Origin of the sequence: Sinorhizobium sp. KGO-5 (genome assembly GCF_036245905.1) — a bacterium.
GTDB classification, from domain to species: Bacteria; Pseudomonadota; Alphaproteobacteria; order Rhizobiales; family Rhizobiaceae; genus Sinorhizobium; species Sinorhizobium meliloti_A.
The window spans coordinates 735,950-944,249 of sequence record NZ_BDIZ01000003.1; the positions used below are offsets into that span (position 1 = coordinate 735,950).

General features: G+C 63.5%; 174 protein-coding genes, 4 pseudogenes, 2 riboswitches and 1 other annotated feature (1 of these 181 only partly in view). Of the genes and pseudogenes, 80 read left to right on the top strand and 98 right to left on the bottom strand.

The window, feature by feature from the left end:
• On the bottom strand, positions 1 to 208 hold the 5' portion of the coding sequence (locus tag BHD07_RS17500; RefSeq protein ID WP_100671198.1) for an acylphosphatase. 77 nt of this gene lie to the left of the window's left edge; 208 of the gene's 285 nt are visible here — the first part of the coding sequence; its start codon is at positions 206 to 208; its stop codon lies beyond the left edge, outside the window.
• A 419-nt stretch (positions 209 to 627) separates the two neighbouring features.
• Here BHD07_RS17500 and BHD07_RS17505 point away from each other — a divergent pair, with 419 nt between their 5' ends.
• The 3 genes from BHD07_RS17505 (at position 628) to BHD07_RS17515 (ending at position 2,238) form a co-directional block, all read left to right on the top strand.
• Positions 628 to 1,311, top strand: coding sequence for an RNA polymerase sigma factor (locus BHD07_RS17505; protein ID WP_338282014.1), 684 nt, complete (start codon positions 628 to 630; stop codon positions 1,309 to 1,311).
• Between the two features lie 77 nt (positions 1,312 to 1,388).
• Positions 1,389 to 1,913 (top strand): DUF4142 domain-containing protein, encoded by a 525-nt coding sequence (locus tag BHD07_RS17510; protein ID WP_100671196.1) that lies wholly within the window; start codon positions 1,389 to 1,391, stop codon positions 1,911 to 1,913.
• Positions 1,914 to 1,920: 7 nt separating this feature from the next.
• Positions 1,921 to 2,238, top strand: coding sequence for a cupredoxin domain-containing protein (locus tag BHD07_RS17515; protein WP_338282016.1), 318 nt, complete (start codon positions 1,921 to 1,923; stop codon positions 2,236 to 2,238).
• A 51-nt stretch (positions 2,239 to 2,289) separates the two neighbouring features.
• Here BHD07_RS17515 and BHD07_RS17520 read toward each other — a convergent pair whose 3' ends face one another.
• Positions 2,290 to 5,127, bottom strand: a complete 2,838-nt coding sequence (locus BHD07_RS17520) for a DNA translocase FtsK (RefSeq protein ID WP_338282018.1) — start codon at positions 5,125 to 5,127, stop codon at positions 2,290 to 2,292.
• A 328-nt stretch (positions 5,128 to 5,455) separates the two neighbouring features.
• On the opposite strand from BHD07_RS17520, the pseudogene BHD07_RS17525 reads away from it, so the two are divergent.
• Positions 5,456 to 5,846: pseudogene (locus tag BHD07_RS17525) on the top strand (DoxX family protein).
• 60 nt (positions 5,847 to 5,906) lie between these two features.
• On the opposite strand, the gene BHD07_RS17530 reads toward BHD07_RS17525, so the two are convergent.
• Genes BHD07_RS17530 through BHD07_RS17550 form a run of 5 tightly spaced genes read right to left on the bottom strand, consistent with a single transcriptional unit; the run spans position 5,907 to position 10,931 of the window.
• On the bottom strand, positions 5,907 to 7,172 hold the full coding sequence (locus tag BHD07_RS17530) for an ABC transporter substrate-binding protein (protein WP_338282020.1): 1,266 nt from the start codon (positions 7,170 to 7,172) through the stop codon (positions 5,907 to 5,909).
• 22 nt (positions 7,173 to 7,194) lie between these two features.
• Positions 7,195 to 8,031 carry a carbohydrate ABC transporter permease gene (locus BHD07_RS17535; protein WP_275599478.1) on the bottom strand — a complete coding sequence of 279 codons (837 nt, stop codon included), beginning with the start codon at positions 8,029 to 8,031 and terminating at the stop codon, positions 7,195 to 7,197.
• On the bottom strand, positions 8,028 to 8,939 hold the full coding sequence (locus BHD07_RS17540) for a carbohydrate ABC transporter permease (RefSeq protein WP_275599479.1): 912 nt from the start codon (positions 8,937 to 8,939) through the stop codon (positions 8,028 to 8,030). The genes BHD07_RS17535 and BHD07_RS17540 overlap by 4 nt, the downstream gene beginning before the upstream one ends.
• Positions 8,932 to 10,098, bottom strand: a complete 1,167-nt coding sequence (locus BHD07_RS17545; RefSeq protein ID WP_338282023.1) for an ABC transporter ATP-binding protein — start codon at positions 10,096 to 10,098, stop codon at positions 8,932 to 8,934. The genes BHD07_RS17540 and BHD07_RS17545 overlap by 8 nt, the downstream gene beginning before the upstream one ends.
• Positions 10,095 to 10,931 carry a metallophosphoesterase family protein gene (locus BHD07_RS17550; RefSeq protein WP_338282025.1) on the bottom strand — a complete coding sequence of 279 codons (837 nt, stop codon included), beginning with the start codon at positions 10,929 to 10,931 and terminating at the stop codon, positions 10,095 to 10,097. The genes BHD07_RS17545 and BHD07_RS17550 overlap by 4 nt, the downstream gene beginning before the upstream one ends.
• 347 nt (positions 10,932 to 11,278) lie before the next feature.
• Between BHD07_RS17550 and repA (BHD07_RS17555) the strand changes: the two genes are divergently transcribed.
• Both repA (BHD07_RS17555) and repB (BHD07_RS17560) read left to right on the top strand, forming a co-directional pair.
• Entirely contained in the window at positions 11,279 to 12,526 is a 1,248-nt protein-coding gene (gene repA, locus BHD07_RS17555; protein WP_338282027.1) for a plasmid partitioning protein RepA, read from the top strand.
• A 3-nt stretch (positions 12,527 to 12,529) separates the two neighbouring features.
• Positions 12,530 to 13,591 (top strand): plasmid partitioning protein RepB, encoded by a 1,062-nt coding sequence (gene repB, locus BHD07_RS17560; RefSeq protein ID WP_338282029.1) that lies wholly within the window; start codon positions 12,530 to 12,532, stop codon positions 13,589 to 13,591.
• Here the strand turns inward: repB (BHD07_RS17560) and BHD07_RS17565 are convergent.
• The 13 genes and pseudogenes from BHD07_RS17565 to BHD07_RS17625 form a co-directional block, all read right to left on the bottom strand.
• Positions 13,588 to 14,574, bottom strand: coding sequence for a substrate-binding domain-containing protein (locus BHD07_RS17565; protein ID WP_324764491.1), 987 nt, complete (start codon positions 14,572 to 14,574; stop codon positions 13,588 to 13,590). The two genes, repB (BHD07_RS17560) and BHD07_RS17565, sit on opposite strands and share 4 nt — an antisense overlap.
• A 62-nt stretch (positions 14,575 to 14,636) precedes the next feature.
• Positions 14,637 to 14,823, bottom strand: a pseudogene (locus BHD07_RS17570) (ABC transporter permease); the annotation flags it as partial.
• 148 nt (positions 14,824 to 14,971) lie between these two features.
• The gene (locus BHD07_RS17575; protein WP_338282034.1) at positions 14,972 to 15,400 is read right to left on the bottom strand and encodes a hypothetical protein; all 429 of its coding nucleotides are present in this window, start codon (positions 15,398 to 15,400) and stop codon (positions 14,972 to 14,974) included.
• A 366-nt stretch (positions 15,401 to 15,766) separates the two neighbouring features.
• Positions 15,767 to 16,462, bottom strand: a complete 696-nt coding sequence (gene urtE / locus BHD07_RS17580) for an urea ABC transporter ATP-binding subunit UrtE (protein ID WP_338282036.1) — start codon at positions 16,460 to 16,462, stop codon at positions 15,767 to 15,769.
• Positions 16,463 to 16,480: 18 nt separating this feature from the next.
• Entirely contained in the window at positions 16,481 to 17,233 is a 753-nt protein-coding gene (gene urtD, locus BHD07_RS17585) for an urea ABC transporter ATP-binding protein UrtD (protein WP_100671184.1), read from the bottom strand.
• Positions 17,234 to 17,238: 5 nt separating this feature from the next.
• Positions 17,239 to 18,414, bottom strand: a complete 1,176-nt coding sequence (urtC, locus tag BHD07_RS17590; RefSeq protein WP_338282040.1) for an urea ABC transporter permease subunit UrtC — start codon at positions 18,412 to 18,414, stop codon at positions 17,239 to 17,241.
• Positions 18,411 to 20,024 carry an urea ABC transporter permease subunit UrtB gene (urtB, locus tag BHD07_RS17595; RefSeq protein ID WP_338282042.1) on the bottom strand — a complete coding sequence of 538 codons (1,614 nt, stop codon included), beginning with the start codon at positions 20,022 to 20,024 and terminating at the stop codon, positions 18,411 to 18,413. Before urtB ends, urtC begins: the two co-directional genes overlap by 4 nt.
• 142 nt (positions 20,025 to 20,166) lie before the next feature.
• Complete coding sequence (gene urtA / locus BHD07_RS17600) at positions 20,167 to 21,459, bottom strand: urea ABC transporter substrate-binding protein (RefSeq protein ID WP_018096114.1); 1,293 nt, start codon at positions 21,457 to 21,459, stop codon at positions 20,167 to 20,169.
• 210 nt (positions 21,460 to 21,669) lie between these two features.
• Positions 21,670 to 22,119, bottom strand: a complete 450-nt coding sequence (locus tag BHD07_RS17605; protein ID WP_324764486.1) for a GFA family protein — start codon at positions 22,117 to 22,119, stop codon at positions 21,670 to 21,672.
• Positions 22,116 to 22,580 carry an SRPBCC family protein gene (locus tag BHD07_RS17610; RefSeq protein WP_275599490.1) on the bottom strand — a complete coding sequence of 155 codons (465 nt, stop codon included), beginning with the start codon at positions 22,578 to 22,580 and terminating at the stop codon, positions 22,116 to 22,118. Before BHD07_RS17610 ends, BHD07_RS17605 begins: the two co-directional genes overlap by 4 nt.
• A gap of 32 nt (positions 22,581 to 22,612) precedes the next feature.
• Positions 22,613 to 22,951, bottom strand: coding sequence for an ArsR/SmtB family transcription factor (locus BHD07_RS17615; protein WP_018096111.1), 339 nt, complete (start codon positions 22,949 to 22,951; stop codon positions 22,613 to 22,615).
• A gap of 238 nt (positions 22,952 to 23,189) precedes the next feature.
• Positions 23,190 to 25,247, bottom strand: coding sequence for a hypothetical protein (locus BHD07_RS17620; protein WP_338282045.1), 2,058 nt, complete (start codon positions 25,245 to 25,247; stop codon positions 23,190 to 23,192).
• Positions 25,248 to 25,278: 31 nt separating this feature from the next.
• Positions 25,279 to 25,842, bottom strand: coding sequence for a hypothetical protein (locus tag BHD07_RS17625; protein ID WP_338282046.1), 564 nt, complete (start codon positions 25,840 to 25,842; stop codon positions 25,279 to 25,281).
• Between the two features lie 238 nt (positions 25,843 to 26,080).
• Here BHD07_RS17625 and BHD07_RS17630 point away from each other — a divergent pair, with 238 nt between their 5' ends.
• From BHD07_RS17630 to BHD07_RS17640, 3 genes are all read left to right on the top strand, one after another.
• Positions 26,081 to 29,284: an ATP-binding protein gene (locus BHD07_RS17630; RefSeq protein ID WP_338282048.1), complete on the top strand. Its 3,204-nt coding sequence runs from the start codon at positions 26,081 to 26,083 to the stop codon at positions 29,282 to 29,284.
• A 115-nt stretch (positions 29,285 to 29,399) separates the two neighbouring features.
• The gene (locus BHD07_RS17635) at positions 29,400 to 32,780 is read left to right on the top strand and encodes a hybrid sensor histidine kinase/response regulator (protein ID WP_338282050.1); all 3,381 of its coding nucleotides are present in this window, start codon (positions 29,400 to 29,402) and stop codon (positions 32,778 to 32,780) included.
• Positions 32,767 to 33,696, top strand: coding sequence for a response regulator transcription factor (locus BHD07_RS17640; RefSeq protein WP_127708172.1), 930 nt, complete (start codon positions 32,767 to 32,769; stop codon positions 33,694 to 33,696). Before BHD07_RS17635 ends, BHD07_RS17640 begins: the two co-directional genes overlap by 14 nt.
• 91 nt (positions 33,697 to 33,787) lie before the next feature.
• Here BHD07_RS17640 and BHD07_RS17645 read toward each other — a convergent pair whose 3' ends face one another.
• Positions 33,788 to 35,113 carry a dicarboxylate/amino acid:cation symporter gene (locus tag BHD07_RS17645; protein ID WP_033047415.1) on the bottom strand — a complete coding sequence of 442 codons (1,326 nt, stop codon included), beginning with the start codon at positions 35,111 to 35,113 and terminating at the stop codon, positions 33,788 to 33,790.
• 230 nt (positions 35,114 to 35,343) lie between these two features.
• On the opposite strand from BHD07_RS17645, the gene BHD07_RS17650 reads away from it, so the two are divergent.
• A complete protein-coding gene (locus tag BHD07_RS17650) occupies positions 35,344 to 37,209 on the top strand; it encodes a sensor histidine kinase (protein WP_338282055.1) in 1,866 nt (621 codons plus the stop codon).
• 3 nt (positions 37,210 to 37,212) lie between these two features.
• Positions 37,213 to 38,583, top strand: a complete 1,371-nt coding sequence (gene dctD, locus BHD07_RS17655; protein ID WP_338282057.1) for a C4-dicarboxylate transport transcriptional regulatory protein DctD — start codon at positions 37,213 to 37,215, stop codon at positions 38,581 to 38,583.
• A 100-nt stretch (positions 38,584 to 38,683) separates the two neighbouring features.
• Here dctD and BHD07_RS17660 read toward each other — a convergent pair whose 3' ends face one another.
• Positions 38,684 to 40,726 carry a hypothetical protein gene (locus BHD07_RS17660; RefSeq protein WP_338282315.1) on the bottom strand — a complete coding sequence of 681 codons (2,043 nt, stop codon included), beginning with the start codon at positions 40,724 to 40,726 and terminating at the stop codon, positions 38,684 to 38,686.
• A gap of 160 nt (positions 40,727 to 40,886) precedes the next feature.
• A riboswitch (TPP riboswitch) is annotated at positions 40,887 to 40,998 on the top strand.
• Positions 40,999 to 41,096: 98 nt separating this feature from the next.
• Between BHD07_RS17660 and thiC the strand changes: the two genes are divergently transcribed.
• Genes thiC through BHD07_RS17685 form a run of 5 tightly spaced genes read left to right on the top strand, consistent with a single transcriptional unit; the run spans position 41,097 to position 45,483 of the window.
• Positions 41,097 to 42,932 carry a phosphomethylpyrimidine synthase ThiC gene (gene thiC / locus BHD07_RS17665; protein WP_338282059.1) on the top strand — a complete coding sequence of 612 codons (1,836 nt, stop codon included), beginning with the start codon at positions 41,097 to 41,099 and terminating at the stop codon, positions 42,930 to 42,932.
• 1 nt (position 42,933) lies between these two features.
• Positions 42,934 to 43,911: a glycine oxidase ThiO gene (gene thiO, locus BHD07_RS17670; protein ID WP_338282061.1), complete on the top strand. Its 978-nt coding sequence runs from the start codon at positions 42,934 to 42,936 to the stop codon at positions 43,909 to 43,911.
• The gene (thiS, locus tag BHD07_RS17675; protein ID WP_338282063.1) at positions 43,908 to 44,105 is read left to right on the top strand and encodes a sulfur carrier protein ThiS; all 198 of its coding nucleotides are present in this window, start codon (positions 43,908 to 43,910) and stop codon (positions 44,103 to 44,105) included. The genes thiO and thiS overlap by 4 nt, the downstream gene beginning before the upstream one ends.
• Before the next feature lie 2 nt (positions 44,106 to 44,107).
• Positions 44,108 to 44,881: a thiazole synthase gene (locus BHD07_RS17680; RefSeq protein WP_338282065.1), complete on the top strand. Its 774-nt coding sequence runs from the start codon at positions 44,108 to 44,110 to the stop codon at positions 44,879 to 44,881.
• A complete protein-coding gene (locus BHD07_RS17685; protein ID WP_338282068.1) occupies positions 44,878 to 45,483 on the top strand; it encodes a thiamine phosphate synthase in 606 nt (201 codons plus the stop codon). Before BHD07_RS17680 ends, BHD07_RS17685 begins: the two co-directional genes overlap by 4 nt.
• 122 nt (positions 45,484 to 45,605) lie before the next feature.
• On the opposite strand, the gene BHD07_RS17690 is transcribed toward BHD07_RS17685, so the two are convergent.
• Genes BHD07_RS17690 through BHD07_RS17700 form a run of 3 tightly spaced genes read right to left on the bottom strand, consistent with a single transcriptional unit; the run spans position 45,606 to position 48,414 of the window.
• Positions 45,606 to 46,580, bottom strand: coding sequence for a zinc-binding dehydrogenase (locus BHD07_RS17690; RefSeq protein ID WP_275599501.1), 975 nt, complete (start codon positions 46,578 to 46,580; stop codon positions 45,606 to 45,608).
• 11 nt (positions 46,581 to 46,591) lie between these two features.
• A complete protein-coding gene (locus BHD07_RS17695) occupies positions 46,592 to 47,287 on the bottom strand; it encodes an SDR family NAD(P)-dependent oxidoreductase (protein WP_275599502.1) in 696 nt (231 codons plus the stop codon).
• On the bottom strand, positions 47,284 to 48,414 hold the full coding sequence (locus BHD07_RS17700) for an iron-containing alcohol dehydrogenase (protein ID WP_275599503.1): 1,131 nt from the start codon (positions 48,412 to 48,414) through the stop codon (positions 47,284 to 47,286). Before BHD07_RS17700 ends, BHD07_RS17695 begins: the two co-directional genes overlap by 4 nt.
• Positions 48,415 to 48,496: 82 nt before the next feature.
• Between BHD07_RS17700 and BHD07_RS17705 the strand changes: the two genes are divergently transcribed.
• Positions 48,497 to 49,303 carry a shikimate dehydrogenase family protein gene (locus BHD07_RS17705; RefSeq protein ID WP_100671150.1) on the top strand — a complete coding sequence of 269 codons (807 nt, stop codon included), beginning with the start codon at positions 48,497 to 48,499 and terminating at the stop codon, positions 49,301 to 49,303.
• A gap of 16 nt (positions 49,304 to 49,319) precedes the next feature.
• Here BHD07_RS17705 and BHD07_RS17710 read toward each other — a convergent pair whose 3' ends face one another.
• The 5 genes from BHD07_RS17710 to BHD07_RS17730 all read right to left on the bottom strand — a co-directional run bounded on the left by BHD07_RS17710 (position 49,320) and on the right by BHD07_RS17730 (position 55,050).
• Positions 49,320 to 50,306 carry an ABC transporter permease gene (locus BHD07_RS17710; protein ID WP_275599504.1) on the bottom strand — a complete coding sequence of 329 codons (987 nt, stop codon included), beginning with the start codon at positions 50,304 to 50,306 and terminating at the stop codon, positions 49,320 to 49,322.
• A 5-nt stretch (positions 50,307 to 50,311) separates the two neighbouring features.
• A complete protein-coding gene (locus BHD07_RS17715) occupies positions 50,312 to 51,799 on the bottom strand; it encodes a sugar ABC transporter ATP-binding protein (RefSeq protein ID WP_100671146.1) in 1,488 nt (495 codons plus the stop codon).
• Between the two features lie 55 nt (positions 51,800 to 51,854).
• Positions 51,855 to 53,093, bottom strand: a complete 1,239-nt coding sequence (locus BHD07_RS17720; protein WP_100671144.1) for a sugar ABC transporter substrate-binding protein — start codon at positions 53,091 to 53,093, stop codon at positions 51,855 to 51,857.
• 102 nt (positions 53,094 to 53,195) lie between these two features.
• Positions 53,196 to 54,185, bottom strand: coding sequence for a transketolase family protein (locus BHD07_RS17725; protein ID WP_275599507.1), 990 nt, complete (start codon positions 54,183 to 54,185; stop codon positions 53,196 to 53,198).
• Between the two features lies 1 nt (position 54,186).
• Positions 54,187 to 55,050 (bottom strand): transketolase, encoded by an 864-nt coding sequence (locus tag BHD07_RS17730; RefSeq protein WP_100671140.1) that lies wholly within the window; start codon positions 55,048 to 55,050, stop codon positions 54,187 to 54,189.
• A gap of 105 nt (positions 55,051 to 55,155) precedes the next feature.
• Between BHD07_RS17730 and BHD07_RS17735 the strand changes: the two genes are divergently transcribed.
• Entirely contained in the window at positions 55,156 to 56,652 is a 1,497-nt protein-coding gene (locus BHD07_RS17735) for an aldehyde dehydrogenase (protein ID WP_100671138.1), read from the top strand.
• 170 nt (positions 56,653 to 56,822) lie between these two features.
• Here the strand turns inward: BHD07_RS17735 and BHD07_RS17740 are convergent, their stop codons facing one another.
• Both BHD07_RS17740 and BHD07_RS17745 read right to left on the bottom strand, forming a co-directional pair.
• Positions 56,823 to 57,503 carry a GntR family transcriptional regulator gene (locus tag BHD07_RS17740; protein WP_100671606.1) on the bottom strand — a complete coding sequence of 227 codons (681 nt, stop codon included), beginning with the start codon at positions 57,501 to 57,503 and terminating at the stop codon, positions 56,823 to 56,825.
• 46 nt (positions 57,504 to 57,549) lie between these two features.
• Positions 57,550 to 59,154 (bottom strand): GMC family oxidoreductase, encoded by a 1,605-nt coding sequence (locus tag BHD07_RS17745; protein WP_338282078.1) that lies wholly within the window; start codon positions 59,152 to 59,154, stop codon positions 57,550 to 57,552.
• Positions 59,155 to 59,333: 179 nt separating this feature from the next.
• Here BHD07_RS17745 and BHD07_RS17750 point away from each other — a divergent pair, with 179 nt between their 5' ends.
• Entirely contained in the window at positions 59,334 to 60,323 is a 990-nt protein-coding gene (locus tag BHD07_RS17750; RefSeq protein WP_338282080.1) for a sugar-binding transcriptional regulator, read from the top strand.
• Between the two features lie 42 nt (positions 60,324 to 60,365).
• On the opposite strand, the gene BHD07_RS17755 is transcribed toward BHD07_RS17750, so the two are convergent.
• The 3 genes from BHD07_RS17755 to BHD07_RS17765 are packed head-to-tail and all read right to left on the bottom strand — an operon-like array spanning position 60,366 to position 64,015.
• Entirely contained in the window at positions 60,366 to 61,409 is a 1,044-nt protein-coding gene (locus BHD07_RS17755; RefSeq protein WP_338282081.1) for a substrate-binding domain-containing protein, read from the bottom strand.
• 46 nt (positions 61,410 to 61,455) lie between these two features.
• Positions 61,456 to 62,502, bottom strand: coding sequence for an ABC transporter permease (locus BHD07_RS17760; RefSeq protein ID WP_275599513.1), 1,047 nt, complete (start codon positions 62,500 to 62,502; stop codon positions 61,456 to 61,458).
• A complete protein-coding gene (locus BHD07_RS17765; protein ID WP_338282084.1) occupies positions 62,492 to 64,015 on the bottom strand; it encodes a sugar ABC transporter ATP-binding protein in 1,524 nt (507 codons plus the stop codon). Before BHD07_RS17765 ends, BHD07_RS17760 begins: the two co-directional genes overlap by 11 nt.
• Before the next feature lie 135 nt (positions 64,016 to 64,150).
• Between BHD07_RS17765 and mtnK the strand changes: the two genes are divergently transcribed.
• Positions 64,151 to 65,422, top strand: coding sequence for an S-methyl-5-thioribose kinase (gene mtnK, locus BHD07_RS17770; RefSeq protein WP_338282086.1), 1,272 nt, complete (start codon positions 64,151 to 64,153; stop codon positions 65,420 to 65,422).
• Positions 65,419 to 66,513: an S-methyl-5-thioribose-1-phosphate isomerase gene (gene mtnA, locus BHD07_RS17775; RefSeq protein WP_338282088.1), complete on the top strand. Its 1,095-nt coding sequence runs from the start codon at positions 65,419 to 65,421 to the stop codon at positions 66,511 to 66,513. The genes mtnK and mtnA overlap by 4 nt, the downstream gene beginning before the upstream one ends.
• A 24-nt stretch (positions 66,514 to 66,537) precedes the next feature.
• Here mtnA and BHD07_RS17780 read toward each other — a convergent pair whose 3' ends face one another.
• A complete protein-coding gene (locus BHD07_RS17780) occupies positions 66,538 to 67,743 on the bottom strand; it encodes an MFS transporter (protein ID WP_338282090.1) in 1,206 nt (401 codons plus the stop codon).
• Positions 67,744 to 67,818: 75 nt separating this feature from the next.
• On the opposite strand from BHD07_RS17780, the gene BHD07_RS17785 reads away from it, so the two are divergent.
• Positions 67,819 to 68,805, top strand: coding sequence for an AraC family transcriptional regulator (locus BHD07_RS17785; RefSeq protein WP_324764470.1), 987 nt, complete (start codon positions 67,819 to 67,821; stop codon positions 68,803 to 68,805).
• Positions 68,806 to 69,414: 609 nt separating this feature from the next.
• On the opposite strand, the gene BHD07_RS17795 is transcribed toward BHD07_RS17785, so the two are convergent.
• The 7 genes from BHD07_RS17795 to BHD07_RS17825 form a co-directional block, all read right to left on the bottom strand.
• The gene (locus tag BHD07_RS17795) at positions 69,415 to 69,660 is read right to left on the bottom strand and encodes a type II toxin-antitoxin system VapB family antitoxin (RefSeq protein WP_338282093.1); all 246 of its coding nucleotides are present in this window, start codon (positions 69,658 to 69,660) and stop codon (positions 69,415 to 69,417) included.
• A gap of 97 nt (positions 69,661 to 69,757) precedes the next feature.
• Positions 69,758 to 70,843, bottom strand: coding sequence for an ABC transporter ATP-binding protein (locus BHD07_RS17800; RefSeq protein ID WP_338282095.1), 1,086 nt, complete (start codon positions 70,841 to 70,843; stop codon positions 69,758 to 69,760).
• Between the two features lie 12 nt (positions 70,844 to 70,855).
• Positions 70,856 to 72,778 (bottom strand): glycoside hydrolase family 127 protein, encoded by a 1,923-nt coding sequence (locus tag BHD07_RS17805; protein ID WP_338282097.1) that lies wholly within the window; start codon positions 72,776 to 72,778, stop codon positions 70,856 to 70,858.
• 19 nt (positions 72,779 to 72,797) lie between these two features.
• Positions 72,798 to 73,661 (bottom strand): carbohydrate ABC transporter permease, encoded by an 864-nt coding sequence (locus BHD07_RS17810; RefSeq protein WP_275599522.1) that lies wholly within the window; start codon positions 73,659 to 73,661, stop codon positions 72,798 to 72,800.
• Positions 73,658 to 74,575 carry a carbohydrate ABC transporter permease gene (locus BHD07_RS17815; RefSeq protein WP_018096085.1) on the bottom strand — a complete coding sequence of 306 codons (918 nt, stop codon included), beginning with the start codon at positions 74,573 to 74,575 and terminating at the stop codon, positions 73,658 to 73,660. Before BHD07_RS17815 ends, BHD07_RS17810 begins: the two co-directional genes overlap by 4 nt.
• A gap of 90 nt (positions 74,576 to 74,665) precedes the next feature.
• Positions 74,666 to 75,901 carry an ABC transporter substrate-binding protein gene (locus BHD07_RS17820; RefSeq protein ID WP_338282101.1) on the bottom strand — a complete coding sequence of 412 codons (1,236 nt, stop codon included), beginning with the start codon at positions 75,899 to 75,901 and terminating at the stop codon, positions 74,666 to 74,668.
• Between the two features lie 51 nt (positions 75,902 to 75,952).
• The gene (locus BHD07_RS17825) at positions 75,953 to 76,912 is read right to left on the bottom strand and encodes a LacI family DNA-binding transcriptional regulator (RefSeq protein ID WP_338282317.1); all 960 of its coding nucleotides are present in this window, start codon (positions 76,910 to 76,912) and stop codon (positions 75,953 to 75,955) included.
• Positions 76,913 to 77,304: 392 nt separating this feature from the next.
• Here BHD07_RS17825 and BHD07_RS17830 point away from each other — a divergent pair, with 392 nt between their 5' ends.
• Both BHD07_RS17830 and BHD07_RS17835 read left to right on the top strand, forming a co-directional pair.
• Positions 77,305 to 78,396 carry a helix-turn-helix transcriptional regulator gene (locus tag BHD07_RS17830; RefSeq protein ID WP_338282103.1) on the top strand — a complete coding sequence of 364 codons (1,092 nt, stop codon included), beginning with the start codon at positions 77,305 to 77,307 and terminating at the stop codon, positions 78,394 to 78,396.
• A gap of 81 nt (positions 78,397 to 78,477) precedes the next feature.
• Complete coding sequence (locus tag BHD07_RS17835) at positions 78,478 to 79,305, top strand: alpha/beta fold hydrolase (protein WP_338282105.1); 828 nt, start codon at positions 78,478 to 78,480, stop codon at positions 79,303 to 79,305.
• Between the two features lie 81 nt (positions 79,306 to 79,386).
• On the opposite strand, the gene BHD07_RS17840 is transcribed toward BHD07_RS17835, so the two are convergent.
• The 3 genes from BHD07_RS17840 to BHD07_RS17850 all read right to left on the bottom strand — a co-directional run bounded on the left by BHD07_RS17840 (position 79,387) and on the right by BHD07_RS17850 (position 83,207).
• Positions 79,387 to 80,628, bottom strand: coding sequence for a saccharopine dehydrogenase family protein (locus BHD07_RS17840; protein WP_338282106.1), 1,242 nt, complete (start codon positions 80,626 to 80,628; stop codon positions 79,387 to 79,389).
• Positions 80,629 to 80,671: 43 nt separating this feature from the next.
• Entirely contained in the window at positions 80,672 to 81,769 is a 1,098-nt protein-coding gene (nspC, locus tag BHD07_RS17845; protein ID WP_102761556.1) for a carboxynorspermidine decarboxylase, read from the bottom strand.
• 121 nt (positions 81,770 to 81,890) lie between these two features.
• Positions 81,891 to 83,207 (bottom strand): 3-hydroxyacyl-CoA dehydrogenase family protein, encoded by a 1,317-nt coding sequence (locus tag BHD07_RS17850; protein ID WP_338282109.1) that lies wholly within the window; start codon positions 83,205 to 83,207, stop codon positions 81,891 to 81,893.
• Between the two features lie 90 nt (positions 83,208 to 83,297).
• On the opposite strand from BHD07_RS17850, the gene paaG reads away from it, so the two are divergent.
• Complete coding sequence (paaG, locus tag BHD07_RS17855; protein ID WP_102763743.1) at positions 83,298 to 84,089, top strand: 2-(1,2-epoxy-1,2-dihydrophenyl)acetyl-CoA isomerase PaaG; 792 nt, start codon at positions 83,298 to 83,300, stop codon at positions 84,087 to 84,089.
• Positions 84,090 to 84,176: 87 nt separating this feature from the next.
• On the opposite strand, the gene BHD07_RS17860 is transcribed toward paaG, so the two are convergent.
• From BHD07_RS17860 to BHD07_RS17930, 15 genes are all read right to left on the bottom strand, one after another.
• Positions 84,177 to 84,677: an acyl-CoA thioesterase gene (locus BHD07_RS17860; protein WP_018096076.1), complete on the bottom strand. Its 501-nt coding sequence runs from the start codon at positions 84,675 to 84,677 to the stop codon at positions 84,177 to 84,179.
• Entirely contained in the window at positions 84,677 to 86,743 is a 2,067-nt protein-coding gene (gene paaZ / locus BHD07_RS17865; RefSeq protein ID WP_338282111.1) for a phenylacetic acid degradation bifunctional protein PaaZ, read from the bottom strand. The genes BHD07_RS17860 and paaZ overlap by 1 nt, the downstream gene beginning before the upstream one ends.
• A gap of 50 nt (positions 86,744 to 86,793) precedes the next feature.
• A complete protein-coding gene (paaE, locus tag BHD07_RS17870) occupies positions 86,794 to 87,870 on the bottom strand; it encodes a 1,2-phenylacetyl-CoA epoxidase subunit PaaE (RefSeq protein WP_338282113.1) in 1,077 nt (358 codons plus the stop codon).
• Between the two features lie 24 nt (positions 87,871 to 87,894).
• A complete protein-coding gene (gene paaD / locus BHD07_RS17875; RefSeq protein ID WP_100671089.1) occupies positions 87,895 to 88,419 on the bottom strand; it encodes a 1,2-phenylacetyl-CoA epoxidase subunit PaaD in 525 nt (174 codons plus the stop codon).
• Between the two features lie 9 nt (positions 88,420 to 88,428).
• Positions 88,429 to 89,214: a 1,2-phenylacetyl-CoA epoxidase subunit PaaC gene (gene paaC / locus BHD07_RS17880; protein WP_338282115.1), complete on the bottom strand. Its 786-nt coding sequence runs from the start codon at positions 89,212 to 89,214 to the stop codon at positions 88,429 to 88,431.
• On the bottom strand, positions 89,214 to 89,498 hold the full coding sequence (paaB, locus tag BHD07_RS17885) for a 1,2-phenylacetyl-CoA epoxidase subunit PaaB (RefSeq protein WP_100671085.1): 285 nt from the start codon (positions 89,496 to 89,498) through the stop codon (positions 89,214 to 89,216). The genes paaC and paaB overlap by 1 nt, the downstream gene beginning before the upstream one ends.
• Before the next feature lie 19 nt (positions 89,499 to 89,517).
• Entirely contained in the window at positions 89,518 to 90,516 is a 999-nt protein-coding gene (gene paaA / locus BHD07_RS17890) for a 1,2-phenylacetyl-CoA epoxidase subunit PaaA (RefSeq protein WP_338282117.1), read from the bottom strand.
• A gap of 203 nt (positions 90,517 to 90,719) precedes the next feature.
• Positions 90,720 to 91,640, bottom strand: coding sequence for a phenylacetic acid degradation operon negative regulatory protein PaaX (gene paaX / locus BHD07_RS17895; RefSeq protein WP_338282119.1), 921 nt, complete (start codon positions 91,638 to 91,640; stop codon positions 90,720 to 90,722).
• A 190-nt stretch (positions 91,641 to 91,830) separates the two neighbouring features.
• Positions 91,831 to 92,346 carry a DUF992 domain-containing protein gene (locus tag BHD07_RS17900; RefSeq protein ID WP_338282121.1) on the bottom strand — a complete coding sequence of 172 codons (516 nt, stop codon included), beginning with the start codon at positions 92,344 to 92,346 and terminating at the stop codon, positions 91,831 to 91,833.
• A gap of 306 nt (positions 92,347 to 92,652) precedes the next feature.
• The gene (locus BHD07_RS17905; protein WP_018096068.1) at positions 92,653 to 94,026 is read right to left on the bottom strand and encodes an alpha-glucosidase/alpha-galactosidase; all 1,374 of its coding nucleotides are present in this window, start codon (positions 94,024 to 94,026) and stop codon (positions 92,653 to 92,655) included.
• Between the two features lie 20 nt (positions 94,027 to 94,046).
• Positions 94,047 to 95,717 (bottom strand): ABC transporter ATP-binding protein, encoded by a 1,671-nt coding sequence (locus BHD07_RS17910; RefSeq protein WP_338282124.1) that lies wholly within the window; start codon positions 95,715 to 95,717, stop codon positions 94,047 to 94,049.
• Between the two features lie 11 nt (positions 95,718 to 95,728).
• Positions 95,729 to 96,856, bottom strand: a complete 1,128-nt coding sequence (locus BHD07_RS17915; RefSeq protein ID WP_324764449.1) for an ABC transporter permease — start codon at positions 96,854 to 96,856, stop codon at positions 95,729 to 95,731.
• Positions 96,853 to 97,866, bottom strand: coding sequence for an ABC transporter permease (locus BHD07_RS17920; protein WP_100671602.1), 1,014 nt, complete (start codon positions 97,864 to 97,866; stop codon positions 96,853 to 96,855). Before BHD07_RS17920 ends, BHD07_RS17915 begins: the two co-directional genes overlap by 4 nt.
• A gap of 117 nt (positions 97,867 to 97,983) precedes the next feature.
• A complete protein-coding gene (locus BHD07_RS17925) occupies positions 97,984 to 100,065 on the bottom strand; it encodes an ABC transporter substrate-binding protein (RefSeq protein ID WP_338282127.1) in 2,082 nt (693 codons plus the stop codon).
• A 289-nt stretch (positions 100,066 to 100,354) separates the two neighbouring features.
• A complete protein-coding gene (locus BHD07_RS17930) occupies positions 100,355 to 101,827 on the bottom strand; it encodes an alpha-glucosidase/alpha-galactosidase (RefSeq protein ID WP_338282128.1) in 1,473 nt (490 codons plus the stop codon).
• 195 nt (positions 101,828 to 102,022) lie between these two features.
• Between BHD07_RS17930 and BHD07_RS17935 the strand changes: the two genes are divergently transcribed.
• The 8 genes from BHD07_RS17935 (at position 102,023) to BHD07_RS17970 (ending at position 111,612) form a co-directional block, all read left to right on the top strand.
• Entirely contained in the window at positions 102,023 to 102,964 is a 942-nt protein-coding gene (locus tag BHD07_RS17935) for an AraC family transcriptional regulator (protein ID WP_102761546.1), read from the top strand.
• A 70-nt stretch (positions 102,965 to 103,034) separates the two neighbouring features.
• Positions 103,035 to 104,093, top strand: a complete 1,059-nt coding sequence (locus BHD07_RS17940) for a LacI family DNA-binding transcriptional regulator (RefSeq protein ID WP_338282132.1) — start codon at positions 103,035 to 103,037, stop codon at positions 104,091 to 104,093.
• A 262-nt stretch (positions 104,094 to 104,355) separates the two neighbouring features.
• Complete coding sequence (locus tag BHD07_RS17945; RefSeq protein WP_338282133.1) at positions 104,356 to 105,630, top strand: ABC transporter substrate-binding protein; 1,275 nt, start codon at positions 104,356 to 104,358, stop codon at positions 105,628 to 105,630.
• Positions 105,631 to 105,724: 94 nt separating this feature from the next.
• Entirely contained in the window at positions 105,725 to 106,621 is an 897-nt protein-coding gene (locus tag BHD07_RS17950) for a carbohydrate ABC transporter permease (RefSeq protein WP_100671066.1), read from the top strand.
• Positions 106,618 to 107,436, top strand: coding sequence for a carbohydrate ABC transporter permease (locus tag BHD07_RS17955; RefSeq protein WP_338282136.1), 819 nt, complete (start codon positions 106,618 to 106,620; stop codon positions 107,434 to 107,436). The genes BHD07_RS17950 and BHD07_RS17955 overlap by 4 nt, the downstream gene beginning before the upstream one ends.
• Positions 107,437 to 107,444: 8 nt before the next feature.
• Entirely contained in the window at positions 107,445 to 109,709 is a 2,265-nt protein-coding gene (locus tag BHD07_RS17960) for a glycoside hydrolase family 2 protein (RefSeq protein ID WP_338282139.1), read from the top strand.
• The gene (locus BHD07_RS17965; protein ID WP_338282141.1) at positions 109,706 to 110,776 is read left to right on the top strand and encodes an ABC transporter ATP-binding protein; all 1,071 of its coding nucleotides are present in this window, start codon (positions 109,706 to 109,708) and stop codon (positions 110,774 to 110,776) included. Before BHD07_RS17960 ends, BHD07_RS17965 begins: the two co-directional genes overlap by 4 nt.
• A gap of 59 nt (positions 110,777 to 110,835) precedes the next feature.
• On the top strand, positions 110,836 to 111,612 hold the full coding sequence (locus BHD07_RS17970; RefSeq protein WP_338282143.1) for a pyrroline-5-carboxylate reductase: 777 nt from the start codon (positions 110,836 to 110,838) through the stop codon (positions 111,610 to 111,612).
• Between the two features lie 6 nt (positions 111,613 to 111,618).
• On the opposite strand, the gene BHD07_RS17975 is transcribed toward BHD07_RS17970, so the two are convergent.
• Positions 111,619 to 112,524, bottom strand: a complete 906-nt coding sequence (locus tag BHD07_RS17975) for a LysR family transcriptional regulator (protein WP_338282145.1) — start codon at positions 112,522 to 112,524, stop codon at positions 111,619 to 111,621.
• Positions 112,525 to 112,638: 114 nt separating this feature from the next.
• On the opposite strand from BHD07_RS17975, the gene BHD07_RS17980 reads away from it, so the two are divergent.
• From BHD07_RS17980 to BHD07_RS18000, 5 genes are all read left to right on the top strand, one after another.
• Positions 112,639 to 113,250 (top strand): glutathione S-transferase family protein, encoded by a 612-nt coding sequence (locus tag BHD07_RS17980; protein WP_338282147.1) that lies wholly within the window; start codon positions 112,639 to 112,641, stop codon positions 113,248 to 113,250.
• A 242-nt stretch (positions 113,251 to 113,492) separates the two neighbouring features.
• Entirely contained in the window at positions 113,493 to 114,449 is a 957-nt protein-coding gene (locus BHD07_RS17985) for a pyridoxamine 5'-phosphate oxidase family protein (RefSeq protein WP_338282149.1), read from the top strand.
• Positions 114,450 to 114,604: 155 nt separating this feature from the next.
• Complete coding sequence (gene katE / locus BHD07_RS17990; protein WP_338282151.1) at positions 114,605 to 116,722, top strand: catalase; 2,118 nt, start codon at positions 114,605 to 114,607, stop codon at positions 116,720 to 116,722.
• 25 nt (positions 116,723 to 116,747) lie between these two features.
• Complete coding sequence (locus BHD07_RS17995) at positions 116,748 to 117,827, top strand: ATP-dependent DNA ligase (RefSeq protein ID WP_338282153.1); 1,080 nt, start codon at positions 116,748 to 116,750, stop codon at positions 117,825 to 117,827.
• Positions 117,828 to 117,848: 21 nt separating this feature from the next.
• Positions 117,849 to 118,628, top strand: coding sequence for a ZIP family metal transporter (locus BHD07_RS18000; protein WP_338282155.1), 780 nt, complete (start codon positions 117,849 to 117,851; stop codon positions 118,626 to 118,628).
• Between the two features lie 29 nt (positions 118,629 to 118,657).
• On the opposite strand, the gene BHD07_RS18005 is transcribed toward BHD07_RS18000, so the two are convergent.
• The 9 genes from BHD07_RS18005 to BHD07_RS18045 form a co-directional block, all read right to left on the bottom strand.
• Positions 118,658 to 121,201, bottom strand: a complete 2,544-nt coding sequence (locus BHD07_RS18005; RefSeq protein ID WP_338282156.1) for an NAD-dependent epimerase/dehydratase family protein — start codon at positions 121,199 to 121,201, stop codon at positions 118,658 to 118,660.
• 56 nt (positions 121,202 to 121,257) lie between these two features.
• Positions 121,258 to 122,502 (bottom strand): Gfo/Idh/MocA family protein, encoded by a 1,245-nt coding sequence (locus BHD07_RS18010; RefSeq protein ID WP_338282158.1) that lies wholly within the window; start codon positions 122,500 to 122,502, stop codon positions 121,258 to 121,260.
• 53 nt (positions 122,503 to 122,555) lie between these two features.
• Positions 122,556 to 123,557, bottom strand: a complete 1,002-nt coding sequence (locus BHD07_RS18015) for a LacI family DNA-binding transcriptional regulator (protein WP_338282160.1) — start codon at positions 123,555 to 123,557, stop codon at positions 122,556 to 122,558.
• A complete protein-coding gene (locus tag BHD07_RS18020) occupies positions 123,554 to 124,510 on the bottom strand; it encodes an ABC transporter permease (RefSeq protein ID WP_338282162.1) in 957 nt (318 codons plus the stop codon). The genes BHD07_RS18015 and BHD07_RS18020 overlap by 4 nt, the downstream gene beginning before the upstream one ends.
• Positions 124,507 to 125,499 (bottom strand): ABC transporter permease, encoded by a 993-nt coding sequence (locus tag BHD07_RS18025; RefSeq protein ID WP_338282164.1) that lies wholly within the window; start codon positions 125,497 to 125,499, stop codon positions 124,507 to 124,509. The genes BHD07_RS18020 and BHD07_RS18025 overlap by 4 nt, the downstream gene beginning before the upstream one ends.
• Positions 125,499 to 127,004, bottom strand: coding sequence for a sugar ABC transporter ATP-binding protein (locus tag BHD07_RS18030; protein ID WP_275599549.1), 1,506 nt, complete (start codon positions 127,002 to 127,004; stop codon positions 125,499 to 125,501). Before BHD07_RS18030 ends, BHD07_RS18025 begins: the two co-directional genes overlap by 1 nt.
• A 170-nt stretch (positions 127,005 to 127,174) precedes the next feature.
• The gene (locus BHD07_RS18035; protein WP_338282166.1) at positions 127,175 to 128,197 is read right to left on the bottom strand and encodes an ABC transporter substrate-binding protein; all 1,023 of its coding nucleotides are present in this window, start codon (positions 128,195 to 128,197) and stop codon (positions 127,175 to 127,177) included.
• A 130-nt stretch (positions 128,198 to 128,327) separates the two neighbouring features.
• Complete coding sequence (locus BHD07_RS18040; protein ID WP_338282168.1) at positions 128,328 to 129,491, bottom strand: dihydrolipoamide acetyltransferase family protein; 1,164 nt, start codon at positions 129,489 to 129,491, stop codon at positions 128,328 to 128,330.
• Between the two features lie 2 nt (positions 129,492 to 129,493).
• Positions 129,494 to 131,572: an alpha-ketoacid dehydrogenase subunit alpha/beta gene (locus BHD07_RS18045; protein ID WP_338282170.1), complete on the bottom strand. Its 2,079-nt coding sequence runs from the start codon at positions 131,570 to 131,572 to the stop codon at positions 129,494 to 129,496.
• A gap of 116 nt (positions 131,573 to 131,688) precedes the next feature.
• Here BHD07_RS18045 and BHD07_RS18050 point away from each other — a divergent pair, with 116 nt between their 5' ends.
• The gene (locus BHD07_RS18050) at positions 131,689 to 132,159 is read left to right on the top strand and encodes an Lrp/AsnC family transcriptional regulator (RefSeq protein WP_010974948.1); all 471 of its coding nucleotides are present in this window, start codon (positions 131,689 to 131,691) and stop codon (positions 132,157 to 132,159) included.
• A gap of 536 nt (positions 132,160 to 132,695) precedes the next feature.
• A complete protein-coding gene (locus BHD07_RS18055) occupies positions 132,696 to 133,262 on the top strand; it encodes a dienelactone hydrolase family protein (protein WP_100671032.1) in 567 nt (188 codons plus the stop codon).
• A gap of 138 nt (positions 133,263 to 133,400) precedes the next feature.
• Here BHD07_RS18055 and BHD07_RS18060 read toward each other — a convergent pair whose 3' ends face one another.
• Positions 133,401 to 137,018: a hydantoinase B/oxoprolinase family protein gene (locus tag BHD07_RS18060; RefSeq protein ID WP_338282184.1), complete on the bottom strand. Its 3,618-nt coding sequence runs from the start codon at positions 137,016 to 137,018 to the stop codon at positions 133,401 to 133,403.
• Positions 137,019 to 137,168: 150 nt separating this feature from the next.
• Here BHD07_RS18060 and BHD07_RS18065 point away from each other — a divergent pair, with 150 nt between their 5' ends.
• The 4 genes from BHD07_RS18065 to BHD07_RS18080 all read left to right on the top strand — a co-directional run bounded on the left by BHD07_RS18065 (position 137,169) and on the right by BHD07_RS18080 (position 141,393).
• The gene (locus BHD07_RS18065) at positions 137,169 to 137,999 is read left to right on the top strand and encodes a pseudouridine synthase (protein WP_338282186.1); all 831 of its coding nucleotides are present in this window, start codon (positions 137,169 to 137,171) and stop codon (positions 137,997 to 137,999) included.
• Between the two features lie 231 nt (positions 138,000 to 138,230).
• Positions 138,231 to 139,208 carry a tripartite tricarboxylate transporter substrate binding protein BugD gene (locus BHD07_RS18070; RefSeq protein ID WP_338282187.1) on the top strand — a complete coding sequence of 326 codons (978 nt, stop codon included), beginning with the start codon at positions 138,231 to 138,233 and terminating at the stop codon, positions 139,206 to 139,208.
• Positions 139,209 to 139,413: 205 nt separating this feature from the next.
• Complete coding sequence (locus tag BHD07_RS18075) at positions 139,414 to 139,875, top strand: tripartite tricarboxylate transporter TctB family protein (RefSeq protein ID WP_338282189.1); 462 nt, start codon at positions 139,414 to 139,416, stop codon at positions 139,873 to 139,875.
• Positions 139,876 to 139,887: 12 nt separating this feature from the next.
• The gene (locus BHD07_RS18080) at positions 139,888 to 141,393 is read left to right on the top strand and encodes a tripartite tricarboxylate transporter permease (protein WP_275599555.1); all 1,506 of its coding nucleotides are present in this window, start codon (positions 139,888 to 139,890) and stop codon (positions 141,391 to 141,393) included.
• A gap of 46 nt (positions 141,394 to 141,439) precedes the next feature.
• On the opposite strand, the gene BHD07_RS18085 is transcribed toward BHD07_RS18080, so the two are convergent.
• Positions 141,440 to 142,414, bottom strand: coding sequence for a C45 family peptidase (locus BHD07_RS18085; RefSeq protein ID WP_338282193.1), 975 nt, complete (start codon positions 142,412 to 142,414; stop codon positions 141,440 to 141,442).
• A 295-nt stretch (positions 142,415 to 142,709) separates the two neighbouring features.
• Here BHD07_RS18085 and BHD07_RS18090 point away from each other — a divergent pair, with 295 nt between their 5' ends.
• From BHD07_RS18090 to BHD07_RS18105, 4 genes are all read left to right on the top strand, one after another.
• Positions 142,710 to 142,958 (top strand): type II toxin-antitoxin system Phd/YefM family antitoxin, encoded by a 249-nt coding sequence (locus tag BHD07_RS18090; RefSeq protein WP_324764430.1) that lies wholly within the window; start codon positions 142,710 to 142,712, stop codon positions 142,956 to 142,958.
• Positions 142,955 to 143,428 (top strand): type II toxin-antitoxin system VapC family toxin, encoded by a 474-nt coding sequence (locus BHD07_RS18095; protein WP_338282196.1) that lies wholly within the window; start codon positions 142,955 to 142,957, stop codon positions 143,426 to 143,428. The genes BHD07_RS18090 and BHD07_RS18095 overlap by 4 nt, the downstream gene beginning before the upstream one ends.
• Before the next feature lie 93 nt (positions 143,429 to 143,521).
• Entirely contained in the window at positions 143,522 to 143,995 is a 474-nt protein-coding gene (locus tag BHD07_RS18100) for a carboxymuconolactone decarboxylase family protein (protein WP_338282198.1), read from the top strand.
• Complete coding sequence (locus BHD07_RS18105; protein WP_338282201.1) at positions 143,995 to 144,852, top strand: sigma-70 family RNA polymerase sigma factor; 858 nt, start codon at positions 143,995 to 143,997, stop codon at positions 144,850 to 144,852. Before BHD07_RS18100 ends, BHD07_RS18105 begins: the two co-directional genes overlap by 1 nt.
• 23 nt (positions 144,853 to 144,875) lie before the next feature.
• Here BHD07_RS18105 and aztD read toward each other — a convergent pair whose 3' ends face one another.
• Both aztD and BHD07_RS18115 read right to left on the bottom strand, forming a co-directional pair.
• On the bottom strand, positions 144,876 to 146,111 hold the full coding sequence (gene aztD, locus BHD07_RS18110) for a zinc metallochaperone AztD (RefSeq protein ID WP_338282203.1): 1,236 nt from the start codon (positions 146,109 to 146,111) through the stop codon (positions 144,876 to 144,878).
• A gap of 234 nt (positions 146,112 to 146,345) precedes the next feature.
• A complete protein-coding gene (locus BHD07_RS18115; protein WP_338282320.1) occupies positions 146,346 to 147,008 on the bottom strand; it encodes a TetR/AcrR family transcriptional regulator in 663 nt (220 codons plus the stop codon).
• A 297-nt stretch (positions 147,009 to 147,305) separates the two neighbouring features.
• Here BHD07_RS18115 and BHD07_RS18120 point away from each other — a divergent pair, with 297 nt between their 5' ends.
• The 5 genes and pseudogenes from BHD07_RS18120 to BHD07_RS31950 form a co-directional block, all read left to right on the top strand.
• Positions 147,306 to 147,869, top strand: coding sequence for a TRAP transporter small permease (locus tag BHD07_RS18120; protein ID WP_102761512.1), 564 nt, complete (start codon positions 147,306 to 147,308; stop codon positions 147,867 to 147,869).
• 10 nt (positions 147,870 to 147,879) lie between these two features.
• Positions 147,880 to 149,160 carry a TRAP transporter large permease subunit gene (locus BHD07_RS18125; protein ID WP_338282206.1) on the top strand — a complete coding sequence of 427 codons (1,281 nt, stop codon included), beginning with the start codon at positions 147,880 to 147,882 and terminating at the stop codon, positions 149,158 to 149,160.
• A gap of 60 nt (positions 149,161 to 149,220) precedes the next feature.
• Positions 149,221 to 150,237, top strand: coding sequence for a TRAP transporter substrate-binding protein (locus BHD07_RS18130; RefSeq protein ID WP_102761510.1), 1,017 nt, complete (start codon positions 149,221 to 149,223; stop codon positions 150,235 to 150,237).
• A gap of 82 nt (positions 150,238 to 150,319) precedes the next feature.
• Positions 150,320 to 151,180: a shikimate dehydrogenase gene (locus BHD07_RS18135; protein WP_338282209.1), complete on the top strand. Its 861-nt coding sequence runs from the start codon at positions 150,320 to 150,322 to the stop codon at positions 151,178 to 151,180.
• A gap of 183 nt (positions 151,181 to 151,363) precedes the next feature.
• Positions 151,364 to 151,837 (top strand): annotated as a pseudogene (locus BHD07_RS31950) (RNA polymerase sigma factor); the annotation flags it as partial.
• An 87-nt stretch (positions 151,838 to 151,924) separates the two neighbouring features.
• Here BHD07_RS31950 and BHD07_RS18140 read toward each other — a convergent pair.
• Positions 151,925 to 153,349, bottom strand: coding sequence for an aminotransferase-like domain-containing protein (locus tag BHD07_RS18140; RefSeq protein WP_338282211.1), 1,425 nt, complete (start codon positions 153,347 to 153,349; stop codon positions 151,925 to 151,927).
• A gap of 81 nt (positions 153,350 to 153,430) precedes the next feature.
• Between BHD07_RS18140 and BHD07_RS18145 the strand changes: the two genes are divergently transcribed.
• Entirely contained in the window at positions 153,431 to 154,291 is an 861-nt protein-coding gene (locus BHD07_RS18145; RefSeq protein WP_338282213.1) for a DMT family transporter, read from the top strand.
• Positions 154,292 to 154,479: 188 nt separating this feature from the next.
• The gene (locus BHD07_RS18150; RefSeq protein WP_338282322.1) at positions 154,480 to 155,010 is read left to right on the top strand and encodes a hypothetical protein; all 531 of its coding nucleotides are present in this window, start codon (positions 154,480 to 154,482) and stop codon (positions 155,008 to 155,010) included.
• A gap of 23 nt (positions 155,011 to 155,033) precedes the next feature.
• On the opposite strand, the gene BHD07_RS18155 is transcribed toward BHD07_RS18150, so the two are convergent.
• Entirely contained in the window at positions 155,034 to 156,182 is a 1,149-nt protein-coding gene (locus BHD07_RS18155; RefSeq protein WP_100670996.1) for an RHE_PE00001 family protein, read from the bottom strand.
• Positions 156,183 to 156,558: 376 nt separating this feature from the next.
• On the opposite strand from BHD07_RS18155, the gene BHD07_RS18160 reads away from it, so the two are divergent.
• Positions 156,559 to 157,398, top strand: coding sequence for a glycosyl transferase (locus BHD07_RS18160; protein ID WP_100670994.1), 840 nt, complete (start codon positions 156,559 to 156,561; stop codon positions 157,396 to 157,398).
• A 402-nt stretch (positions 157,399 to 157,800) separates the two neighbouring features.
• Here the strand turns inward: BHD07_RS18160 and repC are convergent, their stop codons facing one another.
• The 3 genes from repC to repA (BHD07_RS18175) all read right to left on the bottom strand — a co-directional run bounded on the left by repC (position 157,801) and on the right by repA (BHD07_RS18175) (position 161,468).
• Entirely contained in the window at positions 157,801 to 159,111 is a 1,311-nt protein-coding gene (gene repC / locus BHD07_RS18165; protein ID WP_338282324.1) for a plasmid replication protein RepC, read from the bottom strand.
• A 155-nt stretch (positions 159,112 to 159,266) separates the two neighbouring features.
• Positions 159,267 to 160,271 (bottom strand): plasmid partitioning protein RepB, encoded by a 1,005-nt coding sequence (gene repB, locus BHD07_RS18170; protein WP_338282220.1) that lies wholly within the window; start codon positions 160,269 to 160,271, stop codon positions 159,267 to 159,269.
• A 3-nt stretch (positions 160,272 to 160,274) separates the two neighbouring features.
• Positions 160,275 to 161,468 (bottom strand): plasmid partitioning protein RepA, encoded by a 1,194-nt coding sequence (repA, locus tag BHD07_RS18175; protein WP_375341903.1) that lies wholly within the window; start codon positions 161,466 to 161,468, stop codon positions 160,275 to 160,277.
• Between the two features lie 370 nt (positions 161,469 to 161,838).
• Here repA (BHD07_RS18175) and BHD07_RS18180 point away from each other — a divergent pair, with 370 nt between their 5' ends.
• The 3 genes from BHD07_RS18180 to BHD07_RS18190 all read left to right on the top strand — a co-directional run bounded on the left by BHD07_RS18180 (position 161,839) and on the right by BHD07_RS18190 (position 164,983).
• Positions 161,839 to 162,027 carry a hypothetical protein gene (locus tag BHD07_RS18180; protein ID WP_100670988.1) on the top strand — a complete coding sequence of 63 codons (189 nt, stop codon included), beginning with the start codon at positions 161,839 to 161,841 and terminating at the stop codon, positions 162,025 to 162,027.
• A 168-nt stretch (positions 162,028 to 162,195) separates the two neighbouring features.
• Complete coding sequence (gene hutC, locus BHD07_RS18185; protein WP_100670986.1) at positions 162,196 to 162,903, top strand: histidine utilization repressor; 708 nt, start codon at positions 162,196 to 162,198, stop codon at positions 162,901 to 162,903.
• Between the two features lie 118 nt (positions 162,904 to 163,021).
• Positions 163,022 to 164,983 (top strand): elongation factor G, encoded by a 1,962-nt coding sequence (locus BHD07_RS18190; RefSeq protein ID WP_338282224.1) that lies wholly within the window; start codon positions 163,022 to 163,024, stop codon positions 164,981 to 164,983.
• A gap of 124 nt (positions 164,984 to 165,107) precedes the next feature.
• On the opposite strand, the gene BHD07_RS18195 is transcribed toward BHD07_RS18190, so the two are convergent.
• The gene (locus BHD07_RS18195) at positions 165,108 to 165,635 is read right to left on the bottom strand and encodes a hypothetical protein (RefSeq protein WP_338282226.1); all 528 of its coding nucleotides are present in this window, start codon (positions 165,633 to 165,635) and stop codon (positions 165,108 to 165,110) included.
• A 76-nt stretch (positions 165,636 to 165,711) separates the two neighbouring features.
• Positions 165,712 to 166,539, bottom strand: coding sequence for an alpha/beta fold hydrolase (locus BHD07_RS18200; RefSeq protein ID WP_324764407.1), 828 nt, complete (start codon positions 166,537 to 166,539; stop codon positions 165,712 to 165,714).
• Between the two features lie 148 nt (positions 166,540 to 166,687).
• Between BHD07_RS18200 and BHD07_RS18205 the strand changes: the two genes are divergently transcribed.
• The 10 genes from BHD07_RS18205 to BHD07_RS18250 all read left to right on the top strand — a co-directional run bounded on the left by BHD07_RS18205 (position 166,688) and on the right by BHD07_RS18250 (position 177,522).
• Positions 166,688 to 167,677, top strand: a complete 990-nt coding sequence (locus tag BHD07_RS18205) for a GlxA family transcriptional regulator (RefSeq protein WP_324764406.1) — start codon at positions 166,688 to 166,690, stop codon at positions 167,675 to 167,677.
• A gap of 550 nt (positions 167,678 to 168,227) precedes the next feature.
• Positions 168,228 to 168,626: a hypothetical protein gene (locus BHD07_RS18210; RefSeq protein WP_324764405.1), complete on the top strand. Its 399-nt coding sequence runs from the start codon at positions 168,228 to 168,230 to the stop codon at positions 168,624 to 168,626.
• Between the two features lie 273 nt (positions 168,627 to 168,899).
• Positions 168,900 to 169,844, top strand: a complete 945-nt coding sequence (locus tag BHD07_RS18215; protein ID WP_324764611.1) for a TAXI family TRAP transporter solute-binding subunit — start codon at positions 168,900 to 168,902, stop codon at positions 169,842 to 169,844.
• Positions 169,845 to 169,955: 111 nt separating this feature from the next.
• Positions 169,956 to 172,070 (top strand): TRAP transporter permease, encoded by a 2,115-nt coding sequence (locus BHD07_RS18220; RefSeq protein ID WP_338282230.1) that lies wholly within the window; start codon positions 169,956 to 169,958, stop codon positions 172,068 to 172,070.
• A complete protein-coding gene (locus BHD07_RS18225) occupies positions 172,067 to 172,441 on the top strand; it encodes a DUF1850 domain-containing protein (protein ID WP_102763796.1) in 375 nt (124 codons plus the stop codon). The genes BHD07_RS18220 and BHD07_RS18225 overlap by 4 nt, the downstream gene beginning before the upstream one ends.
• A gap of 162 nt (positions 172,442 to 172,603) precedes the next feature.
• A riboswitch (cobalamin riboswitch) is annotated at positions 172,604 to 172,833 on the top strand.
• Between the two features lie 169 nt (positions 172,834 to 173,002).
• Positions 173,003 to 174,070: an ABC transporter substrate-binding protein gene (locus BHD07_RS18230; RefSeq protein WP_338282232.1), complete on the top strand. Its 1,068-nt coding sequence runs from the start codon at positions 173,003 to 173,005 to the stop codon at positions 174,068 to 174,070.
• On the top strand, positions 174,067 to 175,110 hold the full coding sequence (locus BHD07_RS18235) for a FecCD family ABC transporter permease (protein ID WP_324764402.1): 1,044 nt from the start codon (positions 174,067 to 174,069) through the stop codon (positions 175,108 to 175,110). Before BHD07_RS18230 ends, BHD07_RS18235 begins: the two co-directional genes overlap by 4 nt.
• Positions 175,107 to 175,907, top strand: a complete 801-nt coding sequence (locus BHD07_RS18240) for an ABC transporter ATP-binding protein (protein WP_324764401.1) — start codon at positions 175,107 to 175,109, stop codon at positions 175,905 to 175,907. Before BHD07_RS18235 ends, BHD07_RS18240 begins: the two co-directional genes overlap by 4 nt.
• A gap of 3 nt (positions 175,908 to 175,910) precedes the next feature.
• The gene (locus tag BHD07_RS18245) at positions 175,911 to 176,699 is read left to right on the top strand and encodes a class I SAM-dependent methyltransferase (protein ID WP_338282235.1); all 789 of its coding nucleotides are present in this window, start codon (positions 175,911 to 175,913) and stop codon (positions 176,697 to 176,699) included.
• Between the two features lie 424 nt (positions 176,700 to 177,123).
• The gene (locus BHD07_RS18250; protein WP_010974988.1) at positions 177,124 to 177,522 is read left to right on the top strand and encodes a hypothetical protein; all 399 of its coding nucleotides are present in this window, start codon (positions 177,124 to 177,126) and stop codon (positions 177,520 to 177,522) included.
• A gap of 186 nt (positions 177,523 to 177,708) precedes the next feature.
• Here BHD07_RS18250 and BHD07_RS18255 read toward each other — a convergent pair whose 3' ends face one another.
• Together BHD07_RS18255 and BHD07_RS18260 are read right to left on the bottom strand one after the other, a co-directional pair.
• The gene (locus BHD07_RS18255; protein WP_338282244.1) at positions 177,709 to 178,155 is read right to left on the bottom strand and encodes a PPC domain-containing DNA-binding protein; all 447 of its coding nucleotides are present in this window, start codon (positions 178,153 to 178,155) and stop codon (positions 177,709 to 177,711) included.
• A gap of 103 nt (positions 178,156 to 178,258) precedes the next feature.
• On the bottom strand, positions 178,259 to 178,837 hold the full coding sequence (locus tag BHD07_RS18260; RefSeq protein WP_324764397.1) for a dioxygenase family protein: 579 nt from the start codon (positions 178,835 to 178,837) through the stop codon (positions 178,259 to 178,261).
• Positions 178,838 to 179,099: 262 nt separating this feature from the next.
• Between BHD07_RS18260 and BHD07_RS18265 the strand changes: the two genes are divergently transcribed.
• A complete protein-coding gene (locus tag BHD07_RS18265) occupies positions 179,100 to 179,309 on the top strand; it encodes a dodecin (protein WP_003527838.1) in 210 nt (69 codons plus the stop codon).
• A gap of 524 nt (positions 179,310 to 179,833) precedes the next feature.
• Positions 179,834 to 181,213 (top strand): alanine/glycine:cation symporter family protein, encoded by a 1,380-nt coding sequence (locus tag BHD07_RS18270; protein WP_275600100.1) that lies wholly within the window; start codon positions 179,834 to 179,836, stop codon positions 181,211 to 181,213.
• 80 nt (positions 181,214 to 181,293) lie between these two features.
• Here BHD07_RS18270 and BHD07_RS18275 read toward each other — a convergent pair whose 3' ends face one another.
• From BHD07_RS18275 to BHD07_RS18305, 7 genes are all read right to left on the bottom strand, one after another.
• Positions 181,294 to 181,662, bottom strand: a complete 369-nt coding sequence (locus BHD07_RS18275; protein WP_100670960.1) for a RidA family protein — start codon at positions 181,660 to 181,662, stop codon at positions 181,294 to 181,296.
• 77 nt (positions 181,663 to 181,739) lie between these two features.
• Positions 181,740 to 182,984 carry an NAD(P)/FAD-dependent oxidoreductase gene (locus BHD07_RS18280; RefSeq protein ID WP_338282252.1) on the bottom strand — a complete coding sequence of 415 codons (1,245 nt, stop codon included), beginning with the start codon at positions 182,982 to 182,984 and terminating at the stop codon, positions 181,740 to 181,742.
• Between the two features lie 105 nt (positions 182,985 to 183,089).
• Positions 183,090 to 184,655 (bottom strand): ABC transporter substrate-binding protein, encoded by a 1,566-nt coding sequence (locus BHD07_RS18285; protein ID WP_338282254.1) that lies wholly within the window; start codon positions 184,653 to 184,655, stop codon positions 183,090 to 183,092.
• A complete protein-coding gene (locus tag BHD07_RS18290) occupies positions 184,652 to 186,019 on the bottom strand; it encodes an MmgE/PrpD family protein (RefSeq protein ID WP_338282256.1) in 1,368 nt (455 codons plus the stop codon). The genes BHD07_RS18285 and BHD07_RS18290 overlap by 4 nt, the downstream gene beginning before the upstream one ends.
• A 25-nt stretch (positions 186,020 to 186,044) precedes the next feature.
• Positions 186,045 to 187,817, bottom strand: coding sequence for an ABC transporter ATP-binding protein (locus BHD07_RS18295; RefSeq protein ID WP_338282258.1), 1,773 nt, complete (start codon positions 187,815 to 187,817; stop codon positions 186,045 to 186,047).
• A complete protein-coding gene (locus tag BHD07_RS18300) occupies positions 187,817 to 188,698 on the bottom strand; it encodes an ABC transporter permease (RefSeq protein ID WP_338282260.1) in 882 nt (293 codons plus the stop codon). Before BHD07_RS18300 ends, BHD07_RS18295 begins: the two co-directional genes overlap by 1 nt.
• Positions 188,695 to 189,636, bottom strand: coding sequence for an ABC transporter permease (locus BHD07_RS18305; RefSeq protein ID WP_026168699.1), 942 nt, complete (start codon positions 189,634 to 189,636; stop codon positions 188,695 to 188,697). Before BHD07_RS18305 ends, BHD07_RS18300 begins: the two co-directional genes overlap by 4 nt.
• A 244-nt stretch (positions 189,637 to 189,880) precedes the next feature.
• On the opposite strand from BHD07_RS18305, the gene BHD07_RS18310 reads away from it, so the two are divergent.
• Positions 189,881 to 190,645, top strand: a complete 765-nt coding sequence (locus BHD07_RS18310; RefSeq protein WP_338282262.1) for an IclR family transcriptional regulator — start codon at positions 189,881 to 189,883, stop codon at positions 190,643 to 190,645.
• Positions 190,646 to 190,790: 145 nt separating this feature from the next.
• On the opposite strand, the gene BHD07_RS18315 is transcribed toward BHD07_RS18310, so the two are convergent.
• The 4 genes from BHD07_RS18315 to BHD07_RS18330 all read right to left on the bottom strand — a co-directional run bounded on the left by BHD07_RS18315 (position 190,791) and on the right by BHD07_RS18330 (position 195,911).
• Complete coding sequence (locus tag BHD07_RS18315; protein WP_100670946.1) at positions 190,791 to 192,278, bottom strand: SulP family inorganic anion transporter; 1,488 nt, start codon at positions 192,276 to 192,278, stop codon at positions 190,791 to 190,793.
• A 67-nt stretch (positions 192,279 to 192,345) separates the two neighbouring features.
• Positions 192,346 to 192,401 (bottom strand) — a sequence feature (sul1 is cis-regulatory element that is thought to sense ions involved in sulfur or methionine metabolism; They are found in Alphaproteobacteria).
• Positions 192,402 to 192,493: 92 nt separating this feature from the next.
• Positions 192,494 to 193,687: an MFS transporter gene (locus BHD07_RS18320; RefSeq protein ID WP_338282265.1), complete on the bottom strand. Its 1,194-nt coding sequence runs from the start codon at positions 193,685 to 193,687 to the stop codon at positions 192,494 to 192,496.
• Positions 193,688 to 193,996: 309 nt separating this feature from the next.
• On the bottom strand, positions 193,997 to 194,926 hold the full coding sequence (locus BHD07_RS18325; protein ID WP_338282267.1) for a substrate-binding domain-containing protein: 930 nt from the start codon (positions 194,924 to 194,926) through the stop codon (positions 193,997 to 193,999).
• 127 nt (positions 194,927 to 195,053) lie between these two features.
• Positions 195,054 to 195,911, bottom strand: coding sequence for an SDR family oxidoreductase (locus BHD07_RS18330; RefSeq protein WP_338282269.1), 858 nt, complete (start codon positions 195,909 to 195,911; stop codon positions 195,054 to 195,056).
• 195 nt (positions 195,912 to 196,106) lie between these two features.
• Between BHD07_RS18330 and BHD07_RS18335 the strand changes: the two genes are divergently transcribed.
• The 7 genes from BHD07_RS18335 (at position 196,107) to BHD07_RS18365 (ending at position 205,550) form a co-directional block, all read left to right on the top strand.
• Positions 196,107 to 196,349, top strand: a complete 243-nt coding sequence (locus BHD07_RS18335; RefSeq protein WP_102761472.1) for a hypothetical protein — start codon at positions 196,107 to 196,109, stop codon at positions 196,347 to 196,349.
• Between the two features lie 55 nt (positions 196,350 to 196,404).
• On the top strand, positions 196,405 to 196,596 hold the full coding sequence (locus BHD07_RS18340) for a hypothetical protein (RefSeq protein ID WP_003532118.1): 192 nt from the start codon (positions 196,405 to 196,407) through the stop codon (positions 196,594 to 196,596).
• A gap of 99 nt (positions 196,597 to 196,695) precedes the next feature.
• Positions 196,696 to 197,679, top strand: a complete 984-nt coding sequence (locus BHD07_RS18345; protein WP_338282274.1) for an SDR family oxidoreductase — start codon at positions 196,696 to 196,698, stop codon at positions 197,677 to 197,679.
• A 118-nt stretch (positions 197,680 to 197,797) separates the two neighbouring features.
• Entirely contained in the window at positions 197,798 to 199,468 is a 1,671-nt protein-coding gene (locus BHD07_RS18350) for a sensor histidine kinase (RefSeq protein WP_338282276.1), read from the top strand.
• Positions 199,468 to 200,103: a response regulator transcription factor gene (locus tag BHD07_RS18355; protein WP_338282328.1), complete on the top strand. Its 636-nt coding sequence runs from the start codon at positions 199,468 to 199,470 to the stop codon at positions 200,101 to 200,103. Before BHD07_RS18350 ends, BHD07_RS18355 begins: the two co-directional genes overlap by 1 nt.
• A 946-nt stretch (positions 200,104 to 201,049) precedes the next feature.
• Positions 201,050 to 204,268 carry a beta strand repeat-containing protein gene (locus BHD07_RS18360; RefSeq protein ID WP_338282278.1) on the top strand — a complete coding sequence of 1,073 codons (3,219 nt, stop codon included), beginning with the start codon at positions 201,050 to 201,052 and terminating at the stop codon, positions 204,266 to 204,268.
• Between the two features lie 112 nt (positions 204,269 to 204,380).
• Positions 204,381 to 205,550: a zinc-dependent alcohol dehydrogenase gene (locus BHD07_RS18365; protein ID WP_338282280.1), complete on the top strand. Its 1,170-nt coding sequence runs from the start codon at positions 204,381 to 204,383 to the stop codon at positions 205,548 to 205,550.
• A gap of 72 nt (positions 205,551 to 205,622) precedes the next feature.
• Here BHD07_RS18365 and BHD07_RS18370 read toward each other — a convergent pair whose 3' ends face one another.
• Positions 205,623 to 206,333 carry a metallophosphoesterase family protein gene (locus BHD07_RS18370; protein WP_018095956.1) on the bottom strand — a complete coding sequence of 237 codons (711 nt, stop codon included), beginning with the start codon at positions 206,331 to 206,333 and terminating at the stop codon, positions 205,623 to 205,625.
• Positions 206,330 to 207,148 carry a hypothetical protein gene (locus tag BHD07_RS18375; protein ID WP_100671596.1) on the bottom strand — a complete coding sequence of 273 codons (819 nt, stop codon included), beginning with the start codon at positions 207,146 to 207,148 and terminating at the stop codon, positions 206,330 to 206,332. Before BHD07_RS18375 ends, BHD07_RS18370 begins: the two co-directional genes overlap by 4 nt.
• A gap of 292 nt (positions 207,149 to 207,440) precedes the next feature.
• Between BHD07_RS18375 and BHD07_RS18380 the strand changes: the two genes are divergently transcribed.
• Positions 207,441 to 207,680, top strand: a complete 240-nt coding sequence (locus BHD07_RS18380; RefSeq protein WP_100670924.1) for a hypothetical protein — start codon at positions 207,441 to 207,443, stop codon at positions 207,678 to 207,680.
• A 394-nt stretch (positions 207,681 to 208,074) separates the two neighbouring features.
• On the opposite strand, the pseudogene BHD07_RS18385 reads toward BHD07_RS18380, so the two are convergent.
• Positions 208,075 to 208,300 (bottom strand): annotated as a pseudogene (locus tag BHD07_RS18385) (IS481-like element ISRm20 family transposase); the annotation flags it as partial.

Below are 208,300 nucleotides of genomic sequence, written 5' to 3' on the forward strand. Positions count from 1 at the left end.
CGGGCGGCCCTTTCCAGAAATGATCCAGCATTCTGCTGACGGCGCCGTCCGGCCCGGCGATGAGGGCGGTCACCGAGCCGTCGCTCTCGTTGCGAACCCAACCGTCAAGGCCGAGCCTTTCGGCCTCCTCGCGTGTCCAGTCGCGAAAGCACACGCCCTGTACCCGTCCGGTAATTCTGACCAAAGCGGCCCTGCGGTCCTTCGTCATGGCGTTGCCCTCCTTTCCGCTTCGAATCTGGCGCAAATGGCGGCTAAGGCAAGCGTCTTCCTGACGCTTCCGGCGCGGGACCTCGGTCCCTTCTTTTATCAGCCGGAAAAAATTTCATTTTCGGCCTTGAAGATGCTGCACTGCAGCATTATTATATAACTGTCGATGGAACACTCCTCCTCCCAGTTCCATCGCGGGATCGGCAACCCTCCTCCTCCCAGTTGCCGGTCAGGATCGAAAGCCCGGCGCACCTCCTCCCGCGCCGGGCTTTCTCTTTCAGCCGAGGCGTCGAGCCAGCGCGATCCCGAATTCCGTTATCCCTGAAAGACCAGACCGCGGTAAGATCCGAAACATGGCCGGCACATAGCTGGGAACATTTCCGGAGATGGGGCATCCAATATCCGAGAAGGAGCCCGACCATGCCTATCGCTGAAACCGAGCTTTGCCTGAATGCGCCGCCACCTGCGCAGGACCTCTCCCGTTTCCGCGCGATCATGCAGGCACATAACCGCAAGCTCTACCGGATCGCCCGGAGCATCCTGCGCAACGACAGCGATGCGGAAGACGTGCTGCAGGAGGCCTATGTCCGTGCCTTCACGCGCTTTGAGGGTTTTCGCGGCGATGCGGCGATCACGACCTGGCTCGCCCGGATCGTCATCAACGAGGCGCTCGGCCGCCTGCGGAAAAAACGGCGGCTGATGAAACTTGCCGAAGATATGCGGCAGTCGCAAGAGGCGGAGATCATCGCCTTTCCCCTCAACTCAGGCGTCGGCGATCCGGAAAAGACGATGGCACAGCGACAAATTCTCGACCTCGTCGAAAGGCTGACGGACGATCTCCCGGACACCTACCGCACCGTATTCGTGCTGCGCGTCATCGAAGGGCTCGACAACGACGAGGCGGCCGCCCTGCTTGGTCTTAAGCCTGAAACGGCACGCACCAGGCTGCACCGGGCGCGCCGCATCCTGAAAGAGCAGTTGGAGCGGCAGATCGGCCCGGTTCTGCTGGATGCCTTTCCTTTCGCGGGAAAGCGCTGCGAACGTCTGACCGAGTCCGTTCTTGCCCGCATTTCGCCTCGGTCGCCGGAAACAGACGGAAAATAGCGGGAACGCTTCGAGCCGCGAAGCATCCAAAGCGTGGCGTTCAAACACGCTTTGATCTTCGAGGAAAGGAACATCCCATGACCATCAGACTGACGACCGCAACGGCCGTGATCGCCCTCCTTTTCGGCACCGGCGGGGCACTCGGCAACGACAAGCCGACCGACCCGCAGATCGCCCATATCGCCTACACTGCCGGCGTGCTCGATATCGAAGCCGCCAAACAGGCGATCGCGACGTCGAAGAACGAGACCGTCGTCGAATTCGCCGAGAGCATGCTGCGCGACCACGAGTCGGTTAACAAGCAAGCCCTCGATCTCGTCAAGAAGCTCAACGTCACGCCCGAGGACAACGATACGAGCAAGACCCTCTCGCAAGCGGCCGAGGCGAAGCGGCAGGAGCTGGCGAAGCTCAAGGGCGAGGAATTCGACAAGGCCTATATCGCGCATGAGGTCGCCTACCACAAGCAGGTCAACGGCGCGCTGGAAACGCTGCTGATACCGTCGGCTCAGAATGCAGAACTCAAATCGCTGCTCGAGACCGGGCTTAAGCTGTTCCAGGGACATCAGCAGCATGCCGAACACGTCGCGGCCGAATTGAAGTGAGACCGCGATGTTCATGACGCGAGCGGCAACTGTCTTATTTTCGATGGGAGCGGCCGTCGTGGCCACTCCTTCTCAAGCCGAAACCATCCGTGTGACGATCGATCGCCTCGTCTACCTGCCCGTGGAGATCGAGGCGAAGGTGGGCGACGAGGTCGAGTGGATCAACAAGGATGCGCTCGTCCACACGGCGACCGTCAAAGGCCGTGCGGACGTGCTTCTGCCGGCGAAGAAATCCGGCCGGCTGGTGCTTCAGGAGGCGGGCAGCTTCGATTATATCTGCCGCTACCATCCCAACATGAAGGGCCACATCACCGTGCGGCCGTGACCCGCAGCTCCCTCCCGCCCGTAGGCGGAGGGAGCTGAAGCAACCGACAACTCAGTCCAGATCGTCGCTTTCCGGCTTCGGCGCATTGTCGCGGTTGCCGTAGATGATCTCGCGCTTGCCGACATGGTTCGCCGGGCCGACGAGACCGTCCTTCTCCATCCGTTCGACCAGCGAGGCGGCGCGGTTATAGCCGATGCCGAGGCGGCGCTGGATATAGGAGGTCGAGCACTTCTTGTCCCGCAGCACCACTTTCACCGCCTGATCGTAGAGCTCGTTGCCGTCTTCGGCGGCGATCGCGCTCTTGTCGAACACGGCGCCCTGATCCTCCTCGACCTCTTCCTCCTCTTCGTCCGCCGTCACCGTCTCGAGATATTCCGGACGCCCCTGCGTCTTCAGATGCGCGACCACATGCTCGACTTCCTGATCGGAAACGAACGGACCGTGGACGCGGGCAATGCGGCCGCCGCCGGCCATGTGCAGCATGTCGCCCTGGCCGAGGAGCTGTTCGGCCCCCTGCTCGCCGAGGATGGTGCGGCTGTCGATCTTTGAGGTCACCTGGAAGGAGATGCGGGTCGGGAAGTTCGCCTTGATCGTGCCGGTGATGACGTCGACCGAGGGACGCTGGGTCGCCATGATCAGGTGGATGCCGGCGGCACGCGCCATCTGCGCAAGCCGCTGGATCGCCCCTTCGATCTCCTTGCCGGCGACCATCATCAGGTCGGCCATCTCGTCGACGATGACGACGATATAGGGCATCGGCGAAAGGTCCATTTCCTGCTGCTCGAAGAGCGGCTCGCCGGTGCCCTTCTCGAAACCGGTCTGCACCGTCGCGAGGATCGGCTCGCCTTTTTCCCGCGCGGCCGCCGCGCGCTGGTTGTAGCCGTCGATGTTGCGCACACCGAGCCGCGACATCTTGCGATAGCGGTCCTCCATCTCGCGCACCGCCCATTTCAGCGCCATTACGGCCTTCTTCGGATCCGTGACGACGGGCGTCAGCAGATGCGGGATGCCGTCATAGACGGAGAGTTCGAGCATCTTCGGATCGACCATGATGAGCCGGCATTCTTCCGGCTTTAACCGGTAGAGCAGCGACAGGATCATGGTGTTGATCGCCACCGATTTGCCCGAGCCGGTGGTGCCGGCGACGAGCAGATGCGGCATCTTTGCGAGTTCGGCGATCACCGGTTCGCCGCCGATCGTCTTGCCGAGGCAGAGCGCAAGCTTGCAGCCGGTCTTCTGGAAATCGCCGGATTCGATCAGCTCGCGGAAATAGACGGTTTCGCGCGTGGCATTCGGCAGCTCGATGCCGATGACGTTGCGGCCGGGCACCACCGCGACGCGGGCAGAGAGCGCCGACATCGAGCGGGCGATATCGTCGGCCAAACCGATGACGCGGGAGGACTTGACGCCCGGCGCGGGCTCGAATTCGTAAAGGGTGACGACAGGGCCGGGGCGGACATGGATGATCTCGCCCTTGACGCCGAAATCCTCGAGCACGCTTTCGAGCAGTCCGGCATTCTGCTCGAGCTGCTCCTGCGTCATGAAGAAACCTTGGCCTTGCGGCGGCTCCTGCAGAAGTTCCTTCGAAGGAAACTCGTAGGCGTCGCCGCCCTGCAGCGGCTCGATGGCGCCGATCGGCGGCAGAGACGGCGACGAACGCTGTATCACGGCCGGCATGGTGATCGCCGCCCTGGTCACCGGCACTTCGGGAGGCGGTTCGCTTGCGGGCACGACGGCGGGTACGATGGGTTCGGCCGGTGCCGAAGCGGGTGCTTCGGCTATAACCGGGGCGGCTGTCTCGACGACGGCCGGCTCAGCGGCAAGATCCTGCGGCGCGGCCGAAGCCGGTTCGGCAGCGGCGGGCTCGGGCCGCCGGCATTCCACCACCCGGAACAGCGAGCTTATCGCCGTGGGCGGCTGCGGCCGGATTTCGACAGGCGTCGCGGCGGCGATCTTTGGTGGCGAGACCTTCGGCGCGGCTGCGACCGGCGCGCGAAGGTGCGCGGCTTCCTTCACAGGTTCCGCGGCAGCCGGCGGAACAGCCGCCGCTTCGAGCGGCATGAACTCGAAAAACGCAAAATCGGATAGATAGGCCAGATGCGCTTCTGCCTGCCGGGGCACATCCTGCTCCACTCCGGCACTCCGGGGCGCAAGGTTCGCAACGGGCAGTGCATGCGGAACCACAGGCACCTGGTCCGCTACCGGCAGGGCCGATGACGTTTCAGGAGTGGCGGGCTCTTCCTCCGTCACGGCCGCGTTTTCGGTGATTGCCGGTTCGGCGGTGCCCGCTTCCGGCGCCGGCGAGCGTGCAGCGCTCCAGGAGGGCAGTTGCTGCGTCAGCACCCGGAGGAGCTCAGACGGACTGTAGGACGGCAGTTCCGTTTCGACCACGGGAGCGGGTTCGGCCGGTACTGCGTCCATCACCGTTTGGGGATCGGATGCTTCCGCCGCGGCTTCGTCGGCCTCAGCCCGGCTTTCTTCGGGCGCCGGCGGGTGACGCTTCATGAGTTCGCGCTCGGGCGTGCGCGTGAAGCGCACGTTCGGCGACAGGAAGAAATGGCTCTCCCAGCTCGGCTCGCCGGATAGGCCGGTGATCTCGGCAAGCGTGGGAAGCGGATCGCGCGTAGAGACGGTAACCTCGGCCGGAGCATAGGCGGAGCCATGACCGTAGAGGCGCGCGGCGCGTCCCGCATAGCCGGTCTCCTGGTCCCGATGGCCGGGCGCGCGCCGCGGCGCTTCCGGTGCTTCGAACAGATGGTCGTGAGCGGCCGCCTCAGGCGCCGAAGCGTCCGCGGAACCTTGCGCAACCGGATGCGGCTCCTCGAAATCAACCGCGTGATTTGCGTCATACAAAGCTGCAGGCGAGAAATTTGTCCGGGGAATGCGCATGGCCTGAAAACTCGAAATTCATCATCGAAGGGGCTGCCCTACGGAATAGGAAATGAAGGTTAACAACTTCCTTCCGGGAGCCTCGCCGGAAGGGCGCCGGGCCGCCTTGAAAACCCTCCCGAGTGCTGTTCCGTGCTCGCGGCGCAAGGCTTTCCCGCGCTTTGACGATGCAATTCCGTTCCGTTCAATTTCTGTTTCAGCCGTGGAAAATTTCCGATCCGCGGGCTCTGCATTTACAATCATGGAGCAGCGAACGCCTGCCGCCGTTCCGAAGGCCCGGAGCGGGTATGCGTCCGCGATCAGGCCATAGTGAAGAAAGGCACGTCACATGAGCGACAATCCCGCACTTCAAGGCTCCTTGGCCCTCATCGGCCGCCTGCTTCTCGCCGCCATGTTTATTCTTTCCGGCTTCGGGAAACTGGGCGATCCATCCGGCACGATCGGCTACATCGCCTCGGCGGGGCTGCCCCTACGCGATTGCCCTTGTCGTGGAGATCGGCGCAGGCATCCTCCTCGTCCTCGGCTATCGGGCCCGGTGGGTGGCGCTGATCCTTGCAGCCTTCACCCTGGCCTCGGCGATCGGCTTTCACACCGACTTCGCCGACCAGAACCAAATGATCCACTTCATGAAGAACCTGGCGATCACCGGCGGCTTCCTTCAGATCGCCGCCTTCGGCGCGGGTGCCTTCAGCCTGGACGGACGTACCGCCCCGGCCTGAACGGGTCCGCCTGCGGAGGATAATGATCCGCAGGCGGGCTTATGAATGGCGGTTCAAGGCTCAGCTGCGCGGCAGCAGGCTTTCGACTTCCGCGGCTGCGTCGTTCAGCGCCTCCTCGGGGGTTGCCGCCTGCTCGACGACGCGCGACAGGTTCTCGACGATCGTCTGCGTGACCTTGACGCCGTTCGTGCCCGGGAAGGCATACCACGGGATCATAACCGGCATCTGCTCGAGGCCGGCGCGGAAGAGCGGATTTTCCCTGTAGAAGTTTGCGAGATATTCCGGCGACTTCGCCGCGAGCTCGTTGTTCGGGACGTAGCCGGTACCCGGAACGACGACCGAAGCGCCATAGGGGCCGGCCGCGAACTTGGCGAACTTCCACGCAGCGTCCTGCTTGTCGGCGTCGCGCGTGAGGATCACGACCGCGTTGCCGCCGGTCGGCAGCTTGCCGTTCACCGGGTCGATCCGCGGAATGGCCGCGGTGCGCAGGTCGAACTTTTCGCCGACATTCTTGATCGTGTTGCGGAGCGCCCCGGTCGTCTGGAAGGCGAAACCGACCTTGCCCGCGACGAAGGCCTGCTCGCCGGCCTGCTTGGTGAGCACCGGCAGGCCGCCTTCCTTGACCATTCGGTCGAGAACTTCGATCGCCTTTTTGCCTTCCGGACCGTTGAAAGCGACCTTGCTCTCGTCCTCGGTCAGCATGCGGCCGCCAGCGCCGAAGAGGAGAGCGGAGAACATCCAGTCGTCGCCCTGCCAGCGGAAGTCGATCCCCTCGACGCCGTCGCCGAGCGCCTTGATCTTGCCGCCGAGCGCAATCACCTCGTCCCAGGTCTTCGGCGGAGTATCCGGATCCCCGCCCGCTTTGCGCACGAGATCGGCATTGTAATACATGATCGGATTGGAGGTCGCGAAGGCAAGGCCCACCTGCTTGCCGTTGACCTGGGCGAGCTTCAGGATGTTCTCCGAGAAGCCCTGTTCGGCCATGTCGCCATCCTTGGCGATGAAGGCTCCGAGGTCGACCGGGACGTCGCGTTCGTTGAGCATGCGCAGGCGGTTGAGCCCGATGAAGGTGATGTCGGGCATTTCGGCCGTTCCGGCCTGGCGCATGATCGTCTGGATCCCCTCCTCGTAAGTTGCGGAAGGATTGGCGAAGGCGATCTTGATATCCGGATTTTCCTCCATGAACTTCTTGGAGATCGTGTCCATCACGTCCTTGAAGAAGCCGGGCATCGGATAATGCACAGTCAGCACTGTTTCGGCCCGGGCTGGTAGGGCAAGGGTCATCGACACCGCCGCGGCGGTGAGAAGTTGCGTGAAATGTTTCATGATGTTCTCCTGGTTCGACCGATCAGCCCTTGAGACCGGTCATGGTTATGCCCTCGACGAAGCGCTTCTGTGCGACGAGGAACGCGGCGACGAGGGGAAGGGTAATGATCAGCGTGGCCGCCATCAGCGCGCCGTAGTCGTCGCCGGCTTCCGCAGCGCGGAAATAGAGAAGGCCGAGCGGAGGGGTGGCGTAGTTCTGGTTGGTGACGACCACCAGCGGCCAGAACAGGTCGTTCCAGTGCGCCACCACGGAAAAGATTGCGAAGGCGGTGATCGCCGGCCAGGCATTGGGCACGACGACGCGTGCGACGATGCCGATCTCCGACATGCCGTCGAGCCGGGCGGCATGGATCAGATCATCGGGAATGGCACGGAAAAACTGCAGGAACAGGAAGATCGCGAAGACCGAGATCGAGAAGGGCGCGACGAGTGCCGTGTAGCTGTTGAGCACTGCCAGCCGGTCGAAGGCGACATAGAGCGGCAGCGCGGTCGCATGGATCGGCACGAGCAGCCCCAGCATCACCAGCACCATCATCAGGCGTGCGGCGCGGAACTTGAGTTTCGCCATGGCATAGGCGCAGGGAATGGCGACCACGACCTGAACAATAAAGATCATCGCGCAGACGATCACGCCGTTCAGAAGCAGGATCGGCATCGAGACGCGCGACAGCGCCTTGGTGAAGTTCTCGACATAGGACCATTGCTGCGGGATCAGCGACAGCGAGGAGGAAAAGATCTCGCTCTGCGCCTTGCCGGCCGTCGAGATCATGAAGATGTAAGGCGCAAGGAAGATGAGAGCGCCGAGCGACAGGAGCGTGAACCGCAGGATGCGGCCGGGAGAAAGGCTGTTTACGGTCATGCGTAATGCACCTTCCGGTCGAGAACGCGGTATTGCAGGAACATCAGGACGACGAGGATCGCGAGAAAGATCACCGTCATCGCCGAGGCATAGCCGACCCGGAGATAGACGAAGCCTTCCTGATAGATGGTGAAAAGCAGCACTTCGGAAGCCTTGTTCGGCCCGCCTTCGGTGAGCGTCTTCACCGTCTCGAAGACCTTGACGGAATTGATGATGCTGATGGTGGTGACGAAGAGCGTCGTCGGCGCGAGCATCGGCCAGGTGACGAGCCGGAACCGGTCCAGCCGGGATTTCGCGCCGTCCACCTGCGCGGCGGCATAGAGCTCGCCCGGGATCGCGGTCAGCCCGGCGAGAAACAGCACCATGTTGAAGCCCACCGACTGCCAGATGCCGATGATCGAAAGCCCGTAAAGCACGGTGCCGGAGGCGCCGAGCCAGTTCGGTCCGGGGATGCCGAGCTGTGCCAGGAAGGTGTTGATCGGCCCGATTGAGGGATGGAACAGGAATTGCCAGACCGTCGCCATTGCGACCAGAAGCGAGGCGACGGGCAGGAAATAGACGGTCCGGAAGAACGCCTTTGCGCGGGTCTCCGCCTCGATCAGGAGCGCGACGCCCAGCGCCAGCACGATCGATACCGGCGTGACGATCGCCGTATAGACGGCCGTGTTCCAGAGCGAACGGCGGAAGGTGCGGTCGCCGATCAGTTCCGCGTAGTTTTCCAACCCGACGAAACGGAAGCCGCCATAGCCGAGCTCGAAATCGGTGAAGCCGAGGAGCACGACCGCGAATGTCGGCAGCAGAATGAAGAGGAACAAGAGCACGATCGCGGGAGCGGCGAGCAACCAGGCGACCCGCGCTTCGCGCCGGTCGGCCCTCGCCATGGGCATATCGGACGCGATGCTAACCATGAGCCTTCTCCAGCGCCGCGGCGGCGGCAGCTGTCTTTGCCCGCAGCCGCTCGCCCGAGGCGGCGAAGAGCATTGCCCGATCCGGTTCGATCTCGACCGACACCGGCATGCCGGTGGTAAGAGAGGAAGCTTCGGCCGGGCTGATCTTGGCGACGATCGTTTCGCCAATGGCGCCGAGACGGGCATGCACGATCACTTCGGAGCCGAGAAATTCCGTCCGCTCTACGCGCGCCGTGAGGATGCCGTCCGGATTTCCGCTAAAACGGACGAATTCGGGGCGCACGGCCAGCATCACCGACGCCTCGCCCGAAGCCGGCTTCTCGCCAGCCAGCGTGAGCGATCCGAAACGCACGATGCCCGACGGATCCATCCGCGTTTCCACCACGTTGATACGCGGCTGGCCCAGGAAGCGGGCGACCTCGACATGGGCGGGATCGTCGTAGATTTCCCTGGGCGACGCCAGTTGCAGGAGCGTGCCCCCGATCATCACCGCCACCCTGTCGGCCATAGACAACGCCTCGGACTGGTCGTGCGTGACATAGAGCGTCGGCACGCCGGCGCGCCGGTGCAACTCGACGATCTCGCTGCGGGCATGAACCCGCAGATTCGCGTCGAGGTTGGAGAGCGGCTCATCCATCAGGAAGACGCTAGGGCGGCGGACCATGGCGCGAGCGAGCGCCACACGCTGGCGCTGGCCGCCCGACATCTGTCCGGGTTTGCGATCGAGCAGATGGTCGATCTTGAGGGAGGACGCCATCTCGCGAACCTGCCGCTGGATGTCGGCGCGGATCTGGCGCTGACCGGGAAGAAGATTGCCGACGAACGGAAATCGCTCAGCCGCCGAAAGCCGCCGCATGGCGAGGGGTACTGCGATGTTCTGGCCGGCGGTCAGATGCGGATAAAGGGCGTAGGACTGGAACACCATGGCGACGTTACGGTCGGCGGCTGCGACCGGGGAGACCTCGCGGCCGCCGATGACGATCTCGCCGCGATCCGCATGATCCAATCCCGCGACGATGCGGAGAAGCGTGCTCTTGCCGCAGCCGGAGGGTCCGACGAGCGCGACGAATTCGCCCTCCTCCGCTTCGAGGCTCACGCCCTTGAGGATCGCATTGCCGGCGAAGGACTTGGCGATGCCGCGGAGCGAAAGAATGCTCATCGCGCCGCTCCCACGAGCTTCTTCGCGGCCTGCGGATAGACCTCTTCCACCATGTGATCCAGGACGTAAGGCTTCAGCCCGGGCACCGCAACGATCTCGCTGTCGATGCGTCCTTCGCCCAGGTGGTGGACAACCGCGCCTACGAGGCGCTCGCCGGGCATTTCCCGCTCCAGCTTGTCGATGATGAAGGAGGTCGGCGGCGCCCATACGAGGTCGGTGCCGGCATGATGGCCTTGCCAGGCCCAGTGTAGATGACCGCTCGCATGGAGCTTGACATCGTTCTCCGCCATCAGCCCGTAAAGCCGCTGCCGCTGTTTCGGCCGCACGCTCCAATAGCCGGTATCGCCTTCCGCCGGATCGTCGACGAAAAGCGGCTTATGGGCGAAGATAGCGACGGGGCGGCCGTCGCGGCTCTCAAGTGCATCCGCCAGCCAGCGGAACTGCCTCTCCTCTTCCGCGTCGTCGAAGCCGAGAAGAAGGCTGTCGAGGCCGATGAGCCGCCAGCCACCGTGATCGGAGAACCAGAAATCCGGGCCGACGAGCCTGCGCCAGCGAGCGAGGCGGAAGGCGTTGACCTGCTGATCCGAGCCCGGCAGATGGCCGACATCGTGATTGCCGGGCACGATCAGCACCGGTACCGGCAGCCTGCGGAGGAGGTCCATCGCGAAGACGATGTCTTCCTCCTGGTCCGCGCCGTCAACCGTAAGGTCGCCCGTATGCACGACGAAGTCGGCGCCGATCGTCTCGATCCAGCGGACAACGGGTTCCCAATTGTCGTTGAAATGGGATTTTGTCGGGCTGAAATGGGTATCGCTGATCTGCACGATCCTCATGGGAGCATGGCCTCCGGCGCGTGTTGACAGGGGCGACATGCATGAGAGGCCGTACCCCGCTCAGCGCCGCTTTGGCGCTCTCTTTAAGGGGCTCCCATGTCAGTTTGGTAACAGGCTTTCTCAGTTGTTTTTCAGTTTCTCCATGAAAGTTTCAATCTCCAGCCTATCGCTTTGCCGAGCGCGCGCTCCGAAAAATGGTTGACGCGAATCAGAGGATGAATCATTCCTCTAACGGAATAGACCGCATATTTCACATTTCGGCGTAGCTCAGTGATTACCTGTTAGGAAATGCGGCAGGCGCATCTGCACGGCGGCGAGGCGCCATGCGGGCACGAGGAGTTTAGACCATGGATATGATGACGGCAGGAGCGACCGGCGGGGCATTGCGCAAACCGGCAGACGAGGCTATCGCCGCCGACGCGCGGGCGCTTTCCGAACAGCTGAAGGCGATGCGAGACCGGCTTTTTGCGCCGACGGCGAGGAAGACGCTCCGGAGCTTCACCTCCGGCGAGGCAGCCAAGCTCATCGGGGTTTCCGACGGATACTTGCGCCAGCTGTCGCTGGCTGGCGAGGGACCGCAGCCCGACACCGGCGCCGGCGGACGACGCTCCTATTCGCTCTCCGATATCAACGCGCTGCGTCGGCATCTGGCCGAGCAGGCGATTGCCAAAGGCAATGGCGCCAAGGCGCGCGGTTATCTCAAATGGCGCGATGCCGCGAGAAGCGAGCATCTGCAAGTGATCTCGGTCACCAACTTCAAGGGCGGCTCCGGCAAGACGACCTCATCGGTCCATCTCGCACAATATCTCGCTCTGACCGGTCACCGGGTGCTCGCGGTCGACCTCGACCCACAGGCATCGCTTTCGGCGCTGTTCGGCTACCAGCCGGAACTGGACCTGACCGGCAACGACACGCTCTACGGCGCAATCCGTTACGACGCTGAGGCGCGGCCACTGAAGGACATCATCCGCAAGACCTATTTCGACGGGCTCGACCTGGTCCCGGGCAACCTCGAACTGCAGGAGTTCGAACACACGACGCCGCAGGCGCTCAGTGCGCGGCAGAGCGGTGCCGATGCGGGGCCGCTCTTCTTCGCACGGGTGCAGGCGGCGCTGGCAAGCGTCGCCGACGACTATGACGTCGTCGTCATCGACTGCCCGCCGCAGCTCGGCTACCTGACGCTCTCGGCGCTCTGCGCTTCGACGTCGGTCATCGTCACCGTGCATCCGCAGATGCTCGACGTCGCATCGATGAACCAGTTCCTCTACATGACTTCGGACCTGCTCAGCGTGGTGCGCGAGGCCGGCGGCGAGCTCAATTTCGATTTCCTGCGCTATCTCGTCACCCGATTCGAGCCGAATGACGGACCGCAGGCGCAGATCGTCGGCTTCATGCGCTCGCTCTTCGGCGACCGGGTGCTGACCTCCGCCATGGTAAAATCGACCGCGATCTCGGATGCAGGTCTCACCAAGCAGACGCTCTACGAGGTCGGCCGGGAGAATTTCACCCGCGCGACCTATGATCGCGCGATCGAATCGCTGAACGCGGTCAACGGCGAGATCGAGGCTCTCATTCACGCGGCATGGGGGCGCTGAGTCATGGCTGGTAACAACCGGAAAAACGAGTTGCGGGCGCTGTTTTCGGGAAGCGCGCCTGCCGGCGATCAGCAGGCCCCCGCCGAAGCGGCGCCGGCCGAGTTGACACCTGTCAACGCCAGGCCGGCCGCCCCACTCGATGCGCCCCGTGCGGCTTCCGGCGCAGTGAAGGCCATGGGGCTTTCTCTCGGCAGCATCACCCGCGAGGCCGAGGAAGCACGGGTGCTCAGGGAGGCGTTGACCCAGGGAGAACGCGTCGTTTCGCTCGATCCGGCTTTGGTCGAAAGCTCCTTCGTCGAGGATCGGCTGACCGATGGCGAGGTAGACGATGCGGATTTCCTCGCGCTCGTCGAGAGCATTCGCGAGAACGGCCAGCAATCGCCGATCCTCGTGCGGCCGCACCCGGAAAAGCGTGGCCATTACCAGACCGCCTACGGCCACCGGCGCCTGAAGGCGGTGCGCCGGCTCGAGCTCCAGGTAAAGGCGATCGTCCGGACGCTGACCGATGACGAGCTCGTGCTTGCCCAAGGCAAGGAAAATGCCGAGCGGCGCAACCTTTCTTTCATCGAACGGGCGCTTTTCGCCGCTGCGCTCGTAGCGCGCGGCTTCGACCGCAAGGTGATCGGCGATGCGCTCGCGGTGCAGAAAAGCGAGCTTTCGCGCCTCCTGCAGGTGGCGGACGGCGTGCCGCACGAAGTCGCCCGCGCCATCGGCCCGGCGCCGAAGGCCGGACGCGAGCGCTGGAGGGCGATCGGGACGCTGCTTGAAAGGCAAGAGGCGCGCGCCAGAGCCCAGGACGAGATCGCTTCGCCACGCTTCCGCGCCGTCGATTCAGACCAGCGCTTTCAGCTCGTCTTCAATCGCCTGTCGCAAAGCGACAAGCCGGAACCGGAAAAGCCGGAGGAGCTGAAAGATGCTAAGGGGCGGGTCTTCGCGCGGCTGAAGCGTGACGGCAAAGCACCGAGGATCGAGTTCCTGCCCGGCACCCATCCGGCCGTCGTCCAGGAAGCCGTGTCGATGCTCGCCAAGTGGCATGCTGCCTTCGTCGAGAATCAGAAGACTTAGCCCGCCATCCTCACCGTCTCGCCGGGATAAAGCCGGTAGTCGAGGCAAAGGTGGCGGCATTGCACGCTGTTTTCAGCGATGTCGAGCAGCATGGCGGCCGCGGCGACACCCATGTCCGCATCCGGCATCGCCACGGTCGTGAGCGACGGCTTCATCAGCCGGCCGATCGCGATTCCGTCGAAACCGGCGACGGAAACGTCTTCGGGAACGGAGAGGCCTTCGCGCCGGAGCGCGGCGATTACCCCCAGCGCCAGGAGGTCGTTGGATGCGACAATCGCCGTTGGCGCATGCTTTTCGATGGCCTGGGAAAGCTCCAGATCTTGGTAGCCGTCGACGAAGGGGATTTGGAGCGCCGGAAGTGCCGAATACCCGCCGTCCCGCATCGCCGCTGAATGGCCGGCGTAGCGCAGGTGCGCGCGGTCGGACGAGGCGAAATAGCCTGAGACGAACTGGATGCGGCGGTGGCGATGGGCGAGAATGTGTTTGGTGATCTCGTATCCTGCCCGGTAATTGTCGACGGTCACGGCGGCTGGAAAACGCGGGACCGGCCGATTGTTGAGAAGGATCGTCGGCGGCAGCGCGGCCGAGAGCGCCTCGCTGGTCTCGGCGTTGCAGAGGGTCAGAATGAGCCCGGTCGGGCGCTGCTCCAGAAGTGCAGCGACGGCGCGGACTTCCGCCGAAGAATCGTAGTTCGATTGGGCGATCAGAACGCCATGCGACGCGGTCTGCATGCGGTGCTGTATGCCCGCCAGCGACGCCGCGAAGACCGGGTTGGTCACGCTCGGCACCAGCACGCCGACGACCGGGCGGCTGCGCCCGCTATTTGCGCCCGCGGAAGGCACCGGTCTGTAGCCGAGTTCGGCAGCTGCGCGGCGCACGCGGCGCACCATTTCGCCGCTCGCCGGCCCCTCGCCCCGCAAGACGCGTGAGACCGTCGCCAGCGAGCAGCCGGCATGAAAAGCTATCTGTTGCAGCGTCGCCATCCGCCGACGCCCTATCGCGGTTTCATGACAGCGGATTGAAGGTGCCGGTTTATGAAAGGGCTCTAGCGGCTCGGCGGCGCGGGGCCGTAAAGCAGGAGCGTGATCAGGATGACGCCTGCTGCCGTGCCGAGATAGGAGTCCCGCCGCCGGGGATCGACGTGCCTCCGAGCACGACCGCCGCAATCGACGGCAGGTGATATGCGTCCCCATCGCCTGGGCCGCCTTGGACGCATAGCCTGCGAGCAGCACGAACGAAGCACACCGACGCAAATGGCGCCAAAGGCACCCGGATAGCCGAGGCCGGCAGCGGCGACGGCAGGCGCGACCGGCGGGGGACTGCGCAGCACGGCCGCAACGATGACCATATCGGGCATCGCCACGGTCGCGGGCGGTGGCTTTATAAGCGTGCCGATCGAGATCCCGCCGAATCCGGCGATTGCGACGGAACGGAATGCATCGGATGGCTGAAGCGGTCGGCAAAGGCCTCGATGGAGCCGCGCCCGAAGCGTCTCAAGCGCCGCCGCACCAGAATGGACATGACCCGGGCGGCGGTCGAGAAGGTCATTGCGTCCAGCGGTCCGGCGCCGCTCCAGGGCTTCGTCAGCCGATCGGTGACTATACCGATCATATTGGCCGGCATGAGGTCCGTGCAGGGTCTCATCCATTCGAAAACGGCACTGACCGGAAGCACCTTGTCCTCGAAGGAAACGATGGGTTCGGGCATGCCCTCCTCCCAATCGTCATAGGCTTCGAGGGCGTCCTTGAAGAGCGTCTGGAGCGTAATGGGGGCGTGCCCTTCGTGAAGGGCGGGCAGGAAATTCGTCATTAGGGTCTCCTCCGATTGGATAGGCCGGAAACGCGAAATGGCCAATTCTGTCAGCGGGATGTGATTGCGAAACTCGCCACGGCACCATGTTTCGTCCGGAGACATGGAACGCGCCGTGACACTTTGAACTGCTGCATGGGCTAACCCTTCGACCGGTTCCGGTCGAAGAACCACGCAGGAGCAATCATCGAACATGCATGTGCAGTATGGGTCAAAGCGCTTGAGCGGGCAAACGCAATCCACAAAAGAAGTGGATTTTTCCGTCGCCCGCAGGCGACGCTGAGATCAGGTCTTCGGTCCAAACCATTGACTTTGCCGGCTATTTTCGGGTCTGTGGAAAACCGCGCGCAGGCTCGTTATGCGGCTTCAAACGGTTAGATGCCGGCGCGCCTGCGGCGTGTCGAGCGTCTCCGGCGGCCCCTCATGCACGAAAGCCCCGCGGTCTATGATATAGACGTGGTCGGCAAGCTCGCGACAGAAATCGAGATATTGCTCCACGAGCAGGATCGCCATGCCGGTCGAATCCCGCAAATATTTGATCGCGCGGCCGATGTCCTTGATGATCGACGGCTGGATGCCCTCGGTCGGCTCGTCCAGCACCAGGATTTTCGGGCGTGTCACGAGAGCGCGGGCGATCGCGAGCTGCTGCTGCTGGCCGCCCGAAAGGTCGCCGCCCCGCCGGCCGAGCATGGTTTGAAGTACCGGAAACAGGCTGAAGATGTCGTCGGGGATCGAGCGTTGAGCCCGCCTCAGCGGGGCGAATCCGGTTTCGAGATTCTCCTTCACCGTCAGCAGGGGAAATATCTCGCGGCCCTGCGGCACGTAGCCGACGCCCTGCTTGGCGCGTCGGAAGGGCGCCATGCCGTCGAGCGGCGTGCCGTTGAAAGAGATCGTGCCGCTCGTCACCGCATGCTGGCCGGTGACGGCCCTGAGCAGGCTCGACTTGCCGACGCCGTTGCGGCCGAGCACGCAGGTGATCTTGCCCATCTCCGCCTTGAACGAGACGTCGCGAAGCGCCTGGGCGGCGCCGTAATGCAGGCTGACGTTTTCGACGTTCAGCATCGGTTCAATTCCTCCCGCTCATCGGCCGAGATAGTTCTCGATCACCTTCGGATCGTTGCTGACGAAATCGATCGAGCCTTCCGCCAGCACCGAACCTTCCGCAAGGCAGGTCACCTTGACGCCGAGATCGCGGATGAAGCCCATGTCGTGCTCGACGACGATCACCGAGCGCGTCCTGGCGATCTCCTTGAGCAGGATCGCGGTCTCCGCCGTCTCCGCATCGGTCATCCCGGCGACCGGCTCGTCGACGAGCAGGAGTTCCGGTTCCTGGGCGAGCAGCATGCCGATCTCCAGCCATTGCTTCTGCCCATGCGAAAGATTGGCGGCGAGTTCGTCCCGGCGCGCCGTGAGCCTCACCGTCGAAAGGATCTCCTCGATGCGGCTCTCGTCCTCTCTCGTCAGCCGATAGAACAGCGTCGCGAAGACGCCGCGGCTGCGGTTCAGCGCCAGCTCCAGATTGTCCCAGACGGTATGGTTCTCGAAGACGGTCGGCTTCTGGAACTTGCGGCCGATGCCGAGTTCGGCGATTGCCGCTTCGTCCCTCCTGGTGAGGTCGATGTCGCCCTTGAAGAAGACCTCGCCCTCATCCGGCCGCGTCTTGCCGGTGATGATGTCCATCATCGTCGTCTTGCCGGCGCCATTGGGGCCGATGATGGCGCGCAGTTCCCCCGGCTCCACGACGAAGGAGAGCGAGTTCAGCGCCTTGAAACCATCGAAGGAAACGGAGACGCCATCGAGATAGAGCAGGTTCCTGGGCTTCTTTCCGGTCATGGCGATCACTCCGCGGCCATCGTTTCGGCGGCCGCAAGGGTCGCAGATTTTTCGCTCTCGCTTTGCTTCCGGGCCGCCGCGTCGGAAGCGCGCCGGCTTGCCAGATAGTTCTGCGCCGTGCCGACCACCCCCTTCGGCAGGAAAAGCGTGACGAGGACGAAGAGCCCGCCGAGCGCAAAGAGCCAGAATTCGGGGAAGGCGGCGGTGAAGATGCTTTTTCCGCCGTTGACGAGGATCGCGCCGACGATCGGTCCGATCAGCGTGCCGCGCCCGCCGACCGCCGTCCATATGACCACCTCGATCGAATTGGCGGGGGCGAACTCGCCCGGATTGATGATGCCGACCTGCGGTACGTAGAGCGCGCCGGCGACGCCTGCCATCATGGCCGAGACCGTGAAGGCGAAGAGCTTCATGTGCTCGACGCGATAGCCGAGGAAGCGGGTGCGGCTTTCCGCATCGCGCAGCGCCACCAGCACCTTTCCGAATTTCGAGCGGACGATGCCAGAGGTGACGACGAGCGAAACGGCGAGCGCCAGCGCGGAGGCGGCGAAAAGCGCCGCACGCGTTCCGTCGGCCTGGATGTTGAAGCCCAGGATGTCCTTGAAATCCGTGAGCCCGTTATTGCCGCCGAAACCCATGTCGTTGCGGAAGAAGGCGAGCAGCAGCGCATAGGTCATCGCCTGGGTGATGATCGAGAGATAGACCCCGTTGACGCGCGATCGGAAGGCGAACCAGCCGAAGACGAAGGCAAGGAGGCCCGGCACCAGCACCACCATCAGCGCTGCGAACCAGAACATGTCGAAGCCGTGCCAGAACCAGGGCAGCTCCTTCCAGTTGAGAAAGACCATGAAGTCCGGCAGCAGCGGATTGCCGTAGGAGCCGCGTGAACCGATCTGGCGCATCAGATACATGCCCATGGCATAGCCCCCGAGCGCGAAGAAGGCAGCGTGCCCGAGCGAGAGAATGCCGCAGAAACCCCAGACGAGATCGAGCGCCAGAGCCAGGAGCGCATAGGTCAGGTACTTGCCGAAGAGTGAAACCAAATAGGTCGGCACATGCAGCGGGTGGTCCGGGGCGGTCAGGAGGTTGAGCGCGGGAACGGTGACGGCCAGTGCCAGCAGGATCGCGACGGCCGTGACGATGGTCCGATCCAGCGATTTGACGAGAAACGAGGTGATCATGCTTCCACCGCCCGGCCCTTGAGTGCGAAGAGCCCCCGCGGCCGCTTCTGGATGAAGAGGATGATCAGCACGAGCACGAGGATCTTGCCGAGCACGGCGCCGGCGTAGGGCTCGAGGAACTTGTTGAGGATGCCGAGCGAGAAGGCGCCGACAAGCGTTCCCCAGAGATTGCCGACGCCGCCGAAGACCACGACCATGAAGCTGTCGATGATGTAACCCTGCCCGAGGTTCGGCGAGACGTTGTCGATCTGCGAAAGCGCCACACCCGCAATGCCCGCAATGCCGGAGCCGAGCGCGAAGGTCAGCGCATCGACCCAGGGCGTGCGGATGCCCATGGAGGAGGCCATGCGCCGGTTTTGCGTTACGGCGCGCATCTGCAGGCCCATCGGCGTCTTCTTGAGCAGAAAGAGAAGTGCTGCAAACACGGCAAGCGCAAAGACGATGATCCAGAGGCGGTTCCAGGTGATCGCCAGTCCGCCGATCTCGAAGGCGCCGGACATCCAGGACGGATTGCCGACTTCGCGGTTGGTGGGGCCGAAGATCGTCCGCACCGTCTGCTGCAGGATGAGCGATATGCCCCAGGTGGCAAGCAGCGTTTCGAGCGGGCGACCGTAGAGGAAGCGGATGACGCCGCGTTCCAGCGCGAGGCCCACGGCGCCTGTGACAAGGAAGGCGAGCGGCAGCGCGATTGCCAGGGACCAATCGAAAAGATGAGGAAAGGAGGTGCGCACGACATCTTGAACGAGGAACGTCGTATAGGCGCCGAGCATCACCATCTCGCCATGCGCCATGTTGATGATGCCCATGACTCCGAAGGTGATGGCGAGGCCGATCGCCGCAAGCAGCAGCACCGAGCCCAGCGACAGGCCGTACCATATGTTCTGGCCCGCATTCCAGAAGGCTTGCGCCTGTTCGATGCTGGCGAGCGCCGCCTCGATGTCCGGCTTCAGGCTTTCGTCGGCGGAGCCGAGCGCGGCAGAAAGGATCGGCAGCGCCTCGCGGCCGCCGCTTTCCTCCAGCAGCCGCACCGCCTCCTTCTTCTCCTCGACCGGCCGGTTGGAGAGAAGAAGCATCGCGGCGCGCGCCTGTTCGAGGACCGCGCGAACGGCTCCGTCCTTCTCGGCAGCCAGCGCATTCTCGATGGCGCCAAGCGCGTCGGGATCGGGCGATTGCAGCACCGACTGCGCAGCCCTGAGCCGCTGATTTCGATCGGGACTGAGGAGCGTCAGACTGCCGAGGGCGGTGCGCACGGCGCGCCGCACGCTGTTGTTCACCCTGATCTTCGAAAGTGCCGCCTTCGGCGCTTCGCCGGCGCTGTCGCCGGAGATCGGATCCGTGAGGGTCAGGTTCGAACCGCTCTCCTTCGTCAGGAAGACCTGGCCGTCCGCCTTGCGGGCATAGAGCCCGCCTTCACCGAGCGCCTCGAGGATGGCGACGGCTTCGGGCTTTCCGGTTCTTGCCAGTGCCGCGATGTGTTCGTCCATCTCGGACAGCTTCGCCTCGCCGAGCGCGTTCACCAGATCGCGCAGTCCCTCTTCCGCGCGAAGCCCCGGAGCCATCGCAACGAAGAGGAACAGGGCAGCCAGCACGGTTTGGATGATGCGGTACATTCGTCTCTCGCCTTGCAGTCCTCCGTCCGAAGGGACGCATTCGGACGGAGGGGATTTCGAGCTAGCGGTTCGTCATGAAAAGAGGCGTTCGGGGGAGCGACCCGACTCGGGCCGCTCCCTTAGCAAGTCTTTCGTCATGAAATCAGGAGCCCTTGCCGCCGCACTTGCCGGTAGCCACATTGAAGTTGCCGCAGGACATGGGCGCGCGCCAATCGGAGATCAGGTCCTTCGAGTCCGGCAGGTAGTCCGACCATTCGTCGCCGACGACGAGGCCGGGCGTTTCCCAGACCGTTTCGAACTGGCCGTCGGACTGGATCTCGCCGATCAGCACGGGCTTGGTGATGTGGTGGTTCGGCATCATCGTCGAATAGCCGCCCGAGAGGTTCGGTACCGAGACCCCGATCATGGCGTCGAGCACGGCATCGGTATCCGTCGTGCCGGCCTTCTCGACCGCCTTCAGCCACATGTTGAAGCCGATATAATGGGCTTCCATCGGGTCGTTGGTCACCCGCTTGTCGTTCTTGGTGTAGGCCTGCCAGGTCTCGATGAACTCGGCATTGGCCGGGTTGTCGACCGACTGGAAATAGTTCCAGGCAGCGAGGTGTCCGACGAGCGGCCCGGTATCGAGGCCGGCAAGTTCCTCCTCGCCGACAGAGAAGGCGACGACCGGGATGTCCTCGGCCTTGATGCCCTGGTTGGCAAGCTCCTTGTAGAACGGCACGTTGGCGTCGCCATTGATTGTCGAGACGACCGCGGTCTTCTTGCCGGCCGAGCCGAACTTCTTGATGTCGGAAACGATCGTCTGCCAGTCGGAATGGCCGAAAGGCGTGTAGTTGATCATGATGTCCTCGGGCGCGACGCCCTTGGAGATCAGGTAGGCCTCGAGGATCTTGTTGGTCGTGCGCGGATAGACGTAATCGGTGCCGGCGAGCACCCAGCGCTCGACTTCCTCGTTCTCCATCAGATAGTCGACGGCGGGAATAGCCTGCTGATTGGGAGCAGCGCCCGTATAGAAGACGTTGCGCTGGCTTTCCTCGCCCTCGTACTGGACCGGATAGAAGAGGATGGAATTCAGCTCTTCGAAGACCGGCAGCACGGATTTGCGCGACACCGACGTCCAGCAGCCGAAGACGGCGGACACCTTGTCGACGGAGACGAGCTCGCGCGCCTTTTCGGCAAAGAGCGGCCAGTCCGAGGCCGGGTCGACGACGACCGCTTCCAGCTTCTTGCCGAGCAGGCCGCCCTTCTTGTTCTGCTCCTCGATCAGCATCAGCATGGCGTCCTTGAGCGTCGTTTCGGAGATCGCCATGGTGCCGGAAAGCGAATGCAGGATGCCGACCTTGATCGTGTCGTCGGCCGCAAAGGCGCCGTTGAACGCCGTCGTCGAAAGGACGGCAGCGAGAAATGCGCCGGTGACGCGTGCCCTGATAGTCATCTAATTGAACCCCCTTGTTCTGATCGCCGCAAGGCAAGTGGCCGTTCTCCATGGCCGTTGCTCGGGGATCATCGGGCAGCCGCGCTGCACTGCACATACGTCATTCTACGTAGGTGGCGGGGGGAAGAAGGAAGCTTGGGCTTACTGCCCGGGGTTTCTGCCGCGGATCCAGGTCGCTACCGCGGCAGACGCGAAGGAGCGGCACGCTCCTCACAAATAGGCCGTCACCGCGGGTGGCCGGTCCCATGCATCATGGCGCCCGTCCTCATAAACGATTGGGGCATTCGCCAACTCCTCGTCGGTCGCGTCGTCGAGACAGGCGATATTCACCGCATGGAACGGCCCGCCCATGATCTCGAAGTCGGCGCTGCCTAAGGGGTGGACGCCGCAGTGCCGGCAGAACACGTGGCGGATCATGCGCTCGCCGAAGCGGTACTCCGCCAACGCCTCTTCGCCGGAAAGCAAGGAGAAATCCTCGGGCGTGACGAACACCTTCCAGAAACGCGTCTTGAGGCAGGAGGAACAGTTGCAGCGGAAGGTCGTCGTCCACCACACACCAGGCCGCGGCGCTGGGGAGCGTTTTCCCTCCGGCGCAAGGTCGAGTTTTGCGGAAAAGCGCACCGCGCCGCAGTGGCAGCTCCCGTGATAGGTTTTCTTCATTGCAGTTCCTCCTTCCGGGCAGCGACATAGGAGACGAGCCGGTCCATGCACTCGCCCCATCCTTCCGCATGAGAATCGCGGCTCTCGGCGCTCGTGAACGGCGCCTGGCGGAAGGTGAGACGCGTGCCGCCCGCCACGTCCTCAAGGGTGACCGTGATCAGCGTGTCGATGGCGCCCTCCTCTTCCCAGGCGAAGCTGAGGACGATACGGCTCGGGTCCACGATCTCGCGATAGATGCCGTGCGCCCAGTAGTCCTGGCCCTCAGGCGAGCGGATACAGCCGCGCCAGGCGCCGCCTTCACGGAAATCCACAGTGATCGCGGGCACCGTGAAGTCCTTCGGGCCCCACCAGCGCACCAGGTGTTCGGGTGTGGTCCAGGCTTTGAAGACGAGTTTGGCGGGCGCGTCGAAGACACGCGTGATGGTGAGCGCGATCTCTTCCTTCGGAGACGGGGCATTCATGATCTTCTCCCTTGCGGTCGGGCGAACCCGGTTCAGTCGTGATCCGATTTTTCGTTGCGCTGCAACTCGTGAAGATAGCTGTCGAGCCGGTCGAAACTGCCTTCCCAGAAGTGGCGGTAGCGCTCGACCCAATCGGCGATTTCCTTGAGCGGCGCCGCCTCCAGCCGGCAGGGCCGCCATTGGGCGTTGCGGCCCCGGGATATCAGCCCCGCACGTTCCAAGACCTTCAGATGTTTGGAAACCGCCGGCAGGCTCATATCGAACGGAGCAGCAAGTTCGTTCACCGTCGCCTCGCCGGCGGCGAGGCGCGCAACGATGGCGCGGCGGGTCGGGTCGGCCAATGCCGAGAGGGTGCTGCTGAGTTGGTCCAACATTGATAAACCATCAGGTTAATTAACTTGATGGTTTTTTGCAGTAGCGTGGCGTTCTGTCAAGAGCTGGGATCTGCAATGGGCGGGTGTTCTCGCTAGAGCACCTCCAGGAGGAGTGCCTACGGTGCGGAAGTAGGCAGATTCAAAGGCTTGGAGAGCTTCGGTGTTTAATGAACACTGGGCGCTCTGGCGCGGGAGTTTAGCGACGTTGCGGTTGCGGGGGGTGCGGTGCAACCGATCAACGCATGCCGGCCGAACGCGGAGCGCAAACCACGTCGGCATGGATGAGGTGTTCCTCGGTGCCGTAGGCGATGCCGTTGTAGTCGAAGCAGAAGCGCTTCGGCAGGATGCGGAACAGGTACCGCTCGCCGCAGCTCGCCGGGATTTCGATGCTGTAATCCCGCGGCATGCTGGCGGGCAGCGGATCCGTCCACTTGCGATGGCCGATGAAGGACGCGTCCTTCAGGAGGATCGCAGAGCCGGACGTGCCGACCTCCCCCGTGACGGCTTGGAATTGATCACCCCTGGCCTCCGCCATGGTCGGGTAGTCTTCGGCGTGCGCAGGAGCCGTCCCGGACAAAGACTTCTTTTTGACGGCGATGTGAAAACGCACGTCGTCGCGTTCGGGCACCTTTCCATAGCCGTTCAGATATTTCCACTTCAGCCGTATCGCCCGGTCGAAACCGTCTCGCGGGGAGACCGGTGAAACGATCTCGGTGGAAAGTTCCTGGGGACTGTAGCCGTCGCCGTTGCGCCCCGGGCTGGGGCATGCCGTGTAGAGCGGTCTGTATCCGCACTCCTCTCCGCCGGCGCTCCACAGGCATTGACTGAGCGCCCGCCATTCGGCGTCGGTAATCGGGGGCGATTGTTCGGACAGGTCGCCGCCATAATGGGGCAGCATCCATGGGTGGATCTTGCCTGCACCGCTTCTCGTCGCCCATGCCGTGCGGTGCTCGCCCACCACCGCCAGAAATTTTCGCTGGCCGAGAAGCGGCAGTGCCCGCTCGGGAGAGAGTATCGCCGTCGGCTTCTTTCCAGCGGCGTCAGCGGCAAAGCGCTGGCCCGTCTCCTGCGTCGTCAAGACATGGCACGAGGTGCACGGATGTCCCGGCATGGAGACGATCTTTGCTTCCGTCATTCGCCCCCGTCGAGCCGCCGTGTAGCTGGATCCTACGACGCGGAACGGAGCTTCTGCCCGCCCTTTCCTTCTCGGCAGAAACGCTCCGAGGCCAAAAGCGATGGAGCTCTCGTCGTCCCAGCCGTGACGATAACCGACCCTCGCCTGCTTGACGTGCGGGTCGATGACATGGGGTTCCTTGTTGTCGTGGCATGCGAAGCAATCGACCCTGAACGACCTGTCGTACAGATCTTCTGTGCGGGCTCTGCCTTCAACGTCGGAGTAGGATGCGCCACCGGGCGGCGGAAACGTTTCTCTCCAATCGAAGACTTCGCGGTCTTTCCTCCCGTCGATGAAGGAGACCTCCCCCGTCATCTCGTTGAAACCGATCGCGCCATAAAGGGCGAACCGCGGATCCCCCTCCCGCCAGTAGGGATCGGTGCTAAGCTCGAGGTTCCTGGATGACTTCCTGCAAAGGAACACCCACTCCACAGCGCCGCGCACGACGCGCCTCAGACGGGAGTTCATCCCGCAATAAGTCACCCCTGCAAGCGAAGGCTTGTCGCATCTGTCGATCCGGTCGGTCCATTTGACATGTCTGCCGAACGTATCGAGGTGCTCGAACTCCAGCGCGTTCGACTTCGACGGATTGGGCCTCAGCTCCACAAGATTGCCGCCCACTTCCAGACCGAGACGCCTCGAATCTTCAGCGAGGCAATTGCCTTCCGGCAGAGGTCCGAATACGGCGCGCAGCTCGTCGCCGAACTTGGTGACTGGCCTTTCCGTTGCGGAGGCCGGCGCCCAAGAGACTTCACGGTTCCAGGCCTCCAATGTCGTCGCGAAACCGTTCGCGCGGTCGGAAGGCCATAGCCGTGAAACCAGGTCACGAACGATGGCTTCGGCCGACCGTAATCGCAACACCATCTCGCGACAGGCGTGGAATGTTTCGTGGTTCGTCCGGCGAGGAGTCGAGCGTTCGGCTGTGGCCGCGGCCTGCCCGGGCTCGACCAGCTCCGGGGGAGGAACGAGACATCCGGTAGACGCCTCGCAGTTCACGCTTGTGGCGCACTCAGGCCGGCGCCGCATAGCCTCCGCAACGAGGCTGAAGTCTACCGCTTCAGCAGCAAACGCGGCCGTCTGCGCGTTCAACGACACGAACAAGAGCAGGTATTTCAGCATCGTGGCCTTCTCTCGGCTACGCCTCGGCCGCTTATCTCGCTCTTATGCTGATCCGACCATCGGCCGGTGTAACCACAAGCCTCTTTATCAGAAAAGTTCCTCTTTCCACCGTGACGAATAGGTCGGCCAAGTAGTCTAACTGAGGCAAATTCGAGTCGAAATTCTTGATGAATACAATAACGCTCATGGTCACGTTTAGATCAGTTCCGCGATTGTCGATAATAAATCCACTTAGAATTCGTTTCGTATAAAGACCATTGTCCGATAACGGTCCAAATACGTCTTCGAAATGTCTCCCTATGCCGTCTTTCGAACTGTAACTCTCGTCGGCCGTCGACTTTCCCATTTGACAGAACACATAGGATCCGCTGTCGGCAAAAAGATTCTTCAGAGCGCCTATTTCCCTGTTGTTCATGGCCCAGGTGTACCGCGCCATCAAATCGCTGAGGGCATTTCGGTGCTCGTTGGTGACATTGCTGAACGCGGGCGCGTCCTTCCATTCTTCCGCGGTGGGGCAATCTTGCGCGGCCCCGACGACAGGCATGCCAAACGTCAGGACTGCCGCTGGCACCAAACATTTGATAGTGTTGTGCATGGGAACACCTAATTGCGTTATGGGCATTCCAGCCCAGGAAAAGCGAGAAGACTGCAAAGTATTTGGACGCCATCTGTCAAAGCGCGTGAGAACGCGAAATCCTCCGCTAATGTGGCTGCATCGGCGACTTGGAAACTTCGGCTTTCAAAACAGGGTATTTCCCGTTACTAATGTAGCTTTATTGCAATAAAAGCGCAAGTTGAGGTGCCGAACCTTCGCGTCACGTGACGGGGGTACGATGAGCGATGTCGGAAAATGGCTGCAGAACATCGGGCTCGGCGATCTCGAGCAAACATTCGCGCGCGCCCGTGTCGATTTCGAGAGCCTGCACCTGCTTACGGAAGCCGACCTCCGGGAAATGCGCATCCCGATCGGCCAGCGTCGCAAGCTCATCGCCGCAATCGCGGCCATGGAGAAGACTCCTTCGCCCGACCTTGCCGATAAGAGGCTTCCCGAACGCCGGCAACTGACCATCCTTTTCTGCGACATGGTCGGCTCCACGGATTATGCGGCGAGGCTCGACCCCGAGGACTTCAGCGTCCTCACGCGCACCTACCTCAACACCTGCAACGGGCTCGCGAAATCACATGGCGGCTTTGTCGCGAACTATGTCGGCGACGCGTTGCAGGTCCTGTTTGGCTATCCGATCGCCGAGGAGGATGACGCGGAAAGGGCACTCGAGCTGGCCTTCGACATTCTGCGCGTGGCGCCTCAGGTCGAGACGCCAGACCATTCGCCTCTCAATGTGAGGATCGGCATCGCAAGCGGCCTTGTCGTGGTGGGTGACATCGAGGGGGCGCCGGCCGGCGTTTCCACCGTCGCCTTTGGCCCTGTCCCAAATCTCGCCCAGCGGCTTGAAGCGATGGCAGCGCCGCAGACGATCCTGACCGATCAGACCACCTGCCAGATGGCGCACGGCTCCTTCCTGTTCAGCGATCTTGGCGAAACGATCCTGAAAGGCTTCAGCACCCCCGTTCGCCTGTGGCGCGCCGATCAGCCGATTTCCGTCGGCAGCAGGTTCGCCCGCAAAGGTCATCTGACCGCGCTTGTTGGCCGCCAAAGCGAGATCGCACAGATCGCGGAAATCTGGCGGAGGGTCTCTCGGGAACGGCGCGGAAGAGCGGTCCTCATCAGCGGCGAGCCGGGCATAGGCAAGTCGCGGCTGCTCTTCGAGGTGAAAGAAGAGCTTTCCGGCGTGAAGACGCTTACCGCCCAGTGCTCGTCGGCCTACGCCAACAGCGCGCTCTTCCCTTTCCTTCAACTGTTTCGCCAGGAAGAGGGGATATCCGGCGCCGATCCGCCGGCCATTGCCGCCAGCAAACTGGAGGCCGCCCTCTCGGCGAGCAAGGTGCCGATCGCGGACTCCTTTCCGATCTTCGCCCGATTGCTGAACGTCGAGCAGTCTGACTACCCGCCATCCGCGCTTCCGCCGTCCCAGCAGCAGTTGACGGTCCGGCGAACATATATCGACTGGTTGCTGCGCCAGGCCGGAGCAGGCCCGATGCTGCTTGCCGTCGAGGACGAACAATGGATCGATCCGTCATCGGCAAATCTGCTCCACCGACTGATCGAAGAAGTATCGGATCTCCCCCTGCTCGTCGTTGTGACCTCCCGCGACGGCGCGCTGAAATCTGAACGCCGAAAGAGTTCCATCGAAGAGATCAGGCTCGCGCGCCTGTCGCGCGACGAAGCGAACGAACTCGTCCGGAAGGCTGCAACCGGGGTGCTGCTGGGGACGGACCTTACGCATGCCGTTCTGCGAAAGGCCGAAGGGGTGCCGCTCTTTCTCGAGGAGCTGGCACGGTCAACCTCTGAGCTCGCCGCCTCATCGGGCCCTCATCGATCGGGCGCTCACGACGCCGGTCTTTCGGTGCCGAACTCGCTCCAGTCCTCGCTCCTGTCACGGCTCGACAAGCTTGGCCCGGGCAAGACCATAGCGCAGGTCGCCGCGATCATCGGCCGCGAATTCGACGTCCGGATGCTCGCCAGCGTTGCCGACATGCCGATCGAAACATTGAAGCCGGAACTGGAGCGCCTCACCGCAGTCGGCCTGGTCGCTCCGCAACCCTTCTCGGACTGGCCGAGATACAGCTTCACCCACGCGCTTCTTCAGGAGGCGGCGAGCGGCGCTCTGCTGCGGGACAGGCGTAGACAGCTCCATGCACTGGTCGTGGATGCGATGGAGCGAACGGAGCCGTCGGCCGCAGCCGATCATCCGGAGGTCCTGGCCCAGCATCTGGACGAGGCCGGATTGTACGAGCGTGCCGCTGAACACTGGCTCACGGCCGGTTTGAAACTCGCAGCGACGTGGGCGAAGCAGGAGGCGGCCAATATGTTCGCCAGAGGCCTCGAATGCGCCCGCAAGCTGGCCCCCTCCCGCGATCGCGATGGTATGGAACTCCGCCTCGAGCTGGAGCGCGGTGATGTCCTCTACGCAACGTTCGGTTACATGACGCGCGAGGGAAGCGCTGCGTACCGCAACGTGATGCGCCTCAGCGAAGCGACGGGCGATCCGGAGGCGGCTATCAGGGCCCTGGACGGGCTTTTCGGCACGGCCTTCAACTCCGCCTCCCTCAAGGACGCCGAATGGGCGAGCGATCAGCTCCTGGAGATCGGGCAAAAACGGGACCACCTCAAGGCGCTCGTGCTTGGAAAGCAGTTCCGGGGCATGTGCGCCTTTTCTCGCGGCCAGTTCCGCAAGGCGAAGGCCCTGCTCGAAGATGCCCTTCGGCATCGCGAGAAGGCAGATCGGATCGGCAGCGATTTTCCGAGCATGGCGATGATCTATCTCTCCTGGACGCTTGAGCTTCTGGGGGAAGAGCAGGGCGCGCTTTCGCTCTTCCGGCAGGCGGAAGCCGATGCGAGAAAGCAGACCGACTACCGCCTCGCCGCATGCCTCGGCAACGGCTGCATCCTGATGGCCCTTCGCAACGACCCCGAAACGATGGAGCGCTTGACGGACGAACTCGTGCCGCTGGCGAGAAGGAACGGTTTTCAGCTTTGGCTGAACATGGGCTCCTTCTTCTCCGGATGGCTGCTCGCCATGACCCGCAAGGACGTATCGGGCCTCCAGCAGATGCGCCATGTTTGCGATAACATGGGCGAGCAGGAAATCGACAAGACCTGCTATTTGGGAATGCTCGCCAGCGGTTATCTGCAGCTTGGATTCGATACGGAAGCGTCACAAGCTATCGGTCAAGCCCTGGAACTCGCAAGGAAAACGGGCGAGAACTATTTCACGGCCGAGCTGTTGCGACTACAGGCCGAACTGCTCGTGAGAGGCGACAGCAAGGTTGAGCGAGGGTACAGGCCGCTCAAGCGTGCAATGGCACTGGCGCGCAGGCAGGGTGCCAGGACCTGGGAGGCCAAGGCAAGGCAGACCCTCGCTGGGTTCGAGGACAGGAAGGGGGCGACACGAAGCGAGGCGCGTGGGCCCATCTAGACTGGCTCATCGGTCTGCCGACGTTTTCCGCAATGCAGCAATTTCCCGGGGCGCGCGTCCGTGTTACGACATGGACGGCTGGCACATTCGGCCGGCGTTGAGATGACGAGGGACCATGGCGGCACGCCAGCGCATCATTCCCGTTCGGCGAGAATATAACCGCTGGGTCGCCAACCAGACGCTCGAAGACTATGCGCTGCGCTTCACCGCCAAGAGCGCGCGGCGCTTCTCCTCGGCGCGCATTTCGCAGACGGCGATCGGCGCCATCTCCTTCCTGGCGCTGGAAGCCATCGGCGGTGCCATTACCATGTCCTACGGCACGACCAACGCCATCGTCGCGATCCTCGTCGCGAGCCTGATGATCCTTCTCGTCGGCTTGCCGATCAGCCGCTATGCCATTCGTCACGGCGTCGACATCGACCTTCTCACGCGCGGCGCGAGCTTCGGCTATATCGGCTCGACGATCACCTCGCTGATCTATGCGAGCTTCACCTTCATCCTCTTCGCGATCGAAGCCTCGATCATGTCCGGGGCGCTGGAGCTTGCGCTCGGCATACCGCTCTGGATCGGCTACATCGTCAGCGCCGTCATGGTGATCCCGCTGGTTACCCATGGCGTGAAGCTGATCAGCCGGTTCCAGCTCGTCACGCAGCCCTTCTGGATCGTCCTGAACATTCTTCCCTTCGTCTTCATCGCGTTTGCGGACTGGGAGAAGGTCGGCCTGTGGCTCGCCTATGCGGGCATCCATCACACATCGGGTCCCCCCGGCACGCTCGCGCCGTTCCATCTCGTCGAATTCGGCGCTGCCTCGGCGGTCATCTTCGCTCTGATGGCGCAGATCGGCGAGCAGGTGGACTTCCTGCGCTTCCTGCCGCCTGACGGCGAGCGCAAGCTCCGCCACCGAATCGCCGTCTTTCTTGCCGGCTCCGGCTGGGTGATCGTCGGCGCGCCGAAGCTGCTGGCCGGCTCCTTTCTCGTCGTCCTGGCGCTCAGTACCGGCGTTCCCTCGACCAGGGCCGCCGACCCGGCGCAGATGTATTACACGGCCTTCGGCTACATCTTCCCATCGGACACGGCCGCGCTCCTGCTGATGGCAGCCTTCGTCGTCGTCTCGCAGCTCAAGATCAACGTGATGAACGCCTATGCGGGCTCGCTCGCCTGGTCGAACTTCTTCTCGCGGCTCACCCACAGCCATCCGGGCCGCGTCATCTGGCTGGTCTTCAATGTGGCGATCGCGCTCCTCCTGATGGAGCTCGGCATCTATCGTCTGCTGGAGGAAACGCTCGGTATCTTTTCGATCGTCGCCATGGCCTGGCTCTCGACGATCTCGGCCGATCTCTTCGTCAACAAGCCGCTCGGTCTCGCCCCGCCCGGAATCGAGTTCAAACGCGCCCATCTTTACGACATCAATCCCGTCGGTCTCGGCACCATGGGCGTGTCGACGCTCTTCGCCCTCGTCGCGCATTTCGGCGCGGCGGGCGAAATCGCCGCCTCGCTCGCACCCTATATCGCGCTCGTCACGGCTTTCGTCGTCTCGCCGCTGATCGCCTGGTGGACGGAGGGGAAATTCTATCTCGCCCGCAAGCCGCGCAAGAGCTGGCTCCGCGAAAACGAGATCACTTGCTCGATCTGCGAGCACCCGTTCGAACCGGAGGACATGGCCTGGTGCCCGGCCTATGCGGCGCCGATCTGCTCGCTCTGCTGTTCGCTCGACAGCCGCTGCCACGACATGTGCAAGCCGAAGGCGCGTCTGAACGCGCAGGTCGCGACCGTGGCCAAGGCAGTGCTGCCCGAAACGGTCGTCGCAAAGCTCGCGACAAGGCTCGGCCGTTACGCGATTTCGGCGGTGATCTCTATTACCGGCATCGGGGTCATCCTGGCGATGATCGCTCACCAGACCACGGCCGCCTCTCCCGAGACCGCCGACGTCGTCCAGCGGACCATCGCCATCGTCTTTTTCGTCTTCGCCATTCTTGCCGGCGTCGTGTCCTGGTTCTACGTGCTTGCCCATGACAGCCGGGTCGTTGCGGAAGAGGAATCCTCCCGGCAGAACACGGCTCTTCTGAAGGAGATCGCCGCCCACAAGAAGACGGACGCGGCGCTGCAGGACGCGAAGGAAAGGGCGGAGTCGGCCAATCGCGCCAAGAGCCGCTATGTCGTGGGCCTGAGTCACGAACTGCGCACGCCGCTCAATGCGGTGCTCGGCTACGCCCAGATCCTCGAGCGCGACGAGACCATACCGCCGCCGCGGCAGGGCGCGATCAAGGCGATCAGGCGCAGCGCCGATCATCTCTCCGGACTGATCGACGGCCTCCTCGACATTTCCAAGATCGAAGCCGGCAAGCTGCAGGTCTATTCCAACGAGATCAACATTCAGGACTTTTTGGATCAGATCGTCGACATGTTCCGCCCGCAGGCGCAGGCCAAGGGCATCGCCTTCGAGCACAACCGCGCAGCCTCGCTGCCGCAATATGTGCGGACCGACGACAAGCGCCTGCGGCAAATCCTTGTCAACCTGCTCTCCAATGCCCTGAAGTTCACGGAACGGGGGCATATCCGCTTCGACGTCGCCTATCGCAGCCAGGTTGCAAGTTTCACCATCGAGGATAGCGGCCGCGGCATCGGCGAGAAGGACCTGCCCAGGATCTTCGAGCCCTTTCAGCGCGGCGAGGCGGAATATCGCATGCCGGGCCTCGGTCTCGGCCTGACCATCACGCGCCTGCTCACTCAGACGCTCGGCGGCGAAATCTCCGTCACCAGCAAGAAGGACAAGGGCACGGCCTTCAAGGTCCGGCTGATGCTCTCTGCCGTCGACCGGCCCGCCGCGCTCAAGGACCCGGTCCGCAGGATCAAGTCCTATCGAGGACCACGTCGGACGATCGTCGTCGTCGACGACAATGCGGACCACCGTGAGCTGATGGGCGAGCTGCTGGCGCCGCTCGGTTTCACCGTTCTTGCGGCGGCGAGCGGGGCGGCCTGTCTGGCGCTCGTCGAACATACGAAACCGGACCTGTTCCTGATCGACATCTCCATGCCCGGCATGAGCGGCTGGGATCTGGTGATGCGGCTGAGGGAAGGCGGCCAGAGCGCGCCGGCGATCATGCTTTCGGCCAATATCGGCGACGGCTCGGCCGCCGACGCCATCGGCCACAACGATGCGCTTGCCAAGCCCTTCGGCCTGCGCCAGCTCACCGACAAGCTCGCGATCCACCTGAAACTCGAATGGATCTACGACGACGGCCCGCAGGAAACGTCCGGCACCGGGATGACCCCTGCGGTGGCGAGCCCCGGCCATCATCATTTGAAGGAATTGATCGAGCTCGGCGAAATCGGCTACGTGAGGGGCATCGAAGCAAAATTGACGGAGATTGCCCTGAACCCGGACAACCGAGCCTTCGCCGAGGCGGCGCGCGCCTATGTCGGGGCATTCGATCTCGCGGGCTATGACGCCTTCCTCAAACGCCTGCTCGCCGGGGAGGCGAATGCCCGTGCCTGAGGCAGCGAACGTGCGAGACATCGTACTCCTCGTCGACGATTCACCGGAGGCGCTCGGCTTTTTGACCGAAGCGCTGGAACAGTCCGGCTTTTCCGTATTGATCGCGACCTCCGGCAACGCGGCGCTCAACATCGCCGATCGCATCACGCCGGACATCATCCTGCTCGATGCGGTCATGCCCGGCATGGATGGTTTCGACACCTGCACCCGGCTGAAGGCGAATGCTTCCGTCGCCCAGGTGCCCGTGGTCTTCATGACCGGCCTTACCGAGACGGAGCATGTGGTGCGGGCGCTCGAAGCCGGCGGCGTCGATTACCTGACCAAGCCTATCAATATCGACGAGCTGCGCGCCCGCATCCGCGTCCATCTCTCCAATGCGCGCTCCGCCCAGAGCGCCCGCGTCGCCCTGGACGCGGCGGGGCGGCATCTGCTGGCGGTGCGAGGCGATGGAACGGTCCGCTGGTCGACGCCGCAGGCGACCCGCCTCGTCAACGCGGCCACCGGCAGCGACGACGGTCTCGCCTTCGTCGCCGGGCGCATTGCCGAGTGGATGCGGGAGCGGGAAACCAGCCCCGGTGAAAGGCAAGGGACCTTCACCCTGCAGCGCGCCAGCCAGACGGGCCTGCAGATCTCCTATCTCGGCGCGGTCGGCGCCAATGAATACCTCTTCCGGCTGACGGCCGAGAACGGCTTGAGCGACGACGAAACGCTGCGCCAGCACTTCCGGCTCACCCAGCGGGAGTCCGAGGTGCTGCTGTGGATCGCCAAAGGGAAATCCAACCGCGACATCGGCGAGATCCTGGGCTTGAGCGCGCGCACCGTCACCAAGCATCTCGAGCAGATCTATGTGAAGCTCGGCGTCGAAAACCGGGCCTCGGCGGCAGTGAAGGCGACGCAGGTGCTGCACGGGATTTGATCGGCCCACACGCCATCGCAAAAAAAGCGCGGCCCGGAGAACCGGACCGCGCCAACCGCACCGGCGTGCGGTCTCGCCTTGGGAGGCAAGCTTATTCGGCGGGCTGGACGAGCGCCGGGATGGCTTCGGCAGACGCCCCGCCGCCGAGAGCTGCGGAAAGCTGCGCCTGGTCGAGCTCGCCTTCCCACTTCGCCACGACGATCGTCGCAACCGCGTTGCCGACGAAATTGGTCAGGGCGCGGCATTCCGACATGAAGCGGTCGATGCCGAGGATCAGCGCCATGCCGGCGACCGGCACGGAGGGAACGACCGAGAGCGTTGCGGCAAGCGTGATGAAGCCGGCGCCCGTAATGCCGGCCGCACCCTTCGAGCTCAGCATCGCGACGAGGAGCAGCAGGATCTGGTCGCCGTATGAGAGCGGCGTATCGGTCGCCTGGGCGATGAACAGGGCCGCAAGCGTCATGTAGATGTTGGTGCCGTCCAGGTTGAAGGAATAGCCGGTCGGAATGACGAGACCGACGACCGAGCGCTTGCAGCCGGCCTTCTCCATCTTGTTCATGAGGCCCGGAAGCGCCGCCTCCGAGGAAGAGGTCCCGAGCACCAGAAGCAGCTCCTCCTTGATGTAGCGGATGAGCGAGAGGATCGAGAAGCCGTTATAGCGTGCGACCGCGCCGAGCACGATGAAGACGAAGAGAAACGACGTCAGATAGAAGGTACCGATCAGCATGGCGAGATTGGCGATCGAGGCGATGCCGTACTTGCCGATGGTGAAGGCCATGGCGCCGAAGGCGCCGATCGGGGCGGCCTTCATGAGGATCGCAACGAGCCGGAAGATCGGAAGCGTCAGCGCCTGCAGGAAATCGACTACGGGCTCGGCTTTCTTGCCGACGATCGCCAGCGAAATACCGAAGAGCACCGAGATGAACAGGACCTGCAGGATGTCGCCCTCGGCGAAGGCGCCGACAAGCGTCGTCGGGATGATGTTCATCAGGAAGCCGGTGATCGACTGCTCGTGCGCCTTCTCGGCATAGGTCGCGACCGCCTTGGCGTCCAGCGAGGCCGGATCGATATGCATTCCCGCGCCCGGCTGGACCACGTTTGCGACGACGAGGCCGACGAGAAGGGCAAGGGTGGAGAAGGCGAGAAAGTAGATCATCGCCTTGCCGGCCACGCGGCCGACCTTGGCGAGATCGGTCATGCCGGCAATGCCTGTCGCGACCGTCAGGAAGATCACCGGCGCGATGATCATCTTCACGAGCCTGATGAAGGCGTCGCCGAGCGGTTTGAGCTCCGTGCCGATGTCCGGATAGAAATGCCCGAGCAGGATGCCCGCGGCGATCGCGGCCAGCACCTGGACATAGAGATGGCGGTAAAGGGGTGTCTTGCCGCGGACCTCCGCGGAATGTTCGATAATCATGATGTCCTCCACGTGGCAGGCCCAGTCCGGCAAGATGCCGGGCCTCCCGGGCCGCTTTCCGAAGATCGACAGCAATGGCTGCCTTGTGGAGCTGGTGAGCAACATGCGTGCCAGTTTGCCGCGGAGGCCGATGCGATTGAATTCATGAGATTTTTGGGAGCGGCGCACGCTTTCTGTTCGTGGATATGTGCGGATTTCCGCACAGACACGCTGGCGCGCTGGGCGAAATCATGCACAATGCTCGCATGGTCAGACTTCCTGCAGATGCGAGCGATCCGCATGCGCTTCGCAGCCGGGCCCGACGGTCCTGGCTGGTTTTCGCGGCAGTCGCGCTGGTCCTTCTGGCGGCCGGCCTTCTTCTTGCGCGAGACTACGGCCGGTCGCAGGCGCTCGCCGGCCTTGCCGGCCAGAGCCGAATCGACGCCAGCCTGAAAGCCTCGCTTCTTCGGGCAGTCGTGGAACGGCAGCGCGCCCTGCCGCTTGTCCTCGCCGATGACGCAGCCATTCGTGGCGCATTGCTTTCGCCGGACAGGCAGTCGCTCGACGGTATCAACCGCAAGCTCGAGGCCCTGGCGACAAGCGCCGAAGCCGCGGTCATCTATCTGATCGACCGGAGCGGCGTGGCCGTCGCGGCCAGCAATTGGCAGGAGCCGACGAGTTTCGTCGGCAACGACTATGCCTTCCGCGACTATTTTCGGCTCGCCGTGCGCGACGGCATGGCCGAACACTTCGCCATGGGCACGGTCAGCAAGCGGCCCGGGCTTTATCTTTCCCGGCGCGTAGACGGGCCCGGCGGTCCGCTGGGGGTGATCGTCGCCAAGCTCGAATTCGACGGGGTCGAGGCGGATTGGCAGGTCTCCGGCAAGCCGGCCTATGTCACCGACCGGCGCGGCATCGTCCTCATCACCAGCCTGCCCTCCTGGCGCTTCATGACGACGAAGCCGATCCCCGAGGACCGGCTCGCACCCATACGCGAAAGCCTGCAGTTCGGCGATGCACCGCTGCTGCCGCTGCCTTTCCGGAAGATCGAGGCGCGGCCCGATGGCTCCTCCACGCTGGACGCCCTGCTGCCGGGCGACTCCAACGCAGCCTTCCTGCGCGTGGAAACCATGGTGCCGTCGACGAACTGGCGGCTCGAGCAGTTGTCGCCGCTTAAGGCGCCGCTTGCCGCGGGTGCGCGGGAAGCGCAGCTCCTCACCCTTGCCGCGCTCGTTCCGCTTATCGCGCTTGCCGCATTGCTCCTGCGCCGTCGCCAGGTCGTCGCCATGCGCAGCGCCGAGGAGCGGCTGGCCCGCAATGCGCTTGAGGCGAGCGTCGAGGAGCGGACGCGCGACCTGCGCATGGCGCGCGACCGTCTCGAAACCGAGATCGCCGACCACCGGCAGACCACCGAGAAGCTCCAGGCCGTGCAGCAGGACCTCGTCCAGGCGAACCGACTGGCGATCCTCGGCCAGGTCGCGGCCGGGGTTGCCCATGAGATCAACCAGCCGGTCGCCACCATCCGCGCCTATGCGGATAATGCCCGCACCTTTCTCGACCGCGGCCAGAGCTCCACCGCCGCCGAGAACATGGAAAGCATCGCCGAACTTACCGACCGGGTCGGCGCCATCACCGACGAACTGCGCCGCTTCGCCCGCAAGGGCCATTTCGCGGCTGGGCCGACCGCGATGAAGGAGGTCGTCGAGGGTGCGCTCATGCTGCTCCGAAGCCGTTTTGCCGGACGGATGGACGCAATACGCATCGATCTGCCGCCCGATGACCTCCAGGCACTCGGCAACCGCATCCGGCTGGAGCAGGTCTTGATCAACCTTCTGCAGAATGCGCTGGAAGCGATCGGCGACAGCGAGAACGGCGCGATCCGGGTGCGCTGCGAGGACGTGGCCGGCGGTATCGCGCTGACCGTCGCCGACAATGGCCCGGGGATTGCGGCCGATGTCCGCGAAGAGCTGTTCACGCCGTTCAACACTTCGAAGGAAGACGGGCTGGGCCTCGGTCTCGCGATCTCCAAGGAGATCGTCTCCGACTATGGCGGCACGATCGAGGTCGAGAGCAGTCCCTCCGGAACGACATTTACCGTCAATCTCAAGAAGGCCTGAGCGATGAGCGCCGCCCCATCCGTGTTCCTGATCGATGACGACCGCGATCTGCGCAAGGCGATGCAGCAGACGCTCGAGCTTGCGGGCTTCACCGTCTCGTCCTTTGCCAGCGCGACGGAGGCGCTCTCCGAACTTTCCGCCGACTTCGCGGGAGTCGTCATCAGCGATATCCGCATGCCGGGCATGGACGGGCTCGCCCTTTTCCGCAAGGTTCTGTCGCTCGATCCGGACCTGCCGATGATCCTTGTCACGGGACACGGCGACATACCGATGGCGGTGCAGGCGATCCAGGACGGCGTCTATGACTTCATCGCCAAGCCGTTTGCCGCCGACCGTCTTGTCCAGAGCGCCCGGCGCGCAGAGGAGAAACGGCGGCTCGTCATGGAGAACCGGGCGCTGCGCCGCGCGGCCGAAGCCGCCTCCGAAGGCCTGCCGCTGATCGGCCAGACGCCGGCCATGGAGAGGCTTCGCCAGACCTTGAAACACATCGCCGACACCGATGTCGATGTGCTGGTCGCCGGCGAGACGGGCAGCGGCAAGGAGGTCGTCGCCACGCTGCTGCACCAATGGAGCCGGCGCAGAACCGGCAACTTCGTCGCACTGAATTGCGGCGCTCTGCCGGAAACGGTCATCGAAAGCGAGCTCTTCGGCCACGAGCCCGGCGCCTTTACCGGCGCCGTCAAGAAGCGGGTCGGCAGGATCGAGCACGCGAACGGCGGCACCCTCTTCCTCGACGAGATCGAGGCGATGCCGCCGGCAACCCAGGTGAAGATGCTGCGCGTGCTGGAAGCACGCGAGATCACCCCGCTCGGCACCAACCTGACCCGTCCCGTCGACATCCGCGTCGTCGCCGCAGCCAAGGTCGACCTCGGCGATCCGGCCGCGCGCGGTGATTTCCGCGAAGATCTCTATTACCGGCTGAATGTCGTGACGCTCTCGATCCCGCCCTTGCGCGAACGGCGCGACGACATCCCCCTCCTCTTCTCCCATTTCCTGGCCCGCGCCTCGGAACGCTTCGGCCGCGACGTGCCCGCGATCTCGGCTGCCATGCGCGCCTACCTGGCCACGCATTCCTGGCCGGGCAATGTGCGCGAGCTTTCGCACTTCGCCGAACGGGTCGCGCTGGGGGTGGAGGGAAACCTGGGAGCCCCGGCCGCAACGCCCGCCTCAAGCGGAGCAACCCTGCCGGAAAGATTGGAACGCTACGAGGCCGATATCCTCAAGCAGGCCCTCACGGAGCACCGCGGCGACGTCAAGGAGACCCTGCAAGCCCTCGGCATCCCCCGCAAGACTTTTTACGACAAGCTGCAGCGCCATGGGATCAATCGGGCGGACTTTATCGACCGGGCAGGCGCGAAGAGTGGCGACGCGTAGGGGGATAGTTTGCCCCCACTCCGACCCCTCCCCGTTCGACCGGAGGGGAGTTGAGGCGGCGCTGCGAGCCCTCTTCGCCCCGCTTGCGGCGAGAAGGCCGCTATTCCGCCGTCGCCTCGAAGTCGACCCTGTCGAGAAGCAGAAGCGGATTTTGCGAAGCAACCGCGAATTCGAGCGCACCGATGCCGCTGGCGGATTTGGACTTGGCCGTCAGCGTGAATGTCCCCGGTTTCGCGATGAACCGCGAAACTGCATCCACCACATTCCGCAGCCGAGGCTCCTGCGCGGCAAATTGCTGCAGCATCACCGACGCCGTCATTTCCAGCATGCCGCGTGCCTGATCCTCCGTCATGCCGTTTTGTTCGGCATAGACCTGTATCCCTTTGGCGGTGAAGCCCTTGTCCTCGATCTTCAGGCTTGCTTCCCGCGCGGTGAGGCCGAACAACGCCGCCTGCGCCTTAGCCGCGTCGCCCGAAAAGAAGTCGCCGCTCACGCCTCCCAGAAGGCCGGAGAGGGAAAAGCGGCCGATATCCTTTCCGCTCGTGGAAATATCCTTGATGACCAGAGTCTCGTTCGCTTCGTCCCAGGCGGCTTCGAGGTTGGAGGAGAGGACCAACTCGTTGAAGCCCAGCTTGCGAAGCTTGGCGAGAGTCTCGTCCTGCGTATGCTCCGGGATTTGAAGGGCGAAGTCCTGGTATCCGGCGCGGACGTCAGTCGGAATGCCGTTTCGCGGTTTCGCGAGCGCAAGCTCGTATCCCTTCATCGTGAAGCGGATGCGCTGCGGCCGAGCGCCCTCTCCAGCATCCGGAGTGTCGTTGTCTTCGTCCCAGTCTTCCACGCCGGTGCCCGAGTCAGGCAGATCCGCATCGATTCCCGCCACTCGGAACGTTCCGAACTCCGGCAGCAGCGTCGTGAAAGGGAAGTTCTCATGCTGCCCATCCTGCAGGGCGACGAACTTCTTCAGCGCTTCCACGCTGGGATCCCAGGAAAAGCCCGAAATGCTTGCTTCGGAGACTTTGACGTAGTCCGCGCCCTCCGCCATCGAGAAGCCATTCACCGACGCGTCGAGCTTCCGGCCATCCAGCTCGAGCGCGAGGCGATCCACCGCAAGCCTGATCCTCTCGCCCTCTTCACCATCCTTGTCCGGCGCGTCGATCTTCAGACCCAGCATTTCCATGTCGGCCTTCCTCGTCAAATCGGCGACCGACAGAATCCGGGCGAAATAGTCTTGACGCTCCGCCACGGGCAGATCCTCGGGCGACGAGACCGAGTTGAGCTTCTCCAGAGTCTCGCGAAGCGGCTCGTCCAGCATCCGCATGCTTACGCCGCTGCTGCGAACCTCGTCATAGCCGAAGCTCGCCTCGCCATCCGAAAAGGCTATATCCTTGATCGAGAATGGCCCATAAACAGGCCTTGCCTGCTCGTCGCCCGGCCCGGCTTTTTCAGTATAGATGCGGGCCAGATAGGCGGCATCGACGTCCTGCCCCGTCATGGCTCCGAGGGAGCCCGTCAGCCGCTTCTTCTCGCCGCCCTCTCCATCGGAGGCGCCTATGCCGGCTTCGAAGCTCGCACCACTCGCCGAATAGCGCGCAATGCGGCCATCGACGATACCTTCCGAGACTACGTTCTTGTAGACCAGCTTCTGCTCGCTACCGGCAACCGTCTGGGTGATGATCACCTCAGGGGCGGTGACGCTCTTCGCCGTAAAAAGCGCCAGCTGTTTCGGCAGCGAAAGATCGCTTCCCGCGCCGAACATTTGCGCCAGCGTGTCGCGACCGAACTCCGCCTGCTCGACGATCACCTTCGGCACGGCGATCTTGCCTGGGCGCACATCGAGCTCCACGCCGCTGACTTCGAGCATGCCGTCCAGGAAAAGGATCCTGGGCCGCCCGTCGATTGCGGCGACGCGGAGTTCGGACCCTTCCTTCAGCGGCAGCGTCACGTCGCGCAGATGAACGCGCCCGAAAAAGTCCGCTTCGACCGTGCCCACTCTGCCGCCCCGCTCGGCGATCAGCCTGCTCACGCTCTTTTCGACAGCAATCTTGTAACCGGTCGCGCCTGCGGCTGCGATTGCGATGACCGCAACAGCCGCCCAAAGCGCCTTGCGTCCCCTTTTCCTGGTCCCCGTCTCCGCCTGCCCCAAGACCTTCACCCCTTTTCGCTATGCGCATCATGGCGCTTCAGACTCGGACGGTAAGTAGATTTAGAACTTTGCATTTGCAAGCATGGCGCGAGCCCTGCGCACGGGATTTTGCCGGTGCAAAAACCATCTTGACGCCGCGGCGATAACCGTCCCTAATTGCGCCATTCACCAGGGGGGTCCCGGCAAGGGGCTGAGATACTGCTAGCGCGCGCAGTGACCCGTTGAACCTGATCCAGTTCATACTGGCGTAGGGACGGTGCAGACGTGCAGCAGCCAGGATTCCGTTTACCGGCAATTCATCGGCGATACGTCTTTTCATCCTTCCGGCTTCAGAACTGGGTCTCCAACGCGAAAACATTGGAGCCTCAAGATGAATCTAATCAAGCCTCTCGCCGCTGCGCCCTCGGTCACGCAAGGACCGCTCCCGGCATCCCGCAAGGTTTACAAGCCGGGCGAGATCCACCCGAAGATCCGCGTGCCGATGCGCGAGATCGCGCTGCATCCGACCTCCGGCGAGCCGCCGGTGACTGTTTACGATTCCTCCGGCCCCTACACGGTCGAAAACGCCGATATCCGCATCGACGCGGGCCTGCCGCGCCTTCGCAGCGACTGGGTTCTGAAGCGCGGCGATGTCGAAAGCTACGACGGCCGTGCGGTGAAGGCCGAAGACAACGGCTTTGCGACCGGCGAAAGGCTGACGCCGGAATTCCCGATTCGTCACCAGCCGCTCAAGGCGAAGCCGGGAAAAGCGGTAACCCAGCTCGCCTATGCCCGCGCCGGCATCGTCACGCCGGAGATGGAGTTCATCGCCATCCGCGAAAATCTCGGCCGGAAGGCCGCGAAGGAGGCGCTTGCCCGAGACGGCGAAAGCTTCGGTGCCTCTGTCCCCGATTTCGTAACGCCGGAATTCGTGCGCCAGGAAGTGGCGAGCGGCCGCGCCATCATTCCGGCCAATATCAACCACCCGGAAGCCGAGCCGATGATCATCGGCCGCAACTTCCTGGTGAAGATCAACGCGAATATCGGCAATTCCGCCGTCACCTCATCGATGGCCGAGGAGGTCGAGAAGATGGTCTGGGCGACGCGCTGGGGCGCCGACACGGTCATGGACCTTTCCACCGGCCGCAACATTCACAACATCCGCGAATGGATCATCCGCAATTCGCCGGTACCGATCGGCACCGTGCCGCTCTACCAGGCGCTGGAAAAGGTAAACGGCATCGCCGAGGATCTTTCCTGGGAGGTCTTCCGCGACACGCTGATCGAGCAGGCGGAACAGGGCGTCGACTATTTCACCATCCATGCCGGGGTCAGGCTTCATTATATCCCGCTCACCGTGGATCGCGTCACGGGCATCGTTTCGCGCGGCGGCTCGATCATGGCGAAGTGGTGCCTGCATCACCACCGCGAGAGCTTCCTCTACGAGCATTTCGAGGAGATCTGCGACATCTGCCGCGCCTATGACGTTTCCTTCTCGCTCGGCGACGGCCTGCGTCCCGGCTCTATCGCCGACGCAAACGACCGGGCCCAGTTCGCGGAGCTCGAAACGCTCGGCGAACTGACGAAGATCGCCTGGGCCAAGGATTGCCAGGTGATGATCGAAGGGCCGGGCCATGTGCCCATGCACAAGATCAAGGAGAACATGGACAAGCAGCTCGCCGTCTGCGGAGAAGCGCCCTTCTATACGCTCGGGCCGCTCACCACCGATATCGCGCCCGGCTACGACCACATCACGTCAGGCATCGGCGCGGCGATGATCGGCTGGTTCGGCACCGCCATGCTTTGCTACGTGACGCCGAAGGAACATCTGGGCCTGCCCGACCGCAACGACGTCAAGACCGGCGTGATCACCTACAAGATCGCCGCCCATGCCGCCGATCTCGCCAAAGGGCACCCGGCCGCCCGAACCCGCGACGACGCGCTGTCGCGCGCCCGCTTCGAGTTCCGCTGGGAGGATCAGTTCAACCTCTCGCTCGACCCCGAGACCGCGCGCAATTTCCACGACGAGACCCTGCCCAAGGAGGCGCACAAGGTCGCGCATTTCTGCTCCATGTGCGGACCGAAATTCTGTTCGATGCGGATTTCCCACGATATCCGCGCCGAGGCGCAGAAGGAGGGCCTCGAGGCGATGGCCGCCAGATATCGCGACGGCGGCGACCTCTATATGCCGGTCGATGAAAGCAATGCCGCGCCCGCTGGAGAATGAGATGCGCGTGCTGATCAGAGGGGCCGGCGTCGCCGGCCTCACCGCCGCCCATGAACTTCTCGGGCGCGGCGCCGCAGTGACGATCATGGAAAACGCCGCCGGCTTTACCGGGGCCGCTTCCTGGTATGCGGGCGGCATGCTCGCTCCCTGGTGCGAGCGCGAAAGCGCCGAGGAAACCGTCCTGAGGCTGGGGATCGGCGCCGCCGACTGGTGGGAAGCCGCGCTCCCTGCCGGTTCCGTGCATCGCAACGGCACGCTCGTCGTCGCGCAACCCCGTGACGGAGCCGAACTCAAGCGTTTCGCCTCCCGCACCTCCGGCTTCCGCTCGCTCGATGCAGAGGAGATCGCAGCGCTGGAGCCGGCTCTCGCCGGCCGTTTCCGGCAGGCGCTGTTCTTTCCGCAGGAGGCGCATCTCGACCCGCGCCGGGCACTCTCGGCGCTCCGGCATGGGCTGACGGCACGCGGCGCGGTATTCGCCGGCGAGGACATGGACGATCGCGATTTCGCGCTCACCGTCGATTGCACCGGCGCGTCGAGCATCGGCGAGATCGACGGGCTACGCGGGGTGCGCGGCGAGATGGCCTATCTGCAGACGGACGAGGTGGCGCTCTCGCGCCCCGTGCGCGTGCTGCATCCCCGCATCCCGCTCTATATCGTGCCGCGCGGCGGAGGGCTCTTCATGTGCGGCGCGACGATGATCGAAAGCGACGACGCCGGCCCGATCACCACCCGCTCGCTGATGGAACTGCTGAACGCCGCCTATGCGCTCCATCCGGCTTTCGCCGAAGCGCGCCTGATCGAGACCGGCACGGGCGTACGCCCCGCCTTTGCCGACAACCTGCCGCGGGCCTCGCGCCGCGAAAATACCATCACCGTCAATGGTCTCTATCGTCATGGCTTCCTGCTCTCCCCGGCCACGGCCCGGGAAGTGGCGGCGCTGGCCCTGGGCGACGAGACACGCAAAGGAGATTCCCGATGAAGCTGACCGTCAATGGCGAGGAACACGAGCTTCAGGCCGCTACACTCGCCGAGGTCTTGCAGCGCCTCGAATTCGAGGGCGACTGGCTGGCGACCGCCGTCAACGGCGAACTGGTCCAGAAGACAGACCGATCCAGCTACCGGCTGCAGGACAGCGACCGGATCGAGATTCTGTCGCCGATGCAGGGAGGCTGACGATGCCGCTATTCTATGGAACAGAAATCCGGTCGAGACTGCTGCTCGGAACCGCCCGCTATCCCTCGCCGGCCGTGCTCGCCGAGGCGGTGCGGCGATCGGGCACCGATATCGTCACGGTCTCGCTCCGCCGCGAGACGGCCGGCGGGCGCCAGGGCGGCGCCTTCTTCGAGCTGATCCGCGAACTCGGCGTGCGCGTGCTGCCGAACACGGCCGGCTGCCATTCGGTCTCGGAGGCGGTGCTGACCGCGAAGATGGCACGCGAGGTTTTCGGGACGAGCTGGATCAAGCTCGAAGTGATCGGTCACCAGGACACATTGCAGCCGGACGTCTTCGGCCTCGTCGAGGGGGCCCGCATCCTCACCGGGGAAGGTTTCCAGGTCTTCCCCTATACGACGGACGACCTCGTCGTCGCCGAAAGGCTGCTGGAGGCGGGCTGCCGGGTGCTGATGCCCTGGTGCGCGCCGATCGGCAGCGCCATGGGACCGCAGAACGTGCAGGGCTTGCGCGCCATGCGTGCGGAATTTTCCGACGTGCCGCTGATCGTCGACGCCGGCATCGGCCGCCCGTCCCATGCGACAACCGTGATGGAGCTCGGCTACGACGCGGTCCTGCTCAACACCGCCGTTGCCGGCGCTGCCGACCCCGCCGCCATGGCCGAAGCCTTCGCCAAGGCGATCGATGCCGGGCACGCGGCTCACGGCGCCGGCATGCTCGAGCCGCGCGACATGGCCGTCCCGTCCACCCCCGTCATCGGAAAGGCGGTCTTCTCGTGAAGCTCGATCCCTTTTATCTCATCGTCGACAGCGCCCAATGGATCCAACGGCTGGTGCCGCTCGGCGTCAGGCTCGTCCAGCTCCGCATCAAGGACCGGGACGAGGAAGACATCCGCCGTCAGTTACGGGTCGCCAGGGCAGTCTGCGCCGCCCATGAATGCCAGCTGATCGTCAACGACTACTGGCAGCTGGCGATAGCGGAAGGCTGCGATTTCATCCATCTGGGACAGGAGGATCTGGCGGAGGCCGATCTTGCCGCCATCCGTGCCGCAGGGCTCAAGCTCGGCGTCAGCACCCATGACGAGGCGGAACTGGCAAACGCGCTCGCAGCCGAACCGGACTACGTCGCGCTCGGACCCATCTATCCGACGATCCTCAAGAAGATGAAGTGGGCGCCCCAGGGGCTGGAGCGGCTTTCATGGTGGCGCGAGCGCGTTCACCCGCTCCCGCTCGTCGCCATCGGCGGCCTCAATACGGAGCGGATCGAGGGCGTCTTCGCGCACGGCGCCGACAGCGCCGCCGTGGTGACGGACATCACGCTGAATGCCGATCCGGAGGGAAGGACAAGGGAGTGGATACGGAAGACGGAGGCGTGGAGATGAAGTCGCCCATAGACAAGACGTCGGCGAAGCGCTGCTGTCCCTGAACCCGCTCGATCCATCCCCGGCACAACTCTCGAGACTTTTTCTCAAGATCCGTTGTGGGTTGCAAACGCGGCATCCGATCAAAGCTCGACCACACGATTGCCGGGGTTCGGTCCCGATTTGAGGCGTGCAAGCGCTTCGGGCAGCTGCTCGAATGCAGAGATTTCCACAATCTGCGGATCGACGACGCCCTGCGCGATATCGGCGGCAATGGCGGCTCCGGCAGTCACCAGGCTGCCCCATTGCCAGTCGTCCGCATAGCCGTGCATGGCGTTCAGGCCCACCTCATGCAAGGAAATGGTCGTCGTGAAGGCGGGAAGCGGCGCCCTTTCCTGTCGGTCCTGAATGCAGACGAGGTGGCCGTTGGCCGCCAGCAAAGGCGCGAGCGTCGCGGCATGCTCGCCGCTGACCATGTCGAAGACGGCCTGCAACGGCTGTGCTCCCGTCCTTTCCCGAACCTCTTCGCGCCATTCCGCCCGATGATAGTCGGTGACGGTCGCCGCACCCAGGCGCTTGACCCTTGCTGCCTGAGAGGCGGAACAAACGGCGTGCACGACCCAACCGCGCCTGTGCGCGAGCTGCAGCAGAATGCCGCCGACGGCGCCGGACGCGCCCGTCACCAAAATGTGCGCGCCGGGTTTGAGCGGCACCTTGGATACGGCTTGAAAGGCGGTCAGCGCCGGGCAAGGGATCGTTGCCGCGGCGGCGAAGGGAAGCGTCGGCGGCAGCGGGATCAGTGCCCTTGCAGGCACGACCGTATATTCCGCGAACGAACCCGGCCGCACGAGATCGTTATGATAGGCGACCCGTGCTCCGGGTGCGACATGCGTGACACTCTCGCCGAGCTCTTCCACCTCGCCCGCACCGTCGACACCGGGAATATGTGGCCACTCCCAGGACGGATGTCCCCAATCGATGAACTTCCAGTCCACGGGGTTCAAACCGATCGCACGATTTCGCACCAGGACCTCACCCTTGCCCGGTCTCGGCCTCGGCCGTTGTTCGAGCCGCAGAACGTCCGGGGTGCCGGTTTCGTGATGAACCCAAGCCTTCATGGTGATCTCCTTCAGCAAACGGAATAGCCGCCGTCGACCGGCAGCATCGTTCCAGTGACGTAAGCGGCGTCCGATGAAAGCAGAAAGCGCACGACCGCCGCGACTTCCGAAGGCTGCGCCCAGCGCCCCATCGGAATGCGGCTGTTGATGCGATCGGCACGGTCGCGATCCGTGCGCGCTCGCGTCGACATTCGCGTTTCAACCCAGCCCGGCGCCACGGAATTGACCCTCACGCCCGCCGGCGCCCAGGCGACTGCCATGGAACGGGTCACCGCCGCCACGGCACCCTTGCTTGCGGTATAGGCCGGGGCGCCTGCCGAGCCGAAGATGGCCCACATGGAGGCAAGCATGACCACCGCACCGCCCGCAGCCTCCAACCGGGGCAAGAGTGCCGTCGCCAGCGCGAAGCCGGCACTTACATTGACCTTCATCACCGCTTCGAAATCCGCAATGTTCCATTCCCGCTCGTGGCGCAGGATGCCCGCGCAATGCACGAGACCCTGCAGGGCATTCTCGCCAGCAAGGAGAGGCAGGATCGCGTCCGGATCGGTCACATCAGCCCGGTGGAAACGAATATCCGCCGGCAGGTCGTCATCGCGGTCGAGGCCGGTGGCGATCACGCGCCAGCCTTCCAACAGGAGACGTTCGGCGGTGGCGCGGCCGATGCCGGTGCCGCCTCCGGTGATCAGGGCAAGTGGTGCGTTCATAGTACAGGACTCCTCGTAGCCGCTCTCGTCTCGACGCGCAGGACGGCATTCAAAAGCGTTCGTGCATCCAGCTCGAATGGCATGTTCTTCGCGTGGCGAACGGCGAGCGTTGCGTCCGCCAGGGCCGCGAGATCCGCAGAGGACGGCGGCGGCACGCCGAGATCCTCCAGGCAGAGCGGCAGGCCGACCGCCCGATAGAGGGCCATCAGTTCCGGCGGCGGCTCAAGACCCAGTGTTTCGAAATGGACGATCAGCGCCCAGGCGACCTGCATCCCATGCGGCACGGTGGCGCCGCGAGGCAGAAGCGGGATTCCCCGGGTAAGAGCATGGGGCAGCGAAAGCCCGCCGCTTTCGAAGCCGAGGCCGGCCATGAGAATCATCGCCTCGACGGCAGCGTCGAAATCCTCGGTAACGGCACCGGTCCCAGCGACCGACCAGGCGGCGGCCGCATGGCGCACAAGCGTCTCGTAGCAGAAGCCCGCGATACGATGGGCAAGGCGCGTCGAACTTGCCAGAAACATCGTCCCGCCGCCGTTCTTCAGACAGGCGTCCGCTTCGAACTTCTTGGCCAGCGCATCGCCGAGCCCGGCGCGGAACAGCGCCCTCGGCGCCTTCGACAGGATCGCGGTATCGACGATCACGAAGTCCGGGTTGCGCGTGAGATGACGCACTTCGAGCAGACGGTGCTCTTCGTCGTAGAGCACGAAGTTTTTGGAGGTCGGCGCATCGTTAGAGGCGACCGTCGGCAGGCTGATAAGACCGCCACCGACCCGCTCCGAGAGGGCTTTGCCGGCATCGATCGCGCGGCCGCCGCCGGCCGCGATCACCATCGAAACCGGTCCGCCAAGCTGCGCCTGAAGCTGCGAACCGGTGCATCTGCCGAGTTCGCCGGAAAAGGAGAGGACGGTGAGGCCTACCCCGGCAGCAGCGCAGCTCTCCCGGATCCTTTCGGCCAGCATATCTCGAATCACCCCGTCGATGACCAGCACCGCCGCCGAGCCGAGGGTAGCTGCACAATCCCCCACCAGGCGCAGGGCGCCGGGGCCCTGTACATAGCGGCCGGGCGCGCCGAAGACCGTGACGCTCGTATCGAACAGCTCCATAATGGATTTGTGCTTTAGCGGCATTGGGTCATCCTCCACGGACTTTCAATTACAAGATATATGATATATTTTAACATGGATAGCATTTTTCCTCGAAGGAGCCCTAATGAAACAGCGCATTTCCGGTACGACACGTGTGGTGGTGCACCTGGCCTATCCGTCCCATCATCTGCGCACGCCCACCTATTTCAACGCTTACTGCGCCGAAAGGAGCCTCGACGCCGTTCTCGTGCCGTGGCAGGTCTCGCCGCAAAATCTTGCAGCCGCTTTCGACGGGCTGCGCTGGGTCGAGAGCCTTGCCGGCGTGATCGTCACGATTCCGCATAAGACCAGCGTCGCCAGTCTGTGCGACGGCCTTTCCGAAACCGCGCGCTTTCTGGGTGTCGCCAATGTCGCGCGGCGCACGCCGGACGGCAGCTTCCACGGCGAAATGTTCGACGGCGCCGGTTTCGTGCAGGGCCTCCTTCGCGAGGGGCATGAGATCCGCGGACGTAGAGCGCTGCTGGTGGGCGCCGGCGGCGCCGCCACGGGTATCGCCGAGGCGCTGGTGCGCGGTGGCACCGAACGGCTGGCGATAGCCAACCGCTCCGCCGTCAAAGCCGAGGAGCTTGCCGAGCGGCTGCGGGAGGCTTTCCCGGGAAGCGACGCCGCGGCAGCACCGGCAGACGCCCGCGGCTTCGACCTCGTCGTCAACGCTACCTCGCTCGGCATGAAGGCGGGCGACCCGCTGCCGGTGGACCCCGGGACGCTGGAGCCGGGAGCACTGGTGGCCGAAGTCGTGATGGAACCCGACGTCACGCCTTTGCTGCGGCTGGCATCGGAACGCGGCTGCGTTGTTCATAAGGGTGTTCATATGATCACCGGTCAGATCGAGGTGCTCGCAAAATATCTCCTGGACGAGCCGGGCGCGTGAGCGCCCGGCCGATGGCTCAGGTCCGCTTCGCCTCACCGCTGACGTTCTGGAGCAGGACGGCGAAAACGATGATGACACCCTTGATGATCTGCTGCGGATAGGCGGGGACGGACAGGAGGTTCATGATGTTGCCGATGAGCCCCAGAATGAGCACTCCGATCATCGTGTTGAGAACCGTGCCCTTGCCCCCCGACAGCAATGCGCCGCCGATGACGCAGGCAGCGATCGCGTCGAGCTCCAGCCCGAAGCCGGTATTGGCCGTGCCGACCGCCGTACGCGAGGTCGCGACCACGCCGGCGAACGCGGAAAGACCGCCGGCAATGGCATAGACGAGGAATTTGTAACGGGCGACGGGGATGCCGGCGAGACGCACCGCGACCTCGTTGGAACCGGCCGCGATGACGAGGCGGCCGAACTTGGTCTGCGCCATGACCGTGACGAAGAGGATGATCAGGAGGACGGCCATCAAGACGGGCCAGGGCATGCCGAGAACCGGCACCGTGCCGCTGCCGAAGGCACGCATGAGATCCGCCGCGCCCGTATCGCGGGGGAAGCGGACCGGCTGGCCGTTCGACATCATGAACGCGATGCCGCGAGCAACCGTCATCATGGCGAGCGAGGCGATGAAGGGAGCCATGCGGAAGAGCGCGACGAGCGCGCCCGTCACCGCGCCGAGCAGAGAGCCGGCGGCAACCGCGGCCGCCATGCCGATGAGCAGGCCGACTGCCGCCTGATCCGGGAGATAGGGTAACAGCATCGCGATGACCATGGCGCCGATCGCTGCAACCGCGCCGACCGACAGGTCTATGCCGCCGGTCAGGATCACCAGCACCATGCCGATGGAGACGAGCGCAAGCGGCACGAGCTGCCTCATCAGGTTCCACAGATTCTGCGGCGTCAGAAAGACATCGGACAGCATCGCCGACGCGATGACTAGCAGCCCGAGCATGAGGAAGATGTTGTAGCGGATCAGCAAGGTGGCGACACCGGCTTTCTTGTGCATGAGGGTCACGCCTCCGTTCCCATGGCGAGGTCGATGATGGCTTCCTCGCTGATTTGATGTTTCTGAAGTTCGCCGGCGAGCCCACCCTGGCGCATGACGATGACGCGGTCCGACATGCCGATCACCTCGAGCATGTCCGAAGAGACCATGATGACGGCGGCGCCGGCTTCCGCGAGTTCGTTCATGACCCGGTAGATCTCGACTTTGGCGCCCACGTCGACGCCGCGCGTCGGCTCGTCGAAAATGAGTACGCGGCATTTCGCGGCGATCCACTTCATGAGCGCCACCTTCTGCTGGTTGCCCCCCGAAAGTGTGCCTGCCGGTACGTCGGTGCCGCTGGCTTTCAGCCGCAGCTGCCGCGCAATGTCTTCGACGGCAGCGGTTTCCGCCCGGTTGCGCAGAAAGCCGAGCGCCGAGACGAACGGATTTGCCGGCGTCATCATGGCATTCACCCGGATCGGCAAGTCGAGAAGCAGACCCTGATGCTTGCGGTCCTCCGGCAGCATACCGATACCGTTGGCGACCGCCTGACCGGGCGAAAGATTGGCGATCTCGCGGCCTGCCAGCCGGATGCGGCCGGACTGGAGCGGATCGGCACCGAAGATGGCGCGCATTGTCTCCGTGCGCCCTGCCCCCACCAAACCGCTCACGCCGAGCACCTCGCCCGCGCGCACGGAAAAGGTGACGTCCCGCACCATCGGTCCGGCATTGAGCTTCTCTACCTCAAGCAGCACGTCGCCGACGGCCGCCTTGCGCTCCGGAAAGAGATCGGAGAGCTCGCGACCGATCATGTGACGGACGAGCGCCTTCTGATCGAGCGCGTCGACGGGCCAAGTGCCGACGGTCTGGCCGTCCTTCAGCACCGTCACGCGGTCGCAAAGGGCAAATATCTCCTCGAGCCGATGCGAGATGTAAAGGACGCACACGCCGCGCTGCCGCAGCATCCGGATGAGCCGAAACAGCTTCTCCGTCTCATGATGGGTAAGAACGGCGGTCGGCTCGTCCAAGACCAGGATCGTGCTTTCACGCGATAAGGCCTTGCAGATTTCCACGACCTGCTGGTAGGCCACCGGCAGTGTCCCGGCGGGCTGCATCGGATCGATGTCCTCGAAACCCATGTCCGCAAGCAGCGTTCGGGTTCGCCGCACCATGCCGGCCCAGTCGACGCGGATTCCCGGCCGCCCGAGTTCCTCTATCAGCACGTTCTCCGCGACGGACAGGTGGCCGGCAAGCGAGAATTCCTGGTAGATGACGGATATGCCCCTGGCGATCGCATCGTGCGGCGACGATATGTCGACGGCCCGGCCATCGATCCGGATCTCGCCGACGTCGCGCCGGTAGGCGCCGGCAAGGACTTTCATGAGAGTGGACTTGCCCGCTCCGTTTTCCCCCATGAGGCCGTGGACCTCGCCGCCGAACGCCTCCAGGCAAGCGCCCTGAAGCGCGGTGACACCGCCGAAGGCCTTGTCGATCTGCGACATCGAAAGATGCATCTGCTCCTCCTTCCGTGACGTACCGCCGGCCAGGCCGGCGGTACGCGGAACAACTTCAGCTGCGGATTTCCGAGATCGTGCGGAACGGAGGAACCTCGTATTTGAAGAACGGGTTCGACGGGTCCGGATCGGCGAATTCGTCGACGTTCTCCCCGGTGATGATCTCGGCCGGGAAATAGGAACCGAGCGGCAGATTGTTGGCGTCGAAACCCTTTCGGAAAATCTGCTCGATCAGGATCATGACGCCTTCACCCGTTGCGCGGCCGCTATTGGCGCCTGTCACCAGGAGATCGCCGTCCTTGATGTGCTCTAGCGCGATGCGGAAGCCGTCGGCTGCACAGGCGACCGGAATCTGGCCCTTCTTGCCGATATTCTCGATCGCTGTCAGCGCGCCGATGCCCATGAAGTCGTTTTCGGCCAGCATCAGGTTGATGCGGCTGCCGTGCCCGGCAAGCAGGTCCTCCGCTCCCTTCAGTCCGCCCTCCTCCGTCCAGCCGCCCGGCTGGATACCGACGACCTCGAAGCGGCCTTCCGTCCAGTTGAACGAGCCTCCTGTCTTCAGCTGTTGAAACAGTTCGAAGCCTTTCAGCTTGGCGTCCTCCTGGCTGAAGCCAAGGCCGAACTGGTTCGATCGTTCGAAGACGATCCCGGACAGCAGACCGGTGATGCGGCTTTCGGACGTCGAATTGCCGAGCGTGCCGATGGTTACGCCGGAAACGATCGGCACATCCATGCCGACCTGCTTGGCGGCGTAAATACCCGCTTCGAAGCCGTTGCCGAAGGGATTGGCGAGAACCGTCGTGACGAAGGGACCCGAGGCATCGGGAACCGTGCCGAGCGCGATGACGGGAATTCCAGCATCAACGGCACGCTGGGCATCGGTCGCGGCGCCAACCACATCCGTGGGATCGACGACGATGACGTCCACGCCCTTGGTGATGAAGGAATCGAAATGCGCCGAAGTCTTCGACGGGTCGCCGTCTGCAACCTGGATGTCGAGGGTGTAGCCGCCATATTCGGCCGCCTTGCGCTTTGCCGCTTCAACCACCTCGACGAACCAAGCGTTGCCGAGTGTGATCTCCGTCCAGCCGATCGCGATGTTCTTTGGATCCTTCGGCGTCTTAGGCAGAGCTTTCTCGATGTCGCTTCTGTCGGCCATCTGAGGATCGATCACGCCGGATAGGGCCGTGTTCGGTAGGTGGGAATAGAGCTCGTGTTTCTCCGCGGCAGGCGCCGGTCCCGACAGCGCCGCGAACGTGAGCGCCGCGGCGGCGAATTTTTCATAGGTCTTCATTGGTACTCCTCCTCCTTTTTCGACTCGCGACGGTTCACGAGCCTCTTTTGTCGATACATGATATATTTTCTTCCCCGGCAAATGACTGCCGTCGCCCCTCCTTCAGCCGATCGCGGCGAGCACGACCTCCTCGATGCCCTTCTCGTCCAGCTTGTAATGGGCGTAGAGATGAGTCGGCGGCGCAATCAGCGCATATTCGTCGCGAATGCCGTGGCGGATGAGGCGCTTGCCAATCCCTTCATCCGTCAACACCTCTGCGACGGCAGCGCCCAGCCCGCCGAGCACGTTGTGCTCCTCTATGGTCATCAGGACCTTCGAGCGGGACGCCGCCTCCAGAATCGCGTCGCGGTCGATTGGCTTTACGGTCGCCATGTCGATGACGCCAATCGAACGGCCCGCGACGTTGAGGCGCCTGGCAACCTCAATGGAGGGGTGCACCGGCAGGCCGCAGGCGATGATCGTCAACTCCTCGCCGCGCGCGTGCTCTATCGCCTTGCCGAAGACGAAATCGGCCTTGGGATCGTAGAGGTCCGGCTCGCGTCCTCGCCCGGTCCGGAAATAGATCGGCCGGTCATGCGCGATGCTCGCGCGAATCGCCGCCTCGAGCTGTGGGCCGTCGGCGGTCGAAACGACCGTCAGGTCGGCTATCGACCGCATCGTGCCGATGTCCTCGGTCGCATGGTGCGACGTGCCGTAAAAGCCCATGGAGATACCGGTGTGATGACCGATCAGCCGCACCGGCAATGCGCAATAGGCTATATCCATCCGGATCTGCTCGCAGGTGAGCAATCCGAGAAACGATGCGAAGGTAGCGACATAGGGAATCATGCCGGTCGTGGCGATCCCGGCAGCCGCCGACACCATGTTCTGCTCCGATATTCCGAAGCCGACGTAACGGTCGGGATATCGCGCGGCAAATCGGTTGAGGCCGTTGGAGTATTGCAGATCGGCCGAACCCGCCACGACCGGATGTCCCTGCCCCACCAGGTCGATCAATCCGTTCGAGAGGTGATCCAGGCCGGGGTTTTTCTGATTCAATTCGCGGTAGTGCCAGGAATTGGGTGATTGCGGACGTTCAAGGGCGCGGCTCATATCATATGACCTTCGAAAGAATTTCGGCGCGGGCGGCTTCGGCATCACTCGGATCGAGATAGCCGAGATGCCAGCCGGGTTCGGTTTCCATATAGCTCACGCCCTTGCCCTTGACGGTACGGGCGATGATGCAGCATGGCCGCGTGCGCGCGCCGTCCGCCTTGGCGCGGCGAAGCGCGGCGGTCAGTTCGGCGATATCGTGGCCGTCGACCACCTGCACCTCCCAGCCGAAGGCGCGCCACTTCTCGTCGAGCGGCTCGATGCCCATGACGTCGTCTACCGCTCCGTCGAGCTGGTAGCCGTTGCGGTCGACGATCGCCACGAGGCGGGATAGCTTGTGATGCGCGGCGCCGAGGGCCGCCTCCCAGACCTGTCCCTCCTGCATTTCGCCGTCGCCCAGCATGACGAAAGTGGTGAAGGAGCGGCCCTGCATGCGCGCGGCGAGCGCCATGCCGAGACCGTTCGACAGGGCGTGGCCGATGGAGCCGGAAGAGAAGTCGACGCCCGGAACCTTGCGCATGTCGGGATGGTCGCCAAGCGGGTTGCCCAGACGCGTGTAGCCGTTCAGCACATCCGCCGGCAGGTAGCCGAGATCGGCAAGAATGGGGAAAAGCCCGACGGCCGCATGGCCCTTGCCCATCAGGAACCGGTCGCGGTCGGCCCATTTCGGATCGCTGCTCAGGCTCATGACATCGTAATAGAGCGACGCGAAGATCTCGGCCGCCGAAAACACCGACGTATAATGGCCGACCTTGGCGATCTCGATCAGCCGGATCGTTTCCAGCCGCACGAACTGCGCACGATCGCGAAGCCGCGCAATGGTCGCCTCGTCCGGTCGGGAATCATTTTTCAATGGCGAATACAATCTGGATCCTCCTGCCCTTGCTGTCCTCGCGAGCAGCAACATTCGCTTGCCAACACCCATCTAACATCATATATCATATATGTCACTCAGAATTTGGAGGAAAATATGAACCTTCGCCTATCGAGATCCGATATCGAGGAAATTCGCAGCCGCCTTGCCATCAAAGGGCAGGCCTTCATCGACGGGCGTTTCGTCGAATCGGTTTCCGGCGAAACCTTCGACGATATTTCCCCGCGCGACGGTCAGGTGATCGCCAAAGTCGCGGCCTGCGATGCGGCAGACGTCGACCTCGCCGTGAAGGCGGCGCGGCGGGCATTCGACACCGGCGTCTGGCGCGACAGGTCGCCGAAGGAGCGCAAGAAAGTGCTCCAGCGCTTTGCGGCGCTCTTCGAGAAGCACATGGACGAGCTGGCGGTCCTCGAAACGCTGGACATGGGCAAGCCGATTAGCGAAAGCCGGACGATCGACGTGAATGTGGTCCTCGATACTCTGCAATGGTACGCCGAGTGCCCGGACAAACTTTACGACGAGATCGCGCCGACCGGCCCGAACCAGCTGGCGACCATAACCCGGGAGCCTGTGGGCGTCGTCGGCGCCGTCGTGCCTTGGAACTTCCCCATGCTGATGGCCGCCTGGAAACTGGCACCGGCCCTGGCGACCGGCAATTCCGTGATCCTGAAGCCGGCCGAGCAATCGCCGCTGACGGCGCTGCGCATGGCCGAGCTCGCGGCGGAGGCCGGCATTCCGGACGGCGTTTTCAACGTGCTGCCGGGCTTCGGCCCGACCGCCGGCAAGGCGATCGGTATGCATATGGACGTCGATTGCCTCGCCTTCACCGGGTCGGGCGAAGTGGGCAAGCTCTTCCTGCAATATGCTGGTCAGTCGAACATGAAACGCGTGTTTCTGGAATGCGGCGGCAAGTCGCCGAACATCATCCTCGACGACGTGCCGGAATTGCGTGCGGCCGCCGAACGCGCGGCAACGGCGATCTGCTTCAACCAGGGCGAAGTCTGCGTCGCCCCCTCGCGCCTCATCCTGTCGGAGCGGATCCAGGACCAGTTCCTCGATATCGTCATCGAGACGGCTAGGTCGATACGGCCCGGCGATCCGCTGGATCCGGAAACAAGGCTCGGCGCGCTCGTCGAGGACGACCATCGCTCACGCGTCGAGAGCTACATCGCCAAGGGGCGTGAGGAAGGCGCCCGCCTCGTGCTCGGCGGCGACCGTCCGGACACGGAGCTCGGCGGCTATTACCTCAATCCGACGATCTTCGCGAACGTGAAAAACTCTATGGCTATAGCAAGGGAGGAAATCTTTGGACCGGTCCTCTCGACCATTACCGTGAAGGACGACGAGGAGGCCGTGCGCGTCGCGAACGATACGAGCTACGGCCTCGCGGCGGCCGTATGGACGCGCGACCTCTCCCGCGCCCACCGGATCTCACGGAAACTGCGCGCCGGGAGCGTCTGGGTCAATTGCTACGACCATGGCGACGTGACGGTGCCTTTCGGCGGCTACAAGCAATCCGGCAACGGACGCGACAAGTCGCTGCATGCGCTCGACAAGTACACCGAACTGAAGACGACCTGGATCGAGCTTTGATCGGGTGGGGCACATGGCCCCACATCTGCCCGAAACGAGCGGGTAACCTGCGCTGGGAGAGCGCCGGCCTCGCACCATGCGCGCTTCTCTCCGTCGATGACGGGGAGAAGATGCCGGCAGGCGGATGAGGGCCAAACGCAGACGAGCCATTCTAGCCCAGGCGGGAGCGATCAGCCCGCGGTTCCCGCGCGCTGCCGCTCCAGCCAGTCGACGAGGACTTTGCCCCAGGCGATGTCCTCCTGCATTGCGGCCCTGGCGCCTGCAGCATCGCGCTTTGCCAGGGCGCGAAGAAGGTCGTAATGCTTGTGTGCGCCGCTCGTCAGGTCGCGCACCGGCACTGTCATATGGAAAGTCCGAAGCAGAGGTCCCATCAGCGTCCACATGTTCTCGACCGTCGCAAAAACGAGCGGCAGGTCCGAGGCCGCGACGACCGCAAAATGGAATTGACGATTGATCAGAGAAGCCTCCTGCGGGTCCGTGCCGGCGGCGACCCTGAACGCCTCCTGCAGGTGCTCCAGATTGGCCAGTTGCTTCGACGTGATGCGCTCGGCAGCCAACGCCGCCGACTCACCTTCGAGGTGATGGCGGATGAACTGGATCTCGCGGAGCTCGGCAGGCGCGAGGTTGCGCACATGTATCGCCGTCGCCGCCTTCATTTCCAGTGCGTGTTCGCTGACGAGCCTAAAAATCGCCTCGCGGACGGGTGTGATCGATACGCCCAGCTCGTCCGCCAGACCGCTGATGCGCAGGCGCTCCCCGGGCTCGTATCGCCCGTCCATCAGTGTTCCCCGGATCGCCGCATAGACCTGCTCGGAAAGGTTGCCCCTATCCAGTTTGCTCAAACTCGTCATGGCGCCTCCATCCGCATTGCGTTCCGGCTCAAAAGTCTGATCGGCGTCAGGCATTGCTCGGCGGCAGCGGATCGATGCCGCGGATCAGATCCGACGCTTTTTCGCCGATCATAATAGCGGGCGCATTGGTATTGCCCGAAATCAATGTGGGCATAATGGAATTGTCCACAACTCTAAGATTCCTCAAACCCCGCACGCGCAGTTGCGGGTCGACGACCGCCATGTCGTCCGTTCCCATCCGGCAGGTTCCCACCGGGTGATACACCGTCTTGCCTTTGGAGCGTATATAGGACTGCAGCCTCTGATCGTCCTCGGCATCCGGCCCGGGGAATGCTTCCGCCTTCTCGACGAAAGGCGCGAAAGCGGGCTGCGCAAGGATCTCCCGCGCCAGTTTGAGACCCTTGATCGAAAGGCGCATGTCTTCGGGGTGGCTGAGATAGCGCGGATCGATCATGGGATGGTCGGCCGGGTTGGTCGACCGCAAGCGGATTTCGCCGCGGCTGTGGGGTCTGAGCACGCATGGATTGATCGTGGCACCCGCGCGCTTGATCTGCTCCTGATCCGAATCCATGAAGACGATCGGAACGAAATGAAGCTGCACGTTCGGTTCCTCCTCCTTATCGTCGACATTGACGAAGGCGCAGGCCTCCGTGACGTTCGACATGACCGGGCCTGATTTGAACAGCAGGTATTGGAGGCCGTTGCGGACGGAACGCACCAGAGTATCCTCACCAAAGTAACCGTAGCGCCCCGTGCAATAGCGGATCGCGGGGAATTCGAGGTGATCCTGAAGGTTCTGGCCTATTCCTTCGAGGCGATGCCGCACGGCAATGCCATGACGCTTCAACTCGTCCTCGGGCCCGACGCCCGAAAGCATCAGGAGCTTCGGAGTCTGAACCGCGCCAGCCGAAAGGATGACCTCCTTCTCCGCCCTGATCGTTTGCATTTCGCCGTTCCGCTGGTATTCCACGCCCACTGCCCGGTCTCCTTCGAACAGGATGCGAGTGACGAAGCAACCGGTGAGAATTTCCAGATTTCCGGACGATAGCGCCGGCCGCAGATAGGCCACGGCCGCACTGCAGCGTCTTGCGTTGCGCGTGGTGGTCTGGTTGTAGCCGACGCCGCTCTGCCGTCGGCCGTTGAAATCCGGCGTGAAAGGTATGCCGGCTTCCTGTGCACTACGCACGAAGGCGCGCGTTAGATCGTTCACCTGCCGGAGATCGGAAACGCCTAGCGGACCCTTGGTGCCGTGATAGACGTCGGAGAACCGGTCGTTGTCTTCCGCACGGCGAAAATAGGGCAGCACGTCCGCATAGGACCAGCCTTCGGCTCCCAGCGACGACCAGGTGTCGTAATCCGCTCGCTGGCCGCGAATATAGATGGTGGCGTTGACCGAACCGCCGCCGCCGAGCACGGCGCCCTGCGGCATGACCGGCGTACGGCCGCCGAGCCCCTCTTGCGCCTCGGTCTTGTAGTGGTAGAGAAGCTTCGAACCGAGAAGTTTTACGAAACCGGCGGGTATGTGGATCAGCGGATGGCTGTCGCGCGGCCCTCCTTCCAGCACGGCGACCTTTCCCGTATTCGACATGGCGAGCCTTCCGGCGAGGGCACTGCCCGCCGAACCTCCCCCGACAACAACGTAATCTGCCACGGCAACCTCCAAAATGATATATGATATATAGTCGCTGAGAGTGAGCGTCGTCAACGAGGAAAATGGCGCGGAGGGTCGAGTAACGACGCTGGGACAACGGCATAAATTCCGTCCACCGCGAGGACGCGCCCACATGTGGGCCGATCGTCGGCCGGCGTACTTGACATTTGTCACATGTGATGAATTATGTCAGCATCTCCGTCCGAAAGAGCTCCATGCCGATCCGCGCCAACGACCAGATCATCCACAAGGCCGCCTGGCTCTACTATACGCACGGCCTGCGCCAGGATGAAGTCGCCCAGCGGCTGGAAATCTCGCGTGCTTCCATCGCCATGTATCTGCGCAAGGCGCGCGAGATGGGCATCGTCACCATCACCACATCGACGGAGCTCTTCTCCGACGACGTCCTTGCCCGCGAGCTGGAGGACGCCGCGGGACTGACGAGCGTCTGGATCGTCCCCGAGGACCGGCAGGCCATGGACCCGGCCGTCGAGATGCCCGTGGTGGCGGCCTCGGTTTTCCTGGAGCTCATCAACAAGGGGGACCGGATAGGGGTCGCCTGGGGCCGCACCGTGTATCACATAGCGGACGTCATGCCGTTCGCCGATCTTCGGGGCGTGTCGGTCGTGCAGCTCTGCGGCAATCTCGGCGCTCCCTACTCCTACCGCCCGGATCAGTGCACGACGGAAATCGCCCGTCGTCTCAATGCCGAAGGCATCAATTTCTATGCGCCCCTCGTCCTCTCATCCGAGCGGCTTGCAGAGGAGTTGCGCCGCGAGCCCGTCATCCGGGAGCAACTTGCCACGATTTCGGACTGCAAGCTCGCACTCTACTCCGTCGGGGGGATCGAGGAGGACAGCCACCTCGTCAAATGCGGTGCCCTTTCGGCGAAAGACATGCATGCCATGGGCAAAAGGGGAGCAGCCGGCGTCATCGCCGGACAACTGATCGATCTCGACGGTCAGTGGATGGACTGCGCGCATAATCGACGCTGCATCTCGGCAGACCTCGACTCCATCCGCGCGATCCGGAAGCGCATGCTGGTGGTGCAGGAGGACAGCAAATTCGAGCCGCTGGTGGCGGCTCTGAAGGGCGGGTTTGCTTCGCATCTCGTCGTCACCGCCTCGATGGCGCGACGGATCATGGACCGCTGGAGCCGCGATCGTTGAATATGCGCGCCGAGCGTCCATCGGGACGCGCGGCGCACGCAATCAGGGCTTCGGCATCCAGGCCGGCATGGCGACGTCGGCATGAGCGAATTGCGGCAGCTTCACGCCGAGTTCTTCCATGTTCTTGATGTCCTGATCGCTCAGATCCTTCTGGGTGATCAGCGTCGGCGGCACGATCACCTGACGGCCGGGATCCTCGCCGGCAAGCAGCATGGCAAGCGAACGCACCGAGACCTGGCCGACGACGGCGGGATTCGTCGCGGCGGTCGCCACCCAGGCCGAGCCCGCCTCCCGCATGGCGGCGATGTCCGAGGTCGAGATGTCGGCCGAGTAGATCTTCACGCTGGAGGAGAGGCCCGCCTCGTCGACCGCGATCTTCACACCCTTGGCGAATTCGTCATAGGGGGCGAACATCACGGTGATGTCCGGGTTGGCTGAAATCACGGAACGGGCCTGGTTGGCGACGGAATTTGCGATCGGGTTGTCCATCGTGCCGAACTGGGCAGCTTCCTCGATGCCGGAATATTTCGTCTTGAATTCCTTCCAGGTCTCGTCGCGGCGGTCGAGCGGGGCGATCCCGGCGACGTAGACGTAACCCGCCTTGAAGCTCTCGCCGTTATCCTTGATCGCCTGTTCGAGGGCGAGGCGGGCGAGGTCGCGGTCGGACTGTTCGATCTGCGGGATCTTCTCGTTCTCGACATTCACGTCGAAGGCGACGACCTTGATGCCGGCATCGACCGCGCGCTGTGCAGCTTCCTTCATGGATTCGGTCAGGCCGTGCTGGATGATGATGCCATCCACTCCGAGCGCTATCGCCTGATCGACCATATCGGCCTGGAGCGCGGCGTCCTGACGGCTGTCGAAGATCTGAAGCTGCACCCCGAGCGCCTTGGCCTGCGCTTCGACGCCCGCGAGATAGGACTGAAAGAAGTCGCCGGTCGAAAGGTAACGCACGAGCGCGATCTTCACGTCGCCGGGCTTGTCGAACGGCTTCGGCATCTCGGCGGCAAGGGACGGTACGCCGAAGGCAGCCGCGCCCATAAGCGCGAGCGTCCATCTGCCCAGGGTTCTGCGAGTTACGTCCATGTCAGTCTCCTCCACTGCTGAACTTTGACGGTCCGCCGAGGTCTCCTCAGCGTTTGCCTCTTTTCGAGAGCGCAAAGGTAAAGATCAGGGCGACGACGAGCACCGCGCCCTTGATGAAATCCTGCGTGTAGTATGGCGCATTCATCATCGTCAGACCCTGCAGGAGGATGCCGACGAAAAGCGCGCCGACGGCCGTACCGAAAGCGTTCGGCTTGGCCGCGCCCAGCACGGCAAAACCGATCAGCGCGGCGGCGACGGCGTCGAGCAGCAGGTTGTTTCCGGAAGCGATATCGCCGCGGCCGAGGCGTGCTGCGAGCAGAATGCCGCCGATAGAGGCGAAGACGCCGGAAATGACGTAGGCCGAGATCTTGTAGGCATTGACCGGCGCCCCCGCGAGCGCGGCCGCGCGCTCGTTGGATCCGACCGCATACATTATGCGGCCGAAGCGGGTGTATTCGAGGAAGAACCAGATCGCCACGGCGAGCACCACGAGCACCACGACCGAGACCGGCACGAGGTTGGGCAGGACCAGATCGAAGCGGTGGCGCCCGAGCGCAAGGAAAGCCGGACTGAAAGTGCCGGTCGCGACCGAACCGTCGGGCAGCGTCATGCCCGCGGCAATCGAGCGGCCCTCGGTCGGGATGCGCTGAAGGCCGAGCAGCAGGAACATCATGCCGAGGGTAGCCAGAAGGTCCGGAACGCGCATGTAGACGATGATGAAGCCGTTGACCAGGCCGACGAGCGCGCCGACGGCAAGGCAGACGAGCGCCGCCGTAAGCGCGTCACCCCCCATCACCACCATGACATAGGACGAAGCCATCATCGCCGTGGTGGCGACCGAGCCTATGGACAGGTCGAACCCCCCGACGACAAGCGTCGCCGTCACGCCGAGGGCCAGAATGCCGGTGATCGACACCGATTGCAAAATGAAGACGGCGCTTTGAGGGGAGGCAAAACCTCCGGTTACGAGCGAGAAATAAAGAACCATGCCGGCGAGCAGCATGAGGAAGCCGTACTTGATCGCGGTTTCCCTGATGCTCCACGGGCCTGGAAGTACGGGGGCCGCGGCGGATTTGCTCTGTTCACTGCTCATAATGCATGACCTGCTGATGGGATTGACCGGCGATCTCCGACAGCAGGCGCTCGACATCGACTTCAGTGTTCCGATGTTCGCCGACGATGGTCTGCTCCGACATGACGAGGATGCGGTCGGCGACCTCGAACGCTTCGTCGAGTTCGGTCAGGAAGAGGATGGTGGAACGGCCCGCGGCCGAGATGCGCAGCTTGTTGCCGATGTCCCGGCGCGCGGCGATGTCGACGCCCTGGAACGGCTCGTCGAGGATGAGCAATCGGGAAGGCTCGCAAAGCCAGCGCCCGACCATCACCTTCTGCTGGTTTCCGCCCGAAAGTGTCTGCATCTCGTCGCGTTCGTTTCGGCAGATGACGCCGAGCGAGGTGATCTGCCCGCGCGCCTTCTCTCTTTCAGCCCTGCGGCTCGATATGCCGAAGCGGGAGAGCCTGCTCAGAAACGGCAGGCTGATGTTCTCGTAGATGTTGAATTCGGGCACGATGCCGCTTTCGGCGCGGTCCTTCGCAACGAGGAAAACGCCGCGCGCAATCGCCTGCCCGGTTGTCTTCGGCGCATAGCGCAAGCCGTCAAGGGTCATTTCGCCGGCCAGCGGGGAGCGCGCACCAAACAGCGTTTCGGCAAGCGCCGTCTTGCCGACCCCAACCAGGCCGGTGACCGCGACGATCTCGCCGTCGAGGAGATCGAAATCGAAAGGCCGCGCATGGTCGGAGAGCTTCAGGCCGCGCACCTTGAAGATCGGCCCGCCGGCCTTGTGCACCGCGATTTTGCCGGCCGAAACCTTGCGGCCCAGCATCGCGTCGACGGCGCCCTCATAGTCGAGGTCGGGCCCGTCGAAACGGCCCGTGATCCGGCCATCGCGAAGCGAGACGATGCGGTCGGCGAGACGGCGGATATCCGACATGCGGTGCGAGATATAGAGAATGGCGACGCCGCGTGCCTTCAGCCGGTCGACCAGATCGAAGAGGCGGTCCGCTTCGGCGCTCGAGAGGGAGGAGGTCGGCTCGTCGAGGATAAGCACCTTCGGCTCATGCGACATCGCCCGGGCAATCGCCACCATCTGCCGGTCGGCAAGCGTCAGGTCGTTGACGTTGGCGGCAAGATCGATGGAGAGCCCCATATGGGCGGCGACCGCGGCCGCCTCGCGCCGGACGCGCCGGGGATTGAAGAAGAACCGCGAGCCACGCCCGTTCAGCCGGTCGAACGTCAGATTGGTTGCGACATCGAGGTCGGCGACGACCCCGTCGTTGATGTTCTGGTGCACGGTGACGACGCCGGCGCGGATCGCCTCGGCGGGCGTCACCGGCTCGAAAGCTGCATCCGCAAGCGTTATCGCGCCGGCGTCGCGCGCATAGACGCCGGAGAGAATGCGCACGAGGGTGGATTTTCCGGCGCCGTTGGCGCCCATCAAAATCGTTACCGCGCCGGCCTTCAGATCGAGATCCACCCCCTGAAGGACCTGCACGGGTCCAAAGGATTTGCGCACGCCCTCGATGCGAAACACTGCCTGTCCGCTCATTGTCTCCTCCCGACGCTGCACGTTAGGATAGCCATTCATCAAATGTCAAGGTCATTGACATTTGCCAGAATGGTGCCTTAGCTGTGCCATGGCGGCGGGTGGTGGAGGCCGCGCCATGCGCAGGAGGAGGACGATATGGACAAGCAAGTCTTCGAGGCGCTCAGCGCCGAAACATTGCCGCATCGGCTCGGCGGCAATTCCGCTCTCAGGGAGAAGATCGGCGAGGACGTCTCGCACTGGACCGTCAAGGAGGTCGGCGACGGCAATCTCAACCTCGTCTTCATCGTCACGGGCAGCAAAGGCACGGCGGTCGTGAAGCAGGCGTTGCCTTATGTGCGCCTTGTCGGCGAGAGCTGGCCACTGCCTCTGAAACGCTCCTTCTTCGAATACCATGCGCTGGTGCGTCAGGCCGCGCGTGCTCCCGGCACGGTGCCGGCGATCTTCTTCTTCGACGAGACGCAGGCGCTGATCGTCATGGAGTATCTGACGCCGCACGTCATCCTGCGCCGCGCGCTGATCGATGGACGCGAATTGCCCAATATAGGCTGCGATCTCGGCCTCTTTGCCGCCCGCACGCTTTTCCGCGGCTCGGACCTTTCCATGGCGACGCGCGACAAGAAAGCGGACCTGGCGCTCTTTGCGGACAATGTCGAACTGTGCGACATCACCGAAAATCTCGTTTTTTCCGATCCCTATTTCGAAGCCGAACTCAACCGCCACACCGCGCCGCAGCTCGACCCGATCGTGACGGAGCTCCGTTCCGACCGTGACCTCAAGGTCGAGGCGCAGCGGCTGAAGCATCTCTTCTCCGCCAAGGCAGAAACGCTCTGCCACGGCGACCTGCATACCGGTTCGGTGATGGTCACGGACGCCGAGACCCGCGTCATAGACCCGGAATTCGCCTTCTACGGACCGATCAGCTTCGACGTCGGGATGCTTCTCGCCAATTTCTGGATGAGCTACTTCTCGCAGAGCGGCCAGGAGAGCACGACCGGCGCGCGCGACAGCATGCGTACTTATCTGCTCGAGACGATCGAAACGATCTGGGAAACGTTCCGCTCCGAATTTGCCCGACTCTGGCGGACCGAGCGCATGGGCATGCTTTACCAGGCGCGCGTTTTTGAGGACAGGAACGACGCGCTCGGCGCCGAGCAGGCGCTCAACATCGTCATCGAGGAAATCTGGCGCGAGATGCTGGGCTTTGCCGGAATTGAGATCCACCGCCGCATTCTCGGCCTCGCCCACAATGCCGATTTCGAAACGATTGCCGATCCCGACCGCCGCGCCGCCTGCGAAAGCAAGGCGTTGAAGCTTGGACGTCATCTCGCCGTCAACCGGCATCGCATCCACAGCCTCAGGGACATCCGCGCCACGGCGGAGCGGCTTCAGAAGGAGACACTCGCGTGAAAATCGGAGAACGTCATTACCACACGATCTGGCTCAACGAGGATGGCCGCTCCGTCGACATCATCGACCAGCGCTGGCTGCCGCACGACTTGCGTGTCGTGACGCTGAAGACTGTCGCCGACGTGGCCGTCGCCATTCGCGACATGTGGGTGCGCGGCGCGCCGCTGATCGGCGTCACCGCCGCCTACGGCGTTGCCATTGCCATGGCGAAGGACCCATCGGATGTGCATCTTGATGCCGTCCGGGACGAGCTTCACGAAACGCGACCGACCGCCATCAACCTGCGTTGGGCCCTCGACGCGATGCGGGACCATCTGCGCCCGCTGCCGGAAGCAGGACGCGCGGACGCCGCCTATGAGCGTGCCGCGGAAATCGCCGAAGAGGACGTCGAACTCAACCGCGCCATCGGTGCGAACGGCCTCAAGGTCATCCGCGAAATCGCCGCAAAGAAGAGGCCGGGCGAGCCGGTTCGCATCCTCACCCATTGCAATGCCGGCTGGCTGGCAACCGTCGATTACGGCACCGCGACGGCGCCGATCTACATGGCGGTCGAGGAAGGCATACCGGTGCACGTCTATGTCGACGAGACGCGGCCGCGCAATCAGGGCGCCTATCTCACCGCCTGGGAGATGAGCAGCCATGGCGTGCCGCACACGCTGATCGTCGACAATGCCGGCGGCCATCTCATGCAGCACGGCGACGTGGACATGGTGATCGTCGGCACCGACCGCACCACGGCCAATGGCGACGTCTGCAACAAGATCGGCACCTACCTCAAGGCGCTCGCCGCACGGGACAACGGCGTACCCTTCTATGTCGCTCTGCCGTCGCCCACGATCGACTGGACGGTCCATGACGGGGTCAAGGAAATTCCGATCGAGGAACGGCCCGGCGACGAGGTGAGCTTCGTGCAGGGACGCGCGTCCGACGGCTCCATCGCCAGCGTTCGCATCTCGCCGGAGGGCAGTCCCGCGGCAAATCCCGCCTTCGATGTGACGCCCGCGCGCCTGATCACCGGACTCATCACCGAGCGCGGCATCGCCGCGCCGTCGCCGGAAGGGCTTAAAGCGCTCTTCCCGGAACGGCGCTGAACCGATGCCGCGACCGGACAGCAGTCAGACCTCTATGCTGCGCCGCGAGGCAATGACATAGAGCCCGCTCGCGAGCGTCGCGACGGCGCAATAGGTGATGGCACCGAGCGGGCCGAAGCTGTCCACGAAGAGCCCGCCGAGAACAGCGCCGCTGGCGATGCCGACCTGGAAGGTCGCAACGATGAGACCGCCCGTGCTTTCCGCATGGTCGGGTGCGGCTCGCACCATCCAGGTCTGGACGGCGACGGGCAGCGCCCCGAATGCGAAGCCCCACAGGGTCACCGCCACGGCCGACACGACATCGAGCGAACCGAAGGTCACGAGGGCGAACGCCATCGCCGCGATGAGCAGCGTTCCGAGGCTCACGGCCGCCGTGATGCTGCGTTCGATGATGAGCCCGCCGGCCAGATTGCCGAAGAAGCCGCCGATGCCGTAAGCCAGCAGGATCAGGGAGATCGCCTCGATGCCGAACTCCGGGACGTTTTCGAGGAACGGGCGCACATAGGTGAAGCCGGCGAAGTGGCCGGAGACGAAAAGCAGGACGGTGATGATCCCGATTCGGATGCTCGGCATGCGCATGAGGTCGAACAGAAGCTTCATGCTCGGCGCCGACTGCGGCGGCAGCCGCGGTATGGTCGCCATCTGCACGATCAGCGTTACGGCACCGACCGCCGCAGCCATCAGGAATGCGGCTCGCCAGCCCCAGAGATCGCCGATATAGGCGCCTAAAGGCGCCGCACAGACCGTCGCCACCGAGACGCCGGTGAAGACGATCGACATGGCACGAGGCACGAGCGACATCGGCACGAGTCGCAAGGCGATCGCCGCCATCATCGACCAGAAGCCGCCGAGCCCGATGCCGAGGACGACGCGTGCGGCAAGGAGCATGGCGAGATTGGTGGCGAAAGCCGCAAGCAGGCTGGAGGCGATCAGCGCCAGGGTGAAGCCCCAAAGCACGAGCCGGCGGTCGAACCGGCGCGTGGCGATGGCGATCGTCAGCCCGGCGACCGCGCCGACGACGGCGGTCGCCGTCACCGCCTGGCCGGCCGTGCCCGTGCTGATACCGAGATCGGCGGCCATCGGCGTGAGAATGCTGACGGGGAGGAATTCTGCGGTGACGAGGCCGAACACGCCGAGCGCGAGGGAGCCGACCCCGGCCCATGCCGGATCGATTCGCTCCTCGCTTTCCGGTATGAACGTCGCGTCCAAAGTGGTCGCTGTATCTGTCATAAGAGCGGTCTCCTTGAGAGGGTCCGGCTTAGATAAGGCGTGACGCCCTGGACATTCCATGCTAGAAATTCCGCAATGCTTGATCATTCGTCCAAAACATTCTCTTCCGCTTCGGAGGATTTTCTCAGCGAACTTCTGCGCGGACTGCGCCTCGACGGCGTCGATTACGTCCGTTGCGAATTGACCGCGCCCTGGGGAATTTCATTTCCGGCGCAGGAGGCGGCACGCTTCCACTTCATCTGCGGAGACTGCTGGCTGCGGGTGGCCGACGGAGACTGGATCGAACTGAAGCGCGGCGATGCCGTGCTTCTGCCGCGTGGCGGCGCGCATGCGCTGGCGAGTGCGCCCGGCGAGAAGCTGTCGCCGCTCGAAGCCTATTCGGTCCAGGAGGTATGCCATTGCGTCTACGACGTCTGCGGGGGCGGGCGCGGCAAGACCACCATCCTTTTCTGCGGCAGTCTGCGGTTCAACATGGATGCCATGCATCCGTTGTTGCGCATGATGCCGGACGTGATGCGCATCGACGCCCTGACGGCAAGCGAGCCGGCGATCCCGCACATGCTCGATGCCATGGCGCGGGAAGTCGGCGCCAGCCGCGTCGGCTCCGGCGGTGTGCTTGCGCGGCTGGCCGACGTGCTCGCGGCGCTCATCATCCGCTCCTGGGTGGAGCACGGATGCGGCAATACCAATGGCTGGGTGGCGGCGGTCCGCCATCCCGGGCTCGGCCGCGTGATCGCGGCCATGCACCTCGATCCGGAAAAGACCTGGACCGTGGATTCACTCGCCAGGCTCATGGGCGCCTCGCGCTCCGGCTTCGCGCAGCAGTTCGCCGCCGTGGTCGGCGAGACGCCGGCCCGTTACCTCACGCAGGTGCGCATGCACCAGGCACGGCAATGGCTGACCCGCGACCGCATGCGCATCTCCGTCGTCGCGCGCCGCCTCGGCTATGACTCGGAGGCCTCGTTCAGCCGGGCCTTCAAGCGTGTGATCGGCCTGCCGCCAAGCCACTATCGCGGCTCCGAACCGCCAGAAGCACCGACATTTACCATCGGCGAGGGCTGAGCGAGAGGCAAAGTAGGCCTACTGCATGTTCCTTTAATCGCAATCGATTGAAGGGCAAAAACATGCAGCAGATCAAAGTGCTGCAGCGACTTTTGCGCGTCTGATAGGACGCGCGGCGCTTTTCGGAGAACTGCAATCTCTCCTCCTTCGTCATTCCTGTGCCTGTCACAGGAATCCAGCAGCGCCGCGTCCGCGGCGCGGGAAGCGTTCTTTCAGCCCAACGACTTGGTCTGGCTGGATCCCTGTGACAAGCACAGGGATGAGGCGATCAAACAAGCGGCGGCAAGCGGCCCGATCGCAGCAGGCCTTAGAACACCCGGGAAAAGTGTGTAACGGTTTTCCGTCCGGAATTGCGTTGGACCAAAGGGTTAGAGCATTTCAGTGTTTCCATGAGACATTGAAGTGCTCTAGCCACTTAATCAGGGCACGGTCTCAAGATCGGTCTGCCGAAACTCGTCGTCGTTGGCCAGGATCGGTACGCCTTGGTATTTGGCGCAAACGTAATGTAGACAGTCACCGAAGTTGAGGCGGTGGCACCCGGCACGATAGCGCTGCCAGCCTCCGGTTCGTCCGACAGCAACGCGATGATGGTACATGCGTCGGCGAACATCAGCTTTCGTCCCACATCGCGTCGAAGGCCTCTCGCGGGAGCGGTTTCCTCGCGGCGTCGCTGATCGCGATGCCGTGCTTCTCCCGAAGCCTTCTTGCAGTCTGCAGCGGCGTTTCCAGGTTTCGCCGGCGCTCTATCGCCTCCTTCATGGCGATGACGATCGCGTCGGTGATGCTGACGTCGGCCATGCGGGCAAATTTGCGCGTCAGGGCATCCGCCTTGGGGTTGTTGACATTGATCGGCACGCCGGCCCTCCATGTGGAGCGTTTCTTTAAATGTAGACCCCTGCATCTGCATAACCAAGCACGGCCATGCGGCAGTTGAGAGCGGGGCGCCGGCTCGCTACCGCAAGCGCCGCCCGTCTTCGGCGAAGAACCGCCTTCGGTCCTCGGGTACGGCGAAAGAAAGTCTTTCCCCTGCCTGCCAGTTCGGGCCCTCGCGCTGTTCGACGACGAGGCTCTGGCCGTCTTCGAGCTGGCAGTAGAGGTAGCGCGTTCCGCCGAGATATTCCGAGAACTCGACCTGGGCAGTGATCCGTTCCGGTCCCGGCTCCGCCACGGCGATATGTTCCGGCCTTATGCCGAAAAGCAGGCGCTCGCCGTGCTTCAGGCTGCCGCCGTCGATCGCTGCCTCGAGTGTGGTCTCGCCGACCCGGATCGTCCCGTCCCCCTGCCATTCCGCATCGAGAAAATTCATCCGTGGCGAACCGATGAAGCCTGCCACAAACATGTTGGCCGGGTCCTCGTAAACGTCGCGGGGGCTGCCGGCCTGCTCGATCCGGCCGTCCCGAAGCACGACGATCTGATCGGCCAGCGTCATCGCTTCCGTCTGATCGTGTGTGACATAGACCATCGTGTTGCCGAGCTCGCGGTGCAGGCGGGCAATCTCGATCCGCATCGAGACGCGCAGTTCCGCATCGAGGTTGGAAAGCGGCTCATCGAACAGGAAGACGTCGGGCTTGCGCACGATCGCCCGGCCGATCGCCACGCGCTGGCGCTGGCCTCCGGAAAGCTGGCCGGGCCTTCGGTCGAGCAGATGGTCGATCTTGAGAATGGACGAGACCTGCGCGACGCGGCGCTCGATTTCGGCCGAATCCGTTCGCGCCATCTTGAGCCCGAAGCCGAGATTGTCGCTGACGCTCATATGCGGGTAGAGCGCGTAGGACTGGAAGACCATGGCGATACCGCGCTCGGAGGGGTCGAGGTCTGTCACGTCCCTGCCCTTGATTGCGATCTCCCCCTCGGTCACCTCTTCGAGCCCTGCGATCATTCGCAGCAGGGTCGATTTCCCACAGCCCGACGGGCCGACGAAGACGACGAAATCGCCTTCCTCGATCGTCAGGTCGATGCCATGGATAACCTCCAGGCCGCCATAACTCTTGCGTATGTCGCTGAGCACGACGCTCTTGTTGCTGATGCCGTTCGCCATCCTGGAGGTCGCCTACTTTTCCGACTGGACCCAGACGAGCATCTCTCCCGGCGCCCGGTTGTCCCAGAGATGATAGGGCACGAAGCGCGCTTTGTGCGGGCGGCGCTCAGGCCTCGTCTGTCGGTAAAGCGCCTTTCCCCAGTCCTCCGTCTCCTCGCGCTCGACGGAAATGTCGATGGCAACCGCACCGTTCAGATCATCGAGCACGACCGTTTCGGCAGCCGGCAGTTCGCGGGGAAGCACAATTGCGTTCAGATCCTCGCCATTGTCTGTGGCTTCGACGCAATAGACCAGCGGACCGCGCATCAGCGCCACGCGGCCGACATCCTGCCGGACCTTCGGATTGGCATATTGCGGCCGAAGCGCCAGCGGCAGATAAAGCGCCACCCGGTCGCCGTCCGACCATTCACGTTCGATGCGGGCATAGCCGCCGGTCAAATGAGCCGAGAGATCGAGCATCCTACCGTTGACGCTTAGCGTCGCGCCGACCGCCCATTCCGGTATGCGCAAGGACAGCGCGAACTTCGCCGGCCTGGCGAGCTTCGTCGTGAAGGCGATCGCCCCCTCCCAGGGGTAGCTGGTCTCCTGCCTGAGCTCGACCTCGGCGCCGTTCGCGAGTTTCAGCCGCGCCGTACTTTCTCCGTAGAGATGGACTGCGATCTCGTCCTCCGCGACCGCATACATATAGGAACCGATCGAGGTCACGAGCCGCGCGATATTGGGCGGGCAGCAGGGGCAATGATGCCACTTCCATCGGTGGTGCCCGCCAGTGCTTTCGAGCGGGTTGTCGTAGAAGAAGGTCTTGCCGTCGATCGAAAGACCCGGCAAGGCGCCGTTGTAAAGCGCCTGCTCCATGACGTCGGCATAGCGGCGGTTCGGGCCGCGGCCGAGCATGCGGCTCGCCCAGAAGACAAGGCCGACGGAGGCGCAGGTCTCGGCATAGGCCGTGTCGTTGGGCAGGTCGTAATAGCAGGTGAAACCCTCGTTCGAGGCTGCCGGACCGATGCCGCCGGTGATGTACATCTGCTTCGTGGTGAGGTCGTCCCACAACGTTTCCAAGGCCGCCGTCAGGCTGTCGTCCCTGTATTCGGTCGCGATGTCGGCCATGCCGGAATAGAGATACATCGCGCGCACGGCGTGGCCGACGACCTTTTTCTGCTCGCGCACCGGCTGATGCGCCTGACCGTATTCATAGGTCTTCTGGATGAAACTCTCCGGATCGCGGCCATCCCTTTTGGCCTCTTCGGTGAAGAAATGCGGCTCGGTGCCGCGCTCGTCGATGAAGAACTTCGAAAGGTCGAGATACTTCTTCTCGCCCGTCACGCGCGCAAGCTTGACGAGAGCGAGCTCGATCTCCTCATGGCCGCAATAACCCGGAATCTGCCCTTCGCCATGCCCGAAGACCGTAATCATATAGTCCGCAAAGCGGCACATGATGTCGAGAAGCTTGCGCTTGCCGGTCGCCTGGTAATAGGCGACGGCAGCCTCGATCAGATGGCCGGCGCAATAGAGCTCGTGGTGGTCGCGCAGGTTGGTCCAGCGCCTGTCGGGCTGCACGCGCTGGAACCAGGCATTGAGATATCCGTCCCGGTCCTGCAGCTTCTCGTACATGTCGATGATCCGGTCGGCACGCGCCTCGAGTTCCGGATTGGGGCGGCGGTAGAGCGAATAGGCGATCGTCTCGATCGACTTGCCCAGGTCGGAGTCCCAGAACATCTGGGTGGTACCGCCCCAGGGTTGGATGGGGATGACGATACCTGGGCTTGGCTCACTGACGTCGATCGCCTTGATCATGCCAGCCTCGACGCAGCGGTCGAGCAGGGTTTCGGCGGTGGATTGGCAGACGGCATCCTGCCATTTGCCCCAGAATCCGCCGAGTTCGACATCGGGAACGGCAACGGGGCGGAACTGGCGGTCTTTCACGGTCTTTGTCATGAGGTTTCTTTCTCTCGGATTATTTCACCGCGCCGGCCATCAGCCCGCGCATGTAATAGCGTTGCAGAAGAAGGAAGACGAACAGGCAGGGAACGACCATCACCGCGACGCCGGCCTGCACCGCGCCCCAGTTGATCGCACCGAGACGGCCGGCGCGCACGGCGGTCATCAGAACGGGAAGCGTGTAATTGTCGTTGCTGGACAGAAGGACGAGCGCGGCGAAGAATTCGTTCCAGGCATTGAGGAAGGCGAAGATCGACACGGTCGCAATCCCGGGCATGACCAGCGGCAGCAACACCCGCACGAGCAGTTTCAGGTCGCGGGCGCCGTCGATGCGCGCCGCCTCCTCGATTTCCTTCGGCACGGCATCGAAGGCGTTGCGCATCATGAAGACGGAGAAGGGAAGCTGCAGCGTCACATAGACGAGCATCAGCCCGATGAGCGAATTGTTGAGCCCGAGCCGCGCCAGGATGATGAAAAGCGGCGTCAGGATCGACTGGAACGGGATCATCAGCGTCGCGATGATCAGCACGAAAAGCGCGTTCTTGAAGGGAAAGCGGTAGCGGGAGAAGCCGTAGCCGGCGAGCACGCTGACCGCGACGGTCAGGGCGACCGTTCCGATCGACACGAGGAGCGAATTGAACATGTGCTGCCAGATGCCGGCACCGAAGCTGTCGAGCGCCCGGTAGGCGTCGAAGCTCAGCCCCGAGATCGGCCATGGCGGCAGCGGCGGCCTGCCGGACTCGCTGTTCGGCCGGAAGGAGGCAAGAAAGGAAACGGCAAAGGGCGCCAGGAAGAAGAAGGCCGTGCCGATGCCGATGCCGTGGTAGACGATCCTGTCCCGGAGCGCCTTGCGGGCGCGGATTTCGCGGCGCGTCCTCATGGGCGTTCGTCCCCCACCTTGAGCAGCCAGAGCTGGACGACGCTGAGCGTCACCAGGATCAGGAGGAGCGCGATCGACAGTGCCGCGCCGTAGCCGAGATTGAAGGACACGAAGGACTGGTTGAAGATATAGTAGACGACGGAGATCATCTTGTTCTGCGGGCCGCCGCTGGTCATGATGTAGAACTGGTCGAAGGCGAGGATCGAGCCGGTGACCGAAAGGATGAGCGCCAGCGCCATGGTCCGGCGCATCAGGGGCAGCGTCAGGTGGCGGAAGCGTTGCCAGCGGCCGGCGCCGTCGATGCGCGCGGCCTCGGTCAGTTCGGCCGGGATGGCCTGCAGCCCCGTCAACAGGATGATCATGGTGAAGCCGGCGATCTTCCAGACCACCATGACGATGATGGTCAGAAACGCGGTATCGAACTTGGCGAGCAGGTTGATCCGTCCGGAGGTGAGGCCCAGCATATCGAAGAGCGGCGCGAAAAGCCCGCTGTCGACATTGGCGAGCCACACCCAGAGCAGCGAGGCGGATGCGAGCCCCACCACGACAGGCAGAAAGACAATGGTCCGGTAGAGCGAGACCAACGGCCTTTGTTTCTCCACGAAAATCGCCAGCGGAAAGGCGACCGCGAAAATCGCTATCGTGACGATCAGGGTATAGTGGGCGGTGAACCCGAGCGCGTTGAAGAACCGCGCATCGGTGAACATGCGCGTATAGTTGCGCAGACCGATCCAGGCCGGCTCGCCGAGCAGCGGCCATTTGTGCAGGCTCATCCACAGGGTGAACAGCACGGGCAGCACGAAGAAGAGCGTGACGAGCGCCATCGCCGGCGCGATATAGATGAGCCCGCGCCAGCCGGGTTGCCGCTTCGGGCGGCGTCGGTGCCTGGCGGATGTGAGCGCTGACGTCGTCATGTATGCACTTTCGAGAGTTTCGGGGCACTGGTGGCGGAGGGGGTTATCCCCACCCGCCATCCGCGAAGCGGCAGTTTCCTCGTGTCCGCCTTACTGCCCGGCGTCGATGATCGACTGCATCTCGTCTTGTGCGTTCGAGAACGCCCCGTCGACGTCGTCGCCATAGATCGCAGCATTGGTGAAGGTCGCCCACGGCCCGTTGGCGCTGTTGATCAGGTCGTTGAATTGCAGCGTATAAGGCGTCTGGGCAACGGCGATCGCCTCCATCCCGACCTTGAGGCGCGGGTCGAGGCCTTCGAGCACCTCATTGGCGATGTCGCCGCGGGTGGGCAGGCTGCCGAATTTCGCCATGATCTTCTGGCCTTCCGGCGAATAGGTATATTCGAGGAATTCCTTCACCTCTTCGAGCTTCGGCGTGCCCTTGGTGACGACGAAGTTGTCGCCGCCGGCGAAGGAGGACGGCTTGCCGTCGACGCCCGGGATCAGCGTCACGCCGAAATCGATCTCCGGATGCTGCGTCACCAGCGTGCCGATGGCGAAGGCGCCGAGGCTCTGCTGGCCGATCTTGCCATTGGTGAAGCTGAGGAAATTCACGCCGTTGTCGCTCGCGGCGCCCGCGGGAACGAGATCCTTCTCGACCATGTTGCGGTAGATGTCCACGGCCTTGCGCATTTGCGGCGTGTCGAGCGTCGCGGTCTTGCCGTCGGCTGAAAGGATATCGGCGCCCGCGCCCCAGGTCAGCGGCGTGAAGGTGAAGATCATGCAGCCACCGCAGCCGCCCCCGGAGAAATAGAAGCCGTAGGTGTCGCCACCGAGCGCGCGGATTTTCTCGGCATTGGCGGTGATCTCCTCCCAGGTCTCCGGCGCCTTTTCGGGGTCGAGGCCGGCCTTTTTGTAGAGGTCCTTGTTCCAGGCGAAGATCGAGGTCTCGACCGTGAGCGGCAGGCCGTAGATCTTGTCCTCATAGGTGCCGAGCTTCACATGCGAGGGCGAGAGCGAATTGAAGTAGGGCAGCGCCTTCGCCCAGTCGGTGAGGTCTTCCAGCTGACCGGCGGCGGCGAATGCCGGCGTGTAGATCAGGTCGAGCGAAAGCGCGTCCGGCGCCTGGCCGCCGGCGATCGCAGTGGCATATTTCTGCACGAGCTCGGCAAAAGGCACCTCGGTGAGCTCCACCTTGTGCTCGTGACTTGCATTGTAGGCCTTGACGACTTCCTTGAACGAGTCGCCGATACCCGAGCGGACCCACATGCTGATCGTCTCGGCCGATGCGACCGAGATCATGCTGGCCGATATGAGGGCCGTCGCTGCCATCAGTTTCGTGAACATTTCGCATTCCTCCCAAATGCGGGGCCACTCCGGGTGACCCCATCTCCTCAATCAGATCTGTCTTCCCCCGCCTCCGCAGGAGTCCCGTACGACAAGCCGGCAGGGCAGCTTGCGCAGGCCGGGCTCGATCGTCCGCCCCTCTGCAAGTGCAAGCACCATCAGCCCGGCCTCCCGCCCAAGCTCCTTCAGGTTCATGTCGACGGTCGTCAGCGGCGGCCGCGTCTGAGCCGCCATGATCTCCCAATTGTCGAAGCCGATGACGGAGACATCCTCCGGCACCTTGACGCCGCGCTCGCGCAGCGCATCGACCACGCCGCGGGCGATCTGGTCGTTGCCGCAGAAGACGCCATCGGGCCTCTCACCGCCCGCATCCCAGATGCGGCCGATCGCCTGGTGACCCCAGGCCTCCGACCAGACCCCATGCAGGACCGGCGCCCCACCGCCGGCGACGGCCCGAAATGCCTCGGCGCGCTCGACCGCGGAGGTAAATTCCAGCGGGCCTGTGATGTGCAACAGCCGCTTGCGGCCCATCTTCTGCAGCCGTCCCGCCGCCAGCCTCGCGCCATGACCGTCATCGGAGGTCAGCGTCACGCTGCCGGGCTCGCCCTTGGTGAAAGCATAGACGACGGGCACCGGCAGGCCGGCGAGATCGACCGGGAGAGACCTGTCGACCCGCTTGCCTGTCGCGATGATGCCGTCCACCTGCTTGTCCAGCATGGCGTCGACATGGATTTTCCCGAGCGCCGGGTCGTCCTCGATTGCGCAAAGGAAGACCGAAACCCCATGATCCACCAGCGCCTCGGAAATGCCGGCCATTACCGGAAGGGTGAAGCGGCCATAGGTGTCGTTGGTCAGAAGGCCGACTGTAAAGCTGCGATTGCTGAGCAGGCCGCGCGCCAGTGCGTTCGGACGAAAGCCGATTTCCGCCGCGAGATTCTTGATACGCTCGCGCGTTCCGGCGCCCATGCGGCCGTTGTCGTTGAGAGCCTTGGACACGGTCGAAACGCTCACGCCGGCAACCCTTGCCAGATCGTGAATCGTGACCCGATGTCCCTTGCCGCGCTGCAAACTCAGCTTCGCCTCCCTGATATAACTCAGGGTGAGAAAACCTTTTCTCAGCGAGTCCGTCAAGATGAGAAAAGGTTTTCTCACGAAAAAGTATGATTTTTCCCGTTCCGCGTTAGCGATCCGCTGGCTCATCCCGCGGCACGAGCGAGGCCGGCCTTCGCGGGACGATACGCTCCCCCCGAGAGCGCCGCAGACGAGCAGCCGAGACGCTCACCCCGCGGGGTGATGCCAGTTCGAGGTTGATCGCCTATAGTAAGAGCCTGGGCTGCTCAGGAACTGCAGGCGGGGGACCTGCAGTCCGGAGCAGGTCTGCCCACTATGCAGGAGGGGCCGCCATGAGCATCGAAGCTGCAGTCGAGAGCAGGCTTGCCGACCGGATTTATTCCGCATTGCTTCACGAGACGACGTGGCAAAGTTTTCTCGACGGCTTGGCCGCTACGCTTCCGGACGGCCGATCGACCTTGTTCTATCACGACGTCGACAGTGGGGCTGGGGCATGGGAGCTTACATCGGGTCTGCCGGCCGACGTCGTCTCGGACTACGCCAGCCACTATGCGAAGCTCAATCCGTGGATGCCCGCAGCCTCTCGGCGGAAGATCGGGATCGGTGTCGTCGCCGAGCAGATGCTGCCACGCGAGCAATTCGTGAAAACACCCTTCTACAACGACTTCTTTCGACCGATGGTCGGGGAAAGCGCGGTCGGCGTGACGCTCGCCAGAGAGCGCGGACAGTCAATGCTGCTGTCGATTACCACCTCGAGAGCCGATCCCGAGAAGAACCGGGACGTGGCCGATCTCCTGACGCGGTTGGCGCCGCATCTGCGGCGGGCCTTCCGGTACGCCAACCGGCGGAGCGCCGTCGCGTCCGAAATTGGCCGTTCCGTATGTCAGAAGAGTGAGCTGGGCGTCGTCGTCGTCGACGAAGGCGCTCGCGCGATCAATTTCGGCGCCCAGGGCCAGGCGATGGTCGAAGCGGGACGGGTCCTGAGGCTGACCCCCGGGGGAAAACTGCATATCCGGGACAGCGATGCTGACGCGGCGCTCCATGGGATGCTCCGCCGCGGCTTCGACGGAGACACGGCCACGACCTTCGTCCTCGGTTCAACGAAGCTCACGCTCATTCGCACGTGCAAGGACTGCGAGTCTGCCTATTTCGAAGGCCCTTCCGTGATCGTGCTGATCGAATCCCAAGCAAAGGAGCCGCCCCTGGATCTCAGGGGATTTGCAAGCGCGAATGGTCTGACGGCCGCGGAGTTGCGGGCAATGCAGGGTCTGATCTCGGGGCAGAATGCGGCGCGGATCGCCGATGCCGCCGGCATCTCGCGGGAGACGGTCAGGACCCAGGTGAAGAGCCTCTACGGCAAGCTCGGCGTCAGAAGCCAGATGGAGCTTCTTCGAATAAGCGGGCTGCTGCGAATGGAAAACTGACAATCGCTGGCGGGGGAAACGATGGCGACAATAGAGAACCCGACCCAGTCGGGTCGTGGGAAGCGCTGGGGAACGAAAATCATGTACTCTTTGATTGCGGGTGCTGCCTCGCTTGGCACGGCGATGGCGGAGCCGAGATGGGAGATGCTGCCGGAAACGCCGGACCTTCCCGCAGCAGGGCGCGAGGGAGAGGCGCCTGTGAACGGCATCGAGATCTGGCATGCGGTCTACGGCAGCGGCGAGCCCGTCATCATGCTCCACGGCGGACTCGGCAATTCGAACTATTGGGGAAACCAGATTTCCACGCTCGCCGGCTCCTATCAGGCCATCGTCATGGACAGTCGCGGCCATGGCCGCAGCACCCGGGATGAACGACCCTTGAGCTATGACCTCATGGCAACCGATGTGGTGGCGCTGATGGATTTCCTCGGCCTGCAGAAAGCCACCATCGTCGGCTGGAGCGACGGTGCGATCATCGGCCTGAAGCTCGCGATAGACCATGCGGAACGCATAAGCAGGGTGTTCGCTTTCGCAGCGAACAGCAAGCCGTCAGGCCTCTACCCACTGGACCAAAACGTATTGTTCAAAGCCTATCTCGACAGGGCGCGCGAAGAATATGTGAAACTGTCTCCCACACCGGGCGCCTGCGGCGACTTCCGTAAGCAGATGGACCGGATGTGGGAATCGCAACCGAACCTCACCGCAGAGGCTCTCGGCAGCATCGCCGTTCCCGTTTGGGTCGTGGATGGTGACCATGAGGAGGTCGTCAGGCGAGAAGACACGCTGTTCATCGCGGACAGCATTCCCGCAGCGGGTTTATTGATCCAGCCGGAAGTCAGCCATTTTTCGCTGCTTCAGGATCCGGAGCAATTTACCGATCACATCCTGCATTTCCTGGGCCGGGAATGAGGGGGCGTCGCGGCGATTGCAGCCCGGCCGTCATATGACGGCCGGGCTGCAACCGGACTCCCGTTCGGGCCCCGGCGTCTTTCAGGAAAAGCTGAGTGCCCTGTCGCCCTGCTCGTCCCTGATGCGCGTCGGCAGGCCGATACGGTTCAGGAGGTCGAGGAAGGGCCGGGGCGGCAGTTCTTCGACATTTGCCATCTGCTTCACATCCCACTCGCCGCTGGCGATCAGCATCGCGGCGGCCACCGGCGGAACGCCGGCCGTATAGGAGATGCCCTGCGAGCCCACTTCCTCATAGGCTTGCCTGTGGTCGGCGACGTTGTAGATGAACACCTCGTGTTCCCTGCCGTCCTTGAGGCCCTTCACGAAATCGCCGATGCAGGTCTTGCCCTCGTAGCCGGGCGCGAGCGACGCCGGGTCCGGCAGGACTGCCTTGACCACCTTCAGCGGCACCACTTCGAGGCCCTCGGCCGTCTTGACCGGCTGCTCTGACAGGAGGCCCAGGTTCTTCAGAACCGTGAAGACGTTGATGTAATGGTCGCCGAACCCCATCCAGAAGCGCACGTCGGCCCCGTCCATGTTCTTCGACAGCGAGTGAACCTCATCATGGCCGGTCATATAGGCCTTGCGCTTGCCGACGACGGGCAGGTCGAACTCCTTGCCGACCTCGAACATCCGGTTCGTCTGCCAGGCGCCCTTCTGCCAGGAATAGACGACGCCGGTAAATTCGCGGAAGTTGATCTCCGGATCGAAATTGGTGGCGAAATATTTGCCGTGGTTGCCGGCATTGATGTCGACGATGTCCACATCCGTGATCTTGTCGAAATATTCGTCCTTGGCGAGGCGCGCATAGGCATTGACCACGCCCGGGTCGAAGCCGACGCCGAGAATGGCGGTGATGCCCTTTTCCCTGCATTCGGCGGCGCGCTTCCATTCATAGTTCCCGTACCACGGCGGCGTTTCGCAGATCTTGTTCGGCTCTTCGTGGATCGCCGTGTCCATATAGGCCACACCCGTGTCCATGCATGCGCGCAGCACCGACATGTTGACGAAGGCGGAGCCGACATTGATCACGATCTGAGAGCCGGTGCTCACGATGAGCGCCTTCGTCGCCTCGACGTCGAGCGCGTCGAGCGCATGCGCCTCGAGCATCACCTCGGTCTTCAGGCTGTTCTTTTCGCGTACGGACTCGATGATCTTGCGGCACTTGTCGACCGTGCGTGAGGCAACATGAATATCTCCCAATACATCGCTGTTCTGGGCGCATTTGTGCGCCACGACCTGTGCCACGCCACCGGCGCCGATGATGAGAACGTTCTTTTTCATTTCGGGGGATATCTCCTTCTACCCGTCTTGCTTGCGCGAAGCCTCAGGAGAGGCTCTGCTCGTAGTCCGCGTAGGTGAATTCGCGGACGGTCCTGACGCTTCCGTCAAGTTCCCTGATGGCGATCGCCGGCATCTTCACGCCGTTGAACCAGTTCTTCTTGACCATGGTGTAGCCGGCGGCGTCCTGAAACGAGATGCGGTCGCCGACCTTCAGCTCTTCGGCGAAGCGGAACTCGCCGAAGACGTCGCCGGCGAGGCAGGACTTGCCGCAGATCATGTAGCTATGCGGCCCCTCGTTCGGCGAAACCTTGGCCGCCTCGCGATAGATCAGCAGGTCAAGCATGTGCGCCTCGATCGAACTGTCGACGATGGCGAGATTCTTGCCGTTATAGAGCGTGTCGAGCACCGTCACTTCGAGAGTCGTGCTCTTGGTAATCGACGCTTCGCCCGGCTCCAGATAGACCTGGACGCCGTAGCGGTCGGAAAATGCCCTGAGGCGCGCCGAAAAGGCCTCGACGGGATAGTCGTCCCCGGTGAAGTGAATGCCGCCGCCGAGGCTTACCCAATCGACGCGGGCGATGAGCGAGCCGAACCTTTCCTCGATCCGCGCGAGCATCCGGTCGAAGAGACCGAAATCCTTGTTCTCGCAATTGTTGTGGATCATGAAGCCGTTGATCCGGTCCATGACGCGCTCGACCTTCGCAACGTCCCACTCGCCAAGCCGGCTGAAGGGACGCGCGGGATCGGCCAGGTCGAAGCTCGAGGAACTGACCTGAGGGTTAAGTCGCAGTCCCCGCGCGATGCCCGCCGCCTGGTCGGCAAAACGCTCCAATTGCGAGATCGAGTTGAAGATGATCTTGTCGGCGTGAGAGACCACCTCGTCGATCTCGTTGTCGCCATAGGCGACACTATAGGCATGGGTTTCCTTGCCGAACCGCTCGCGGCCGAGCCTCACCTCGAAAAGCGAGGAAGACGTGGTGCCGTCCATATGGTCGCGCATGAGGTCGAAAACCGACCAGGTGGCGAAGCACTTCAGCGCCAGCAAAGCCTTGGCGCCGGATTTCTCGCGCACATGGGCGATCCTTTCCATGTTGCGAGTAAGCTTGGCTTTGTCGATGAGGTAGTATGGGGTCTCGATCAAGGCAGGACCTGCTGTTCTTAAATCCGAAACGGTCCTCCTAGGAAAACGTGGCCGTTTGCGCAACCCGGCTCGGCCGGCCGAGACAAAATGCCCGCCCCGTGGCCCTTACGGGGCGCGTCCGTCAAAGGAAGCTGCCTCGCGCGGCAGCCTGGAGCAGCGGGTCGCAAGGGGGATCGGCGAATCCCGCCTCCGCAAGCGCACTCAGCGCCTCCGCGACCTTGTGAAGGCCGTGCGCCTGGGCATGATGCATCAGCCCGCCCCGCCAGCGCGGAAAGCCGTAGCCATGGATCTCCACGAGATCGATATCGGAGGCCCTCAGAGCCGTTCCGTCTTCGACAATCCGCGTAGCCTCGTTGACCATCGGCCAAAGGATGCAGTCGGCGATGGAGGCCTCGTCCCAAACGCTTCGGGGCCGGCCCCGAGCCTCGTCCGCGATGATGCGGGCGACCGTCGCGGAGGGCCGTGGCGTTCGGTCGCCGGGCGCGTAGTCGTACCAGCCGCCGCCGCTCTTCTGGCCGAAGCGCCCGATCTCCGAAAGACGGTCGGCGACCGGCGCAAAAGCCGTCTCGCCGCGGGCGCGGGCGGCACGGCGCTGGAAGGCGGCGATATCGAGCCCGCCGAGGTCCTGCGCCTCGAACGGCCCCATCGGCAGCCCGAAGGCGCGCATGGCGGCATCGACGGCGGCGGGTGTCGCGCCGCCGAGCAGCAGCCGCTCGGCTTGGGCCCGCATCACCTTGAGAATCCGGTTGCCGATGAAACCGTCCGAGATACCCGCGCGCACGGGGATTTTGTTCAGCATCCGCGCCAGCGCGAAACCGGTCGCCAGCACCTCGGGCGCCGTCGCTTGCGTGGGCACGATTTCGAGAAGCTTCATCACCTGCGCGGGGCTGAAGAAATGCAGCCCGAGAAACCGCTCCGGGCTCCCGATGTCCGCGGCGATCCGTTCGGGATCGAGATAGGACGTGTTCGTCGCGAGAATGGCGTCAGCGCGACAGACGGCGGCGAGCCTTCGAAAGACATCGCGCTTCACGTCGAGATCCTCGAAGACCGCCTCGATGATCAGGTCCGCCTCGGCGAGCGCTGTATAATGCGTCGTGCCGGTAACGGCTGCCAGGCGCTCGGCCGCAAGCCTCGCGGAGATGCGTCCGCGCTTCACCGCGCCGTCGAAGATTGCGCGCAGCCTGGCAAGCGCCCGTTCCACCGCCGCCTCGTCGCGCTCGACCAGGACGAGCGGAAGTCCGGCGTTGAGCAGGACCGCGGCGATGCCGGTTCCCATGGTGCCGCCGCCGATCACCGCCGCCGAACGGATCGGGCGCGGCTCGATGCCGGCTAGCGCCGGCGGACGGCGTGCGGCGCGCTCGGCATGAAAAACGTGGCGCAGCGGGTTGCCCGCGGCGACGACGGCGACCCCGTCTCTATGCACGATGCTGAGGGGCACGATGCTCGTCCTCCGTGCGTCATGATTGACCGGCCGGTCGGACCATGCAAGGCTTTTATGGGCGCGAACCAGAGGGTGCAGGGAGGAAACATGTCCGATTCCGACACCGTGCTGTCGGCGCTTGAAGCCGGCGTCCTGCGCCTGACGCTCAACCGGCCCGACAAGCTCAATGCCTTCAACGAGGAAATGCATCTCGCACTGCGCGCCGGCTTCGAGCGCGCCGGATCGGACGACGATGTGCGTGCCGTGATGCTGACGGGAGCGGGGCGCGGCTTTTCCGCGGGCCAGGATCTCGGCGACCGCGATCCCCGCAAGGGCGGCACGCCGGACCTCGGCCACACGATCGAGACCTTCTACAATCCGCTCCTGAAGCTGATCCGAAGCCTGGAAAAGCCCGTCGTCTGCGCCGTCAACGGGGTTGCCGCGGGGGCCGGGGCCAACATCGCCTTCGCCTGCGACATCACGCTTGCCGCCCGCTCCGCCCGCTTCATTCAGGCCTTCGCGAAAATCGGACTGGTGCCCGATTCCGGCGGAACCTGGAGCCTGCCGCGGCTCGTCGGCGAGGCGCGAGCCAAGGCGCTGGCGATGACGGCCGAACCGCTGGACGCAGAGACGGCGGCGAGCTGGGGCCTGATCTGGCGCGCCGTCGACGACGCGGCGCTGATGGACGAGGCCTCCGCACTTGCCGTGCGGCTCGCTGCCGGGCCGACCAGGGGGCTCGGTCTGACCAAGCGCGCGATCCACGCCGCCGCCGCCCATTCCTTCGACGAACAACTCGACCTCGAACGCGACCTGCAGCGCGAAGCCGGCCGCAGCGCCGACTATGCAGAGGGCGTGGCAGCCTTCCTGGAGAAGCGTAACCCGAAATTCAGCGGTCGGTGACCGATGCGGGACCTTGACGCCGGGCACCCCCTCTGAATTGGATCGGCAGGGCGGAGAGGGTATCGACGCCATCCGATCGGAGTCCGTCTACTCCCCAACATCCCGCCCCGTTTCCGCGACCGTCTTCAGCCGATGGGCGAATTCCCGCCGAAGCGTGCGGCGCAGCTCGGCCGCCTGGTGGCGGCGTTTTTCGGTTGCCGTCTCCGGATGGTACTCCGGGACCGTGACGGGACGGCCCGCTTCGTCCACGGCGACCATGGTGAAATAGCAGGAATTGGTGTGCCGCCGCGTGCCCGCCCGGATGTTTTCCGCCTCCACCCTTATTCCGACCTCCATCGAGGTACGGCCGGCATAGTTGATCGCCGCGCGGAAGGTGACGAGTTCGCCGACATGGATCGGCTCCTTGAAGATCACCTGGTCGACGGAGAGCGTCACCGCATATTGCTTGGAAAAGCGCGACGCGCAGGAGAAGGCCACTCGGTCGAGCAGGTTCAATAGCGCACCGCCATGCACCTTGCCGCTGAAATTCGCCATGTCCGGCGTCATCAGGACCGTCATCACCAGATGCCGCGTCTCCTGCTCCGTCATCATTCTTCCCCGCTTCCGGTCTTCGCCACCATGGTCAATACATCATATTGCGCGACGGTTGCGCCAGTCTGGTTGGAAACGCGGCAGTCCCATCGCACCTCCCCATAGTCGGCATTCATTCGCGGACTGATCTCCTTGCAGGTGAGGCGGACCCGAAGCGTGTCGCCGGGATAGACGGGAGCCAGGAAGCGCAGTCCGTCGACGCCGTAATTTGCGAGCACCGGCCCCGGGGCGGGATCGACGAAGAGACCGGCGGCCAGGGAAACGACGAGATAACCATGCGCGACGCGGCCGTCGAAGAACGGATTGGCGCGGGCGGTCTCCTCGTCCATATGCGCGTAGAACGTATCGCCGGTGAACTCGGCGAAATGCTCGATGTCCTCGAGCCTGACGGTGCGCGTCGCCGTAACGATCTGGTCGCCGACCCGCAGCTCTGCCAGCGACTTGCGGAAGGGGTGCTCGCCCCCGGCTCGCGCCGGCGCACCCTCCATCCAGCGGCCGGTGACCGCCGAGACGAGGCCTGGCGCGCCCTGAACGGCCGTGCGCTGCATGTAGTGCCTGACGCCCCGCATGCCGCCCAGTTCCTCGCCGCCGCCCGCCCGGCCCGGGCCGCCATGGACGAGACCCGGCAAGGGCGAGCCGTGCCCGGTCGAGGATTTCGCGCTCAGGCGGTTGCCGATCATCACGCGGCCATGAAACGGCGCCATGCCGATCACCAGCTCCTGCGCAATATCGGGATCAGCGGTGAAGACGGAGGTGACGAGACTCCCCCTTCCGCGCCGGACGAGTTCAACCGCCTCTTCCGCCGTATCATAGGGCATGATCGTGCTCACGGGGCCGAAGGCCTCGACGTCGTGAACCGACCGCGCTGCGCCGGGACGATCGCAATAGAGAAGAACGGGATTGAGGAAAGCCCCCGCCTCCGCATCGCCGGAGACGAGCTGCGGCCTTGCCGGATCGCCCGCAACGATCTCTGCATCCGTTGTGAGATCGCGGATGCGCGCCCTCACCTCTTCGCGCTGGCCGAGGCTTGCGAGCGGCCCCATCCGCACGTTCTCGTCGGCGGGATCGCCGAGCGGAACCTTGGCAAGCCGCTCGCCGAGAACAGCGACCAGCGCGTCGCAATGGGCCCGCGGCGCAATCACCCGGCGAATGGCCGTGCATTTCTGCCCGGCCTTGGACGTCATCTCGCGGGCGACTTCGCGGACGAAAAGATCGAATTCCTCCGTTCCAGGGGCCGCATCGAGCCCGAGGACAGCCGCATTGAGGCTATCGGCTTCCATGGTGAAGCGCACCGAATTGCCGACGATCGCGGGATGGGTCTTGAGCTTGCGCCCGGTCGTGGCCGAACCGGTGAAGGTCACCACGTCCTGGTCGCCGACATGATCCAGAAGATCGCGCGAGGAGCCGCAGACGAGCTGGAGCGCGCCTTCCGGAAGCAAACCGGTGTCGAGGATCCGCCGCACCACCAGCTCGGCGAGATAGGCGGTCTGGCTCGCAGGCTTGACGATCGCAGGCATCCCCGCCAGCAGCGTCGGCGCGAGCTTTTCGAGCATGCCCCAGGAGGGAAAGTTGAAGGCATTGATGTGCACCGCGATGCCCTGAAAAGGTGTCAGGATATGTTGGGCGGAAAACGTATTGTCGCGTGACAGCGTCTCGACACCGCCATCGAGGAGGACGCGACTGTTCGGTAGCTCCCGCCTGCCCTTCGAGGCATAGGAGAAAAGTGTCCCGATGCCGCCTTCGATGTCGATCCAGCTGTCCGCACGCGTGGCGCCGGTGGCGGTGGAGAGCGCATAGAATTCCTCCTTGCGCTCCATCAGTGACTGGGCAAGCGCCTTCAGCATCATCGCCCGCTCGTGGAACGACATCCGGCGAAGCGCCGGCCCGCCCTTTTCGCGTCCATAGGCAAGCGCGGCGGCGAAATCGATGCCGCCGGAATCGACGAGCGCCACCGGCGCGCCGGTCGCGGCGTCGCAAAGGGTCACGCCGTCCTTCGCTCCGCGCATCCAGGTGCCGGCGATATAGCTTTCGAGCCGGCGCGGCCGGTCCGCCACTGCGTTCATCGGATGGTCCTCCCGTCAGTTCAGCTTCAGCGTCGGCTCGGCATCGGCGGTCACTGATCGTAGCTGACCACGATCCGGTCGCTGAGCGGATAGGATTGGCAGGTCAGCACATAGCCCTGCTCTACCTCGTAGTCCTCGAGCGCGTTGTTGCTCTCCATCTCCACCTCGCCTTCAAGCACCTTGGCGCGGCATGAGGAGCAGACCCCCGCCTTGCAGGCAAATGGTGCGTCCATGCTGTTTTCGAGCGCCGCTTCGAGCAGGCTCAGCCCCTCTTTCGGAAAGGTGAAGCTGCGCGTGGCGCCGTCGAGTATCACGGTCGCCTCGCAGCGCGCCCGGCTATCGGCGCCGGCGGCGCTTTCGACCTTGCGCCGGGCGCGGCCGGGCTGGGAGGAGGCGAACAGCTCGAACTTGATCCGATCGTCGCCGAGGCCATGCGCGCGAAGTGCTGCGGCAACCGCGAGCATCATCGGCTCAGGCCCGCAGATGAAGGCGGTATCGGCCGACCTTACATCGATCCAGCTGCGGAAGAGGGCAGTGCATTTTTCCTGATCGAGCCGGCCGCTGAACAGGTCGACCTCCTGGGCTTCGTTTTCGAGGACGTGCAGAACGGAAAGCCGCCCCAGATAGAGGTTCTTGAGGTCGTCCAGTTCCTCGCGGAACATGATGGAGCTGAAGTGGCGGTTGGCATAGACAAGCGTGAATGCGGACCGCGGCTCCCGCGCGAGCACCGTCTTGATGAGCGAGAGCACCGGCGTGATGCCGCTGCCGCCCGCAAAGCCGAGATAGTGTCTGGCGGCCTCCGGCTCGATAGGCGTGAAGAAGGCCCCCATCGGCGGCATGGCTTCCAGCGTGTCGCCGGGCGAGAGCTCCTCATTCGCCCAACTGGAGAAGCAGCCGTCATCGACGCGCTTGATGCCCACCTTCAGGGCGCCTTCGTCGAGACCGGCGCAGATCGAATACGAACGGCGCAGTTCCTCGCCGCCGAAGAGGCGGCGGAACGTCAGATATTGCCCCTGCTTGAAATCGAAGGCAGCGCGGTCCTCCTCGCGCGGCTCGAGCGTCACGACCACGGCATCGCGCGTATCGCGCCGGACCTCGATGACCTGAAGAGGATAAAAGCGTGCCATGTGAGCGTTCTTCCCGCCTCGCATTCAGATGCATTTGAAATAATCGAAGGGCTCCAGACAGTCCCGGCAGCGATAGCTCGCCTTGCAGGGCGTCGATCCGAACTGGCTGACCTTTTCGGTCCGGGCGGAACCGCAACGCGGACAGGAGACCGTCTGCGCCGCGCCGCCCGAGAGGCCTTCGATCCGTTTCAACAGCCTGCCCTCGGCTCCGGTGCCGTCGACGGGAGCCGCAATGCCGTAGCTTTCAAGCTTTTCGCGGCCCTCGGCGCTAATCCAGTCGGTGGTCCATGCGGGCGAGAGCTGGCGTTCGAGCCTGACACTCTCGATGCCGTTCTCCTTGAGCTGCCGCTCGATATCGAGATTGATGACCGCCGTGGCGGGACAGCCCGAATAGGTCGGCGTCACCGTCACCACCAGCGTTTCGCCATCCCAGCCGACGTTGCGGACGATGCCGAGGTCGGTCACGGAGATGACCGGAATTTCCGGGTCCGGCACTTGCGAGAGCCAGTGCCACACATCCGCGATCGAGGGGCGTATCGCCGTTGCCATGCGAGCCTCCTACCAGCTGGCGCCGGGATAGGCGCGCTGCAGGAACTGCATCTCGGCGAGCACATAACCGAGATGCTCCGTATGGAGGCCGCGCTTGCCGCCCCCGTGCATATAGCGGTCCTCCGGTTTTTCGAGCGTCGCCGCGCGAAGTGTCTCGGCGGCCAGCGCCTCCCAATCGGCCCTCAAGCTCTCCGGTTCCGGCGCGACGCCGGCAGCCGCAAGGGCGAGGTCGTGCGCCTCGCTCACGAACATCTCGCCGGTATAGGGCCAAAGATCGTCCAGCGCCTCCTGCATGCGGGCGTGGCTTTCCGCCGTTCCGTCGCCGAGGCGGATCACGAGATCGCGGCTCCGTTCGAAATGATAGGCCACCTCCTTCGACGCCTTCTCGGCTATCCCAGCAATGCGCGGCGCGCAGGAGCTGCGAAGGCCTTTCAGTGCGAGATAGTGCCATGCATCGAACAGGAACTGGCGCATCAGCGTCTCGCCGTAACCGCCGTTTGGCCGCTCGGTAAGCAGCAGGTTGCGGAAGTCTCGCACGTCGCGGAGATAGGCAAGATCGTCCGCGCTGCGGCCCCTTCCCTCGACCTCGCCTGCAAGGCCGAGCCAGAGCTGTGTCTGGCCGATGAGGTCGAGTGCCGTGTTGGCGAGCGCGATGTCCTCTTCGAGAGCCGGGGCGTGGCCGCACCATTCCGAAAGGCGATGGCCGAGGATCAGCGTATTGTCGCCCATGCCGAGCAGGAAATCGAAAAGCGCGGCCCGGTCGACGGCCGCCTGCATCGCGGTTGCCTGAACCATCACATGTGCCCTGCCTCATCCGGAATGTCGAAGAAAGTCGGGTGACGGTAGACCTTCGCATTCGCAGGCTCGAACAACGGGCCCTTTTCCGAGGGCGCGCTTGCCGCTATGTCGCTCGAACGCACCACCCAGATGCTGACGCCCTCGTTGCGGCGGGTGTAGACGTCGCGGGCGTTGTTGATCGCCATTTCGGCATCCGGCGCGTGCAGGCTGCCGACATGGCGATGGCTCAGGCCGTGCTGGCCGCGGATGAAGACTTCCCAGAGGGGCCATTCGCTGGACATAACGTTTCGCTCCCGATGTTCATTCGGCGGCGACCGGCTGCGCGCGACGAGCGGCCTTTTCGGCATGTGCCGTCAGGCCGTCCCGGAACCAGGCGCCGTCCTCCCAGGCCGTCCTGCGCGCGCCGAGACGCTCGGCATTACAGGGGCCATTGCCGGCGATCACCTCGAAAAATTCGTTCCAGTCCGGCTCGCCGAAATCGTAGCCGCCTTTTTCCTCGTTCCACTTCAGATCCGGATCGGGGATGGTCAGTCCGAGATATTCTGCCTGTGGTACCGTCTGGTCGACGAATTCCCGTCTGAGTTCGTCGTTGGAGTTCTGCTTGATCTTCCAGGCCATCGACTGGGCCGAGTGGACCGAGGCGTCGTCCGACGGGCCGAACATCATCAGCGACGGCCACCACCAGCGGTTCAGCGCGTCCTGCACCATGGCCTTCTGGGCAGGCGTGCCCTTCATCATCTTGATCAGGATGTCGTAGCCCTGCCGCTGATGGAAGCTCTCTTCCTTGCAGATGCGGATCATCGCGCGCGAATAGGGTCCGTAGGAACAGCGCTGCAGCGGCACCTGATTCATGATCGCCGCGCCGTCGACGAGCCAACCGATGGCACCGATATCCGCCCAGCTGAGCGTCGGATAATTGAAGATCGACGAATACTTGGCCTTGCCGGAATGGAGCTGCTCGTAAAGCGCGTCGCGGCTCACCCCCAGCGTCTCGGCGGCGCAGTAGAGGTAGAGACCATGCCCCGCCTCGTCCTGAACCTTGGCGAGGAGGATCGCCTTGCGCTCCAGCGTCGGCGCACGGGTGATCCAGTTGCCTTCGGGAAGCTGGCCGACGATCTCGGAATGGGCGTGCTGGCTGATCTGGCGGATGAGCGTCTTGCGATAGCCTTCGGGCATCCATTCCTTCGGCTCGATCTTCTGACCCGCGTCGATCCGCTCCTGGAAAGCGCGCTCTTGCGGGTCCATATCGTCGCGGCTTTTGACCCGAGGGGCATCCGTCTTCACCATTTGAGCATACATGCTGCTCTCTCCTCCGCCGGAGGCGTTCGGGAGTGATGTCGATGCAGTTCCTTTTGACCGATCGGTTAGAATTTAGCGCAGGACATGTCACACTTCAACGTCATTTACACATTTTTCTGTGACATTTAATGAATGAGATGGGGCGGGTATTTTCGTCCCTCTTCGTACGCGTCGCAGATTGAGGAACGAAGGAGCGCGGCAGGTTAACCGGGGCCATCGGCTTTCCCAGGCGCAGCTTCGCCGCTCAGCATTTGAAGCCGATGCTCCGTCGCGCCGGTCGCCTTCGGCAGCGGACCCGTGAGCGTGACGCAGTTCCGCCCGACATGCAGGTCCGCCTGGGGAGACAGGCTGCGGTATAGCCGGGCGAACAGGCGGCGGGCTTCGTCGCCCGGCCAATCGGCGGGCAGAATTTCGGCTGGCAGGCGCGGCTCACGGAGCGTCACGAAGCGGAACTGGTGTACCATGAGTAGGCGTGCAGAAAGGCACTCAGCGGGAGCAATCGCCGTAGCGGTATCCGGAAGATCGGCGAGCCTGCCGAAGCAGGCAAGGAACCGCCGGTAGGCCTGCGCGTGAGGTGCGAGGTCCCAACAGCTCGAGGCAAACGCCTTCAACTCGCTCGCGCCCTGGGCAGGCTCCGCGCGGAAGACCACGGCGGGCATGATCGCGCTCGGGAACGGCCGCACGCCGACCGCGAGCCGGGGGCCAAGGCGCGCATGACCTGAGCGCTCGAGCACCTGCATCCGCTCCTCGGCCGACGAACCCATCAGCTGCACGAAGTGCCAGCTCGCTTCCTCCGGAGGTCCGAAGATCACCTGCGCCGCCGCGGCGAATTCCGCGCGTGCGGCATCCGTCAGCCGATAGAAGCTGCGCCGTCCCTCCCGTTCTCCGGCGAGCTGGCCGGCGGCGACAAGACGGGATACGGCGGTTCTCACAAGCGTCTCGCTGATGCCGACGCCGGCGCAGATCTCGATCAGGTTGCCGATCCAGATCGCGCCGCCGCGCGGCTCCACCACGTCGCCATAGATGGTAACGATGAAGCTTGCGGCCCTGAGCGGCGTTTCATCCAGAATTGCCCGGATGATCCTAGAGCCCTGCTCTGCCGAACTTTCGCCATTCGCCTGCATCCGACCGCCTTCCGAGCCCCATCCGCTGCGTGTTTTAAACCGTAGCCGATTAAAGAACAAAAACATGCAGCAAATCAAAGCAAGCCAGCGCCGCGCGTCTGATCAGATGCGCGGCGCTGGCGTGAACGGTGCCGAGCCTGTTGCGGTGTTCGCAACCGGCAGGGCCAATGCGGCGAATGGCCTTATGCCGTTATTTCACCAGGGTCAGCTTCACGCTGGCAATTCCAACAGCGACATTCAGCCCGGTCTGGCCGTCAATCTTCACCGGCTGCAGCGCGATTTCCTTTTTCGAGCCGACCAGGGATTTCGCGCCCAGCCCGAGCCCGGCCGCGAATTCGGCAGAAAGGCCGGAATAGTTGCCGGCAAGAGCGCCCTTGAGCTTGGTTTTCGGCTTCGCGTAGACCGACCACACGACGCGGCTCTCCGCCGTTACGCCGATATCGAGGCCCAGCTTGTCGATCGTGCCGCTATATTTGTAAGGCGACTTTTGTCCGTCTGCTTCGAAAACGCACGTCAGCGCTTTCGACGAACCCACGACCAGGCCGATACCTGCCGCAATGTCGCAGGAGAGTGTGCCGCGTTTTACGAACTCGGCCTGTGCCTGCCCCTTGGCCTCCTCGGCCATCGCGCCGGACACTGCGATAGCGCTGAAAGCGAGGCCGCCAACTGTCGCGCGGATCAGGACGTTACGGAATCGTTCAATCATTAAAGCTTCCTTACTGTGGGTTACGGCCTTTGAGTCAGGCATTGTCGAAAGCAGGCTTGAAGCCGCCAAGACCAGTTTCGGAAAGCGCTGCCTGTCGCAAAACATCTTGCCTGCGTGCGCTCCGTATAGCCGCTGTCCCACATCTCCCAGACCACGTCTATTGGACTACGGGCTTGCGCCCGGTCTTAGGTCTTCACCCTGAAAACCCGGAAATCTCGAGTGCGCGGTTGCGCCAGTCCGCATAACGATGCGGCCCCGGAACCGATCGGTTCCGGGGCCGTCTGGTCGCCTGACCGGGAGAAGAAATCAGGCGGCCGCTACCTTCTTCGTCACACGCGCCCATTCGGGAATCCAGTCGCGGTGCGCCGCCAGCAGATCGTCCACGAGCGACCAGATCTGGTCGAGATCGAGCTCGGCGGCGGTATGCGGATCCATCATCGCCGCGTGATAGAGGTGCTCGCGGTTCTCGGTGACGAGCGCCTGGACAGTCAACTCCTGGACGTTGATGTTGGTGCGGATCAGGGCCGTGAGCTGCGGCGGCAAGGCGCCGATATAGGTCGGCTGGATACCGGAGGAATCGACGAGACAGGGCACTTCCGCCGCACAGTTTTCCGGCAGCGAGGTGATGCAGCCATTGTTCCTGAGGTTGCCGTAGATGACCGAAGGTTCGCCGGTCCAGACCGAATTCATGATCGAGGAGGCATATTCACGGCTCTCCGCGACTTCGATCGTCTCGGCTTCCTTGAAGGCGGCCGCCTGTCCCTTCCAGCGCTCGATCTGCTCGACGCAGCGCTTTGGATATTCATCGAGCGGAATGCCGAATTTCTCGATCAGATCGGGGCGCCCGTCCTTGATGAAGTAGGGCGTGTACTCGGCGAAATGCTCCGAGCTCTCGGTGACGAAGTAGCCGAGCCGCGTCAGCATCTCGTAGCGCACCTTGTTCGGGCACCGCGGATTCCAGTGGCTGGGCTTCGGGAAGCGGCCCTCGCGGTAGCCGCGGATCAGGTCCGGATAGAGATCGCGATAGCTGCCGTCCTTCTGACGGTGCTCGAACTTGAGATAAAACGCCATGTGATTGATGCCGGCGGCGCGGTAGCGGATTTCTTCGACTGGAATGTCGAGGTCCCGGGCAAGCTCGAAGGCCGTGCCCTGCACCGAATGGCAGAGGCCCACCTGTTTGATCGCCGGATATTTCTCGGCGATCGCCCAGGTGTTTATCGCCATCGGATTCACATATTGCAGAAGGATCGCCTCGGGGCAGACCTCGAGCATGTCCTCGCAGATCTTCCACAGATGCGGCACGGTGCGGAGCCCGCGCATGATGCCGCCGACGCCCAGCGTGTCGGCGATCGTCTGACGCAGCCCGTATTTCTTGGGCACTTCGAAATCGGTGACGGTGCAGGGTTCGTAGCCGCCGATCTGGAAGGCGACGACGACGAAATCCGCTCCTTCCAGAGCCTTGCGCTGGTTCGAATGGGTTTCGATCCTGGCATCGGCGCCAAGAGTGCGCGCCAGTTTGCCGGCGACGATCTCGCTTTCGGCGAGCCGCTCGGGGTTGACATCCATCAAAGCGATGGTCGCGGCCGAAAGCGCCGGCCGCTGCAAAATGTCGCCGATGATGTTCTTCATGAAAACGGTGGAACCGGCGCCGATGAAAGTAATCCTGGGTCGTCTCGTCATGGGATAGCCTCTGTTTGAATTCACGCGGCCACTTCGAAGGCGGCCTTAACCAGCCGCTTCGTGTAGGCAGTCTTGGGATTGTTGAGGATTTCGCTCACCGGCCCCTCTTCGACGATCTTGCCTTCCTGCATGACGACCACGCGGTGGCAGAGCGCGCGCACGACCTTCAGGTCGTGGGAGATGAAGAGATAGCTCAGACCGCGCTCGTCCTGCAGCCGGCGCAGGAGTTCGATGATCTGCGCCTGCACCGAAAGGTCGAGCGCCGAAGTCGGCTCGTCCAGCAGGATGAATTCCGGTTCCAGCGCGACGGCGCGAGCGATCGCGATGCGCTGGCGCTGGCCGCCGGAGAATTCGTGCGGGAAGCGCGAAAGGATGTTCGAGGGCATGCCGGCGCTGACGAGCGCGTCCTCGACGCGCTTCAGCCTGTCCTTGCGGTTTTCGCCGATGCCGTTGACGATCAGACCCTCCTCTATGATCTGGCCGATCGACATTCGCGGGTTGAGCGAGGAGAAGGGATCCTGAAAGACGATCTGGATCTTCGAGCGAAGCGGCCGCATGCCCTTGCGGTCCTTGTCGTGGATCGGCTCGCCTTCGAAATAGATCTCGCCGCCATCGGCGTTGAGAAGCCGAATCAGCGCCTGACCGAAAGTGGTCTTGCCGGAACCGGACTCGCCCACCAGGCCGAGCGTTTCGTGCCGGCGAAGATTGAGGCTGAGCCCGTCGACCGCGACGAGCTCTTTGAAATCCGGCCTGAAGAACCCACCCTTCTTCAAAGTGAAGGAGACACGGACATTGCGGCCGTCGAGCAGGATCGGCGCGTCGTCCGGCAACGGATTGGCAGAACCGGAGGGTTCGGAGGAAAGCAGCCGCCGCGTATAGGCGTGCTGCGGATCGGCAAACAGCGCCTCCGTCGTATTGTGTTCCTTCACCTCGCCGAGCTGCATGACATAGACGTAATCGGAGAATTGGCGGACCACCGTCAGGTCATGGGTGATCAGGATCACCGCCATGCCGAGCTCCTGCTGCAGCTTGCGGATGAGGTTGAGAATTTGCGCCTGTACCGTCACGTCGAGCGCCGTCGTCGGCTCGTCGGCAATCAGCACGTCCGGATCGTTGGCAAGCGCCATGGCGATCATCACGCGCTGGCGCTGGCCGCCGGAAAGCTGATGCGGATACTGGTTGAGCCGTGCTTCCGGGTCGGGGATCTGGACATGACGCAAGAGCTCCAGCGCCCGCTCGGCGGCGGCGCGCCGGCTGACGCGGCGATGCGCCCGGATCGCTTCGATGATCTGGCTGCCGATCGTGTAGACCGGGTTCAGCGAGCTCATCGGCTCCTGGAAGATCATCGAGATACGATCGCCGCGCAGCGCCCGGCGCTCTCTCTTCGAGAATTTCAACACGTCCCTGCCGTCATATTCGATGCGTGCCTGCGGCGCGATCGTAGCGCGCTTCGACAGGAGCCCCATGACGGTGCGCGCCGTCACCGATTTGCCGGAGCCGGATTCGCCGACGATCGCCACCGTCTCGCCGCGGTAAAGCTGGAAGGAGACGTCCTTCACCGCCTCGACCGTGCCGTTCTCGACCTTGAAAGATACCGCCACCTTTCGGGCATCGATCACCGGCCTCGCATCCTTCGTATCGCGGTCGCGCCGTTCCTCGGGTGCCGGGACAACACTTTCGATCGTTACCATCGGCATGCTCCTCAATAGGGGTCGATTGCGTCGCGCAGGCCGTCGCCCAGCGCATTGAAGGCGAAAACGGTGACGAGCACGAAGGCGACGGGCGAGAGGATCCAGGGATAGGAACCGATCGCGGAATAATTCGCCGTGTCCTGCAGCATCAGCCCCCAGGAGATCAGCGGCGGCTTGACCGCAAAGCCGAGGAAACCGAGGAAGGACTCGAGCAGCACCACATGCGGGATGGCGAGCGTCACCGCGACGATGACGTGGCTCATCACGTTCGGGAAGATGTGCTGGAATATGATGCGCCGGTCCGTTGCGCCGATGGCGATCGCCGCCCGCACATATTCGATCCGGGCAAGCGCCAGGGTCTTGCCGCGCACCTCGCGCGACATCTGCGCCCAGCCGAGCGCGGACATCACGATGATGACGAAGGCGAGAAAGACATTGGTCGGTGCGGTGACCGGGATCAGCGAGGCGAGCGCCAGATAGAGCGGCAATTGCGGGAAGGCGAGCACCAGCTCGACGAAACGCTGCACCCAGGCATCGAAGCGCCCGCCGAAATAGCCGGACACCATGCCGACGGTCGTCCCGACCACGGTGACGATGAAGACGACGGTGAGGGCAATCATCAGCGAGATGCGCGAGCCGTAGAGGATGCGGGACAGCACGTCGCGGCCGAATTTGTCGGTGCCGAGCAGATGCACCGGCGTACCGTCGACGGCGCCGAACAGATGCCGCTCGGCGGGGATCAGCCCGAAGAGCCTGTAGGGTGCGCCCTTGACGAAGAAGCCGAGAACCTGCGGGTTGTCGTAATCCGGTCCGATGATCGGCTGGAAGGTGACCGGATCGAGCTCCTCCGTCTCCCGCACCGGATAGCTCCTCGGCGGAAAGACGAAATTGCCCTCCTTGTCCCGGAAGCTGATCGTCTGCGGCTGCGCGAAGGCCACATCCGTCGCCTTCGGATCGACGGGCGACAGGAACTCGGCGAAGACCGCCATCAGGATCAGGAGGCAGACGAGGACAAGGCCGAGCAGGCCGGTCCACGAACGCTTCAGCCGCCGCCAGACGAGGGCGGAGTAGCTCTCGTGGTGGTGTTTTTCCCCGGGCTCGATCGCCACCGGAAGAGTTCCTTCGGCTTCGACGGTCATGCGTATACCCCCCCTCCCATGCGCACGCGCGGATCGAGCGCGGCGAGCATCATGTCGGCGATGATGTTGCCGACGATCAGCGTTGCGGAGAGGACCAGCATGAATGTCGCCGTCACATAGACGTCGCCCACCCACATGGAACCGACGATCGCCGGCCCGACGGTCGGCAGCGCGAAGATGATCGCCGTCTCGATCTCGCCGGTCAGCATGTAGGGAAGCACGACGCCCTGGTACATGATCAGCGGGTGCAAAGCGTTCGGCACCGCATGGCGCATGACGACCGCACCCTCGCTCAGGCCCTTGGCGCGTGCCGTTTCGACATATTGCGCGTTCAGCGTATCGAGGAGATTGCCCCGCATCACCCGCATATTGTAGGCGAGCCCGCCGAAGGTGGCGATCGCCACGACCGGCCAGACATGTTTGACCAGGTCGACGAACTTGTCCCAGGACCAGGGCGCCCCGCCGTAGCGGGCGGAATGGAAGCTGTTGATCTCGCTCACATTGAAATGAAAGACGAGGATATAGACGATGATCAGCGCCATGAGGAAGCGCGGCACCGTCATGCCGAGGAACGATACGGTCGAAAGCAGGCTGTCTATCCAGGAATATTGCCGCGTCGCCGCGATGATGCCGAAGGCGATGCCGATCACCGACGCCAGGATGTGGCAGACGAGCGCCAGCGCCAGCGTTCGCGGCAGGCGCTCGCCGACCACGTCAGCGACGGGCTTGTTGTAGTAGAGGCTGTGGCCGAAATCGCCTCGCGTCACAATGCCCGTTATCCAGTCGACGTACTGGATCGGCAGCGGCTTATCGAGGCCGTGCTCCTTGCGGTAGGCCTGCGCCTGGGCATCTGCCTCCTCGAAAGAAGCGCCGCCCTGATTGATGAGCTGCGAGCGGATGTAGTCGCTGTAATCTCCCGGCGGTGCCTGGATGATGCCGAAGGTCACCACGCTCAGGACGAGCAGCACCGGAATGGCAGAGGCGATTCGGACAAGCAGAAATCTGAACATGCCGTTTCCTTCTGTCTCGAGTTCCGCGAGAGCCATGCCTGCATCGGCTCTCGGCGGCGTGAAGGGCTTGCACCCTCGCCGGCTCCTTTCCTCGGAGCCGGCGGAGGCGGTTCAGCTTCAGTTGATCGGGCCGCTTTCGCCCGGCTTGCCGGGAAGCTGCTCGGGATAGAGTTCGTAGTCGCCCTGCTTGTCGGCGGCAACGAAGACCCGTTCGCGGATGATCGTGTCTTCCGCCCAGTTGAACATGAAGATCGGCGCGCCCGGAGGAATGTTCGAGAAGCGCTTGTTGATGATCAGCGCGCCCGGATACTCCGTCAGGCCGACGGTATCGACATTGGTGGTGGCTACCTTCTGGTATTGCTTCATCAGCTCCGTTCGCTCGTCATTGTCGTTGCTGGCGATGAACTTGTTGACGATGTCGACGAGCTCCTGCTCGTGGGGCATGACATCGACTTCGCCGCCTTCCGGAGCGCGGTGATGCCAGCTCGTGCGCGGGCCGGTCGGGGCGAGCTGAGGCGTGTTCTGCACCACGGAAGCAAATTCGGCCGTGTTGCGATGAATCATCCAATCGAAGCGGCCGGCATAATTGGCGGCGTCCCGCTGCTTGCCGTCGAGTGCATTGAGGACGACCCGGAGCCCGAGCTTCTCCATCTGCCCGACCATCCCTTCGGCAAGATTACGGTCGGTGCTGTAGTCGGAATTGACGAGCAGAACGATTTCGACGTCGCGGCCGCCAAGCTTGTCGGCCGGGAAATTGACGAAGCCGTTGCCGTCCGTGTCCTTGAGCCCCACCTTTTCGAGAAGCGCCTTGGCGCCTTCGAGATCGTGGGGGTAGTAGATGGTGGAGTTCCGGTCGTAGAAGCTCGTGCCGGAGGAAAGCCCGCCCGGATAGATCGCCGTGAAGGGACCCTTCACCAGGGCTTCGCCAAGCTTCTTGCGGTCGACCGCCATGGTGACGGCCTTGCGGAAGTCCAGGTTGCGGTTGAGCTCTCGCACCGCCTTAGCGCGTTCGTCCGGGTCTCCCCAGCCATTGCCGGAGAAGTTCATGTGCATGTTATAGCCGATGACGCGCGGACCGAAGGCAAGCCGCGCCGGCGCGCTCTCGTTGGCGGCGCGCTTCAGCGATTCCACGAAGTTTTCCGGCTGTTCGAGGTTCGAAATGTCGCCCGAACCCGCGATCGCCTGCACGTCGCGGTCGGCCCAGGTCGACAGCTTGTAATGGACTTCGTTCAGATAGGGGAGCTGATTGCCGGCCTCGTCGACCTTCCAGTAATAGGGATTGCGGCGCAACACGATGATGTCGTCAGGACGATAGGCGACCGGCACCCATGCACCCATCACCGGAAGGTTCATATATTCGGCGGGGAAGCCGTTCTTGTATTCGTTGTAGGTCGTGCCGGCATATTTCGGATGCTTGGTCTTGAGGATATGCGACGGGCCGGGGCAGAAGGTACCGTAGGCCATTGCGAAAAGATGCTGGCGCGGGAAGGCCTCCTTGAAGGCCCATTCGACCGTATACTGGTCGATCTTCTTGAGCGTCGTGCCCTCGCCGAAGGTTTCGGGCGTCGCCCCGTTCAAGGGTGAAACGCTCGAGTCGAGGACATTGTCCTCCCAGTAGAACATGACGTCATCGGCATCGAAGGGATCGCCGTCCGACCATTTCGCGTCTTCGATCAGATGCATGGTCAGCTTGCGTCCGTCCTCCGACCAATCCCAGCTTTTCGCGAGATTCGGCAGCGGCTCCATATCGTCCGCCTCGACCTGGAAGAGCGGCGCGGTGCGCGTCAGGCACTCGAACATGCCGATGTCGATGCCGCCCCACCCTTGAGTCTGGCCTGCGCTGTAATTCCAGCCTTCCGGCCGGCCGCCGATCACGTGGCGCATGACATCGCCATAGACGCCCATGCCGTCGGGCATGTTGCCGGTCTTGTAGACCATCGGTTCCTTCGGAAGCCGCTCGGCCACCGGCGGCAGCTTGCCGGCCTTGACGAATTTCTCGGTGACCCATTCGGGCTCCCTGTATTCGGGCAGCGCCTTGAACTCGAGAATGGAATCGCGCGACACATAGGTGACCTTGCCCTGCGCCGGAAAGGGCGGCTGCTCCGGCACCACGGTCGGCTCGGATGCGAAGGCCTGCACGGCAAAGGCGGATATGCCGATCAGCAGGCTCGCGGTCATATTCAGTCGATGCGTTTTCATGTCCCAGGTTCTCCCTCCAGTCTTCGCCGGGCCGGGGCGGCCGGCGCTCCTCTTCCTTCGTGGCACTCGCGTCTCCTCACGCAGGTGACCTCGCGCATTACCTCAATTTGCGGGCGCTTTGCCCTGCCATCCGCCCCGACCGGGGGATTGCCCCTCATCCGGCCTGCCGGCCACCTTCTCCCCGCGAGTGGGGAGAAGGGGACTAGCAGCGCTCGCCGAAGTCCCCTCTCCCCGCCTGCGGGGAGAGGGTTAGGGTGAGGGGCAATTCCGGGCAGAGGTAGCCACTCTTCTACCCAGCCACGCGCAGCTTCGCCGCTTCCTTCTCCGCGCGGATCTCCTCGATCGAGCGCACTTCGCGCCGAGCGGCGCCCTTCCACTCCCGGGTGGCGACCGTAGCGCGGGCGAGCCTTTCCTTGGCAGCGTCGATCGCATGGGCATATTGCGGCAGCCAATTGGCCTGCGCGACGACCATTTCGTCGACCATCTGCCAGACTTCCTCCGGCGTGCAGATGGCGCCGACCAGTGGGTCGTGCAGCACGGCGAGCTTCAGAAGATCGATGTCGCCGGTGATCGCCGCATGAACGGACATGCGCTGGACGTTGACCGACGAGATGCAGGTGGCCGCACAGGCCTCAGGCAATGTGATGCCTGCCACCATGTTGATGCCGAAACGATCGACGAAGCCGGGCGATTCGATGATCGCATCCGCCGGAAGGTTGGTGATCACGCCGTTGTTCTTGACGTTGAAGTGGCCGCGATAGACCCGACCCGTCTCCAGCGCTTCGAGGATGCGGCTCGCATGTTCGTTCGAGCGCCTGATCGTTTCCAGCGGCCGGCCCGCCTCTTCGAGGAAGCGCGGATATTCGGTCTCGAACCAGTTGCGGGTCTCGGTCGAATAGCGGAGATACCCGCCGGTTTCCCCATGGATCCAGTCCGACATGTCGATCCATCTGGAGATCTCGTCCGGACGCTTGCGATACCAGGGCAGGTATTCGGACAGGTGTCCGTTGCTTTCGGTCGAATAGACGCCGAAGCGCTTCAACACGTCGATCCGAAGCTTCTCCTGCTTTGAAAAGACGGGATGCGCCTCGAAGGCGGCGACGAGTTCGCCCTTGCCGACCTTGCGGCCGTTGAGGCGGATATCGACGAACCATGTCTGGTGGTTGATGCCGGAGCAGATGTAGTCGAGCTCGCCTTCCCCGGCGCCGAGGATCTCGGCGATCTGCTCGGCCCCGTGCTGGACGCCGTGGCAGAGACCGACCGTGTCGACCTTGCCGTATTCGATCGCCGCCCAGGTGTTCATCGCCATCGGGTTGGCATAGTTGAGGAACTTGGCGCCGGGCTCGGCCACTTCGCGGATGTCCTTGCAGAAATCGAGGATCACCGGAATGTTGCGCTGACCGTAGAGGATGCCGCCGGCGCAGATCGTGTCGCCGACGCATTGGTCGACGCCGTATTTCAGCGGTATGCGGATATCGTCGGCATAGGCCTCGAGGCCGCCGACGCGCACGCAGCTGATGATGTAACGTGCGCCCTCCAGCGCCTTGCGGCGGTCGATCGTCGCGGTTACCCGCGTGGGCAGTTTGTTCGCCTCGACGATCCGGTCGAGGATGGACTTGATCATGGCGAGGTTGTGCTCGCTCAGATCCGTCAACGCGAACTCGACGTCCCGGAGCTCCGGCACGGAAACAATGTCGGTGAAGAGCTTCTTGGTGAAGCCGATGCTGCCGGCGCCGATGATGGCGATCTTAAAGCTGGCCATGGCCGTGCTATTCCTCCTCAGACTGCGACCTTCGCGCTAAAAGGGTAAAATCCATTCATTGAACTGGCCTGGATCGGCGAAGCGGTGCCCTCCTCGGCAAACCCTCGTCAAACGCCGTATCAACCGCATGTCTTGCGCGATCTGGGGGCATTATGTGTATAATCGGATGCACGACTAGAGAGGTATTGTGCTTTCATGGGTAATTCTATGCTGCAGCAACTGATCGCCCGGGGGCCCGCGATGCGGACGGTCTCACTGCCGCGGGGACGCCAAAGCCTGCACACCATGCCGACGAGCACCGGCTACGAGATCAGGACCGATGCAAGCTACGATTGGGACGGTCGCAAGCGCGGCCAAACCCCGTTCACCGTGCTGCAGTACACGATCGGCGGGGCCGGCAACCTGCGATATGAGAACCGCAGTCACCGCGTGCGTCCGGGCGAGACGCTGCTCCTGCTCGTGCCCCACAATCATCGCTACTGGCTTGAGGAAGGCGGGCGCTGGGAGTTCTTCTGGATCTCCATGAACGGCGAGGAGGCGCTGAGGATCCACCGCGCCATTCTCGCCGTCACCGGTCCCATCATAAGGTTGCAGCCGGAAACCGTCGAACATCTTGCCGACTGCAGCCTGCGCCTCATGGCCGGCGGCGACACCCCGGGCAGCGCCTCGGCGATCGCCTATGAGGCGGCGATGGCGCTTTATGACGACGTGTTCGGATCGCATCCGGTCCTCAGTGACGAATACCGGAAGATGCAGCACGTGATCGATCATGTTCTGGGCAATCTCGACAAGCCCCTTCCGGTCGAGGAGCTCGCGCGCATTTCGGGCCTGAGCCGCGCCCATTTCTCCCGAGTCTTCGCCGCCAGCGAAGGCATGCCGCCGGCGGAATTCGTGCTGCAGAAGCGCCTGCAAAGGGCGGTAAAGCTGCTGACCAAGACCGCGGACCTGCCGGTCAAGGAAGTCGCCATCCTGTCCGGCTTCGAGGACCCCAACTACTTCGCCAAGGTATTCCGCCGCGTCTTCGGCGCGAGTCCGACCGAGTTCCGCACCACAGGCATGTATGCGAGCGTATCTGCCACGGGCCGCAATGCGAGGACCAACGAATCCGTGACCACGTTGGCTGCGGCTTGCGATTGAAAAAGCCGCGATAAAAATTTACTAAACAGGATACTCCAGCGCGGCACGGCAGAAGGACAGGCGGAACCGAATGGTCACAATCAAGGAAATCGCGTCGGCCGTCGGCGTATCGTCGGCAACCGTCTCACGCGTCCTCAACTATGACCCGACGCTGTCGATCTCGAACAGGAAACGCCAGGCGATCATCGAAACGGCGGAGGCGCTCAACTATGCGACGCCGCGCAATCGCAGCCGCGCCGCAGCGCATGGCGTCGGCGTCGGGCTGAAGATCGCGCTCGTGCATTTTCTCGACCCCGCCCAGGAACTCGCCGATCCCTACTATGTCGGTGTCCGCCTCGGCATCGAAAGCCGCTGCCAGGCGCTGAAGAGCGAAGTCGTCAAGGTCTTCCTCACCGGCAATCCTCCGGAAGCGACGATCCTGGAGGGCGCCTCCGGCGTGGTGGCCGTCGGCCATTATTACGGCGACGAGCTCGAATGGCTGCGCCGCCACAGCCGCCACCTCGTCTTTGCCGATTACGCACCGGCCGGAGACATGGAGGACACCGTGCTCAGCGACGTCTCGCTGGCGATGACCCGGCTCCTGGAGGCGGTGCATGCCATGGGCTACCGGCGCATCGGCTTCATCGGCTGGATCGACGCTTTCTACGGGCCCGACAACATCCATTCGGAGCGCCGTTGCCGCACCTATATCGACTGGATGACCAAGGCCGGCCTTTATGATCCGGAATTGTGCATGGTGGAGCCGATGACGCCCGACAGCGGCTACAAGCTTGCCAGGGCGATGCTATCGAAGCCCAATCCACCGAAGATCCTCATCACCTGCAACGACAATATGGCGCTGGGCGCCTACAGAGCCATCCACGACATGGAGCTCAGGATTCCCGAGGATATCGCGGTCGCGAGCTTCAATGACATTCCGGTCGCGCAGTTTCTCGGGCCGCCGCTTTCCACGGTGAAGATTCCGGCGGAGCTCATCGGCGAAACCGCCGTCGACCTGCTGTTGGAGCGCCTTTCGGGCCGAGAGGTCGCCAAGAAGGTGGTTTTCGGCACGGAAATCGTCTGGCGCGGCAGCACGCCGGCACCGGCCGAGACAGCGAACAAGGAAGATGACATGGCGGGCCGGCTCTAGAAATCCCGGGTCGAAATCGACTGGACGATATCCGCAACGTCGCGTGTAGCCAATCGCCCGCGTTCACTCTGGCCATAGCGGCAATCATGCCATCAGGCGCCGACTGGCGCGCGGTCGTGATGGCTAACGTGCCTTCAAAGCACGCGTCGCAAGTGCCAAGTAAAAATTTACTGAAAATAATTGCGCCCACTCGAGTTTTGAGAAATACTCGCCGCCGGGACAGAGAGGACTGTCTCGGGGAACACGATTTCGGGAGGAAACAATGGACATTCAGGCGCGTGCCTATCTGCCGCGTATCGCCGCTCTGGCTCTCGCGGGCGCAAGCTTCCTGGGGGTTACCGCGGCGCAGGCCAAGGAAATCACCATCTGGTGCTGGGACCCGAATTTCAATGTCGCGATCATGAAGGAGGCGGGCGCCCGCTATACGAAAACGCATCCGGACGTCACCTTCAACATCGTCGATTTCGCCAAGCTCGACGTCGAGCAGAAGCTGCAGACCGGGCTTTCGTCCGGCACTGCCGACGCGCTCCCCGACATCGTGCTCATCGAGGATTACGGCGCTCAGAAATACCTTCAATCCTTCCCGGGCGCCTTCGCGCCTTTGTCCGGCACCGTCGATTATTCCGGTTTCGCCCCCTACAAGGTCGAGCTCATGACGCTCGACGGGCAAGTCTACGGAATGCCCTTCGATTCCGGCGTCACGGGTCTTTATTACCGCAAGGATTATCTGGAAGCCGCCGGCTTCAAGCCGCAGGACATGCAGGATCTCACCTGGGACCGCTTCATCGAGATCGGAAAGCAGGTCGAAGAGAAGACCGGCAAGAAGATGATGGGCCTCGACCCGAACGACGCCGGTCTCGTGCGCATCATCATGCAGTCGGCCGGGCAATGGTATTTCGACAAGGAAGGCAAGCCGAACATCACCGGCAATGCGGCGCTGAAGGCGGCGCTCGAAACCATCGGCAAGATCATGCAGGCGAATATCTACAAGCCTGCCAACGGCTGGTCCGACTGGGTAGGCACCTTCACCTCCGGCGACGTCGCGACCGTCGTCACGGGCGTCTGGATCACCGGCACCGTCAAGGCGCAGCCGGACCAGTCCGGCAACTGGGGCGTCGCCCCCATTCCGGCGCTCTCGATCGAAGGCGCGACGCATGCCTCCAATCTCGGCGGCTCCAGCTGGTACGTGCTCGAAAGCTCCGAGGAGAAGGCGGAGGCCATCGACTTCCTGAACGAGATCTACGCCAAGGACATCGATTTCTATCAGAAGATACTCCAGGACCGCGGTGCGGTCGGCTCGCTGCTCGCCGCCCGCGGCGGCGCGGCCTATGAGGCGGCAGACCCCTTCTTCGGCGGCGAGAAGGTCTGGCAGAACTTCTCCGACTGGCTGGCGAAGGTCCCCTCGGTCAATTACGGCGTCTTCACCAACGAGGCCGACCTTGCCGTCACTGCGCAACTCCCGGCCGTGACGCAGGGCACACCGGTCGACGAAGTGCTGCAGGCGATCGAGGCCGAGGTCAGCGCACAGATCCAGTGATGCGGTGAATGGCGGCGGGCATGCGCCCGCTGTTTCCGGCCGCGGCTCTTGCCGCGGCCAACTTTCCGGCTGTCCGGCCTTCCAGGAGGGGAACATGGTTCGAGCGCGCCGCGGTATCGGCCGATATTACGACGTCAATGGCTGGCTGTTCGTCGCGCCGGCCCTCGGGCTGATCGCCCTGTTCATGGTCTATCCCATCGCGTGGTCCCTCTGGATGTCGTTCCAGTCCGGCCGCGGCATGACCATGAAGTTCGCGGGCTTCGCGAACATCGTTCGGCTCTGGAACGATCCGGTCTTCATCAAGGCCCTCACCAACACGATGACCTATTTCGTCGTGCAGGTGCCGATCATGATCCTGCTCGCGCTGATCCTGGCGTCGCTCCTTAACAACCCGCGGCTCGTCGGCCGAGGGGTTTTCCGCACGGCGATCTTCCTGCCCTGCGTCAGTTCGCTGGTCGCCTATTCGGTGCTCTTCAAGGGCATGTTCGCAACCGACGGGATCGTCAATTCGACACTCCAGGCGATCGGTCTCGCCGCCTCGCCCATTCCGTGGCTGACGCATCCCTTCTGGGCGAAGGTTCTCGTCATTCTTGCCATCACCTGGCGCTGGACCGGCTACAACATGATCTTCTATCTTGCGGCACTTCAGAACATCGACAAGTCGATCTACGAGGTGGCGCGCATCGACGGCGTTCCGGCCTGGGCGCGCTTCACCCACCTCACCATCCCTCTGCTGAAGCCGGTCATCCTCTTCACGACAGTCATTTCGACGATCGGCACGCTGCAGCTTTTCGACGAGGTCTACAACCTGACCGAGGGCAAGGGCGGCCCGTCCAATGCCACGCTCACCTTGTCGCTCTACATCTACAACCTGACCTTCCGCTTCATGCCGAATCTCGGTTATGCGGCGACGGTCTCCTACGTCATCGTCGTCCTCGTCGCGCTCCTCGCCTTCGTGCAGTTCTTCGCAGCAAGGGAGCGTGACCGATGAACGGATTTGGACGTTTCGCGGCAATGGCGGCCACCTATGGCTTCCTCGGCCTGATGGCCTTCCTCTCCGTCTTTCCGTTCATTTGGATGGTGCTCGGCGCAACCAATTCATCGATAGACATCATCAAGGGCAAACTCCTGCCGGGCGCAGCCTTTGCCACCAATGTCGGCAACTTCTTCACGCTGGTAAACGTGCCGCTCGTCTTCTGGAACTCGGCGAAGATCGCGATCCTTGCGACCGTGCTCACGCTCGCGGTCTCCTCGCTCGCCGGTTACGGCTTCGAGATGTTCCGCTCGCGAAGACGCGAGCGCGTCTACCGGGCGATGCTGCTCACCCTTATGATCCCCTTCGCCGCGCTGATGATCCCGCTCTTCGTCATCATGGGGAAGGCGGGTCTCATCAACACGCATCTCGCCGTCGTCCTGCCGACGATCGGCTCGGCCTTCGTCATCTTCTACTTCCGGCAGAGCACCAAGTCCTTCCCCTCCGAGCTCCGCGACGCAGCCAAGGTCGACGGGCTCAAGGAGTGGCAGATCTTCCTCTTCATCTACGTACCGGTCATGCGTTCGACCTATGCGGCCGCCTTCGTCATCGTCTTCATGACCGCGTGGAACAACTATCTCTGGCCGCTGATCGTGCTCCAGACCAACGAGACCAAGACGATCACGCTGGTCATCTCGTCGCTCGCCTCCGCCTACTACCCCGATTACGGCGTGGTCATGGTCGGGACGATTCTCGCGACACTGCCGACGCTAGCCGTTTTCTTCTTCATGCAACGCCAGTTCGTCCAGGGCATGCTGGGCTCAGTCAAATAGGAACGATGATGCGCTCTGTTACTTCCTTCAATAATTCGTGGATCTTCTCCGAAGGCTTCGACGCCGCCGACGCCGGAACGCTCCGGGCGGGTCAGTCGATCAGCCTGCCGCACAACGCCGTCGAACTGCCGTTCAACTATTTCGACGAGACATGCTACCAGCGCGCCTTCACCTACCAGAAGGTGCTTGCCTGGCGCCCGGACTTCTCCGGCCGGGAGGTCTCGCTCGTCTTCGACGCGGCAATGGCCGATGCGGTCGTGTATCTCAACGGCGAAGAGATCTTGGCGCATAAGGACGGCTACACGCCTTTCGAGGCACGCCTGACGGACAGGCTCCTGGAAGGCGACAATCTCATCACGGTGAAGATCGACGGCAGCGAGAATCCGGAGATCCCGCCATTCGGCGGCCGGATCGACTATCTGACCTATGCCGGTATCTATCGCGACGTCTGGCTGAAGGTCACCGATCCGGTTTCGATCGGCAATATCAAGATCGAAACCCGCGACGTGCTCTCCGACAACAAGGCCGTTTCCGTCCGGTGCGACCTTTCCAATCCGCAAGGGTTGCCATTCTCCGGTACGGTCTCCGCGCTTCTCAAGAATGCGGCCGGCGAAGTGCTGGCCGAGGTCGCCGGCGAAACGGCCGGCGAGAGCCTCACCCTTGAGATGGATGGCCTGAAAGACCTCTCGCTCTGGGACATCGACGATCCGGTGCTGTACGAGATCGAAGCCGAGCTCCGGACCCGCCAGGGCTCCGACCGCCTGGCCTCGCATTTCGGTTTCCGCACCGCGGAGTTCACGACCGCAGGCTTCCGGCTCAACGGCCGCCCGCTGAAGATCCGCGGGCTGAACCGTCATCAGGCCTTCCCCTATGTCGGCTACGCCATGGGGCGCACCGCCCAGGAGCGCGACGCCGAGATCATGAAGCACAGGCTTCACTGCAATCTCGTGCGCACCTCGCATTACCCGCAGTCGAAATGGTTCCTCGACCATTGCGACCGCATCGGGCTCCTCGTCTTCGAGGAAATTCCCGGCTGGCAGCACATCGGCGGGGAGGAATGGAAACAGGAGGCGATCCGCAATGTCCGCCGCATGATCGAGCGCGACTGGAACCACCCGTCGATCGTCATCTGGGGTGTGCGCATCAACGAGTCGCAGGATTCGCACGACTTCTATGCCAAGACCAATCGCCTCGCCCGCGAGCTCGACCCGACACGGCAGACGGGCGGCGTGCGATACATTACCGACAGCGAATTTCTGGAAGACGTCTACACGATGAACGACTTCATCCTCGGCAACGAGGAGCTGCCCGGCTCGAACCGGCCGCGCACGGCGCTTCGCCCGCAGCAGGAATGCACCGGGCTTGCCCGCAAGGTGCCCTATCTCATCACCGAATTCGGCGGGCACATGTATCCGACGAAGATCTATGACCAGGAGCAGCGCCAGGCCGAACATGTTCGCCGGCATCTGGAAGTGCTGAATGCGGCTTATGCCGATCCCGGCATTTCCGGTGCGATCGGCTGGTGCATGTTCGACTACAACACCCACAAGGATTTCGGCTCCGGGGACCGGATCTGCTATCACGGCGTCATGGACATGTTCCGCGAGCCGAAATTCGCGGCTTATGTCTATGCCAGCCAGTGCGATCCCACCGAGGAGGTCGTGATGAAGCCGGTGACCTTCTGGGCGCGCGGCGAGCGCAATATCGGCGGCGTGCTGCCCTTGATCGTGCTGACGAATTGCGACGAGGTCGAATTGAAATACGGCTCGCTTTCCAAGCGCGTCGGCCCGGATCGCGAGAATTTCCCGCACCTGCCGCATCCGCCGGTCGTCATCGACCACCGCCACTTCACCAAGGACGAGCTCGGAGTCTGGGGCATGAAGTGGGAAAGCGCGGAATTTACCGGCTTCGTCGCCGGCAAGCCGGTCGCCGATCTCCGCATGGCCGCCGACCCCGTACCTACGACGCTCCACGTCGAGGCGGATAGCAAGACGCTGCGTGCGGAAGGCCGCGACAGCGTTCGCGTCATCCTGCGCGCGCTCGACCAGGCCGGCAACGTCCTGCCCTTCCTGAACGATGCAGTCGACGTCGAGGTTCACGGTCCGGCGCGGCTGGTCGGACCGGCCCGCCTCGTCCTTCAGGGCGGTTCCGCCGGTTTCTGGCTGGAGTCCACGGGCCCCGCCGGCGCCGTCGTCGTCTCGGTCGCTTCGACGCGGCTCGGCGCGGCGAAGCTCGAGCTCGTCGCCCTGGCGGAAGGAGCGGCGAGCGCATGAGCCAACTCCAACTCAGCGATGTCCGTAAATCCTATGGTGGCCTGGAGGTCATCAAGGGTGTCGATCTCGACATAAAATCCGGCGAGTTCGTCGTTTTCGTCGGTCCTTCCGGCTGCGGCAAGTCCACGCTGCTCCGGATGATCGCCGGGCTTGAGGAGATCACCTCCGGCGACCTGACGATCGACGATAGCCGAATGAACGACGTCGATCCGTCCAAGCGCGGGATCGCCATGGTGTTCCAGTCCTATGCGCTCTATCCGCATATGACGGTGCGCGAGAACATGGGCTTTGCGCTCCGCTTCGCCGGTGTCCCCAGGGCCGAGATCGAGAAGAGGGTGAACGAGGCCGCCCATATCCTGGAACTCGGGGCGTTGCTCGACCGCAAACCGAAGCAGCTTTCGGGCGGCCAGCGCCAGCGCGTGGCGATCGGCCGGGCGATCGTCCGCCATCCGAAGATCTTCCTCTTCGACGAGCCGCTTTCCAACCTCGATGCGGAGCTGCGCGTGCATATGCGCATCGAGATCGCACGGCTGCACAAGCAGCTCGCCACCACCATCGTCTACGTGACGCATGATCAGGTCGAGGCCATGACGCTCGCCGACAAGATCGTCGTCATGCGCGCCGGCGTGGTCGAACAGGTGGGCTCGCCCCTCGATCTCTATGACGACCCGGCCAACCTCTTCGTCGCCGGCTTCATCGGGTCGCCGAAGATGAATTTCCTGAAGGGCGTGATCGAAATCGACCAGGACCGGGCCTATGCGCGCCTGCCGGATCATGGAGACGCGAAGATCCCCGTCACCCTGCAGGCGGCGGCGGGAACTGCGGTGACGATCGGCATCCGGCCCGAGCATTTCAATGAAGACGGTCCTGCAGGGCTAGCCCTCACGATCGACATGCTGGAACATCTCGGCGGAGAGACCTTCGCCTATGCCCGCCACGGCAACGGCGAGCTCATCGTCGTCGAAACGAAGAACGGCCGCGGACTCAAGGCCGGTGACCGCCTGACGGCCCGCTTCGATCCGATTTCGGTTCTGGTGTTCGACGGAGAGGGAAAACGGCTGCGTTAGTGACGCAGTTTCCCGGAATTGTTCTAATGTCGCCGTACGAATCAAGGGAGTGAACAGCGATGCTTATTGGCTTCATCGGCACCGGCGCCATCACCGAAGCGATGGTGACGGGCATCGTCGGTTCCGGGCTCGACGTCGCCGGGATCGTCGTCTCCCCGCGCAACCGGGAGATTGCTGCCCGGCTTGCCGGCCGCTTCCCGCTCGTGCGGATCGCCAAGGACAATCAGGAAGCGGTGGACGCGGCCGACGTGCTGTTCCTCGCCGTTCGTCCTCAAATCGCCGAGGACGTGATCCCCAAGCTCAAATTCCGCAAGGGTCAGAAGATCGTCAGCGTCATTGCCGCTACCGATCGTTCCACGCTTCTCGGCTGGATCAGCGAGGAGGTGGAGCTCACCCAGGCAATCCCCCTGCCCTTCGTCGCCGAGCGCGAGGGCGTGACGGCGATCTATCCACCGAACCGCGCCGTTGCCGCGATCTTTGCGGCACTCGGAACGGCGGTCGAATGCGAGACCAAGGAGGAATATGACCTGCTTGCCGTCGGAAGCGCTCTGATGGCGACCTATCTCGGCATTCTCGACCGGACGACCGGCTGGTTCGCCGAAAAGGGTCTCGACCGCGACAAGGCACGCGCCTATATCGCGCCGCTCTTCGCCAGTCTCTCCCAGAGGGCGGCCAGGGACGAGGGGACGCCGCTCGAAGAACTCGCCCGCGAATTTTCGACCGCCGGCGGATTGAACGAGCAGGTTTTGACGGACTTCGACCGCGGCGGCGGCCACCGGGCGCTGACGGATGCGCTCGAACGCGTGCTGCTGCGGGTGCGCGGCGACGACCGGTAGAGGTCTTCAAAGCTCGGTGCCAAGACCCGCGTGGCGACGAAAACGCCCGGCGGCGAAGTCCACGAAGGCGCGCACCCTTGCAGAGACCATGCGGCCTTCCGCATGCACGATGTGGATCGGCACCGGCTCGCGCTCGTGGTCGGCAAGGACGACCTTGAGCCTGCCGGCTCTCACGTCGGGTGCCACCTGGTAGGACTGAAACCGCGACAATCCCCAGCCCGCCACAGCGGCGGCAAGGACCGCGTCATTGGTGTTGCAGATGAGACGAGGGCTGATCGGAACGCGGATGCCGTTGTCGCGTCCGAAGAGCCATTCCGAGTGGCCGAAGAGGCCCTCACGCCCGATGATGCGATGACGGGCAAGCTCCTGCGGGCTGCCGGGCTCGCCGAAGCGGGCGAAGTAATCCGGCGAGCCGCAAAGCACCTGCCGGACCGAGCCGATCCGGCGCGCAACGAGCCCGGAGGGCGGGAGCGAGGCAATGCGGATCGCCACATCCAGGCCCTCGTCAACCAGATTGGTCACGCGGTCGACGAAGACGGTCTTGACCTGCATTGCCGGATAATGATCGAGAAAGTCGAGGATGACGGGGAGCACGTGGATGCGCCCGAAGAGCGCGGGCGCCGTTACCGTGAGCAACCCCGCAGGGGCGGTGAAGCTACCCGCCGCATTGGCTTCCGCCTCCGCGATCTCCCCGAGGATACGCCGGCAATCGGCCACGTATCCTTCGCCCGCCGCAGTCAGTTTCAGCGAGCGCGTGGTGCGCACCAGAAGCCGTGTCCCGATGAGGTCCTCCAGCTTCGCCACCGCCCGGGTGACCGACGGCGGGCTCATATGCAGCACCTTGGCGGCCGCCGCGAAGCCGCCGCTTTCCACCACCTGCACGAAGATCCGCATCGCCTGCCAGCGATCCATCGAATGCTCCTCGATTATTTCATCAAGTGAAACTGTCTAGTGCCTCTATCGGAGCTTATCAACTCGGCGGATAACAATCATCTTGGTGTCGTTCCATCATTCAACGAGGCCGACATGAAACTCTATCATCATCCCCTCTCCGGCCACGCGCACCGCGCCCGCCTGTTCCTCTCGCTGCTCGGTATCGAGCATGCGCTGGTGGTCGTCGATTTCGCCAGGGGAGAGCACAAGCAAGCGGATTTCCTGAAGCTCAATTCCTTCGGTCAGGTCCCGGTGCTCGACGACGGCGGCACGATCATCTCGGACTCAAGCGCAATTCTCGTCTATCTGGCAAAGAAGACCGGCCGCACGGACTGGCTGCCGGAAGACGCCGCGGGGGCGGCTGCCGTTCAGCGCTGGCTTTCGGTGGCTGCCGGCCAGATCGCCCATGGTCCGGCCCAGGCGCGGCTCATCAACGTGTTCAAGGCGCCCTACCGACCGGAAGAGGTGATCCCTCGTTCGCATGCGATCCTGGCGCTGATCGAGCAGGAGCTCAAAGGCAGAGGCTGGATTGCCGCCGACCGGCCGACGATCGCCGATGTCGCGCTCTACAGCTACGTGGCGCGCGCCCCCGAAGGCGACGTCGATCTCCAGCCCTATCCGGAGATCCGCAGCTGGCTCGCCCGCATCGAGGCATTGCCGGGCTTCGTCGAGTTCGCAAAGACGCCGGTGGGGTTGGCGGCTTAGCGAGCGTAATGACGACGTCCGCTTGCGGGAAGCCATCTCGCACGGCACGTGCTTTTAAACGTATCGAAGGACTGCAACCACCCTCTTCCCTGTGCTTGTCACAGGGACGAGAGCAGCGCCGCGTCTGCGGTGCGAGGAGTCCTTCAGGCCAATGACTTGGCCTGCTGGGTCCCTGTGACAGGCACAGGAATGAGGGAGTTTGGGCCGGGGGCGGATGTTATCGCCCGCGAACAAGCCCCGAGATGCCCAACATTCACGCAACCAAGGAAACAATCGTCATGGAGGCTCCCATCCTCGCACATTCGCCCTGGCACGAGGGCGAAATCGCCCTGCAGAAGAGGCTGGGTGTGGAAACGCGCATGGACGAGATCGGACGCCGCGTCATGCGCGACCACCTGATCGACCAGCACCGGGAATTCTATCCCCTTCTGCCGATGGTCGTGCTGGGCTCGGTCGACCGCGACGGCGACGCCTGGGCGACGCTCAGGGCGGGCGAACCCGGCTTCCTCCGCGCGCCGGACGAAAAAAGGCTTACCGTCGAGCTCCCGCGGGAGCCGACGGACCCCGCCGAGGCGGGCATGGAGGACGGCGCTCCCCTCGCCCTGCTCGGAATCGATCTCGGCACCCGCCGGCGCAACCGGCTGAACGGCACGCTTAAGCGGCATGCCCGCGGTTTCGATCTCGGCGTCGACCAGAGCTTCGGCAACTGTCCGAAATACATCCAGCTCCGCCAGGTCCGTTTCGTACGCGACCCTTCCGTGCCACCTTCCGTACCGCCCGTTTCCAGCTTCGGGTGCAACGCCGCAGCGCGTGCTCTGGTGGCGCAGGCGGACACGTTCTTCGTCGCAACCTATGCCGATCTCGCCGGCGGCCGGCAGATCGACGTCTCCCATCGCGGCGGCCACGCCGGATTCGTGCATGTCGGCGAAGACGGCTGGCTGGTGATCCCGGATTTCGTCGGCAATCGCTTCTTCAACACGCTCGGCAACATCGCGCTCAATCCGCGCGCCGGGCTCACTTTCCCGGACTTCTCCACGGGCGGCCTCCTGCAGATGACCGGCGAGGCCGAGCTCCTGTCCGAAGCTCCGGACGGCGTGCCTCTCGACGGCGCCGAGCGCTATTGGCGTTTCCGTCCGCGCCGCAGCGTATGGCGGGCGGACGCACTACCTGTTCGCTACGACCTTGCCGGAGCGGGATGAGGAAAGTGCGTGCGGTTTTCCGACCGCATCCCGCTCCACCTCTTGGAATCGGCGATAGCAGCAGGCCGGATGTCCGGGTAATTTTTGCGTGCAGGGGAACCAACCTCCCTCGCCAAGGTTACGTGCCCATCCGCCCCCGACCAAGGAGTGCTGCCATGGCCAAGAAACCCTCTGCGCCGAACAATACGAAACCGGCCACCATTCATGACCAGAAAGCGACACGCGGCAACGGTGGAGAACTTCACCAGATCGCCGAAGGCGACACGCCCGTCCTGACGACGGCTCAGGGCGGCCCCGTCGCCGACGACCAGAACAGTCTGCGCGCCGGCGAACGCGGCCCGACGCTCATCGAGGATTTCCATTTCCGCGAGAAGATCTTCCACTTCGATCACGAGCGCATTCCCGAGCGCGTCGTGCATGCCCGCGGCTACGGCGTGCACGGCTTCTTCGAAACCTACGAGTCGCTTGCAGCCTACACCCGGGCGGATCTGTTCCAGCGACCGGGCGAACGAACCCCTGCCTTCGTGCGGTTCTCGACGGTGGCCGGAAGCAAGGGCTCGTTCGACCTCGCCCGCGACGTTCGCGGTTTCGCGGTCAAAATCTACACAAACGAGGGCAATTGGGACCTCGTCGGCAACAACATCCCGGTGTTCTTCATCCAGGACGCGATCAAGTTCCCCGACGTCATACACTCGGTAAAGCCCGAACCGGACCGGGAGTTTCCCCAGGCGCAGTCCGCGCATGACAATTTCTGGGACTTCATCAGCCTGACGCCGGAAAGCATGCACATGGTCATGTGGGTCATGTCGGACCGGGCGATCCCGCGCTCCTTCCGGTTCATGGAAGGCTTCGGCGTCCACACCTTCCGTTTCGTCAATGCCAAGGACGAGTCCACCTTCGTCAAATTCCATTGGAAGCCCAAGCTCGGTCTCCAGTCGGTCGTCTGGAACGAGGCCGTGAAGATCAATGGCGCCGATCCTGATTTCCACCGGCGCGATATGTGGCAAGCCATCCAGTCCGGCAACTTCCCGGAATGGGAACTGCATGTGCAGCTTTTCGATCAGGACTTCGCCGACAAGTTCGATTTCGACATCCTCGATCCGACCAAGATCATCCCGGAGGAAGTGCTGCCGACGAAGCCTGTCGGCCGGCTGGTACTCGACCGCATGCCGGAGAATTTCTTCGCCGAAACCGAGCAGGTCGCCTTCATGACGCAGAACGTGCCGCCCGGCATCGACTTCAGCGACGATCCGTTGCTGCAGGGGCGCAACTTCTCCTATCTCGACACGCAGCTGAAGCGGCTCGGCAGCCCGAACTTCACCCATCTTCCGATCAACGCGCCGAAATGTCCCTTCCAGCACTTTCAGCAGGACGGCCACATGGCCATGCGCAACCCGGTCGGACGCGTGAACTACCAGCCCAATTCCTGGGGCGAGGGTCCGCGCGAGTCGCCCATGAAAGGCTTCCGCCATTTTCCTTCCGAGGAGCAGGGCCCGAAGCTGCGCATCCGCGCCGAGAGCTTTGCCGACCATTACAGCCAGGCCCGTCAGTTCTTCATCAGCCAGACGCCGCCCGAGCAGCGACACATCGCCGATGCCCTGACCTTCGAATTGAGCAAGGTGGAGACGCCGGTGATCCGCGAACGGATGGTCGCGCATCTTCTCAATATCGATGAAACGCTGGGGAAAAAGGTCGGCCATGCCCTCGGCCTGGAGACGATGCCGAAACCGGCGGATGCGGCCGTTGCCACCCGCCAGGACCTCGACCCCTCGCCGGCCCTCAGCATCATCCAGCGTGGGCCGAAGCGTTTCGAGGGCCGCAAGCTCGGAATATTGGCGACGGATGGCGCGGACGCCGCGCTTCTCGACGCCCTTATAGCGGCTGTCGAGAAGGAGAAGGCGGTCTTCGAGCTGATCGCGCCGAAAGTCGGCGGCTTTACCGCCTCCGACGGAAAGCGCATCGCCGCCCACCAGATGCTCGACGGCGGCCCGTCGGTACTCTACGACGCGGTGGTCCTGCTTCCTTCCGCAGAGGCCGTCGCGGATCTGATCGACGTCGCCACCGCGCGCGATTTTGTGGCCGACGCCTTCGCCCATTGCAAATATATCGGCTATGCCGGCGCCGCCGTTCCCCTTCTCGAGAGGGCCGGCATTGCGGAGCTGCTCGATGAGGGAACGATCGAACTCACCGACGCTGCGAGTGCAGCCGCCTTCCTCAAGGAGCTCGGCAAGTTGCGCGTCTGGGGAAGAGAGCCCTCGGTCAAGCTGAAATAGGCCGACGGCTTAGACGGAGTGGACGATGGCGTCGCCCGCACATGGAAAGCCGACGAAGAAGGCCGCTCCGTCAAGCGCGGCGAAGAAGGCAGGGGGCTATCCCCTGCCCGTCAGCACGGCGCCGATGGAAGCCCGTTCCGCGACCGGGCTTCCGGGCGGCGACACATGGCAGTACGAGCCGAAGTGGGACGGCTTTCGCTGCCTTGCGTTCAAGTCCGGCGAGGACGTCGACATAAGGGCGAAATCCGGCAAGCCGCTCGGACGCTTCTTCCCCGAGATCCTCGCCCTGCTGCGCCGACTGGAGCCGGACATGTTCGTCCTCGACGGCGAACTGGTGATCGAGGTCGACGGGCGCCTTTCCTTCGACGCCCTTCAGATGCGCCTGCATCCGGCGGCGAGCCGCGTGCAGAAGCTCTCGCAGGAGACGCCGGCCAAACTCATCCTGTTCGACATGCTGGCCGGCACCGACGGAACGGTCCTGACCGACCAGTCTCTGACAGCACGGCGCGCCCGCCTCGAGACATTCGCCAAAGAGAACGCGGCTGCGGAGATGCTCGAGCTTTCGCCCTTCACGCTCGACATTAAGGAGGCCGAGAGGTGGCTCACCTCATGGCAGGCGGGTGCCACCGACGGGGTCGTCGCAAAGCGGCGCGACGGCGCGTATGAATGCGGCGAAAGGGCAATGGTGAAGGTCAAGCGGCTGAAGACGGCCGACTGCGTCGTCGGCGGCTTCCGCTACGAGAGCGACAGCTCTTTGGTCGGCTCGCTTCTGCTCGGCCTTTACGACACCGAGGGACTGCTGAACCATGTGGGCTTTACCGCGACGATCTCGGACAAGGAGCGGCCTGCCCTGACGCGCCAGCTCGAAGCTTTGCAGGAGCCGCCGGGCTTCACCGGCAAGGCACCGGGCGGGCCCAGCCGCTGGAGCAGCGAGCGCAGCGGCGAATGGCAGCCGGTTCGGCCGGAACTGGTCGTCGAAGTCCGGTTCGACCATGTCAGCAACCGGCGCTTCCGCCACGGTACGAAACTCATGCGCTGGCGGCCGGACAAGGACCCGCGCCAATGTACCTACGAGCAGATCGTACGTCCCGAAGGATCGCCTTGAAAACCGAGGATCCGGGCAGCGATGAGCAATGATCTCCTGATCATCCTGGGAATCGCGGCGGCGGCGGCCGTCGCATCGCCCCTGGGCGGCCTGGCGGCGATCTCGCTCAGGCCGTCGAGCCTCGTGCTCTCGATCGCCGTCGGCTTCGCGGCCGGCGTCCTCATGGGCACCTTCGCTTTCGAGATGATGCCCACCTCCATGGAACTCGCGGGTCTTCCGCTTGCCGTTGCCGGATTTCTGCTCGGGCTGGGACTCGTCTATATTCTCGACCTCTACGTCAACCGCTGGAAAATGGCCGGGCCGGAGGCGGACCAAAAGGCCGAGGTCGATCAGTTGCACCGGAGGCGCAGGCCGCGCGGGAGCAATGTCGCGGTGCTCGCCGGCGGCACGAGTGCGGAAGAGCTGATCGAAGGCATGACGATCGGCGTCGGCGCCACCTTCGAGCCGAAGGTGGCGCTTGTCGTGGGCCTCGCCATCTGCATCGATAATTTCAGCGAAGGAATGAGCATCGGCGAATTGACGCTCGACGAGGAGCGGAAGAACGCGAAGCGCCGGACGCTCGGATGGACCTCCGTCATCGGCCTCTCCCTTTTCGTGTCCGCCGTTGCAGGGTGGTTCCTGCTGAAAGGCCTGGTCCAGCCGGTCACCGGTTTTCTCTTCGCGACGGGAGCGGGCGGGATGTTCTACCTGACGATTACCGACCTCGTGCCGGAAGCGGAGTCGCATCAATTCCAGCAGTCTTCGGCGATCGCCAACGCCGCCGGCTTCCTGCTCGTCATGGTGCTTGCCCAGATGAGCTGATTGGACCACCGCGTCTTGAGGCGCGTCCGTCAGACGATCGCCCGGTCCCAGCCGCCATAATGTTCTTCGCTGCGCGTCCCGCGCGGAAGGCTGAGCGCGATCAGTGCCAAGCCGATCGCGACGTCGGCAAGGGTCGCGACCGTGCTGCCGCCGGCAAACAGGAAGGGCGAAGCCGCCACGCAGGCGCCGAGCAGCACATTCAGGAAGCGCACCGGCCGGACGACCTCCGCCATGGCGGTGACGGAAACCAGGATCACGACGCAGCCGAGAACGTGGTCGCTGTGATAGAGCGGCGGGACGCTGCCGAAAATCAAGGGCGTCGTCATCAGGACCGCGCCGAGCAATGCGCTGGCGACCAGCGTCCAGGGAAAGTTGACGCCGCCGACGATGAATTCCTTCAACAGCTCGGTGGCCGGACGGTTGAGGTCGGGCGCCGGCGTCTGGTCCTCCGAAATGGCCGGGCCGCCCATCCAGAACGTCCGCCAGAACGGCTCGCCCGCCTTCCTTACGCGCCAGAGGTACTGGATGGTGGCGAGCACCTCGTCTATCGAATAGGGGATGAGCACGACGGTGACGGCCGCCTGGATGATGCAGAGCGTACAGAGTGCGCCGATAAGCGGCGGCTGGATGATGATGAAGGAGACGCTGACGGCGCCGAGGGGCACGATCAGCAGGCCGAAGAGGAGCACCATCCAGGGCATGGTGCGCCAGCGCCGGCTGTCACCGATCGCGCCGGCCAGAATGTCCAACGAATAGGCGAAGGCGCCGAGGCCGGCATCGGCGATCGGAAAGCCCTTGGAAACCCAGGACGTCACGACCGCCTCGCTGCCGTTGCGGACGGGTGCCTCGCCAGGCCCGAAGAACGGGTCCCACAGCCCGTCGACATGGCCCATCTGATAGGCGGCGAGATAGCGCGAGACGAAGAGGCCGACGAAGGCGAGCGCGACGATCGGCATTCGCTGCGTGAAGGAGGACGGCGAATAGCTCCAGCCGAGCGGCCGGTCGTCGTCGGCCGCGAGCGCCCGCAGCCTTATTCCGGGCGTCGGCGGAATCATCACCGCAAAGGCCACGATCAGCATGCCGACAAGCGTATCGATGGCGTAGGCCGCGGCACTCGTCGTCCAGAAGACAAGCGGGGCAAGCATGATCCAGACGCCGAGCGCGGCCGTGATCCATTGCGCATGAGACCAGCGCCGGTACATCCCGAAAAGCGCGAATGCGGCAACGAGCAATCCGGACAGGATCTCGCTTGTCCCGAGACGGGCATTGCGTATGGCGGGTTCGTCGATCTCGTGGCCGAGCGCCGGTGGCAGCGGCACGCTGACGGGATCGAAAAGGCCGAGCGTCGCCGGCGAGGAGACGAGCCACAGGCCGAGAGCGACATTTGCCAGCGGCGCCCAGAGCGTGCGCAGCCGGTGCGCTTCCACGGCAGCTTCGACTTCGGCGTCACTGCGCTCCAGCGGCTCCGCCAGCCTTTTCTCCGCCTGCTCGATCTCGGGATCCGAGGCGGCGACCACGGAGGGCTCCAGCTTGTTCTTCGCGTACCAGTCGGTCGGGTCTTGCTTCAGCCGCCGGATCATTTCCGGCAACGTCGCAGCTAGGCTGTGCCTCGGCTCCCAGCCGAGCTTGTTGCGGGCACGGGAGATGTCGATCTCGTAATGATCGTCCGAGTTCTCGACCATCCACGGCTTGATCTCCGAGTCCTGGTCGAGCACCTCGGTCTGCATCCAAGCCCCCGGCTTGGCGAGGCTCTTGGGCAGAGCGAGCGTGCGCCAGTCCTCGCCGTGGATCAGCCGGCCGATGCGCTTCTGCAAGTCGCCATAGGAGAGCGTTTCCTCCTCGCCGATCAGCAACACGCAATCATCGGGCAAGTCGTTGCGACGGTCGACCGTGCGCGCGAAAGCCTCGACCAGATCGTCCTTGTGCAGATAGGGCTGGCCTGCATCCAGATCGCCGCTGAACAGATAGGCGGTCGGGAGCCGCTCGAAGATGCGGGCGATCTGCTGAGCGATGAAAGCGGCTCGGCAGTCCTCGTCATAGACGCCAGCGAGACGGAGGGTCGCGGTCCTGATTGCGCCGCGATGTCTGGCAATCACCGCCTCGGTCTCGGCCTTCGATTTGGGATAGGCCCAGGCGGGGTCCAGCGGATCATCCTCGTTGATCCGCGCACCCCTGGCCGGACTGGGCGCCTGCACCAGCAGCGTGCTTGCATAGATGAACTGTTCGGTGGGAAGACCCTGCAGCGCCTCCAATAGCCGGCGCGTGCCCTCGACATTGACGGCATCGTATTTGGGATTGTCCTTGCCGGTGGTGTCGTAATAGGCGGCGAGATGAATCACGGAAGCAAGGCGCTCGCCGCTGCGCTTACCCGCCGTCTCGATCGCCGCTCTCACGCTTTCGTCGGAGGTGATGTTGAATTTGATCGTCTCTTCGGTCTCGGACTTGCCTTTCGGCGGGGACAGGTCGAGCCCGATGACGCGATACCGGTCCCTCAGGCGATGCGCGATCGCCTGGCCCAGAAAGCCGCTCGAGCCGGTAATGAGAACGGTCGGCTGATTTGCATCTTTCGGCATGCCGAAGCAAACCGCGCTCCGGCAGGAAGGTTCCCGACTGGGTTGAAGCGCACGAACTACGCCCCCACGCGCGCCACGACGGGAATATAGTTTTCGAGCTCCGGCGCCGGGAAATGCAGCGTCGCGCCGATCTCGGCGGAGCGGTAGAGGCCCATCAGGATTTCGACGACCGCCAGGCCGTCCTCGAAGGTTTCGAGCGGCTTTATCCCCTTGCGGAAGCATCCGACCATGTGGCGGTTTTCGTCCGTATAGCCGTAGACGCCGGCTTCGTCCTCCAGCACCGGCATCAGGCCCTGCTCGGCATTCTGCTTTTCGACGAGGTCCTCGCCCTCTGTGCCCTGCACGGCCCGCGACAGGAAGATCTTCAAGCCGGTGCCGAGCGAATTATACTCCAGCGCATATTCGGGGCCGAGGAGCTCGAGCTGAATGCGCAGGCCGGCGCCGACATAGGCCCAGGAGGTCGTTGCCTCGATCATCAGCTCGTTGCCCTCCTCGTCCTCCAGCGTCACGGTCGCCCGGGCGAAATCCTCCGATGGGCGCCGACGGTAGTCGACATCCTCACCGAAGCGGCGGCGCAGCTCATCGGCATAGCCGGCCCGCGTCCATTTGAGGTTCGCGACCGTGCCGTTCACCGATTTGACCTTCAACGAATTGCGAGGTGCGCCGGGCGCCGTGAGCAGATGGCGCGCCACCTCGACGCTGTGGCACATCATATCGGAAAGCACCCCGCCGCCCTGCTTGTCGCCCTGCCAGAACCAGGGCTCGTGCGGACCGGCATGTTCTTCCGCGGCGCGTGCGAGATAGGGCCGGCCGGTGGTCGAGGCGGCGCGCTGCCAAATGATCTCCTTGCCTCGCAGCACCGGCGTGCAGAAGACCTGGTTTTCGAGATAGCCATGGTTGAGACCTGCATCCTCGGCCAGGTGCAGCATCTCGCGTGCCTCCGCTACGGTGCGCGCAAGCGGCTTCTCGCAGGCGACAGCGAAGATCTTGCTGCGTCCCGCCTTGATCTCCCCGTGGAGCGTCCGCATGACGTCGAGCCGCGTGTAGTTCGGCGACAGAATCCAGACCGCGTCGACGTCGCCGGCGGACAGGAGCGATTCGAGACTCTCATGCGCGCGGCACTCGCCGAGATCAAGCGCCCCGACTTCGCTCGCGAAGCGCGCGCGGTTTTCGGGATTGCGGCTGTAGACGCCGGTCACCTCGACATTGCGTACCCCGATGAGCGATTTCAGGTGGAAATGCGCGATAAAGCCGGTGCCGACGAAGCCTACTCGCAAGGTCTGTTTCGGTACTGTGGTCATTCTTTCCTCCCCGACATCCAGCGGCGACCGCTTCCAGCCGCCCGCATGTGCTTTCAGATAAGTGGCGGCGCCGTACTGCCTCGTACCTTCAGGGCCGTGGGCAGCACGATCGGTTCGGCCCCCACCGAGCCGCCCGCCAGAATTCCAAGGAGCACCGCCATGGCGGTGCGGCCGATCTCGGAGCGAGGCTGGACGACCGTCGTGAGCGGCGGATAGAAAGCCTTGCTCAGATAAAGATCGTCGAAGCCGACGACCGAAACGTCGCCCGGCACGTCGCGTCCGATCCGTCTCAGCTCGTGGACGGCGCCATAGGCCATTTCGTCATTGGCGACGAAGAGCGCGGTCGGCGGATCGGAAAGAGAGAAGAGCGAGCGGCAGCATTCCCCGCCGCTTTCGATCAGGAAGTCGCCCCGCACCTCGTAGCCGGCTGGAATCGGCAGCCCGGCAGCGCGCATCGCCAGGCGAAACCCCTCCCGCCGATAGACGCTCATCGGCTCGGGAACCGGCCCGGATATATGAGCGATCCTCCGATGGCCGAGTGAAATCAGGTGCTCGACGGCACCGCGGGCCGCGGCGACATTGTCGACCTGCACATGCGGCAGGCCAGAGCCCTCGATCATTTCCAACGCCACCACCACGGGCAGATGGTTCCAGCCGCCCGCTGGCGGCAGCTTGCCGGTCATCAGGATCATGCCGTCGGCATGCCCGTCGCGCAGCATGTTGAAATATTCGGTCTCGCGGGCCGGGTCGTCCTCGGTATTGCCCATCAGCACGGCATAGCCGGCTTCGCGCGCCGTCGCCTCGACGCCCTTGAGGATGTCGAGATAGAAGGGATTGCCGACGTCGCGTACGACCATCAGCACCGTCATGGACCTGCGGGTGCGCAGGTTCCGGGCGCTGACATTCGGGCGGTAATCAAGCTCGCGCGCCAGGTCGAGCACGCGCTGGCGCGTCTCGGCGGTCACCAGCGTCGAAGCGGCGAGGGCGCGCGAGACGGTGGCCACCGACACGCCCGCCTTCTCGGCGATGTCCTTGATCTTCGGCCGGTTCCTCATGCGCGCATCGCCCGGCCGCGCCCATAAAACATCATGAGCAGGAGCAGCGTCGCGCCGAACACCATCTGGCGTCCGGACTCCTCGATGTTGATCGTCGTCAGGATGCTCTGCAGGATCACCAGCAGGACCGCGCCCGCCATGGTGCCGGTGTAGCCGCCCTTGCCCCCGGCAAGCGATGTGCCGCCGAAGACGACCGCGATGATCGAGGGGAGCATGTACTGCTCGCCGACATTGGCGAAAGACGTGCCGGAATAGCCGAGCAGGCAGAGGCCGGCGATCGCGGCGAACATGCCGGAGATCATGAAGAGCGCGATGCGGACCAGCTTGACCGGCACGCCGGCCATGTCGGCCGCGTGCTCGTTCGAGCCGATCGCATAGATGCGATGGCCGAAGACGGTGCGGTTGAGCATGAGCGCCATCAGGATGCCGATCACGATCCAGAGCCAGATGATGCCGGGAATGCCATAGGCGAGCGGTTGCGTGACGAAGCGCGAGAGCGCGGGCGCGGCCTGGCCGGAGGGAATTCCCATCCGGATGACGACGAGAAGCCCCTGCAGCACGCCCAGCATTCCGAGCGTCATCACCAGCGGCGGGATTCTGAGAAGCGTGACGCCGAGCCCGTTCAGGAGGCCGAAGAAGGCGCCGGCCGCAAGGCAGGCGGCGACGGCCGGCAAGATGCCGCCATCGGCGCCGTTCATGACGTTGCCCGCGAGGATCGCCGAGAGCGAGACGACGCCGCCGACCGAGAGATCGATTCCTTCGCGTCCGCCGAGGATGACGACGTTCTGACCGGCCGCGACGATGCCGAGCAGCGAGGCGACGATCAGGAGCCGCAGGATCTGACCTCCGGTCCCAAAGCCCGGCGACAGCGCCTCGCCGAGATAGAGGAGCAGCACGATGAGCGCGAGCGCGACGACGATCGGCTGCCGGACGAAGGACACCACTCGGCTCATGAGCGCGCCCTCCTGCCGGCGAGCACGCCCGCCATCAGCACGAGGAGGATCGCGAGGCCCTGCACGAAGTTCTGCCACTCGGACGGCGTGCCCATGAAAAAGACGACCGAGTTGATGAGCCCTATCGTCAGCGCCCCGAGCAGCGAGCCGACGACGGTGCCCCAGCCGCCGGAGAGCGCGCTGCCGCCGAGCACGACCGCCGCGACGCTGTAGAGCGTCATCTTGCCCCCGACCAGCGGATCGCCGCTTGCGGTATCGCCGGTGATGCAGAAGGCGGCGAGCGCGGAAAAGAGGCCGCAGAGCACATAGCCCTTGATCCGGGTCGCTATGACTGGCAGCCCGGTCTGGTAGGCCGCCTGCTGGTCGTCGCCCACGGCAAGCAGTTGCGTGACCAGCCTGGTGCGGCTCATCACCGCGAGGAGGATGACGAGGGCCGCCAGGATGTAGAAGACGAAGGGAACCCCGAAAAGCCGGCCGCCATAGGTGCGCCAGAAGAGCGCCGGCGCCGGCGTGCCGGCAACGGGCAGGATGTAAAGCGCAAGGCCCGTGAAGAAGATGCTGGTTGCGAAGGTCGCGACGATCGCCTGCAGCCGCAGAGCCGCGACGACGAGGCCGTTCACGAGCCCGCAGGCCAGCCCGAGCAGGAGACCGATGGCCAGCGCCAGGAACACCGCGCCGGCACCCCCTCCCCAGCGTTCCATCAGAACCACGATCGCGACATTGACCAGCGAGAGGATCGCGCCGGCAGAGAGGTCGATATCGCCGGCATAGACGACGTAGGTCTGTGCGATCGCGAGCAGGATCAGCGCCATATAGGTGCTGAGCAGCCCGGTCAGAGCCCGGAATGTCAGGCTGTTCGGCGAAAAGAAGCCGTTGAGGAGAAGGAGTACGGCGACGATCAAGAGCGCGGGCAGGAAAGGATAGCGCTCCAGCAGCCTGCCGATGCCGCCGGCGCGCCGGTATGTCGGGACGGTTGCGGTCTCTGCCATCACGCGGCCTCGTAAGCGGCTTGATATAGATTGTAGCGGGTGCGGTCCGCCCCCGTGAGCTCCCGGCTGACCGATCCGCCGTTGAAGACGAGAATGCGGTTGGCGTTGCCGAGCAGTTCGGCATCCTCGGAAGAATAGAGAACGATGCCGAGCCCCTCCGCCGCCAGTTGCCGGATCAGCGCGAAGAGGTCCGCCTTGGCGGACAGGTCGATGCCCTTCGTCGGGTCGTCGAGCAGCAGCACGTCGGGGCGGTCGATCAGCCAGCGGGCGATGATCACCTTCTGCTGATTGCCGCCCGAAAGCGAACCGATCGGGTGGAAGAGGCTCGCGAATTTGGTGTGCATGCTTTCCAGCGCCGGCGCCACCCTGTCGCGCAGCTTGCCCGGCCGAGCGATCATCAGCCGGTCGCGCAGATAATGGATCGGCGTGACGTTCTCGATGATCGGTCTTCCGCTGATGACGCCGTCGCGGCTGCGGTCGCCGGAGACATAGGCGCAGCCGCGCCGGATCGCGTCACGCGGGTTCGAAGCGTCGAAGCGGCTGTCGCCGATGAGGATTTCGCCCGAGGCGATCGAGCCGGCGCCGAAGATCGCTCTGAGCACCGCCGATTGGCCCTGGCCGTGCAGCCCGCCGAAGCCGAGAATCTCGCCGCGGCCAACCTCGAAACTCACATTGCGGAAACCGCGGCCGGAAAGATCGCGCACTGTCAGCGCGGCGCCTCCTTCACCCTCCACCACCGCCGGCACTGACGATTGCGTCGCCGGCATGTCGCCGGCGCCGCCGACCATCAGCCGGATCACGGTCGCCGGGTCCGTGTCGCCCAGGTTGAGCGTGGTGATGGTCTCGCCGTCGCGAATGATGGTGACGCGGTCGCCGATCGCCTTGATCTCGTCCATGCGGTGCGAAATGAAGATGATGCCGCGCCCGCGACGTTTGAGATCGCGCAGGATTTCGAAGAAGCGCTCCACCTGGGCTCGGTCGAGCGCCGAGGTCGGCTCGTCGAAGATGAGGAGCGGCGCCTCGCTGGCCAGCGCCTTCATGATCTCGACGAGCTGACGCTGGTCGGGGCGCAGGTTGCCGACGAGTGTGTCGGCGGAAAACCCTTCGCCGCAGACGCCGTCGAAAAGGCCGATATAGCGCGCCGCGCGCTGCCGGAGTTCCCAGCGGTCGATGAAGACCCGCGATTTGACCGGCAGCTTGCCGAGCGAGATGTTTTCCTCGACCGAGCGGTGCGCGGCGAGGCTGAGTTCCTGATAGAAGATGCCGATGCCGTGGGCTCGCGCCGAGCGCGGTCCGCTGATCGTCACCGGCTGGTCGTCGACCAGGATCCTGCCGCTATCGGGCCGCACGCTGCCCGCAATGATCTTGCAGAGGGTGCTTTTTCCCGAGCCGTTGGAACCCATCAGGACATGGACTTCGCCGGCCATGAGCTCAAGATCGCCGCGGCGGACCGCCAGGGTCGCGCCGTAAGCCTTGCTCACGCCGCTCAGTTTCAATTTCGACATGGAAACTCGTCCGTTCGCTTCGGTTTGGCGGGCGCTGGCCGGGATCGGCTACTGTATGTTTCCTCAAATCCTGGCGGATTTAGGGATAGAAACAAAGCAGCAAGACAAAGTGTTACCGGGAGCATGCGCGCCCAACGGGACGCGCAATGCCTCAGCGCCCTGCCGAAGGCTCACTTGAACAGCGCTTCCGCCTCCTCGATCGAAAGCGAGCTCGTATAGGAATAATAGCCGGGCTTGCCCTCGAGCTGCTTTGCGGCTTCCGCCACGTTCTTGGAGTCGATGAAGGGAATCGGCAGGTAGAGCGCGTTGCCGTATTGTCCGGCCTTTGCCGGCTCCTTCAGTTCCTTGCCCTGCAGCATCAGCACGGCGACGTTGAGGGCACTCGCCATGACGCCGGGCGGATTCACGGTCGCTCCCGAGTTCAGTTTTTCCTTGATCCAGAGGTCGATGAAGTCCTTGCGGATTTCGCCGGTCGCCGCGATCTCGCCGGCCTTGCCGGCGTCCATGATCGATTTCCAGGCACCGGCCGCCATGCCGTCCTGCACCAGCACGCCGTTGATGTCCGGATAGGTGGCAAGAATGTTCTGCATCGCCTGCTGGCCCTGCGCCTGGTCCCAGTTGGCATTGACCTCGTTGACGACCTGGATATCCGGATAATCCTTGAAGACGCTCTTGTAGCCGGCGACGCGCATCTCGTTCGCCGGATGGCCGGCGACGCCGTTGATCGCAACCACCTTGCCCTTGCCGCCGAGCGTTTCTGCGAGCCACTTGGCGCCCGCGGCACCCCAGGCGGTCTGGTCGATGCCGACATAGATGGCATCGGGCGAAGAGACTTCCGCGTCGGTGGCGATCACCAGGATGCCGGCTTCCTTCGCCTGGGCGAAGATCGGATCGAAGGCGGTCGGGCTGTTGGGGTTGACGATGATGGCGTTCACCCCTTCCGCGATGAAGTTGCGGATATGCGCGATCTGCCCGGGCACGTCGACATTGGCGCTCTGGACGGAGACCTCGACGTCGACGCCTTTTTCCTTCCATTCCGCAGCGGCGGCCTTCGCCTCGTCGATCATCTGGGTACGCCACTCGCTTCCGACCCAGCCGTTGGAGAGACCTATTTTAAAGGTCTCGGCGTGAGCGGATGCCGAAAGGACGATGGACGCGACCGTGCCCAGCGCAAATGCGATAAGGTTCTTCATAAGATCCTCCCAAATCTTGCCGGCACATGAAGCCAGAAAATGTAATCGATTTCAATCGCCGTTTTGGGCAACTATCAGGGGCCGGGAGGGTCATTTACAGCCGCGCGTCTTATCAGACGCGCATAGATCTTTAATCTGCGGCCTGTAATCGGCCCCGATCAGCCGGCCAGGTCTCGATCACGCGGACGAAATGCGTCAGCCACGCATTGGTCTGGTGGCCGTCCAGCGCACGATGGTCGATCGTCAGCGACACATAGGCCATCGGGCGTATCTGGATCGTGTCGGCGCCGTCCACCTCGCGCACGACCACCCGCTTGTCGAGCTTGCCCACGCCCAGGATCGCTGATTGCGGCTGGTTGATAATGATCGGCGCCGCGAGCAGCGATCCGGAGACGCCATGATTGGAAATGGTGAAGGTGCCGCCCGTCACGTCCGCGCGGGAGAGCGCGTTCGAACGCGCGCGCGTCGTCAGCTCCTGTAGCCGGGCCGCAATCTCGGCAAGCGACAGGTCCTGCGCCCGATGGAGGACCGGCACGACCAGGCCCTTGTCCCCGAGGGAAATACCCACGCCGATATTGATGTCGTCGAATGTTTCGAGCGCATCCTCGTGCCAGCGGCTGTTGACCTCGGGGACCGCGCGCATCGCCGCCACGCAGGCCGAAACCACATAAGCCGTATAGGAGAGCTTGGCGCCGCCAGCGGCAAGCCTCTTTCCATGTTCGTCCCGATGACGCATCACCGCCGAGAAATCGGCCTCGAACACCGCCGTCACATGCGGCGCCGTCGTGACGGAGGTGAGCATATGTTCGGCGATCGCGGCGCGCATGGCGCTATGGGGTATCCTGCGCGACTTCGGTGCCGCTCCCCTGTCGCCAGCCTCGGCCGCGACCGAAGCAGTGCCTTCCTGCCGGGCCGTGAACGCCCTGTCCATGTCGGCGCGCGTGACGCGACCACCCCGGCCGGTGCCGGTGACGGTGGCCGGATCCAGGCCATATTCTTCCGCTGCATGCCGCACGGCCGGCGAGTAATGCGGCGCGTGTCCCGCCCCGGCAGCCTCGCTGCCGATCCGGCCGAGAACGGCGCCGGGCGGGGCATCGTCACCATTTCGCATCAGGATTTCCGCGAGCACCCCGTCGGCGGGCGCCGACACCTCCTGGGTCACCTTGTCGGTCTCGAGCTCGACCAGCGGATCGCCCGATTTAACCGTCTCGCCGATCTCCCTCAGCCAATTGCGGACGACCGCTTTGGTACCCTCCTGCTCCAGCGGAACCTGGATGTCGATGAGGTCGCCCATTCTCAGAACTCCAGAAGGTCGGTGATCTTCTGGCGTATGCGTTCCGTCGATGGAACCGCCCAATCGAGCAGGACGGGATTATGAGGGCTGGGAATATCCGGCATGGTGAGACGCGAGATCGGCGCGTCGAGATCGATGAAGGCTTCGTCGGCGACCGCTGCGGCAATCTCCGCGCCGAAACCCGCCGTTGCGAGGTCCTCGTGGACGATGAGGCACCGGCGGGTGCGGCGCACGGAAGCGATGACCGCTTTCCTGTCCCAGGGCATCAGGGTTCTCAGATCGATCACATCGGCGGAGATCCCCTCGGCCGCCTCTTCGCAACGCGGCACCATGGCGCCCCAGGTGACGATGGTGATGTCGCGACCTTCACGCGCGAACTTCGCCTTGCCGAAAGGCAGGGCGAAGGCATCGCCGGGATAGGGCCGCCGCGCCCAGGGATGATCGAGCATGGCCCGGTGCTCGAAGAAGATCACCGGGTCGTTGCCGCGCAAGGCGGTGCGCAGGAGCCCGACGGCGTCCTCGGCATTGGAGGGAACGGCGATCTTCCAGCCGGGCTGGTGGACGAAGGCGACCTCGTTCGTCTGGCTGTGCCACGGATCGCCGCATTTGAAGAATCCCCCCGCCATCCGCACGACGATCGGCGCGGCGAAGCGGTTGCTGGTCCGCCAGCGGATCGTGCCGCAATCGTTGAGCTGCTCGATCGCGGGCTCGGCATATTTGCGGAACTGGATTTCCGGCACCGGCACGAGCCCCGCGAGCGCCATGCCCACCGCCCGGCCGATGATGCCCTCCTCCGAGAGCGATGTATCGAAGACGCGGGCGGTACCGTATTTCTCCTGCAGCCCGAGGGTCACGGCATGGACGCCACCCTTCGGGCCGATATCCTCGCCGAAGAGGACGACACGCTCGTTCACCGACATCTCGTGATCGAGCGTGCGGCGGATCGCCGTCACCATGTTGATCCTCTGGCCGTCGCCCGCCGCGGTTTCCGTCGTTTCCGGCGGACGGTAGCCGGCAGAGTGCTGTCCGCCCATGACCTGCATCTGGCCTTCGAAGAAGACATTGCTGGTGACGGTTTCGGGGTCGGCGACCGGCCGGGATTCGGCCTCCATGCGCGCCCGTTCGGCGGCAGCCTTCGCGTCTCTCGCAGCTTCGTTCCATTCCTCTGCGCTCAACAGGGCGGGGACGAGGTAGTCCCTCAGCCGCGGCAGGGGATCGTGTGCCCATTCGCTCCTGACGAGCTCCTCGCTCTTGTAGGTCTGGGTATCCTGGAAGCTGTGCCCTTCGAGGCGCGGCACCTCGAGCCTGAGCAGCACCGGCATCCGCCCTTCGCGTACCAGTTCCACGGCGCCCTTCGTCAGCCGGGCTGCCTCTTCGGGATCCGAGCCGTCGCCGTCGAGAACGGTCAAGTTTTTCCAGCCGGCGAGATTGCCGGCAATATTGCCCTCGGGTGTCTGGAAGCTCGACGGAACGGAGATGCCGAAGCCGTTGTCTTCGATATAGAAGAGCAGCGGCAGGCCCTGCGTCGTCGCGATCGTCAGAGCGGACCAGAAGCCGTTGGAGGCAACGGAACCGTCACCGCCCAGCACGACGGCAACATCCTTCCGATATTCCTCTTTTCCGAGAACTTCGCTGAAATAGGTGATCGCCTGCGCCCAGCCGGCCGTCGGCGTGTACTGGGTGCCCACGCCGCCGCACATCGGCAGGGCCGAGGCGCCGTGCGGGTTGGGATAGTTGAAGACGACACCGATATCCCGGCCGTCGGAATATCCGCCCGCGCGTCCCATCGCCGAGCCGAGCGCGTCCGCCGGATCGACGCCGAGCGCGAGCAGCAGCGGGCGCGAGCGATAATAGCCGCATGCCGCGTCATGCCTGCCCGTGAGGTGAAGCCCCAGGAGAATCTGCGCCATGTCATGGCCGCGCGCCGAAAATTGGTAGAGCACCTTTTTCTCCGGGACCAGCCGCTGCTCTTCCATCTCGTCGAGGGCGCGCGACAGGAGCAGAAGTTGCACGACCTTTTTCCAGTCGATGCTCTCGTCCGGTGCGTTGCGCCGGTCCTTTTCGAGTGCGGCCTGAGCCATCAGGGTCTCCTCCGGTCCTCCGAGATCAAGACTACGCCGCTCGACGCGCAAAACGGTTTCAATCTGGTCGTTTTTTAGCTAGGCTTTGATGAGAATGTTTCGGTTTTGAGGAGTTTATGATGAATTCATTCAATCTCGACGCGATCGACCGAAAGATTCTAGGAATCCTCCAGGACCGGGGCGACATCAGCCATGCAGCCTTGGCGGAGGCGGTCGGTGCCTCGCCGGCGTCCTGCTGGCGGCGCATCAAGGCGCTCGAGACGGCGGGGGTGCTGGTCAAGACCGTGAGCCTCGTCAATCCCGACCTGGTCGGACGCGGATTGAACGTCTTCTGCCAGGTGCGCATGAAGTCCCATGATCCGGTTGCGCGCCGAAATTTCGAACGCTTCGTGGAAAGCCACGAGGAAGTTCTCGAATGCTATTCCATGTCGGGTGATTGGGATTACCTGCTACGGGTCCTCGTTGCCGATGTCGCCGACTACGAGCGCCTGCTGATGCGCGGCATCCTCACCCACGAGGCAGTGGCGAACTCGTCGTCTCACTTCGCGCTGAAGAGCGTCAAATACTCCACTGCCGTTCCCGTCTAGATCATTGAAGCTGCGCCCTTTTCCTGGAAATGCTCTAAGACCTTAGTCCGACGCTTCCGGCCATAGGTCCTAGGACCGTTGCGTGCCGAGTTCCCATAACCTATGCCAGTGGTTGCGCGTTCTCGGGATAACGGAAAGCCCCAACTGCCGCCCGGGCGCGCGAGGGTCGCAGAGCGAAGACGCCCCAGCCCCAACTGTATCGCTCTGCGACCCTCGCCTCGAGCATTCCCGCCCATTTTCCCGTCTACGGCACCGAACGCCCCCTCACATGTCGCGTTTTCTCGGAACCATCCGCCGGCCGAGACGTTAGACGCGGTCGCTTTTGCCCGAAGCGACTGGAAGCGTAAGAGGGTCGGCTCGTCATTCCCTCCCCCCTCCCCGAAGAGTCGACCGACAGGCGGCGGCGCCCTTTCTCCTCCCTCGGGGGCGCCGCCATCACTTCTTCGAAACGGCCTGCAGGTCATGGATGCACCGTTGCCGTCGCTGGCTCCGCGTGATCAAGTGCATCCTGCGCCAACAGCCCAGGGAACCGAGCCGTGACGACTGTGATCCTTTTCCATTCCGTCTATGGACTGCGCCCGTTCGAGAGGGGCGTCGCCGAGCGCCTCACTGTCGCAGGCCACGAGGTGTTCACGCCCGACCTCTACGAAGGCCGGGTTGCTTCCTCGATGGAGGAGGGCTTTGCCCTGAAGGAAGAGATCGGCTGGGGCACCCTTTGCGAGCGCGCCGAGCGGGCGGTCGCGGATCTGCCTGCCGATGCCGTTCTCGGCGGTTTTTCCATGGGCGCTGCTGTCGCCGCCAGCCTGTGGCCGAAGCGGCCCGAGGCGGCCGGAATTCTCTTTCTGCACAGCATCGCCGAAATTCCGGCAAATGCACGTCGCGGGCTGCCGGTGCAGGTCCATCTCGCCGACCCGGATATCTTCGAGCCTGCAGACGAGGTCGCCGTCTGGCGTGCTGATGCCGAACGGACGCCGGTGGCACTGGAAGTCTTCATATATCCCGGTGCCGGGCATCTTTATACCGACGCCACGCTTGCCGATTACGACTCCGAGGCGGCCCGGCTCACCTGGAGCCGCATCGAACGTTGCCTTGCAGCACTTTGAGCGGACACTCGAAGTCTGCCCCTCATCCGGCTACCGCCACTTTCTCCCCGCAGGCGGGGAGAAAGGAGCAAGCCGCACGTTCTTGGATCCCCTTTCCGTCATAACCGGGAGAGAGGGGCGATCCGTGAAGCTTTGACGTTACGAAGCCTTCCCATAACCGCCGCCCGTCGGCGTCACGACGGTGAAAGCCTCGCCCGCCTCGAGCACCGTATGAGCCGAGCCCGGCAGCTCTTCGATGCGGCCGTCATTGCGGCGGACAAAGTTGCGGCCGGTTTCCCCCGCCTCGCCGCCCTTCAGCCCGAAGGGCCGGACGCGGCGGTGGCCGGAAAGGATCGCGAAATCCAGCCGCTCGCGCGCGCGGATCGTCCTCTGTGTACCGTCGCCCGCCGACCACTTGCCGCGCCCGCCCGAGCCCTTGCGGATGTGGAAGTCTTCGAGCACGACCGGGAAGCGCGTCTCCAGGATTTCCGGGTCGGTGAGGCGCGAATTGGTCATGTGCGTGTGAACCGCATCGGCGCCGTCATAGCCGGGGCCGGCCGGCGCGCCGGAGCAGATCGTCTCGTAATACTGGTAGTCGGCGTTTCCGAAAGTCAGGTTGTTCATTGTTCCCTGCGCGGCGGCTTGCGCGTCGACCGCGCCGAAGAGGCAATTGGTGACCGCCTGACTGACCTCTACATTGCCGGCGACCACCGCCGCCGGGTAGCGCGGCGAAAGCATGGTGCCTTGCGGGATGACGATGCGGATAGGCCTCAGGCAACCGGCATTCATCGGGATGTCGGCCTCGACCAGTACCCGGAAAACATAGAGCACGGCGGCACGCGTCACCGGCTCCGGCGCGTTGAAGTTATCCGAGCGCTGTTGCGACGTTCCGGTGAAGTCGACCGTTGCTTCCCGGCTCTCGCGGTCGATGGAGATCTTCACGACGATCCGGCAGCCCTGGTCCATCTCGTAGGAGAATTCGCCGTCCGGCAATCGGTCGAGCACGCGGCGCACGCTTTCGGCCGCATTGTCCTGGACGTGACCCATATAGGCCTCGACCACATCCTCTCCGAACTGCGCGATCATCTTCGTGAGTTCCGCCACGCCCTTCTCGTTGGCCGCGACCTGTGCCTTGAGATCGTTGACGTTCTGGAGGATGTTGCGCACCGGATAGCGCGCTCCGTTCAAGAGGCTCTCCAGTTCCTTCTCGCAGAAGCGGCCGCGGTCGATGAGCTTGAAGTTGTCGATATAGACACCTTCCTCTTCGATATTGGTGGCCAGCGGCGACATCGAGCCCGGCGAGATACCGCCGATATCCGCATGGTGACCGCGGCTTGCGACCCAGAAGCGTATCTCGTGGCCCTCTTCGTCGAAGACCGGCGTGCAGACCGTCAGGTCCGGCAGATGCGTGCCGCCGTTGTAGGGCGCATTGATCAGGAACACATCGCCCGGATGGATGACCGGGTTCTCACGGATCGCGGTCGCGACCGAAGCGTCCATGGAGCCCAGATGCACCGGCATGTGCGGCGCATTGGCGACCAGATTTCCCCTGTTGTCGAAGACCGCGCAGGAGAAATCGAGCCGCTCCTTGATATTGACCGAATAGGCGGTGTTCTGCAGCGTCACGCCCATCTGCTCGGCAATCGACATGAAGAGATTGTTGAAGATCTCCAGCATGACCGGATCGGCCTTCGTGCCGATCGCGGTGCGCTCGGGCAGCGCCTTGATCCGCCTCAGGACGATATGGTCTTTCGCCGTCAGTTCCGCCTGCCAGCCGTCCTGGACGACGATCGTCTGGTTGGCTTCGATGATGATTGCGGGCCCGGTGAGCTTCTGGCCGGGCCTGATCTGCGAACGCAGCGCCACCGGAGCGTCGTGAAACGCACCCTGCGAATAGAAGCGGGTCCGCCGGTTCGGGGCGACATCTCCGGCCGTCACGGCAAGACCTTCCGCTTCCATTTCCGCAGCCCCGCCGCCGACCGTTTCGACCTCGACCGCATCGATCACCAGAGCCTTGTTTTCGGCGACGAATCCGAAGCGGCGCCTATGCAGACGCTCGAATTCAGCGCGGAGCCGCGCCTGGTCGTCCGCATCCGGGAACGTCGCTTCCACCGGCAGGACCGTGTCGGTTCCGGCATAGCGGATATGCGCGCGCAGATGTGTGCGTATCCGCTCACGGGAAATCCCCTGCGCCTCGAGTTCCGTCAGGCATTCCGATTGCAGTGCCCGGGCAAGTGCGGCAAGCGCCCTCGGCGCGGCCTCGTCGAGACCGGCCCCGAGCGCCTTCTGCCGCGTCGCGCGAATGTCGGCAAGGCCCATTCCATAGGCCGAGAGCAGCCCCGACATCGGGTGCAGGAGAATACTCTTCATGCCGAGCGCGTCGGCGACCAAGCAGGCGTGTTGCCCGCCGGCGCCGCCGAAGCAGTTGAGCGCATAGCGCGTCACGTCATAGCCGCGGCTTACGGAAATCTTCTTGATCGCCTCGACCATATTGGCGACCGCGATGCGGATGAAGCCGTCGGCGACGTCCTCGGGGCTCCGCCCGTCGCCGATCTCGGCCGCTAGCGCGACGAAACGCTCGCGCACGGTCTCCACGTCGAGCGGCAGATTCTGTTCCGGCCCGAAGATTGCCGGAAAGTGTTCCGGCAATAGCTTGCCGAGCATGACATTGGCATCGGTGACGGCGAGCGGTCCGCCGTTGCGGTAACAGGCGGGACCGGGATTGGCGCCGGCCGAATCCGGACCGACACGAAAGCGCTCGCCGTCGAAATGGAGGACCGAGCCGCCGCCGGCGGCAACCGTGTGGATCAGCATCATCGGCGCTCGCACCCGCACGCCGGCAACCTCGGTCTCGAAGGCGCGCTCGTACTCGCCGTCGAAATGGGCGACGTCGGTCGAGGTTCCGCCCATGTCGAAGCCGATCACGCGGCCGAATCCGGCCGCCTCGCCCGTCCGTGCCAGACCGACGACACCGCCCGCAGGTCCCGAGAGGATCGCATCCTTGCCCTGGAACATCTCCGCCGCCGTAAGCCCGCCGGACGACATCATGAACATGAGCCGGGCGCCGGACCGGGCGACGTCCAGCTCTTCCGAAACCTGCGCCACGTAGCGTCCGAGCACGGGCGAGAGATAGGCGTCGATCACGGTCGTATCGCCACGGCCGACATATTTGACGAGCGGCGAGACCTCGTGGCTGACGGATACCTGCTCGAATCCCATCGATCGCGCGATGCGGGCGACGATCGCCTCGTGGGCGGGATATCTGTAGGCGTGCATCAGGACAATGGCGACTGCCCCGTAGCCATTGGCTTTCAAGCCTTCGAGCGCCCGGCGCGCTGCCGCCTCGTCGAGCGGCCGCTCGATCGTGCCGTCGGCGAGCACCCGCTCGTCGAGCTCGACGATCTCCGAATAGAGTGCCTCGGGCTTGATGATCTCGGTGGCGAAGATCTTCTTGCGTTCCTGATAGCCGATCCTGAGCGCATCGCGGAAGCCGCGCGTCGTGACGAGCGCCAGCCGCTCGCCCTTGCGCTCCAGCAAAGCATTGGTGGCAACCGTCGTGCCCATCCTGACCTCGCCGACCACGCCCGCCGGAACCGGATCGCGGGGGCCGAGGCCGAGATGCTGCCGGATGCCGTGGACCGCCGCATCGCGATAGGCGCCGGGATTTTCCGAGAGGACCTTCAGCGCGTGCAAGGCGCCCGCCGGATCGCGGCCGACAACGTCGGTGAAGGTACCGCCGCGATCCACCCAGAAATCCCAAGCTCCCGTCACGCTCATCTCCAGTTCCTCCACAATTCTGCCCGCCGCTTCCATGGTCGGCGCTTTTTATGGGCCGGCGACGAGCGGCAGGCAAGGGAAGAAGAGGCGCGCCACTACCGAAAAGGAAGCCGATACCTCTGCCGGATCTCTGGCCTCGCACCGCCATTTATGTCAGAGGAGGCACGATCCAACAGCGCGGAGGCGGAAACGGTGAAACAGCGCCACCCTACGGCGAAAAGGCGGGTCGGAGGCGCGAAAGCCGGCGAACTGCCCGGCAAGCGGGTGACGCTCGCCCGGGCGCTCTCCAAGCTCGGCTACTGCTCGAGGACGCAGGCCGAAAAGCTGATCGCCGAGGGGCGTGTCAGCGTCGCCGGCCGGAAGATCACGGATCTCTCCCATTGGGTCGACATCGAAACGGACAGGATCGCCGTCGACGGAACCGTCATCGCCGCGCAAGCCAGAGTCTATCTCATGCTGAACAAGCCGCGCGGCCTCGTGACCACCCGCGACGATCCCGAGGGCCGGCCGACTGTCTTCAGCTGCCTCGACAATGTCGACGTTCCGTCCCTCTCGCCGGTCGGCCGGCTCGACAAGGCCAGCGAGGGGCTTCTGCTCTTCACCAACGACACGGTGCTGGCGCAGCGTCTGCTCGATCCGGAGACCCATCTCGGCAAGATATACCATGTTCAGGTGCGCGGCATTTTCGGCGAGGCCATGGCCGCACGGATGCTTGAAGGCGTTACGGAGGGTGGCGAACTGCTGCGCGCCGTGCGGGTCGAACTCCTGAAAAGCGGAGACAGGAACAGTTGGATCGAGGTGGAGCTTGACGAAGGACGCAACCGTCAGATCCGCCGCATGCTCGACGCGCTCGGCTTCGAGTGCCTGCGTCTCCTGCGCGTCTCGATCGGCGACATAAGCCTCGGCGACCTGCCGAAGGGAGCAAGCCGGCCGCTGACGGAGGCGGAGATCGTTTATCTCAGACACCGCACCGGGCTCTGACGAGGGCTTTCCCCGGCTGCCGGCGCGGCAAGCCCGATGTCCCGAAATCCACCCATCGACAGGCGCTTTTGTTTCCAAATCCACCCATTTGACGCGCCTATCCGCGGTAAATGCATGAAACGGCGTCGGGCAGCGGTTGTCTGTGCTAAAATCCGGCCTGCTAATGGGTGAACCCAGAACCGGCGGGAGGAACCATGCCGGCTGGTCGATAATTTCATCCGGGAGGAAAAGATGAAAATCCTTAACGCGCTTCTGGGCGCAGCCGCCGCCGTTTCCCTTTTTGCCGCTTCGGCGAACGCCCAAACCTATCCGGAGCGCACGATCACCATGGTGGTGCCGTTCTCGGCCGGCGGCCCGACCGATACGGTGGCCCGCCTCGTCGCCGAGTCCATGTCGAAGGATCTCGGCCAGCAGATCATCGTCGAGAATGTCGGCGGCGCCGGCGGGACGCTCGGTGCCGGCCGCGTCGCTCAGGCCGATCCGGACGGCTACACGCTGCTTCTGCATCACATCGGCATGGCCACCAGCGCGACGCTCTATCGCAAGCTCGCCTATGACACGCTGAATGCCTTCGAATATGTCGGCCTCGTCACCGAAGTTCCGATGACCATCGTTGCCCGCAAGGATTTCGAGCCGACCGATCTCAAGGGCCTGATCGAACACGTCAAGGCGAACAAGGACACGGTGACGGTCGCCAATGCCGGCATCGGCGCGGCGTCGCATCTTTGCGGCATGATGTTCATGAGCGCGATCGAAACGCCGCTGACGACCGTGCCCTACAAAGGGACCGGCCCGGCGATGACCGACCTGCTCGGCGGCCAGGTCGACATCATGTGCGACCAGACGACGAACACGACGAAGCAGATCCAGGGCGGCACGATCAAGGCCTATGCGGTGACCTCGCCGCAGCGCCTCAAGATCTTCCCCGATCTGCCGACCGCCGAGGAAGCGGGCCTTGCCGGCTTCCAGGTCGGCATCTGGCACGGCATCTATGCGCCGAAGGGCACGCCGGCCGAAGTCACCGACCGCCTCTCCAAGTCGCTGCAGAAGGCACTCAAGGACGAGAACGTGGTTGCCCGCTTCGGCGAGCTCGGCACCGAGCCGTCGAGCGAAGCCGACGCAACCCCGGCGGCGCTCAAGGCCAAGCTCGAAAGCGAGATCACCCGCTGGAAGCCGGTGATCGAGGCCGCCGGCCAGTACGCCGACTGATCGCGCGTCAGGCCTTCAATCCGTGCGGGCGCCTATCGAGGATGCGCCCGCACCGGCGTTGACAGCTGTCAACAGGCGATGCCTCGGCTTCCCACTTTCGGGCGACATGCATCAGCCAGCAGAACATGCGAAGATATTCGCCAAAAACCGGCGCGGCACGCTCCCCGGAAAAGGGGTCGGCACTCACGGAAATAATGGGGAAACGATGAAATTCATCTCTTTCGACACGACCAATGCGCTGTGCGGCGGCATTCTGACGGCCGTGGGGCTGTTCTTCGCCTGGCAGTCGCTCGGGCTCGAGCTCGGCACCGCCTTCCGCATGGGCCCCGGCTATTTCCCGCTGGTTCTCTCCGCCGTGCTGATCCTGCTCGGCCTGATCATCCTGGTGCAATCGGCGCGCGTTCACGGCGAGCCGATAGGGCCGATCGCCATCCGCGGCATCGTCTTCATCCTGCCGGCGCCGATCTTCTTCGGGCTGACGGTGCGCGGCCTCGGCTTCGTCCCCTCCCTCTTCTTCACGGCGCTGATCGCCTGTTTTGCTTCCAGCCGGATGAAGCCGCTCTGGGCGATCGCCCTCTCGCTTGCCTTGACCATCTTTTCGGTCGGCGTCTTCAGCTACGGTCTCAACCTGCCATTCGAGCGGTTCGGCCCGTGGACCCGGTTCTAGGAGTCGGCGACGATGGAACTCTTCAGCAATCTTGCCCTCGGCTTCGCCACAGCCGCCTCGCCGGCGAACCTGCTCTTCTGTCTGATCGGCGTACTCCTGGGAACCCTGATCGGCGTGCTGCCCGGCATCGGCGCCACGGCGACCATCGCCATGCTGCTGCCGATCACCTTCCAGCTTGAGCCGGTCTCTTCGCTGATCATGCTCGCCGGCATCTATTACGGCGCTCAATATGGCGGATCGACCACCGCGATCCTGATCAACATGCCCGGCGAATCCTCGTCTGCCGTCACCGCCATCGACGGGTATCAGATGGCGCGCAAGGGCCGCGCCGGCACGGCGCTCGCGATCGCGGCGCTCGGCTCGTTCTTCGCCGGCACGGTCTCGACATTCCTGGTCGCGCTCTTCGCGCCGCCTTTGACGGAGATCGCGCTCGAGTTCGGCGCGGCGGAATATTTCTCGCTGATGATCGTCGGCCTCGTCTCCTCGGTCGCGCTTGCGCACGGATCGGTCATCAAGGCGCTTGCCATGGTGGCGCTCGGCCTGCTTCTCGGCCTCGTGGGCACCGATATCTATACCGGCACGCCGCGCTTCACCCTCGGCATTCGGGAATATTCGGACGGCCTCAATTTCGTGGCGCTGGCGGTCGGCGTCTTCGGTATCGCCGAAATCCTCCGCAATCTCGAAAGCGAGAAGACGCGCGAAGTGCTGATGGCGAAGGTCACCGATCTGATGCCGACGCGCGAGGACTTCAGGCAGATGGTCGCTCCGGTCCTGCGCGGCACGGCCATCGGCTCGGCGCTCGGCGTATTGCCCGGTGGGGGCGCGATCCTCGCCGCCTTCGCCTCCTACACGGTGGAGAAGCGCCTCTCCGACCGGCCGGAGGAATTCGGCCGCGGCGCGGTCGCGGGTGTCGCCGGACCTGAAAGCGCCAACAATGCCGGCGCGCAAACCTCGTTCATTCCATTACTCACCCTCGGCATTCCGGCAAATCCGGTGATGGCGCTTATGATCGGTGCGATGATCATCCAGGGCATCGTACCCGGCCCGAACGTGGCGGTGGAGCAGCCGGCGCTTTTCTGGGGCATCATCGCCTCGATGTGGATCGGCAACCTGATGCTGGTGGTCCTGAACCTGCCCTTGATCGGTCTCTGGGTGAAGCTCCTGAAGATCCCCTATTTCGTGCTCTTCCCGATCATCATGGCCTTCTGCTCGATCGGGGTCTACAGCGTCAACTCCAACGTCTACGACCTCTACGCCGTCGCCTTCTTCGGCCTTGTCGGCTACCTGCTCCTGAAGCTGCGCTGCGAACCGGCGCCGCTGCTCCTCGGCTTCGTGCTCGGCCCCCTGCTCGAGGAAAACCTCAGGCGCGCCATGATCCTCTCGCGCGGCGACCCGACGACCTTCGTCACCCGGCCGATCAGTGCGACCCTGCTCCTCATCGCCCTCGCCGTGCTGGTCGTCGTCTTCCTGCCGAGCATCAAGAAAAAGCGCGAGCAGGTCTTCGTCGAGGAGGATTGAACCGGATCGGTCTGGCTGCACCGGGCGCATGGCCCCATGCGCCCGCTTACTGACCGGGAAATCGATCGGTGAAGGTGTGCGTGTATTCGCCTGTCTGGAAACCTTCGAAACGCTGAGACCAGCGTTTCCCCGGCCAGATATAATCTACTCTGCCTTTTGCAGGTCGATAGACGGCTGTGTAGAGGGTGGGATGGGGGCCGCTCACGGAATAAAGCGGCGGCCGAAGGAAGCCATCCGTCAGCTTCTCCAGCGACATGTAAGGATCCTCTAGTGCTTGCAGAATAAATTGCTGTCGAGCCACCGAGGACGATGACGGTCGTGCCGCCCGCTGATGATTTGCGCATGCCTTCAGGCGCGTAATGATCGGACGCTGGCCCGGTCCGAGGAACAGAGTGGCATGATTGCCGGCACTATCCAGTACGGTGACGTTCTGCGCGAGCGCCACAGGTATTCGGCATAGAGCTTTGACAGCCTGCTCGACCCGCTGACAGGTCTCCAGCACGTAGCGGATCACGAGGATGATCGAGAACCCTCTGCCCTGAGAACGTCCGCCCCCAAGGGTAACGCTTGCGGCCAGTCCTTCCTCATTCATCCCGTCCACGCAGCCTCCCCAAGGGCGTTGCGCCTTCGCGATCACCTTCAACCCGGACCACTGGGTCATTTCGAAACGATCGGAGGCGACACTCGGCGGATAGTCGAAATTGCGGATCAGTGCCGGGCCCCCTTCCCCGAGCCAGACAGATTGACTGCAGCCGTAAGCATCCGGCGCGGGTCGAAAGTGACTGAGCATCCGATGAGCAACCTCATCATCTCCAACGAGAGCGCAGGCGTGCTCATAGTGAGGAACGAGTTCCGGCATGTACTGCCGTAAGGCCTCGCGACATTCTTTGGCGCTCGGACCCGATGCTCGTCGGGCCTGCCCGAAATACCAGCTCTCCGCCTCGGCTCGACCGGCGGCAAACCGCGAAAGCCAAGCTTCCCCAGGCCGTTCCTCTTGCGCCGCGACGAAGGTCTTCTCCATAGCCCGAGGAGTATAAGGACGGAGTGAGCGGCTTTGCAACGCAGCCTTGATGCCCGCTTTCCACCCGCGGAGACATCCAGCGAAGCACCGGCGACGGTTCTTCGCGCGTCGCCTATCGCACACGGCTCGGCGGCCGCGATCGCACCTGGGTTGTCCTCTCGGCCATCAGGATCGCGGTTGCCGCCCTCGTCGTCGTCTTGCTGCCGCGGGGCCGAGCCCGAGATCGAGCCTTGAATTCCTCCGCCCGCAGGCGCATTCATGTAGTCACCTGTGACTACATGCCTGGGATGAAATCATGTCGACCGTGAGCCTTAAAGATGCGAAGGCCCGCCTGTCGGCCTATGTAGACGAGGCGATCGCCGGCGAGTTCGTAACGATCACCCGCCACGGAAAGCCCGTCGCAGCGCTCGTTCCGCTTGCGGCAGCGGAGATTGCACGCAAGGCCCTAAACAGGATCCGGCCCAGCCTGACCTCGCATCTGCAGAAGTTCCCCGGCGGTGAGTTCGAACGCAACAGTTCACCATCCCGGGATGTCGATCTGTGAGCGGTTATCTCCTCGACACGACCGTCATTTCGATGTTCTCGCCGTCCAAGCCGGCAGTGCCGAAGGGTTTTATCCGCTGGCTGGAGGCGGCCGATGCGGAAGGCACTATATTCCTCTCCGTGGTGACAGTTCACGAAATCGAAAAGGGCGTCGGCCTCCTCGAGCGGAAGGGAGCCACGGCGAGAGGCGCAAGTCTTCGGCTCTGGCTTTCCGGCCTTGTGTCGACCTACGACGACAGGATCCTGTCGATAGACACGACCGTTTCCACAATATCGGGCCAACTGGAAGCAATCGCAGTGGCGGCCGGTCACAGTCCCGGCATGGCCGATGCGCTGATCGCCGGCACCGCGAAAGTCCATGACCTGGTCCTGGTCACTAGGAATCTGAAGCACTTCGAACCTTTCAGGATCGGCGTGATGGCTCCCGGGGCGGACGATACGAGGAACTCCGGCGGTTCGCTGGAACAGTAAAAGTTCGGTCCACGCACAAAAAAATTCGCATCGATGTCACACTGGCGGACTCTGTCTCGTCATGGTGTCGGAACCAACAAAAGGAGACCGACCATGACTGCCAGACTTGATCCCTTTGCCGCCGCCCCTTCGCTGATGAAGAGCTGGTTCAGCATCTCGACCACGGTCGCTTCGAGCCTTGAGTCGAGCCTTATCGAGCTCGTCAAGATCCGCGCTTCGCAGATCAACGGTTGCGCAAACTGCATCAACATGCATACGACGGAGGCGCGTGCCAAGGGCGAGAGCGAGCAGCGGATCTACCTGCTCTCGGCATGGCGCGAGGCGCCGTGCTATACCGACCGCGAGCGCGCTGCGCTCGCCTGGACGGAAGCTTTGACGCGGCTGTCGGAGGGCCACAATCACGCCAGCGCCTATGAGGCGCTGAAGGCCGAGTTCACGCAGGAGGAGCAGGTGAAGCTCACACTCATGATCAATGTCATCAACGGGTGGAACCGCCTCGCCGTGGGCTTCGGCCTGTGGGTCGAACCGGCAGCCGCAAAGACAATCGCCGAGAAGGCGGTCGCCTGATGACACAGGCTACGCAAGCGGATGCGGCAGCGAGTTTCGACCCGCTGCGTCCAAAGCTGATGCGCGTCGCCTATCGCATGCTCGGCTCGGTTGCCGACGCCGAGGATATGGTGCAGGAGACCTTCATCCGCTGGATGGGGGCCGACCGCGCCGCGGTGCGCGAACCGGAGGCCTTCCTGCGCCGCACCGTCACCCGGCTCTGCCTCGATCAGCTGAAATCGGCTCGGCGCCAGCGCGAGACCTATGTGGGGCCTTGGCTTCCCGATCCCGTCGTGGAGGAGGAGGAAGAGGAAGACGTCACATTGCCGCTGATGCTGGCGCTGGAGCGGTTGTCCCCTCTCGAGCGGGCAGCGTTCCTGTTGCACGACGTGTTCGGGCTAGGTTTCGAGGAGGTCGCGGCGACCATCCAGCGCGACGCCGCCGCCTGCCGGCAGCTTGCCGCCCGCGCACGCTCGCATGTCCGGGAGGCAAGGCCTCGCTTTCACGTCGAGAAGGAGCGCGGCCTCCAGCTTGCGGAGGCCTTCTTCAAGGCCTCGCGCAGCGGGGACATGAACGCGTTCGGCGCGATGCTCGCGGCCGATGTCAGCATCCATGCGGACGGCGGCGGCAAGCGCTCGGCAGCGATCATGCCGATCGTCGGCTTTGATGCCGTTATGAAGGTCCATGAGAAGCTGGCTGCGCTTTTTCGGGCGAACGGCTCGAAACTGCTGCGCATCGGTTTCGTCAACGGGCTGCCCGGCTTCATCACGATGGAAGCCGACGGCGAAATCCAGACCACCGCCCTCGATATCGAGGGCGGCAAAGTCGCTGCGATCTATGTCGTAAGGAACCCCGACAAGCTGAGGCACCTGCACTGAGCCCGACGTGAAAGCGCTCGAAATCAGTGCGAGGCGCCGGAACCGCCGACGGCGACGATCGCAAAGGGCTGACCTTCGATGGGGATCGTGCGGGTCTCCTTAAGAGTCTCTGCATCGATCACCCGGAGGAGCGCGTGTCGCGGGTCGGTGATCACGATCTGGCCGTCGGCTGCCGCCAGGCGCGGGCGCGGATCACGCCAATGGCCGTCCTTGCTGTATGGCTCGGTGACCCTGCCCTTGCGGAGGATTTCCCCCTTGATCACGTCCAGCACATGAAGGTCGCCGTCTTCCGTCAGGATGTAGACATTGGCCGGCATTGCAGGATCCAGGAGGAAGTCGACACGCCGGGTCGGCAGCGTGATCAGCCGATACGGTTCGCTGCTGTCCGGATCGATGAGCACGACTTTATCGTCGCCGTAATTGCCGAGGAAGAACTGCATCGCCTTGCCTCCGAGCAGGGTGCCGGTGTGACCCTTCGGGAAATCCGAGGGGTAGGGAAGCATAGTGAGCTTCGGCCCGTCGATACCGCCGGGGCGGGCGACGAGCACCCCTTCCTTGCAGCCGAAGGCGACGAGACGGGCTGATGTGGCCTCGCCATGCAGGTCGGTGCATTTGCTGATCTCGCCGATCTGCCCGCCCTTCTCGTCGATCACACGCACGCCGACGCGCGGCGGCAGTTCGTCCGGCTTCGGCTCGATTTCCGTGTCCGGCACCGAGACGAGGACATGGCGCCCCATGCTCACGGCGACACCATGGTGCGGCCTGGTCGTATCGATCGTCCTGACCTGCGCCTTGCCTTCGAGAAGTGCGGCTTCATCGACGATGTCGGCCTTGCCGCCGCGATCGTAGAAAATGATCGCGTGATCGTCATGCGGCACCACATGGGCGGGGCGCTTGCCCTCGAGCGCCACCGGAAGAAGCGCCACATCGGAGACTTCCAGGTCGCGATGCTCCCCATGATCCGAGAACCCGATGCCGGTCTTGATAACGTGTACGATGTCCTCTTCCGACTGCGTGGCGAAGACCGTCTGACCGGATGCGCTGACCGTCAGGGCTGCATATCCCTTGGTGTCGTAGCGGCCCAGTTCCTTGCCGTCCGAAAAGTCGATGGCGCGTACCACCGGCTGCGTGTGATCGGCGACGAACAGGCGCCACGCCTCCTTCGTCTCATGATCATCCGCGCGTGCGCCGGGTGCGGCCAGGACGAAAGCGGTCGCCACTGCTGCCATCAGGCGGGCCCGGGTGAGAGACAATATCATGGGGGGTCCTTTCTTTGTGTTGAAACAGTTTTCGTCCGCGCAATCCGTCGGCACGGCCGGGCTATCGAAAAGTCCTCGCGCAGCGGATCTTCCCGAAGTCGCTATGTTATTACATTACTCGATAGCGACGTAATAACATTACCGAAGCCATGCCTGTCAATCCCGAGAACGCTACAAGCGAATGCTTTTCGCCCTCGCTCCCCTGCTGGTCGCAGAAATGAAATCGGAGAGGATCTAGCGACGCGCCGCGCCGGGCTCGTCGCCCTTCAGATAGCTCACCACGGCATCGGCGATCATCGTGCGATGCCGCGCGATCGTCTCGGGCTCCGACAGGTCCCGACGGAAGATCGTGCCGAAGGTATAGCGGTTCGACACGCGGAAGAAGCAGAAGGCGCTGATCAGCATGTGCACGTCGATCGGGTCGGCCTTGCGGCGGAAGGTCCCGTCGCCAAGGCCGCGCTCGATGATGGCGTCGATCATCTGGATCACCGAGACGTTGAGGTCGCGGATCGCATCGGAGCGCAGCATGTGGGCGGCGCGATGGATGTTTTCGATGCTGACCAGACGGACGAAGTCCGGATTGGCCTCGTCATGGTCGAAGGTCGTCGCGATCAGCGTGCGAAGTGCCTCTTCCGGGGGCAGGTTCGCAAGCTCCAGGTCGGCCTCCAGCGTGCGGATCTTGCGATAGGACCGCTCGAGGACGGCGAGATAGAGCGCTTCCTTGCTGCCGAAGTAATAATAGATCATCCGCTTCGACGTGCGGGTGCGCTCGGCGATCTGATCGACGCGCGCGCCTGCGAGGCCATGGGTGGAGAATTCCTCCGTCGCGACTTCGAGGATGTCGTCCTGCGTCCGCTGCGGATCGTTCTTCCTGCCGTTTGCCTGCCGCTCCGTCATTTTCACCGCGCTGCTCCCCCGCTCTCCCTCAAGCCGTTTACCGATCCAATTGCCGAAGCGAGGCGGCGGTCGAACCACGGACCTCCCGAACGATGGATCAAGACATATCACCTTGCCGAGCCCTTTCAACCTCGCGGGATTGATTTTCCGAACTAGTTAGTACATTTTGCAACGAGACATGCCGAACACCACGAAGGAGCGTGGTGGAAGGCTCCGGGCGACCGCCTGGTTGGGAGGAGAAGCCTGCGACAGGTCTGCACCTTGCGCTGTCGCTCGCCTGTCGCTTGGGAGGAGCGGATGAGCCGCATCATCGATTTCTATTTCTTCGCGTTAAAGGTGACGATCGCGCTGCTGCTTGCCGGCATGGTCGTCCTCGTCTTCGGCAATGTCGTGCTGCGCTATGCCTTCAACCAGGGAATAACGGTGTCGGAGGAGCTGTCGCGGATGTTCTTCGTCTGGCTCACCTTTCTCGGCGCCGTGGTCGCCATGCGCGAGCATGGCCATCTCGGCGTCGACTCGCTCATCAAGCGCCTGCCGCCGCGCGCAGCGAAGGCGGCCGTGCTCTGCGGCCACGCGCTGATGCTCTTCGCAATCTGGCTGGTGATCAGCGGCAGCTGGACCCAGACGCTGATCAACCTCCATGTCGGCGCGCCGGCGACCGGCATCTCCATGGCCTTCTTCTACGGAGCGGGCCTCGCCTTCGGCATTCCGGCCTTCCTGATCCTGCTCGCCGATGCCTTCGCGATCGCGACCGGCCGCATCGACGTGACCACGACCGATCTCGTACGCGACAGCGAGGATAAAGCAGCACTCGACGACATTTCTTCCCCCGCAATCGGTCCGCTTTCGGCGAAGCATTGAGGAGGCGGCGATGACCGTATCCATCTTCCTCGGCGCCCTTCTCGGACCCATGGCTCTCGGCGTGCCGATCGCCTTCGCCCTCATCCTGAGCGGCGTGGCGCTGATGCTCTATCTCGGCCTCTTCGACGCCCAGATCGTGGCGCAGAACGTGCTGAACGGTGCCGACAGCTTCCCGCTGATGGCCGTTCCCTTCTTCCTGCTTGCCGGCGAGGTCATGAATACGGGCGGCCTCTCCCGTCGCATTGTCGCATTGGCCATGGCCATGGTCGGCCATATCCGCGGCGGGCTCGGCTTCGTCGCGATCTTCGCGGCCTGCATTCTCTCCAGTCTTTCCGGTTCGGCGGTCGCCGATGCGGCCGCACTCGGCGCGCTGCTTCTGCCGATGATGCTGAAAAGCGGCCACGACCCGGCGCGTGCCGGCGGGCTCATCGCCTCCGCCTCGATCATCGGCCCGATCATACCGCCCTCGATCGGCTTCATCCTCTTCGGCGTGGTCGGCGGCGTCTCCATCACCAAACTCTTCCTCGCCGGCATATTCCCGGGACTGATGATCGCCGCGGCGCTTTCGATCACCTGGCTGATCGTCGCCCGCAAGGAGCAATTCGAACTGCCGCCGCGGCAGAGCGGTCGGCTGCGGCTCAGGGCCTTCGTCGACAGCCTCTGGGCGCTTTTCCTGCCCGTCATCATCATCGTCGGTCTGAAGTTCGGCGTCTTCACGCCGACGGAGGCGGGTGTCATCGCCGCCGTCTATTCGCTCTTCGTTTCGATGGTCGTCTATCGCGAACTGGCGCCGGCGCAACTCTTCCACGTCTTCGTCTCGGCCGCCAAGATCGGCGCCGTGGTGATGTTCCTCGTCGCCTGCGCGGCGGTTTCGGCTTGGCTGATCACCGTTGCCGACGTTCCCGGCGCGCTCGCCGCACTCCTCGAGCCCCTGATGGGCAACCAGACGGCTCTGCTTATCGCGATCATGGTGTTGATCGTGATCGTCGGCACGGCGATGGACATGACGCCGACGATCCTGATCATGACGCCGGTGCTGATGCCGGTCATCAAGCAGGCTGGCATCGATCCGGTCTATTTCGGCGTGCTCTTCATCATCAACAACTCGATCGGCCTGATCACCCCTCCGGTCGGTACCGTCCTGAACGTCATCTGCGGCGTGTCGAAGCTTTCGATGGAGAATCTGATGAAGGGCGTGATGCCCTTCCTCTTCGCGGAGCTGGTCGTTCTTTTCCTGCTCGTCCTGTTCCCTGAACTGGTGACCGTTCCGGTCTCCTGGTTCGGACGCTGACGCGCGATTTTCGACTGTCAACAAGGCCGGCACGATACCGGCCCAACCTGGGAGGAAAACATGTTCGACAGACTGACCAAAATGGCATTGGGCCTGGCCGTGCCACTGGCACTCATGACGGCGGGCCCGGCATTCGCGGAAATCCGCGATCAGACGGTCAAATTCGCCTCGGCGAACAACAAGGGTCATCCGCAGGTGACCGGCATGGAGAAATTCGCCGAGCTCGTGAAGGAGAAGAGCGGCGGCAAAATCGAGGTGAAGCTCTTCCCCGGTGGGACGCTCGGCGGCGACGTGCAGACCGTTTCGGCGCTGCAGGGCGGCGTCATCGAGATGACGGTGCTGAACGCCGGCATTCTGGCGAGCAACGTCAAGGAGTTCGGCGCGGTCGATCTCCCCTTCCTGTTCGACAGCGGCGAGGAGGCGGACAAGGTGATGGACGGTCCCTTCGGCACCGGCCTGATGGAACGCCTGCCCGACACCGGGCTCGTAGGCCTCGCCTATTGGGAGCTCGGTTTCCGCAACCTGACCAACAACCGGCATCCGGTGACCAAGCTCGAAGACATTAAGGGCCTGAAGATCCGCACCATTCAGTCGCCGATCCCGGTCGAGCTTTTCAACGCGCTCGGCGCCAATGCGGTGCCGCTCCCCTATACCGAGCTCTATACCGCGCTCGAGACGGGAACGGTCGACGGCCAGGAGAATCCCTCCGCCAACATCATCAACGCAAAATTCTACGAGGTGCAGAAGTACATGACGCTCACCCGTCATCAGTACAATCCGCAGATCGTGCTCGTCAGCAAGAAGTTCTGGGACGGCCTCAATGACGAGGAGAAGGCCGTACTGCAACAGGCAGCTGTCGAAGCGCGCGACTTCCAGCGCAAGGTCTCGCGCGAGCAGGATGCCGCAGCACTCGAAGAGATCCGCAAGACGGGGATGGAGGTCAGCGAACTGAGCCCCGAGGAAACGCAGAAGCTGCGCGATGCCGTCAAGCCGATGATCGAGAAGTTCAGTGCCGATATCGGCCAGGAGACGGTCGAGGCGCTCTTCAAGGAAATCGGCACCGCCCGCGGCCAGTGATCGTCATGCCGGTCCGCCCGCAACCGGACGGGCCGGCGCGCCGTGGCCGCAGCCGAAAACCGAAACAACCGGAACCCGATGCATGACCGAAACGCTTGTAAGATCCTTGAAGGCGGGCCTGATCGGCGCGGGCATCCAGGCATCGCTGACGCCGGCGATGCACATGGCGGAAGGTGCGGCGCAGGGCATTCGCTACGATTATGAGCTGATCGATCTCAACGTGCTGGGGGCGAGCGAGAAGGACCTGCCGCGCCTGCTCGCCGACGCCGAGCGGCGGGAGGTTGCCGGGCTCAATATCACCCATCCCTGCAAGCAGGCGGTCATTCCCTATCTCGACGAGCTCGCCCCCGAGGCACGGCAACTCGGCGCCGTCAACACGGTGGTCCTCAGAAGCGGACGGCGCTACGGCCACAATACGGACTGGTGGGGTTTTGCCGAAGGCTTCCGGCGCGGCCTGCCGGATGCCGACCTCTCCTGCGCTGTGCAGCTCGGCGCCGGCGGAGCAGGCGTCGCCACGGCCTATGCCGCGCTCTCGCTCGGCTTGCAGCGGCTCGTCGTGTTCGACCGCGAGGCCGGCCGCGCGCAGGCGCTTGCCCGGATGCTATCCCCTCTCTTTCCGAAAGCCGAGGTGGCGGCCGGCACCGACCTCCCCTCGGAAATGGGAAATGCCGCCGGCCTCATCCACGCGACGCCGACCGGCATGACGAAATATCCCGGATTGCCGCTCGACGCGGAGCTTCTTTCGCGAAGCCATTGGGTCGCCGAGATCGTCTATTTTCCGCTGGAAACGGCGCTTCTCGGGGAGGCCCGGCGGCGTGGCTGCAAAACGCTCGACGGCGGCGGCATGGCGGTGTTCCAGGCGGTCGGCGCGTTTCGGCTGTTCACCGGGCTCGAACCCGACGCGTCGCGGATGCTCGGCCACTTCAGGGCGATGACCGCCTGAAGGCGCCCGGTCACGCAGGTTTCATTTGACGACCGGCTTGTGTAGCGTGTCATTCAAGGAGGCACGGGGCAAGGGGCGGTTGTGATGGGGCTTACATTCTGGTTATCGGCGGCGGCGTTCGCCGTCAAGTTCAGCACAGACGAGCATTTTCTGAGCCTCCTCCGCAGGGGAGACCAGAAGGCGATGAGTGAGCTGATTGCACGGCACCACGGTGCTTTGGTCAGGCTGGCGGACAGCATCGTCAGGAACCGGGCCGTCGCGGAGGAAGTCGCCCAGGAAACCTGGCTCGCCGTCATCGCCAACCTGGGGTCCTTCGAAGGCAGATCGGCCCTTTCCACCTGGATCATTTCCATCCTCCTGAACAAGGCGAAGAACCACGCGAAGCGCGAGAGCCGCTATGCCGCATTGGGACAGGGGGAAGACCCGGGGCGGGATCCGGAGCAGACGCTGCGCAGCCGATTCGACGAAAGCGGCCATTGGAGCGAGGCGCCGGTCTCCTTCGATGGTCTCACGCCGGAGCGGATCGTCGCCGGGCGCCACCTCTGGGAGCATGTGCGGCAGATGATCGATCGCTTGCCGCCAGCCCAGAAGGCGGTCCTGGTGATGCGCGACGTCGAAGGGGCAGACGCTGCGGAAACCTGCCGCCTCCTGGACCTTACTCCCGAGAACCAGCGGACCCCTTTTGCATCGGGCACGTACGCGCATCCGCGACGAGATCGAGACGCAGCCTGGAATGATCGTGATCTACGCAGCGGTCAGGAGTGCTGCAAGCTCGTGAAAAAGCCGCTCGTCTTCCGACTGGGCGACATTGAAGCGCAAGAAACCGCTGGCCGTATGCGTATGACTGAAGACATTGCCCGGTGCGAGCACGATGCCTCTGGCGAGCGCTTGCCTCGCGAGCTTGGCGGCATCGATGCCATCGGGCAGCCGGCACCAGAGGAACATGCCCGCCTGCGGCTCGATCCAGGGCGTGATGCCGATCCGGGCGAGTCTTCGGGCAGTCTCGGCCATCGCGCCTGCCAGGCGCTGACGCACCGTCTCAATGTGCTTGCGATAGCTGCCGTCTTTCAGGAGCGTCAGCACCAGTTCGGAGGAGAAGCCGGCGGCGCCGAAGCACGTGGCGATCTTGAGGTCGGTCAACGCCTCCACCCATTCGCGAGGCGCCACGATGAAGCCGCAGCGCACCGCCGCCGAAAGCGTTTTCGAGAAGCTGCCTATGTGCACCACCCTTTCGAGCCCGTCGAAAGCCGCAAGGCGCGGCGCCGGCGTCTCTTCGAAATCGGCGAAGATATCGTCCTCGATGATCGTCAGCCCGGCCTGCTCCGCAAGCTTGAGCAGACGATGGCCGACGAGCGGCGACAGCATTGCGCCGGTCGGGTTGTGAATGGCGGAATTGGTGATGTAGAGCCGCGGCTTGTGTTCTGCGAGCGCTTCGGCGAAGCGGCCGATGTCCGGCCCGCCGGGCGTATAGGGAACACCGACGATTTTTGCCTGATGCGCCCTGAGGAGTGCGTGGAAATTGAAATAGCACGGATCGTCGACAAGCACCGCATCCCCGGGCTTCAGCAGGAACCGGCAAAGCAGATCGATCGCCTGCGTGCCGGATTCGGTGAGCAATATCTGATCGGGCGACGCCTCTATGCCGTGCTGCGCCACGCGCCGTGCCAGAAGCTGACGCAGCGGCAGCAATCCGAGTGGCGAACCATAGTCGACGAGCGTGGCGGCGCCGCCGCGGGCGATGCCCCGCAACGCCCGCCGTAGTCCTTCCTCCGGCATCCAGTGCGGCGGCAGCCAGCCGCAGCCGGGCCTGAGTACCCCCTCCCCCGGCTCAAGGGCCTGGCGCGAGATCCACAGGGGATCGACGGCCCGGTCCACGCGCGGGCCGATCTCGGCAAGCGTGAGCGGCGCGAGCGGCGCCGCTACGAAGAAGCCCGAGCCCGGCCGCGAGCGGATCACACCTTCGGCCTGAAGGCGCTCATAGGCCTCGACCACCGTGGACTTGGAGACTTTCATCGTCAAAGCGAAGGAACGGATGGACGGAAGCCTCGCGCCGGGCGTCAAACTCCGCGCCGCTATCCGGTGCTTCACCGTGTCTATCACCCTGGTGATCAGGCTTTCGCCAGCGGCACTCGTCGCTTTCAGCCGCATCCGTACTGGCCCTTTCTCCATGACAGTTCTTATCAACTGTACCCTACTGTCTCTGGAACGGCCAGCGATCCAGCCCGATACCGGAGAAAAAGGAGCATAGGTATGAACAAGGCAGCAAGCGGCTGGATGAGTGGTTTGATCGGCGTCGTGATCTTCAGCGGTTCGTTGCCGGCGACCCGCGTCGCAGTGATGGACTTCGACCCCATCTTCCTGACCGTGGCACGGGCGACCATCGCCGGAGTTCTCGCCTTCTGCCTGCTCTTCGCGTTCCGAGAAAGACGGCCTGCCCGCGGAGACCTCGCATCGCTGGCCGTGATCTCGCTCGGCGTCGTCGTCGGTTTCCCGCTTCTGACGGCGCTTGCGCTGCGTCACGTGACTTCCGCCCATTCCATCGTCTTCATCGGCCTTCTGCCGCTTGCGACGGCGATTTTCGGCGTGCTTCGCGGCGGCGAGCGTCCACGCCCGACCTTCTGGGTGTTCTCCGGCCTCGGCAGCGCGATCGTCGTCGGCTTCGCGGCACGGCAGGGCTTTTCCGCCTCGCCGATCGGGGATCTCCTGATGCTCGCCGCCATCGTCGCCTGCGGGCTCGGTTACGCGGAGGGTGCGAAGCTGTCGCGCAGGCTCGGCGGCTGGCAGGTCATTTCCTGGGCCCTCGTCCTCTCCCTTCCGATCATGACGGCCCTGATGCTCGCCACCATGCCGTCGACTCTTGCGGGCCTGAGCGCCGCTTCCTGGCTCGGCTTCGGATACGTCTCCGTCTTCAGCATGCTCATCGGCTTCATCTTCTGGTATCGCGGCCTGGCGCTGGGAGGGATCGTGGCGGTCGGCCAGTTACAATTGCTGCAGCCCTTCTTCGGTCTTGCGCTGGCTTCGACATTGCTCGGCGAAACCGTCAGCTGGGGCATGCTTGCCGCGACGGTCGCCATCGTCGCCTGCGTCGCCGGCGCAAGAAAATTTGCCTGACCTCCGGCGGCCGTTCTGGAGTCATCCGGCGTCTGCCCGCCGCGGCCGATCGGTGATACTGTTGCGATAACGGCCCGCCGGAACCTTCGCAGGCATCCGTGGTTTCATTCGGACCGGTCGCTCCACGAGCGTCTGCGGAAGACCGCGTGCCTTTCCTCACTCCGCTCCAGAACGGGAGGCTTATGACGATGATGCGGCGGAAGATATCCCGGTTCGTGCTTGCGGGGCTCGTGCTCGTCGGGGGGATACTTCCCTTGGAGACGAGCGCTGCCCCGGCCGACGAGGCCGCCTTTCTCAATTCGCTGGAGGGCCGATGGGCCGGCGGCGGCACGGTGCTGCTTCGCATCGACCGAAGACCGATCAATGTCTCGTGCAATTTCAGCTCGGATGCGACCGGTACCGCCCTCGCCATGAGAGGAACCTGCCGCGGTCTGCTCGTGGTGTCACGCTCGATCAGCGCGGATCTGCGATCCGACGGCGCCCGCTATACCGGCATCTATGTCGGCCCGAGAGGCGGGCGGTCCGCTTTGTCCGGGAGCCGCCGCGGCAACGCCATCAATCTCAGCGTCACCTGGGCAAGGGAAGTCAACGGCGATCGCAAGGCGACGCTCATCGTGCAGAAACGCGGCGAGAACGGAATGCGCCTCAGTACTGTCGACGTGGATCCGGCGACAGGAAAACGCGTGGTGACGAGCGAGCTCAATCTGCGGCGGAGCTGAAGCGGCCGTTTCCCCTCGCTCTTTCAGAGCACGCCCCAGCCGCGATAGCGCCCCCTGCCCGTCATTTCGCGCACCCCGAGTTCGCGCACAAGATTGAGGGCGCCGCGCGGCGTGACCCCGAGATGGCGCGCGATCAGGGGTGCGGAGACGATCGGCCGCGACAGAACGAGATCGATCAGGCCCGGGAGATTGCTGTTCGATCGGCGGTCTTTGATCCGCATTTCCATCTGCGTCCTGGCGAGCGACAGACGGTCGAGTTCCTTCATGCCGAGTTCGGCCGCCGCGGACATCGCCTCCAGAAAACCGGTGAGACGCGTCAGCCGGTCCTTTGAGCGTCGACGCTCGTGGCGGATCGTCTTCAGGCCGGTATTATAGGCGAGCACGTGCGAACCGACCTTGCCGCGAAATCGAAGATAGGCGCCGACCAGAAGCGAGCCGAGCCAGTGTTGCCGACGCAACGGCTCGATGCGCTCCCATGCATCGAAAAGAACGGCAGCCCCAAGCGCGGCGGGCAGTTGGTCGGCAACCGGCAGCACGGCGCGCCACGCGTCGAGCCGGGCGGCCTCATCCCAGTCGTCATCGAAGAGCAGGCCGAGTTGACCCGTCGGCTCTACTCTCGGCGACTGCGTTTCGATTGCGGGCCGTTCCGCCATGACCGCGCTTCCAGCATGAATGTCCAGCAGCCGCGCGGACCGGGCGATCGCCGCATCGATCTCGGCGAATGCATCGGAAAGGGAGCTGTCCATCGGACCGTCCGCCATGTCGGGCGCATCCGCTTCGTCCCGGAAAGCCGAAGTGTCGGGAGAGTCATGCCTGACTGCCGGACCCGCCTCGCCGCGCAACGCGCTCAGCCCGGGCGGCGACAAGGCCCAGTCGGCATCAGCCAAATCCAATCGTCGCCGCGCCCTCAGAACCGCGTGCGCGATGGTCAGCTCGTGCGACGGAGCGCGCGCGTCCATATGCGAATCGTGTAGAACCAGGTCCTCGACATGGACCAGTTCACCGGCGACCCAAAGGGCCGCCGCCGCGTCGAAAAACTGACCGCGCTCCCGGAAGCCCTCGGCGACGGCATGACGCCCTGCCCGCTCGTCGAGCCGGGCGAGCCCGTCTTCGGCGGCAATCAGGACCGGCAGCAGCGCCGGATCGAGCGGATCAGGGATCTCATATCTCATTTTGAAAGCAAAGCGTTGGCGGTGAAACGGAAGGTAACACGTGCCTTCGTTCCGGCACAGCTATTCGAAGGTTTTCCACCCCTATTGTGCTCCGCTCACATCTGTTCCCCGCACGCCGTCCACAAGGACGCTTGCGCGGCGGCGGCGTTGATCTTAAGACCGGCCTGAGGCCAACCAACTTGATGAAGTTGACAGCTGTCAACTCCAGGCCGGCATGGCGGAGCGCCCTTGATCTCGGGGCGCCCGACGGCTCCCGGAACTCCAGAAGGTAACGGCTGTCTGCACAGCGGGAGAGTTCCGGACCTGAGCAAGTCGCCCCTCGGCAAGGCTCAGCTGTGCGGATGCGCCGTTAGACACAAGGAAAAGGCAAGCGTCTATGGTATCCGATATTCTCGCCGCTTCCGGCGGCGTCAAGCAGGTAATCTGTATAAATTGGGGAACGAAATACGGCGCACCTTTCGTGAACCGCCTCTTCGCGATGGTCGCCCGCAACATCACGCCGCCTTTCACCTTCACCTGTTTTACCGACAATAGGGAAGGCCTTCGGTCGGAAATACTCTGCGAGGACCTTCCACCGCTCGATGTCGAGATGCCGGTGAATACCAAGGGAATCTGGCCCAAGGCGCGCCTGTGGGGCCCGGAACTCGGCAGCCTCAAGGGACCGGTACTCTTTCTCGACCTCGATCTGGTGGTCGTCGGATCACTCGACGCGTTTTTCGAGATCGGCGGTCCCAACGATATCGTGATGACACGCAATCAGACGACGCCGCTTGAGCGTCTCGGGCAGACATCGCTGTTCCGCTTCCCTGTCGGAAAGCTGGTTCCATTGCAGGAGAAGTTCCGCGCCGACCCGCAACAGGTGGCGGACGAATATGAATTCGAGCAACGCTTCGTGACGCGCAACGCGCCAGGAGGGGCGAAATTCTTCCCGCGGCGTTTCGTTCTACATTTCCGCCAGGATTGTCGGCGGCCATTCCCCTTGAACTACTTCCTGCCGCCACAGCTGCCGGCGGATGCACGCGTGGTTATTTTTCCGCGCGGTCTGCTGCCGCAACATGCGATAGACGGGCAGTTCGGATATAAGGGGCGGGTGGCGACGCCGATCGATCATATTCGCGGGCTCTTCTCTCCAGACAGAAGAGAAAAGAGCGCGTTCCGCTACCTCCGGCACTATATTCTCCCGAGCCCATGGGTCGCGGAACACTGGCGCGAGTGACGGCAAAGTTCGCATTGTTGACAGCTGTCAACTGGGGAAACGGCAGCAGGGATGGACACTTGCATATCGTCGGTCCCGATGCTCCCAAATTGGTTGGCCGTCCGGACGACGTTCGATCGATTGGAGAATAGGGGAGGTGGTTCGCCGCGTCGTTGTGGTAAAGCCCCGCAAGAGACCCGTCCGCGTGACGGAACTTATTGACGATTTAGCTTCCGCATTGCCGGTTTATTGCCTTGTTCGCCAATGCCTTACGATAGAAGCAAAATTGTTAAGAAACAGACACCAAGGCGGCAAATCAAAACGGATGCGAATCCCGAGCTGAGGCGAGTTTCCCCTATCTGGAGCGTCAAGGCAACCGCCAGTGGCCGGCGTCGCAAGCCTGAGTCCGCTGAGCGAGAGGCGTCAACCAGCAAGCGGCACGTTTGGCCCTCGCGCGCGCCTCAGTGCAGCGACCATCGGAGCAACCGAGAAAGACTGGCGCCGCGCTCTCGCGGTAAGAACCCGAAGATAGCCGCCGGGCGAACTTATGCAATCGGCTCTCTCCAGGATACAGGCGATGACGGTCGCAGCATTTTCCTGGCCGAGGACCGTGCATGCATCGTCATAGGCATCCGTGCTCACCTTCAGCATGGTCCTGACGACGACTGCCGCGGTCAGCAGTTCCTTCCAGGTCGTTATACGGCCCTGTGGTCCGTAATCGGTGATCTGCGGGCAAGCGGATAGGAGGACGGTCAGGGGAATTTCCCGGGCGAGACGGGAGATCGGCAGAGATGGAGGCGCCGGGCTAACAGGGGTCTGCGCATCGACATAGGTCGAGACCTCCGAGAGCTTCGCCTTCGGTGTTACAGGATCCACGTTGCAGCTTCGGGCGCTTGCCGAAAATTTCCCCGACCCTTTTCCCAAGCCAGGTTCAAATTCAAATTGAGAGTCTGGATGTGAATTCTGTATGTGCTGCCCATTATGGCGATCATTGGCATCCATTTTTTCCGAATTAAGTAGTTTTTCCAATCGATTGGACAGATCGGCGCGAATTTCCGCCATAGCGTCGTGCAGGGCCTCGACGTCGCTGACCGATGCCTTGCGCGAGAGAGGCGCGGACAATTCTTCATATCGCCGCTGCTGCTGCTCCCAGCCGGCTGGCACGCCTGATTCACGAAGGAGCTCGAGCAGCTTGGCGATGTCGCGCCGGCAGAGGCTCAGCCTTTCGCGCATCTGACGGTGATACTGTTTGGCTGCGGCAAGATCGGCAGCGGCGGTTTTGAACTCATCGGCCCGGGCTACGAGTGGGGAGAGGTCGAATCCGAAAGCTTCGCCTACCGCACCATTGCGGCTCCTTCGAGCGTAACGTTTACCATTCGGGCTGTCGCGCCGCAGGATCAGACCCGATTCCACGAGGCATGCAAGATGCCGGCGGAGCGTGGTGCCCGCCATTCCGTGGGTTCGGAGCGAGAGCTGCGCATTGGAGGGGAAAACGACGAGTCCATTTTCGCCCGAGAGCTCGGCTCCTGGGTAGAAGCTCAAAAGGGCGTTCAACACCGCAAGCGAACGATCGGACACGCCGATCACCGTCTTCGCTTCACAGAGAGAACGAAACAATTTCCACTTGTCCACCGACCGGTCCGGCGGGACGTTGCCGGCGGCGATCTGACTTGCGAGCATGCCAAGCGTCATCGCCCGCCGCCCAAAGGGCGTCGTCACACTTCCACGTTCCATTTTCTTCACCTTTTCCAAGGCAAAAGAAATTCGTTCGCCGAAACGACGTCAAAAATGCTTGACACTGATTCGCGGAAATGGGATTCTCTAGTTGCTACACGAGAGAAGGGTTTCCGCAGCGCTAGTCGTTCGGAAGCCTTTTTCTTTTGCTCTGTTTAGTCTCCTGTTTCCCGTTGATATTCGAGGTAGAGCGCTTCAAGCCTCTTCCTCACGAATTCTGCAAAGCCCGGTGCCGCCTTCTTGCTGAAGGCCAGCGTCGTTTCCGCATCCGTTTCACGAATCCGCACGGCGCGGCTCCTGTCCGGAGCAATCCAGGTTTCCGCCTTTGAGGGCTTCCTGGCGAAGCTCAGCAAGGCGAACAGCTTTTCGAAACGCTGATCGCTCTCCAGCGCCGTGAACTCGGGCGCATCGATGAAATCCAATGCCTTCGGACGCCAGTCATCGCGGTCGATGAGATCGGCGAGTTCGATCCATCGCCTCCTGCCGAAACCCGGCGCGGCACCGATGGCTTCGATGATTTCCAACGGCAATCGGCGGACGACGGCGATCATCTTGGAGAGCGCCGCCTTGTCCACCCCGAGGGCCGACATGATCGTGTCCCGCGAGAAGCCGCGATCTTCGAGACGCGTTGCGAATAAGGCTCGCTCTATGAAGGAGAGGTCGGTGCGGGCGTTGTTTTCCTGCCCCTGGGAAATGACGAGCTGCTCGTCGTTCAGGTTCCGGATGACCGCCTTGACCTTGGTGCCGATCTCGCGCAAGGCCGCAAGCCGCCTGTGGCCGTAGGCGACCTGATATCGGCCGCTCTCCGCCGGATGCGGCCGCACGAGGATCGGAACCTGTTGTCCGTGGTCCCGGATCTGCTGAACCAGCATGGCCTGAACCTCGGGGGCGACACCCAGCCTATCGATGATGAAAGAGGAATCGATCAGCTCCGGGTCCAGTTCGACGATCGCGTGCCCCTCGGCAAGCTGGCGCTCCAATTCCTCCGCTCGTTCGACCTTCTGGGTGATGTTCGAAAGGGATCTGGTGATGCCGCCGACGAGGGCATTGGAGCGCTGGGCGGGCGCAAGACCCGCGATCGGACGACCCACGGCCGGACGCTCCCCGTCTTCGGAGGCGAGGGGGCTGTCGGAAATGCCGATCAGGTTCTTGCGGGCCATCGGTTACTTCCTCCCCCAGACCCTGCGGATCATCTCTTCGATCTCTGCATTGACGAGGGAGAGCGAATCCATCGCCCGATCGTAGGTACCGCGTATGAATTGCGAGCGCTCCACCTCATAGAGCGTCTGCTTGGTCACGCCGGCGTCGGAAATCGCAGTCGATTTCACCATCGCGTTTTGCAGCATGCGGTTACCGAAGATCGCGCGCATGAAACCGGTCATCTGACTCTGCGGTCCGTCGTTCGGCTCGAAACGCGTGACCAGATAGCGCATCCAGTCATAGCTGGTGCGCCCGCCGGCGTTCTCGACAACGGCCATGAGCTCGCTCGTCATCGACAGGAACTGGGACATCGACATGACGTCGAGCATCTGCGGGTGCACGGTGATGAGCACGGAGGTCGCGGCGCAAAGCGCCGACATGGTCAGGAAGCCGAGCTGCGGCGGGCAGTCGATGACGACGATGTCGTAGAAGCTCTCGATCTCGGAAAGCACCTCGCCGATCCGCGCGAAGAACATGGTTTCGGTGGAGCCCGCGATCATGGCCTTCGGAGTCTCGTGCTCGAATTCCATGAGTTCGAGATTGCCCGGAATGAGGTGAAGATTGGCGGTATAGGTCGACCGAACCACCTCCGCGACCGGCCGGGGGGCCTCGTAGCGTATGGCGCCGTAGAGCGTTTCCCCTTCGCCGACGTCAAGTTCCGGCTGATGGCCGAAGAGGGCGGAGAGGGAGGCCTGCGGATCGAGATCGATCGCCAGGACCCGATAGCCGCGCAAGGCGAGATACTGCGCGAGGTGAGCGGATGTCGTCGTCTTGCCTGAACCGCCTTTGAAATTCATGACGGAGATGACCTGCAGCTTCTCGCCTGGTCGGCGATGCGGAATATATTTTCCGGTCTTGCTGCCTTCGTCGAGGACTCGGCGGATACGGTCGATGTCCTCCATCGCATACATGCGGCGGCCGTTTGACAGCGGCTGCGGGCCATGGCCTTCTGAGGCGATCTGGCGCAGATAGCCTTCGCCGATTCCGATGAAGGCCGCTGCCTCTGCCGGACTGAAGAGCCGCATCGTCTTTTGCGCGGACGGAGAAAAGATCTTCTTCTGATGCTCCTGCAACTGGTGTGCGAGTTCCTGAGCGTCGGCAGACAAGAGCGACGGCAGATGCTCCTGCTCCTCAAGACTCTGGATTCTCTGTTGCAACATTCCTATTCTCCAAAAACTGCGCAAAATTCCCCGATGGGAGCTGATCTGCGCAGTTATACTATGCGCCGATTCGTTGCCATTTTACAAACGCTTAACAAAAAGCTCGGTTGTGCTGCCGGAGCGCTGCAGTTTTGTCATCCGGCAGTTCATTGGTTGTCCGCGGACAACTCGCCGGCAGCCCAGCCGGACCGATCCGGCCGACATTTGCATTGGCGAAACGTCGCGTATCCGAGCGGTCGCGCAAATCTCCTCCTGACGGTGCAATCGCCACGGGGCCGCTATAGATCATAATTTTAGTAGACTATTGACAGCGGACCGGATTGTGACAGGATCGAGCGCGGCAGGTCGGATAAGAGAAGGATAAGGCATGTTCTATCTCGGCGGAATGACCCTCGGCTACCTCGTCCCACCCCGGCGCACCGGCGTGGCCCGCAAACCCGCGGCCAGCAAGGAGCCGGCGAACGACCGTCCCGACCGGGAGAACGCGCCGGGTGACGGCGAAGGGGATCGGGAGTGGGCTCGAGCCTTCCTGGCGCCGTGGCACCTCTTCTATTGAAACGCCTCTGCCGCAAGTCCTTCTCTTGAAGCGACGATGCGTCGGGAAACATGCGGGAGGGCTGTCGTCTTGGCGCGAAATGGGTAAGGTACGGGGTCGTTTACGAGCGAGGGTCCCGCCATTTCCAGCAATCGTGCCTACACCGAAGAAAAACGTCAGGAACAGCCTCTGTCGCTGCATCAGAAAATTCTGAGCGAGGTTGAGGGCCACATTCTTTCCGGCGACTGGCCGCCGGGGTACCGCATTCCTTTCGAGCACGAACTCACGGAGCAATACGGCTGTTCGCGAATGACCGTGAACAAGGCCCTGAGCGAACTCGTGAAGCGGGGACTGATCGAGCGGCGGCGCAAGTCCGGAAGCTATGTCAGCTTTCCGCAGGTCCAATCCGCGGTGATGGAGATTCACGACGTCAAGCGGGAGGTGCAGTCCCTCGGGCTCGACTACGCCTACCGCCTCGGCGAGCGAGCGGTGCGCAAGATGCGTGCCGGCGATGAGGGGCGCATCGATCTGCCTCTCTCGTCGCGGCTTCTCGATGTCACCTGCCGCCATTTTGCCGGCGGCCGGGTTTTCTGCCTCGAGGAGCGGTTGATCAATCTTTCGGCGGTGCCGGAAGCCGAGATCGAGACCTTCGAGACCGCTGCCCCGGGCTCGTGGCTGCTCGGTAAGGTGCCCTGGAGCACCGCGGAACATCGCATCAGGGCCGTCGCGGCGAGCCGCCCGACGGCCCAGGCGCTCGAAGTGGCGGTCGGCGCGGCCTGTCTCGTCATCGAGCGACGGACCTGGAGCGGCGGCGTACCGGTCACCAGCGTGCTGCTCACCTATCCCGGAGATCGCCACGAGCTCATTGCGGAGTTCGCGCCGAGCGCGCCCGCATAGACCGCGTCAATTCCTGCTAACGCGCAATTTTTGCAAGAAAAAGCACCAATCTCTGGCGCTTTGGCTCGTCGAAGGGCATCCTGTCTGCAGTGTCATCCTGGCAGAGGGAGGAACGCCGATGCGCTGCTTTACTGTACTCGGTCCTTCGCAGATCGGAAAATCCACGCTCGTGGAGAGGGTGGGCTCGCTGGGAGGCGAGCCGAAAAAATCAGTTACGCCATATGGACTGGGCCTCACCGAATTCGAATTCGGCGGCGAGGCCTGGTGCGCGCTCGACGTTCCCGGCAATAATGAGGCCCTGGCGCATGCGCAGCATGCGCTGCTCGCGAGCGACGCATGTGTTCTCTGTGTTTCGCCGATACTGGACGAGGCGGTTCTCGCCGCCCCTTACTTGCGCATGATCGAGGCGTCCGGCACGCCTTGCATCCTCTTCATCAACCGCATGGACGAGCCGCGAGGGCGCATAAGGGACATCGTCGCCGCCCTGCAGGATTTCTGCAGCCGCCCGCTCATCCTGCGGCAGATTCCCATCCGCGACGGCGACAGGATCATCGGCAGCTGCGATCTGATTTCGGAGCGGGCCTGGCGCTATCGCGAGGGACAGCCGTCCTCTCTCTTCGAGATCCCCGAAAGCGCGGTGGAGCGCGAACACGAGGCACGCGCGGAGCTTCTCGAGCACCTTTCGGAATTCGACGATTGGCTGCTGGAAGAGCTCATCGAGGACCGCGAGCCGACCAGCGACGCGATCTATTCGATCTCGACACGGGTTCTGAACGAAAACAGGATCATTCCGGTGCTCCTCGGCTCCGCCGGCCACGGCAACGGCCTGATGCGGCTGATGAAGGCGCTCCGCCACGAGGCGCCGCGCGCTGAGGCGCTGAGAAAACGCCTTGCCGCGGGTGCCGGCGTCGACGAGGCGACGCTCCTCGCAGTCAGTTTCCATGCCCATTATCGCCAGAGCGTCGGCAAGACGGTTCTTGCCCGCGCTCTCCAGAACGGAGTGAAGCAGGGGGCGACGCTCGGCGGCGGAAGTCTCGGCGCTCTGCAGGATCCCGCAAGCGGCCGGCCCATCGGTTCGGGCGTGACCGAGGCGGGCCAGCTCTTCGGAGCGGTCAAATCCGACCACCTGCCGGTCCCCTCGCTGTTGACGGCCGGCGCGGCCCTCGCTCCGCCCGACTGGACGACCCCCCCGAACCCCATGCTCGAGCGGATACTGGTGCCGGCGAGCGAACGCGACGAGACCAAGCTTTCCGAGACCCTTGCGAAACTCGCCGAGACAGATCGCGGCCTGAAGGTGATGCAGGAGGAGGGGACAGGGGCGCAGCTCGTTTGCGCCCAAGGCCCGGTGCATCTGCGCGAAGTCTGCAGGACGTTGTCGGACGTCTTCCATGTCGAGGTGAGCGACCGGCCCCCGAGCCCGATCTACCGGGAGACCGTTTCGAAGTCCTCGGACGTTCATTACCGCCATCGCAAGCAGACCGGCGGGGCCGGGCAATTCGCGGATGTGAAGCTCAGCGTCCATCCGAACGGGCGAGGCGACGGATTTTCCTTTGCCGAGACGGTCAAGGGCGGTGCCGTGCCGCGCAATTACATCCCTGCGGTCGAGGCGGGCGCACGCGAGGCGATGGAGAAGGGACCCCTCGGCTTCAAGGTCATCGATGTCGGCGTGCTGCTCACCGACGGCCAGCACCATTCGGTCGACAGCTCGGAATATGCGTTCCGCACGGCCGGCAAGCTTGGCGTCCGGCAGGCGCTGTCGCAGGCCGCCTCCGTCCTGATGCAGCCGGTCTTTCGCGTCGAAATCCATGTCCCGTCGGTCTATTCGGGCAGTCTCGTGCCGATCGTTGCCTCGTTGAAGGGCCAGGTGCTGGGCTTCGATCGGGACGAAGCGGCGAAAGGCTGGGATATCTTCCGCGCCCTTCTACCCGGCAGCGCGCTCGACGACCTGGCGCGCTCGCTCAGATCCGCCACCCAGGGCATCGGCTATTTTTCCAAGAGTTTCGATCATTTCGAGGAACTCTACGGCAAGGAAGCCCAGGCGATCGTCACCGCTCACGGAGCGCCGGCCAACGAGCATTGACCGACAGCACGAAGCGCGCCGTATCGATACGGCGCCTGTTGGGTCATCCCCGGCCTGGAGCGTTCAGCGTTTCCTTGAAACACCGAACGCTCCAACTGAAACTACGCCTGCCGACGGAAAACCGCTACGCACTTTTCCTGGATCTCGGGCGCACGGGCAGCGGCAATGCCGCCCGTCGCGACCCGATGACCGCAGTTGCGCCGAGCACCATGCCTGCCGTCAGCAACAGGGCTTGCGCAGCGACGAAGGGCGCCTCGGTTTGCGTCGGCGCCAGCGGCTGCAGCACCGGAACCTTGAGGAAGCTCTGCACGACAAGAACGAAGAGGTTGAGATAGAGCGCGAATGTCGCGCTCACCACATAGGCCGGCCGCGCCCAGCCGCGGAGCGTCAAGGCATAAAGCGCGGCAAAGGCGATGACGAGGGTGAGGACGGAAATCGCTCCGACCACCAGTGCGGGCGTGATCCCGCTGAAGGGAAAGAGGAAGCCGGTGATGCTGGTGGCCGCGGTGGTGACGAGGAAAACTGCGTGCCAATGGCCGAGCCAGCGGCCGGCGGCGAGCGCCGGCAGGGCGACGAGGCCGGTTCCGATTCCGATCAGACTGACGGCGACGTGCACGGCGAGAAGGGTCTCGATGGACATTCCGGGGATCATGGCGCATCTCCTGGAGGCAGGGGGACGAAGCTGGGGGGAGGGCGACGGCACCGCCGCCGCCCCGCCGGCGTTGAAATCAAGCTTCGATGAATTCGAGCAGGTCGGCGTTGAAGCGGTCCTGATAGGTCTGCGTCAGGCCATGGTCGGCACCCTCGTAAACCTTCAGCACGGCATGTTTGACGATCTTGACGGTCGAAAGCGCCGAGGCGCCGATCGGCACGATCTGGTCGTCGTCGCCGTGGAGGACCAGGGTCGGCTTGTCGAACTTCGCCAGGTCGGCATTGAAGTCGCTTTCCGAGAAGGCGCGGATGCTGTCGAGCTGGCCCTTGAGGCCGCCCTTCATGCCCTGCAGCCAGAAGCTCTCGCGGATTCCCTCCGAGATGACGGCACCCTCGCGGTTGTAGCCGTAAAAGGGGATCGTCAGATCCCTGAAGAATTGCGAGCGGTCGTCGTAGGTGCCCTTGCGAATGCCATCGAAGACGTCGATCGGCAGGCCGCCGGGGTTGGCCTCGGTTTTCAGCATGAGCGGCGGCACCGCGCCGATCAGCGCCACCTTCGCCACGCGCCCGGTGGCGTGCCGGCCGACGTAGCGGGTAACCTCGCCGCCGCCTGTCGAATGCCCGACAAGGATCACGTTCCGCAAGTCCAGCGCCTCGATCAGTTCGGCAAGGTCGTCGGCGTACTGGTCCATGGTGTTGTTGTCCCACACCTGGTCCGAGCGGCCGTGGCTGCGGCGGTCGTGGGCGATGACGCGGTAGCCCTTGTTTGCAAAGAAGACCATCTGCGCATCCCATACGTCGGCCGTGAGCGGCCAGCCATGGGAGAAGAGGATGGGTTGAGCATTGCGCGAGCCCCAGTCCTTGTAGAAGATGCGGGTGCCGTCCCTGGTGGTGATCGTAGCCATTTTCTTCATCCTTTCAGCCGGTTGGAAGACTGCCGGGTGGGGTGCCGTACTTGCCGCGCCCCGTGCTTGAAGATTTAGGCCGATTGCGAAATGATCGGGATTGGCGGATCGGACATTAGGCGGGCCGAAACCGACAAAGAGGGGCGACATGGCGAATGGACGAGCACTGCCAGCGAGAGCCGAGATCGGCCTCATGCTTTATCCGGGTTGCCAGATGGCGATGGTCCACGGCATGACGGATCTCATCGGCATAGCCGGTCAATTCTCCGCCGAGCGCGGCGGACCGGTGGCGCGAGTCAGTCATTGGCGGCTTCAGGACGACGACTGTCTTGCACGATGTTTCGACACCCATCCCGAACTCGGGTCCCGGCAGGCGCCGGAGATCCTGCTTGTCCCAGGCCGGCTGACGGGACCGATGGAAGCAGAGGAGGCAGCGCCCTATGCGCGCTGGCTGCTCGACCGGCATGCCCAGGGGGCGACGCTGGCATCGACTTGCGGCGGGACTTTCGTGCTTGCGGCGACGGGCCTGCTCAAGGGTCGCCCGGCGACGACGCACTGGCTGTTCGCCAATGCCTTCCGCGATCGTTTCCCCGACGTCCGGCTCGATCCGGACAAGATCGTCATCGAGGACGGGGACCTCATCACAGCCGGCGGCCTCATGGCGTGGACGGACCTCGGCATGCGCCTCGTGGACCGCCTGTTCGGTCCGACGGTGACGGTCGAGACCGGGCGCTTCCTGCTCATCGATCCGGCCGGACGCGAGCAGCGGCACTATTCCAGCTTTTCGCCGCGTCTCAATCACGGTGACGAGGCGATCCTCAAGGTGCAGCATTGGCTGCAGGCGCGCGAGGCCCGCGCCGTCAGCGTCGCGGAGATGGCCAAAGTGGTGGCGATGGAGGAGCGCACGTTCCTGCGCCGTTTCAAGGCGGCGACCGGTATGAAGCCGATCGAATATGCGCAGCATCTGCGCGTCGGCAAGGCGCGTGAGCTCCTGGAGTTCACCAAACGCTCGGTCGAACAGATTGCCTGGACCGTCGGCTATGAGGATGCTGCGGCTTTCCGCAAGCTGTTCCATCGCATCGTCGGGCTGTCGCCGGGCGACTACCGGCACCGTTTCGCCGTAGCGGCTGCCGGATAGTCTGCGCGCAGGACGGCGGCGTGCCGGCGTCGCTTCTTTCGCGCCCGCGGCTGCGGAACAAATTTTCGTCTGAAGAATTAACAGGTGTCGCTTCTGTCCCCCAGCGACATTCAGGACCCCAACCTGTTGCAGTGCCCGCGTCATCCCCTGCGCGGGCACTCGCATGTCTGCGAAACTATTCCCCGCCCGCCCTCGGTTGACGACGCAAGCGGGACCCCGCAAAGCGGCGAGGCCCCGCCTGAAGTGTCGCTGAAAAGATCTAGGTCCTTGTATAGGTGGGAAGCCAGGAAGCTAGAGTGCCATCCGCGCCCATCTATAGGACCTTGGTCCGACCCCCTAAGGGCAAAGGTCCTAGGCCCGTTGCCAGCTGAGTCTCAGGGTACATATTGCAGCATTCGCGCCGCGGGAGCCCGGAGCGGAACAGTGTGCGGTCTGCCGCCGCCATGTCTGCTCTGGCTCCTTGCACGATCACGTTCCATGATTTTGGGTCGACGGGGCCTAAAGTCATCGTGATCTCGGCAGGGGAACAACTCAACGATGGATCTCTCCCATGGCATTGTCGAACTACGGACGGAACAACACTGTCTCTGAAACCTGTTTCAGGACGCTCACCCACCCGTTGACGAACCTGATCTGCATTATCGTGGCCGTGTCGATCGCCGTTTTCGCGAGCGTACCGACAGGCATTCCCCCATACGTGCTCGCGCCGATCGGCTTCATGCTGGTGATCCTGATCGACCCTGCAGAAATTGCATCTAGATTGAAGGCGCGCTCCGCAAGACGGGACGCCACGGTTGGCCGCTCGGAATCGGCCGCCGGAGGCTGGCAGGCCAGGGGAGACGGTTGGAGCCTGACATTCCAACGCAAACACGGCCTGACGAGAGGAGCGGCTCGGTCGAATATCGCCGCCGCTGCAAGGGGACGCGCGGCCGATAGCTGCCGCCGCTGAAATCCTACCTAAACGCCAAGCGCCGCGCGTCGCCGGACGCGCGGCGCTTGCGCAGGAATTTGTCCGAAGCCAGCGGAAGGCGGATTGTCGCCGATTGCTGCGGGGCACCGGCAAGATCCGCCTGCATCGGCGAAGTTGTCGATTGCGCTTCCACAAAATCAATCATTTAGAGTTAGCCGATCTCTTGCTAGTGTAACGCCGCGGCCCCTTTCCGGAGGAACGGTCTTCCGCGCCAGATTTGAATGATTGGGAGGAATCTCTGTGAATCGAACATTGAAACGCGCCGCCATCGCGGCGATCGCAAGTGCGTCCCTCGCCCTTTCCGCGGCTTCGACAGGCGCAGCCGAGTTCATCAACGTCCTGACTGGCGGCACTTCCGGGGTGTACTACCCGCTCGGCGTCGCGCTTTCGAAGATATATGGCGATGAGATCGAGGGCGTACGCACGCAGGTGCAGGCGACCAAGGCTTCGGTCGAGAACCTCAACCTCTTGCAGCAGGGGCGCGGCGAGATCGCCTTTTCGCTCGGCGATTCGGTCAAGCTTGCCTGGGAAGGCAATACGGATGCCGGTTTCAAGGCACCGCTCGACAAGCTGCGCGGTATCGCCGCCATCTATCCGAACTATATCCAGATCATGGCGTCGAAGGAGTCGGGCATCAAGACCGTCGCCGATCTCAAGGGCAAGAGCCTTTCCGTCGGCGCACCGAAGTCGGGCACGGAATTGAATGCCAGGGCGATCCTCGGCGCCGCAGGCATGAGTTATGACGACCTCGGCAAGACCGAATACCTGCCCTTCGCCGAATCGGTGGAGCTGATGAAGAACCGGCAGCTCGATGCGACGCTGCAGTCGGCCGGCCTCGGCGTCTCTTCGTTCAAGGATCTGGCGACGTCGCTCGACGTGCAGATGGTCGCAGTCCCCGAAGAGATCGCCACCAAGCTCGGCGCGCCCTACATCGCCGCGACCGTCCCCGCCGGCACCTACCAGGGGCAGGACAGCGATGTGCAGACGGTCGCCGTCGTCAACTTTCTCGTCACCCATTCGGAGGTTTCCGACGAAACCGCCTATCAGATGACGAAGCAGCTCTTCGAGAACATCCCCGCCCTGACGGCGGCTCACAAGGCGGCGGAGAATATCCGCATCGAGGATGCGCTCAAGGGAATGCCTATTCCTCTGCATCCGGGGGCGGAGCGTTACTACAAGGAAAAGGGTCTGCTCTGACCCATGTCGCCCGAAACCGTAAAGCGGTTTCAAAGCGACAGGCAGACACCCTGAAGCGCGTCGCGGAATTCGGTTGAATGCGACGGGCTTCAGGAATTCAGGGGAGGAATCATGATCCACAATACCAATGAACAAAGCGCAACTGCGTCGGCCGAACTGCACCGGCACGACGCGTTGACCCGGGCGTTTCCGGCGACATGGGACGGACGGATCCTGTTTGCCATCGCGCTTGCCTTTTCAGTGTTCCAGATCGCCACCGCGGCGCATCTCGTCGATTTCGCGAGCCAGATCGTGCGCGTGGTGCATGTCGGCTTTGTCACGGTTCTCGTCTTTCCCCTGTTGGCGACGCTCGCAGGCCACGGCACGGTTGCAAAAATCATCGCCTGGAGTCTTGCTTTCCTTGGCGCGGCGGTCGCCTTTTACCAGTGTTACGAATATGCGGAACTCTTGGTGCGTGCCGGCGATCCACTGCCGCGCGACATCGTCTTCGGGGTCGTCGCGCTCGCCGTCGTCTTTGCCGCAGCCTGGGCGCTGATGGGGCCGGCTCTGCCGATCATTTCCGGCGTGTTCCTGGCCTATTGCCTTTTGGGTGAGTATCTGCCGCCGCCGTTCGATCACCGCGGCTACGACTTTTCGCAGGTGATCGACCATATGGCCTATGGCACGGAAGGCATCTACGGCATCCCGACCTTCGTCTCCTCGACCTATATTTTCCTTTTCATCCTGTTTGGCGCCTTCCTCGAAAAAGCCGGCATGATCCGGCTCTTCAACGATGTCTCGTTGAGTTTCGTCGGCGACAGGCGCGGCGGACCCGCGAAGGTCGCGATCATTTCTTCGGGCCTGATGGGCACCATTTCGGGTTCCGGCGTCGCGAATGTGGTCACGACCGGGCAGTTCACCATCCCGCTGATGAAAAAGTTCGGCTATCGAGCGGCCTTTGCAGGCGGCGTCGAGGCAACGGCCTCGATGGGCGGGCAGATCATGCCGCCTGTCATGGGCGCGGTCGCCTTCATCATGGCCGAGACGCTCGGCGTCGAATATTACGAGATCGTCAAGGCGGCGGTCATACCGGCGATCCTCTATTTCGCTTCCGCCTTCTGGATGGTCCATCTCGAAGCCGGCAAGTACGGGCTGCTCGGCCTGCCCAAGGACCAGCTGCCTTCGGCCAAGGCGGCAATCCTCGAACAATGGCATCTGATCCTGCCGCTCGCCGCGCTCGTCTGGCTGCTGTTCTCCGGCTATACGCCGCTTTTTGCCGGTACGGTCGGCCTGGCCTTCACCGGCCTTCTGATCCTGGGCAGTTCGCTCGCGCTCGGCCTTCCCGCCGGTGTCATACGCATCATCTTCTGGGTCGGCCTCGGCCTCGTGGCGGCCGCCTTCTTCCAGTTCGGCATCGGCGTGATCGTCGCAGCGCTGGCGCTGCTGATTGCCGCCAACGCCTTGCTGAAAGGCGGCCGGGAGACCCTGGTGATATGTCGCGACGCCCTTGCCGAAGGGGCCAAGACGGCCCTTCCGGTGGCGATCGCCTGCGCGCTCGTCGGCGTGATCATCGGTACGATGACGCTGACCGGAGCGGCCAATACCTTCGGCCAGTTCATCGTCTCAGTCGGAGGCAAAAGCCTGTTTCTGTCGCTGCTTCTGACCATGGTCACCTGCCTCGTGCTCGGCATGGGCATACCGACGATCCCGAACTACATCATCACCTCGTCGATCGCCGGGCCCGCGCTTCTGGAACTCGGGGTACCGCTTATCGTCAGCCACATGTTCGTCTTCTATTTCGGGATTCTTGCCGATCTGACGCCACCGGTGGCGCTTGCCTGCTTCGCGGCAGCACCGATCGCGCGGGAAAGCGGGCTGAAGATCTCGATCCAGGCGATCAAGGTGGCGGCGGCCGGTTTCGTCATCCCGTTCATGGCCGTTTATTCGCCGGCGCTGATGCTGCAGGATGGCGGCGCGATGGCCGCATCGGTGGGCTATCCGGCTGCCGTCGCCTATATCGTCGTCAAGACCGGTCTGGCGATCGCGCTCTGGGGTGCCGCCGTGGTGGGCTTCGCCGCAGTCCGGCTCGGGGTTTTCGAGCGGGTGCTCGCGGCCGCGGCCGCCTTCACGTTGCTGGCGGCGCTGCCGATCACCGATGAACTCGGCTTTGCACTCTCCGCGCTCTTCGCCTTCGTGATCTGGCGGCGCGCCCGCCAGGCTGGCCGGCAGACGGCGAAACCGGCATGAGCGCGCTTGCCTGCATCATCGGCGGCAAGGCTGTCGCCGTTGCTGCGGGTGTCTTCACCCTCGGCTGGACCCATTCGGTCGAGAAGACCGAATGGCAGGAGCGTTGGGCCGTCACGGCCGAGGGTCTCGTTCTCGAGGAGGCGCGCGTGCAGGGTTCGGGTGCGGGAATGGAGCCGGGAGACAATGCCCGTCGCCAGGGCCGCTGGTGGGTCTGGACGCCCGACCTGCCGCCGCTTCCCGAGCTGGTCCTGGCCGCCTCCGGAGCGACCGTCTCCGGCTGGACGCTTTGCGACGCCGGCGGCTGCCGCGAACTCGCGGCGCAAAGCCGGGAACCAATCGTCCTGCGGCCATGCGATGGCCCAAAGCCATAATGGCCGATGCCGATCTGGCGGCACCGGTTGAAGGCTCATCGGAAAAGTCCGGCGCGCTTATGAAATGTTATTACATAACTTTTTGTTGACGAGCGTAATAACATAACATATTGAACCCCTATGCAGCGGCGTCGCGTTTCACCTTGACCGGAGGCTGCATTCTAAATTAACTGAGCCTGACGGTTCCCCTACCCGTGAGGTGGAGGGGATTAATAGGGAACACGGTGCGGACGACCCAAAAGGGACCAAAACCGTGGCTGCCCCCGCAACTGTAAGCGGATCGTCGTTCATCCTCGTGGCGCCCAGGCGCCAGCCACTGCGCGTTGCGCGGGAAGGCAGATGAGCGATTTCTGTCCGCGAGCCAGGAGACCTGCCGTCAAATCAGATCCAACGTCACGGGCGGGGATGCCCGGAACAGGAGCAAGCCATGACCATCTTTCGCGCCTTGCGGCGCACGCTTTCGTCAGTTTCCCCGAGATCCAGCCGTCACACGTCCGATCGAACCCGATCGGCAGACTGACGATCACGGCCGTATAGCGGCCTCACATTCGGGGACTATTCATGAACAGCTTTTGGAAACGACCGCTCATTGCGGGTCTCATCACCTTTTCCGCAGGCGCAGCGGCTCTTGAACGTCCCGCCTTCGCTGCCGAGACGATCTATCCGTTGACACTCGAGAACTGCGGACGGCAGATCACCTTCGACAAGACGCCGACGCGCACCGTCTCGATCGGCCAGAGCAGCACCGAGATCCTCTATCTGCTCGGCCTTGCGGACAAGGTCGCCGGCACCGCCCTCTGGGTCGGCCCCGTCCTTGAAGGTTACGAGGAGGTCAACGCCAAGGTCGAGCGCCTGGCAGACAACGATCCGAGCTTCGAAAGCGTGCTTGCCAAGAAACCGGACATGGTGGCGGTGCAATTTCAGTGGCAGGTCGGCCCGGAAGGCGTGGTTGCGCGGCCGGAGCAGTTCGAGGAGCTCGGCATTCCGGTCTACACATCGCCTTCGGATTGCACCGGCAAGGAGAATTCGGCGGCGAGCGACGGCGTGCGCCGGCAGGTCTTCACCATGGATCTCGTCTATCGGGAAATTCGCGAGCTGGCGCAGATTTACGATGTTCAGGACAAGGGCGAGAAGGTCGTGGCCGAGCTGAAAAGCCGAGAAGAGGCGGCGCGCGCCAAGGTCGCCTCGGCCGGGGGCAAACTCTCGGCGGTCTTCTGGTTCTCCAGCGCTGCCGATGCCGACCCCTATGTCGCCGGCAGGAACGGCGCACCCGGCTACATCATGGCGGCGCTCGGCATCGAAAACATCATCGACACAGAAGACGAATGGCCGACGGTCGGCTGGGAAACCATCGCCAAGGCCGAGCCGACCATGATCGTTGCCGGTTCCATGGAGCGTCGACGCTACCCGCTCGACAGCCTCGACGCCAAACTCGAATTCCTGAAGACCGATCCCGTGGCGAGCCTCATGCCGGCAGTCGCCAAAGGCTATGTGTTCGACATGGATGCGCAGGCGATGAACCCGACGATCCGCACGATCGAAGGAATCGAAGCGCTGGCGGATGCCATCGCCGAGGCCGGACTTGCGCCCAAGGCTGGGCCGGCTTCCAAGGGTGGGTTCGGCAAGTGAGCCGCGTGCTGACCCTGGCCGGGCGAACGGGGACGGGACGCGTCGGCGCGGCCATCGCCGCGCTCGTGATCCTGTTCGCGGCACTCTGGATGGGCGCTGCGATCGGCGAAACGGCGATCCCGTTCAGGACGGTTGCGCAGACAGTCGCGAATCGGCTGTGGAACGCCGGCTATCCGCTGGCCCCGATCGACGAGGGCATCATCTGGAGCTACCGACTGAGCCGGGCGGTCGTGGCCGCTTCCTGCGGGGCGGCGCTTGCGCTCTCCGGCGCCGTGCTGCAATCGCTGCTGCGCAATCCGCTCGCCGATCCCTATATTCTCGGCATCTCCGCCGGAGCCTCGACGGGGGCGGTCAGCGTCGCCATCCTCGGTGTGGGTGCCGGGATGCTGACGCTGCCGCTCGGCGCCTTCATCGGCGCGCTGGTCGCTTTCGTCCTGGTGAGCCTGCTGGCGGTGAAGGCCGGCCGCGGCACCGCGGCGATCATCCTGGCGGGTGTGGCGGGGTCACAGCTCTTCAACGCACTGACCTCCTTCATCGTCACCAAGGCGGCCACGGCCGAGCAGGCGCGTGGCATCATGTTCTGGCTGCTCGGCAATCTTTCGGGCGTGCGCTGGCCGGATGCCTGGCTCGCCGTGCCGGCGACGCTTCTCGGTCTCGTCGTCTGTCTCTGGCATGCCCGTCCCCTCGACGCGTTTACCTTCGGGTCGGAATCGGCTGCCTCGCTCGGCATCTCGGTCAGGCGAACCTATTTCGCGCTTGTCGGCGTCTCGGCGATGATGACTGCGGTGATGGTATCCATCGTCGGGTCGATCGGTTTCGTCGGCCTCGTCATCCCCCATGCGGCCCGCATGCTCGTCGGCGTCCGCCACGGTGTCCTGCTGCCGGCAGCGGCGCTCATCGGCGCCGTGTTCATGATCCTCGCGGACATACTGTCGCGCGTTCTCATTCCCGGCCAGGTCCTGCCGATCGGCGTGATCACGGCGCTCGTCGGCGCTCCGGCCTTCGCGTTGATACTCGGACAAAGGAGGGACCGCGCATGACGCTTTCGGCGCGCGGGGTTTCATGGTCGGCCGGCGGGGTGGACATCCTGAAGGAGGTCTCCCTCACGGTCGAGACGGGAGAGTTCCTCGGCATCATCGGCCCGAACGGTTCCGGCAAGACGAGCCTGATGTCGCTCATATCGGGCATCCGCAAGCCGAAGAAGGGGGAGGTGCTTCTGGACGGTTCTCCGATCGGGACGCTCGGCCGCCGCACGGTCGCGCAAAGGCTCGCTCTGGTCGAGCAGCAGGCCGAGACCGGCGAGAGGATCACCGCGCGCCAGGCGGTAGAGCTCGGCCGCACACCCTATCTCGGGCCGCTTTCGCCCTGGTCGCCGGAGGACGATGCGATCGTCGAGGCGGCGCTCGAAAACGTGGATATGGCGCATCTTGCCGATCGCCTGTGGCACACGCTCTCCGGCGGCGAGCGGCAAAGGCTGCACATTGCTCGGGCGCTGGCGCAGCAATCGAAGATCCTGCTTCTCGACGAGCCGACCAACCATCTCGACATCGGCCATCAGATCAGCCTGCTCGACCTCGTTCGCCGCCAGGACCTGACGGTGGTCGCAGCGCTCCACGACCTCAACCACGCCGCTATGTTCTGCGATCGGATTGCGGTGATGCAGGCCGGCCGGCTGGTGGCGCTCGGGCCCCCGCGGGAGGTACTGACGGTCGAGCGCATCCGCGCGGTGTTCGGGATCGAGGTCGAGGTCGAGCACGACTTCGACGGAAGCTGCTCCATCCGCTATCGCGCCAGACGCCCGCGTCCGCTTGCCGCAATCTCCGCCGTCGGAACCTGACCCATGGACATGCGCAACCACCACCTGAAGGAAGATATCCGCGAATACTGGTCGAAGCGGTCGGAAACGTTCGACCTCGCCTTCGGCCACCGCATCCCGCCGGGACCGGAGCTCGACGCCTGGGCGGCAGCGATGCGCAGCGCACTCGGGGCGAGGCCGCTGAAGGTTCTCGAACTCGCCTGCGGGACGGGGGAGGTGACCAACGTGCTCCTTTCGCTCGGCCACGAAGTGACGGCGCTGGATTTCTCCGAGGCCATGCTCGCGGTGGCGCGGCGCAAGCACGCAGGGAACGACAGGGTTCGTTTCATTCTGGCCGATGCCGAGCACACGATGGAGCCGGACGAGACCTATGATGCCGTGGTCTGCCGGCATCTCGTCTGGACGCTGACGGAGCCGGAGCAGGCTTTCGCCGAATGGTTCCGCCTGCTGAAACCGGGCGGAAGGCTGCTCGTCTTCGACGGGGACTGGTCGAAGCCGACGCCGCTCGGCCGTCTGGCGTCTTTCGCGGTGGCTGCCCTCGAGCGGATCATCGGCCATGACCCGCATTACGACGGCGCCATGAGCGAACGCCACGCAAAGATCATGGAGCGTCTGCCCTTTGGCGATGGCCTCACCGTCGAAAGACTTCTTCCCTTGATCGAAGAGGCGGGATTCCAGAACATAGAGTTGCCGTCCCGCCGCCCGATCGCGGCGGCCCAGCGCAGGAATGCCGATCTCAGAAACAGGCTGAGGACATTCTTCTACCGCAGGTTCTTCCTCGTCTGCTCGCGGCCTTCGGGAGATTCACTTTGAGTTTATGACGGCTGCCGCGGGATGGACAATGGCGTTGAAGCTCTGGTCGGTTTGTCGGCACGCATGGTGATGCGCTTGAATTCCATGAGTACCGACCGTGCGTCCGCTGCAAAGTGCTACAGCGACATTTGCGCGTCTCATATGACGCGCGGCGCTGTAGGAGGCCTATCGGAGGGCTGCAATCTCTCTTTTTTCCTCATGCCTGTGCTCGTCACAGGGATGAGAGCAGCGCCGCGTCCGCGGCGCGGGAAGCGTTCTTTCAGCCCAAGGACTTGGTCTGGCTGGATTCCTGTGACATGCACAGGAATGAGGGGGCCGGGGATGTGCGGCCAATTTCACCCTCGAAAGGAACTCCCGGCCCCCGGCCGCCGTTTCCGGGTTGCTGTCTCTGACAAGTTGGGACCCAGACACGGAGGATGAGCATATGGCACAGGAAAAGCGACTCGGATCCACCATACCGCGCGGCGTGGTCGATACGAAGAACGGATCGGTAGGCGTTCCGGACCAGGCAAGCATGGAAGAGGAAGTCAGATCGTTGCGCGAGCAGGTCAATGCGCTGACCGAAAAGCTCTCCGATCTCGGCATCTATTCCGGCAGGGCCATCGCGGATACGGGCCGCAGGGCCGGCGAGATGGCAAGGGAACATCCCGCCTGGACGGCGCTCGCCGTAGTCGGTCTTCTGGGGCTGCTCATTGCAGGAACCAGCCGGCCCTATTGGCATTCGCGAAGCTCCTCGCGCATCGAGGACCTGATCGCCGATATCGAGGATCGGCTGAGCGATCTGAAGGGCCGTTATTGGTCAAGCGGCTGGCGGCCCTGGTGAAAATTGGACCCGTCCTGCCGGAGACAATGTGCGGTCCATGGAAGGGCGCGCTGCCGCCATCGGGAGATCGGCGGCATGGTTTGCGAGGAACCGGTCGGTTTCTCGCTCCTTCGGTCGCCGTGAGGTCGCCGGCGCGTGCCGGCCAGAAACAAGCGCAACCCGAGTTCGAGCGCGAAAAGCTGAACCTCATTCGGCGTCGAGGTCGATGAGCGCTATCCCGAGTTCCGGTCGCTTGCGCCGGCGCAATCCAGTCGGGCTTTCGCGAATGATGACCTCCAGGGTCGGACGGACGCGACCCTCCAGAAGGTGCCCGCCACGGGTCGACCCGTCTTCCAACCCCAGAACCGCATGCAAATGCAGGCTCGGGCGGCCGGCTTCGTCGCGGGCAATGTCGCCGATCGCGCTCAGAACTTCCGATTGCTCGGCTACGGGGATCTTCCTGTAATTTCTGCTTTCGACACGGAAGAAGCCCACCGTCGCGCTGCTGAAGGCGCCGATCGCCGTCACCGATGCGCCGGCGATGCCCGCCTGCGCTGCGAAGGCCGAAATGGCCGAGAATGCTTCGTCGCCCTCCTCGAGTACGAGAATGAAGGTGCGTTCGCTCGCGTCTTGCGCCAAAAGTTTCTGCTTCATCAATTCGTCCTCGTCTCAGCCCGAACCTGTACGACGGCGATCTGTTCCGGATTCAGCGAAGCGCCGGATCGTTCATCCCGTGCCGGTCACCTCCGCGAGCGCGTCAGGCTACAAAATCGAAACGCCCGAACTTGCCGTCCTCCGTGTCGCGAATGTCAAGCTGCAGCGACGGCGTATAAAGGTGATCACGGTTGTTCTGAGGTTCGTTCGGGAAGAAGAGCTGCGTTGTCAGGACCGCGGCGCCGGGAGGGCGCACCCGAAAATGATAGTGGCGGGTGCGGCCGGGATAGAGTGCCGGGACGATGGTGCTGAACCACCATCGCCCGCGTTCGTCGGTCATGTGGTGCCCCCGCAGCCTGTAGCCGCGTGTATCGTAGGCGCCGGTTTCGTCCGCATGCCAGATTTCGACGAGACTGCCGGCGATCGGCCGGCAATTGCCGTCGAGCACGTAGCCGGCAATGGTGATGCGTTCGCCGTTCGGGGCGTCGCCGGAAAGTTCGTGCCTGAGCGGCGCATCGGGCTTGTAGAAAGGGCCCGCCGTCAGCGCGGGCGTCAGGTCGTCATCGTCGTCGCAGGCGGGCGTGAGCGGCAATGCGGGTCGCTGCGCCGCGGCGCGATCGGCGACGGGCAGGGCGGGCAAGGCCAGAAACGCCCTCAGCAGGGAACGTCGGGTCGGCAGCATGGTCGCCTCCTTCGTGGAGCGTTCGCGCGTCCTTGGCGGGGCGTCGCGTTCGGACATGGCCAGTGATACGAGCATAGAGCATTTTAAACCCGAGGGCAGCCGGCCGCCTGGCGCGGCACAGGCCGATTTTCCCCTAACGCTGGCGGTTCGCGCCGAACGAGGGCATGATTGTCCCTGGCGGCGATCGCGCTGCCGTCCCTTGCCGCTCCCACAAGGAGACCCGGCGAGCCTGGAATCAACCTAGAAGCTTCAGGAGGAAACCGTGAGCGAGCACGTCTACAAGAAGATCGAGCTGATCGGCAGTTCGCCAAACTCGATAGACGAGGCCATCGAAGGCGCGATTTCGCGTGCTTCGAAAACGACCCGGAATCTCGACTGGTTCGAGGTGGACCAGATTCGCGGCCAGATCGTGAATGGCAAGGTCGCGCATTACCAGGTGGTGATGAAGGTGGGCTTCCGCATCGACGATTGAAGTGCGCGCGGCGCCGAGCGGGATTCGACATTCCGCCCTGACTTGTTCTGCGGGTTTCAACCGCCTGCGATTGGAGAGGAGACGCCGGCACCGATGAGGAAGCCGGCGATGCCGGGTGGTGGCCCGTTGCGAAGGCCGGATGAACCGGATGGGTATGTATGTTCGCGCGCCGAGTACTGACAATCTCGTGCCGGCCGCGCCGCTTTCCCATGCCGATCTCTCGGCCATCATCAATTTCATAAATAGAAGCATTCGAACTATGAAATTCACCAACCTCGACTTCTATGTATGATCGCGGCTCCCGAGGGGCCCGCATGTACCTATCGCGCCTGACGAATCGGCTCCACGGGGTACCGCCTGCGTGTTCGCAGACGGGGGACACCCAGGCGTCCTCGATCGAAATGAATCAAGGTGCCCGTGGCCCATGAACAAGACGGGCTTGCAATATTCGCCGGTGAAGTTAGTCAGGCCGCAGGCGTGCGCAGGCTCGCGGAAAGACAGGCACCAGGGAGGAGAGCAGTCTCGTGGAAGCACTCAACCAATTCTTTAACTGGCTCAACGGCATCGTTTGGGGCGTGCCCATGATCGTGCTGATCATTGGCACCGGTCTGTATCTTCAGCTTCGCCTGGGCTTCATGCCGATCCGCAAAGTGGGCTACGGCTTCCGCATGATCTTGAAAAGCCGCAGGCCGGGGAGGGCCGCCGAAGGCGAGATTACGCCGTACGCCGCGCTGATGACGGCGCTCTCGGCCACCATCGGCACGGGCAACATCGCCGGCGTCGCTACCGCTATCGCGGTGGGTGGACCCGGTGCGCTGTTCTGGATGTGGATTACCGCCTTCGTCGGAATGGCGACGAAATACGCCGAGGTCGTCGTAGCGGTGAAATACCGCGAGGTCGACGACAAAGGCGAACACGCCGGCGGACCGATGTTCGCCATCAAAAATGGGCTCGGGAAGCACTGGCAGTGGCTGGGCACCGCCTTTGCCATCTTCGGGGGACTGGCGGGTTTCGGTATCGGAAACATGGTTCAGGCCAACGGTATCGCCAGTGCGGTCGAGAACGCCTTCGGCATCGAGACCTGGATCAGCGGCATCGTGATGACCGTCTTGACGGGTGCGGTGATTCTCGGCGGCATCAAGCGAATCGGCGCCGTGGCCGAGAAGGTCGTGCCCTTCATGGCGATCTTCTATCTCACCTGTGTGGTCGTCGTCCTGATCGTCTTTGCCGGCAACATCCCCGAGGCGATCGCCACCATCTTCACCCAGGCATTCAGTCCGACGGCAGCCACCGGCGGCTTCCTCGGCTCCACTGTACTGATGGCGATCCGCATGGGTGTGGCGCGCGGGATCTTCTCGAACGAGGCGGGCCTCGGCACCGCCGGTATCGCACAGGCTGCCGGCTCGACCGCCAATCCCGTTTTCTCCGGCGTCATCGGCATGATGGGGACGTTCATCGACACGATCATCGTCTGCACCCTGACCGGTCTGGCGATCATGGTGTCGGGCGTCTGGGCCTCGGGCGAAACCGGAGCGGTGCTGAGTTCTGCGGCCTTCGAAGCGGCGCTGCCCGGCTATGGGAATTATCTCGTGACCATCTCGCTGGCATTGTTCGCCTTCACGACGATCCTCGGCTGGGCCTATTATGCCGAGAAGTGCTGGGAATACCTGATCGGAACCGTGAGCGCGATACCGTTCCGCATCGTGTGGACCGTCGCGGTGTTCTTCGGCGCCACCCTCAGCCTCGACTTTGCCTGGCTGGTGGCCGACACGCTGAACGCACTGATGGCTATCCCCAACCTTATCTCGTTGCTGCTCCTGTCCCCGGTCATCGCCCAACTGACGCGCGACTACTTTGCCGAAGAACGCGCCGTCACCGGAGTGCCGTCGCGCAGCCGGAGCTAGCTGGCCAAGCGTGCGTGCGGGAAGGTTCGCAGAGCGTTCCCGCACTCGCGCTGGTTTGCGATCTTAGGCGCTGAATCGCTCTAAAGCTCCATCACCTCCGCATCGCCGAAGGCCGCGGTCACCATGATTTCTACCCGCATGTCCGGGTCGCCGAGCTCGACGGCGCAGCAGCATCGGGTTGGCGGGTTCTGCGGTGCCACCCATTCCTTCCAGACCGCATCCATCGCGGCAAAATCGGCCATGCTGGTAATCCAGACTTCGGCGGTCAGCAGGCGTGACTTGTCCGTGCCTGCGCGTGCAAGCAACTCGTCGATTTTCGCCAGCGTTTCCCGCGTCTGTGTGGCGACGTCACCGGCATTGTCGGAAAACTGGCCGGAGAGGTAACAGACGCCGTTGTATTTCACGAGGCGGCTTCTGCGTGCGTTCACGTCAAAGCGTTCCACTTTCATGATCGGTTCTTCCCTTAGAGGACTTCCAGGAAAAGTGCGTATCGGCTTTCCGTCCGGAAGTGCGTCGTTCAAACTCTCTAGGCTTCCAGGCCCGCTTTGCGGCTTTCGATCGCCGAGACGATCTGGAAGCCGATGCTGCGGAAGGGTTCGGGGGCGATCAGGCTGGCCGTTCCCATCGCGCCGCTGACCCTTGCCGGATCGCCGGTGCCGAGCATCAGTTCGGCGAGATGCCGGCCGAGCATCGTGCCTTTTGCTATCCCGCTGCCATTACAGCCGCCGGAGGCGAAAAGGCCGTCGTCGAGCTTGCCCCACCACGGCGCGCCATTCATGGTGAACGCCGTCGCGCCGCCCCAGACATATTCCAGGTCCACATGGCCCAAACCCGGCCACCGCCGGACAAAGCGGTCGCGCAACTTCGCGGACGCCTCCTCCACGGGCACTTCGTGCTCGTGGGCATAAAGGGAGCGCACCATGAGACGGTCGCGCCCGATGCGCCGCAAAGTCGTCCCAAGCCGATGAGAGGGCAGGAGACCCCATGCCGGCGACTGGCCGAGATGGCCGAGGTCTGCCTCGGGGACCGGGCACGTCACCGCGGCATAGGTAAAGATCGTGGTCATGCGGAGCTTGAGATAGCCGAAACGCCGGATGAACCCGTTGTTTGCGAGAGCGACGCTTCGCGCGCGCACGACGCCGCCATCGGTCAGGAGCTCCCAGCCCCCACCGTTCCGCTTCAATCGTTGGACCGCCGTATTTTCGTAAAGATCGATGCCGTCCGGCAGGGAGTCGGCAAGGCCGCGAATGAGGGCTGCCGGTTGCAGCAAATAGGTGTCGTTCAGATAAATGCCGAAGCGGTAATAATCCGATCCGATGCGCTCGGCTATTTCGTTCCGCCCCAGCACCGTGTGGCTTATTCCGTTGGCCTTCGCGACTTCGACGACCTGCCTCAGCGAGGCCTCCCCGGCTTCCGTCGCCGCAGCACGGATCGATCCGACTTTCTGCAGCTCGCATTCGATACCGGCATCTGCAATCATGCCTTTGAGCCAGTCGAAGGATTCACTCATCAGAGCCGTTTGACGCCGCGCTTTCTCGGCGCCGGCAAGGGTGGCGGTGCGAGGCAGCACTTCGGACCCGGTGAAACCGGAATTGCGGGCCGAAGATCCTTCTCCGACGGATGATGCCTCGAACACGGCAATGCTTGCCTGCGGATCGAGTTCACGGAGTCGGCGCGCGATCGCCAGGCCGGTGTAGCCGGCACCCACGATGGCATAATCGACGGTAAGGTCGCTCTGCAACGGTGAGCGGGGTGTACGCTTCGGGAGCATTCTATTCCAGCCGCATGGGCTGGAATAGATCGGAAAAATCTCTTTGGACATAATGGGTTCATCACACAATGAATTGGGCTGCGGTTTCCCGCAGCCCGTGGATTGTTATTCCGTGAAATGAGTGAGTTCGGTCACCAGCGGCCCGAGCGACATCGAGCCCTTGAAATCGAAGCCCCAGTCGAGGTTCTTGCGCCGCGCCCACACACCTGCTGTCTCGGTTATCGGAACCCCGCAGACCGCCTCGATGATCAGCCGCTGTGCTTCGTGCCACAGCTCCAGCTGCTTTTCCGGATCGGTTTCGACACGGGCTGCCTCGATCTGCTTGTCGGCCACGTCGCAATGGCTGAAGTTCGTCACCGCAGCGGGCGATCCGATGGCGCTGTTCGAATGGAAGAACTGGCTGAGATAGACATCCGCTACCGGGAAGCGGGCTGCACCGTAGGTCACGAGCGGGCTCAGGTCCTGGCGGATCATCTGGTGCCAGGTGGCGTGCTCGACCGGTTGCAGCTCGAGATTGAAGCCTGCCTCTCGAAGCTGAGCCTGAAGGATCTGGTTCGAGGATTCATAGCTCGGCAGCTGGCTCGAGATCATCTTGACCGTGATGCCGTCCGGATGGCCTGCCTCGGCAAGCAGTGCCTTGGCTTTTTCCGCATCGAAGGTTACCAGGCCGTTGTCCTCGGTGTAGCCGAGATTGTTCGAGGGAATGACCGACTTTCCCACGCGGGTGAATTCGGTTCCGCGATAGGCGGCGACACGGCTCGGATCCACGGCGTAGGCCAAGGCACGACGGACCCGGATGTCGTCGAACGGCGCTTTCTTGGTGTTGATGTGCAGCACGGTCAATTCGGCTGGATCGAAGATGTCCACGGTGGTGCCGTCGACCGCCAGGGTGCGTTTCAGCCAATTCGGGTCGGCAAGCCCTGTGGCCGCGTCGACCTCACCGGCGAGGAACGCCAGATCGCGTGCAGCCGCAGCATTGAGGAAGCGATATGTCACCTTCGTCAATTTCGGCGCGCCGCGGAAATAATCCTTGTGGGCACTGAAATGCACGGCCACGCCGGGCTCGATCGAGTCGAGCTGGAACGGACCGAAACCGACCGGACGGCGCGAGAAGCTCTCCGCCCGTTCTTCGTAGGCCTTCTTGCTGACGATGAAGCCGCCGGCATAGTTCGCCAACGGACCCAGCACGCTCGGAATGGCGTTCTTCAGGGTGATGCGCACGGTATAGGGATCGACTGCCTCGATCTTGTCGAAGGAGGCGTAGTCGGTGGCGAAGGCCGAACGCTCGGGATCCGCTGCCTTCTGCAGGCTGAAGACGACGTCCTCGGCGGTCACTTCACCATAGTTGTGGTGGAACTGGACACCCTTGCGCAGTTTGAAGGTCCAGACCAGCTTGTCGGGGCTGGATTCCCAGCTTTCGGCAAGGTCCGGTTCGATCGAGGCGGGGTCGGTCGTGCCGGGAGCGAAGCGGACCAGGCCGCCGAATATCCAGGCGACCAGGGTGCGGTCAGTGGTGCTCGCCGAATAATGAGGATCGAGATTGCCGATGTCGGCTGCTGCCGCGCCGAGAGTGAGCTCCGTCTTTGCGGCCATTGCCGGCAAGGGAGCGAGCGCGCTGCCAGCCATAATCGCCGCCAGGACCAGAGCCCTCGGGAACTTGAATTGCATCATTGCGCTACCTCCTTGATTAGCATGATGTTGCGTTTGTTCAGATTGTATTGGCGAGGGTTCAGCACGGAGAAAAGCGGCCCAAAGCCATGGTCCAGAATCCCGTCGAGTGCCGGGAGAATGTCGTTCAGCCAGCCGGATTCGACGCTTGCCGCGCCGATCCTGCGGAATTTCTCCTTCACCTGTTCGCGCGACATCGGATTGGCGACGTCGCCGAGCGGGTGGAGGACGGTGGCGGTCTGCGGACCTTCGCCTTGATCGATGATCACGCGGCAGGGCGTGCCCCCGGGGAACGAGCCGGCAAAGTCCTCATGCGCTACCAGCTCGATGCGGCCGGCGAGATCGAGCACTTCCGGATCCTGCAACCGGTCCGGATCGACGGGTTGCAGGGCCGATGGCCCGTACAAGGCAGCCAGAGCGCAGCTGAAGTAGAAGCTGTATTGCCCCGCTTCGAGCGATTTCGGCGTGCGGGCGTTCGAAAGCCTCAGTCCCTGCGGGAACGTCTCGATCCGAAGGCTGCGGATCGCCTTGCCGGGCTGGCGCAATTGGAGAACCGCGTCGATTGCAGCGTGCATGTACCGGCAGCAGGCATAGGGTTTGAGATAACACTGCTGCAGCCACCAGCTTTGCCCGAGGCCGCCGGTCAGGATTTCGCGGTTGAAATGCGAGGGCCTGTCCAGAAGGTCGAGGGGGCCGGTCGCTCCGGCGCGTGCGCGATAGGCGCCGGTCAGCCCCGCCGTCACCGCCGGCGGGATCGCCTCCTTCACGGTGGTTCCCTGATATTTCGAGCTGCCGGTCGGAAAGCTTATGGGCCCCTCGGCGCCGGCAATGGCCATTGCATTTGCAAGCTGTCCGGCGGTCAAGCCGAGCAGTCGTCCGGCAGCAGCGGCAGCTCCGTAGCCCACCCAGCGGCCACTGCTGTAGGTGTCGATGGTCGAGGTGGGACGAGACGACGCCACGCGCAGCGCGACGTCGTAACCGAGTACGATCGCGCTCATGATCTGCTCGTCGCTCGAGCCCGACGCCTGCCCCACGGCCAAGGCCGCGGGGATGACGCCTGCTCCGGCGTGACCGGCGGCACCGCGGTGGCCGTCGTCGATGTCGAGGGCGCTGGCGGCCGCGGCATTGGTCATGGCCGCACCGGCAGGCGAAAGGTTGATGTCGGTCAGCCAGACTGCCGCCGGTCCGGCTCCGTACAGATCGACGGCGGCTTCGCGGGCGGCCGTCGCAAGAGGCGAGTGCAGGCCGGCGGCCGTCGCAGCCATCAGGTCGGCCAAGAGAAGCGACGCGGCTTCACGCGCCTGTCCGCCTATGTCTGCCGCCGGGCAACCGGCGACAAAGGCTGCAAGCTCTTCGATCGTGTGCAAGTCGGTAGTCCTTCTGCGTTGGAGGTCAGGTCGCACTGCGGATGAAGTGCCCTTCGGAGGCCATGGACCAGCGGGGGGCCGGGGCCTGGTATGCGAGAGGCTTGATGGGACTGCGCGGCTGGGTGACGGCCACGCCCTGGGGCGGGCGCCGGCCGCGCTGGTCGGGATGGGTGATCGGGATGGCCGAAAGCAGGCGCCTGGTATATTCGTGGCCCGGCCGGCCGATAACGTCCTCGGTCTTGCCGATCTCGACGATCTCGCCGAAATACATGACCGCCACGCGATCGCAGATCCGTTCTACCGCGGCCATATCGTGGCTGATGAACAGATAGGAGACGCCGAATTCCTTCTGCAGATCGATCATCAGGTCGATGATCTGGCCTTTGATCGCCACATCGAGCGCGGAGACCGCTTCGTCGGCGATGATGAGCTTCGGCGACATCGCCAGTGCGCGCGCGATGCAGATGCGCTGCCGTTGGCCGCCCGAGAATTCGTGCGGCAGGCTCGAGGCGCGCGCAGGGTCGAGGCCGACCCGCTCCATCAGCCATTGCATCTTCTCGAAGGCTTCGGCGCCCCTGGCGAGCCCATGGACCTGCATGGGCTCCATGATCGCAGAGCCGATCGTCTGGCGGGCATCGAGCGACCCGTAGGGATCCTGGAATATCATCTGCACGTCGCGCCGCATACGGGCGAGGCTCTGCGGGTCGTCATAGTCCACGCGCTGCCCGCACACCCGCACATCGCCGGAACCGATCGGTGCGAGGTTTATGACGGCCTTGCCGATCGTCGACTTGCCGGAGCCGGACTCCCCCACCAGACCGAGCGTTTCGCCTTTCGTTATGGCAAGCGATGCACGTTCGACCGCGTGAACCATTCCCGTCAGGCGACCGAAGAATCCACTGCGTACGGGAAAGCGCACGGTGAGGTCGGTAACGTCGAGTACAGGCGTTTCGCCGGTGATCGAGGCCGGCACGCCTTGCACCGGCTGAGCAGGAACGCTGATCTCGCTGAGTTTTCCCACGAGGCTGGGAGCGGCTTCTATCAGGCTGCGGGTATAGGCGTCCTTCGGATTGGAGAAGACCTCATGGACGGTGCCGCTCTCGATTTCGCGTCCCCGGCGCATGACCAGCACATTGTCGGCCAGCTCGGCGACGACGCCCATGTCGTGCGTGATGAACAGAACCGCAGCGCCGGTCTCATGCTGAAGGTCTTTCAGCAGGGCCAGCGTCTGAGCCTGAACCGTCACGTCGAGTGCGGTCGTCGGTTCGTCGGCGATGATCAGCGCGGGATCGCAGGCGAGAGCCATGGCGATCATCACGCGCTGCCGCATTCCGCCGGAGAAGGTGTGCGGGTACTGGTGCATGCGCGCTTCCGGGTCGGGGATACGCACCTTCCGCAGCATCTCCAGTACGGCTTCCCTCAGCGCCGCACCTTTGAGCCCCCTATGGATGCGGATCACCTCGGCGAGCTGGTCGCCCACGCGCTGGACTGGGTTCAGCGACGTCATCGGCTCCTGGAAGATCATGCTGATCCGTCCGCCGCGCACCTGCCGCATTTCCGGTTCGGCCAGTGTCAGGAGGTCACGATCATCAAGCGTGATCGAGCCTCCGGCTCGTGCGACGCGCTCGGGCAGGAGCCGCATGATGGCAAGCGAGGTAACCGATTTTCCGGAGCCGGATTCTCCGACCAGCGCGAGAGTGCTCCCCGCAGCGATGTCGAAGCTGAGATCATGAACAACCGTGGTGCGACCGAAGGAGACGCTGAGATTGCGGACCGAGATGACAGGCTTCTTCTCCATCACGAGGCATCCTTAAGGCGGGGGTCGATGGCATCGCGCAGGCCATCGCCGATCAGGTTGAAGGCAAGGACCAGAAGCAGGATCGCCAAGCTGGGGACGAGTGCGAGATGGAAAGAGCTCAGTATGTTGTCGAACCCGTCGCGCACCATGCCGCCCCAGGTCGGCGTCGGCGGCGCCAGCCCCAGACCGATGAACGCCAAAGACGCTTCGGTGCGCACGGCAGTGGCCATCCACAGCGAGGCCATGACCATCACCTCGGGAAGGATCGCCGGCATGATGTGCCTGAAGAGAATTCTCGGGCCCGAGAACCCCATTGCCTGGCACGCCTGCACATATTCGCGGTCGCGCTGTGTGATGACGCCGGCACGGGCGATGCGTGCGAAAGCGGGCGTTGCCGTGAATGCGATCGCGATGATGATGTTGGTCAGCGTGGCGCCCATCAACGCCACGAGCGCGAGGCCGAGAATGAGCGAGGGAAAAGCCAGCACCACATCCATGATCTGCATGAAGACGATGTCTGTGCGGCCGCCGACATAGCCGGCGATCATGCCGATCAACGTGCCGACGATCAGCGCCGTCAGGATGGCGAAGAACCCGATGGTCAGCGAGTATCGTGCTCCGTAGAGGATCCGCGACCAGATGTCTCGACCGAACTGGTCAGCGCCCAGCCAGAAGTTTGCGCCGGGCTCGGCCAGCTGGTCCATGATGTTCTGACTTGCAGGATCGTGCGTCGCCAGCTGCGGCGCGAAGATCGCGGCCAGGACCAGCGCCAGAACGATGAGCATGCCGATCCAGGTCGATGCGTTCAATTGTGCGGCAAAATCACGAAAGGCGCTTCTGCGGCTGATCGGCCGTGAGGGTGTGATGCTGGCGTCGGTCATTTGTACTGCACCCTCGGATCGAGAAAGCCATAGGTCAGGTCGGTCAGCAGGTTCACGACGACGACCATCAGCGTGTAGATGACGATCATGCCTTGAAGCAGTGTGTAGTCCCGCTGCGTGAGTGCCGTGAGGATCAGCTTGCCCAGGCCGGGGCGCGAAAACACGATCTCAGTCAGAACCGAATTGCCGATCAGAATGCCAAGGTAGAGCCCGACGACCGTGGTGATCGGGATCATGCAGTTTCCGAGAGCATGCCTCCAGATCACGGCGGCGGGGGTGGCACCCTTTGCGCGTGCCGTGCGCACGAAATCCTGATTGAGCACCTCCAGCATCGCCGAGCGGGTCACGCGGGTGATGTAGGCCATCATGATCAGTGCAAGCGCCAGTGTAGGCAGCGCCATTTGCCGAAGCCGGTCGGCTATCGTTTCACCGCTGCCTGCGCTGATGACGGGAAACCAGCGGAACTGGATCGCAAAAACCATCAGCAGTACGATTGCCGCGACAAAGGCCGGAAGCGAAAGGCCGAGCAGTGAAATGAACCGCAGAAGGTAGTCCGGGAGGCGATTGCGCCTTACGGCAGCCCAGACGCCGGCGGGAACGCCCAGCACCACGCCTAGGGCGAGTGCCGCGATAGTCAGCTCCATCGTATAGGGCAGAACTGCGAGGATTTCTTCCGAAACCGGCCGGCCGGTCACCATCGACTTGCCGAGGTCGCCCTGCACCGCTTGCAGGAGAAACTGGCCGTATTGCACGAGGACGGGCTGGTCGAGGCCGAGCCGGGCATGCAGGGCAGCGATGCTGGCCGGACTCGCCTGGTCTCCGAGAATGACGAGAGCCGGGTCCCCCGGCAGAACCCTGACGATCAGAAAAACCAGGGTAAGCACGCTGAACAGGGTCAGGATCGCGAACCCCAGGCGCTTGATCAGAAATGGCAGCATACACTCGCCCTTTGTCAGACCCCGGGCAGGATGGAGGCGCCTGACAAAGCATACCCGGCCGACGCCTGCGCCGACGATCGGGCGCAGGAAACCGGTGAGCGACAGCCTCCTCTCCTGTCCGGAAATCTCCGTTTCCTTGGTGGTCACGATGCTGGCAATCGTCCATCATGTCAAACAAATTCCTTTAATCGAGACGAAAACGCCTATATCGTTCCTATTATAGGAATATAATGAAAGTAACATCATGTCTGGAAGCGTCGCCTCCTCCCTCAACGCCGAGAGGGCACTGGAGATACTGATCGTCCTCGGGGATGCAGGGCCGGACGGCTTGAGTCTGGCCGAAATTGCCCGAAGGACGGGGAGCGCGAAGTCGGCCGCCCACCGCAGTGTCGCCGCGCTGCTGCAGAAAGGCTTTGCCGAGGCGGCGGGGCGCTACGGGCACTACCGGCTGGGCCCGGCCATCCATATGCTCGCCAAACGGCAGGAGCGGCTGGAGTCCCAGATCCAACTGATCCGGCCCGGCATGACCGAATTCGCGCGGCGCACCGGGTTCACTGTCTACCTGATGGTGCAGGCAGGCGTGGATGCCGTTTGCGCCGAAATGGTCAGCCGATCCACGCGCAGGCAGTTCACGATGGGCGTGGGCGCGCGCGTGCCCATGGGCGTTGCCGCGGGAAGCGTGGCCTTGCTTTCGATGCTGCCCGAGGACAATGCGGCACAGATCATCGAAGCGAATTCCGAGCGCTATGCAACGCACCCGGCGCTGCGACACGTCGATGCCGGTGTCGTGACGAAACTGGTAAGCGAGGCGCGCGGTCGCGGCTATGCGGTCAATATGGGCTATTATTTGCCCGGCGAGGGCGGCATCGGCCTACCGGTCCCGCGACGTGGCCAATACGAAGTGAATGTTGCGGTTTCATTTAATGCGCCGCTGGAGCTGATGAACGATGTCTGGATCGCGGAGATAGTAGAGAACCTGCGGGAGTGTCTCGGCGGTACGCTGCTGTAGTCGTGAGCCGCAGGGTACTTTTTCGGTATAGTTCCGTCTTACTTTAAATGAAAAGCCGCAGGCGGCCGTGCTCGCCGGAAGGGCAACCCGTGTCCTTGTGGACGAGACCCCGGGCTGATCCTGTCCGACCCGGGGTCTCGTGAATTCAATGTGTTGCGGTGAGCGCCGCGCCTTCGCTCTTGTCGTGCACGGCGAAGCGGTCGAGCATATGAGCGCTGGCCTCGTTGAGGCCGATCACCTCGACGGTTACGCCGTGGCGGCGATATTTAAGCACCACCTTGTCCAGTGCGCCGACTGCGGTGATGTCCCACAGATGCGCCTCGCCGACGTCGATGACGACCTTTTCCAACGGCTCGGCGAAGTCGAAGGCGCCGATGAAACCCTCGGTCGAGGCGAAGAAAATCTGGCCGTCGACATGGTAGGTGCGTACCGTGCCGCTCTCGTCGAGCATCGAGCGGACATGGAAGAGGCGGGCGACCTTTCCGGCGAAGAACACCCCCGACAGAAGCACCCCGACCAGAACGCCCTTTGCGAGATCATGGGTGCCGACCGTGGTGACGACGGTTGCCAGCATCACGACGGAGGAGGGCAGGGGATTGCGGCGCAGGTCGAGGATGGAGCGCCACGAGAAGGTGCCGACCGAGACCATGATCATGACAGCCACGAGTGCGGCCATCGGAATGATGCGGACGAGGTCGTCGAGGACGAGGATGAGGAAGAGAAGGAAGGCGCCGGCGACAAAGGTCGAGAGCCGCCCGCGCCCGCCGGAGGTGACGTTGATCACCGACTGGCCGATCATGGCGCAGCCGCCCATCCCGCCTATGAGACCGGAGGCGATGTTGCTGGCGCCCTGGCCGATGCATTCCTGGCTCTTGTTGCTCGTCGTGTCCGTCATGTCGTCGACGATCTGAGCGGTCAGAAGGGATTCGAGCAGCCCGACGGCGGCAAGCGCCACGGAATAGGGGAAGATGATCTGCAGCGTTTCGAAGGTGAGCGGCACCTGCGGCAGCGCGAAGATCGGCAGGGTCGACGGCAGTTCGCCGAGATCGCCGACCGTGCGGATGTCCATGCCGGTCCATAGGGCCACCGCGGTCAGAACGGCAATGGCGACGAGCGGCGAGGGAACCGCCCTGGTGACGTAAGGAAACAGGTAAATGATCGCGAGCCCCGCCGCGATCATCGCATAGGTCACGTGCGGCACGCCGATGAGTTCCGGAAGCTGCGCCATGAAGATCAGAATCGCAAGCGCATTGACGAAGCCGGTGATAACCGAACGGGAGACGAAGCGCATCACCCGGCCGAGCTTCAGGAAGCCGGCTGCGATCTGGATGAGCCCCATCAGCAGGGTGGCGGCAAAGAGATATTGGAGGCCGTGATCCCTGACGAGCGTCACCATCAGGACGGCGGTGGCGGCCGTTGCCGCCGAGATCATCCCCGGCCGGCCGCCGGTAAAGGCGGAGACGCAGGCGATGGCGAAGGAGGCGAAGAGGCCGACCTTCGGATCGACGCCGGCGATGACCGAGAAGCCGATGGCCTCCGGGATCAGTGCAAGCGCCACGACGATGCCCGATAGGACGTCGGCGCGGATATTGGAGAACCATTCGCGTTTATAGCTGGCAAGTGTCAGTTTCATGATTTTCTTCGCAAGAGTAGCACACCAGGCCGGCGGGAGGCCGGCTCGTCATGGTTTGATGCTGTTGCGTTGTCTGGCGGATCGGCGGCCAGAAGAGCCACCCGGGGTTTCACCGGGTCCGGGGTGAGTACCGGCTTTATACGGACCGGCTGCTGCCGATGCAATGATGAATTGTGCGCTGCCGCAATTCCGGCGGCAGCGCGATGTTTCGCATCTCAGCCGCTGACGGTGGCGGGCTCGCCGCACACCGTTTCGCGGCGGTCGAGAACGCCGCTCCAAAGCGTGAGCAGGAGCGCGCCCGAAACGAGAATGGCACCGACCCATGGCGTGGCAGCGAGGCCGAGCGGGGAGGCGACCACCAAGCCGCCGAGCCACGCGCCGAGCGCGATACCCAGATTGAAGGCGGCGATGTTCAGCGCCGAGGCGACGTCGACGGCACCGGGCCGGTGCTCCTTGGCAAGCTGAACCACGTAGAGCTGCAGACCCGGTACGTTTGCGAAGGACAGGAAGCCGAGCGCGGCGAGCGTCACGAGCGTCAGCACCGGCGAGATGGCGGTGAACGAGAAGATCACCAGCACCAGCGCCTGCAGCAGGAAGAGCCCGACGAGCGCCTTGACCGGATTGGTGTTGGCGATCCGCCCGCCGGCGATGTTGCCGATGGCAATGGCGACCCCGTAGAGCACGAGGATCAGGCTGACGCTCCGTTCGGAAAAGCCGGTGACCTCTTGCAGGATCGGCGCCAGGAAGGTGAAGGCGACGAAGGTGCCGCCATAGCCGAGCGCGGTCATGGCGAAGACGATGAGCAGACGGCCGGAACCGAGCACCCGCACTTGATCGAGAAGGCTCGCCGGCGCGGCTTTGGTGAGCGTGCCCGGAAGGAGGGCGGCGATGCCGGCAAAGGCGACGACACCGAGCGCCGCAACGCCCCAGAACGTCGCCCGCCACCCGAAGATTTGGCCGATATAGGTGCCGATAGGAACGCCGGTGACGATCGCGACCGTCAATCCCATGAACATCATGGCTATCGCGGAAGCGCGGCGGTTCTCCGGTACGAGATCGGCGGCGATCGTCGAGCCGACCGAGAAGAAGACGCCGTGGGCGAAGGCCGAAAGCACCCGTGCGACGAGCAGCACTTCATAGTTCGGTGAGAGCGCCGCGGCCGTGTTCCCGGCAATGAAGAGCGCCATCAGCCCGAGAAGCAGCGGCTTGCGTTCGATCCGCCCGGTCAGCGCCGTCAGGACCGGCGCGCCGAAGGTGACGCCGAGCGCGTAGACGCTGACGATGAGGCCGGCAAGCGGCAGCGTAATTGCGAGGTCGGTGGCGACCGTCGGCAGCAGACCGACGATCACGAATTCGGTGGTTCCGATCGCATAGGCCGCGATCGTCAATGCGAAGATGGCCAAAGGCATGGCAAATCCTTTCCGCCCGCCATTCGCGGTCGCGAAGCGGGACTCGAAGACGTTGGCGATGGTTGACGTTTCGCAGTGCAATATGCTGCAGCCGACCGGCCGCGAGAAGCACCTCGCCAGTCGCAATGCCTGTGAATGAAATTCACGAATGGTTGCCGGTTTTCCCCGAAGTGACTCTCGTTGCTGTCAAACGGTGCGACGAGGCCGGGCGAAACAGTCGTCCGACCTGCCGGCCGCTTTCCCTGCAGGCGGTGCGAGGGGAAAAGCGGCCAGCGGACGAGGCCTGGATGAGGTCCCGGGAACCATGGCCTACTGGTTGGCCGTGGCGTAGTCCTGCATGTTCTGCGGCGTCACCAGTTCGAAGGGAACCCAGATCTGCCGTTCGGTCTTCTGGCCGCGCGAAAGGGCGACGGCGGCGTCCATGGCGGCAGCCCCTTGGGCGATCGCATTCTGAAAGACGGTGACGTCCAGATCGCCGGCAGCCATGGCGGCCAGGCCGTCCGGCGTTGCGTCGATGCCCCCTACGACGACCTTGGACATGTCGACGCCCGCCGCCTTCATGGCCTGGATAGCGCCGATGGCCATCTCGTCGTTATTGGCGATCACGGCGTCGAATTCCCGTCCGGTCGAAAGCCAGTTGGTCATGATGTTGGCGGCTTCGAGACGATCCCAATTGGCGCTCTGCTCCTCGATGACGCTCATGCCCTTGCACTCGTCCGTGGCGATCACGTCATGGATGTCCTTCGTTCGGACGAGCGAGGAGTGATTGTTGAGCGGTCCCATGAGGACATAGGCCGCGCCCTTGCCACCGAGCAGCCGGCACACTTCCTTCGTTTCCAGCGTGCCGGAATCGACCTCGTTGGAGCCGACGAAAGCAGCCGTTTCGGGTAGCTTGTCGACATCGGCCGGCGGGTGGTTCGCGTAGACGATCGGGATGGCCGCGTCGCTCGCCATCTTGGTCAGCGCAGGTGTGCTGTCCCCATCGACGGCGATGACGATGATCGCGTCGACGCCGGAGGAGACGAAGTTCTGCACCTGATCGAGCTGCCGGCTCGGATCGTTCTGCGCATCCTCGACCTGGACGGTGATGCCGTCGAGCTTGGCGGCCTGGTCCTGCATGCCGTCGCGCAGGATGGTCAGGAATGCGCTGTCGGAGCGGGCGATGGTGATGCCGATGTTTTCGGCGTTGGCCGCGCTGGCGAAGAGAGCCAGTGCGGCAGCGGACAATATGCGTTTCATGAAAAGTACCTCCCTCGGGCGACTGCGAAGCCGGGAGGAAATGGAATACGAATTCTGAAGAAAATCAAGATGAAATGTACATTTCATTCGGGTGCAATCAACGAGCCGTTCGCCGACCGCCGACCGCTCAGAGGAACGGCTTGCCGCCGGTCACGGCGATCGTCGCACCGGACACGTAGCTCGACATGGGGTCTGCGAGCATGACATAGGCCGAGGCGAGCTCCACGGGCTGCCCCGGACGCTTCATCGGCACCTGCTTGCCGAAATTCGTGACCGTATCCTCGGGCATGGTGGAGGGAATAAGCGGCGTCCAGATCGGTCCCGGAGCCACGACGTTCACCCTTATTCCCCGGTCGGCCAGCATCTGAGCGAGACCGGCACTGAAATTGTGAATCGCGCCCTTGGTGGTCGCATAGGCAAGCAGGATCGGATTGGGAGCATCGGCATTGATGGAGGCGGTGTTGATGATGGCGCTGCCCTTCTTCATGTGCGGCACCGCTGCCTTGGTCAGGTAGAACATCGCGTGCATGTTGACGCGGAACGTCAGCTCCCATTCCTCGTCGCTGATGTCTTCGATGTTCTTGAAGGTCGCCTGATGGGCCGCATTGTTGACGAGGATATCGATGCCGCCGAGCTCCCGAACGGCCGTTTCGACGATCCTGCGGCAATGGTCGGACGACTGGATGTCGCCGGCGGCAAGCACGGCCTTGCGGCCTGCTTCCTCCACCAAAGCCTTGGTGGCCATCGCGTCGTCATGCTCGCTCAGATAGCTGATGAGAACGTCCGCACCCTCGCGCGCATAGGCGACCGCCACGGCCCTGCCGATGCCGCTGTCCCCGCCGGTGATGATGGCTCTCTTGTCCTTCAGGCGTCCGGAACCCTGGTAGGAGTTTTCCCCGTGATCGGGCAGCGGCTGCATCCGATCGGTGGTGCCGGGCATTTCCTGGGTTTGGCGGGGAAAGGGAGGGTGCGGAAATTTTTCCATGGTCACGAACTCCTTCGCAAGGCTCCTTCTGGAATGGCGATCGGCATCGCTGCGCTGCCTCCGGCGAGTACGCGGCCCTAACTCGGGCAGACTGGCTTTGTTCCGGGCCATGGCGGCCTTGAGAGGACCGCCGATGGAACTTCGCCTACGGCTTCACGTTGCCCTCCTGACCCGATGAAACAGCAGGAGAGTAAGATGGAGAGAGCCAAGCGCCCATCCGCGGCCCCCCTTGATGTGAAGACCGTGCAACCGCCTGTCGAGAATGACAGCGACCTGCGCCCGGAGGCCGACAAACCCCCGATCGAACCGGACGAGATCCCGAATGCCAAGGCCGCGCGGGAGGCGGCGCGTTTGAAGAGGGATGAATACATCGTCAAGTCCGACCTGGAGGATGCCGACCAGCGCAATCCCCTGCCCGACATGAAAGACCAGGAATGAGTGCGATCCGGATGCATAGTGGTCGGTTCGCCTTGCAGCTTGATGGAGAATGACGATGAAAACGCCAAAGGAAGGTGCGCCCGGCACCACCGAGCAGTCGCCGCGGTGGGAAGGACCGAAGGAGACGCGCCCAAGAGGATATCTCCCCGCCAAGGATGATCCGGAACGCGATCGGGACGCCGTCGGCGAGAACCTGAAGGATCCGCATCGCGGCAAGGTTTCGGACGCCGGCAAGACGAAGCGTTAACGGGCGGAACATCTTCGCTCCCTCGCGGTTCCACAGGCGGCGGGGGCATGCTTGTAATGTGGTTTCGGCCGGCCTGCGGACGGCAGATGGAGGAGCGATATGTTGAATTCTCTCGAAGATGCAGTGGTCGTCATCACCGGGGCGTCGTCGGGGGTTGGACAGGCCACCGCCGAGGCCTTTGCCCGGCGCGGGTCGAAGCTGGTGCTTGCGGCGCGCGATGCGGCCGCGCTTCACGAGGTCGCCAGAACCTGCCGTAAACTCGGAGCGGAGGTTCTCGTGGCCCCGACCGACGTGACGGACCCCGATGCGGTCAAGGACCTGGCCAGGAAGGCGATGAGCTTCGGCAAGATAGATGTCTGGTTCAGCAATGTCGGCGTCGGCGCCGTCGGCCGCTTCGAGGAAACGCCGATCGAAGCGCATGAACAGGTCATTCGCACCAACCTGATTGGCCATCTCAACGACGCGCATGCGGCGATCCCGATCTTCCGCAAACAGGGGCATGGCATTTTCATCAATATGATCTCGCTCGGCGGCTTCGCCTCTGCACCCTTTGCCGCGGCCTACAGCGCCAGCAAATTCGGCCTGAGGGGCTTTTCGGAAGCGCTGCGGGCGGAGCTTGCGGACGAGCGCGACATTCACATCTGCGACGTCTATCCGACCTTCATGGACACACCCGGGATCGGGCACGGCGCCAATTACACCGGTCGCAGGCTGAGCGTTCCTCCGCCGGTCTACAATGCGCGCCGCGCTGCCCGGGCGATCGTGCGCCTGGCGGAGCGCCCCCGCAATTCGCTGACCGTCGGCCTCGTCGCCGACCTAACGCGGTTCGCGCATTTCGTCGCGCCGAACATGACCCCGCGGCTCATGGCGAAGCTGACATCGCGCTATCTGAGCCGCGCGCCGCGCGTGGCGAGGACCCATGGCAATCTGTTCAGGGCACCGGCCGAGCCCGGGGGCATAGACGGCGGGCTGCGCTCCTCCCGCCGCGTCCCGATCGCCGCGACGGCTGTCTGCGTGCTCGGCATTGCAGTTGCCGCTCTGGTCCTAGGCGGTCCGCGTTCTCCTTCCGCCCGGGGGCGGTGAACGGCGCGAAAACTCTGGCTGATTCGCATCTCGTTGACTTTTGGTCCGATCGCAGTGAAGATCGCAATATACTAAAATAAATTTTCACTCTCGTGAGTGCGCGGATTTGGAGTTGCGCATGGCGACCACGCAATCGAGCCAAAACACGGCGACGGGCGCTCACGGTCCCGCCAAGGAACTTGCCGGCCTGGCGCGCGAATGGCTTTTGCGCACCGATCCCGAACGCCTGATTTGCCTGGGTCGCGTGATCACGGCCGCTTTCGCAATTCTGGCGATCTATCTCGACCCCACTCGGCCGAACTCGATGCTCTATGAATCGCGCGTCGTTCTCTGCCTCTACCTTCTGCTTTCGGTAGCCTTGGTCATCTTTCCGCTGCGGTACTCGTTCATCAGCCCGGTGCACCTCCTGATCCACGGTATCGACGCGGCGGTCGTCGGCTGGCTGACGTTCCTGACGAACGAACTGGCGAGCCCGTTCTTCTCGATCCTCCCCTTCGTTATCCTCGCTATGACGATGCGCTGGGGGCTGAAGGGAGCCGCGCTTGGAGCCCTGGTTGCTCTCTTCGTTCAGCTCGTGGTGGGCCTTCCCGATCTTCTCGACGGCGAGACCGGACTCAACCTGCTCATCATGCGCTCTATCTATTTCGTTCTCATCGCGTCGACGCTCGGCTATTTCGGAGCCTACAGGGAGCGAAGCCGCCAGCGCCTGGCGCACCTAGCGCAGTGGCCGCAGGGTGCGATCGGGGAGGACCGGGTCTCGTGGTTGAGCATTCTGCTGGAGCACGCTTCCGGCGTTCTCGGCGACGCACACCTGCTCGTCATCTGGCGCGAGCAGGAATTCGAATCCGGATGCGCCGCATACTGGACCAGCGGAACGCTCCAACTCGCCGACCTCAAGGAGCCCGAATTCTGGCGGCGGCACGATCCCGATCGCTACGACGGGCGCTACTCGAAGAACGGTGAGACCCTGAGCGGACTTTTCGCTGACCTGCCCCAGATTCACGCAAGCTCCGATCAATCTGATTGCAAGGTATTTTCCGCCGCTTTTTCGAGCCTGCGCTATCGTGGCGCAGTTTTCGTCATCAGCTTCGGCAGTGCAGCCGACGACACCAAGGACCTGACCCGGATCATGGCCACGCGGGTCGGGGCGGAACTGGAACGCGTCGCCCTCATCCAGGCCGCCCGCGCCGAAGGACGCATGCGCCTTGCCCGGGACCTGCATGACAGCGTGCTCCAGAACCTCACCGCTGCCCGTCTCAAACTGAAACTGATCGGCGAAGGGGTCCCGGAGGGCGCAAAGGCACAGCTGACGGAGGTGGGTTCGCTCATCCTGGAGCAGCAGCAATGCGTACGCAAGTTCGTAGACCAGAACCGGCCGGGAGAGGAGGGGAACCTTGCCCTGCTCGAGCAGGAACTGCCGGAGTTTCTCGGCCTTTTGAGAGCGCAATGGAATTGTGCGATCGAGGTTTCGCTCGGTCCTGCGGAACTGATGGTCCCCAAGTGGATGCTTTACGAGATCATGCAGCTGATTTCCGAGGCCGCCGCCAACGCGGTTCGCCACGGGCGAGCCACTGAGTTGCGGATAGCTTTCGCCAAGACCGCGGAGCGCTTGAACCTGGAGATCACCGACAACGGCACTGGAATGCCGGATAAACTCCAATTCAATCTTAAGGAACCCTTCTCGCTGTCGCAGCGGGTCGCAGAGCTTGGCGGCAAGCTGGCGGTTTGCCGGAATGCGCCGGGCCTCGGTCTCCAGATCACCCTGCCGCTGAAGCTGGAGTTCAAATGATGCATTCAGTGCTGCTCGTGGACGATCACCCGCTGCTCCTGCGAGGGCTTCAGGACATTATCGCCGCGGCGCCGGACTTCAGGATCGTCGGGGCAACGGCAAGCGGCGTCGAAGCGGTTTCACTCATATCCCGCCTTCAGCCCGATATCGCGGTCCTCGACGTGGCCATGCCCGGCATGGGCGGATTGGAAATTCTGCGGGCCATCCGTGGCACCCGTCGTCTGACGCGGGTCATTTTTCTGACCGCGACGATCAGCGGCCCGCAGGTCGCCGAAGCGCTGAAGATGGGGCTTTCCGGTCTTCTCCTGAAGGAATATGCCCCCGAAGCGCTGCTGGACTGCATGCGGCAAGTCGCCATGGGCGGGAAGTGGCTGCCGGCCGATTTGATGGCAAAAACGTCTCAAGTAAGCGACGACGCGACGCTGGAGAGGTTCAGTCTGCTTACGCCGCGCGAACGCGAAATCGCAGCGCTGATCTGCGGCGGTCTCTCCAACCGCATGATCGCGGGGAGACTCGGAACCTCCGAAGGTACGGTGGGCATCCACCTGCACAACATCTTCCGCAAATTAGACATCAGCAATCGCGCCACGCTTGCTGCGCTTCATGTGCAGTACACCAATCCCTTGAGATCTTGAGCCGCTCGGAGTCGAAAAAAACGGAGGCATTTGAGCCTCCGAGCTGGCATGGAGCTTGTTACGCGTCGGTGTAGATCAACCGCCGCTATCCTGTTTTCCTTTGTCGCCCTTCTTGTGGCCGATATCGCGGCTGTCTGCAAAGGCCTTGTCGGAAGATCCGTCGAATACAGTGATCGATATAAGCGGGAGCAACAGCAGGAAGGATACTCCCAGCGCGCATACGGAAACAATTCTCCTACGTGTAAGCATAGGTAGCCCCTTTCCTATAAAAGGTGATATTTTTCCGAGGTTTTTGTCGTGTCGTCCGTGAGTGTCCAGACGCCACTGAACGCATAGTCACACCAAATCATTGATTCCGAAATATAGTGAAACTTATATGCTTCGTTTTCCGGGGCTACGCCCTGCTGCAGAGTTCCCGATCGGCGGCCGCTTTCTAGAGCTGCAGCTACACCTAGAGTGGGATAAGGAAAAGTCTTTGCGGTCTTCCGCCGGTAGCCCGCGTCTCAGCCTGTCGGAGTCCGTCACGTTCATAATTTTCGGTAGGCGCAACCTTAAATCATCGAGATCCAGGGGCCTTGTCCATGCTCCCGGTTCCCCCTGCACTATATGGTTCTTTATATTCCCAACCGCAGCCGGCGGTGCAATTATCCCGTACTATTGTCTTGCCTAGAAGGCGGCATGCCAGAAAAGGAGCCGTGGAAATCACGGTGTTCACGGTCGAGGCCCCAAGTTCAGCACGTAATCGATATTGATCTAGACGGGTAAGACGGGCGACGAGCCGCACATATTTCTCAGCCCGCGCCGGTACCAAATGAATGATCGCGCGAGCCGCTTGCACTCAGGGGACGCGCAACATCACCAATGCCCGGCTTTTACGTCAGCAATTCTCCAAGCGTCGGGCGCAATATCCAGGCCCCCGACGGGAGATTTTTAGGGAGGAATTCCCATGGCAGTCATTAACGGCACAGCCGGAAACAATGTCCTTATCGGCACTGATCTAGACGACGTGATTAGCGGGTTCGGCGGTGACGATTTCATTCAGGGACTTGGAGGCGCCGACGTGATCAACGGCGGCGCGGGCGTCGACACGGTCGACTACAGCGAAAAGACGACTTCAGTCGTAGTCACCCTGACCGGTGCGACCGCCGCGACGGTCTTCGTCAATGGCGTGGCCGAGGACACTCTCAGCAATATCGAGAACGTTTACGGGGGCTCCGGCAACGACACTATTACGGGCGACGCCCAAAACAACCTGTTCCGAGGCGGCGGCGGAAACGACGTCCTCGACGGAGGCGCCGGGAACGATACGGCCGACTATACCGATAAGACCCAGTCCGTCGTTGTCACTCTGACGGGGGCGACACCCGCCACCGTCTTCGTGAACGGCCTCGCCGAGGATACGATCAGCAACTTCGAAAACGTCTATGGCGGCTCAGGCAACGACGTGCTGACCGGTGACGACCGAAGCAATATCCTGCGCGGCGAAGCAGGCGACGACATTCTCAACGGCGGTGCCGACGACGACTCGCTGTCCGGCGGCGCCGGCAACGACACGGCCGACGGTGGCACCGGGATCGATACCTTCGATCTCCGCGAAAAGACCTCTTCAGTCGTCGTACAGCTCAACGGCGCGAACGCGGCTACGGTCTTCGTCGGTGGCGTCGCGGAGGACACGATTCGCAATGTCGAGAACATCGTCGGCGGGACCGTGGACGACACGCTCACCGGCGATGCGGCGGCGAACAAGCTCTCGGGTGCGCGCGGCAACGACTGGTTCAAGGGAGGAGGCGGCGCAGACACCCTTGACGGCGGCGAAGACAGCGACACCGCTGACTACAGCGACAAGGCGGCGGCGATCGCCGTGTCGCTGAATGGCGGCAACCCTGTTACTGTAACGGTTGGCGGCGTTGCCGAGGATCTGATCGCGAAGATCGAGAACATCGTCGGCGGCTCGGGTGCCGACACGATCATCGGCGATGCAGCCGCCAATACGTTTCGCGGAGGCCTCGGTGCCGACGTGCTGGACGGCGGAGCCGGCAGCGACACCGCAGACTTCAGCGATAAGACGCAATCCGTCGTGCTGGCCCTCAATGGGGCGACCGATGCCGTTGCAACGGTCGGCGGGACGGCCGAGGATACGGTTCGCAACATCGAGAACATCAACGGCGGATCCGGCAACGACCAGCTTACCGGTGACGCCGCCGCGAATACGTTCCGCGGCGGCCTAGGCGCCGACCTTCAGGACGGAGGTGCCGGCAGCGACACGGCCGACTACAGTGACAAGACGGCGTCGCTCGTCGTGACACTGGCCGGATCGAACCCGGCGACGGTCTTCGTCGGCGGCGTCGCGGAGGATACTCTGCGCAACATCGAGAACGTCATCGGCGGCTCGGGCGATGACGTGTTCGCGGGCGACGCGTTCCAAAACGTCTTCGACGGCGGGGCGGGCACCGACACTGTCGACTATTCGGCTTCAGCCAAGGGGATAGCGGTGACGCTCAACGGCGCTAACGACGCCAAGGTGATCGTTGGCAACGCTGCGGAGGACATGCTGCGCAATATCGAGAATGTCACAGGCAGCGCCGTCGCGGACGTGCTGACCGGCGACTCCCAGGCCAACGTCCTCCTGGGCGGCGGCGGCGGCGACATTCTCAAGGGCGGTGGTGGACAGGATACGATCGACGGCGGCGCGGGGTCCGATACGGCCGACTTCAGCGACAAGACGGTAGGTGTCGTCCTGACGCTGGCGGGCGCAGCCGATGCTATTGCGACGGTCGGCGGCGTTGCCGAGGATACGATTCGCAATATCGAGAACATCTTCAGCGGTGCCGGTGCCGACGTGCTGACGGGCGACGCCGGCAACAATACGATACGTGGCGGTGCGGGTGCCGACAGTCTGGACGGCGGCGGCGGGGCAGATACGGCCGATTACCGGGACAAGACGCAATCGGTCGTCGTGACCCTTGACGGCGCCAACCCTGTGACCGTCAAGGTGGGCGGCGTGATCGAAGATACGATCCGCAACGTCGAGAACATCGCGGGCGGCTCGGCCGCCGATACGCTCACCGGAGACAGTCTGGCCAATGTCCTTATCGGCAATGACGGCGCCGATACGCTGAAAGGGGGCCTCGGCAACGACGTGCTGGACGGAGGCAACGGTATCGATACCGCGGATTATCTCGAGAAGACCGACGCGATCACTGTTAAGCTGAACGGCGCGACGAACGCGACCGTCCTCGTCGGCGGAGTCGCCGAAGACATTATCCGCGGTGTGGAGAATGTTCTCTCGGGTTCCGGTGACGACACGCTTGTCGGCGACGCCGCAAGCAATATCTTCCGGGGAGCTCTCGGCGTCGATTTCATAGACGGCGGCGCAGGCGTGGATACTGCGGATTACCGGGAGAAGACGGCGTCGGTCGACGTGACCCTCTTCGGCGCCAGCGATAGCTTCGTCTTCGTCGGCGGCGTCGCGGAAGACACGATCCGCGATATCGAGAATGTGTTCGGCGGCAGGGGCAACGATACGCTCACGGGCGATGGCTTCGCCAACACCCTCAACGGCAATGACGGCAAGGACGTCCTTACGGGCGGAGGCGGAGCGGACATTCTCGACGGCGGGGCGGCTTCCGATACCGCGAGCTACCGCGACAAGAGCGCATCCGTCTCCGTCGCACTCAACGGCTCCAGCTATACGACCGTCACGGTCGGGGGCGTGGCTGAGGACACGATCCGCAACATCGAGAACATCTGGGGCGGGACCGGCGATGACAGCCTGAGCGGCGACGCGAACGCGAACCTTCTTTCGGGCGGCGGCGGAAGCGACACCCTCTTCGGTGGTGCGGGTGCGGACATTTTCCAGTTCGACTTCGCTCTCGGCGCTGGGAATGTCGACACGGTCGTGGATTTCACCGCCGGAGACAGGCTTTTCCTGTCGAAGAGTGTCTTCACCACGCTGAGTGGCGGGACGCTGGCGGCGACGCAGTTCTACGCGGCGGCCGGTGCAACCGATGCGCAGAACGTGAACCAGAAAATCATCTACGACACGACGAGCGGTGCGCTCTACTACGACGCCGATGGCAGCCTTTCCGGTCATGCGGCCGTGCAGTTCGCCGTGCTTTCGACGCAGCCGGGCCTGACCGCGGGCGATTTCGTGCTCGTCGCGTGAGCGCCCCGGTTCCAGGGGAACACCCGCCCGGGCTCCGTGTTTGGAGGAAATGAAAGGACGAGCAGCGCCCGTCCTTTTCTTTTTCTTCCAGCGATCGAAAAGGAGCTCCGACGTGAAAGCCCTGACATGGCACGGCAAAGGCGATATCCGTTGCGAGAGCGTCCCCGATCCGAAGATCGAGGATGACCGCGACGCCGTCATCAAGGTCACCGCCTGTGCGATTTGCGGATCGGACGTCCATATTTTTCACGGCCTCATTCCATCCATGGAGAATGGCGACATCCTCGGCCATGAAACCATGGGCGAGGTCGTGGAAGTCGGCAAGGGCGCGGCCGGCCTGCAGGTCGGCGACCGGGTGGTCGTTCCATTCACCATCGCCTGCGGCGATTGCTTCTTCTGCCGGAAGGGCTTTTATTCCGCCTGCGAGCGAACCAATCCCGACCGGGAAAAGGCGGCGAAGCTCTGGGGCAATTCGCCCGCGGGCCTCTTTGGTTACTCCCATCTTCTCGGTGGCTATAGCGGCGGACAAGCGGAGTATCTGCGCGTGCCGCACGCCGATGTCGGGCCGATCAAGGTTCCCGACGAACTCACGGACGAGCAGGCGCTCTTCCTCTCCGATATTTTCCCCACCGGGTACATGGCGGCGGAGTTCTGCAACATCGAGCCCGGGCAGACGATTGCGATCTGGGGCTGCGGCCCAGTCGGGCAGATGGCGATCCGGTCGGCCTTTCTGCTCGGCGCCGAACGGGTCATCGCCATCGATACGATCGCGGAGCGCCTGAGGCTTGCGGAGTCCGCCGGCGCCATGACCCTCGACTACATGGCGGAGGATATCTATGACCGAATCATGGAGATCACCCACGGCCGGGGCGCCGATGCCTGCATCGACGCCGTGGGAACGGAGGCGGACAGCCGCGCAAGCCTGGATTCGCTCGTCGACCGCGTGAAGGTGGCGACCTTCATGGGAACGGACCGGCCGCATGTATTGCGGCAGGCAATCCATTGCTGCAGGAATTTCGGCACGGTCTCCGTCGTCGGCGTTTATGGCGGCTATCTCGACAAGGTACCGCTCGGTTCGGCGATCAACCGCGGCCTGACGCTTCGGATGGCCCAGACCCCCGTTCAGCGTTATCTGCCTTTGCTCCTGGACCGCATCCGGAAGGGCGAGATCGATCCGTCCTTCGTGGTGACCCACCGCGGCGCGCTCGACGACGGCCCCGAACTCTACAAGACCTTCGCCGAAAGAAAGGATGGCTGCATCAAAGTCGTCCTGAGGCCGTGACAGGACTCCTTGAAGCTGCGCGCTTCCGGACGAAAACCGCTACACGTTTATCCTGAAAATGTCCGAAAGGCCTCAGAGTTCGAGCATGGCGTAAGGCCTGCCCGTCGGTTTCTCCACATGGGCGGCGACGTTGAAGACGGGGGCGCCGCCGGGCGTCTGCCCCTGATAGGCGCCCTTGTGCGCATGGCCGTGAACGACGGCGCTCACCTTGAAGCGGTCGATCGTCTCCGCGAGCCGCGACGACCCGAGAAACGGATAGATTTCCTTCGGTTCTCCGGCAACGGTTTCAGGGATCGGCGCGTAATGCAGAACGACGAGCGCGCGCTCCGCCCTGGTAGCCCTCAAGGCGTTCTCCAGCCGAATGGCCTCGTCGACGCTGGTTCCGACCATGGTCTTTATCGCCGCTTCGCCAAAGGCGCCCAGCATATACCGGCCGAAGCCGCCGATGAACCCCTTGGTTCCGCAGAAGCCGACGCCTGAAATTTCGACGCTCTGACCGTCGAGAAGATGCACACCCGCCCTGACGAGGATCGACGAAACCTCCTCCACGGCATCGCATTGATGATCATGGTTTCCGAGCACGGCGACGACCGGGATCGTGCAGGACTTCAGATCGGCGGCGAGAAGCTCCGCCTCCGCAGGCTTGCCGAGATCCGTCAGATCGCCGGCAATCACGAGCACGTCCGCCGCGCGCGAGATTTCCGCAAAGAGGTCGGTATAGGAGACCGATCGGTCCTCCTTCACATGCAGGTCCGCCACGGCGGCCACCTTCAACTTGCTCATGACTCCGTATCCTCAGTTTCTGCGCTGACGTCGGCGTCGCCTCCGACATCGGCGAAACCCCATTCCTTCACATCGATTTCGTAGTCGGGGCGCGAGTACATCCGGCCGCGACAGATCTTCGTCAGGGGCAGTGGGAGGTCTCTTTGCGTCGCCAGCCTGCTCAACAGCTCGTCCATCAGCCAGAGCGGGACCTTGTCGCGTTCGGAGGGATAGATCCACCGGAAGTTCAGGAGGTGGATGAGCAGGACCTCCCAGTGCGCTTCCATGTATCCGAGCAATCTTGCCCAATCGATTCGATCATGTGCCTTCAGGATCAGGTGCGCGACGTCGGCGCCGTCGTAGCGGTGGCGAAGCTGGATGAAGGCCTTTGACCAGACGAGTTCCGTCGGCGCGACGATCGCACAGGTGGAGGCACCGATCTCTGTCAACAGAGCATTGGCGAACCAGGCGTCGGTGACCATCATGGTTCCGTTCGGCGAGGAGAAGATGACGTCGAAGAAGGATTTCCCCTTGAAGACCTTGCCCAGCCATCGATCGTCCTCGATTTCGACGGCGTATCCGAGCGACTTGAAATGATTGAGGATGCGGGTGTAATCGCCGGGCTTGCAGAAGACGTCGAGATCCTTGGTCGGCCTCGAAATCCCGGTATGGGCGCTGACGGCGAAGGTGCCCGCGATCAGGAACGGAATTTGCGACCGGCCCAGCTCGGCAATCGCCTCGGCAACGAATGCTTCGGCCTCCTCGTCGACGAGACGCGGCAGCGCGAGCGGCTCGGACGGGTGTTCCGATGGGGAGCGCGGGGGCATTGACGTCATGCTGGTCATCCAAGTGAACGAGACTTCCCTGACAACACGCCAGTCTTTCGGAAGTTCCGCTTGCCCCAAGGTGTGGGATTGCGTCCCCTCGCGCCCCCGCACCTTGGGTCCGCCATTTTATCCGGGAAGCACCAAGGCGCGAACGTGATGGAACCGCCAGCCACGTCATGGCGTTTGTCTGGCAGCTACCGCATGAGCGCCCGGAGCCATAGCAAAGGGCGGAAACATTAGGTAAAACAAAGCGCTACAGCGACTGCGCGCGTCTATTGACGCGCCGCTGAGGGAGGAGCATATGCCTGTCATCAGTCCCAACATCCATACCCAGCAAAACAGCCGGGAGCTTGAGTGTCAGCGCGCAATGGAGGACGAGTTCCTGGTCTTTACCGCGCTGGCCGAGGAAGCGGGCTGGTCATGGCAGGAAATCGCGCTCGCCATGTTGGAGTTGACCGAACAATATGTTGCAGCCATGCGGCCGAGTTCGGCGATGGAGGCAAGATCAATGTTGCGCAGTCACTCCAAGAGCTTGCACTGACCGCAGCAGTATTGTGTTCGCCCGAGGCGTTTCGCTGTTTCATCGAAGCAGTGAAACGCCTTTTAATTGAGACTGCGCATTCCGGACGGCTGTGAGACGGAGTGCTACAGCGACCTCCGAAGACGCGCGGCGCTGCAGGAACTTTTCGGAGGACTGCAACCTCTCCTCATCCTCATCTCTGTGCTCGTCACAGAGATGAAAGCAGCGCCGCGTCTGCGGCGCGGGAAGCGTTCTTTCAGCCCAAGGACTTGGTCTGACTGGATTCCTGTGACAAGCACAGGAATGAGGGACCGGGATGGGCGGCTACTACAACATTCGCTTGCGAATATGCGAGGGATGGTCAACCTGTGACGCAATGAAACGCGGCGAGGGCCGCACCCTCTGTGCTTGTTGTTTAGCCCGGGGAGATAGCTGACACCTGTTCGGATAGATCACTGACGGATTGCTTGGTTGTCAAGTCGATGGCTGCGATGCGGAGGGCAGCGAAGAAGACGCCGTATCGCCCGTCCGTGTCGAGCGGGCGAATGGCGATGCGTTCGCCGCAGAAGGCCTTTGGGACTTTCCACTTGCGGCCTTTGAAGCTGACATAGGCCTTGGTGCTGGGGACGGTGCGGACGACC

Bases quoted from the DNA above. Each gene is read 5' to 3' on its own strand.
- BHD07_RS18380 (WP_100670924.1), top strand. From the start codon at position 207,441: ATGCCTGTCATCAGTCCCAACATCCATACCCAGCAAAACAGCCGGGAG.
- BHD07_RS18015 (WP_338282160.1), bottom strand. From the start codon at position 123,557: ATGAGGAACCGGCCGAAGATCAAGGACATCGCCGAGAAGGCGGGCGTG.
- paaX (WP_338282119.1), bottom strand. From the start codon at position 91,640: ATGCAGGCGAATGGCGAAAGTTCGGCAGAGCAGGGCTCTAGGATCATC.
- BHD07_RS17920 (WP_100671602.1), bottom strand. From the start codon at position 97,866: ATGTTCAGATTTCTGCTTGTCCGAATCGCCTCTGCCATTCCGGTGCTG.
- BHD07_RS17605 (WP_324764486.1), bottom strand. From the start codon at position 22,119: ATGAAGAAAACCTATCACGGGAGCTGCCACTGCGGCGCGGTGCGCTTT.
- BHD07_RS17550 (WP_338282025.1), bottom strand. From the start codon at position 10,931: ATGAGGATCGTGCAGATCAGCGATACCCATTTCAGCCCGACAAAATCC.
- BHD07_RS18310 (WP_338282262.1), top strand. From the start codon at position 189,881: ATGTCTGGAAGCGTCGCCTCCTCCCTCAACGCCGAGAGGGCACTGGAG.
- BHD07_RS17540 (WP_275599479.1), bottom strand. From the start codon at position 8,939: ATGGTTAGCATCGCGTCCGATATGCCCATGGCGAGGGCCGACCGGCGC.
- BHD07_RS18130 (WP_102761510.1), top strand. From the start codon at position 149,221: ATGTTCGACAGACTGACCAAAATGGCATTGGGCCTGGCCGTGCCACTG.
- BHD07_RS17940 (WP_338282132.1), top strand. From the start codon at position 103,035: ATGGTCACAATCAAGGAAATCGCGTCGGCCGTCGGCGTATCGTCGGCA.
- BHD07_RS18120 (WP_102761512.1), top strand. From the start codon at position 147,306: ATGAGCCGCATCATCGATTTCTATTTCTTCGCGTTAAAGGTGACGATC.
- BHD07_RS18345 (WP_338282274.1), top strand. From the start codon at position 196,696: ATGTTGAATTCTCTCGAAGATGCAGTGGTCGTCATCACCGGGGCGTCG.
- BHD07_RS18200 (WP_324764407.1), bottom strand. From the start codon at position 166,539: ATGGCTACGATCACCACCAGGGACGGCACCCGCATCTTCTACAAGGAC.
- BHD07_RS18155 (WP_100670996.1), bottom strand. From the start codon at position 156,182: ATGAGATATGAGATCCCTGATCCGCTCGATCCGGCGCTGCTGCCGGTC.
- BHD07_RS17680 (WP_338282065.1), top strand. From the start codon at position 44,108: ATGCCGCTATTCTATGGAACAGAAATCCGGTCGAGACTGCTGCTCGGA.
- BHD07_RS17930 (WP_338282128.1), bottom strand. From the start codon at position 101,827: ATGGCCAGCTTTAAGATCGCCATCATCGGCGCCGGCAGCATCGGCTTC.
- thiO (WP_338282061.1), top strand. From the start codon at position 42,934: ATGCGCGTGCTGATCAGAGGGGCCGGCGTCGCCGGCCTCACCGCCGCC.
- BHD07_RS18005 (WP_338282156.1), bottom strand. From the start codon at position 121,201: ATGCCGAAAGATGCAAATCAGCCGACCGTTCTCATTACCGGCTCGAGC.
- BHD07_RS17695 (WP_275599502.1), bottom strand. From the start codon at position 47,287: ATGAACGCACCACTTGCCCTGATCACCGGAGGCGGCACCGGCATCGGC.
- BHD07_RS17800 (WP_338282095.1), bottom strand. From the start codon at position 70,843: ATGGCGAACGGCATCAGCAACAAGAGCGTCGTGCTCAGCGACATACGC.
- thiS (WP_338282063.1), top strand. From the start codon at position 43,908: ATGAAGCTGACCGTCAATGGCGAGGAACACGAGCTTCAGGCCGCTACA.
- BHD07_RS17635 (WP_338282050.1), top strand. From the start codon at position 29,400: ATGGCGGCACGCCAGCGCATCATTCCCGTTCGGCGAGAATATAACCGC.
- BHD07_RS17925 (WP_338282127.1), bottom strand. From the start codon at position 100,065: ATGAAAACGCATCGACTGAATATGACCGCGAGCCTGCTGATCGGCATA.
- urtC (WP_338282040.1), bottom strand. From the start codon at position 18,414: ATGATCACCTCGTTTCTCGTCAAATCGCTGGATCGGACCATCGTCACG.
- BHD07_RS17690 (WP_275599501.1), bottom strand. From the start codon at position 46,580: ATGAAGGCTTGGGTTCATCACGAAACCGGCACCCCGGACGTTCTGCGG.
- BHD07_RS18260 (WP_324764397.1), bottom strand. From the start codon at position 178,837: ATGCTGCCGACCCGACGTTCCCTGCTGAGGGCGTTTCTGGCCTTGCCC.
- BHD07_RS18250 (WP_010974988.1), top strand. From the start codon at position 177,124: ATGGCACAGGAAAAGCGACTCGGATCCACCATACCGCGCGGCGTGGTC.
- BHD07_RS18090 (WP_324764430.1), top strand. From the start codon at position 142,710: ATGTCGACCGTGAGCCTTAAAGATGCGAAGGCCCGCCTGTCGGCCTAT.
- BHD07_RS18135 (WP_338282209.1), top strand. From the start codon at position 150,320: ATGACCGAAACGCTTGTAAGATCCTTGAAGGCGGGCCTGATCGGCGCG.
- BHD07_RS18180 (WP_100670988.1), top strand. From the start codon at position 161,839: ATGTTCTATCTCGGCGGAATGACCCTCGGCTACCTCGTCCCACCCCGG.
- BHD07_RS17760 (WP_275599513.1), bottom strand. From the start codon at position 62,502: ATGAGCAGTGAACAGAGCAAATCCGCCGCGGCCCCCGTACTTCCAGGC.
- BHD07_RS17510 (WP_100671196.1), top strand. From the start codon at position 1,389: ATGACCATCAGACTGACGACCGCAACGGCCGTGATCGCCCTCCTTTTC.
- BHD07_RS17980 (WP_338282147.1), top strand. From the start codon at position 112,639: ATGAAACTCTATCATCATCCCCTCTCCGGCCACGCGCACCGCGCCCGC.
- BHD07_RS17935 (WP_102761546.1), top strand. From the start codon at position 102,023: ATGGGTAATTCTATGCTGCAGCAACTGATCGCCCGGGGGCCCGCGATG.
- BHD07_RS18305 (WP_026168699.1), bottom strand. From the start codon at position 189,636: ATGCTGCCATTTCTGATCAAGCGCCTGGGGTTCGCGATCCTGACCCTG.
- BHD07_RS17975 (WP_338282145.1), bottom strand. From the start codon at position 112,524: ATGGATCGCTGGCAGGCGATGCGGATCTTCGTGCAGGTGGTGGAAAGC.
- mtnK (WP_338282086.1), top strand. From the start codon at position 64,151: ATGGACAAGCAAGTCTTCGAGGCGCTCAGCGCCGAAACATTGCCGCAT.
- BHD07_RS18010 (WP_338282158.1), bottom strand. From the start codon at position 122,502: ATGACCACAGTACCGAAACAGACCTTGCGAGTAGGCTTCGTCGGCACC.
- BHD07_RS18045 (WP_338282170.1), bottom strand. From the start codon at position 131,572: ATGGCTCAGGCCGCACTCGAAAAGGACCGGCGCAACGCACCGGACGAG.
- BHD07_RS17700 (WP_275599503.1), bottom strand. From the start codon at position 48,414: ATGCCGCTAAAGCACAAATCCATTATGGAGCTGTTCGATACGAGCGTC.
- BHD07_RS18030 (WP_275599549.1), bottom strand. From the start codon at position 127,004: ATGTCGAAATTGAAACTGAGCGGCGTGAGCAAGGCTTACGGCGCGACC.
- BHD07_RS18245 (WP_338282235.1), top strand. From the start codon at position 175,911: ATGGACATGCGCAACCACCACCTGAAGGAAGATATCCGCGAATACTGG.
- BHD07_RS18080 (WP_275599555.1), top strand. From the start codon at position 139,888: ATGGAACTCTTCAGCAATCTTGCCCTCGGCTTCGCCACAGCCGCCTCG.
- BHD07_RS18360 (WP_338282278.1), top strand. From the start codon at position 201,050: ATGGCAGTCATTAACGGCACAGCCGGAAACAATGTCCTTATCGGCACT.
- BHD07_RS17520 (WP_338282018.1), bottom strand. From the start codon at position 5,127: ATGCGCATTCCCCGGACAAATTTCTCGCCTGCAGCTTTGTATGACGCA.
- BHD07_RS18070 (WP_338282187.1), top strand. From the start codon at position 138,231: ATGAAAATCCTTAACGCGCTTCTGGGCGCAGCCGCCGCCGTTTCCCTT.
- BHD07_RS17755 (WP_338282081.1), bottom strand. From the start codon at position 61,409: ATGGACGTAACTCGCAGAACCCTGGGCAGATGGACGCTCGCGCTTATG.
- BHD07_RS18060 (WP_338282184.1), bottom strand. From the start codon at position 137,018: ATGAGCGTGACGGGAGCTTGGGATTTCTGGGTGGATCGCGGCGGTACC.
- paaZ (WP_338282111.1), bottom strand. From the start codon at position 86,743: ATGAACGCAGTGGCGGACCGGCCGCGCCGGCTCGAAAGCTATATCGCC.
- BHD07_RS18035 (WP_338282166.1), bottom strand. From the start codon at position 128,197: ATGAAGAACCTTATCGCATTTGCGCTGGGCACGGTCGCGTCCATCGTC.
- BHD07_RS18340 (WP_003532118.1), top strand. From the start codon at position 196,405: ATGAAAACGCCAAAGGAAGGTGCGCCCGGCACCACCGAGCAGTCGCCG.
- paaD (WP_100671089.1), bottom strand. From the start codon at position 88,419: ATGGCAACGGCGATACGCCCCTCGATCGCGGATGTGTGGCACTGGCTC.
- BHD07_RS17725 (WP_275599507.1), bottom strand. From the start codon at position 54,185: ATGAGCCGCGCCCTTGAACGTCCGCAATCACCCAATTCCTGGCACTAC.
- BHD07_RS17945 (WP_338282133.1), top strand. From the start codon at position 104,356: ATGGACATTCAGGCGCGTGCCTATCTGCCGCGTATCGCCGCTCTGGCT.
- BHD07_RS18210 (WP_324764405.1), top strand. From the start codon at position 168,228: ATGGCATTGTCGAACTACGGACGGAACAACACTGTCTCTGAAACCTGT.
- BHD07_RS18280 (WP_338282252.1), bottom strand. From the start codon at position 182,984: ATGCTCCCGAAGCGTACACCCCGCTCACCGTTGCAGAGCGACCTTACC.
- BHD07_RS17820 (WP_338282101.1), bottom strand. From the start codon at position 75,901: ATGTTCACGAAACTGATGGCAGCGACGGCCCTCATATCGGCCAGCATG.
- paaB (WP_100671085.1), bottom strand. From the start codon at position 89,498: ATGTCCAGCGAATGGCCCCTCTGGGAAGTCTTCATCCGCGGCCAGCAC.
- paaG (WP_102763743.1), top strand. From the start codon at position 83,298: ATGTCCGATTCCGACACCGTGCTGTCGGCGCTTGAAGCCGGCGTCCTG.
- BHD07_RS17860 (WP_018096076.1), bottom strand. From the start codon at position 84,677: ATGACGGAGCAGGAGACGCGGCATCTGGTGATGACGGTCCTGATGACG.
- BHD07_RS18330 (WP_338282269.1), bottom strand. From the start codon at position 195,911: ATGGAAAAATTTCCGCACCCTCCCTTTCCCCGCCAAACCCAGGAAATG.
- BHD07_RS18040 (WP_338282168.1), bottom strand. From the start codon at position 129,491: ATGGGCGACCTCATCGACATCCAGGTTCCGCTGGAGCAGGAGGGTACC.
- BHD07_RS17610 (WP_275599490.1), bottom strand. From the start codon at position 22,580: ATGAATGCCCCGTCTCCGAAGGAAGAGATCGCGCTCACCATCACGCGT.
- BHD07_RS18115 (WP_338282320.1), bottom strand. From the start codon at position 147,008: ATGACGGAGCGGCAGGCAAACGGCAGGAAGAACGATCCGCAGCGGACG.
- BHD07_RS17715 (WP_100671146.1), bottom strand. From the start codon at position 51,799: ATGCATCTTTCGATGTCGCAGATCGACAAGGCCTTCGGCGGTGTCACC.
- BHD07_RS18285 (WP_338282254.1), bottom strand. From the start codon at position 184,655: ATGATGCAATTCAAGTTCCCGAGGGCTCTGGTCCTGGCGGCGATTATG.
- BHD07_RS18065 (WP_338282186.1), top strand. From the start codon at position 137,169: ATGTCAGAGGAGGCACGATCCAACAGCGCGGAGGCGGAAACGGTGAAA.
- BHD07_RS18100 (WP_338282198.1), top strand. From the start codon at position 143,522: ATGACTGCCAGACTTGATCCCTTTGCCGCCGCCCCTTCGCTGATGAAG.
- BHD07_RS18105 (WP_338282201.1), top strand. From the start codon at position 143,995: ATGACACAGGCTACGCAAGCGGATGCGGCAGCGAGTTTCGACCCGCTG.
- BHD07_RS17910 (WP_338282124.1), bottom strand. From the start codon at position 95,717: ATGGTAACGATCGAAAGTGTTGTCCCGGCACCCGAGGAACGGCGCGAC.
- aztD (WP_338282203.1), bottom strand. From the start codon at position 146,111: ATGATATTGTCTCTCACCCGGGCCCGCCTGATGGCAGCAGTGGCGACC.
- BHD07_RS17530 (WP_338282020.1), bottom strand. From the start codon at position 7,172: ATGAAACATTTCACGCAACTTCTCACCGCCGCGGCGGTGTCGATGACC.
- BHD07_RS17815 (WP_018096085.1), bottom strand. From the start codon at position 74,575: ATGACGACGTCAGCGCTCACATCCGCCAGGCACCGACGCCGCCCGAAG.
- katE (WP_338282151.1), top strand. From the start codon at position 114,605: ATGGCCAAGAAACCCTCTGCGCCGAACAATACGAAACCGGCCACCATT.
- BHD07_RS17780 (WP_338282090.1), bottom strand. From the start codon at position 67,743: ATGACAGATACAGCGACCACTTTGGACGCGACGTTCATACCGGAAAGC.
- urtA (WP_018096114.1), bottom strand. From the start codon at position 21,459: ATGACTATCAGGGCACGCGTCACCGGCGCATTTCTCGCTGCCGTCCTT.
- BHD07_RS18125 (WP_338282206.1), top strand. From the start codon at position 147,880: ATGACCGTATCCATCTTCCTCGGCGCCCTTCTCGGACCCATGGCTCTC.
- BHD07_RS18255 (WP_338282244.1), bottom strand. From the start codon at position 178,155: ATGAAGCAGAAACTTTTGGCGCAAGACGCGAGCGAACGCACCTTCATT.
- BHD07_RS18225 (WP_102763796.1), top strand. From the start codon at position 172,067: ATGAGCGCGCTTGCCTGCATCATCGGCGGCAAGGCTGTCGCCGTTGCT.
- BHD07_RS17915 (WP_324764449.1), bottom strand. From the start codon at position 96,856: ATGACCGTCGAAGCCGAAGGAACTCTTCCGGTGGCGATCGAGCCCGGG.
- BHD07_RS17620 (WP_338282045.1), bottom strand. From the start codon at position 25,247: ATGCTGAAATACCTGCTCTTGTTCGTGTCGTTGAACGCGCAGACGGCC.
- dctD (WP_338282057.1), top strand. From the start codon at position 37,213: ATGAGCGCCGCCCCATCCGTGTTCCTGATCGATGACGACCGCGATCTG.
- BHD07_RS18160 (WP_100670994.1), top strand. From the start codon at position 156,559: ATGGTATCCGATATTCTCGCCGCTTCCGGCGGCGTCAAGCAGGTAATC.
- BHD07_RS17710 (WP_275599504.1), bottom strand. From the start codon at position 50,306: ATGCACAAGAAAGCCGGTGTCGCCACCTTGCTGATCCGCTACAACATC.
- repB (WP_338282220.1), bottom strand. From the start codon at position 160,271: ATGGCCCGCAAGAACCTGATCGGCATTTCCGACAGCCCCCTCGCCTCC.
- BHD07_RS18195 (WP_338282226.1), bottom strand. From the start codon at position 165,635: ATGATCCCCGGAATGTCCATCGAGACCCTTCTCGCCGTGCACGTCGCC.
- repC (WP_338282324.1), bottom strand. From the start codon at position 159,111: ATGGAACGTGGAAGTGTGACGACGCCCTTTGGGCGGCGGGCGATGACG.
- BHD07_RS18335 (WP_102761472.1), top strand. From the start codon at position 196,107: ATGGAGAGAGCCAAGCGCCCATCCGCGGCCCCCCTTGATGTGAAGACC.
- paaC (WP_338282115.1), bottom strand. From the start codon at position 89,214: ATGGTTCAGGCAACCGCGATGCAGGCGGCCGTCGACCGGGCCGCGCTT.
- BHD07_RS18320 (WP_338282265.1), bottom strand. From the start codon at position 193,687: ATGCCTTTGGCCATCTTCGCATTGACGATCGCGGCCTATGCGATCGGA.
- BHD07_RS17630 (WP_338282048.1), top strand. From the start codon at position 26,081: ATGAGCGATGTCGGAAAATGGCTGCAGAACATCGGGCTCGGCGATCTC.
- BHD07_RS17810 (WP_275599522.1), bottom strand. From the start codon at position 73,661: ATGAGGACGCGCCGCGAAATCCGCGCCCGCAAGGCGCTCCGGGACAGG.
- BHD07_RS17840 (WP_338282106.1), bottom strand. From the start codon at position 80,628: ATGAAAAAGAACGTTCTCATCATCGGCGCCGGTGGCGTGGCACAGGTC.
- BHD07_RS18350 (WP_338282276.1), top strand. From the start codon at position 197,798: ATGGCGACCACGCAATCGAGCCAAAACACGGCGACGGGCGCTCACGGT.
- BHD07_RS18315 (WP_100670946.1), bottom strand. From the start codon at position 192,278: ATGAAACTGACACTTGCCAGCTATAAACGCGAATGGTTCTCCAATATC.
- BHD07_RS18050 (WP_010974948.1), top strand. From the start codon at position 131,689: ATGATGAATTCATTCAATCTCGACGCGATCGACCGAAAGATTCTAGGA.
- BHD07_RS18190 (WP_338282224.1), top strand. From the start codon at position 163,022: ATGCGCTGCTTTACTGTACTCGGTCCTTCGCAGATCGGAAAATCCACG.
- BHD07_RS18370 (WP_018095956.1), bottom strand. From the start codon at position 206,333: ATGAGCAAGTTGAAGGTGGCCGCCGTGGCGGACCTGCATGTGAAGGAG.
- BHD07_RS17785 (WP_324764470.1), top strand. From the start codon at position 67,819: ATGCTTGATCATTCGTCCAAAACATTCTCTTCCGCTTCGGAGGATTTT.
- BHD07_RS18085 (WP_338282193.1), bottom strand. From the start codon at position 142,414: ATGGAGAAGACCTTCGTCGCGGCGCAAGAGGAACGGCCTGGGGAAGCT.
- BHD07_RS18075 (WP_338282189.1), top strand. From the start codon at position 139,414: ATGAAATTCATCTCTTTCGACACGACCAATGCGCTGTGCGGCGGCATT.
- BHD07_RS17900 (WP_338282121.1), bottom strand. From the start codon at position 92,346: ATGATTGAACGATTCCGTAACGTCCTGATCCGCGCGACAGTTGGCGGC.
- BHD07_RS17645 (WP_033047415.1), bottom strand. From the start codon at position 35,113: ATGATTATCGAACATTCCGCGGAGGTCCGCGGCAAGACACCCCTTTAC.
- BHD07_RS17955 (WP_338282136.1), top strand. From the start codon at position 106,618: ATGAACGGATTTGGACGTTTCGCGGCAATGGCGGCCACCTATGGCTTC.
- BHD07_RS17545 (WP_338282023.1), bottom strand. From the start codon at position 10,098: ATGAGCATTCTTTCGCTCCGCGGCATCGCCAAGTCCTTCGCCGGCAAT.
- urtD (WP_100671184.1), bottom strand. From the start codon at position 17,233: ATGACCGGAAAGAAGCCCAGGAACCTGCTCTATCTCGATGGCGTCTCC.
- BHD07_RS18240 (WP_324764401.1), top strand. From the start codon at position 175,107: ATGACGCTTTCGGCGCGCGGGGTTTCATGGTCGGCCGGCGGGGTGGAC.
- BHD07_RS17650 (WP_338282055.1), top strand. From the start codon at position 35,344: ATGCACAATGCTCGCATGGTCAGACTTCCTGCAGATGCGAGCGATCCG.
- BHD07_RS18220 (WP_338282230.1), top strand. From the start codon at position 169,956: ATGATCCACAATACCAATGAACAAAGCGCAACTGCGTCGGCCGAACTG.
- BHD07_RS18020 (WP_338282162.1), bottom strand. From the start codon at position 124,510: ATGAGCCGAGTGGTGTCCTTCGTCCGGCAGCCGATCGTCGTCGCGCTC.
- BHD07_RS18375 (WP_100671596.1), bottom strand. From the start codon at position 207,148: ATGACGTCAATGCCCCCGCGCTCCCCATCGGAACACCCGTCCGAGCCG.
- BHD07_RS17970 (WP_338282143.1), top strand. From the start codon at position 110,836: ATGCTTATTGGCTTCATCGGCACCGGCGCCATCACCGAAGCGATGGTG.
- BHD07_RS17830 (WP_338282103.1), top strand. From the start codon at position 77,305: ATGAGCATCGAAGCTGCAGTCGAGAGCAGGCTTGCCGACCGGATTTAT.
- urtE (WP_338282036.1), bottom strand. From the start codon at position 16,462: ATGCTGAACGTCGAAAACGTCAGCCTGCATTACGGCGCCGCCCAGGCG.
- BHD07_RS18000 (WP_338282155.1), top strand. From the start codon at position 117,849: ATGAGCAATGATCTCCTGATCATCCTGGGAATCGCGGCGGCGGCGGCC.
- paaA (WP_338282117.1), bottom strand. From the start codon at position 90,516: ATGTATGCTCAAATGGTGAAGACGGATGCCCCTCGGGTCAAAAGCCGC.
- BHD07_RS17720 (WP_100671144.1), bottom strand. From the start codon at position 53,093: ATGAAGACCTATGAAAAATTCGCCGCCGCGGCGCTCACGTTCGCGGCG.
- BHD07_RS17985 (WP_338282149.1), top strand. From the start codon at position 113,493: ATGCCCAACATTCACGCAACCAAGGAAACAATCGTCATGGAGGCTCCC.
- BHD07_RS18230 (WP_338282232.1), top strand. From the start codon at position 173,003: ATGAACAGCTTTTGGAAACGACCGCTCATTGCGGGTCTCATCACCTTT.
- BHD07_RS18150 (WP_338282322.1), top strand. From the start codon at position 154,480: ATGATGCGGCGGAAGATATCCCGGTTCGTGCTTGCGGGGCTCGTGCTC.
- BHD07_RS17565 (WP_324764491.1), bottom strand. From the start codon at position 14,574: ATGGCGACGCTGCAACAGATAGCTTTTCATGCCGGCTGCTCGCTGGCG.
- BHD07_RS17515 (WP_338282016.1), top strand. From the start codon at position 1,921: ATGTTCATGACGCGAGCGGCAACTGTCTTATTTTCGATGGGAGCGGCC.
- BHD07_RS18300 (WP_338282260.1), bottom strand. From the start codon at position 188,698: ATGACCGACGCCAGCATCACACCCTCACGGCCGATCAGCCGCAGAAGC.
- BHD07_RS17765 (WP_338282084.1), bottom strand. From the start codon at position 64,015: ATGAGCGGACAGGCAGTGTTTCGCATCGAGGGCGTGCGCAAATCCTTT.
- BHD07_RS17950 (WP_100671066.1), top strand. From the start codon at position 105,725: ATGGTTCGAGCGCGCCGCGGTATCGGCCGATATTACGACGTCAATGGC.
- thiC (WP_338282059.1), top strand. From the start codon at position 41,097: ATGAATCTAATCAAGCCTCTCGCCGCTGCGCCCTCGGTCACGCAAGGA.
- BHD07_RS18275 (WP_100670960.1), bottom strand. From the start codon at position 181,662: ATGAAAGTGGAACGCTTTGACGTGAACGCACGCAGAAGCCGCCTCGTG.
- BHD07_RS17735 (WP_100671138.1), top strand. From the start codon at position 55,156: ATGAACCTTCGCCTATCGAGATCCGATATCGAGGAAATTCGCAGCCGC.
- BHD07_RS17640 (WP_127708172.1), top strand. From the start codon at position 32,767: ATGCCCGTGCCTGAGGCAGCGAACGTGCGAGACATCGTACTCCTCGTC.
- BHD07_RS18295 (WP_338282258.1), bottom strand. From the start codon at position 187,817: ATGGAGAAGAAGCCTGTCATCTCGGTCCGCAATCTCAGCGTCTCCTTC.
- paaE (WP_338282113.1), bottom strand. From the start codon at position 87,870: ATGGCACGCTTTTATCCTCTTCAGGTCATCGAGGTCCGGCGCGATACG.
- BHD07_RS17965 (WP_338282141.1), top strand. From the start codon at position 109,706: ATGAGCCAACTCCAACTCAGCGATGTCCGTAAATCCTATGGTGGCCTG.
- BHD07_RS17960 (WP_338282139.1), top strand. From the start codon at position 107,445: ATGCGCTCTGTTACTTCCTTCAATAATTCGTGGATCTTCTCCGAAGGC.
- BHD07_RS17705 (WP_100671150.1), top strand. From the start codon at position 48,497: ATGAAACAGCGCATTTCCGGTACGACACGTGTGGTGGTGCACCTGGCC.
- BHD07_RS17535 (WP_275599478.1), bottom strand. From the start codon at position 8,031: ATGACCGTAAACAGCCTTTCTCCCGGCCGCATCCTGCGGTTCACGCTC.
- BHD07_RS17505 (WP_338282014.1), top strand. From the start codon at position 628: ATGCCTATCGCTGAAACCGAGCTTTGCCTGAATGCGCCGCCACCTGCG.
- BHD07_RS17805 (WP_338282097.1), bottom strand. From the start codon at position 72,778: ATGACAAAGACCGTGAAAGACCGCCAGTTCCGCCCCGTTGCCGTTCCC.
- BHD07_RS18145 (WP_338282213.1), top strand. From the start codon at position 153,431: ATGAACAAGGCAGCAAGCGGCTGGATGAGTGGTTTGATCGGCGTCGTG.
- repA (WP_338282027.1), top strand. From the start codon at position 11,279: ATGGATATGATGACGGCAGGAGCGACCGGCGGGGCATTGCGCAAACCG.
- BHD07_RS17740 (WP_100671606.1), bottom strand. From the start codon at position 57,503: ATGACGAGTTTGAGCAAACTGGATAGGGGCAACCTTTCCGAGCAGGTC.
- BHD07_RS17905 (WP_018096068.1), bottom strand. From the start codon at position 94,026: ATGACGAGACGACCCAGGATTACTTTCATCGGCGCCGGTTCCACCGTT.
- BHD07_RS18140 (WP_338282211.1), bottom strand. From the start codon at position 153,349: ATGGAGAAAGGGCCAGTACGGATGCGGCTGAAAGCGACGAGTGCCGCT.
- BHD07_RS17575 (WP_338282034.1), bottom strand. From the start codon at position 15,400: ATGACGAATTTCCTGCCCGCCCTTCACGAAGGGCACGCCCCCATTACG.
- BHD07_RS18325 (WP_338282267.1), bottom strand. From the start codon at position 194,926: ATGAAACGCATATTGTCCGCTGCCGCACTGGCTCTCTTCGCCAGCGCG.
- urtB (WP_338282042.1), bottom strand. From the start codon at position 20,024: ATGTACCGCATCATCCAAACCGTGCTGGCTGCCCTGTTCCTCTTCGTT.
- BHD07_RS18355 (WP_338282328.1), top strand. From the start codon at position 199,468: ATGCATTCAGTGCTGCTCGTGGACGATCACCCGCTGCTCCTGCGAGGG.
- BHD07_RS17995 (WP_338282153.1), top strand. From the start codon at position 116,748: ATGGCGTCGCCCGCACATGGAAAGCCGACGAAGAAGGCCGCTCCGTCA.
- BHD07_RS17835 (WP_338282105.1), top strand. From the start codon at position 78,478: ATGTACTCTTTGATTGCGGGTGCTGCCTCGCTTGGCACGGCGATGGCG.
- BHD07_RS18205 (WP_324764406.1), top strand. From the start codon at position 166,688: ATGGCGAATGGACGAGCACTGCCAGCGAGAGCCGAGATCGGCCTCATG.
- BHD07_RS18025 (WP_338282164.1), bottom strand. From the start codon at position 125,499: ATGGCAGAGACCGCAACCGTCCCGACATACCGGCGCGCCGGCGGCATC.
- BHD07_RS17750 (WP_338282080.1), top strand. From the start codon at position 59,334: ATGAATTATGTCAGCATCTCCGTCCGAAAGAGCTCCATGCCGATCCGC.
- repB (WP_338282029.1), top strand. From the start codon at position 12,530: ATGGCTGGTAACAACCGGAAAAACGAGTTGCGGGCGCTGTTTTCGGGA.
- BHD07_RS17625 (WP_338282046.1), bottom strand. From the start codon at position 25,842: ATGCACAACACTATCAAATGTTTGGTGCCAGCGGCAGTCCTGACGTTT.